Origin of the sequence: Arthrobacter mangrovi, assembly GCF_026011795.1 — a bacterium.
Classification (GTDB): Bacteria; Actinomycetota; Actinomycetes; order Actinomycetales; family Micrococcaceae; genus Crystallibacter; species Crystallibacter mangrovi.
Genome location: NZ_BRVS01000007.1, coordinates 1 through 219,906 on the forward strand (window position 1 = coordinate 1; position 219,906 = coordinate 219,906).

196 protein-coding genes, 1 tRNA gene and 2 pseudogenes are annotated in these 219,906 nt (G+C 67.5%); 89 read left to right on the plus strand and 110 right to left on the minus strand.

What is annotated here, in order from left to right; genetic code table 11:
• Nucleotides 1–1,364: ABC-F family ATP-binding cassette domain-containing protein (locus tag AHIS1636_RS08495; RefSeq protein WP_264795398.1), on the plus strand; the 1,364-nt coding region annotated here is incomplete at its 5' end.
• A gap of 11 nt (nt 1,365–1,375) precedes the next feature.
• Here the strand turns inward: AHIS1636_RS08495 and AHIS1636_RS08500 are convergent.
• From AHIS1636_RS08500 to AHIS1636_RS08510, 3 genes are read right to left on the minus strand one after another with little or no spacing between them, the layout of a single operon-like run.
• Nucleotides 1,376–2,275, minus strand: coding sequence for an SURF1 family cytochrome oxidase biogenesis protein (locus tag AHIS1636_RS08500; RefSeq protein WP_264795399.1), 900 nt, complete (start codon nt 2,273–2,275; stop codon nt 1,376–1,378).
• Nucleotides 2,272–2,541: a hypothetical protein gene (locus AHIS1636_RS08505; RefSeq protein WP_264795400.1), complete on the minus strand. Its 270-nt coding sequence runs from the start codon at nt 2,539–2,541 to the stop codon at nt 2,272–2,274. The genes AHIS1636_RS08500 and AHIS1636_RS08505 overlap by 4 nt, the downstream gene beginning before the upstream one ends.
• Complete coding sequence (locus tag AHIS1636_RS08510) at nt 2,538–3,026, minus strand: DUF3099 domain-containing protein (protein ID WP_264795401.1); 489 nt, start codon at nt 3,024–3,026, stop codon at nt 2,538–2,540. Before AHIS1636_RS08510 ends, AHIS1636_RS08505 begins: the two co-directional genes overlap by 4 nt.
• A gap of 129 nt (nt 3,027–3,155) precedes the next feature.
• On the opposite strand from AHIS1636_RS08510, the gene AHIS1636_RS08515 reads away from it, so the two are divergent.
• From AHIS1636_RS08515 to AHIS1636_RS08525, 3 genes are all read left to right on the plus strand, one after another.
• A complete protein-coding gene (locus AHIS1636_RS08515; RefSeq protein ID WP_264795402.1) occupies nt 3,156–3,878 on the plus strand; it encodes a beta-ketoacyl-ACP reductase in 723 nt (240 codons plus the stop codon).
• A 121-nt stretch (nt 3,879–3,999) separates the two neighbouring features.
• On the plus strand, nt 4,000–4,752 hold the full coding sequence (locus tag AHIS1636_RS08520) for an SDR family oxidoreductase (protein WP_264795403.1): 753 nt from the start codon (nt 4,000–4,002) through the stop codon (nt 4,750–4,752).
• A 205-nt stretch (nt 4,753–4,957) separates the two neighbouring features.
• Nucleotides 4,958–6,190 carry a glycoside hydrolase family 26 protein gene (locus AHIS1636_RS08525; RefSeq protein WP_264795404.1) on the plus strand — a complete coding sequence of 411 codons (1,233 nt, stop codon included), beginning with the start codon at nt 4,958–4,960 and terminating at the stop codon, nt 6,188–6,190.
• A 30-nt stretch (nt 6,191–6,220) separates the two neighbouring features.
• On the opposite strand, the gene serB is transcribed toward AHIS1636_RS08525, so the two are convergent.
• Nucleotides 6,221–7,114, minus strand: a complete 894-nt coding sequence (serB, locus tag AHIS1636_RS08530; protein ID WP_264795405.1) for a phosphoserine phosphatase SerB — start codon at nt 7,112–7,114, stop codon at nt 6,221–6,223.
• A gap of 122 nt (nt 7,115–7,236) precedes the next feature.
• Between serB and AHIS1636_RS08535 the strand changes: the two genes are divergently transcribed.
• The 5 genes from AHIS1636_RS08535 (at nt 7,237) to lplAB (ending at nt 11,201) form a co-directional block, all read left to right on the plus strand.
• Nucleotides 7,237–8,025 carry an ABC transporter ATP-binding protein gene (locus AHIS1636_RS08535; protein WP_264795406.1) on the plus strand — a complete coding sequence of 263 codons (789 nt, stop codon included), beginning with the start codon at nt 7,237–7,239 and terminating at the stop codon, nt 8,023–8,025.
• A 15-nt stretch (nt 8,026–8,040) separates the two neighbouring features.
• A complete protein-coding gene (locus tag AHIS1636_RS08540; RefSeq protein WP_264795407.1) occupies nt 8,041–8,817 on the plus strand; it encodes a sulfite exporter TauE/SafE family protein in 777 nt (258 codons plus the stop codon).
• A complete protein-coding gene (locus AHIS1636_RS08545; RefSeq protein WP_264795408.1) occupies nt 8,814–9,638 on the plus strand; it encodes a TrmH family RNA methyltransferase in 825 nt (274 codons plus the stop codon). The genes AHIS1636_RS08540 and AHIS1636_RS08545 overlap by 4 nt, the downstream gene beginning before the upstream one ends.
• Before the next feature lie 95 nt (nt 9,639–9,733).
• Nucleotides 9,734–9,988 carry a type B 50S ribosomal protein L31 gene (locus AHIS1636_RS08550; RefSeq protein WP_262104449.1) on the plus strand — a complete coding sequence of 85 codons (255 nt, stop codon included), beginning with the start codon at nt 9,734–9,736 and terminating at the stop codon, nt 9,986–9,988.
• A 151-nt stretch (nt 9,989–10,139) separates the two neighbouring features.
• Nucleotides 10,140–11,201, plus strand: a complete 1,062-nt coding sequence (lplAB, locus tag AHIS1636_RS08555) for a lipoate-protein ligase LplAB (RefSeq protein ID WP_264795409.1) — start codon at nt 10,140–10,142, stop codon at nt 11,199–11,201.
• Nucleotides 11,202–11,210: 9 nt separating this feature from the next.
• Here lplAB and AHIS1636_RS08560 read toward each other — a convergent pair whose 3' ends face one another.
• The 3 genes from AHIS1636_RS08560 to AHIS1636_RS08570 all read right to left on the minus strand — a co-directional run bounded on the left by AHIS1636_RS08560 (nt 11,211) and on the right by AHIS1636_RS08570 (nt 16,508).
• The gene (locus AHIS1636_RS08560) at nt 11,211–12,680 is read right to left on the minus strand and encodes a CotH kinase family protein (RefSeq protein ID WP_264795410.1); all 1,470 of its coding nucleotides are present in this window, start codon (nt 12,678–12,680) and stop codon (nt 11,211–11,213) included.
• A gap of 160 nt (nt 12,681–12,840) precedes the next feature.
• Nucleotides 12,841–15,453, minus strand: a complete 2,613-nt coding sequence (gene pepN, locus AHIS1636_RS08565) for an aminopeptidase N (protein ID WP_264795411.1) — start codon at nt 15,451–15,453, stop codon at nt 12,841–12,843.
• A 41-nt stretch (nt 15,454–15,494) separates the two neighbouring features.
• Nucleotides 15,495–16,508, minus strand: a complete 1,014-nt coding sequence (locus AHIS1636_RS08570; protein WP_373875809.1) for a YeiH family protein — start codon at nt 16,506–16,508, stop codon at nt 15,495–15,497.
• 121 nt (nt 16,509–16,629) lie between these two features.
• Here AHIS1636_RS08570 and AHIS1636_RS08575 point away from each other — a divergent pair, with 121 nt between their 5' ends.
• Genes AHIS1636_RS08575 through AHIS1636_RS08585 form a run of 3 tightly spaced genes read left to right on the plus strand, consistent with a single transcriptional unit; the run spans nt 16,630 to nt 19,992 of the window.
• Nucleotides 16,630–18,180: a circularly permuted type 2 ATP-grasp protein gene (locus tag AHIS1636_RS08575; RefSeq protein WP_264795413.1), complete on the plus strand. Its 1,551-nt coding sequence runs from the start codon at nt 16,630–16,632 to the stop codon at nt 18,178–18,180.
• Nucleotides 18,181–18,217: 37 nt separating this feature from the next.
• Nucleotides 18,218–19,144 carry an alpha-E domain-containing protein gene (locus tag AHIS1636_RS08580; protein WP_264795414.1) on the plus strand — a complete coding sequence of 309 codons (927 nt, stop codon included), beginning with the start codon at nt 18,218–18,220 and terminating at the stop codon, nt 19,142–19,144.
• Nucleotides 19,141–19,992 (plus strand): transglutaminase family protein, encoded by an 852-nt coding sequence (locus AHIS1636_RS08585; RefSeq protein WP_264795415.1) that lies wholly within the window; start codon nt 19,141–19,143, stop codon nt 19,990–19,992. The genes AHIS1636_RS08580 and AHIS1636_RS08585 overlap by 4 nt, the downstream gene beginning before the upstream one ends.
• A 73-nt stretch (nt 19,993–20,065) precedes the next feature.
• Here AHIS1636_RS08585 and glgC read toward each other — a convergent pair whose 3' ends face one another.
• Nucleotides 20,066–21,310, minus strand: a complete 1,245-nt coding sequence (glgC, locus tag AHIS1636_RS08590) for a glucose-1-phosphate adenylyltransferase (RefSeq protein ID WP_309298597.1) — start codon at nt 21,308–21,310, stop codon at nt 20,066–20,068.
• A 101-nt stretch (nt 21,311–21,411) separates the two neighbouring features.
• On the opposite strand from glgC, the gene glgA reads away from it, so the two are divergent.
• A complete protein-coding gene (gene glgA / locus AHIS1636_RS08595; protein ID WP_264795416.1) occupies nt 21,412–22,614 on the plus strand; it encodes a glycogen synthase in 1,203 nt (400 codons plus the stop codon).
• A gap of 57 nt (nt 22,615–22,671) precedes the next feature.
• Here the strand turns inward: glgA and AHIS1636_RS08600 are convergent, their stop codons facing one another.
• Both AHIS1636_RS08600 and AHIS1636_RS08605 read right to left on the minus strand, forming a co-directional pair.
• The gene (locus AHIS1636_RS08600) at nt 22,672–24,750 is read right to left on the minus strand and encodes an acyl-CoA dehydrogenase family protein (RefSeq protein WP_264795418.1); all 2,079 of its coding nucleotides are present in this window, start codon (nt 24,748–24,750) and stop codon (nt 22,672–22,674) included.
• 22 nt (nt 24,751–24,772) lie between these two features.
• On the minus strand, nt 24,773–25,471 hold the full coding sequence (locus tag AHIS1636_RS08605) for a TetR/AcrR family transcriptional regulator (RefSeq protein ID WP_264795419.1): 699 nt from the start codon (nt 25,469–25,471) through the stop codon (nt 24,773–24,775).
• 78 nt (nt 25,472–25,549) lie between these two features.
• Here AHIS1636_RS08605 and AHIS1636_RS08610 point away from each other — a divergent pair, with 78 nt between their 5' ends.
• Genes AHIS1636_RS08610 through AHIS1636_RS08625 form a run of 4 tightly spaced genes read left to right on the plus strand, consistent with a single transcriptional unit; the run spans nt 25,550 to nt 30,370 of the window.
• The gene (locus tag AHIS1636_RS08610; protein ID WP_264795420.1) at nt 25,550–26,878 is read left to right on the plus strand and encodes an acetyl-CoA C-acetyltransferase; all 1,329 of its coding nucleotides are present in this window, start codon (nt 25,550–25,552) and stop codon (nt 26,876–26,878) included.
• Nucleotides 26,879–26,880: 2 nt separating this feature from the next.
• Nucleotides 26,881–28,218, plus strand: coding sequence for a 3-oxoacyl-ACP reductase (locus tag AHIS1636_RS08615; RefSeq protein ID WP_264795421.1), 1,338 nt, complete (start codon nt 26,881–26,883; stop codon nt 28,216–28,218).
• A complete protein-coding gene (locus AHIS1636_RS08620) occupies nt 28,215–29,111 on the plus strand; it encodes a MaoC family dehydratase (RefSeq protein ID WP_264795422.1) in 897 nt (298 codons plus the stop codon). The genes AHIS1636_RS08615 and AHIS1636_RS08620 overlap by 4 nt, the downstream gene beginning before the upstream one ends.
• A 29-nt stretch (nt 29,112–29,140) precedes the next feature.
• Nucleotides 29,141–30,370 carry a kynureninase gene (locus AHIS1636_RS08625; protein WP_264795423.1) on the plus strand — a complete coding sequence of 410 codons (1,230 nt, stop codon included), beginning with the start codon at nt 29,141–29,143 and terminating at the stop codon, nt 30,368–30,370.
• A 51-nt stretch (nt 30,371–30,421) separates the two neighbouring features.
• Here the strand turns inward: AHIS1636_RS08625 and mshA are convergent, their stop codons facing one another.
• The 4 genes from mshA to AHIS1636_RS08645 form a co-directional block, all read right to left on the minus strand.
• Nucleotides 30,422–31,660 carry a D-inositol-3-phosphate glycosyltransferase gene (gene mshA / locus AHIS1636_RS08630; protein ID WP_264795424.1) on the minus strand — a complete coding sequence of 413 codons (1,239 nt, stop codon included), beginning with the start codon at nt 31,658–31,660 and terminating at the stop codon, nt 30,422–30,424.
• A gap of 169 nt (nt 31,661–31,829) precedes the next feature.
• Nucleotides 31,830–32,996 carry an FAD-dependent oxidoreductase gene (locus AHIS1636_RS08635; RefSeq protein ID WP_264795425.1) on the minus strand — a complete coding sequence of 389 codons (1,167 nt, stop codon included), beginning with the start codon at nt 32,994–32,996 and terminating at the stop codon, nt 31,830–31,832.
• The gene (locus tag AHIS1636_RS08640; protein ID WP_373875810.1) at nt 32,989–33,648 is read right to left on the minus strand and encodes a class I SAM-dependent methyltransferase; all 660 of its coding nucleotides are present in this window, start codon (nt 33,646–33,648) and stop codon (nt 32,989–32,991) included. Before AHIS1636_RS08640 ends, AHIS1636_RS08635 begins: the two co-directional genes overlap by 8 nt.
• 57 nt (nt 33,649–33,705) lie before the next feature.
• Complete coding sequence (locus AHIS1636_RS08645; RefSeq protein ID WP_264795427.1) at nt 33,706–34,890, minus strand: type III polyketide synthase; 1,185 nt, start codon at nt 34,888–34,890, stop codon at nt 33,706–33,708.
• A gap of 172 nt (nt 34,891–35,062) precedes the next feature.
• Between AHIS1636_RS08645 and AHIS1636_RS08650 the strand changes: the two genes are divergently transcribed.
• From AHIS1636_RS08650 to AHIS1636_RS08670, 5 genes are all read left to right on the plus strand, one after another.
• The gene (locus AHIS1636_RS08650) at nt 35,063–35,743 is read left to right on the plus strand and encodes a phosphoribosyltransferase (RefSeq protein WP_264795428.1); all 681 of its coding nucleotides are present in this window, start codon (nt 35,063–35,065) and stop codon (nt 35,741–35,743) included.
• A gap of 110 nt (nt 35,744–35,853) precedes the next feature.
• Nucleotides 35,854–37,161, plus strand: a complete 1,308-nt coding sequence (locus AHIS1636_RS08655) for an ATP-binding protein (protein ID WP_264795429.1) — start codon at nt 35,854–35,856, stop codon at nt 37,159–37,161.
• Complete coding sequence (locus tag AHIS1636_RS08660; protein WP_264795430.1) at nt 37,158–39,197, plus strand: CocE/NonD family hydrolase; 2,040 nt, start codon at nt 37,158–37,160, stop codon at nt 39,195–39,197. Before AHIS1636_RS08655 ends, AHIS1636_RS08660 begins: the two co-directional genes overlap by 4 nt.
• 20 nt (nt 39,198–39,217) lie before the next feature.
• Nucleotides 39,218–39,427: a DUF6480 family protein gene (locus AHIS1636_RS08665; RefSeq protein ID WP_264795431.1), complete on the plus strand. Its 210-nt coding sequence runs from the start codon at nt 39,218–39,220 to the stop codon at nt 39,425–39,427.
• Between the two features lie 7 nt (nt 39,428–39,434).
• The gene (locus AHIS1636_RS08670) at nt 39,435–39,833 is read left to right on the plus strand and encodes a hypothetical protein (protein ID WP_264795432.1); all 399 of its coding nucleotides are present in this window, start codon (nt 39,435–39,437) and stop codon (nt 39,831–39,833) included.
• A gap of 20 nt (nt 39,834–39,853) precedes the next feature.
• Here AHIS1636_RS08670 and AHIS1636_RS08675 read toward each other — a convergent pair whose 3' ends face one another.
• Nucleotides 39,854–40,291 carry a hypothetical protein gene (locus AHIS1636_RS08675; protein ID WP_264795433.1) on the minus strand — a complete coding sequence of 146 codons (438 nt, stop codon included), beginning with the start codon at nt 40,289–40,291 and terminating at the stop codon, nt 39,854–39,856.
• Nucleotides 40,292–40,509: 218 nt separating this feature from the next.
• Here AHIS1636_RS08675 and AHIS1636_RS08680 point away from each other — a divergent pair, with 218 nt between their 5' ends.
• The 4 genes from AHIS1636_RS08680 (at nt 40,510) to AHIS1636_RS08695 (ending at nt 46,281) form a co-directional block, all read left to right on the plus strand.
• On the plus strand, nt 40,510–42,234 hold the full coding sequence (locus AHIS1636_RS08680; RefSeq protein ID WP_264795434.1) for an alpha-amylase family protein: 1,725 nt from the start codon (nt 40,510–40,512) through the stop codon (nt 42,232–42,234).
• Between the two features lie 7 nt (nt 42,235–42,241).
• Nucleotides 42,242–43,924, plus strand: a complete 1,683-nt coding sequence (locus tag AHIS1636_RS08685; RefSeq protein WP_264795435.1) for a glycoside hydrolase family 13 protein — start codon at nt 42,242–42,244, stop codon at nt 43,922–43,924.
• Between the two features lie 147 nt (nt 43,925–44,071).
• Nucleotides 44,072–44,485 carry a CBS domain-containing protein gene (locus AHIS1636_RS08690; protein WP_264795436.1) on the plus strand — a complete coding sequence of 138 codons (414 nt, stop codon included), beginning with the start codon at nt 44,072–44,074 and terminating at the stop codon, nt 44,483–44,485.
• 17 nt (nt 44,486–44,502) lie between these two features.
• Entirely contained in the window at nt 44,503–46,281 is a 1,779-nt protein-coding gene (locus tag AHIS1636_RS08695) for a thiamine pyrophosphate-requiring protein (RefSeq protein ID WP_264795437.1), read from the plus strand.
• Nucleotides 46,282–46,302: 21 nt separating this feature from the next.
• On the opposite strand, the gene AHIS1636_RS08700 is transcribed toward AHIS1636_RS08695, so the two are convergent.
• Nucleotides 46,303–47,436 (minus strand): FUSC family protein, encoded by a 1,134-nt coding sequence (locus tag AHIS1636_RS08700; protein WP_264795438.1) that lies wholly within the window; start codon nt 47,434–47,436, stop codon nt 46,303–46,305.
• Between the two features lie 110 nt (nt 47,437–47,546).
• On the opposite strand from AHIS1636_RS08700, the gene AHIS1636_RS08705 reads away from it, so the two are divergent.
• Entirely contained in the window at nt 47,547–48,029 is a 483-nt protein-coding gene (locus AHIS1636_RS08705; RefSeq protein ID WP_264795439.1) for a universal stress protein, read from the plus strand.
• 56 nt (nt 48,030–48,085) lie between these two features.
• Here the strand turns inward: AHIS1636_RS08705 and AHIS1636_RS08710 are convergent, their stop codons facing one another.
• The 3 genes from AHIS1636_RS08710 to AHIS1636_RS08720 all read right to left on the minus strand — a co-directional run bounded on the left by AHIS1636_RS08710 (nt 48,086) and on the right by AHIS1636_RS08720 (nt 49,536).
• On the minus strand, nt 48,086–48,931 hold the full coding sequence (locus AHIS1636_RS08710; protein WP_264795440.1) for a metal-dependent hydrolase: 846 nt from the start codon (nt 48,929–48,931) through the stop codon (nt 48,086–48,088).
• Nucleotides 48,932–48,998: 67 nt separating this feature from the next.
• Complete coding sequence (locus AHIS1636_RS08715) at nt 48,999–49,295, minus strand: hypothetical protein (protein WP_264795441.1); 297 nt, start codon at nt 49,293–49,295, stop codon at nt 48,999–49,001.
• Nucleotides 49,296–49,452: 157 nt separating this feature from the next.
• Nucleotides 49,453–49,536, minus strand: a tRNA-Leu gene (locus tag AHIS1636_RS08720).
• 191 nt (nt 49,537–49,727) lie between these two features.
• On the opposite strand from AHIS1636_RS08720, the gene AHIS1636_RS08725 reads away from it, so the two are divergent.
• The gene (locus AHIS1636_RS08725) at nt 49,728–51,032 is read left to right on the plus strand and encodes a M20/M25/M40 family metallo-hydrolase (protein ID WP_264795442.1); all 1,305 of its coding nucleotides are present in this window, start codon (nt 49,728–49,730) and stop codon (nt 51,030–51,032) included.
• 12 nt (nt 51,033–51,044) lie between these two features.
• Complete coding sequence (locus tag AHIS1636_RS08730; RefSeq protein ID WP_264795443.1) at nt 51,045–52,202, plus strand: acyl-CoA dehydrogenase family protein; 1,158 nt, start codon at nt 51,045–51,047, stop codon at nt 52,200–52,202.
• 29 nt (nt 52,203–52,231) lie between these two features.
• Here AHIS1636_RS08730 and AHIS1636_RS08735 read toward each other — a convergent pair whose 3' ends face one another.
• Nucleotides 52,232–52,465, minus strand: a complete 234-nt coding sequence (locus tag AHIS1636_RS08735; RefSeq protein WP_264795444.1) for a DUF5703 family protein — start codon at nt 52,463–52,465, stop codon at nt 52,232–52,234.
• Nucleotides 52,466–52,516: 51 nt separating this feature from the next.
• Here AHIS1636_RS08735 and AHIS1636_RS08740 point away from each other — a divergent pair, with 51 nt between their 5' ends.
• Nucleotides 52,517–52,813, plus strand: coding sequence for a hypothetical protein (locus tag AHIS1636_RS08740; RefSeq protein WP_264795445.1), 297 nt, complete (start codon nt 52,517–52,519; stop codon nt 52,811–52,813).
• A gap of 17 nt (nt 52,814–52,830) precedes the next feature.
• On the opposite strand, the gene AHIS1636_RS08745 is transcribed toward AHIS1636_RS08740, so the two are convergent.
• Nucleotides 52,831–53,769, minus strand: a complete 939-nt coding sequence (locus AHIS1636_RS08745) for an aldo/keto reductase (protein ID WP_264795446.1) — start codon at nt 53,767–53,769, stop codon at nt 52,831–52,833.
• A gap of 229 nt (nt 53,770–53,998) precedes the next feature.
• Between AHIS1636_RS08745 and AHIS1636_RS08750 the strand changes: the two genes are divergently transcribed.
• Both AHIS1636_RS08750 and mshC read left to right on the plus strand, forming a co-directional pair.
• Entirely contained in the window at nt 53,999–54,823 is an 825-nt protein-coding gene (locus AHIS1636_RS08750; protein ID WP_264795447.1) for an undecaprenyl-diphosphate phosphatase, read from the plus strand.
• A 52-nt stretch (nt 54,824–54,875) separates the two neighbouring features.
• Nucleotides 54,876–56,159 carry a cysteine--1-D-myo-inosityl 2-amino-2-deoxy-alpha-D-glucopyranoside ligase gene (gene mshC, locus AHIS1636_RS08755; protein WP_264795448.1) on the plus strand — a complete coding sequence of 428 codons (1,284 nt, stop codon included), beginning with the start codon at nt 54,876–54,878 and terminating at the stop codon, nt 56,157–56,159.
• Nucleotides 56,160–56,242: 83 nt separating this feature from the next.
• On the opposite strand, the gene AHIS1636_RS08760 is transcribed toward mshC, so the two are convergent.
• Nucleotides 56,243–57,106, minus strand: a complete 864-nt coding sequence (locus AHIS1636_RS08760; protein WP_264795586.1) for a PAC2 family protein — start codon at nt 57,104–57,106, stop codon at nt 56,243–56,245.
• A 118-nt stretch (nt 57,107–57,224) separates the two neighbouring features.
• On the opposite strand from AHIS1636_RS08760, the gene AHIS1636_RS08765 reads away from it, so the two are divergent.
• The 18 genes from AHIS1636_RS08765 (at nt 57,225) to AHIS1636_RS08850 (ending at nt 77,901) form a co-directional block, all read left to right on the plus strand.
• Nucleotides 57,225–57,959 (plus strand): HAD family hydrolase, encoded by a 735-nt coding sequence (locus AHIS1636_RS08765; protein WP_264795449.1) that lies wholly within the window; start codon nt 57,225–57,227, stop codon nt 57,957–57,959.
• Nucleotides 57,956–59,137 carry a site-2 protease family protein gene (locus tag AHIS1636_RS08770; RefSeq protein WP_264795450.1) on the plus strand — a complete coding sequence of 394 codons (1,182 nt, stop codon included), beginning with the start codon at nt 57,956–57,958 and terminating at the stop codon, nt 59,135–59,137. Before AHIS1636_RS08765 ends, AHIS1636_RS08770 begins: the two co-directional genes overlap by 4 nt.
• 115 nt (nt 59,138–59,252) lie before the next feature.
• The gene (locus AHIS1636_RS08775) at nt 59,253–60,305 is read left to right on the plus strand and encodes a tRNA (adenine-N1)-methyltransferase (RefSeq protein ID WP_264795451.1); all 1,053 of its coding nucleotides are present in this window, start codon (nt 59,253–59,255) and stop codon (nt 60,303–60,305) included.
• Nucleotides 60,306–60,456: 151 nt separating this feature from the next.
• Complete coding sequence (gene arc, locus AHIS1636_RS08780) at nt 60,457–62,208, plus strand: proteasome ATPase (RefSeq protein ID WP_264795452.1); 1,752 nt, start codon at nt 60,457–60,459, stop codon at nt 62,206–62,208.
• A 14-nt stretch (nt 62,209–62,222) separates the two neighbouring features.
• A complete protein-coding gene (gene dop, locus AHIS1636_RS08785) occupies nt 62,223–63,827 on the plus strand; it encodes a depupylase/deamidase Dop (protein ID WP_264795453.1) in 1,605 nt (534 codons plus the stop codon).
• 42 nt (nt 63,828–63,869) lie between these two features.
• Entirely contained in the window at nt 63,870–64,076 is a 207-nt protein-coding gene (locus tag AHIS1636_RS08790) for a ubiquitin-like protein Pup (protein ID WP_264795454.1), read from the plus strand.
• 3 nt (nt 64,077–64,079) lie between these two features.
• The gene (gene prcB / locus AHIS1636_RS08795) at nt 64,080–64,919 is read left to right on the plus strand and encodes a proteasome subunit beta (protein ID WP_264795456.1); all 840 of its coding nucleotides are present in this window, start codon (nt 64,080–64,082) and stop codon (nt 64,917–64,919) included.
• Between the two features lie 2 nt (nt 64,920–64,921).
• A complete protein-coding gene (prcA, locus tag AHIS1636_RS08800; protein ID WP_264795457.1) occupies nt 64,922–65,647 on the plus strand; it encodes a proteasome subunit alpha in 726 nt (241 codons plus the stop codon).
• Nucleotide 65,648: 1 nt separating this feature from the next.
• On the plus strand, nt 65,649–67,010 hold the full coding sequence (gene pafA / locus AHIS1636_RS08805; RefSeq protein WP_264795458.1) for a Pup--protein ligase: 1,362 nt from the start codon (nt 65,649–65,651) through the stop codon (nt 67,008–67,010).
• 87 nt (nt 67,011–67,097) lie between these two features.
• On the plus strand, nt 67,098–68,006 hold the full coding sequence (locus tag AHIS1636_RS08810; protein ID WP_264795459.1) for an FKBP-type peptidyl-prolyl cis-trans isomerase: 909 nt from the start codon (nt 67,098–67,100) through the stop codon (nt 68,004–68,006).
• A gap of 35 nt (nt 68,007–68,041) precedes the next feature.
• On the plus strand, nt 68,042–68,437 hold the full coding sequence (locus AHIS1636_RS08815; protein WP_264795460.1) for an FKBP-type peptidyl-prolyl cis-trans isomerase: 396 nt from the start codon (nt 68,042–68,044) through the stop codon (nt 68,435–68,437).
• 104 nt (nt 68,438–68,541) lie between these two features.
• Nucleotides 68,542–70,572 carry a helix-turn-helix transcriptional regulator gene (locus AHIS1636_RS08820; protein WP_264795461.1) on the plus strand — a complete coding sequence of 677 codons (2,031 nt, stop codon included), beginning with the start codon at nt 68,542–68,544 and terminating at the stop codon, nt 70,570–70,572.
• Between the two features lie 2 nt (nt 70,573–70,574).
• Nucleotides 70,575–70,916: a hypothetical protein gene (locus AHIS1636_RS08825; protein ID WP_264795462.1), complete on the plus strand. Its 342-nt coding sequence runs from the start codon at nt 70,575–70,577 to the stop codon at nt 70,914–70,916.
• A 34-nt stretch (nt 70,917–70,950) separates the two neighbouring features.
• Complete coding sequence (gene tatA / locus AHIS1636_RS08830; RefSeq protein WP_264795463.1) at nt 70,951–71,235, plus strand: Sec-independent protein translocase subunit TatA; 285 nt, start codon at nt 70,951–70,953, stop codon at nt 71,233–71,235.
• 6 nt (nt 71,236–71,241) lie between these two features.
• Nucleotides 71,242–72,087 (plus strand): twin-arginine translocase subunit TatC, encoded by an 846-nt coding sequence (gene tatC, locus AHIS1636_RS08835; protein ID WP_264795464.1) that lies wholly within the window; start codon nt 71,242–71,244, stop codon nt 72,085–72,087.
• A 49-nt stretch (nt 72,088–72,136) separates the two neighbouring features.
• Nucleotides 72,137–74,962: a DEAD/DEAH box helicase gene (locus AHIS1636_RS08840; RefSeq protein WP_264795465.1), complete on the plus strand. Its 2,826-nt coding sequence runs from the start codon at nt 72,137–72,139 to the stop codon at nt 74,960–74,962.
• A 70-nt stretch (nt 74,963–75,032) separates the two neighbouring features.
• Nucleotides 75,033–76,679, plus strand: a complete 1,647-nt coding sequence (locus tag AHIS1636_RS08845; protein WP_264795466.1) for an amidohydrolase — start codon at nt 75,033–75,035, stop codon at nt 76,677–76,679.
• 478 nt (nt 76,680–77,157) lie between these two features.
• The gene (locus AHIS1636_RS08850) at nt 77,158–77,901 is read left to right on the plus strand and encodes a polyprenol monophosphomannose synthase (protein WP_264795467.1); all 744 of its coding nucleotides are present in this window, start codon (nt 77,158–77,160) and stop codon (nt 77,899–77,901) included.
• A gap of 99 nt (nt 77,902–78,000) precedes the next feature.
• Here the strand turns inward: AHIS1636_RS08850 and AHIS1636_RS08855 are convergent, their stop codons facing one another.
• The 5 genes from AHIS1636_RS08855 to AHIS1636_RS08875 form a co-directional block, all read right to left on the minus strand.
• Complete coding sequence (locus AHIS1636_RS08855) at nt 78,001–78,348, minus strand: RNA polymerase-binding protein RbpA (RefSeq protein ID WP_262104512.1); 348 nt, start codon at nt 78,346–78,348, stop codon at nt 78,001–78,003.
• 202 nt (nt 78,349–78,550) lie between these two features.
• Nucleotides 78,551–79,504, minus strand: a complete 954-nt coding sequence (locus AHIS1636_RS08860) for an SPFH domain-containing protein (protein WP_264795468.1) — start codon at nt 79,502–79,504, stop codon at nt 78,551–78,553.
• Nucleotides 79,505–79,531: 27 nt separating this feature from the next.
• A complete protein-coding gene (locus tag AHIS1636_RS08865) occupies nt 79,532–80,005 on the minus strand; it encodes an NfeD family protein (protein WP_264795469.1) in 474 nt (157 codons plus the stop codon).
• A 176-nt stretch (nt 80,006–80,181) separates the two neighbouring features.
• A complete protein-coding gene (locus tag AHIS1636_RS08870; protein ID WP_264795470.1) occupies nt 80,182–81,048 on the minus strand; it encodes a putative RNA methyltransferase in 867 nt (288 codons plus the stop codon).
• A gap of 33 nt (nt 81,049–81,081) precedes the next feature.
• On the minus strand, nt 81,082–81,711 hold the full coding sequence (locus AHIS1636_RS08875) for a peptide deformylase (protein WP_264795471.1): 630 nt from the start codon (nt 81,709–81,711) through the stop codon (nt 81,082–81,084).
• 280 nt (nt 81,712–81,991) lie between these two features.
• Here AHIS1636_RS08875 and AHIS1636_RS08880 point away from each other — a divergent pair.
• Together AHIS1636_RS08880 and AHIS1636_RS08885 are read left to right on the plus strand one after the other, a co-directional pair.
• Nucleotides 81,992–82,285 (plus strand): annotated as a pseudogene (locus AHIS1636_RS08880) (helix-turn-helix transcriptional regulator); the annotation flags it as partial.
• Nucleotides 82,286–82,483: 198 nt separating this feature from the next.
• Nucleotides 82,484–84,871 carry an ATP-binding cassette domain-containing protein gene (locus AHIS1636_RS08885; RefSeq protein ID WP_264795472.1) on the plus strand — a complete coding sequence of 796 codons (2,388 nt, stop codon included), beginning with the start codon at nt 82,484–82,486 and terminating at the stop codon, nt 84,869–84,871.
• 906 nt (nt 84,872–85,777) lie between these two features.
• Here the strand turns inward: AHIS1636_RS08885 and AHIS1636_RS08890 are convergent.
• Nucleotides 85,778–86,272, minus strand: a complete 495-nt coding sequence (locus AHIS1636_RS08890; RefSeq protein ID WP_264795473.1) for a GNAT family N-acetyltransferase — start codon at nt 86,270–86,272, stop codon at nt 85,778–85,780.
• A gap of 135 nt (nt 86,273–86,407) precedes the next feature.
• Between AHIS1636_RS08890 and AHIS1636_RS08895 the strand changes: the two genes are divergently transcribed.
• Both AHIS1636_RS08895 and AHIS1636_RS08900 read left to right on the plus strand, forming a co-directional pair.
• Complete coding sequence (locus AHIS1636_RS08895; protein WP_264795474.1) at nt 86,408–87,625, plus strand: FAD-dependent monooxygenase; 1,218 nt, start codon at nt 86,408–86,410, stop codon at nt 87,623–87,625.
• Nucleotides 87,626–87,683: 58 nt separating this feature from the next.
• Complete coding sequence (locus AHIS1636_RS08900; RefSeq protein ID WP_264795475.1) at nt 87,684–88,061, plus strand: VOC family protein; 378 nt, start codon at nt 87,684–87,686, stop codon at nt 88,059–88,061.
• 279 nt (nt 88,062–88,340) lie between these two features.
• Here the strand turns inward: AHIS1636_RS08900 and AHIS1636_RS08905 are convergent, their stop codons facing one another.
• Both AHIS1636_RS08905 and AHIS1636_RS08910 read right to left on the minus strand, forming a co-directional pair.
• Entirely contained in the window at nt 88,341–88,865 is a 525-nt protein-coding gene (locus AHIS1636_RS08905) for a hypothetical protein (RefSeq protein ID WP_264795476.1), read from the minus strand.
• Complete coding sequence (locus AHIS1636_RS08910; protein WP_264795477.1) at nt 88,862–89,449, minus strand: sigma factor-like helix-turn-helix DNA-binding protein; 588 nt, start codon at nt 89,447–89,449, stop codon at nt 88,862–88,864. Before AHIS1636_RS08910 ends, AHIS1636_RS08905 begins: the two co-directional genes overlap by 4 nt.
• Nucleotides 89,450–89,694: 245 nt before the next feature.
• Here AHIS1636_RS08910 and AHIS1636_RS08915 point away from each other — a divergent pair, with 245 nt between their 5' ends.
• On the plus strand, nt 89,695–90,096 hold the full coding sequence (locus AHIS1636_RS08915; RefSeq protein ID WP_264795478.1) for a DUF3054 domain-containing protein: 402 nt from the start codon (nt 89,695–89,697) through the stop codon (nt 90,094–90,096).
• A gap of 42 nt (nt 90,097–90,138) precedes the next feature.
• Nucleotides 90,139–90,420, plus strand: coding sequence for an Lrp/AsnC family transcriptional regulator (locus AHIS1636_RS08920; protein ID WP_264795479.1), 282 nt, complete (start codon nt 90,139–90,141; stop codon nt 90,418–90,420).
• A gap of 59 nt (nt 90,421–90,479) precedes the next feature.
• Here AHIS1636_RS08920 and trpD read toward each other — a convergent pair whose 3' ends face one another.
• The gene (gene trpD / locus AHIS1636_RS08925; RefSeq protein ID WP_264795587.1) at nt 90,480–91,523 is read right to left on the minus strand and encodes an anthranilate phosphoribosyltransferase; all 1,044 of its coding nucleotides are present in this window, start codon (nt 91,521–91,523) and stop codon (nt 90,480–90,482) included.
• Between the two features lie 156 nt (nt 91,524–91,679).
• On the opposite strand from trpD, the gene ctaE reads away from it, so the two are divergent.
• The 4 genes from ctaE to qcrB all read left to right on the plus strand — a co-directional run bounded on the left by ctaE (nt 91,680) and on the right by qcrB (nt 96,021).
• Nucleotides 91,680–92,318 carry an aa3-type cytochrome oxidase subunit III gene (gene ctaE / locus AHIS1636_RS08930; protein ID WP_264795480.1) on the plus strand — a complete coding sequence of 213 codons (639 nt, stop codon included), beginning with the start codon at nt 91,680–91,682 and terminating at the stop codon, nt 92,316–92,318.
• An 83-nt stretch (nt 92,319–92,401) separates the two neighbouring features.
• A complete protein-coding gene (gene qcrC / locus AHIS1636_RS08935) occupies nt 92,402–93,214 on the plus strand; it encodes a cytochrome bc1 complex diheme cytochrome c subunit (protein ID WP_264795481.1) in 813 nt (270 codons plus the stop codon).
• A gap of 96 nt (nt 93,215–93,310) precedes the next feature.
• On the plus strand, nt 93,311–94,345 hold the full coding sequence (gene qcrA / locus AHIS1636_RS08940; RefSeq protein WP_264795482.1) for a cytochrome bc1 complex Rieske iron-sulfur subunit: 1,035 nt from the start codon (nt 93,311–93,313) through the stop codon (nt 94,343–94,345).
• 2 nt (nt 94,346–94,347) lie between these two features.
• Nucleotides 94,348–96,021 carry a cytochrome bc1 complex cytochrome b subunit gene (gene qcrB, locus AHIS1636_RS08945; RefSeq protein ID WP_264795483.1) on the plus strand — a complete coding sequence of 558 codons (1,674 nt, stop codon included), beginning with the start codon at nt 94,348–94,350 and terminating at the stop codon, nt 96,019–96,021.
• Nucleotides 96,022–96,820: 799 nt separating this feature from the next.
• On the opposite strand, the gene AHIS1636_RS08950 is transcribed toward qcrB, so the two are convergent.
• The 8 genes from AHIS1636_RS08950 to AHIS1636_RS08985 all read right to left on the minus strand — a co-directional run bounded on the left by AHIS1636_RS08950 (nt 96,821) and on the right by AHIS1636_RS08985 (nt 107,028).
• Nucleotides 96,821–97,129, minus strand: a complete 309-nt coding sequence (locus tag AHIS1636_RS08950; RefSeq protein WP_264795484.1) for a hypothetical protein — start codon at nt 97,127–97,129, stop codon at nt 96,821–96,823.
• A 182-nt stretch (nt 97,130–97,311) separates the two neighbouring features.
• A complete protein-coding gene (locus AHIS1636_RS08955; protein WP_264795485.1) occupies nt 97,312–100,290 on the minus strand; it encodes a Pls/PosA family non-ribosomal peptide synthetase in 2,979 nt (992 codons plus the stop codon).
• Nucleotides 100,291–100,958: 668 nt separating this feature from the next.
• Nucleotides 100,959–101,744: a GntR family transcriptional regulator gene (locus AHIS1636_RS08960; protein ID WP_264795486.1), complete on the minus strand. Its 786-nt coding sequence runs from the start codon at nt 101,742–101,744 to the stop codon at nt 100,959–100,961.
• Nucleotides 101,745–101,883: 139 nt separating this feature from the next.
• Nucleotides 101,884–102,285 (minus strand): cytochrome c oxidase subunit 4, encoded by a 402-nt coding sequence (locus AHIS1636_RS08965; RefSeq protein ID WP_264795487.1) that lies wholly within the window; start codon nt 102,283–102,285, stop codon nt 101,884–101,886.
• A gap of 3 nt (nt 102,286–102,288) precedes the next feature.
• The gene (gene ctaD, locus AHIS1636_RS08970) at nt 102,289–104,016 is read right to left on the minus strand and encodes an aa3-type cytochrome oxidase subunit I (protein WP_262104557.1); all 1,728 of its coding nucleotides are present in this window, start codon (nt 104,014–104,016) and stop codon (nt 102,289–102,291) included.
• Complete coding sequence (ctaC, locus tag AHIS1636_RS08975) at nt 104,016–104,879, minus strand: aa3-type cytochrome oxidase subunit II (protein ID WP_264795488.1); 864 nt, start codon at nt 104,877–104,879, stop codon at nt 104,016–104,018. The genes ctaD and ctaC overlap by 1 nt, the downstream gene beginning before the upstream one ends.
• 188 nt (nt 104,880–105,067) lie before the next feature.
• Nucleotides 105,068–105,448, minus strand: coding sequence for a HesB/IscA family protein (locus AHIS1636_RS08980; RefSeq protein WP_264795489.1), 381 nt, complete (start codon nt 105,446–105,448; stop codon nt 105,068–105,070).
• Nucleotides 105,449–105,603: 155 nt separating this feature from the next.
• Nucleotides 105,604–107,028: a dipeptidase gene (locus AHIS1636_RS08985; RefSeq protein WP_264795491.1), complete on the minus strand. Its 1,425-nt coding sequence runs from the start codon at nt 107,026–107,028 to the stop codon at nt 105,604–105,606.
• A gap of 62 nt (nt 107,029–107,090) precedes the next feature.
• On the opposite strand from AHIS1636_RS08985, the gene AHIS1636_RS08990 reads away from it, so the two are divergent.
• Nucleotides 107,091–107,675, plus strand: a complete 585-nt coding sequence (locus tag AHIS1636_RS08990) for a DUF3043 domain-containing protein (RefSeq protein WP_264795492.1) — start codon at nt 107,091–107,093, stop codon at nt 107,673–107,675.
• Nucleotides 107,676–107,753: 78 nt separating this feature from the next.
• On the opposite strand, the gene AHIS1636_RS08995 is transcribed toward AHIS1636_RS08990, so the two are convergent.
• Nucleotides 107,754–108,818, minus strand: a complete 1,065-nt coding sequence (locus AHIS1636_RS08995; protein WP_264795493.1) for a quinone-dependent dihydroorotate dehydrogenase — start codon at nt 108,816–108,818, stop codon at nt 107,754–107,756.
• Nucleotides 108,819–108,895: 77 nt separating this feature from the next.
• On the opposite strand from AHIS1636_RS08995, the gene AHIS1636_RS09000 reads away from it, so the two are divergent.
• Nucleotides 108,896–109,963, plus strand: coding sequence for an alpha/beta hydrolase (locus AHIS1636_RS09000; protein WP_264795494.1), 1,068 nt, complete (start codon nt 108,896–108,898; stop codon nt 109,961–109,963).
• A gap of 10 nt (nt 109,964–109,973) precedes the next feature.
• On the opposite strand, the gene AHIS1636_RS09005 is transcribed toward AHIS1636_RS09000, so the two are convergent.
• From AHIS1636_RS09005 to leuA, 3 genes are all read right to left on the minus strand, one after another.
• Nucleotides 109,974–110,765 (minus strand): isoprenyl transferase, encoded by a 792-nt coding sequence (locus tag AHIS1636_RS09005; RefSeq protein WP_264795495.1) that lies wholly within the window; start codon nt 110,763–110,765, stop codon nt 109,974–109,976.
• The gene (gene recO, locus AHIS1636_RS09010; RefSeq protein WP_264795496.1) at nt 110,762–111,514 is read right to left on the minus strand and encodes a DNA repair protein RecO; all 753 of its coding nucleotides are present in this window, start codon (nt 111,512–111,514) and stop codon (nt 110,762–110,764) included. The genes AHIS1636_RS09005 and recO overlap by 4 nt, the downstream gene beginning before the upstream one ends.
• 64 nt (nt 111,515–111,578) lie before the next feature.
• The gene (gene leuA / locus AHIS1636_RS09015) at nt 111,579–113,345 is read right to left on the minus strand and encodes a 2-isopropylmalate synthase (RefSeq protein WP_264795497.1); all 1,767 of its coding nucleotides are present in this window, start codon (nt 113,343–113,345) and stop codon (nt 111,579–111,581) included.
• A gap of 209 nt (nt 113,346–113,554) precedes the next feature.
• Between leuA and AHIS1636_RS09020 the strand changes: the two genes are divergently transcribed.
• Nucleotides 113,555–115,495: a M13 family metallopeptidase gene (locus AHIS1636_RS09020; RefSeq protein WP_264795498.1), complete on the plus strand. Its 1,941-nt coding sequence runs from the start codon at nt 113,555–113,557 to the stop codon at nt 115,493–115,495.
• 78 nt (nt 115,496–115,573) lie between these two features.
• On the opposite strand, the gene AHIS1636_RS09025 is transcribed toward AHIS1636_RS09020, so the two are convergent.
• From AHIS1636_RS09025 to AHIS1636_RS09045, 5 genes are all read right to left on the minus strand, one after another.
• Nucleotides 115,574–117,037, minus strand: coding sequence for an LCP family protein (locus tag AHIS1636_RS09025; RefSeq protein WP_264795499.1), 1,464 nt, complete (start codon nt 117,035–117,037; stop codon nt 115,574–115,576).
• 224 nt (nt 117,038–117,261) lie between these two features.
• A complete protein-coding gene (gene era, locus AHIS1636_RS09030; protein ID WP_264795588.1) occupies nt 117,262–118,209 on the minus strand; it encodes a GTPase Era in 948 nt (315 codons plus the stop codon).
• A gap of 7 nt (nt 118,210–118,216) precedes the next feature.
• Nucleotides 118,217–119,545, minus strand: coding sequence for a hemolysin family protein (locus AHIS1636_RS09035; RefSeq protein WP_373875811.1), 1,329 nt, complete (start codon nt 119,543–119,545; stop codon nt 118,217–118,219).
• 8 nt (nt 119,546–119,553) lie between these two features.
• Nucleotides 119,554–120,027: an rRNA maturation RNase YbeY gene (gene ybeY, locus AHIS1636_RS09040; RefSeq protein WP_264795501.1), complete on the minus strand. Its 474-nt coding sequence runs from the start codon at nt 120,025–120,027 to the stop codon at nt 119,554–119,556.
• Nucleotides 120,024–121,064: a PhoH family protein gene (locus AHIS1636_RS09045; protein WP_264795502.1), complete on the minus strand. Its 1,041-nt coding sequence runs from the start codon at nt 121,062–121,064 to the stop codon at nt 120,024–120,026. Before AHIS1636_RS09045 ends, ybeY begins: the two co-directional genes overlap by 4 nt.
• Nucleotides 121,065–121,551: 487 nt before the next feature.
• Between AHIS1636_RS09045 and AHIS1636_RS09050 the strand changes: the two genes are divergently transcribed.
• Nucleotides 121,552–122,352 carry a GerMN domain-containing protein gene (locus tag AHIS1636_RS09050; protein WP_264795503.1) on the plus strand — a complete coding sequence of 267 codons (801 nt, stop codon included), beginning with the start codon at nt 121,552–121,554 and terminating at the stop codon, nt 122,350–122,352.
• Nucleotides 122,353–122,389: 37 nt separating this feature from the next.
• On the opposite strand, the gene AHIS1636_RS09055 is transcribed toward AHIS1636_RS09050, so the two are convergent.
• The 3 genes from AHIS1636_RS09055 to hrcA all read right to left on the minus strand — a co-directional run bounded on the left by AHIS1636_RS09055 (nt 122,390) and on the right by hrcA (nt 125,367).
• Complete coding sequence (locus tag AHIS1636_RS09055; protein WP_264795504.1) at nt 122,390–123,151, minus strand: 16S rRNA (uracil(1498)-N(3))-methyltransferase; 762 nt, start codon at nt 123,149–123,151, stop codon at nt 122,390–122,392.
• A gap of 3 nt (nt 123,152–123,154) precedes the next feature.
• Nucleotides 123,155–124,285, minus strand: a complete 1,131-nt coding sequence (gene dnaJ / locus AHIS1636_RS09060; RefSeq protein ID WP_264795505.1) for a molecular chaperone DnaJ — start codon at nt 124,283–124,285, stop codon at nt 123,155–123,157.
• A gap of 68 nt (nt 124,286–124,353) precedes the next feature.
• Complete coding sequence (hrcA, locus tag AHIS1636_RS09065; protein WP_264795506.1) at nt 124,354–125,367, minus strand: heat-inducible transcriptional repressor HrcA; 1,014 nt, start codon at nt 125,365–125,367, stop codon at nt 124,354–124,356.
• A 203-nt stretch (nt 125,368–125,570) separates the two neighbouring features.
• On the opposite strand from hrcA, the gene AHIS1636_RS09070 reads away from it, so the two are divergent.
• Nucleotides 125,571–126,413, plus strand: coding sequence for a DUF3097 domain-containing protein (locus tag AHIS1636_RS09070; RefSeq protein WP_264795508.1), 843 nt, complete (start codon nt 125,571–125,573; stop codon nt 126,411–126,413).
• A gap of 111 nt (nt 126,414–126,524) precedes the next feature.
• Nucleotides 126,525–126,947: a DUF4870 domain-containing protein gene (locus tag AHIS1636_RS09075; RefSeq protein WP_264795509.1), complete on the plus strand. Its 423-nt coding sequence runs from the start codon at nt 126,525–126,527 to the stop codon at nt 126,945–126,947.
• A 48-nt stretch (nt 126,948–126,995) separates the two neighbouring features.
• Here the strand turns inward: AHIS1636_RS09075 and hemW are convergent, their stop codons facing one another.
• Nucleotides 126,996–128,225: a radical SAM family heme chaperone HemW gene (gene hemW / locus AHIS1636_RS09080; protein WP_264795510.1), complete on the minus strand. Its 1,230-nt coding sequence runs from the start codon at nt 128,223–128,225 to the stop codon at nt 126,996–126,998.
• A 35-nt stretch (nt 128,226–128,260) separates the two neighbouring features.
• Nucleotides 128,261–130,114: a translation elongation factor 4 gene (gene lepA / locus AHIS1636_RS09085; RefSeq protein WP_264795511.1), complete on the minus strand. Its 1,854-nt coding sequence runs from the start codon at nt 130,112–130,114 to the stop codon at nt 128,261–128,263.
• A 128-nt stretch (nt 130,115–130,242) separates the two neighbouring features.
• On the opposite strand from lepA, the gene AHIS1636_RS09090 reads away from it, so the two are divergent.
• Nucleotides 130,243–130,794: a type II toxin-antitoxin system PemK/MazF family toxin gene (locus AHIS1636_RS09090; RefSeq protein WP_264795512.1), complete on the plus strand. Its 552-nt coding sequence runs from the start codon at nt 130,243–130,245 to the stop codon at nt 130,792–130,794.
• A gap of 190 nt (nt 130,795–130,984) precedes the next feature.
• The gene (gene rpsT / locus AHIS1636_RS09095) at nt 130,985–131,245 is read left to right on the plus strand and encodes a 30S ribosomal protein S20 (protein WP_264795513.1); all 261 of its coding nucleotides are present in this window, start codon (nt 130,985–130,987) and stop codon (nt 131,243–131,245) included.
• Between the two features lie 280 nt (nt 131,246–131,525).
• Here rpsT and AHIS1636_RS09100 read toward each other — a convergent pair whose 3' ends face one another.
• From AHIS1636_RS09100 to AHIS1636_RS09110, 4 genes are all read right to left on the minus strand, one after another.
• Nucleotides 131,526–132,377, minus strand: coding sequence for a substrate-binding domain-containing protein (locus tag AHIS1636_RS09100; RefSeq protein WP_373875808.1), 852 nt, complete (start codon nt 132,375–132,377; stop codon nt 131,526–131,528).
• Nucleotides 132,378–132,622: 245 nt separating this feature from the next.
• Complete coding sequence (locus tag AHIS1636_RS09105) at nt 132,623–133,813, minus strand: Gfo/Idh/MocA family protein (protein ID WP_264795514.1); 1,191 nt, start codon at nt 133,811–133,813, stop codon at nt 132,623–132,625.
• A gap of 51 nt (nt 133,814–133,864) precedes the next feature.
• Nucleotides 133,865–134,056 (minus strand): IolE/MocC family protein, encoded by a 192-nt coding sequence (locus tag AHIS1636_RS20390; RefSeq protein ID WP_309298599.1) that lies wholly within the window; start codon nt 134,054–134,056, stop codon nt 133,865–133,867.
• Nucleotides 134,053–134,757 carry a sugar phosphate isomerase/epimerase family protein gene (locus AHIS1636_RS09110; protein ID WP_309298600.1) on the minus strand — a complete coding sequence of 235 codons (705 nt, stop codon included), beginning with the start codon at nt 134,755–134,757 and terminating at the stop codon, nt 134,053–134,055. The genes AHIS1636_RS20390 and AHIS1636_RS09110 overlap by 4 nt, the downstream gene beginning before the upstream one ends.
• A 38-nt stretch (nt 134,758–134,795) precedes the next feature.
• Between AHIS1636_RS09110 and AHIS1636_RS09115 the strand changes: the two genes are divergently transcribed.
• From AHIS1636_RS09115 to AHIS1636_RS09130, 4 genes are all read left to right on the plus strand, one after another.
• Nucleotides 134,796–135,371: a LacI family DNA-binding transcriptional regulator gene (locus tag AHIS1636_RS09115; protein WP_264795515.1), complete on the plus strand. Its 576-nt coding sequence runs from the start codon at nt 134,796–134,798 to the stop codon at nt 135,369–135,371.
• A 165-nt stretch (nt 135,372–135,536) separates the two neighbouring features.
• Complete coding sequence (locus AHIS1636_RS09120; protein ID WP_264795516.1) at nt 135,537–137,291, plus strand: thiamine pyrophosphate-binding protein; 1,755 nt, start codon at nt 135,537–135,539, stop codon at nt 137,289–137,291.
• Between the two features lie 66 nt (nt 137,292–137,357).
• Nucleotides 137,358–138,737 (plus strand): FAD-binding oxidoreductase, encoded by a 1,380-nt coding sequence (locus AHIS1636_RS09125; RefSeq protein ID WP_264795517.1) that lies wholly within the window; start codon nt 137,358–137,360, stop codon nt 138,735–138,737.
• 1,142 nt (nt 138,738–139,879) lie between these two features.
• A complete protein-coding gene (locus AHIS1636_RS09130) occupies nt 139,880–141,190 on the plus strand; it encodes a heparan-alpha-glucosaminide N-acetyltransferase domain-containing protein (protein WP_264795518.1) in 1,311 nt (436 codons plus the stop codon).
• 208 nt (nt 141,191–141,398) lie between these two features.
• Here the strand turns inward: AHIS1636_RS09130 and AHIS1636_RS09135 are convergent, their stop codons facing one another.
• From AHIS1636_RS09135 to glpK, 7 genes are all read right to left on the minus strand, one after another.
• Nucleotides 141,399–141,761 carry an anthrone oxygenase family protein gene (locus AHIS1636_RS09135; protein WP_309298601.1) on the minus strand — a complete coding sequence of 121 codons (363 nt, stop codon included), beginning with the start codon at nt 141,759–141,761 and terminating at the stop codon, nt 141,399–141,401.
• Between the two features lie 174 nt (nt 141,762–141,935).
• Nucleotides 141,936–142,943, minus strand: a complete 1,008-nt coding sequence (gene holA / locus AHIS1636_RS09140; protein ID WP_264795520.1) for a DNA polymerase III subunit delta — start codon at nt 142,941–142,943, stop codon at nt 141,936–141,938.
• A 72-nt stretch (nt 142,944–143,015) separates the two neighbouring features.
• Nucleotides 143,016–145,595, minus strand: a complete 2,580-nt coding sequence (locus tag AHIS1636_RS09145; protein WP_264795521.1) for a ComEC/Rec2 family competence protein — start codon at nt 145,593–145,595, stop codon at nt 143,016–143,018.
• Nucleotides 145,596–145,789: 194 nt separating this feature from the next.
• Nucleotides 145,790–146,719, minus strand: a complete 930-nt coding sequence (locus tag AHIS1636_RS09150) for a ComEA family DNA-binding protein (protein ID WP_264795522.1) — start codon at nt 146,717–146,719, stop codon at nt 145,790–145,792.
• A 107-nt stretch (nt 146,720–146,826) separates the two neighbouring features.
• Nucleotides 146,827–147,780, minus strand: coding sequence for a DegV family protein (locus tag AHIS1636_RS09155; RefSeq protein ID WP_264795523.1), 954 nt, complete (start codon nt 147,778–147,780; stop codon nt 146,827–146,829).
• A 13-nt stretch (nt 147,781–147,793) separates the two neighbouring features.
• The gene (leuS, locus tag AHIS1636_RS09160; RefSeq protein ID WP_373875812.1) at nt 147,794–150,235 is read right to left on the minus strand and encodes a leucine--tRNA ligase; all 2,442 of its coding nucleotides are present in this window, start codon (nt 150,233–150,235) and stop codon (nt 147,794–147,796) included.
• Between the two features lie 257 nt (nt 150,236–150,492).
• Nucleotides 150,493–152,007 (minus strand): glycerol kinase GlpK, encoded by a 1,515-nt coding sequence (gene glpK, locus AHIS1636_RS09165; RefSeq protein WP_264795525.1) that lies wholly within the window; start codon nt 152,005–152,007, stop codon nt 150,493–150,495.
• Between the two features lie 156 nt (nt 152,008–152,163).
• On the opposite strand from glpK, the gene AHIS1636_RS09170 reads away from it, so the two are divergent.
• From AHIS1636_RS09170 to AHIS1636_RS09180, 3 genes are read left to right on the plus strand one after another with little or no spacing between them, the layout of a single operon-like run.
• Nucleotides 152,164–153,009: an aldo/keto reductase gene (locus tag AHIS1636_RS09170; RefSeq protein ID WP_264795526.1), complete on the plus strand. Its 846-nt coding sequence runs from the start codon at nt 152,164–152,166 to the stop codon at nt 153,007–153,009.
• Nucleotides 153,006–153,887, plus strand: coding sequence for an alpha/beta fold hydrolase (locus AHIS1636_RS09175; RefSeq protein WP_264795527.1), 882 nt, complete (start codon nt 153,006–153,008; stop codon nt 153,885–153,887). Before AHIS1636_RS09170 ends, AHIS1636_RS09175 begins: the two co-directional genes overlap by 4 nt.
• Complete coding sequence (locus tag AHIS1636_RS09180) at nt 153,884–154,987, plus strand: glycosyltransferase family 4 protein (protein ID WP_264795528.1); 1,104 nt, start codon at nt 153,884–153,886, stop codon at nt 154,985–154,987. Before AHIS1636_RS09175 ends, AHIS1636_RS09180 begins: the two co-directional genes overlap by 4 nt.
• A gap of 13 nt (nt 154,988–155,000) precedes the next feature.
• Here AHIS1636_RS09180 and AHIS1636_RS09185 read toward each other — a convergent pair whose 3' ends face one another.
• From AHIS1636_RS09185 to AHIS1636_RS09310, 26 genes are all read right to left on the minus strand, one after another.
• Nucleotides 155,001–157,154 (minus strand): primosomal protein N', encoded by a 2,154-nt coding sequence (locus AHIS1636_RS09185; RefSeq protein WP_264795529.1) that lies wholly within the window; start codon nt 157,152–157,154, stop codon nt 155,001–155,003.
• A gap of 10 nt (nt 157,155–157,164) precedes the next feature.
• Entirely contained in the window at nt 157,165–158,370 is a 1,206-nt protein-coding gene (gene metK, locus AHIS1636_RS09190; protein ID WP_264795530.1) for a methionine adenosyltransferase, read from the minus strand.
• A 46-nt stretch (nt 158,371–158,416) separates the two neighbouring features.
• The gene (coaBC, locus tag AHIS1636_RS09195) at nt 158,417–159,643 is read right to left on the minus strand and encodes a bifunctional phosphopantothenoylcysteine decarboxylase/phosphopantothenate--cysteine ligase CoaBC (protein ID WP_264795531.1); all 1,227 of its coding nucleotides are present in this window, start codon (nt 159,641–159,643) and stop codon (nt 158,417–158,419) included.
• A gap of 32 nt (nt 159,644–159,675) precedes the next feature.
• The gene (gene rpoZ / locus AHIS1636_RS09200) at nt 159,676–159,936 is read right to left on the minus strand and encodes a DNA-directed RNA polymerase subunit omega (protein WP_005268284.1); all 261 of its coding nucleotides are present in this window, start codon (nt 159,934–159,936) and stop codon (nt 159,676–159,678) included.
• Between the two features lie 48 nt (nt 159,937–159,984).
• Complete coding sequence (gmk, locus tag AHIS1636_RS09205) at nt 159,985–160,557, minus strand: guanylate kinase (protein WP_264795532.1); 573 nt, start codon at nt 160,555–160,557, stop codon at nt 159,985–159,987.
• Nucleotides 160,550–160,894 (minus strand): integration host factor, actinobacterial type, encoded by a 345-nt coding sequence (mihF, locus tag AHIS1636_RS09210; RefSeq protein WP_264795533.1) that lies wholly within the window; start codon nt 160,892–160,894, stop codon nt 160,550–160,552. The genes gmk and mihF overlap by 8 nt, the downstream gene beginning before the upstream one ends.
• Before the next feature lie 124 nt (nt 160,895–161,018).
• A complete protein-coding gene (gene pyrF, locus AHIS1636_RS09215; protein WP_264795534.1) occupies nt 161,019–161,867 on the minus strand; it encodes an orotidine-5'-phosphate decarboxylase in 849 nt (282 codons plus the stop codon).
• Nucleotides 161,860–165,156: a carbamoyl-phosphate synthase large subunit gene (carB, locus tag AHIS1636_RS09220; RefSeq protein ID WP_264795535.1), complete on the minus strand. Its 3,297-nt coding sequence runs from the start codon at nt 165,154–165,156 to the stop codon at nt 161,860–161,862. Before carB ends, pyrF begins: the two co-directional genes overlap by 8 nt.
• Nucleotides 165,156–166,385, minus strand: coding sequence for a glutamine-hydrolyzing carbamoyl-phosphate synthase small subunit (gene carA, locus AHIS1636_RS09225; RefSeq protein WP_264795536.1), 1,230 nt, complete (start codon nt 166,383–166,385; stop codon nt 165,156–165,158). Before carA ends, carB begins: the two co-directional genes overlap by 1 nt.
• Nucleotides 166,382–166,897, minus strand: a complete 516-nt coding sequence (locus tag AHIS1636_RS09230; RefSeq protein WP_264795537.1) for a PH-like domain-containing protein — start codon at nt 166,895–166,897, stop codon at nt 166,382–166,384. The genes carA and AHIS1636_RS09230 overlap by 4 nt, the downstream gene beginning before the upstream one ends.
• Before the next feature lie 5 nt (nt 166,898–166,902).
• The gene (locus AHIS1636_RS09235) at nt 166,903–168,234 is read right to left on the minus strand and encodes a dihydroorotase (RefSeq protein ID WP_264795538.1); all 1,332 of its coding nucleotides are present in this window, start codon (nt 168,232–168,234) and stop codon (nt 166,903–166,905) included.
• Nucleotides 168,231–169,226 (minus strand): aspartate carbamoyltransferase catalytic subunit, encoded by a 996-nt coding sequence (locus tag AHIS1636_RS09240; RefSeq protein ID WP_264795539.1) that lies wholly within the window; start codon nt 169,224–169,226, stop codon nt 168,231–168,233. The genes AHIS1636_RS09235 and AHIS1636_RS09240 overlap by 4 nt, the downstream gene beginning before the upstream one ends.
• Complete coding sequence (pyrR, locus tag AHIS1636_RS09245) at nt 169,223–169,813, minus strand: bifunctional pyr operon transcriptional regulator/uracil phosphoribosyltransferase PyrR (protein ID WP_264795540.1); 591 nt, start codon at nt 169,811–169,813, stop codon at nt 169,223–169,225. The genes AHIS1636_RS09240 and pyrR overlap by 4 nt, the downstream gene beginning before the upstream one ends.
• A 164-nt stretch (nt 169,814–169,977) precedes the next feature.
• Entirely contained in the window at nt 169,978–170,400 is a 423-nt protein-coding gene (gene nusB, locus AHIS1636_RS09250) for a transcription antitermination factor NusB (RefSeq protein ID WP_264795541.1), read from the minus strand.
• Nucleotides 170,400–170,963 (minus strand): elongation factor P, encoded by a 564-nt coding sequence (efp, locus tag AHIS1636_RS09255; protein WP_264795542.1) that lies wholly within the window; start codon nt 170,961–170,963, stop codon nt 170,400–170,402. Before efp ends, nusB begins: the two co-directional genes overlap by 1 nt.
• A 79-nt stretch (nt 170,964–171,042) precedes the next feature.
• On the minus strand, nt 171,043–172,146 hold the full coding sequence (aroB, locus tag AHIS1636_RS09260; RefSeq protein ID WP_264795543.1) for a 3-dehydroquinate synthase: 1,104 nt from the start codon (nt 172,144–172,146) through the stop codon (nt 171,043–171,045).
• The gene (locus AHIS1636_RS09265) at nt 172,143–172,685 is read right to left on the minus strand and encodes a shikimate kinase (protein WP_264795544.1); all 543 of its coding nucleotides are present in this window, start codon (nt 172,683–172,685) and stop codon (nt 172,143–172,145) included. Before AHIS1636_RS09265 ends, aroB begins: the two co-directional genes overlap by 4 nt.
• Before the next feature lie 10 nt (nt 172,686–172,695).
• Nucleotides 172,696–173,895 (minus strand): chorismate synthase, encoded by a 1,200-nt coding sequence (gene aroC, locus AHIS1636_RS09270; protein ID WP_264795545.1) that lies wholly within the window; start codon nt 173,893–173,895, stop codon nt 172,696–172,698.
• Between the two features lie 32 nt (nt 173,896–173,927).
• Nucleotides 173,928–174,821, minus strand: a complete 894-nt coding sequence (locus AHIS1636_RS09275) for a shikimate dehydrogenase (protein WP_264795546.1) — start codon at nt 174,819–174,821, stop codon at nt 173,928–173,930.
• 2 nt (nt 174,822–174,823) lie between these two features.
• The gene (gene mltG / locus AHIS1636_RS09280; RefSeq protein WP_264795547.1) at nt 174,824–176,053 is read right to left on the minus strand and encodes an endolytic transglycosylase MltG; all 1,230 of its coding nucleotides are present in this window, start codon (nt 176,051–176,053) and stop codon (nt 174,824–174,826) included.
• Entirely contained in the window at nt 176,050–176,628 is a 579-nt protein-coding gene (gene ruvX / locus AHIS1636_RS09285; protein ID WP_264795548.1) for a Holliday junction resolvase RuvX, read from the minus strand. The genes mltG and ruvX overlap by 4 nt, the downstream gene beginning before the upstream one ends.
• A gap of 10 nt (nt 176,629–176,638) precedes the next feature.
• The gene (gene alaS / locus AHIS1636_RS09290) at nt 176,639–179,320 is read right to left on the minus strand and encodes an alanine--tRNA ligase (protein ID WP_264795549.1); all 2,682 of its coding nucleotides are present in this window, start codon (nt 179,318–179,320) and stop codon (nt 176,639–176,641) included.
• A 62-nt stretch (nt 179,321–179,382) separates the two neighbouring features.
• The gene (locus AHIS1636_RS09295) at nt 179,383–179,616 is read right to left on the minus strand and encodes a hypothetical protein (RefSeq protein WP_264795550.1); all 234 of its coding nucleotides are present in this window, start codon (nt 179,614–179,616) and stop codon (nt 179,383–179,385) included.
• Nucleotides 179,617–179,638: 22 nt separating this feature from the next.
• The gene (locus AHIS1636_RS09300; protein ID WP_264795551.1) at nt 179,639–180,016 is read right to left on the minus strand and encodes a DUF948 domain-containing protein; all 378 of its coding nucleotides are present in this window, start codon (nt 180,014–180,016) and stop codon (nt 179,639–179,641) included.
• A gap of 228 nt (nt 180,017–180,244) precedes the next feature.
• Nucleotides 180,245–180,871 carry a 30S ribosomal protein S4 gene (rpsD, locus tag AHIS1636_RS09305; protein WP_264795552.1) on the minus strand — a complete coding sequence of 209 codons (627 nt, stop codon included), beginning with the start codon at nt 180,869–180,871 and terminating at the stop codon, nt 180,245–180,247.
• 238 nt (nt 180,872–181,109) lie between these two features.
• A complete protein-coding gene (locus tag AHIS1636_RS09310) occupies nt 181,110–181,826 on the minus strand; it encodes a DUF2238 domain-containing protein (RefSeq protein WP_264795553.1) in 717 nt (238 codons plus the stop codon).
• Between the two features lie 337 nt (nt 181,827–182,163).
• Between AHIS1636_RS09310 and dtd the strand changes: the two genes are divergently transcribed.
• Nucleotides 182,164–182,616 carry a D-aminoacyl-tRNA deacylase gene (gene dtd / locus AHIS1636_RS09315; protein ID WP_264795554.1) on the plus strand — a complete coding sequence of 151 codons (453 nt, stop codon included), beginning with the start codon at nt 182,164–182,166 and terminating at the stop codon, nt 182,614–182,616.
• An 85-nt stretch (nt 182,617–182,701) separates the two neighbouring features.
• Here dtd and AHIS1636_RS09320 read toward each other — a convergent pair whose 3' ends face one another.
• Both AHIS1636_RS09320 and aspS read right to left on the minus strand, forming a co-directional pair.
• Nucleotides 182,702–184,114: a replication-associated recombination protein A gene (locus AHIS1636_RS09320; protein ID WP_264795555.1), complete on the minus strand. Its 1,413-nt coding sequence runs from the start codon at nt 184,112–184,114 to the stop codon at nt 182,702–182,704.
• A 133-nt stretch (nt 184,115–184,247) separates the two neighbouring features.
• Nucleotides 184,248–186,074, minus strand: a complete 1,827-nt coding sequence (gene aspS, locus AHIS1636_RS09325; protein ID WP_264795556.1) for an aspartate--tRNA ligase — start codon at nt 186,072–186,074, stop codon at nt 184,248–184,250.
• Between the two features lie 199 nt (nt 186,075–186,273).
• Here aspS and AHIS1636_RS09330 point away from each other — a divergent pair, with 199 nt between their 5' ends.
• On the plus strand, nt 186,274–187,527 hold the full coding sequence (locus AHIS1636_RS09330) for an APC family permease (protein ID WP_264795557.1): 1,254 nt from the start codon (nt 186,274–186,276) through the stop codon (nt 187,525–187,527).
• A gap of 39 nt (nt 187,528–187,566) precedes the next feature.
• On the opposite strand, the gene hisS is transcribed toward AHIS1636_RS09330, so the two are convergent.
• Nucleotides 187,567–188,922 (minus strand): histidine--tRNA ligase, encoded by a 1,356-nt coding sequence (hisS, locus tag AHIS1636_RS09335; RefSeq protein ID WP_264795558.1) that lies wholly within the window; start codon nt 188,920–188,922, stop codon nt 187,567–187,569.
• 157 nt (nt 188,923–189,079) lie between these two features.
• Here hisS and AHIS1636_RS09340 point away from each other — a divergent pair, with 157 nt between their 5' ends.
• The 3 genes from AHIS1636_RS09340 (at nt 189,080) to AHIS1636_RS09350 (ending at nt 192,112) form a co-directional block, all read left to right on the plus strand.
• Nucleotides 189,080–189,874 carry a peptidylprolyl isomerase gene (locus AHIS1636_RS09340; RefSeq protein WP_264795559.1) on the plus strand — a complete coding sequence of 265 codons (795 nt, stop codon included), beginning with the start codon at nt 189,080–189,082 and terminating at the stop codon, nt 189,872–189,874.
• A gap of 62 nt (nt 189,875–189,936) precedes the next feature.
• Nucleotides 189,937–191,376, plus strand: a complete 1,440-nt coding sequence (locus tag AHIS1636_RS09345) for a DUF349 domain-containing protein (RefSeq protein WP_264795560.1) — start codon at nt 189,937–189,939, stop codon at nt 191,374–191,376.
• A 97-nt stretch (nt 191,377–191,473) separates the two neighbouring features.
• Nucleotides 191,474–192,112, plus strand: coding sequence for a type IV toxin-antitoxin system AbiEi family antitoxin (locus AHIS1636_RS09350; protein ID WP_264795561.1), 639 nt, complete (start codon nt 191,474–191,476; stop codon nt 192,110–192,112).
• On the opposite strand, the gene AHIS1636_RS09355 is transcribed toward AHIS1636_RS09350, so the two are convergent.
• From AHIS1636_RS09355 to pdxT, 9 genes are all read right to left on the minus strand, one after another.
• Nucleotides 192,109–194,325 (minus strand): RelA/SpoT family protein, encoded by a 2,217-nt coding sequence (locus tag AHIS1636_RS09355; RefSeq protein WP_264795562.1) that lies wholly within the window; start codon nt 194,323–194,325, stop codon nt 192,109–192,111. The two genes, AHIS1636_RS09350 and AHIS1636_RS09355, sit on opposite strands and share 4 nt — an antisense overlap.
• Before the next feature lie 310 nt (nt 194,326–194,635).
• Nucleotides 194,636–195,655, minus strand: a complete 1,020-nt coding sequence (gene secF, locus AHIS1636_RS09360) for a protein translocase subunit SecF (RefSeq protein ID WP_264795563.1) — start codon at nt 195,653–195,655, stop codon at nt 194,636–194,638.
• Nucleotides 195,655–197,388, minus strand: a complete 1,734-nt coding sequence (secD, locus tag AHIS1636_RS09365; protein ID WP_264795564.1) for a protein translocase subunit SecD — start codon at nt 197,386–197,388, stop codon at nt 195,655–195,657. The genes secF and secD overlap by 1 nt, the downstream gene beginning before the upstream one ends.
• Before the next feature lie 102 nt (nt 197,389–197,490).
• Nucleotides 197,491–197,943: a preprotein translocase subunit YajC gene (gene yajC, locus AHIS1636_RS09370; protein ID WP_264795565.1), complete on the minus strand. Its 453-nt coding sequence runs from the start codon at nt 197,941–197,943 to the stop codon at nt 197,491–197,493.
• Nucleotides 197,944–198,084: 141 nt separating this feature from the next.
• Entirely contained in the window at nt 198,085–199,170 is a 1,086-nt protein-coding gene (gene ruvB / locus AHIS1636_RS09375) for a Holliday junction branch migration DNA helicase RuvB (RefSeq protein WP_264795566.1), read from the minus strand.
• Nucleotides 199,170–199,808 carry a Holliday junction branch migration protein RuvA gene (gene ruvA / locus AHIS1636_RS09380; RefSeq protein ID WP_264795567.1) on the minus strand — a complete coding sequence of 213 codons (639 nt, stop codon included), beginning with the start codon at nt 199,806–199,808 and terminating at the stop codon, nt 199,170–199,172. Before ruvA ends, ruvB begins: the two co-directional genes overlap by 1 nt.
• A gap of 146 nt (nt 199,809–199,954) precedes the next feature.
• Complete coding sequence (gene ruvC / locus AHIS1636_RS09385; protein WP_264795568.1) at nt 199,955–200,530, minus strand: crossover junction endodeoxyribonuclease RuvC; 576 nt, start codon at nt 200,528–200,530, stop codon at nt 199,955–199,957.
• Between the two features lie 16 nt (nt 200,531–200,546).
• Nucleotides 200,547–201,305 carry a YebC/PmpR family DNA-binding transcriptional regulator gene (locus AHIS1636_RS09390; protein WP_264795569.1) on the minus strand — a complete coding sequence of 253 codons (759 nt, stop codon included), beginning with the start codon at nt 201,303–201,305 and terminating at the stop codon, nt 200,547–200,549.
• A 2-nt stretch (nt 201,306–201,307) separates the two neighbouring features.
• Nucleotides 201,308–201,973 carry a pyridoxal 5'-phosphate synthase glutaminase subunit PdxT gene (pdxT, locus tag AHIS1636_RS09395; RefSeq protein ID WP_264795570.1) on the minus strand — a complete coding sequence of 222 codons (666 nt, stop codon included), beginning with the start codon at nt 201,971–201,973 and terminating at the stop codon, nt 201,308–201,310.
• Between the two features lie 161 nt (nt 201,974–202,134).
• On the opposite strand from pdxT, the gene AHIS1636_RS09400 reads away from it, so the two are divergent.
• Entirely contained in the window at nt 202,135–203,409 is a 1,275-nt protein-coding gene (locus AHIS1636_RS09400; protein ID WP_264795571.1) for a Mur ligase family protein, read from the plus strand.
• Nucleotides 203,409–204,131 carry a type 1 glutamine amidotransferase gene (locus tag AHIS1636_RS09405; RefSeq protein ID WP_264795572.1) on the plus strand — a complete coding sequence of 241 codons (723 nt, stop codon included), beginning with the start codon at nt 203,409–203,411 and terminating at the stop codon, nt 204,129–204,131. Before AHIS1636_RS09400 ends, AHIS1636_RS09405 begins: the two co-directional genes overlap by 1 nt.
• A gap of 9 nt (nt 204,132–204,140) precedes the next feature.
• On the opposite strand, the gene AHIS1636_RS09410 is transcribed toward AHIS1636_RS09405, so the two are convergent.
• On the minus strand, nt 204,141–205,190 hold the full coding sequence (locus AHIS1636_RS09410) for a CapA family protein (protein ID WP_264795573.1): 1,050 nt from the start codon (nt 205,188–205,190) through the stop codon (nt 204,141–204,143).
• Between the two features lie 519 nt (nt 205,191–205,709).
• Here AHIS1636_RS09410 and AHIS1636_RS09415 point away from each other — a divergent pair.
• The 3 genes from AHIS1636_RS09415 to AHIS1636_RS09425 all read left to right on the plus strand — a co-directional run bounded on the left by AHIS1636_RS09415 (nt 205,710) and on the right by AHIS1636_RS09425 (nt 207,079).
• Nucleotides 205,710–206,159, plus strand: a complete 450-nt coding sequence (locus tag AHIS1636_RS09415; RefSeq protein ID WP_264795574.1) for a DUF7144 family membrane protein — start codon at nt 205,710–205,712, stop codon at nt 206,157–206,159.
• A 125-nt stretch (nt 206,160–206,284) separates the two neighbouring features.
• Nucleotides 206,285–206,734 carry a DUF6325 family protein gene (locus tag AHIS1636_RS09420; RefSeq protein ID WP_264795575.1) on the plus strand — a complete coding sequence of 150 codons (450 nt, stop codon included), beginning with the start codon at nt 206,285–206,287 and terminating at the stop codon, nt 206,732–206,734.
• A gap of 69 nt (nt 206,735–206,803) precedes the next feature.
• Nucleotides 206,804–207,079, plus strand: coding sequence for an SHOCT domain-containing protein (locus AHIS1636_RS09425; RefSeq protein ID WP_309298603.1), 276 nt, complete (start codon nt 206,804–206,806; stop codon nt 207,077–207,079).
• A 147-nt stretch (nt 207,080–207,226) separates the two neighbouring features.
• Here the strand turns inward: AHIS1636_RS09425 and pdxS are convergent, their stop codons facing one another.
• The 6 genes from pdxS to AHIS1636_RS09455 all read right to left on the minus strand — a co-directional run bounded on the left by pdxS (nt 207,227) and on the right by AHIS1636_RS09455 (nt 215,397).
• Nucleotides 207,227–208,141: a pyridoxal 5'-phosphate synthase lyase subunit PdxS gene (gene pdxS, locus AHIS1636_RS09430; RefSeq protein ID WP_264795577.1), complete on the minus strand. Its 915-nt coding sequence runs from the start codon at nt 208,139–208,141 to the stop codon at nt 207,227–207,229.
• A 106-nt stretch (nt 208,142–208,247) separates the two neighbouring features.
• Nucleotides 208,248–208,859 (minus strand): phosphatidylinositol phosphate synthase, encoded by a 612-nt coding sequence (gene pgsA / locus AHIS1636_RS09435; protein WP_264795578.1) that lies wholly within the window; start codon nt 208,857–208,859, stop codon nt 208,248–208,250.
• Between the two features lie 9 nt (nt 208,860–208,868).
• A complete protein-coding gene (locus AHIS1636_RS09440) occupies nt 208,869–209,405 on the minus strand; it encodes an HIT family protein (RefSeq protein WP_264795579.1) in 537 nt (178 codons plus the stop codon).
• Between the two features lie 71 nt (nt 209,406–209,476).
• Nucleotides 209,477–211,495, minus strand: coding sequence for a threonine--tRNA ligase (gene thrS / locus AHIS1636_RS09445; protein WP_264795580.1), 2,019 nt, complete (start codon nt 211,493–211,495; stop codon nt 209,477–209,479).
• Nucleotides 211,496–211,566: 71 nt separating this feature from the next.
• The gene (locus AHIS1636_RS09450; protein ID WP_264795581.1) at nt 211,567–215,046 is read right to left on the minus strand and encodes a DNA polymerase III subunit alpha; all 3,480 of its coding nucleotides are present in this window, start codon (nt 215,044–215,046) and stop codon (nt 211,567–211,569) included.
• A 36-nt stretch (nt 215,047–215,082) separates the two neighbouring features.
• Nucleotides 215,083–215,397, minus strand: a complete 315-nt coding sequence (locus tag AHIS1636_RS09455) for a DUF6504 family protein (protein ID WP_264795582.1) — start codon at nt 215,395–215,397, stop codon at nt 215,083–215,085.
• 275 nt (nt 215,398–215,672) lie between these two features.
• Here AHIS1636_RS09455 and AHIS1636_RS09460 point away from each other — a divergent pair, with 275 nt between their 5' ends.
• Together AHIS1636_RS09460 and AHIS1636_RS09465 are read left to right on the plus strand one after the other, a co-directional pair.
• On the plus strand, nt 215,673–217,868 hold the full coding sequence (locus AHIS1636_RS09460; protein ID WP_264795583.1) for an FG-GAP-like repeat-containing protein: 2,196 nt from the start codon (nt 215,673–215,675) through the stop codon (nt 217,866–217,868).
• A gap of 102 nt (nt 217,869–217,970) precedes the next feature.
• On the plus strand, nt 217,971–218,411 hold the full coding sequence (locus tag AHIS1636_RS09465) for a VOC family protein (protein WP_264795584.1): 441 nt from the start codon (nt 217,971–217,973) through the stop codon (nt 218,409–218,411).
• Between the two features lie 79 nt (nt 218,412–218,490).
• On the opposite strand, the gene AHIS1636_RS09470 is transcribed toward AHIS1636_RS09465, so the two are convergent.
• Nucleotides 218,491–219,198, minus strand: coding sequence for an SOS response-associated peptidase (locus AHIS1636_RS09470; RefSeq protein ID WP_264795585.1), 708 nt, complete (start codon nt 219,196–219,198; stop codon nt 218,491–218,493).
• 135 nt (nt 219,199–219,333) lie between these two features.
• Here AHIS1636_RS09470 and AHIS1636_RS09475 point away from each other — a divergent pair, with 135 nt between their 5' ends.
• Together AHIS1636_RS09475 and AHIS1636_RS09480 are read left to right on the plus strand one after the other, a co-directional pair.
• Nucleotides 219,334–219,558, plus strand: coding sequence for a mycoredoxin (locus tag AHIS1636_RS09475; protein ID WP_373875813.1), 225 nt, complete (start codon nt 219,334–219,336; stop codon nt 219,556–219,558).
• A 214-nt stretch (nt 219,559–219,772) separates the two neighbouring features.
• Nucleotides 219,773–219,906 (plus strand): annotated as a pseudogene (locus AHIS1636_RS09480) (S-(hydroxymethyl)mycothiol dehydrogenase); the annotation flags it as partial.

A 219,906-nucleotide genomic window follows, 5' to 3' on the forward strand; every position in this document is an offset into this window, starting at 1 on the left:
TGGCCAGGGACCGGATCCTGTCCGCCCGCGGACTCGACGTCGTCGTCGGGAAGCTGCGGAAGGCGCAGCAGGAAATGGCGAGCGAGGATCCGGCCGTGCATGCCAAGGCCATGCGCCGGTACGACCGGCTGGAGGCGGAGTTCCTGGCCGGCGGCGGTTATGCCGCCGAGGCGGAGGCCGCCGCGATCTCCTCCAATCTCCAGCTGCCCGAGCGCATCCTCAACCAGCCGCTCAAGACCCTCTCCGGCGGCCAGCGGCGGCGCGTCGAACTGGCCCGGATCCTCTACTCCGGCGCCGACACCATGCTGCTGGACGAGCCGACGAACCACCTGGACGCCGATTCGATCAGCTGGCTGCGTGAATTCCTGAAGAACCACCAGGGCGGGCTGATCGTGATCAGCCACGACACCGGCCTGCTGGAGGCGACGGTCAACAAGGTCTTCCACCTGGACGCGAACCGCGCCGCCGTCGACATCTACAACATGAACTGGAAGCGCTACCTGCAGCAGCGCGAAACCGACGAGCGCGCCCGCAAGCGCGAACGTGCCAACGCGGAAAAGAAGGCGCAGGTCCTGCTGGACCAGGCCAATAAGATGCGGGCCAAGGCCACCAAGGCCGTCGCCGCCCAGAACATGGCCAAGCGCGCCGAACGGCTGCTCGACGGGCTGGACGCCGTGCGGGCCCAGGACAAGGTCGCGGCCCTGCGCTTCCCGGATCCCGCCCCCTGCGGCAAGACCCCGATGACGGCGGAAGGGCTCAGCAAGTCCTACGGTTCGCTGGAAATCTTCACGGATGTGGACCTCGCGATCGACCGCGGTTCCAAGGTGGTCATCCTCGGCCTCAACGGCGCCGGCAAGACGACCTTGCTGCGCATGCTGGCCGGCGTGGACACACCGGACACCGGCGAAGTCGTCCCGGGGCACGGGCTCAAGATCGGCTACTACGCCCAGGAGCACGACACTCTGGATACCGAACGCACCGTGCTGGAGAACATGCGGACCGCGGCGCCGGACCTGCAGGACACGCAAGTCCGGAACATCCTCGGTTCCTTCCTGTTCTCCGGGGACGACGTGAGCAAGCCGGCCGGCGTGCTCTCCGGCGGCGAGAAGACGCGGCTGGCGCTGGCCACGATCGTCGCGTCCTCGGCCAATGTGCTGCTGCTCGATGAGCCCACGAACAACCTGGACCCGGCCAGCCGCGCCGAAATCCTGGGCGCACTGCGGAACTACACCGGCGCCGTCGTCATGGTCAGCCACGACGAGGGAGCCGTTGAGGCGCTGAATCCGGAGCGCGTGGTCCTGCTGCCCGACGGCGTCGAGGACCTCTGGAACGAGGACTACCTGGACCTGGTCACCCTGGCCTAAGCGGCACCGGGTCAGTCGTCCTTGCTGAGCAGCGAGCCGTCCGTGCGGAAGCCCTGCGCATCGAGCAGCGCGTCCTCTTCCTCCTCGGCGGTGGGCCGGTTGCGCCTCCGCTTGGGCGCCGCCGTCCGCCGCGCCGGATTGGCTTCGTGGATTCCGTGCGCTTCGTCCTCCGCCTGCAGCTCGTCCATCCGTGCCTGCTGCCGGGCCGCGTAGCCGTAGCCCACGAAGAACAGCAGTCCGAAGGCATACCACTGCATCGAGTAGGACAGGTGCGGCCCTTCGTCGATCGCCGGCTTCGGAATCGCGACGGGCTGCGTTGCCGGCGCCGGATCCTCGCTAGCCATCATGCCGTAGGCGCCGGTGTAGACCGGGTAGTCCAGTTCGGCCGCATAGTCTTCCAGCCGGATGGAAGCCAGCTGTCCCTCCGGTGCTCCACGGTCGACAGCCGCTTCGCCGGGCTTCATGCGCACGACGACGGTCACGTCCCCCTCCGGGGGCGCCGGCACGTCGTCCGGGCGTCCGGCCTGGATGTTGCCAATGGGCAGCCAGCCGCGGTCAACGATCACGGCGGCACCCGATTCCAGCCTGAGCGGCACAAGGACTTCGTAGCCCGGGCGGCCGTTCAGGGGGCGGTTGCGGACGATCCGCTGCCTGGCGACGTCGTACTCGCCGCGCAGGGCGACCGGCGTCCACTCATCGGCCTCGGCCGCAGTCTCGAAGATCTGCGGCACCGTGGAGAACTCGACGGGCGCGCGGTCGTAATTGGATTCAATAGCGGAAATGACATCGCGGGCCTGCTCGCGGCGGTCCATCTGCCAGTTGCCCAGCAGCACGCAGACGGCCGCGAGCAGGACCACGAGGAGGAACCATCCGACCCATTTGCCGGTGAACAGGAAGCGGTAGGAACTCATTGGCCCTCCGCCGTTTCCGGGTTTTCGCCCGCAGAGGCCCCGAAGGCCTGAGTCGCGCGCCAGAGCCCGCGCTGTTCCAAGTATTCCTGGAGCCAGTCGCGGTGCTCGTCGCAGGCCAGCCAGGTCTTCCGGCGCTCAGGGGTGTGGATCTTCGGGTTGTTCCAGAGCAACTCCCAGGCCGCCGATGCGCGGCACCCCTTGCGCGAGCAGACCGGGGCAACCGCGATCGGCTGTCCGCTTCCGGACAGTTGGTCGAAAATACTCACGCTGCGTCTCCGTCTTTCCCGCGTTGATCCATCAGTCCCTCGCCGCCCGGCCCTTCTCTGCCCTGTCCCTCGTCGAACCAGGGCCGGCCCGGCGCACCCGCGCCGCCTGCAGTCTCGCCGCCGCTGTCCGCGTCGTCATCGACCACCTCGCCTGCGAGCACATCGGTCTCTTCCTCCTGCGGGCCCGTGCCGGCCTCGAGTTCGGCGGCCGGGGCCCGATCCAAAAGCGAGTCGCTGTGCTGCAGATTGCTCTGGTCGCTGCCGCTGTTCGCGATGACCACGGCGATCCACGGCAGGAACACGGCGCCGGCGATGAACGTCCAGCGCAGCCAGCCGTCCACGAAAAAGAACAGCAGGAGGCAGGCAAGACGGATGCTCATGGCGATGGTGTACTTGACCATCCGGCGCCGCATCTCGTCGGTATGGCCCTCCTGCGCGTCCGTAATGCTCTGGACGGCCTGATCATCGTTTGACTGCTTACTCATCACGCTCCAAAGAACCTCCCTCAATTCTCCCACGGCATCGGTCGATGAACGAACTTCTCCAAGGCCTGCGGATCCTGCGGCCGGGCTAGGATGCTCTAGGACAAAACAGCGTTTTCAACGGAGGTAAGTGTGAGCAACGAAGAGCAGGCGGGGCGCAGCGTCCTGGTGACCGGCGGTAACCGCGGCATCGGACTCGCTATCGCGCGCGCATTCCAGGCGAATGGCGACAAGGTGGCCATCACCTATCGCAGCGGCGACGTGCCCGAGGGGCTGCTGGGCGTCAAGGCGGACGTGACCGATGCCTCCTCGATCGACGCTGCCTTCACCGAAGTCGAAGCCGCCCACGGTCCGGTAGAGGTGCTGGTCGCCAATGCCGGCATCACGCGCGACACGCTCCTGCTGCGAATGAGCGAAGACGACTTCACCGACGTCATCGACACCAACCTGAGCGGCGCTTTCCGCGTCGTCAAGCGCGCGTCCAAGGGCATGATCCGGCTGCGCAAAGGCCGGGTCGTGCTGATTTCCTCCGTGGTCGGGCTCTACGGTTCTCCGGGGCAGATCAACTACGCCGCCTCCAAATCGGGCCTCGTCGGGATCGCCCGCTCGCTGACCCGCGAACTCGGTTCCCGCGGCATCACCGCCAACGTCGTCGCCCCGGGTTTCATCAATACCGACATGACGGCGGCACTCCCCGAGGACACGCAGAAGAGCTACCTCTCCAGTATCCCGGCAGGCCGCTTCGCCGAGCCGGAGGAAGTGGCCAACGTCGTGCGCTGGATCGCCAGCGACGAGGCCGCCTACATCTCCGGTGCGGTCATTCCGGTAGACGGCGGACTGGGAATGGGCCACTGACGGCATAACCGCTATTTGTCGCATTCGGACAAAGCTTGAGGCTCCGCAGGCTGGCAGTATGGTCTGCGGAGCCTTTTTCATTAGGTGATTTCTACAAACGCCACGACGACTAGGAGCAAGAATGGGTGCCTTGGACGGCAAAGCAGCAATTGTGACAGGATCCTCGCGCGGGGTCGGGGCCGCCGTGGCCGGACTGCTGGCGGCCGAGGGGGCCGGCGTCGTCGTCAACTACAGGCAGAAGGCACCCCGTGCCAATAAGGTCGTGGCCGGAATCGAAGCGGCCGGCGGCCGCGCCGTGGCCGTGGGCGCCGACCTGACTTCGCCCGAAGGGGCACAGTCCCTGGTCGACGCGGCCACCGAGAACTTCGGCGGGCTGGACCTGCTGGTCCTGAATGCCTCCGGCGGCATGGAATCGGGCCTCGGCGAGGACTACGCCATGCGGCTCAACCGCGATGCCCAGGTCAACATGCTCAGGGCCGCGGCGGCAGTCTTGCCCGCCGGGTCCCGGGTCGTGTTCGTCACCAGCCACCAGGCCCATTTCATCAACACGGTCCCCACGATGCCCGAGTACGAGCCGGTCGCACGGAGCAAGCGCGCCGGCGAGGATGCCCTGCGGGCGGAGCTGCCGGCGCTCGAAGAGAAGGGCATCAGCCTGGTCGTGGTTTCGGGCGACATGATCGAGGGAACCGTGACGGCGACGCTGCTGGACCGTGCTGCTCCCGGCGCCATCGAAGCCCGCCGCGAGGCCGCGGGCAAGCTCTACTCGGTCGAGGAATTCGCAGCGGAGATCGCGAAGATGGCCACCGCGGATGTGCCCTCCGGCCACACGGAACTAGTGGGCGGAGCCGAATGGTTCCAGCAGGCCCAGGCCTGATTCCGGCTTAGCAGGCCGCCCCGGTGGCCGCCGCCAGTGCATGGGCACGGGCGGCGGCCGCCGTCGTCTGCACCGCCCTGCCACCCCGCCATTCCCTTGCCCTTCGGATTGCGCTAAGATCACACGTTTAGCCGCACCAAAGGGAAGCTGTGCGGAGCTATCTTGGGGGGGAACAATGCGCCGTACCTGCGCAGCACTATGCGCCATGCTGGCGCTGGCCATATCCATGCTCTGCGGCGCACTGCCGTCCCAGGCGGCAGCGGCGGCCATCACGCTGAGCGACTATTCCGGGCCGGCCGGGACCACGGTCACCGTCACCGGTACAGGCTTCCCCAAGAAGACCGCGGGTACCGTGTCCGCCGGTACCGGCCAGCAGGCCTTCGCGACGTCCGCTTCGGGGTATTTCAAGACGTCCATCGTGATCCCCGAGGCCGCCGACGCTTCGCTGCGGATTGAGGCACGTGCGGGCGCTGCCGCCGCTTCGGCGATGTTCACGGTCACGTACAGCAGTCCCTCCGTGACCGAAGAGGAGCAACAGGTGGCGGCGCTCGACACGGCAGCCACCCTGCCCGGCATCAGCAGCGCGAGATTGCGCTTTGGCGTCGGCACGCCGGGAGGGCCGCTGGCGCAGGGCGAGCTGGATACCGTCGCCGCAATGTCGGGGGAAACCCCGTCCGTGATCTTGTCCTACAAAGACTTCCGGCAGGCGCCGCCGGTGGCCGAGCTCGAAGCGGTGCGGTCCCGCGGCGCGGTGACGCTGCTGACCTGGGAACCGTGGGCCTGGGGCGGCGGAACGGAGCAGCCCGCCTACTCCCTGGACCGGATCGCCGCCGGGGACTTCGACGCCTACCTGCGGCAGTGGGGCACCGCCCTCGCCCAATGGGGCCACCCCGTCTACCTGCGGTTCGGCCACGAGATGAACGGCAACTGGTACCCCTGGTCGGAGGGAGTCAACGGCAACGGCGCCGGCGACTATGCGGCGGCATGGCGGCACGTCCACGACGTCGTCAGCTCGACGGGAGCGGCCAACGTGCAGTGGGTGTGGAATCCCAATGTGCCCTACTGGGGGTCGACGCCGCTGGACGGGCTCTATCCCGGACCGGACTACGTCGACGCGGTGGCCCTGGACGGCTACAACTGGGGCACTTCTGCCGACTGGAGCAAATGGACCCAGCCGTGGGAGCTGTTCGCCGACGGCCTCGGCCAGGTCCGTTCCCTGGCTCCGGGCAAGCCCATCCTCATCGCGGAAACATCCTCGGCCGAACAGGGCGGCTCGAAAGCCGCATGGAACGCGGACCTGGTCTACTACCTGGCGCAGCAGCCGGACATCACTGCCGTGGTGTGGTTCCACTTCAACAAGGAAACCGACTGGCGGATCGACAGCAGCCAGAGCTCGGCGGACGCGCTCCGCGCGGCTCTGGCGGCGCGCCGCGGCTGACCTGCGGCCCGGTCCGGCACTCCTTCCGGATCAGACGCCTGCGAAGTACCGGACCACGTCCAGGTAGGGGATGTTGACGGCCGCGTCCGCTGCGTCCCGCACGGCGGGCTTAGCGTTGAAAGCCACGCCGAGACCGGCGGCGCCGAGCATATCCAGGTCATTGGCGCCGTCGCCGACCGCGATGGTCTGTGCCATGTCGATGTGCTCTGCCTTCGCCCAGGCGCGCAGCGAAGCCTCTTTCGCGGCGCGGTCCACGACGTCCCCCTCGACGACGCCGGTCAAGGCGCCGTCCGTGGTGCCCAGCAGGTTCGCATGCCAGTAGTCCAGCCTCAGCTCCGCGGCCAGCGGATCCAGGATCTGGCTGAACCCGCCGGAGACCACCCCGACGACGTGCCCGGCGTTGAGGAACGCCTCGACCAGTTCGGCGGCACCGTCGGTGAGTTCAACCGCACCGTGGACCTGGTCGATGACCTCCAGCGGCAGGTCGCGCAGGGTTCCGACCCGGGCATGCAGGCTCTCGGCAAAGTCCAGTTCGCCGCGCATCGCCGCATCGGTCAGCGCGGCGACCTCGTCCCGCTTCCCGGCGTGCTCCGCGAGCAGCTCGATGACCTCCTGCTTGATCAGCGTGGAATCCACATCCATGATCAGCAGCTTGCGCTTCGGGCCGGCCAGCTCGGCGGGCACGACCGCCGTGCCGATGGAGCTCGTGATGACCGGCTCGACCGCCGCCCGCAAGGCCAGCAGGCCGGACTCCGTGTCGCCGTCGTACCCCACGGCGTGCACCGTGGCCTGGAAACGGCCGTTGTCGAAGTTCTCCAGCTCCACAATGACGCCGCCCGCCGCTGAGAGGGCCTGCTGGACCGCCACCAGGTACTCGTCGGTGAGCTTGAGCCCGTAGGAGACAACGCGGAAGAGCGAAAGCATGCTGGAGAAGTCCTTCTCTGTCGGGCGCGCGGGGCGCCGGTGGAAATCAGCGGGGGCCAATCGCCGGGCCTGCGGCGTAGCGTTTGGCGAATGCTGCCTTTCTTAGCCTAGTGTCTAGAAGCATGAGTGATGTTCTTGAATTTGCCGGGGTCAGCGTTGTCCGCGGGCGGAAAACCCTGTTGGACAACGTGGACTGGCAAGTCAAGGAAGGCGAGCGTTGGGTCATCCTGGGCCCGAACGGCGCCGGGAAGACCACGCTGCTGCAGATCGCCGGTGCCCGGATGCACCCCACCCGCGGCGTAGCCGGGATCCTCGAAGAGGTCATGGGATCCGTGGACGTGTTCGAGCTCCGGCCGCGGATCGGCCTGGCCTCCGCGGCGCTGGCCAACCAGATTCCGGAGCAGGAAACGGTGCTGAACGTCGTCGTCACCGCCTCCTATGGCGTGACCGGCCGCTGGCGCGAGGCCTACGAGAAGCAGGACGAGCGCCGGGCGTTCCGGCTGCTGGACCAGTGGGGGATGTCCACCTTCCTCAACCGCCGCTTCGCCACTTTGAGCGAGGGCGAACGCAAGCGGGTGCAGATCGCCCGCGCACTGATGGCGGACCCGGAGCTGCTGCTGCTCGACGAGCCGGGCGCGGGTCTTGACCTTGCCGGCCGCGAGGACCTGGTCCACCGGCTGAGCCAGCTCGCAGCTGACGAGGACTCTCCGGCGCTGGTGCTCGTGACGCACCATCTGGAAGAGGTGCCCCCGGGTTTCACCCACGCCATGCTGCTGCGCGAAGGCGGCGTGGTGGCGCAGGGGCCCATCGACGAGGTGCTCACCGAAGAGAACCTCAGCACGGCCTTCGACATGCCACTTGAGGTCAAGAACGACGGCGGCCGGTACACGGCCGTTGCGCGCCGCGCCTGAGCCGGTACTGACTCTATGGACTTAGTCCAGGCGCTTATTATTGCCCTGGCCGGGCTCTGGGCCGGCACCATCAACAGCATCGTCGGCTCCGGCACGCTCGTCACGTTCCCCGTCCTGGTGGCGCTCGGCGTACCTCCGGTGACCGCGACGATTTCCAACGCGATGGGCCTGATCGCGGGCAACTTCGGCGGAGTGTACGGTTACCGGCGGGAGCTGCGCGGGCTGGGCGGAACGCTCAAGGTGCTGCTGCCGGCGTCGCTGCTCGGCGGCATCACCGGTGCGGCGCTGCTGCTGAACCTGCCGGAGGAAGTCTTCGGCATTGCCGCGCCCTTCCTGATCGTGCTGGCGCTGGTGTTCGTCATCTTCCAGCCCAAGCTGCAGGCCTGGGTGCGGGAGCGGCAGGCCGCGCAGGCACGGACCCGGAGCCAGCCGCTGGTGCTGCTGTTCCTGATCTACTTCGCCGGCGTCTACGGCGGCTACTTTGTCGCGGCCCAGGGCATCCTGCTCGTCGGGATCCTCGGCATCTTCCTGCACGGCACGCTGCAGCAGGCCAACGCGGTCAAGAACGTGCTGGTGCTCGGCGTGAACATCATCGCCGGCATCTCCTACATGATCTTCGCGTTCGACCGCATCAACTGGATGATCGTGCTGGTGATCGCCGTGAGCTCGCTGGCCGGCGCGCTGATCGGCACGTCGGTGGGCCGGCGCCTGAAGCCGGTGGTCCTGCGCGGCATCATCGTCGCCCTCGGCCTCGTGGCACTCTTCGTCATGGTCTCGGAACTCGTGGCATGAACCTGCACTACCTTGAGACCGCGGATGATCCGCTGGTCGCCGACTACACGCAGCTGACGGACACCGCCCTGCGGCGGCGCCGCGAGCCGGCCGAGGGGATGTACATTGCGGAGAGCTCTAAGGTGCTGCGCCGGGCCATCGATGCGGGCCACCGGCCGAGGTCGTTCTTCCTCGCCGAAAAGTGGCTCGAGGACCTGCGCGATGTCATCGGCCTCTTCCCGGAGGTGCCCGTCTTCGTCGGCACCCCGGAGGTGCTTGAAGCAATCACCGGTTTCCACCTGCACCGCGGCGCCATGGCCGCCATGCACCGCCCGGCGCCGCGCGATCCCGCGGAGGTAGTGGCCGGCGCGCGCCGCGTCGCGGTACTGGAGGACATCGTGGACCACACCAACGTCGGCGCGATCTTCCGCTCGGCCGCCGCGATGGGCATGGACGCCGTCCTGATCAGCCCCCGCTGCGCGGACCCGCTGTACCGCCGCAGCATCCGGGTCAGCATGGGCACGGTCTTCCAGATCCCGTGGGCGCGCCTGCCGGAATGGCCCGGGGGACTACGCGTCCTCAAGGAGCAGGGATTTACGACGGCGGCGCTTGAGCTGACCGAGGATGCCATCACCTTGGATGAACTTGAGTCCCGGACGTTCGGCCGGCTGGCCCTCATCCTCGGAACCGAGGGCGCCGGCATGCTGCCGGAGACCCTGGGGCAAGTCGACCTGAAGGTGATGATCCCGATGCGCGCCGGCGTGGACTCGCTGAACGTGGCGGCCGCCAGCGCCGTGGCCTTCTGGGCATGCCGCCCCAAGGTTTCAGGCATCGGCGGCTGATGAGGTAGGATGGGTTGCTGGCCTGCCATGGGCCAACCGTTTTCCATCCCTTAAAGCCGCTGGCAAAATCCAGGGGCGTGTTCAAAGGATTCCACATGAAGTCTGATATCCACCCGGCATACGCCCCGGTTGTCTTCCGCGACCTTGCCTCCGGCGTTTCCTTCCTGACCAAGTCCACCGTTGGCTCCAGCAAGACTGTTGAGTGGGAAGACGGCAACACCTACCCGCTGATCGAGGTTGAAATCTCCTCCGAGTCGCACCCGTTCTACACCGGTAAGCAGCGCATCATGGACACCGCCGGCCGTGTCGAGCGCTTCAACGCCCGCTTCAAGGGCTTCGGCAAGAAGTAACTTCTTCGCCCGCAGATTTGAGCGACGGCGGTCCGCACCAGTCCACGCTGGTGCGGACCGCCGCTTTTTAACCCGCGTGCCACGCGGTGGTATGACTGAAGAGCCGGCGGCGTTCGTCCGCGGCACATAGCAGACTGGCAAGGAGTTCGGAATGTCCGGTCACCGGCACGGTGAATACAAGGTCCACGGCGGCAAGCTCGTCGTGGTCGACCTCGACGAGGAGTCGGGCCGGCTGGCCAACGTCTCCGTCAGCGGCGATTTTTTCCTCGAACCGGACGAGGCCCTGCACGACATCAACGCCGCGCTGAACGGCATGCCCGCCGACGGGTCCCATGCCGACTATGCGGCTGCCGTCGATGCCGCCCTGGGTTCCGACGTGGTGCTCTTCGGATTTTCCGCCCACGCGGTGGCCACTGCGGTGCGCCGGGCCTTGGCCAAGGCCACCGGCTGGCGGGACCATGACTGGCAGCTGATCGGTCCGCAGGTGCTGCCGATCCACCTCAACGTGGCCCTTGACGAGGTGCTGACCCGCCGCGTGGGGGAGGGCAAGCGCCCGCCGACCATGCGGATCTGGGACTGGGACGAGCCCTCCGTCGTGATCGGCAGCTTCCAGTCGGTCAGGAACGAAGTGGACGCCGACGGCGCCGAACGCCACGGCGTGACCGTGGTACGCAGGATCACCGGCGGCGGGGCGATGTTCATGGAACACGGCAACGCCATCACGTATTCGCTCTACCTTCCGCAGACCCTTGTGGACGGCCTGTCGTTCGAAGCGTCCTACGCGTTCCTGGACACGTGGACCATGGCAGCACTGGAAAAGGTAGGGGTGGAGGCCTTCTACCAGCCGCTGAACGATATAGCGACGCCGCAGGGCAAGATCGGGGGCGCTGCCCAGAAACGACTGGGCAACGGCGCCATGCTGCACCACGTGACGATGTCCTACGACATCGATGCGGACAAGATGACCGACGTCCTGCGGATCGGGAAGGAAAAGATTTCGGACAAGGGGATCACCAGCGCGAAGAAGCGCGTCGATCCGCTGCGGCGCCAGACCGGCCTGGACCGGGAATCCATCATCGGCACCATGATGGCCACGTTCCGCGACCGCTACGGCGCTTCGGACTCTGCCATCACCGACGAGGAGTTCGCCGCCGCCCGCGATCTGGTCGAGGCCAAGTTCGCCACCGGGGAGTGGCTGCACCGGGTGCCGTAGCGCGCCCGCTTACACATCGTCTTCAAGCGCTTCCGTCCGTTCGTCGATGAAGGTCCGCAGCGTCGCGGCCTGCTCCGCCAGGTCCTCCGCGGTGACGCCGTCGCTGGACGGCACCGCGGACGCGATCTCGTCCAAAAGCTCGGTCGCGGTTCCGTCCCCGTACATCCGGTCGTAAAGGTCTGCATAGGCGGCCTCGTAGGCGGGCCGGAAAGCCTCCGATGCCAGGAACCGCTCCTTCAGCTCGTTGCCTCCCCGGCCGCCCCCTCCCGCCATCCGGCCGGCCATACCGCCGCCGTATTCGTTGGCGGCGGACGCAGCGGCCGGATCGCTGGCGGGGTCGGAGCCTCCCGGGGGTGTCCCGGGGTCACCGTTCTGCCCTGGCGGCACGGCTCCGCCGCCCCCTCCGATGGAGAGCTGGTCATCGGGGGACGCCGCGGCGTCCCCTGTCATGGCGAGGTTCAGATCCCACGAAATGACCGAAATCTTCTTCGACTCCAGGTCGTACCAGAGGTAATAGTTCCGGCCCGGTCCGGCCATGTCGTCGCCGTTCACCAGGAGGTTCATGGTGGCGGTGTAGCGGGCAAAGGATCCGATATCCACCCAGTCGGCCAATTCGGCGTCGAACTCCTCATCGCTGGCTTCGGAGAGCCACTTGAGGAAGTCGACGACGGGCTGCACGTCTTCGCTGCCCTCGGCGTTAAGTTGCTTGAACTGCTCTTCATAAGTCGCCAGGTCGTCGCCCTGGTACCTGAAGCTGGATTCCGCGTCCGCTTTGTAGAGCACGCCGGCTGTGCCGAAAAGGGAATCGGCGTAGGTTTCGTCGGGGTTCTCCACCAGCAGCCGCGTCTGGGTCGGGCTGCCGTTCACGGAATACGTGGAGTAGGCGAACCGCTGCGTTGCTTGGCCGCTGGCCGCCGTCAGGGCCAGGGCAAGGGCCTCGTTGAGGGCCGGTGAACCGGGCCGCAGGGCGAGCTGCGTGAGGCCCTGGTACGTCTGGCCGTCCGTGTACTTGTCGAAGTCGATGAGCAGCGGGAGCGACTCGGGAACGTCGGAGGAGATTTCCATGGTGTTTGAGGTGTTCGCGTTTCCGGCCATCCGGGCGCCCCCGCCGCTGAGGCTGCGCAAGGTCGAATTGCCCTTGAGCCGCACGCCCACGTTGGGCACCACGGTCCCATCGATGGTGATGTCGGCCTGGATCCAGTCCTTGGCCCCGTCCGCTTCGTAGGCAGCGACCATGTCGGCGTAGTCGGATTCCTCCCAGGCGACGCTGATCCGGTGGGACACGCCGTCAGCAAAGAAGGCGTCCCTGGCAGCCGCGGAACCACCGTCCGCCGCGTCGGACCCGGAGCCGGTGGACGATGGCGCAGCTGATGTCCCCGCCGCCGGGGCGTCTGTCGCCGCCCCGGTGCCGCACCCGGACAAGGCCAGCGTGAGGGCAAGGGCGGATGCCGAAAGAATTGTGCCGGGGAAACGTCGCATGGGTCCTTCTAAGCTCGCCGAATGGATGCCTCCCAGCTTCGCGCTTAGAGCTGTGCCGTTTCTGTGCCCGGACCATGCGCGGGGTATGACCCGATCCCGCGGCTTTTCCGGAACCTGGAGCAGGTCCGGGCCGCACGGCCCGCCGAAGGCGCGGGGCCCCTTATTTTGCTGCGGCCTGCTGCGCCCTCAGTGCGCGGAGCAGATGGTCCTGCTGCTCGACGACGATGCGCCGGAGTGCCGCCGGGGCATGGGGATGCCGCCCGAGCCACTCATCGGTGCGGACGACGACGGGATGCAGTTCGGGCGCCTGGCTCTCGGCCAGGTCCTGCTGCAGGGGATACAGGCCGCGGACGACCCGGCTGGCCAGCTCGATGCTCTGCCGCTGCCACACGTCCTCGATGCCCTGGAAGTACTGCTCGGCGTAGGGCGCCAGCAGCCCGTGCCCGGCGGCCGTGAAGCCGTCGATCGTCGCGTCCAGCAGCTCATTGGACAGCTGCGAACCGGCAACGGCGTCCTGCCAGGCTTTGGCCTTGACCGCCGGATCGGGGCGGGCGCCCATGGCGGCCGTGAAGCCGGCGCGTCCCGACGCCGTCAGGTCCCGCTCCAGCTCCGCCTCGAGCCGGGAGGGGTCGGCATGGCCGGTCGCCGCCAGCGCCTGCCACAGCCGCCAGCGGAGGTCCGCATCCATGGCCAAGCCCTCGGGTACCGAGGAGCCGTCCAGCAACGCGGCGAGGTAGTCCGCACCGGCCGGATCGGCCCGGGCGACGGCCGCCAGGCAGCGGGCCCACGCCAGCTGGTGGTCGCTTCCCGGCTCCGCAGCCTCCAGCTGCGCGCGCAGGAACATGGCGGTGCGACGCCGAAGGCGGTCCCGCTCCGAGGCCGGCGCATAGCGTTCCAGGGCGGTCCGTGCACAGTCCAAGAGCATCTGCAGGACGCCGTTGTCCGTCTCCGACCGGGCGAAGCGTTCCACGGCCGCCAGGTAGGATTCCGCGTCGAGGAGGCCGTCGCGCGCCATGTCCCACAGCGTTGACCAGCACAGTGCCCGGGCCAGCGGATCCGCCACCCGGTCCAGCGAGGCGAGCACGGTCTGCAGGGAGCGCGGATCGAACCGGACTTTGACGTAGCTGAGGTCCTCGTCGTTCACCAGCAGGAGCGCCGGTTCGGGGCGTCCGGCGAGCCCGGGCACTTCGGTGACGCGCCCGGCGACGTCCAGCTCCACGGAGCCGGAGCGCACCAGCGCGCCCTCGGCATCGAAGTCGTAGAGGCCCACGCGCAGCCGGTGCGGCCGCTCCGCGGGTAGTCCCGTAACCGGATCCGTGGCTTCCTGGACCAGGCGTACGGCAGCAAGCCTCCCGCCGTCGTACTCGAGTTCCGGGGTGATGGCGGAAATTCCGGAGGTCTGCAGCCAGGCCGCCGCCCACCCGCCCATGTCGCGGCCGGAGGCGCCGCTGATCACTGCCAGGAAGTCGGCCAGGGAGGTGTTGGCGTATTCGTGCTGCCGGAAGTAGCGGCGCGCCGCCGCGGTGAAGGCGTCCGCGCCGACGTACGCCACCAGCTGCTTGAGCACCGAGGCGCCCTTGGCGTAGGTGATGCCGTCGAAGTTCTGCTTGGCAGCCTCCAGGTCCACGATGTCGGCAACGATCGGATGCGTGGTCGGCAGCTGGTCCTGCACGTAGGCCCAGGCCTTGCGGCGGTTGGCGAAGGTGACCCACGCGTTCGTGAACTCGGTGGCCTCGACCAGGGCCAGGGAACCCATGTAGTCCGCGAAAGACTCCTTGAGCCACAGGTCGTCCCACCACGACATCGTGACCAGGTCCCCGAACCACATGTGGGCCATTTCGTGCATGATCGTGTTGGCCCGTGCCTGGTACTGGGCAACCGTGGCGCGCGAGGTGAACACGTACTTCTCGGTGAAGGTGACCAGGCCGGGGTTCTCCATGGCGCCGAGGTTGTATTCCGGCACGAACGCCTGCTCGTACTTGCCGAAGGGGTAGGGGTACTCGAACAGGTCGTGGAAGAAGTCCAGCCCCTGCTTGGTGGTGGCGAAGATCCGGTCCGCGTCGAAGGCGTCCGCCAGCGCGGCGCGGCAGAAGGCGCCCAGCGGGACCTGCAGCCCGCTCCCGTCCGGAAGCGTCCGCTCCCAGCTGTCCTGTGCCCGGTGGTACGGCCCGGCCAGCACGGTGGTGATGTAGGTGGAGATCCGGGCCGTCGGCTCGAAGCGGCTCACCAGAAAACCGGGCGCGCCGGGCAGCTCCTCCACCGAGGCAAGCGGGGCATTGGAAGCGACCTGCCAGCCCGAGGGAGCCGTAATGGTGAAGGTGAAGACGCCCTTCAGGTCCGGCTGCTCGAAGTTCGCGAACACCCGGCGCGCGTCCGCCGGCTCGTACTGGGTGTAGAGGTAGGTCTTGCCGTCCGCGGGATCCGTGAACCGGTGCAGGCCCTCGCCGCTGCGGCTGTACAGCGCGGTGCCGGCCACGGTCGCCCGGTTCCGCCGTTGCAGTCCCGGCAGCCGGATCCGCGACCCATCCACAACGGCGGCGGGATCCAGCCGCTCGCCGTTCAGGACCACGGATTCGACGCCGCCGTGGATGAAGTCCAGGAAGGTTTCGGCGCCGGGGGAGCTGCAGCTGAAGTCGATGACGGTCTTCGAGGCGTAGCCCGGGATGTCCGGGTCTTCCGCGGACCGGAGGTCGAGGCTGACGTCGTAGCTGTCCACGTCAATCAGTTCCGACCGCGTCCGTGCCTCGGCGCGGCTAAGGTTCCCATGAGTCACCCGGCCCATTCAACCACGCCCCCGCTGCGCACGCCGGACGCTCAGCCGACGATGAGCCGCGCCGCGCCCAGCCCCAGGGCGGCGATCAGCAGCCAGGCCAGCAGGGCGACGGCCAGCGAGGCGACGGAACCGCGCGCCAGTTCGCGCACCCGAATGCCCGTTCCGAGGCCGAACAATGCCATCGCCAGCAGCCAGTCCTGCAGCATTGCGGCCGCGTCCAGCACATCCGGGGGCAGCCAGCCGGAGCTGCCCAGCAGGACCATCGCCGCGAAGCCGGCAATGAACAGCGGCACCAGCGGCGGCCGTCCGGCATCCTGCGCGGTGCTGCGGCGGTGCCAGGCCACCCCGGCCACAATCGGTGCCAGCAGCAGCACGCGCGCCAGCTTAACGACGACGGCGGCCGCCAGCGCCACGGTCCCGGCGGTCTGCGCCGTGGCCACCACCTGGCCGACGTCGTGGACGGAGCTGCCTACCCAGACGCCGAAGAGCTCCGCCGGCAGGTCCGCCGCAACCATGATGGCCGGCAGGACAGCGATGGCCAGCGACCCGCACAGCGTCACCAGGGCCACGGGCACGGCGACGTCCTGCCCCCGGCTCCCGCGGGCCGCCGCGACCGCACCGATGGCGGAGACACCGCAGATCGAGAAGCCCGCGGCCAGCAGCAGGGGCTGGTCGCCGCCCAGCCTGAAGGCGCGGGCGAGCAGGTAGGTCCCCGCGAAGGCCGCAGCGACCACGCCTGCGATCAGCAGGAGGCCCCCGACGCCCAGCTGCGCCAGCGCCCCCAGCGACAGCTTCAGGCCCAGCAGGACGATCCCGGTCCGGAGCAGTGTCCGGGCGGAAAACGCGAGGCCGGGCCGTGCCGTCCCGCCCGCGGCCGCCCGCAGGCCGGGCAGGTTGGCCACCAGGACGCCCAGTACCACGGCAAAGCTCATGGCCGGCACGGCCGGCAGGAGCAGGTGGGCGGCATAGGCAGCAGCCGCCGCGGCTACGGCCAGCAGCAGGCCCGGGAGCAGCGGCAGCCACCGCCCGGCGCCGCGTTCGGCAGCCCGGGGCACCGGGTCGGAAGGAACGGAACTGGTCTCAGGCACAGAAGCTACTGTGCCGTACGGCACGCGCAACACGCTATCGGCGCGTAAAAGTGGGCACGGAAAGCCCGGACGTGAAACGCTTTGGGCTATGTCGGATCTGTTTGCGGACTACGCCCATGCCGCCACACGCAGCACTGCCTACGACGAAATGTTCGGCGCCGGCCAAGTGCCGCGTGCGGAGTATGCACAGGTGGCCTCCACGCTGGGCGAGTTGACCCTGGCGGACGTCACGGCCCGGGCCGACTCCATGGCGCGCACCTTCCTCGACCGCGGCGTGACGTTCGACTTTGCCGGCGAGGAGCGGCCGTTTCCCATCGACCTGGTGCCGCGGATCATCTCCGCCGACACCTGGCAGGTGCTCGAACATGGCGTATCGCAGCGCGTGCGTGCCCTGGAAGCCTTCCTGGACGACGTCTACGACCGGATGTCCGCGGTGTCCGACGGCGTGGTGCCGCGCAGCCTGATCACCTCCAGCGACCATTTCCACCGGCAGGTGTCCGGCTTCGATCCCGCCGGCGGAGTCCGGATCCATGTCTCCGGCATCGACCTGGTCCGGGACGAAGCCGGCACGTTCCGGGTGCTCGAGGACAATGTCCGCGTGCCGAGCGGCGTCAGCTACGTGATCGAGAACCGGCGGGCCATGGCCAAGGGCCTGCCCGAGGCCTTCGGCCAGCAGCCGGTGCGTCCGGTGGACGACTACCCCCGTCGCCTGCTGACGGCCCTGCGCAAGACCGCACCCTCCGGCGCGGAGGACCCGACCGTCGTCGTACTCACCCCCGGCGTCTACAACAGCGCGTACTTCGAACACACCCTGCTGGCGGGCCTGATGGGCGTGGAGCTGGTGGAGGGACGCGACCTCATCTGCCGCGCGAACCGCGTCTATATGCGGACGACGGCGGGGGAGCAGCGCGTGGACGTGATCTACAAGCGGATCGACGACGAGTTCCTGGACCCGCAGCAGTTCCGCTCGGACTCGGTGCTCGGGTGCCCGGGCATCGTCAACGCCGCCCGCGCCGGCAACGTCACGATCGCCAACGCGATCGGCAACGGCGTGGCGGACGACAAACTGGTCTACAGCTACGTTCCGGACCTCATCCGGTACTACCTCGGCGAGGAACCCGTCGTGCCCAACGTGGACACCTTCCGGTTGGAGGATCCGCAGGCGCGCGAGGAGGTGATGGACCGCCTGGAGGAACTGGTGGTCAAGCCCGTGGCCGGCTCCGGGGGCAAGGGCCTGGTCATCGGTCCGGCGGCCTCGAAGGCGGAGCTGGAGGAACTGCGCGCCAAGGTCCTCCAGGACCCGCGCGGCTGGATCGCGCAGCCGGTGCTGCAGCTCTCCACGGTCCCCACCATGTCCGGCGGCCAGTTCAGCCCGCGGCACGTGGACCTGCGTCCGTTCGCCATCAACGACGGCGACGACGTCTGGGTGCTGCCCGGCGGCCTGACCCGCGTGGCGCTGAAAGAAGGCTCGTTGATCGTCAACTCCAGCCAGGGCGGCGGGTCCAAGGACACCTGGGTGCTGGCGGACGACTCCGCGCAGCTGGCCCGGCAGACCGCCGAGGCAGACGTCGCCGTTGCCCCCGTCCAGTCCACCGCCTGGCCGGTGGACCCCGAACCGCGGCACGAGCCGGAACAGTGAGAGAATGCTCCATGCCCTTTGAAGGAGGTCCGAACCGATGCTGAGCCGCATCGCCGAATCCCTGTTCTGGATCGGCCGCTACGTTGAGCGGGCCGACGGCACCGCCCGTATCCTGGACGTCAACCTGGAGCGGCTGAACCAGCTGCCCACCGCCGAGCAGGCGCTCGTCTCCCGGCAGTTGCTGGGAGTGATGGGAGCGGTGCCGGACGGGCCGGACTTCGGGATGGGGGACCTGCTGAACAGGCTCGCCTTCGACCGCGGCACGACCACCTCGATTGCCGGCGCCCTGGGCGCGGCCCGCGAGAACGCCCGCCGGGCCCGCGAGACCGTCTCCTCCAGCCTCTGGGAGGGCCTGAACACCACCTGGTACGGCCTGAACCAGCACCGGAAAGACGTGGTCGGGACCTACCGGTTCTGCCACTGGGTGCTTGAGCGCACGGCCATGATCAAGGGCTTGTCGGACACCACCATGAGCCACGATGAGAGCTGGCAGTTCCTGGCGCTCGGCCGCAGCCTGGAGCGGGCGGACATGACGGCCCGGATGCTGTCCACCCAAGGCGTTTTGTCCGCCGGGCTTTCCTGGGTCAACATGCTGCGCTGTGCCGGTGCCTACGAGGCCTTCCTGCGCACCCGCCGGGGGGCCGCCGGCGAAGAGCAGGCGGCGGAGTTCCTGCTGCTGGACCGGCTGTTCCCGAGGTCCATCGTCTATGCGCTGAGCGACGCCGAGCGCGCCCTGGAACGGCTGGATCCGTCCTACCGCCGCATCGGCTTCATCACCGACGCACGGCGGATTGTCGGGCAGGCCCGCAGCTTCCTCGAGTTCCACCAGCCCGCCGATCTGCTCGCGGAACTGCCGGCGCACATGGACCGGGTGCAGAGATCGTGCGCCCAGGCCTCGGACGCGGTGACCCGGACGTACTTTGCCCAACCGATCGACTTGTCCTGGGTAGGAGAGGTTTCATGACCCGGCTGCGCATTGAGCACCGAACCGGCTATAGCTACGACAGCAACGTCATGCTGTCCTACAACGAGGCGCGCATGACGCCGCTGACCGACCCGCACCAAGTCGTGCTCGAGTCCGCCCTGACGGTCAGTCCCGCGCAGGCGTTCATCATGCACTACCGGGACTACTGGGGCACCCGCGTGACGGCGTTCGACATGCAGGTCCCGCACGACTACCTCGAAGTCGTCTCCGAGAGCACCGTCGAGGTCCACCGTGCGGAGAAGGTTCCGTCCGCCGAGGAGCTCGCCGGCTGGGAGGTGCTGCGTTCCGCCGCCGTCGTCAATGACTTCTCGGACTGGCTGCCGCAGACCCGGCTCAGCGATCCGGGCCCCGACGTGCGCCAGCTGGTGAAGTCGATGACGGAGGGGCTGGCCCCGCATGAGGCCGCGCACGCCATCATGGGCTGGCTCAAGGCCGAGGTCCAGTACGTCCCCGGCGTGACCGGCGTGCAGTCGAACGCGGAGGAGGTCTGGTCGCACCGCAAGGGGGTCTGCCAGGACCTGGCCCATCTGGGCATCGGCGCCCTGCGGAGCATCGGGATCCCCGCCCGCTACGTCTCCGGCTACCTGCATCCCAAGCCGCAGGCTGCCATCGGCGAGAAAGTCGCCGGCGAATCGCATGCCTGGCTGCAATGGTGGGACGGCGAGTGGCGGGGCTGGGACCCGACGAATACCGGCCCGGTCACCGATTTCCACGTCTCCGTGGCCAAGGGCCGGGACTACCGCGACGTCTCGCCGCTGCGGGGCGTGCTGTCCGGCGGAGGCAAATCGAAGCTGAAGGTCCGGGTCGAGGTCACCCGCCTCGCCTGACCGGGCGTTCGAACAAATTCAGGGCCTTGTAGCTCAAGCTACAAGGCCCTGAATTTGTCTAGGACAATGCCCGCTAAGGCAGCAGGACTTCCTGGCCCTTGCTGAGCACGGTGAGCCCGGAGTCCGTGACGGTGAAGCCCCGGGCACGGTCCAGTTCCGGGTCCAGGCCGATGGTGGCGCCCGCGGGAACACGCACGTTCTTGTCCAGGATGGCCCGGCGGACCTTGGCGCCCTCGCCGATGGACACCTTGTCCATCAGGACGCTGTCCGCCACGTCCGCTCCTTCGGAGACGAAGACGTTCGTCGCCAGGACCGAGCCGCTGACGCTGCCGCCGGACACCACCACTCCCGGAGAGAGGATGGAGTCGAGGGCGGTCCCGTCGCGGCCGCTGATGCCGCGGACCAGCTTGGCGGGCGGGGAGACCGACTGGCGCGTGTAGATCGGCCATTCCAGGTTGTAGAGGTTGAAGGCAGGCATTGGCCGGATAAGGTCCATGTGCGCGTCGTAGTAGGAGTCCAGCGTGCCGACGTCGCGCCAGTACTGCTTGTCGGCCCCGGTTGAGCCCGGGACATCGTTGGAGGTGAAGTCGTAGACGGCGGCCTCACCGCGGTTGACGAAATAGGGGATGATGTCGCCCCCCATGTCGTGGTGCGTGTCCAGGCGTTCGGCGTCGGCTTCCAGTGCCTCGAGCAGGGCGTCGGTCGTGAAGACGTAGTTCCCCATCGATGCCAGGAAGCTCTCCGGGTCGTCCGGCAGCCCTGCCGTGGTCTCGGGCTTCTCGACGAAGGCCCGGATCCGGGTGGGGCTCTCGGGATCCGTCTCGATCACGCCGAACTGGTCCGCCAGCTTCAGCGGCTGGCGGACGGCGGCCACGGAGGCGGCCGCTCCGGAGGCGACATGGTCCGCGACCATCTGCGAGAAGTCCATGCGGTACACGTGGTCCGCGCCGATAACGACGACGATGTCCGGCTCTTCGTCGTGGATCAGGTTCAGCGACTGGTAGATGGCATTGGCACTGCCCAGGAACCAGCTCTTGCCGCGGCGCTGCTGGGCAGGCACCGAGGCCACGTAGTTGCCCAGCGCCGCGGAGAGGCGCCAGGTCTCGGAGATATGCCGGTCCAGGCTGTGCGACTTGTACTGCGTCAGCACGACGATCTTCAGGTAGTGCGAATTGACCAGGTTCGAGAGTGCGAAGTCGATCAGCCGGTAGCTGCCGGCGAAAGGAACCGCCGGTTTCGCCCGGTCCGCCGTCAGCGGCATCAGCCGCTTGCCCTCGCCGCCGGCCAAGACTACGGCAAGAACTTTCTTCTGTGGCATTCTCTTTCCCCCATCCGGTGGTACCCGTCTGTGAACGAACTATGAAGTCCCCCCGCTGATCAGACTAGAGGAGATGGGCGGCGTGGACTACGTTTGGTTGCGTGCGGATTGACATTGTGACGAAGGAATTTCCCCCGGAGATCTACGGCGGGGCTGGGGTGCACGTAGCTGAACTCAGCCGCGTCCTGGCCGGCAAGGTGGACCTGAACATCCATGCCTTCGGAAAGGAAAGGCCCGCGGACTTCCACGGCGCGTCGGTACGCAGCTACGCCGTACCGGCCGGCCTGGACGATGCGAATCCCGCAGTGCAGACCCTCGGCGTGGACCTGGAAATCCTGTCCGGGATCGAAGGCGCCGATCTGGTGCATTCCCACACCTGGTATGCGAACATGGCCGGCCACCTGGCGGGCCTGCTGCACGGCATTCCCCACGTCCTGAGCGCTCACTCCCTGGAACCGCTACGGCCGTGGAAGGCCGAGCAGCTTGGCGGCGGGTACGCCCTGTCGTCCTGGGTCGAGCGGACAGCTTACGAAGCCGCGGCTGCGATTATCGCCGTGTCCCACGGCATGCGCGCCGACATCCTCCGCTGCTACCCGCAGGTGGATCCGGACAAGGTGAAGGTCGTCCACAACGGAATCGACGTCGCCTTGTGGCAGCGCGATGACAACGACGACGCGGTCCGCGCCCTGGGCATCGACCCGGAACGCCCGTCCGTGGTGTTCGTGGGACGCAATACCCGCCAGAAGGGTGTGCCGTACCTGCTCCGGGCCGCCGACCAGTTGCCCCCGGAAGTCCAGCTCGTGCTCTGCCTGGGGGCCGCCGACACTCCGGAGCTGGCGGCCGAAACCAGCCGGCTGATCGACGGGCTGAAGTCCCGGCGCGACGGCGTGGTGCTGATCGAGCGGATGCTCCCGCGCAACGAGCTGATCCAGGTGCTCAGCCACGCCACCGCGTTCGCCTGCCCCTCTGTGTATGAACCGCTGGGCATCGTCAACCTCGAGGCCATGGCCTGCGGTGCCGCCGTCGTCGCCAGCGCCACCGGCGGCATCCCGGAGGTCGTGGAGGACGGGGTAACCGGAACGCTGGTTCCGCTCGAACAGGTCCAGGACGGCACCGGTACGCCGCTGGATCCGGAGAAGTTCGTGAACGACTTCGCTGCCGCTTTGACGGCCACCGTTACGGACCCGGCCTTGGCGAAGCGCCAGGGTGAGGCGGGCCGGCGGCGGGCCGAAGAGCACTTCTCCTGGACCTCCATTGCCGAGAGCACGCTCGAGGTCTACCGCGGAGTGCTGAAGCAGGCCTAGCTGCCGCAGCAGCGGCTGGCGGGCCGACCCGGGCCGCCAGCCGCTGCTTCCGTTCTGCTAGCCGCCGGCGCCGGCACGCGCCTGCTTTTCCGGCACGGGGGCCGTTCCTTCGGCGCGCAGGGCGGCGGCATAGGCGGCCGCTTCCTCCTGCCGCCTGCGTTCCGCCCCGCTGGCGATCGGTGCACGCAGGTGCTCCGGTCCGTAGCCAAAGGCGTCCACCAGGTCTTGGGCGAAGGGGCGCAGCCGCAGCAGCAGGCGGTGGATGTAGTCGCCTAGTGTCTTGGCGCGCTGTGCGGACAGCCGCCCGTGCATCAGGTACCAGGCCAGGTTTTTCTCCACCAGCCCCAGCCCGAAGAGATCCCGGACCCACGTCATGATCTGGCGCGTGTCGCCGTCGTCGATTGACGGCAGGGCGCGGGTGAACGCCTCCCACTGCAGCAGCTCGGCATGGGCCTTGGCCGCCTCGATCAGGTCGTGCTGGCGCGAGTTGAACAGCGCGGCGGCCTCGGACTGCGGCAGCCTGCTCGCGCGCTTGAGGTCCGCGGCGATGTCCCGGACCATCGAGGAAACCCGGTCGGTCAGCAGTTGGCGCTGCGTGTCCTCGTCCTTCAGGTATGTCGCGGACTTCCGCACGGAACCGGTGTCCGCGAAGGTCTGGGCCACCTGGCGCAGCCCGGTACGGTGCAGGGTGGCATCTGCGGCCTGGGACGCGACCCAGCGGGCCAGGGCGCCGAAGTCGGCATTGCGGAACTCCTTGGCGTAATCAGCCAGCAGGCGCTTGGCCACCAGTTGCAGCAGCACGTTGTTGTCGCCCTCGAAGGTCGCGTAGACATCCAGGTCCGCACGCAGCGAGGTGAACCGGTTTTCGGCCAGGAACCCGGCACCGCCGCACGCCTCGCGGCACTCCTGCAGCGTGTCGAGTGCGTGCCAGGTGCTCAGCGGTTTCAAAGCCGCGGCCAGGGTTTCCAGGTCCTGCCGGTCGCCGTCGGTATCGTGGGCGCCGGAGAATACGCCGTCGAATTTCTCCAGCAGTTCCTCGTGCGCGAAGGCGGCCGCGTAGGTGGTCGCCAGCCGGGTCAGCAGGCGCCGCTGATGGCGCTGGTAGTCCAGCAGGACCTCTTCCTCGAGCGCCGAACCGGCATGGAACTGCCGGCGTTCGGTGGCGTACTTGACCGAGATGGCCAGGGCGACCTTGCTGGCCGCCACGGCGGCGCCGTCCAGCGACACGCGGCCCTGCACCAACGTGCCGAGCATGGTGAAGAAGCGCCGTCCCGGGCTGGCGATGGGGGAGGTGTAGCGGCCGTCCGGATGCACCTGCCCGTAACGGTCGAGGAGGTTGCTCCGCGGGATCCGCACGCCGTCGAAGTGCAGCCGGCCGTTGTCGATGCCGTTCAGGCCTCCCTTGAGGCCGTCATCTTCGCCGCCGACGCCGGGGAGGAAGTTACGCTCGGCATCGCGGATGGGCACGTAGAAGGCGTGGACCCCGTGATCCACCCCGCGCGTGATGAGCTTCGCGAACACGACGGCCGCCAGCCCGTCCTTGGCCGCATTGCCCAGATAGTCCTTCCAGGCGGCCCGGTGCGGCGTGCTGATGACGAATTCTTCGGTGTCGGGGTCAAACGTTGCGGTCGTGGCGATGCTGGCCACGTCCGAGCCGTGGCCCGTTTCGGTCATGGCGAAGGCCCCGGGCACCTCGAGGCTCATGATCGCGGGCAGCCATTTGTCATGGTGTTCCTTGGTGCCCAGGTGCAGGACGGCCGCGCCGAAGAGGCCCCACTGGACGCCGGCCTTGATCTGCAGGGAGGGGTCGGCGATGACCAGCTCCTCGAAGCCGGCAATGTTGCCGCCGTGGTTGTCCTCGCCGCCCAGGCGCTCGGGGAAGGCATAGTGCACGGAGCCGGTATCCACCAGGTATTTCAGCTGGGCGGAGACGCGTTCGCGGTGCTCCGCCATCGTCTGGCCGTCGATCCGCGCCAGTTCCGGCTGGCCCGCGAGCCGGCGGGCGAGCCGCCGCTTGTCGGCCCACCGGCCGAGCAGCCGTTCGCCGAGCGCTTCGGTATCGAGGCGCGACGGGGGAGTGATGCCGTCCTCGGGCCGTTCGACGTCGACGGCGGCGGGTCCGGTTACTTGGGTCATCTTTGGTCCTCCGGAAGGGTCGTTAGCGATTACTTCGTGTCTCGGGGCCCGGACCCCTTTGTACGGCCGGTCCGGCAATGCCGGTCCAGAGCCATCCGGTGATCTGGTCCGTCATGGCTTCCCTCGCCGGCCTGCCGGTGCCGGGCGGAGTGCGCAGCCAGCGCTCCCCGGCCGCGCGCACCATGCCGATCGCCGCCGGGGGCCAGAATGAGGCGGCCGCCAGATCGACGCCGGCCCCGCCGCGCGATTCCAGATGGTGGCGGAGCGGAGCTTCGATCATCGCGGTCACGGCAGCAAAGAAATGGACCGGCATGGCGTCCTGGCCGGCGGTGTCCGGACCCGCGCTGCGGGTCACGAAGGCGTACACATTGGGCGAGGACTCGGCCATCTGCAGATAGACATCGACCATCGCCCGCAATCCGTCGTGTTTCGTGGTGGCAATTTCGGCCGCCTGCTGGAGCTTTGCCTGCATGCGCTCGGCCACTGCTTCGCCTACGGCACGCTGCAGGCCCGACTTATCCCCGAAGTAGCGGTAGAAGACAGGCTTTGAGGTACCCGCGGCGGCGGCGATCTCCTCCATCGATGCATCCGGGCCCAGCCGATGGACGGCATGCCGCGCGGCGCGAACCAGCTCCTTGCGCCGGCTGGTGCGGTGGGCGCTCCAGCGCTCGGCGCGGCCGTCGCCGGAGGCCTGGGGCGGTACAGTGGCTGCCGTATTCACGTTACTCAGAGTATCAGGTACGCTGGGTATTAGTAACCGGCCTGCGCATAATCCTGCACCGAGTAAGGAGACATCCTGATGGCTTCAACACCCGCCTCGCCCGCCGCCGAGGGCATCCGCAAAGCGGTAGTGGTCGGAGGAAACCGGACACCGTTCGCGCGCGCCAACGGCGCATATGCGCAGGCCAGCAACCAGGACATGCTGACCGCCGCACTCGACGGGCTCGTCGCGCGGTTCGGCCTCGCCGACGAACGGATCGGGGAGGTGGCAGCGGGCGCGGTGCTCAAGCACTCGCGCGACTTCAACCTGACGCGCGAAGCCGTCCTAGGTTCCGCGCTGGCCCCGACGACTCCCGCCTACGACCTCCAGCAGGCCTGCGCCACCGGGCTGGAGACCGTGATGGGACTGGCCAACAAGATCAAGCTGGGGCAGATCGAATCCGCCATCGCCGGCGGCGTCGATTCGGCGTCGGACGCCCCGATCGCCGTCAGCGAGGGACTGCGCGCGGTGCTCCTGGAACTCAACCGGGCCAAGACGCTCAAGCAGAAGGCGGCGGCAGTGGCCAAGCTGCGCCCGAAGGATCTGGCTCCGGTTGCCCCGGGGACCGCCGAACCGCGCACCGGCCTCTCGATGGGGGAGCACCAGGCCCTCACCACGGCCGCCTGGGAGATCAGCCGGGCCGCACAGGACGAGCTGGCGCTGGCCAGCCACCGGAACCTGGCCGCTGCCTACGAACGCGGCTTCTTCGACGACCTCGTCACCCCGTACCGGGGACTGACCAGGGACGGCAACCTCCGTGCGGACACCTCGCTTGAGAAGCTGGGCGCTTTGCAGCCGGTCTTCGGCAGAAGCCTGGGCGACAAAGCAACGATGACCGCGGGCAACTCGACACCGCTGACTGACGGCGCCTCCGCCGTGCTGATCGGTTCCGAGGACTTTGCCCGCAGCCGGGACCTGCCGATGCTGGCCAGCATCGTGGACGCGGAGGCCGCCGCCGTCGACTTCGTCCACGGCAAGGAGGGCCTGCTGATGGCCCCGGCCTACGCCGTCCCGCGCCTCCTGGCCCGGCACCAGCTGACGTTCGAGGATTTCGACTTCATCGAGATCCATGAAGCGTTCGCCGGCACGGTGCTTTGCCATCTGTCCGCGTGGGAAAGCGAGGAGTTCTGCCGCAACAAGCTCGGCCTCGACGCAGCCCTGGGCAAGATCGACCCCAGCAAGATCAACGTCGCCGGATCGTCCCTCGCCGCCGGCCACCCCTTCGCCGCGACCGGGGGCCGCATCGTCGCGACGCTCGCCAAGCTGCTGCATGAGCAGGCCGTCTCCGAGGGACGGCGCGGCCGGGGACTGATCTCGGTCTGTGCCGCCGGCGGCATGGGCGTTGTCGCCATCCTGGAGGCCTGCTGAACATGGCGGATGCTTACCTGAAGCTCGTCAACAGCCCGCCGGCCAGCGTCATCGCGAAGAAACTCGGGCTGCCGCGCCCCACCGAACTGCGCCGCTACCGCCGCGGCCAGCCCATGGTGCCGGGACCGGTGCTGGTGGTCGCGTCCGGCGCGGCGGAAGGCCTCTCCGGGCAGCTGTCGGGATGGGGCCTGGAGGTCCGCCGCCGCACCGCGCCCGGGGAAAAACTCGGCGCGATCGTCCTGGACCTGACCACGGTGTCCGACCCGCGGGAGCTATCGGAGCCCATGCTCGCCGTCGGAGCCTCCCTCCGGGACCTTGCCCCGGGCGCCCGGGTCGTCAGCATTTCCCGGCCGGCCGACTCGGCTTCGGAACCCGCTGCGGCCGCGGCCCGGCAGGGCGTCCAGGGGGCGGTCCGCTCGCTGGCCCGCGAGCTGCGGGCCGGAGCCACCGCCAATGGACTTCTGCTGGCCGATGGGATGGACCTCGCCGATCCGGGCGCGCTGGGTGCCCTGCAGTTCCTGCTCTCGGGGCGCAGTGCCTACGTGGACGGCCAGTTCCTGCTGGTCGGTCCCGGGGCGGACCAGCTGCCGGAGGATGCGGACCGCCCGCTGGCGGGACGTACCGCCGTCGTCACGGGGGCCGCGCGGGGGATCGGCGCCGCCATTGCGAAGGTCCTGCATCGGGACGGAGCGCGCGTCGTCTGCGTCGACCTGCCCGCGGCCGGGGAGGAACTGGCCAAGGTTTCAAACGCCGCCGGCGGTACCGCGCTCCAGCTCGACATCACCAGTGACGACGCCGGCGCCCGCATCCTCGAGCATGCCCGCAGCCGCTACGGCGGCCTGGACATCATGGTCCACAACGCGGGCATTACCCGGGACAAGCTGCTGGCCAACATGGACCAGGCGCGGTGGGACTCCGTCATCAACGTCAATCTGGCCGCGCAGCTGCGGATCAATGAGGCCCTGCTTGCCTCCGGCGCGGGCCAGGCACCGCGCGTGGTGTGCCTGGCCTCGACCAGTGGCATCGCGGGCAACCGGGGGCAGACCAATTACGCCGCGTCCAAGGCCGGCGTGATCGGCATGGTCGGGGCCTCCGCGGCGGCCTTTGCCGAACGGGGCGGGGCGATCAATGCCGTCGCACCCGGTTTCATTGAAACAGAGATGACGGCCCGGATCCCGTGGGGCACCCGTGAGGTGGCACGGCGCCTGCTGCCGTCGCTGCAGCAGGGCGGGCTGCCGGTGGATGTCGCTGAAGCCGTGGCATTCCTGGCCGGGGACGCAGCGGGCGGGGTGAATGGCCGGACCCTGCGCGTCTGCGGCCAGAGCCTGGTGGGCGCATGAGCACCGACGATGTCCTGCTCGAGGAGCTCCCGTCCCTCTCGAGGCTCTACGTCAGCGCCGCGTCGACTGCGGCGCGCACCAAGCTCGGCGCCCTTGAACGGCCCCTGGTGCTGCCGCCGGCACGGCACACGGTAGAGGACGTAAGGGTCAGTCTGGAACACGTCACGCGCTTCCAGCACCTGCTGCACGGCACGGTCCGCGACAGCCTTCCGTCGGTCTTCGTGCATTCGGCAGCCTTTCCGGTGGGCATGAGCATCCTGGCCCGCACCGACTTCCCGCTGCCGCTGCTGGGCATGGTCCACTTGGGCAACAGGGTCAGGCACCTGCGCAGCATCCATTTCAGCGAGCCCCTCGCGATCACGGCCTGGGCGGACAATCTGGCGGGACATTATGCCGGCACCCAGGTCGACCTGCACGTGACCGTAAGCTCGGCGGGGAAGCCGGTCTGGGAAGGCGTCTCGACCTACCTGGCCAAGGGCGTTTTCCTGCCCGGCCTCGATAAGCAGACCCGTCCGCCGCGCGAGGATTTCGTTCCGCCGCGGCCCACGGCCACCTGGCGGCTCGGTCCCGAGGCTGGCCGGGAGTACGCCGGGGTCTCGGGGGACTTCAACCCTATCCACCTCAGTTCGCTCTCCGCGCGTGTCCTCGGCCTCAAGCGCTCGATCGCGCACGGCATGTACCTGGCCTCCCGGGTGCTGACCAGCATCGAGTCGGTGGCCGCGGAGAAGTTCGAATGGGACATCCGCTTCGCGGCACCGGTCTTCCTGCCGGCGACCGTCGCCGTCAGGATCGAGGACGAGGAAGCCGGCGGCCGGTGGGGTGCATCCTGCTTCGTCGGCTGGGGCGAACGCAGCCACCGCAAGCACTTCCAGGGCACCGCCCGCGCCCTGTAGGCGCCGGCGGGGGTGCGTATGCTGGGGCCATGACCGACGCCGCCACCCTGCCCAGCCGCGCCCGCCGGCTTGATGCCGAGGACCCGCTCGCTCGGTACCGTGCCCGCTTCATCGGCCACGATGATCCCGCCGTCCCGGCCTACCTGGACGGGAACTCGCTCGGCCGGCCGCTTGCCGCCTCCGTCCAGCGGGTGCAGGAGCTGATGGTGGAGCAGTGGGGCGGGCGGCTCATCCGCGGCTGGGACGAAGGCTGGCTGGAGCTGCCCGCGCAGCTGGGCGACGAGCTGGGCCGGACCGCCCTCGGCGCGGCACCGGGCCAGTGCCTCATCGCCGACTCCACGACCGTCCTGCTCTACAAGCTCATCCACGCGGCGCTGTCGGCACGCCCGGGCCGGCACCGAGTGGTCATCGACCGGGACAACTTCCCCACGGACCGCTACGTGCTGGAGGGCATCGCGGCGGAGCGGGGCCTGGAGCTCGACTGGCTCGAGGTCCCGTACGACGGCGGTGCGGACGTAGAGTTGGTCCGTTCCGTGACGGGGGACCAGACGGCGCTCGTGGTGCTCAGCCACGTGGCCTACCGTTCCGGCCACTTGGCCGACATGCGCGCCATCACCGAGGCCGTGCATGATACCGGCGCCCTGGTGCTTTGGGACCTGTGCCATTCGGTCGGGGTGGTCCCGGTGGAGCTGGACGCCTGGGAGGTGGACCTGGCCGTGGGCTGCAGCTACAAGTACCTCAACGGCGGGCCCGGGGCACCGGCCTGGCTTTACGTGCGCCGCGGACACCAGCAGCTGACCCAGCCGATCCAGGGGTGGCTGGGCAGCGAGGACCCCTTCGGGATGGGCCAGGGCTACTCGCCCGCCGCCGGGATCCGGCGCTTCGCCAGCGGCACGCCGCCGATCATCGGGATGACGGCCATCGCGGACATGGTTGCGCTCATTGGCGAAGCCGGCATCGGCGCCATCCGCGAGAAGTCCACGGCCCTGACGCAATTTGCGCTGGAGGCGACGGATGCGCTGCTGGCACCGCACGGCGTCGTTCTTGCCTCGCCGCGGAACCCGGAGCAACGCGGCAGCCACCTGACGATCGACCATCCCGCCTTCCGCAAGATCACGGCGCGGCTGTGGGAGCGCGGCATCATCCCGGACTACCGGAACCCGAACGGCCTGAGGCTGGGGCTTTCGCCGCTGTCGACCGGTTTCGAGGAGGTCTACCGCGGCGTGTCCGCGATTGCCGAAGAGCTGGCCGGGGACTGAATCCGCGGTCCGGTGCAGCTGGGCGCCCTCGAGAGCGCCGGGGTGCACCGCTCAGACGGGGCTGAAATGGTCCAGGGCGTGCTGGTAGCTGTGGGCGGTGAGGGCAGCCGTCTGCTCCCAGCCGAAGGCCGCCGCATGGATGGCGGCGCTGCTGCCCAGCCGGGCCCGGAAGGCCGGGTACTCGAACAGCTCGCCGAGGGCAGAGGCCCAGTCATCCGGGGAGTGTCCGTCCACCAGCAGCCCGGTCACCCCGTGGCTGACGGCGGAGGGCAGGCCGCCGACGTTGGTCGCCACCACGGGCGTGCCGCAGGCCTGGGCCTCCAGCGCGACCAGCCCGAAGGACTCGCTGTAGGAGGGCACGGCCACCACGTCGGCGCTGCGGAAATGCCGCGCCAGCTCCTTGGCGGAGACCGGCGGCAGCAGCCGCACCCGCCCGGCCAGGCCAAGCTCGGCCACGAGGGCCTCCAGGTCCAGCGGGCTGGCGCCGCTCGCTTCGCCGATGACGGTGACCTGCAGCCGCATGTCCGGGTACCGGTCCACCAGGCGGGCCGCAGCGGCGAGCAGGACCTGGGGGCCCTTCAGCGCCTGGATCCGGCCGGCGAAGCAGATATGGAAAGTGCCGTCTTCGATCCCCAGCGCACGGCGGTCCGGGGCCCGGCCGGCGGGATGGAAAACGCCAAGGTCCACCCCGGGCGGGACCACGTCGATCCGCTCGGACGGGGTGCCGTAGAGATCCCTGAGTTCAGTGGCCTCCGTCAGGGTATTGGCCACGAGCCTCGCAGCGCCCTCCGCGATGTCCTGTTCGCCGAAGATGCGGACGTCCGGTTCCGGCGGTTCCCCCGGCAGCAGATGGAGGTTCTTGACCTTAGCCATCGTGTGCATGGAGTGGACCAGCGGAACCCCCCAGTCTGCCTGCAGTTCCAGCCCGACTTTTCCGGAGAGCCAGTAGTGCGAGTGGATGACGTCGTATCTGTCCCCGCCGTCCGCGTCCGCGAACCGCCGCAGCCCGGCAGACAGCCGGTCCAGGTGCAGCGGCAGCTGTTCCTTCGGCACGGTGTCGGCCGATGCGCCGGGCAGGTGCACGACGCGCACGCCGGGGCGCGGATGCTCGACCGGCTCCTGCCCCTCGAAGGTCGAGCGCGTAAAGACGTCCACCTCGGTGCCCATCGCCACCAGCTCGCGCGATACCGCCCGGACGTAGACATTCATGCCGCCCGCGTCGCCGCCACCCGGAACCGCCAGCGGCGAGGTATGCAGGGACAGGACCGCGATACGGCGCAGCACACGCATGGTTTCCTTTCCCATGGAAGCGAGGACTCAGGGAAATACTCTACCGCCGCTGAACCTTTCCGGCCCGAACGGCGTCTGTACCTGCAGGTGCCGCCTGTTCCGGGTAAGGAGTCCGGCAGCCGCGCGGTCTGGGAAGGGTCCTTCCAGGAGGAGCCCTGGGCCTGAAGCGTCAGTGCATGGTGAAGCGGCGGGCCACCAGCTGCCCTGCGCGCGGGTGGCCCAGCGCAGCCGACAGCGCCCGGTTGCGGGCGGCCAGCAGCGGCGGCGGCAGCGGCCGGCCCAGCGCCATGTTCAGGTGGGCTTGCGCGGCGGCGACGGCGGCGGCCCTGCGGCGGGTCTGTTCGAAGCGGCGGAGGGCCCCGGCCGCAGGCTCGCCGGCCAGGGCGCCGGCGATGATCGGCGCCAGGGCCGCCGCATCCAGCCAGCCCAGGTTCATGCCTTGGCCGCCGATCGGACTGATCTCATGCGCGGCGTCGCCGATCAGTGTGATCCTGCCGGTGACCATGCGGCGCACCAGCCGGGACTGTACGGCGAAGGCGCTGAGCATGGAGTTGGAGTCCGCCTCGATCCGGATCCCCGTCCGGCGGCGGACCAGCTCGGCCAGTTCCACCGCGCCGGGAGGTTGCAGCTGCCGGGTCCGAACCACCCAGCGGCGGATTCCGGCCGGCAGCGGGAAGGACTCGACGATGCCGTCACGTTCAAGGAAGAGCAGCGCGGTCCCGGGCTCGCCCGTCGTGTCCGCGAAGTCGCCCATCAGGTAGGTGTCCGGATACGAACGGGACCTGGGAATAGCCCCGACCGCGGCGGCCACCGTGGACCGCGCGCCATCCGCGCCGATGGCGAGGGCGGCGTCGATCCTCACCGGGCCGCCGGAATTCCCTACCGGGCCCGGCTGCGCCGCCGTCCCGTCCGCATGCCGGCCGCACAGCGACACGCGCGTACCGGCGTCGTACGCGGAAACGATCCGCACCCCCTCGATAATCTGCCCGCCGGCGGCAAGGTAATGCTCACGGAGGATGCGTTCCGTGACCGGCTGGGGCACCGCCAGGACGAACGGATGCCGCCCCGGCACCGCGGAGAAGGCCAGCCGCGCAACCTCCCGGCCGCCGCTCAGCGCCCTGCCGGCCGTGATCCTCGTTCCGGCCGCGATCAGTTCCTGGGCAACCCCGGCGTCCTCGAGGGCGGCCAGCGCCGGGGGATGGATTCCGATGGCGCGGGTGTGGCCGCTGCGCCGCGTCCGCTGCTCGATGATCAGGACCTCGATACCGCGGCGGCGCAGCAGCAGCCCCAGCAGCAGCCCCACCGGGCCGGCCCCGACGATGGCCACGTCAGGCATCCGCCGGCACCCGGTAGGTCAGCAGGTTCCGGAACGGCGGCCGGTTCTCCACGCTCCAGCCGGACGGCGCCGCCCGCCTCAGCTCTTCGGCCGTGTAGCTGCGGCGGATCGACATCAGCCCGTCGCGCCGGATGTAGGAGCCGTGGAAGAAGGGCAGCGTCCCCGCGGCGAAGAGCCAGTAGGCGGCCGGGCTGCGCCGGATGTCGCTGTGGATCGCCGCGCGGCGGCTGAGCCGCTCGGAGTCCGCCAGCAGGGCCGCGAAGGCGTCCGGCGTGAGGTGGTGCAGCAGGTGGTTGGATGTAACGAGGTCGAAGCGCCGGCCCTCGGCGACCAGGTCAGAGCTGAACGCGCGCCGGAACCGTACTCCGGGCGGCGGCGGAGCGGACACTGCGAAGGCATGGGCACGCTCGTCAGGATCGATCCCGGTAATCTTGAGGCTGATCCCGTCCGCGGCCGCCCATCTTGCCAGGAAGCGGACGATGTCGCCGCCGCCGGACCCGATGTCCAGCAGGGTATTGTCCTCCCCGGCAATGAGCAGCGGCCGCAGCCGGTGCCGGTACAGCCAGCGCCAGCCGGCGATCGCCCGGTTGACCACCGGGAACTGCTGGTAGGTGCGCCGCAGCAGCGTCGGATCGCAGTCCGGGCGGTCCATTTCCTCCACGGCGCCGGCGGCCCGCTCCGCGAGGAAGCCAATCTGGCGTGGCACGCTTCAGAGTGCCGCAGCGGCCGCAGCATCGGCCGGGGCGGCAACGGTGCCTGCGGTGGCCGCACCCGTCTTCGTGAACAGCCCCGTCTCAACCGTCAGTCCCGGCCCGAAGGCCATGGAGCAGATCCGCTCGTCCACGCCGCCGAAGGGGGATTCCAGGATGTGCTTCAGGACGAACATGACCGTGGCGCTGGACATGTTGCCATAGTCACGGAGCACACTGCGCGCCGGAACCAGCTGCTCCTGCGTCAGCTCGAGCTTGGCCTCTACCTTGTCCAGGATGCTGCGGCCGCCGGGATGGATCGCCCAGTGCGTGATGTCCCGGTAGGGCTGCCCGTAGAGCGACGCATCGCGTGCCAGCAGCGGATCGAGGGCACCGACGATGTGGTCATCGATGATGTGCGGGACGTAGGTGCCGAGCACCATCTCGAAGCCCTCGTCGCCGATGTTCCAGGCCATCGATTCCTCGCCGACCGGAGTCAGCACGGTTTCGAAGTGGTCCAGCACGAGGGCGGTCGAGGTTGCCGGCAGGTCGCGGGCAGTGACGACGGCGGCCGCGGCACCGTCCGCGAACAGCGAGGAACCCATGATCGTGTCCGGGTCATTCGAAGAGCGAACGTGCAGCGTGCAGAGTTCGGCGGTCACGACCAGGACAACGGCATGCGGGTCCGCCTCGCAGAAGGACTTCGCGGCGCGCAGGGCGGGAAAGGCGGCGTAACAGCCCATGAAGCCGAGGTGGTAGCGCTGGACCGAGGGCTCGAGTCCGAGCGCCCTGACGATCTTGTAGTCCGGTCCGGGATTGAAGAAGCCCGTGCAGGAGACGGTGACCACGTGCGTGATGTCGCCCGGACCCAGATCGGGGCACGCGGCGAGGGCCTTTTCCGCCGCCTCGATGAAGAGGGGCGTGGCCTTGGCTGCGAAGATGTCGTTGCGGACCTTCGTGCTCGGGCTCAGGATGCAGCGGCTGCCGGCATCGAAGAAGACCGGTTCCTCGCTGCGCCGGGTGAGGGTCAGTTCCTCCACTGCGGTGTACCGGGTTTCGATGCCGGAGTGGTCGAACGAGGTGGCCACAAGGCGCTGGCCGAGGCGGGTCAGTCCCGGCTGCGCGGCGAACACGTCGCGGACCGCAGACTGGACCAGGACGGTCTCGGGGACGGCGGTTTCGAGGGCTCTGAGGGTGACCGGCATGGTCCATTCTTAGTTGAGCCGCCCCCCGAAGACAATGGCCGCCTCCGGATCCGCCGGCCTCGCCGGTCGCCTTGTGTGCTGCCGGAATGAGTCATACGGTGGAGAAAAGTAAGCCAACTGAACAATGCTCACGGCAGCCGTGCAGCCGAACCGGATCCAGACGGGAGGCACAATGCGGATCAGAGCCGAACGGGCCAAGAGATATCCGGACCGGCGCGAGGCCGGCAGGACCCTTGTATCCCACCTGCAGGCCTATGCCGGCAGGGACGACACGCTGGTCCTCGGGTTGCCGCGCGGCGGCGTTCCGGTGGCCGCGGCCGTAGCCGACGGCCTGGACCTGCCGATGGACGTGGTCCTGGTGCGCAAGATCGGCGTTCCCGGGCATGCGGAAGTGGCCATGGGCGCCATGGCGTCGGTGGCCGGCCACCAGGTGACCGTCCGGAACGAGGACGTGTTGTCCCGCTATCTCGCGGACTTCGGCCGCAGGGCTGCGTTCGACGACGTCGCCGCGCGGGAGCGCGCGGAACTGGAGCGCCGGGAGCAGCTGTACCGCTCCGGGCGGGAGCCGCCCGCCGTCGCCGGACGCACGGTCATCGTGGTCGACGACGGCCTCGCGACCGGGGCTACCATGCGGGCCGCCGTTGCCGTCCTGCGGGAACTGGATCCGGCGCGCGTCGTCGTCGCCGTCCCCGTGGGGCTCGGCCACACCTGCGAGCTGCTGCGGCGGCAGGCCGACGAGGTCGTCTGCCCGTGGGTGCCGAAGGACTTCGTGGCCGTGGGGCAGGCCTACGAGATTTTCGACCAGACAAGCGACGAGGAGGTGATAGGGCTGCTGGCCGGGCATCGCCATTGAGCCCGGACCATCCGGTGCCCGGAGAACCCCGCGGCATCGGGCGGCACGCACGTTGGGGGAAAACTATGAATCGCCGGCAGCTCGGCTGCTGCCGGAGGGAGGACGGCACTATGACAGCCAAGAACGTATTTGTCCTGGGTCTGACCGAGGTCCAGCGAGGTGAATTGGAGACTGTCCGCGGTGCCGATCACTACGCATTCCACAACCTGCTGGACTATTCGATCCTGGTCAACACGGCCGAGATCGACTTCCGCGGGCTGCTGGAACAGGCACGCAGGGAACTGCGCGGGTTCGACGGTTCCGTGGACGCCATCATCACGCACTGGGATTTCCCGGCGAGCATCATCGGCCCCATACTGTCGGCCGAGTTCGGACTGCCCGCCCCTACGCTGGAAAGCCTGCTCAAGTGCGAACACAAGTACTGGAGCCGGCTGGAACAGCAGGCTTCGGTTCCGGAGTGCGTCCCGCAGTTCGCGGCCTTCGATCCGTTCGACGACGAGGCCCTGGATAAAATCGACATCCCGTACCCCTTCTGGGTGAAGCCCGTGAAGGCGCATTCCTCCAATCTTGGCTTCGCCGTCGAGGACGAGGCCGGATTCCGCGAGGCGATCACGAAGATCAGGGCCGGTATCGGCCAGGTCGGGGACGCCTTCAACGAGGTCCTCTCGCTCGTTGACCTTCCCGCCAAAATCGGCGACGCCGACGGCAATACCTGCCTCGCCGAGCAGTTCGTCTCCGGGACCCAGGCCGCTCCCGAAGGCACCATGTTCCGCGGCACATTCAACGCCCACGGCGTTTTCGACATGCATAAGGATGACGCCGGCACCAGCTTCGAGCGCCTGGACTACCCGGCCAACAGCGTGCCGGAGGGCGTGCAGCAGCGGATGATCGACATCACCGAGCGGTACATCCGCCACGTCGGCTTCGACAACGGCTGCTTCAACGCAGAGTTCATGTGGGACGAGGCGGAGGACAAGCTCTGGCTGATCGAGGTCAACACCCGCATCTCGCAGTCGCACAGCGACCTCTTTGCCAAGGTCGACGGCGTGTCCAACCACGAAGTCGCCATCCGGATCGCACTCGGCCAGGAACCGCGCATGCCGCACCGCGAGGGGAATTTCGACGTCGCTTCCCAGTGCATGATCTTCCATGACGAAGACGCGATCGTCACTCGGGTCCCCAGCGACGCCGAACGCGACGCCATCCGGCAGAAGTACCCGGAGACTACAGTGACCCTCCAGGTCAAGGGCGGCGAGCGCCTCTCCGAGCTACCGAACCAGGACAGTTACCGCTACATCCTGGGCAAGCTGTACATCGGAGCCGAGGACCGGCGCCAGCTCGTGGAGCGCTACAACAGCATCCTCGAAGAACTTCGCTTCGAGTTCGCGCCGGTGGAAGGGCAGAAAGGAGCCGCGTGAAGACGATAACCGAGCTTCCCCACGAAGTCCGCACGATCGAGAACCTGTACATCCCCATGCGCGACGGCGCCCGCCTCGCCGCCAGGCTATGGCTTCCGGTCGACGCGGAGCAGCTGCCGGTACCGGCGGTCCTGGAGTACCTGCCGTACCGCAAGCGCGACAGCACCCGCGGGCGGGATGCCCTCAACCATCCGTACCTGGCGGGACACGGCTACGCCTGCATCCGCGTCGACATGCGCGGCAGCGGCGACTCGGACGGGGTGATCGTGGACGAGTACCGCCCCCAGGAGCACGAGGACGCCGAAGACGTCATCGCCTGGCTCGCAGAACAGCCCTGGTGCGACGGCAATGTCGGCATGATGGGCATCTCCTGGGGCGGATTCAACAGCCTCCAGGTCGCGGCGCGCCGGCCTCCGGCGCTCAAGGCCATCATCAGTGCCTCCGCCACCGAGGATCTCTACGTCGACAACATGCACTACATGGGCGGCTGCCTGCTCGCGGACAACCTCTCCGAGGCCACCGTCATGTTCGCGTTCAACAGCCTGCCGCCGGATCCGGCCATTGTCGGCGAGCGCTGGCGCGAGCTGTGGCACGAGCGTTTGGAAGGCAGCGGGCTGTGGCTGGAAACCTGGCTGGAGCACCAGCGCCGGGACGATTACTGGAAGCCCGCATCCGTGTGCGAGGACTACAGTTCGATCCAATGCCCCGTCATGGCTGTGGGCGGCTGGGCCGACGGTTACACCAACGCCATCTTCCGCCTCCTCGAACATCTCGAGGTGCCAAGGAAGGGGCTCATCGGCCCGTGGGGACACAAGTACCCGCACCTCGGGGTCCCTGGCCCGGCGATCGGCTTCCTCCAGGAGGTCGTGCGCTGGTGGGACCACTGGCTCAAGGGCAAGGACACCGGCCTGATGGACGAGCCGATGCTGCGCGCCTGGATGCAGGACAGCGTTTCGCCCGAGCCGTCCTATGATGATCGCCCGGGGCGGTGGGTTGCCGAGGACTTCTGGCCGTCGGCCAATGTCGAGCCGCGGCGCTTCGCCTTGAGCCGCCACGGCATCGAGGAGGGGGGCGCGCCGGACCGAGACGGCAGCGACGTCACCCTGCAGTCGCCGCTCAGCGTCGGCATGTTCGCCGGCAAGTGGGCCTCGTATGCGGCCACGCCGGACCTGCCCTTCGACCAGCGCGAGGAAGACGGCGGTGCATTGGTCTACGAGACGGAGCCGCTGACCCGGCCGATGGAGATTTTCGGGCTGCCGTCGGCCTCGTTCGAGGTTTCCGCGGATAAACCGGTCGCCCAGCTCGCGGTGCGTCTGTCCGACGTCGCCCCTAACGGCGAGGCAACCCGCTTCACCTACGGATTGCTGAACCTCACCCATCGGGACGGCAGCGAGGACCCGCAGCCGCTCGTGCCGGGGGAGCGGTACCGGGTCACGGTCCCGCTGAACGGCATTGCACAGAGCATCCCGGCGGGGCACCGGCTTCGGCTCTCGGTATCGACCTCGTACTGGCCGCTCGCCTGGCCGGCGCCTGATGCTGCCATGGTCACGTTCAGCGCCGGGTCCGGCTCGCTGACCCTGCCCGTGCGCGAGCCCCGCGAATCGGACGCACGGCTCAGGGAGTTCGACGAGCCCGCCGCGGCCCCGGAACTCCAGACCACGGTGCTGGAACCGGGGGAACACCATTGGCGGGTGTCCCGGGACCTGGCGACCAACGTCTCGACCCTGGAAGTAGTCAACGACCAGGGCGCCTTCCGCATCGACGAAACGGACACGGTGATCCGGCGCGCGACCAGCGAGTGGTACAGCTTTCGCTGGAACGAGGTCAACTCTGTCCGTGGCGAGACGCGGACGGTGCGCAGGTTCGAGCGCGACGATTGGAAGATCGAAGTCGTCACCCGCACGGTCCTGACTTCCACGCCGTCGGACTTCCACATCAGCGCCCAGCTGGACGCATACGAGCTCGACGCCGGCCGCGGCGATCCGCGGGTCTACTCGCAGAACTGGCAGCGCGCGGTGCCCCGGGACCTGGTCTAACCGAACAAGGAAGGAACACCATGGACAGCAAGGACGACGAACGCGGTACGGTGCCCAATGCCCAGCCTCCGCAGGAGGCGGACCGGGCCGCGCAGGGAGGGGCGGCGTCGGCCAATCCCGACCCGGCCGAAGGCAACGTGACGGGCCTGGAACCGGGCGGCGGCGTTCCTCCGGGGGAGACGCCGCCGGCAGAAGACCAGATGAGCGCGGACCAGGGCCACGAGGAGTAGCGGCGCCATGATGAAGAAACTGTTGTTCGGCGCCGGACTCGCCACCGGCTTCATTCTCGGGTCCAAGGCCGGCCGCGGTACGTATGACCAACTGGCAGGCGCGGCCGGGAGGATCTGGCGCGCCAAGACCGGCCCAACCTCGGGCGCAACCTCCGGCCCGAGCGGCCGCCGCTCCGCGGACAGCGCCGCCCCCGCGGACGCCGTGCGTGCGACACCGGCGCCATCAGGCGCGGCGCGGGACCAGTCCGGCGTGGACGCAGCCGCCAGGAACGGGCAGGCAGCGGCCGGTCGGCGGGTGGGCCCGGACCCGTCCACGGACGACCGCCCCGGCTCCGAATGGAGCGGCACCCGCGCCGGGAGCGTCGAGACGGTGGGCGACCCGGAGGAGGAACTGGGCCATTCCTAGGAGAGCCCTGCGGCACCGGGTCAGCCGGCCTCCCGATGGAACGGCATCGATGAAGGTACGGCGACCCGGTGCGGGGCGGCGTTGAGCCTCCGGCCGCGCACGCCTCGGGCCGGGACGGCGAACACCACCACCTGGCGGGCGCCGTCGGCTTCTTTGGACTTGATCGTCAGGCTGCGCGCTCCCACCGGAACGGCGGGCGTGAAGACATGCAGCTGCCTCGATCCCATCGTCACTGTTCCCCCGTGCGCGTAGTCGGTGCCCAAATGGTCTTCGACGAAGATCTCCGGGTCGGCTACCGGGCCATCACCGGGCGACGTCAACTGGAGGTTGACCACGAGCCCGCTGCTCCAGACCTCGACCGAGAGCACAATGAACTCGGTGTGCGGCGTATGGTGGCGGCCCAGCGTCTGAGGCAGCAGTACGTGCCGGAGTTCGCCCGTGGGCAGTGGGTCTTTCATGAGGCACCTCCTGAGGTGAAGATACCCATTTTAGTAAGCCGGCGTTCACTGTGCACTGATTTCCGCACTGATTCTTCAACCTCCCTCGACAGTGGTCGAGCCGCGATGCTAGACAGAGGGCACGGGCGCCTTCGACCTGCAGGGCCGCCCGGCGCGAGCACGAGTCCGACATCCCCCAACCGGTTGCGCGGCAGCCGGAGTGCAAGGAGCAACGGTCCATGCGTATTGCCGACACCTCCGATCTGTGGTGGAAGAACGCGCTGATCTACTGCGTGGACATCGAGACGTTCTTCGACTCCGACGGCGACGGCACCGGTGACATCGCGGGCCTCGCCGAACGCGTTGACTACCTGGTCGAACTGGGCGTGACGTGCCTGTGGCTTATGCCCTTCTACCCGACGCCTGACCGGGACGATGGCTACGACATCATGGATTTCTACGGCGTCGACCACCGGCTGGGCAGTGCCGGCGACCTGGTGGAGCTGATCCGCACCGCCAAGAGCCGCGGGCTTCGCGTCATCGCCGACCTGGTCGTGAACCACACCTCGGACCAGCACCCGTGGTTCCAGGCTTCCCGCGCCAGCACCGACAATGAGTTCCGCGACTACTACGTCTGGCGCGAGGACGAACCGCCGGACACCTCGGACCTGGTCGTCTTCACCCAGGAGGAGAAGGGTGTATGGACCAAGGACGAGCCGACCGGGCACTGGTACCTGCACCGCTTCTACAAGCACCAGCCGGACCTGAATATCGCGAACCCGAAGGTCCGCGACGAGATCGCCAAGATTATCGGATTCTGGCTCCAGCTCGGCCTCGACGGGTTCCGGGTGGACGCCGTGCCGCAACTGGTCACCGTCGGGATGAAGGACGAACTCGAGAGCTCCACGGCCTTCACCGATCCCCACGGTTTCCTGCGTTCGCTGCGCCGCTTCATGAACCGTCGGAACGGCCAGTCCGTACTGCTCGGGGAGGTGAACCTGCCCTACAAGGACCAGGTCAGCCTCTTCGGCGACGGGGACAGCGCCGAACTGACACTGATCTTCGACTTCGTGGCGATGCAGCAGATGTACCTCTCGCTGGCCCGCGCGGACGCCGGGCCGCTGGCGACCGCCTTGAAGAACCGGCCGGCGATCCCGCCGGAGGCGCAGTGGGCTACCTTCGTCCGCAACCATGACGAACTGACGCTGGACCAGCTTTCGGAGTCCGAGCGCGAAGAGGTCTTCGCCGCCTTCGGGCCGGAGAAGAGCATGCAGGTCTACGGCCGCGGCCTCAAGCGCCGCCTGCCTCCGATGCTGCAGGGCGACCCGGACCGGATCCGGATGGTGTACTCCCTGCTGTTCTCGCTTCCCGGAACCCCGGCGCTCTACTACGGCGAGGAGGTCGGCATGGGGGAGGACCTGTCGGCCGATGGCAGGATGTCGGTGCGGACCCCCATGCAGTGGACCTCCGGCCCGAACGGCGGATTCTCCTCCGGCCATGAGGAAGACCTGGCCAGCGCCGTCGTCCGAGGTGATTTCGGTCCCCGCCATGTCAACGTCGCTGACGCCAAGCAGGACCCGGGTTCGCTGCTGAACTTCATGACGAAGCTCGCACGCCGCTACCGCGAGTGCCCCGAACTGGCCTGGGGCAGCTTCTCAGTCCTGGACCAGCCCCGCAGGGAGGTCCTCGCCCATCGCTGCACCTGGGATGGCTCCAGCGTGATCGCCGTGCACAACTTCGGCGCCGCCAAGACCAAGGTTCCGCTACTGCTCAAGGACGCGGGACCGGACGCCCGCCTCGTGGACCTTCTGGGCCAGGACCATATGGAACTTAACGACGACGGCGGGGCGCAGCTTGAGCTGCCGGGCTACGGTTTCCGCTGGCTGCGGCTACTGTCCCGGGGCGAGGAAACCCATAAGCTTCCGCAAGTCATGACCACCGTGGCTTCGGCAGGAAAGGACTAACCACGTAATGACCGACAGCACAGGCACGGCACGAACCAGCACAGGCACGGCCCGGCGCTCCGCCGACCCCAACTGGTGGCGGCAGGCAAGCGTCTACCAGATCTACCCGCGCAGCTTTGCGGACGCCGACGGAGACGGCCTCGGCGACCTGCGCGGGGTCGCGGCGAAGGTTCCGTACCTGGCCGCACTGGGCATCGATGCGGTGTGGCTCAGTCCCTTCTACCCTTCGCCGCTCGCAGACGGCGGCTACGACGTGGCCGATTACCGGGACGTGGACCGAAGGCTGGGAACGCTCGACGACTTTGATCGCATGGCCCAGGCCCTCCACGCCGCCGACATCAAGATCATCGTCGACATCGTGCCGAACCACTCGTCCGACGAGCATTCGTGGTTCCGCGAGGCCCTCGCCGCGGGCCGCGGGTCGCCTGCCCGGGACCGCTACATCTTCCGCGACGGCCTGGGCCCGGACGGGTCGAGGCCGCCCTCCGATTGGGTCTCCCATTTCGGCGGGAGCGCCTGGACCAGGATCACCGAGCCGTCCGGGGAACCGGGACAGTGGTACCTGCACCTGTTCGCCAAGGAACAGCCGGACTGGAACTGGGAGCACCCCGAGGTCCGCAAGGACTTCGAAACGACGCTGAGGTTCTGGTCGGACAGGGGAGTGGACGGCTTCCGCGTGGACGTGGCCCATGCCCTCGCCAAGGACATGTCGGAACCGCTGCGCAGCAAGCCGACCGTCGCCGACGAACTGACGCCGGTGGATGGCAAGGATCCGCTCTTCGACCGCGATGAGGTCCATGAGATCTACGCAGAGTGGCGCAAGGTCTTCGACGAATACGACCCGCCGAGGAGCGCTGTCGCAGAGGCCTGGGTACCAGCCGAACGGCGGCCGGCTTACGCCAGCCCCGAGGGCCTGGGCCAGGCCTTCAACTTCGACCTGCTGCGCGCCGACTTCGACCCGCATGCCTTCCGCGAGATCATCACGAACAATCTCGACCAGGCAGCCGCCTCCGGGGCGTCGTCCACCTGGGTCCTCTCCAACCACGATGTCGTCCGCCACGCCAGCCGCTACGGCCTGCCCCCGGGGCACGACCTCGGCCATTGGCTGATGGGCGACGGCGCCGATCCCGAGGTGGACTATGAGGCGGGACTCCGGAGGGCCCGCGCGGCTACCCTCCTGATCCTGGCGCTGCCCGGCTCGACCTACCTCTACCAGGGCGAGGAACTGGGTCTGTTCGAAGTCGCCGACCTGCCCGCAGAAGCCCTGCAGGATCCGATCTGGCAGCGGACCGGACGGAAGCTCAAGGGACGGGACGGCTGCCGGGTGCCGCTGCCCTGGACGACCGGAGGCCCGTCCTTCGGCTTCGGGCCCGACGGAGCGCATCTGCCGCAGCCCGCCTGGTTCGCGGATGCCGCGGTAGAGGTCCAGGACCGCCAGGCAGACTCAACCCTTGAGTTCTACCGGGCGGCCCTTCGGCTCCGCCGCGAACTCCAGGGCTACGAAGAGCTGACCTGGGCCGACGGCGCCGCCGACGACGTCTTGCACTTCATCCGGCCGGGAGGCTGGCACTGCATCACCAACTTCAGCAGCAGCGACGTGGCACTGCCGGCCGGTACCTGCCGGATTAGCAGCGGTCCCCTTCGGGCCGGAGAACTGCCGCCCGACACGACGGCCTGGCTGACCCGGTGACCGGCGGGCTGGCGCAGGCGCCCAGGCCGGCGCGGGCGCGGCCGGGCGCGGTGCGGGGCCCGGATCGGCCTTGGCTCTTCAACCCCGGACCCGACAGTGCTAGACAAGTAAGTACCCTTACAAGTTCCATCTGCAGGAGTGAGAAGGATGCTGACAGCACGGGAAATCATGACGGGCAATGCCGAATGCATCGGTGAGAACGAGACGCTGGAGGCGGCGGCCCGCAAGATGCTCGAGCTGGATGTCGGATCGCTGCCCATCTGCGGCGAGGACAACCGGCTCAAGGGAATGCTGACGGACCGCGACATCGTCACTAAATGCCTGGCCCGCGGCGGCGATCCCCGGACGGCGAAGGCGGGCGAACTGGCCGAGGGCAAGCCCGTCACCATCGGGGCCGACGACGGCATTGAGGAAGCCATCCGGACCATGCAGTCCCACCAGGTGCGGCGGCTTCCCGTGATCGACGGACACGAGCTGGTCGGAATCCTCAGCCAGGCCGACATCGCCCGCAACTACCCCGAAGACCGGGTGGGGGACCTGGTCGAGTTCATTTCCTACTAGTCGGAGGAGCGGCCCGCATGCCCCAGCGCAGCGCAGCCGACGTCATGGTCGAACGGCTCGAGGCCTGGGGCGTGCCCCGCGTCTTCGGGTACAGCGGCGACGGCATCAACACGTTCATGGGCGCGCTGCGCCGGGCGGGCACGGTCGACTTCGTCCAGGCCCGGCACGAGGAGAACGCCGCCTTCATGGCCGCCGGCCATGCGAAATACACAGGCACCGTCGGCGTCGTAACCTCGACCCAGGGTCCGGGCGCCATCCACCTGCTCAACGGGCTCTACGATGCCAAGCTGGACGGTGCGCCCGTGGTCGCGCTCGTGGGCCAGCAGTCCCGCAGCGTCCTCGGTTCGGGCTATATGCAGGAGATCGACCTGGCCCTGCTGATGCGCGATGTCGCCTGCTACCGGCAGCAGGTGGATTCCGCCGAGGCCCTTCCCATGGCCATGGACCGCGCCTTCAAGGCCGCACTGACGCACCGCGGCCCCGCCGTCGTTATTGTTCCCCACGACGTGCAGAAACTGCCCGCCGCCGAGCTGGAGCACGAACACGGGATCCTGGTCACATCACCGCAGTGGCGTCCGTCGACGGCGCTTCCCCAGGCCGCCGACCTGCAGGCGGCCGCGGACGTGCTCAACGCAGGACACAGGATTGCGCTGCTCGTTGGCCAGGGCGCGCGCGGCGCCGCGCAGCAGGTCGAAGCGGTGGCGGAACGGCTCGGCGCCGGAATCGCAACGAGCCTGCTGGGCAAGCCCTTCGTCGACGAGCGGCTGCCCTATGCCGCCGGAACGATGGGACACCTCGGAACCGGCGCGAGCGGCAAGCTCCTCGGCAACTGCGACACGCTCCTCATCATCGGGTCGAAGGACCCTTGGACGGAGTTCTATCCGCCGCCCGGATCGGCGCGGGCCGTGCAGATCGATGCCAACCCGGCCGCGATCGGCATCCGCTATCCCGTGGAGGCAGGCCTCGCCGGCGATGCCGCACCCACCCTGGAGGCCCTGCTGCCGCTGCTGTCCGGCACCCCGGATGCAGCCTGGCAGGACAGAGTCGGACAGTGGGTCGAGGACTGGCGCGGGCTGTCCGAACGCCGGGCCATGACGCCGGCCAGCCCGATCAATCCCGAGCGGGTGCTGCACGAGCTCAGCGGACGGTTCCCGCAGGATGCGCGGCTGGCTGTCGATGTGGGCAGCTGCGTCTACTGGTACGCCCGGCAGCTCGTGCTGCCGAGGGGAGTCCAGGCCCACCTCTCCGGCACGCTGGCGAGCATGGGGTGTTCCATTCCGTACGCCCTCGCCGCGAAGCTTGACCGGCCCGCGGCGCCGGTGATCGCCGTAAGCGGCGACGGGGCACTGCAGATGGCCGGACTGTCCGAACTGATCACCGTGGCCAGGCTTTGGCGCCAGTGGGCCGACCCCCGCTTCGTCATCTGCGTCCTCAACAACCGGGAGCTGGCGGAGGTGACGTGGGAACAGCGGGAAATGGAGGGCGAACCGCGGTTCGACGCCAGCCAGGCCATCCCGGAGTTCGACTATGCCGGCTATGCCCGCCTGCTCGGGCTGGAGGGGATGCGCGTTGATGATCCGGAGCAGGTCGGTCCGGCCTGGGAAAGGGCGCTGGCCGCGGAGCGTCCCTTCCTGCTGGACTTCGTGACCGATCCGGAAGTGCCGCTGCTGCCGCCGTTCCCGGCGGGCAAGGAGAAGGCCGAAGATATGCAGGAGGCACTCGGGGAAGAAGGCGGCTCCGGCCGGCACGCGAGCCGCCTGCTGGAGCAGTACGTCCGCCAGGAAGAGCAGGGGTAGGACCCGGCGCCCCGGCACCATTCAGGCGGCTTCGTCGTCCTTGTCCGCGTCCTCGTCCGTGCCCGTCGCGATCCTCACGGTTTCGATGATTCGACGCACGGAGGTTGCGACGCTGGCGGCGGGGCTCAGAGCCCCCGCACCGGCATCGGTTCGGGCATCGACCGCCTGCAGCAGCCCGTCAAGCTGCTCCTCGGCGGCCTGCAGGCGCTCCGGCAAATCGTCGTCGCCGGATTCCCAGGCATGGAGGATGTCCGCCGCGGAGCATAGGGTGTCGGACAAGGGCTCGAACAGGCCGTCCGGGAGCTCCCCGGAGAGCGGCTTCAGCCCTCCGGCGCCGGCCAGCACGTCCGTGATGTCTTTGACATGGAACGCGACGGTCTCCAGCGCGCGAAGGGTCTGGTAGTCGGTGCCCACGTCCCGGTTGAGGCGGCGGGCGCGCGGATTGCCCTTGCGGCTTTCATCGGCATGGTAGACGGCCTGACGGACCTCATGGCCCGTTGTGGAAATGTCGGAGTTGTACCGCGTCCAGGCCTCCGGTTCCGGCGGCCACTCCTCGGTGAGCGCTGCCGCGAGTCCCTCCAGGTGCGAGGCCAGCATCGTGCGGAAACGCGATAGCTGCAGTACCGCGGCGCTGAAGTTCAGCGGGGGCCAGATGAGGGCGTTGACCAGCAGGCCGCAGCCGACTCCAACGGCCATCTGCACCGCATAGCCGATGGAATAGTCCTCGGCATCCTGGCCGCCGATGATGAGCACGAAGAGGGCGGCCATCGGCACGTAGTCCCTGCCGTAGCCCAGGGCTCCGATGCCGGACAGCAGCACCGCGATCCCGACCACCAGCGGAATGGTCACCAGGTTCGGCTGGACGAACACCACCACGGCGCCTGCCAGCAGCACGCCCACCAGCAGCCCCGCCAAAGTCTGCAGGCCGGCCTTGACCGAGCCCATGAGGGTCGGATACATGCTGACCAGCGCGCCCAGCGGCGCGTAGTAGGGGTATTCGTCGGCCACGCCCGGCATGTAGGGGGCAACGAACCAGGCGATGGCGACGGCGATCGCCGCCTTGACCGCCAGCAGGATGCGCGCCTTGCTCCAGTTGATTTCCATCCAGGACACCACGCGGCGCAACGCTGTGGGGGCTTTGAGTGCTAAGGCCATATGTTCCATCTTCACAGCCCCTCTGCCCGCCCGCCACCGAATCGTCATTCCCGGCGCCATGCCGCCCATCACTCTTGTCGGCATGCCGCCGGTGCGGCGAGACTAGTGCCATGGCAGAGACGGGCGAGGCCCCGACCCCGGGCCAATCCGCGGGCGAACCGGCGGGCGGGCTGATCGTCGTCGGAGTGGACGGCTCGCCGCTGTCCATCGCCGCCCTTCGCTACGCCGGACGGCTGGCGGAGTCGCTCGGCTGCACCATCGAGGCGTTGGCCGTGTGGCAGTACCATATGGCGCTGGGCACCTTCACGCCACTGGATTGGACGCCCGAGGAGGACACCCGCGAACTCCTGGACCAGGCCGTGCGCGAGGCCTTCGGCAGCGACCCGCCCGCAGGCCTGCGCCGCACGGTGCGGCAGGGGCATGCGGCAAGCGTCCTGGCGAAGGCAGGCGCCGGGGCCGACATGCTGATCGTCGGCAGCCGCGGACACGGCGGCTTTGCGGGGATGCTGCTCGGTTCCGTCAGCGCCTCGGTCTCAGCCCACGCCCGCTGCCCGGTGTTGATCATTCATCCGGAGCCTGCGCCAAAAAAGTAGGCGGTCTCGCGCGCTCTCCCGCGGCAGCCGGCGGCCGCCTGCGCTGCGCTCCGGCCTCAGCGCGCCGCAACGAACGGCGACATCCCGGCATGGCTCAGCTCCGAGGCCGCCCCGATCAGCACGAGCACGACGTAGGCACTGACAGGCACCAGGAGGAGCCACTCCCGCCAGGACCCGGCGTTGCCCAGCAGGGGCAGCGCGAAGCTGCCGTTGGGTCGCCAGATCCGCCGCAGGCCGGGAACCTTGCGCAGTGCCTTCGGCGGACGGATCCGCAGCGGCCACCAGAGGTTGATGCCGCCGGTGGTGACCATGTCCCCGAGGAGGTGGACGACGACGCCGATCGCCATCGCGAGCGGGAACCAGTTCTGGTGTTCGGGTGCGAACGCAGTAATGAAGGCGGCGACGGCGATACCGACCGCCCAGGGCGTTTTCCGGAGCCGGTCCGGAATGAACTTCAGGGCTTTGGCGGCGAAGGCGACCAGCAGAATGCAGAGCAGCCCCGCCGCTGGGTAGACCGTTCCAAACCGCTGCGTCTCGAAGCTCGGGAGCCCGGCCAGCCAGGCCAAGGCCACGAACACGGCCACCCCTAGGACGGAGTGGGTGCCGCGCCTGTGGCCTCCGGCCAGGTCGCCGACAGCTGAACACACAATGTTGGAAACCGGAGGCAGCGAGTGGGCGATGGTGGCGCGGTGATGGTCTGCGTCGGGGACCAGGGCCGCGCCGGCCGTCACGAGGGCACCGCTGATCACGCCGGCAGGGCCGACATCCAGCAGCCCGGCTCCCAGCAGGACGGGCTGCTGCGCCCAATCCGCGCTGATGACGGACGCCAGCGAGACTTCGAACTGTGTGGTCAGGGCAATCCAGGCGGCGGCTCCGCTGGCGGCATGGTGGGCACCGAGCATCGGAACCGGCTTCCTCTCGAGTTGGGGTGTGGCATTGCGCCGGTTCGAAGTCTAGCCTCCGGGAGTGTCAGTCTTTCTCTTCCCACCTCACGTCGAGATTGCGGAAGACCGGGGGTCCGTCGCAGAGCTCCGCGAACCGGGCTGCGAACTCAGTGGTTTCCGGGCGGCGCGAATTCTCCATCGCGGACACATAGGAGTCGAATTCGACAATATGCAGGTACGTCCCGGGACGGTCGCGATCAGCCGTCGCAAGGATCCTGCGGAAGGTCGCCGGTGTGCCGCCGGACCGGGAAGGCCTCCCGAGCTGTTCGATCTCCTCTATCCGCGAGGTCTGGAATTCGATGATCTGGATAAAGCCGGCCATGACGGTTCCTTACCTGGATGATTCGGATGCCGCTCAGGGTAGGCCCGGGCCAATGTGGTGACAATCACCAATTCCGGGGGCCCAGGCCGTCTGCCGAGGGAACCCGGGATGCAAAAAGACCCCGGAGAACAACTGGTTCTCCGGGGTCTCATCCTTGTGCGCGGAGGGGGACTTGAACCCCCACCCTCAATAAGAGGACTAGCACCTCAAGCTAGCGCGTCTGCCATTCCGCCACCCGCGCAGGTGGTGTTCTCAGGTCCCGGTCTCGACCGATTCCTTCGAAGCAGCGAGAAAAACTCTAACACGTTTTTCCGGAAGTACTTAATCGGCGCCGACCAGGCCGGGCGGGCCGGCCGGCAGGCTCCGATTTCCTCCCCGTCCGCGCAGGTCATCGGTAGGCTGGAGCCACCAGACGACTGCTAGGAGCCCGCCATGCCCGCAATTTCGCCCGAGGATGAGGTCGCCCGGATCTGCAGCGAACTCATCCGCTTCGACACGTCCAACTACGGGGGCAATGAAGGCCCGGGGGAGCGGGCCGCTGCCGAATACACCGCAGGACTGCTCGAGGAAGCCGGCCTGCAGGCGGAAATTTTCGAGTCGGCCCCCGGACGGGCCTCACTGGTCGCCCGGATGACCGGGGAGGACCCCTCGGCCGGTGCACTCGTCGTCCACGGCCATCTGGACGTGGTGCCCGCCCAAAAGGAGGACTGGCAGGTCGACCCGTTCAGCGGCGAGGAACGCGACGGCCTGGTCTGGGGCCGCGGCGCGGTCGACATGAAGGATATGGACGCCATGATCCTGGCGGTCGCCCGGGACATGGCCCGGACCGGTGTCCGGCCCAAGCGCGATCTGGTGTTCGCCTTCTTCGCGGATGAGGAGGCCGGCGGCAAGTACGGTGCGCGCTGGGCAGTGGACAACCGGCCTGAACTCTTCGACGGCGCCACGGAGGCCATCTCCGAGGTCGGCGGCTTCTCCGCCACGATCGGCGGCAAACGCGCCTACATGCTGCAGACCGCGGAAAAGGGCATCGCCTGGCTGCGGCTGGCAGTCATGGGACGGGCCGGGCACGGATCGCAGCTGAACACGGACAACGCCGTGACGACGCTGGCCCAGGCCGTCGGCCGGATCGGTGCCCATCAGTGGCCGATCGAGCTGACCGATACCACGCGCCGCTTCCTGGACGGCGTGACCGAACTGACCGGCGTCGAATTCGACCCGGACAACCCTGACATCCTGCTCAAGGAGCTGGGCACCGTGGCCCGGTTCGTCGGCGCGACGCTGCAGAACACCTCCAACCCGACCGTGCTGAAGGCCGGCTACAAGGAGAACGTCATCCCGGGCCTGGCCGAAGCACGGATCGATGCCCGGACGCTGCCGGGCCAGGATGAATTCGTGCTCGCCAAGATCCGGGAGCTGGCGGGGGAGGGCGTCGACATCAGCTACGTCCACCAGGACCGCGCACTCGAGGTCCCCTTCTCGGGCAACCTGGTGGACGCCATGGTGGACTCGCTGGCAGCGGAGGACCCGGACGCCGTCGTCCTGCCTTACACGCTTTCCGGGGGAACCGACAATAAGTCCCTGGCCCGGCTGGGCATCACCGGCTACGGCTTCGCACCGCTGCGGCTGCCCGACGAACTGGACTTCACCGGGATGTTCCACGGCGTGGACGAACGCGTGCCGGTGGAATCGCTGAAGTTCGGGACACGCGTGCTGGGGCGCCTGCTGAGGTCGTACTAGGGAGGAGAACCAGTGCCGAAGACAGTGGACGAACTGCTGCCCGACCAACTGCTGGAGCGGATCCGCGGCCGGGCCGCCGGCTACGACGCGGCCAACAGCTTCTTCGACGAGGACCTGGCAGATCTCGCCGGCGCCGGCTACCTGAAGATGCTGGTCCCGGAGGCGGAGGGCGGCCTGGGCTGGAGCCTGCTCCAGGCAACCCGGGCACAGACCCGGCTGGCATCGGCGGCCCCTGCGACGGCGCTGGCCGTCAACATGCATCTGGTCTGGACCGGAGTGGCGCGCGTACTCGCCGAGCGCGGCGACGGAAGCATGGCCTTCGTGCTGGAGGAGGCGGGCCGGGGCGAGGTCTTCGGGTTCGGCGTCTCGGAGGCCGGGAACGACCACGTCCTCTTCGACTCCAGGACCGTTGCCCAGCCACTGGCCGACGGCAGCTACTCCTTCACGGGGGCGAAGGTGTTCACGAGCCTCTCGCCCGCCTGGACGCGGCTGGGTGTCTTCGGACGCGACGACACCGGCACGGCACCGCAGCTGGTGTGGGCGTTCGTGGACCGCCAGGCCCCCGGGTACCGCATCAAGGAAGACTGGAACACATTGGGCATGCGTGCCAGCCAGTCCAATACGACGCTCCTGGAAGGAGTCGTGGCGCGGCCGGAGCGGGTGTTCCGCAAGCTGCCGGTCGGCCCCAATCCGGACCTGCTGGTCTTCGGCATCTTCGCCTGTTTCGAAATCCTGCTCTCCTCCGTCTACGCCGGAATCGGGCGGCGCGCGGTGGACCTCGCCGTGGAGAACAGCCACCGGCGACAATCGCTGAAGAGCGGGCGCAGCTACGCGCAGGACCCGGACATCCGCCGCCGCGTCGCCGAGGCCGCAATGGCCATGGACGGGATATACCCGCAGGTTGACGGGCTGGCCTCGGACGTGGACAACCGGGTGGACCATGGGAGCCAATGGTTCGCCAAACTGGCAGGACTGAAGGTCCGCACCACGGAAACGGCCAAGCAGGTCGTCGAGCAGGCGGTGCGCGTCTCCGGCGGCGCAGGCTATTTCCGCGGCGGCGAACTCGAGCGGCTCTACCGGGACGTACTGGCAGGCCTCTACCACCCCTCGGACGATGAGTCGGCCCACAGCACCGTGGCCAACGCCTGGCTGGGCCCGCTCGAAGACTGAAGCCCCCCCGAAGTACCGACCGCAAACAGCTAGACGGTGGCTTCCACGCGCAGGACCCTGCGGCGCAGCCAGTACTTGCGCCCGCCGCCGATATACAGCCGGGTGCGGACCAAGTCCCACTTGCCGTACTCGGCGTGCTCCGCCAGCGCGCGGCGCGCTTCCTTGATCGATTCGCCCTTGGACAGGGTCAGCACGAGGTACTCGTAGTCGCGGGCATGGTCACGCTCGCGCTGGCTCGTTCCGGTTCCGAATTGTTCCCTCATTGCCCTCCGATCTCTTCACTTATTCTTCCCCCAACGGCTAACGTCTACTACATGGCCATTGATCCGCGTGTCGCGCTCCAGTCATTCACCGCCGCCCTCGAAGAACACCTTGCCGCCGCGTCCAGCCGGCGCGGAGATAACGACCCGGCCGTGGAAGCGGCCTTCTCGTCCATTATGGAAACCTTCGAAGCCTATGAGGATGCACTTTACGACGCCTACGGCGAAGTTACACCCCTGGTGATTTACGACGAGACCGAGGACGAGGACGAGGAACGCGACGAGCAGGAAGACGATTACGACGACGTCGCGGATCCGTTCGACGATGACCTGGAGATCGAGGAGAAGTAGCCGGCAGCGGCGCGGGACTAGGCCGGAGTCGCCGAAATGTCGTCCAGGGCGGAGGCGATTTCGCCGGGAATCCGCTTCGGCGCCGCCGCAAGGATCTGGTGCAGCTGTGCCGGTGTCCGCGGCCCGACCACCGCGGTGGCGATGCCCGGCTGGTCAAGTGCCCAGCCCAAGGCCAGCTCCAGGGCAGGAATGTCCAGCCCGCGGGCGGCCGTCGCCAGCGCCTCGGTGATCCGCGCCGACCGCCCGGACAGGTAGGGCTCGACGTACGCCGCCCCCGCCTCGGAGCCGCCGCGGGAATCCGCCGGGACCCCGCCGCGGTATTTCCCGGTGAGTACGCCGCGGCCCAGCGGGGACCAGGCCATCACCCCCGCCCCGAGGGCACGTGCCGCGGGAATGACTTCGCGTTCTGCCGTGCGCTTGAGCAGCGAATACTCGGACTGGACGGCGACCAGGGGCACGGCGCTAATTGAGATGGCGCGCGCCAGCTGCCAGCCGGAGTAGTTCGACACGCCCACGTAGCGGGCCCGGCCGGACCCGACCGCGAACTCCAGCGCGGACAGCGTTTCCTCGAGCGGGACATTGTCGTCCCAGCAGTCCACCAGCCACAGGTCCAGGTACTCGGTGCCCAGCCGCGCGAGGCTCGCATCAAGGCTGCGCAGCATCGCCCCGCGCGAGGCGTCGAGCTCGCGGGCGCCATGGTGGCGGACGATGCCCGCCTTCGAGACAATTGTCACTTCCTGCCGCGGGACCAGTTCGCCCAGGAAAGCGCCGATAATCGCTTCGCTCGCGCCATCGGCGTAGGCGGCCGCAGTATCCAGCAGCGTCCCGCCGGCCTCCAGGTACGCCCGCAGCATGATCGCGGCGTGCTCTTCATCCGTGGTGTCGCCCCAGGTCATGGTGCCCAGCGAAAGATGCGGCACCTTCAGCCCGCTGTTGCCCAAGCGATTCTGCTCCATGGGCAAAAGCCTACGGCCTCGCGCGCCGCAGGGCTGAAACGGAACGCCTGATTACCGCGGGTCCGCGGGCGCACAGGCGAGGGCAACGCGCGGACGGGAGGCCGCCGTCGCACGTAACCGGAACGGCCCGCAGACGCGGCGTGGGACGGCTCATCCCGCAGGCTGATCTTTCCGGGCACCGCGTCGCCCGGTTCTGCCGCCGCCCTGCCCGTGCTTTAAGGTCTAACTTGTGACTTGGCTTGAAGCGGCCTTCTTGGGACTGATCCAGGGCCTGACCGAATTCCTTCCGATTTCCTCCAGCGCCCACCTGCGCGTGGTGGGTGAGTTCCTTCCCGGGGCGGCCGACCCCGGCGCGGCCTTCACCGCGATCACGCAGCTGGGCACCGAGACCGCCGTGCTCATCTATTTCTGGAAGGACATCCTCAATATCGTGAAGGCCTGGTTCGGCTCGCTGACCGGCAAGGTCCCGCGGAACGACCCGGACGCGCGGATGGGCTGGCTGGTCATCATCGGCTCGCTCCCCATCGGAGTGCTCGGCCTGCTCTTCCAGGACCAGATCGAGGGCACCTTCCGGAGCCTGTGGATCGTAGCCACCATGCTGATCGTGTTCGGCCTGATCCTTGCGGTGGCGGACTCCATCGGCAAGCAGGTCCGGGCCCTGGACAAGCTCACCTACAAGCACGGCATTTTGTTCGGCCTGGCCCAGGCGCTGGCGCTGATTCCCGGTGTCTCGCGTTCCGGCGGTACGATCACTGCGGGGCTGCTGATGGGCTACACCCGCGAGGCAGCCGCCCGCTATGCCTTCCTGCTGGCCGTCCCGGCGGTGTTCGCGAGCGGTCTCTACCAGCTCTTCACCGGGCTGGACGAGCCGGGCCCCTACGGACCCGGCCCGACGGCGCTGGCCACCCTGGTGGCGTTTGTGGTCGGTTTCGTCATCATCGGGTGGTTCCTGAAGTTCGTGTCCACCCACAGCTACAAGCCCTTCGTCTGGTACCGGATCGGGCTGGGTTTGTTCCTCTACATTCTCTTGGGCATTGGCGCTATCAGCGCCTAAAGTACGACGGCGGTCCCACCGGGTCCGCGACACTCACCGGAAGGAACGTCAATTGTTCGGTTGGAATGCGCGCCCCGTGCCGGAAATCCCCGGCGGTAACGATGGGCTGACGCTCTTCGACACGGCCGCCGGAAACCTGGTCGAGCTGGAGCGCTCCGACGTCGGGTCGCTCTACGTCTGCGGTATCACCCCCTACGACGCGACCCACATGGGGCACGCGGCGACGTACGTCGCCTTCGACCTGCTGAACCGCTACTGGCGCGACGCCGGGCGCACTGTCCGCTACGTGCAGAACGTCACGGACGTCGACGATCCGCTGCTGGAGCGGGCCAAGGCGACCGGCGTGGACTGGGAGGCCCTGGCCAAGGACCAGACCGACCTGTTCCGCGAGGACATGGAGGCCCTCAACGTCCTGCCGCCGGACCACTACATCGGGGCGGTCGAGTCCATTTCATGGATCATTCCCGCGGTCGAGCAGCTGCTGGAGGCCGGGCTGGCGTACCGCGTGCCCGGGACCGGCGGCGAGCCGGACGGGGACGTGTATTTCGATTCCGCTGCTGCAGCAGGGGAGGGTTGGCACCTCGGCCTGACCTCGCGGCTGAGCGAGCAGGAGATGCTGCCGCTGTTCGCCGAACGCGGCGGGGATCCTGACCGGCCCGGCAAGCGGCATCCGCTGGACGCCCTGCTGTGGCGGGTGGCCCGCGAAGGAGAACCCAAATGGCCGGGCAATTCCCTGGGCGAGGGACGTCCTGGCTGGCACATCGAGTGCTCCATCATCGCCCGCCGCTTCCTGCCGGAGACGTTCGACGTCCAAGGCGGCGGCTCCGACCTGAGCTTCCCGCACCACGAGATGAGCGCCGGACACGCCTATGCCCTGACCCACACGCCGCTGGCAAAGCACTTCGTGCACGCCGGCATGGTGGGCCTCGATGGCGAGAAGATGAGCAAGTCCAAGGGCAACCTCGTGCTCGTCTCGAAGCTGCGCGCGGCCGGCGAAGACCCGGCGGCGATCCGCACTGTGCTCCTCGGCCAGCATTACCGCAGCGACTGGTTCTGGACCGACGAGCTCCTGGTGCAGGGTCGGGCCCGGCTGGAACTGTGGCGCGAGGCCGCCCGCGCCGGCGGCGCCGGGAACGGTGTTTCAGGGCTGGCAGCGGAAATCCGCGCCGCCCTGTCCAAGGACCTGGACGCCCCCGCCGCGCTGGACGCGGTGGACCGCTGGGCCCGTGCCGTCACCGCGGCCGGCCAAGCCGAACGTGGCGCTGCCGCGTCCGGCGAGGCCGCCGCTGCTCCCATAGCCGAGGTCCTCGACGCCCTGCTCGGCATCCGCCTCTAGGCTCCTGCGGCTGAGGGCTCCTTCGGCGCGTGGATCTTCACGGATCCCGGCGCCGAAGGGCCAAGGGCCGATCCGGCGGCGCCTCAGTCCTTGCGGCGCTTCTTCAGGTAGCGCTCGAATTCCCTGGCAATCGACTCGCCCGTCGCCTCGGGCAGCTCGGCGGTGTCCTTGGCCTCCTCGAGCTGCTGCACGTAGGCGGCAACCTCCGGATCCTCGACGGCCAGCTCGTTGACGCCGCGTTCCCAGGCCTCGGCTTCCTCGGTCAGCATGCTGGTGTCCAGCGGAAGCTGGAGGATGTCTTCCAAACGGTGAAGCAGCGCGAGCTGAGCCTTGGGGGAGGGCGCCTGCCCGACGTAGTGCGGCACGGCGGCCCACAGCGAAACCGTGGGAATGCCGGCCAGCGAAGCCAGCTCCGAAAGCACGCCGACGATCCCCGTCGGCCCCTCATACTGGCTTGGCTCGGTGTTCAGCGCCTCGCGGATGCCGTCGTCCTCGCTGGTGGCCGTCACCGGGATGGGCCGGCTGTGGGGCACGTCCGCCAGCAGGGCGCCCACCAGGATCAGGCAGTCCACGTCCTGTTCCGTGGCGTGCGCCAGCAGTTCCGCGGTGTAGGCCCGCCACCGGTAGGAGGGCTCGACGCCATGGACGAAGACGACGTCGACGTCGGTGCCGGGAACGCTGCAGCGGGTGAGCTTGGTAGTGGGCCACTTGATCCGGCGTTCGCCAGACGCGGTGCGGCGCACTATCGGGCGGGTGAACTGGAAGTCGTAGTAGAGGTCCGGGTCGATGCTGGCGACCTTCCGCCCGTCCCAGCTCCGGCTCAGGTACTTCACCGCGTCCGTGGCGGCCTCCCCGGCATCGTTCCAGCCTTCGAAGGCGGCCACCATCACCGTCAGCTTCCGCTGCGGCTGGCCTTCTTCGTGCTGGCGCGGGAAGAGGGAACGCAACCCCCGAGCCTCGTTGTTGTCCTGTGTGCTCACCTCTTCACCCTAAACCGAAGGCTCTTCGGTTGTCAGGGAAGTCGGGTTTCAATTCCCGCCGGGGGAGCCACCGTAGACTGGGACCATGCCTGATGCTTCCCGCCCCGCCGAGGTGCCCGCCGATGAGCCCCGCCTGCACGCCGTCCTGTGGGACATGGACGGCACCCTGGTGGATACCGAGCCGTACTGGATCGAAGCCGAAACGGAGCTCGTCGAGAGCTTCGGCGGCACCTGGTCCTACGAACTCGGCCGCACCCTGGTCGGCAACGCGCTGCCGTCTTCCGCAGCGGTCCTCCAGCAGGCCGGGGTGGAGCTGTCCATCCGCGACATCATCGACCGCCTGATCGCGGCCGTGGTCGAACGCGTGCGGCACCGGATCCCGTGGCGGCCGGGAGCCCGCGAACTGCTTGCCGAACTGCGCGAGGCCGGTATTCCCACAGCCCTGGTCACGATGTCCGAGAAGAAGCTGGCCGAGGAAGTCGTCGCAGCCCTGCCGGCGGACAGCTTCAGGCTGCTGGTCACCGGGGACATGGTGGTGCACGGCAAGCCGCATCCCGAGCCCTACCAGCGAGCCTTCGACGCGCTTTTGGCCGAGCTCCCGGAGCTCCGCAAGGACCGTGCGGTCGCCCTGGAGGACTCCGTGCCGGGTGCCACCTCGGCACAGGCCGCGGGCCTGGTGACCGTGGCCATACCGCATGTCGTGCCGGTACCGGCGGCGGCCGGGCGGATCCTGTGGTCCACCCTCGCGCACAAGGGCATCGCCGACTTGGAAAGGCTGCTCGACGCCACCGAAGCCGTACCGGCGGAAGCGACCGCATGAGCGCGGCTCCGCATACCGGGGGCTCGCCGGACACCGGGAATTCCAGCCCGGAGCCGAAGCCCAAGCGCAGCGAAGGCATCCCGCTGGGCCGGATCGCGGGCGTGCCCATCGTCCTGGCCTACTCCTGGTTCATCATTGCGGCCTTCATCGTGATCGCCTTCGGGCCGCAGGTCCAGCGGGGCATTCCCGGACTCGGAGCCGGAGCCTACCTCGTCGCGCTCGGGTACGCGCTCCTGCTGCTCTTTTCGGTGCTCGTGCACGAGCTGGCGCACGCGGTCAGTGCCCGGATCTTCGGCTGGCCGACGGCGCGGATCGTGCTGAACCTCTGGGGCGGCCACACGCAGTTCGAGAGTTTCAAGGCCACGCCGGGCAAGTCCCTGATCGTCGCCCTCTCCGGGCCCGCGGCGAACTTCGCGCTGGCCGGGGCCGGCGTGCTGGTGCTGCCGCTCATGCGCGGGAGCGCGGTCGGCTACCTGCTGACGGACATCTTCATCTGGGCCAACTTCCTCGTGGCGCTGTTCAACGTCCTGCCCGGACTGCCCCTCGACGGCGGCCGGCTGGTGGAATCCGCCGTATGGCGGGTCACCGGAAGCCAGGAAAAGGGCACCCTCGCGGCCGGATGGGCAGGCCGCGTCATCGTGGTGCTTACGGTGCTGGCGGTCATCGGCTGGCCGCTGCTGATGGGCCGCGAACCGAGCCTCCAGATCGTCGTGATCATGGTGCTCGTCGGCAGCTTCCTCTGGATGGGTGCCAGCGCCTCGATCGCCAATGCCAAGCTGCGGCTTCGCCTGCCGCAGGTCTTCGCCGGAGCGCTGAAGAGGCCGGCTGTGGGCATTCCCGCGACGGCGACTGTAGCCCAGATCAGGGACGCCCTGCAGCAGAACCCGGACGCCGCCGTCGTCCTGACGGCCGCAACCGGCCAGCCGGAGGCGGTCATGGATTCCGTCGCGCTGCGGCAGGTTCCCGAAGCCAGCGCCGCGGCCACGCCGGCCACCGCGGCAGCCCGGCCGCTCGCACCGGGCGCATATGTCCCCGAGTGGGCGTCCGGCCAGGAACTGGTGCAGTACCTGGCCGGGCTCGGCGGTACCGAGTACGCCGTGGTGGACCAGGACGGGTACGTCACGGGGCTGCTCGACCAGGCCGCCGTGGTCCGTGCCATCACCGGCAAGGCCTCCTGAAACCGGCGCGGCCCCAAGCGGCCGAAGAAAACGGCTGAAGGAAAAGCCGCCGCCAGCATAGAATCATCAGGCCCGTTCGTACGGGATCCTGCCACCAACCGGAAGTAGCCGAACCATGAGCCCTGCCACCACCCCGACCGGAGCCGAACAGCGCCGCGGCCCCTTCCGCCCCGGCGAACGCGTCCAGCTGACGGACGAGAAGGGCCGGATGAACACCGTCACGCTGACCCCGGGCGGAGCCTTCCACACGCACAAGGGGCTGCTGGCCCACGATGCCGTGATCGGCCAGCCCGAGGGCAGCGTCGTCACGAATGACACCGGACACCGGTACCAGGTGCTTCGGCCCCTGCTCTCGGACTTCGTGCTGTCCATGCCGCGCGGCGCGGCCGTGGTATATCCCAAGGACGCCGGCCAGATCATCACCATGGCCGATATCTTCCCCGGTGCGCGCGTGGTCGAGGCGGGCGTCGGCTCCGGCGCGCTGAGCATCTCGCTGCTGCGCGCCGTGGGGGACCAGGGCCGCCTCCACTCCTTCGAGCGCCGCGAGGAATTCGCCGACGTTGCCCGCGGAAACGTGGAAACCATCTTCGGCGGGCCGCACCCGGCGTGGAAGGTCAGCATCGGCGATTTCCAGGAAGAGGTCGTGAAGCAGGAGGAGGCCGGCAGCGTCGACCGTGTCGTGCTGGACATGCTTGCCCCGTGGGAATGCCTGGACGCGGTGGCCACCGTCCTGGCGCCCGGGGGCGTCTGGATCAGCTATGTGGCGACGGTGACCCAGCTTTCCCGCACGGCCGAAGCCATCAGGGCCGACGGCCGGTTCACCGAGCCCGACGCCTGGGAGTCGATGGTCCGGGGCTGGCACCTGGAGGGACTGGCCGTGCGTCCGGACCACCGGATGGTGGCCCACACGGGCTTCCTGCTCACCGCGCGGCGGCTGGCCGAAGGAGTCACGGGCATCACGCCCAAGCGCCGCCCGTCCAAGACGGAGTTCACCGACGAGGACCTGCAGACGTGGACCCCGCGTGACGGCGACTGGAGCCCGGAGACCCTCGGCGAACGGGTGGTCTCCGACCGCAAGCTCCGCCGTGCCGCCAAGGACGCCGCCTCGACCGTCCAGCGGGGAGCCTTCAAGGGCACCGGATCCCAGGGCGACCAAAAGGACGGTTAAACCCCCGCTGGGCTGGGCATTTTAGCCTGTTTTGCGCCGGATGGAATTACCCAAAGTACTTCAGCGTTTCCTTCTCAAATAGGTGTCACGCCGGCACATCGGCGGTTAGGGTTCTAGGAAGGGTCCCGACTCGAGAGAGAAGGTTGCGGTGATGAACGAACAGCAGAACCAGGGCAACGATCCGGTACCGGCTGCGGCTCATGCCAACGAGCTGACCATCGCCCAGCGGCAGATCAACGTCCTGCGCGACAAGATCCGCAACCTCGACAAGCAACTGGCTGCGGCGACCGCCAACAACTCGCGCATGGTCGCGATGCTGGAGTCGGCGAAGGCGGAGATCATCCGGCTCAAGGCCGCCCTGGAGCGCGACGGCGAGACGCCGTTCAGCTTCGCGACCATCCTGCAGGTCAACCAGCGGGAGCAGCCGCGCGCCGGCGTAACGACGACGGCGACCACGCAGGAGAGCGTGGACATCATCCAGTCCGGGCGCAAGCTGCGCGTCGCCGCCAGCCCGCTGATCAACCTGGCCCAGCTTTCCCCGGGCCAGGAAGTGCTGCTGAACGAGTCGCTGACGATCATCGCCGCGCTCGGCTTCGAACGCGCCGGCGAGCTGGTCACCATCAAGGAGCTGCTGGGTTCCGACCGGATCCTGGTGATCGGGCGGGCGGACGAGGAGCGCGTCGTCAAGCTCTCCGGCGAACTGCTGAAGGAGCGGATCCGCGTCGGCGACGCCGTGTCGATCGATTCCCGGACCGGCTACGCCCTGGAGAAGATCCCGCGCAGCGAGGTGGAGAACCTGATCCTGGAGGAAGTGCCGGACATTTCCTACCAGGACATCGGCGGCCTCGGCCCCCAGATCGACGAAATCCGGGACGCCGTCGAGCTCCCGTTCCTCCACCCGGACCTCTACCGAGAGCACGGGCTGAAGGCTCCGAAAGGCATCCTGCTCTATGGCCCGCCCGGCTGCGGCAAAACGCTGATCGCGAAGGCCGTGGCGAATTCGCTGGCGGCCCGGGCGCTCGAACGCGGCGGTCCGGAGGGGACGCGCAGCTACTTCCTGAACATCAAGGGCCCCGAGCTGCTGGATAAGTATGTTGGCGAGACGGAGCGGCACATCCGGCTGATCTTCGCCCGGGCGCGCGAGAAGGCCTCGGACGGCAGCCCGGTCGTCGTCTTCTTCGACGAGATGGACTCGCTCTTCCGCACCCGCGGGACCGGCGTCTCCTCCGACGTGGAGACCACCATCGTCCCGCAGTTGCTGAGCGAGATCGACGGCGTGGAGAAGCTGGAGAACGTGATTGTCATCGGCGCGTCGAACCGGGAGGACATGATCGATCCGGCCATCCTGAGGCCGGGCCGGCTGGACGTCAAAATCAAGATCCAGCGGCCGGACGCCGAGGCGGCCGCGGAAATCTTCGCGAAGTACATCACCACCGACCTGCCGATCCACGTGGACGACCTGGCCGAGCACGGCAACGACCGCCAGGCGACGGTGGATGCCATGATCCAGCGGACCGTGGAGGCGATGTACGCCAAGGAGAAGTCCACGGAGTACCTGGAAGTCACGTACGCCAGCGGCGACACGGAGATGCTCTACTTCAAGGACTTCAACTCCGGCGCGGTCATCCAGAACGTCGTGGACCGGGCCAAGAAGAACGCCATCAAGGACCTGCTGACCAACCAGCAGAAGGGACTGCGGATCGAGCATCTGCTGCATGGCGTCGTGGACGAGTTCCGCGAGCACGAGGACATGCCCAACACGACCAACCCGGACGACTGGGCACGCATCTCGGGCAAGAAGGGCGAGCGGATCACCTACATCCGCACCATCATCCAGGGCAAGGAGGGCCAGGAAGCCGGCAAGGCCATCGAAACGACCGCGAATACGGGGCAGTACCTGTGAGCGTTATCCGTGTGATGGGAACCGAGACGGAGTATGGCATCCATGCTCCGAGTGATCCGCTGGCCAACTCCACGGTGCTCTCGTCCCAGATCATCAATGCCTACGCCTCGACGGTGCGCGGCGGCATGGGGAACCTGGCCGGCACCAAGTGGGACTACACGGACGAGGAGCCGCTGCATGACGCCCGCGGCTGGTCCGTGTCCCGCGAGAACGCCGATCCCTCCCAGCTGACGGACCAGCCGCCGGTGCTCGACGCCGAGCAGATCGCGATGGCCGGCGGCCGGCCTCCGTCCAGCGAGTTCTACTCCGAGGATGCCGGCTCCGGCGGTGTCCTGATGAACATGGTGCTGAGCAACGGGGCGCGCCTCTATGTGGACCACGCCCATCCCGAATACTCCAGCCCCGAAGTGACCAGCCCGCGCGACGGTGTGCTGTGGGACAAAGCCGGCGACGTCGTCGTACTCCACGCCCTGCGCCGCATAGCGCGGATGCCGGGGTTCGCCCCGGTCAATGTGTACAAGAACAACACCGACAACAAGTCCGTCTCCTACGGTGCCCACGAGAACTACCTCATGCCCCGCAGCGTGCCGTTCGGGAACATCGTCACGGGGCTCATCCCCTTCTTCGTTTCCCGGCAGGTCATCTGCGGTTCAGGACGCGTGGGGCTCGGGGCCATGGGCAAGCACGGGGGCTACCAGATCAGCCAGCGTGCCGACTTCTTCGAGGCGGAAGTTGGGCTGGAGACGACCATTCGGCGCCCCATCGTCAACACCCGGGACGAACCGCACGCCGTGGCGGAGAAGTACCGCCGCCTGCACGTCATCATCGGCGACGCCAACCTGAGCGAAATCTCGACCTACCTGCGGCTGGGAACGACGGCTCTCGTCCTCTCGATGATCGAGCATGGCGAGGCCCCGCGGATCGAGCTGCAGGAGCCGGTGCAGTCGCTGCAGGCCATCAGCCACGACCCTTCCCTGCAGCAGAAGGTCGCGCTGAAGGACGGCTCGATGGTAACCGGCCTCGACCTGCAGGAAATGTACCTGGAGGCGGCCCGGGAGCATTCCGCTAAGCATGGCCAGGACCACGGCCAGACGGCGGACGTCCTGAACCGCTGGGGAGCCCTGCTGGACACCCTGCGGCGGGAGCCAATGGATGCCGCGGCACAGGTCGACTGGGTAGCCAAGCTCAAGCTGCTGCAGGCCTACCGGGACCGCGACTCGCTCGAATGGTCCGATGCCAGGCTCGGTCTGATCGACCTGCAGTACGCGGACGTCCGGCCGGAGAAGGGTCTCTACCACCGCCTCGCCGCGCGCGGCAAGATGGAGCGGCTCTTCACCGATGAGCAGATCGCCGCGGCCGTGACGGAACCGCCCCACGACACGAGGGCGTACTTCCGCGGAAAGTGCATCGAGCGCTTCCCGGCCGAGGTAGTCGGAGCCAGCTGGGATTCAGTGATTTTCGACCTGCCCAGCCGCCGGAAGCTGCAGCGCATTCCCACCCGGGAGCCGCTGCGGGGGACCCGCGAACTGACCGGTCCGCTGTTCGATCAGGCGGCTTCGGCGGAGGAATTTATTTCAGCGTTGCTCGGCCCGGAAAGCGGGCCGGACGTGGCACGATAAGCAGTAAGCAAGTGTGTCGAACCGCACGAAGAGGAGGCCGTCATGGCAACCCAGGACCGCAAGAACGTGGAAGGCCGCGTACCGGAGGAGGAGTACGACGACGTACCCGAGTCGCCGGAACCCGCACCTGAGGCCGGGGCCCGGACCGAAACGGAGGGAACGGACGATTTGCTCGACGAGATCGACGGGGTGCTGGAGCAGAACGCGGAGGAATTCGTCCGCGGGTTTGTCCAGAAGGGCGGTCAGTAACCCATGAACTTGCCGGCGGGCGGACATAACTCCATCTTTTCCCAGATATCGCACGCGGCCACGTCTTCGTTCAGCGAGTACCTGGCCCGGAGCGCACCGGATATGCTGCCCGGTGCCCGGACGGCCGGAATGCCGTCCGGCATGGCCGCCGAGGCCGTGGCGCCGCACGCGACGACGATCGTCGCCATGACCTACGCCGGCGGCGTGCTCATGGCGGGGGACCGGCGGGCAACGATGGGGAACATGATCGCCAGCCGGCATATCGAGAAGGTCTTTCCCGCGGACATGTACTCCGTGCTGGGCATTGCCGGAACGGCCGGCATCGCGCTGGACGTCACCCGGCTGTTCCAGGTTGAGCTGGAGCACTACGAGAAGATCGAGGGCACCTTGCTGAGCCTTGAAGGCAAGGCCAACCGGCTTGGAGCCATGATCCGCGGCAACCTTCCGATGGCGTTGCAGGGGCTCGCCGTGATCCCGTTGTTCGCCGGCTTCGACCTGGACCGGCGGGTCGGACGGCTGTTCTCCTACGATGTCACGGGGGGCCGCTACGAGGAGCAGGAGCACCACTCGGTCGGCTCCGGGTCGGTTTTTGCCCGCGGTGCCCTGAAGAAGCTGTGGAAGCCGAACCTGGACGAGGCGCAGGCGGTGCTGGTCTCCGTCGAGGCGCTCTATGACGCCGCGGATGACGACTCCGCCACCGGCGGCCCCGACGTGGTCCGCCAGCTGTGGCCCGTCGTCTATACCGTCAATGCCGCAGGCGCCCGCCGCATCCCCGAACGGGACCTCGCCGCCGCCGCCGAAGCCGTGATTGCCTCGCGCGCTGTCGCCGGAAGGGAGGCCTAGCCATGACGCAGCAGTTCTATGTGTCTCCCGAGCAGCTGATGAAGGACCGGGCGGATTTCGCCCGGAAGGGGATCGCCCGCGGGCGATCCGTGATGGTGCTCAGCTGCCGCGACGGCATCGCGCTCGTGGCCGAGAATCCCTCGCCCTCGCTGCACAAGATCGGCGAGATCTACGACCGGATCGCCTTCGCCGCCGTCGGCAAGTACAACGAGTTCGAGAGCCTGCGCCAGGCCGGCGTGCGCTACGCCGACGTGCGCGGCTACTCGTATGACCGCGACGACGTCACCGCGCGCGGCCTCGCCAGCGTCTACGCCCAGAGCCTGGGCACGGTCTTCACGGCGGACAGCAAACCCTTCGAAGTCGAACTGGCCGTGGCCGAGGTCGGCCTCCGGCAGTCCGATGACCATCTCTACCGCCTGACCTTCGACGGCTCCATCGCGGACGAGCCGGACTTCGTCGTCATGGGCGGCCAGACCGAGGCGCTGACGGAATCTCTGCGCTCGAACTGGGACGCCGGCCACGATTTCGCCGGAGTCATCCGCGCTGCCGTGTCGTCGCTCGAAGGGAGCGCGGGCAACGCAGGCGAGAACGGCTCCGCGTCCCGCCGCCTGGGGCCCGACCAGCTCGAAGTGGCGGTCCTGGAGCGTGATCCGGAGTCCAGCCGGGGCAGCCGGAGGGCCTTCCGCAGGCTTTCTGCGGCAGAAATGACGGAGATATTGGGGAAATGACATGGACAGGCGCATTTTCGGCATAGAGACCGAATTCGGAATTTCCTACTCGGCTCCTGATTCGCGGCCGCTTTCTCCCGAGGAAGTGGCACGGTACCTCTTCCGCAAGGTGGTGACCTGGGGCCGGTCCTCCAACGTCTTCCTGACCAATGGCTCCCGCCTCTACCTGGACGTCGGGTCCCACCCGGAATATGCGACGGCGGAGTGCGACGACGTCGCGCAGCTGATCGCCCAGGACCGCGCCGGGGAGCTGATCCTCGAAGACCTGATGAACGAGGCCCAGGACCGGCTCCGCCACGAGGGATTCGACGGCAACGTCTACCTGTTCAAGAACAATACGGATTCGGCCGGCAACTCCTACGGCAGCCATGAGAACTACCTGATTCCGCGCAAGCTCGAGTTTTCCCGGCTCGCCGACATCCTGATCCCGTTCCTCGTGACCCGGCAGGTGCTGGTGGGTGCGGGCAAGGTCCTGCGGACCCAGAACGGCTCGCTCTTCGCGTTCTCGCAGCGGGCGGACCACATCTGGGAGGGTGTCTCTTCGGCGACCACGCGCTCCCGGCCCATCATCAACACCAGGGACGAGCCCCATGCGGACGCAGAGTTCTACCGCCGGCTGCACGTCATCAACGGGGACTCGAATATGTCGGAAACGACCACCCTGCTGAAGATCGGCACCGTCGACCTCCTGCTGCGGATGATCGAGGCCGGCGTCATCATGCGGGACCTGCGGCTGGAGAACCCCATCCGGAGCATCCGGGACATCTCCCACGACCTCACGGGATCCCGGCCGCTGCGCCTGGCCAACGGACGGGACATGAACGCCCTGCAGATGCAGCGGGAGTACCTGGCCAAGGCTGGGGACTTCGTCCGCGCGAACGGGGCGCATAATCCGCACGTCGGAAGGATCCTCGATCTGTGGAACCGGACCCTGACGGCGGTCGAGACCCAGGACTACTCGGGAATCGACACGGAGGTCGACTGGGCCATCAAGAAGAAGCTGATCGACAGGTTCAGCCAGCGGCACGGGCTGGACCTGGATTCGGCCCGGGTCGCACAGCTGGACCTGGCCTACCACGACATCTCGCGGCGCCGCGGACTGTTCTTCCTGCTGCAGGCGCGCGGTGAAGCCGCCCGCGTTGTACAGGAACCCGAGGTGAAGTCCGCCGTCGACAATCCGCCCCAGACGACCCGTGCCAAGCTGCGCGGCGATTTCGTGCGGGCTGCCCGGGAGCACGGCCGCGATTTCACGGTGGACTGGGTCCATCTGAAGCTCAATGACCGGTCCCAGCAGACCATCCTGTGCAAGGATCCGTTCAAGAACGTGGACGAGCGGGTGGAGGCCCTGCTGGCAACTCTGTGACCGCGGTTCAGATTTCTCTGCGACAATGACCCACAGCGGAGCCGGCCGTTCCGCTGTCCTGCCGATGCACCTGACGAAAGTAGTACCGTGCGCAAAATTCTCACCATGCTTCTGCCGGCCGCCCTGCTGCTGAGCGCCTGCAGCTCCGCGGAACAAGGCTCCGACAGCCTGGACGACATCACCGTTACTCCCGCAAGCGCCGGCACTGCGCCTGCCGTGGAGTTCGAAGCGCCCCTGGAGCTGCCGGAAACCACCGCGCAGGTGCTCGAATCCGGCTCGGGTGACGGCGCCGGCGCGGTCGACGGCCAGTGGCTGCGATTCCATTACGTGGCCTATGATGCCGTCACCGGTGAAGTCCAGGGCGATACCTTTTCGACGGCCGAGCAGACGCTGCAGATCAACGAGGAAATGAAGAAGGCCGACGCGGGTCTCTACGACGCGCTCGAGGGCGCCAAGGCGGGCGACCAGGTGGCCTACTACCTCAAGCCGCAGGCCGCCGCCGGCGCGAGCAGCCCGGCAGACCATGCGCAGCTGCTGGTGCTGAGCATCGAGCGGGTCAAGGACCAGGCGACCAAGGCGGATGCCAAGGAGGTCGCGGAACTGGAAAAGGCGGGCAAGCTGCCCAAGGTCACCCTGGACGGCAAGGGCGTTCCCTCGGTCAAGATCCCGGAAGGCACCGAGGCCCCCGGTAACCTGATCGTCCAGGTGCTGGACGAGGGCGATGGCAAGAAAGCCACGGCGGAGAGCACCGTGAAGGCGAACTATGCCGGCTGGAACTGGTCGGAAGGAAAAGAATTCGATTCGAGCTTCAGCCGTGGCGAGCCGACCGAGTTCCCGCTCAGCGGCGTGATTGCCGGCTGGACCCAGGGCCTGACCGGCCTCAAGGAAGGCGCCAAGGTTGTGCTGACCATCCCGACGGAGCTCGCGTACGTCCAGGGGCAGGGCGATGCCTCCGGCGACCTGGTCTTCTACGTCGAGCTGACCGAAGTAAAGTAGCTAGTTCCCACACCCCTTCAGGAAGGTAAGCATTCATGTCTTTCGGCAAGCGCGAGTACGACCGGCAGAAGCCCGAGATCGATTTCCCGGGAACCGAGGCTCCCACCGAGCTGCACATCGAGGACATCATCGTCGGTGACGGCGCGGAGGCCAAGCCGGGCGACACGGTGTCGACGCACTACGTAGGCGTGGCCTGGTCCACGGGCGAGGAATTCGACGCTTCCTGGAACCGCGGTGCGCCGCTGGACTTCCGCGTCGGCGTGGGACAGGTCATCCAGGGCTGGGACCAGGGCCTGCTGGGCATGAAGGTCGGCGGCCGCCGCCGCCTGGAGATTCCTTCGGAGCTCGCCTACGGCCAGCGCGGCGCCGGTTCCGCGATCGCCCCGGGCGAATCCCTCATCTTCGTCGTGGACCTGCTCGGCGTCCGCTGACCGCCGCGTCGCACGAGGACCGGGGCGCAGTAACGTTAGTTCATCGTTACTGCGCCCCGGTCCGTTTAATCATGTGCGGGCGCCGGGCGCAGTAAGTTGGAACCATGTCCGCGTCCAAGACCGAGCGTCTGCTCAACCTGCTGATCGCCCTGCTGGAACGCCAGCGGGGGTACAGCAAAGAGGAACTGCGTTCCCTGATCCAGCCGTACCGCGAGGCGACCAGCGAAGAAGCGTTCAACCGGCTCTTCGAACGGGACAAGGACGACCTGCGTGAAATGGGCGTCCCCGTCGAGACTTTCAGCGAAGACACGTTCTTCGACTCCGACCACGCCGTCGCCCGGTACCGCATCGACCGGAAGGCCTACCGCCTCCCGGAGCTGAAGTTCACCACCGAGGAGACCGCCGTCCTGTCCCTGGCCTCGAGGATCTGGCAGCAGGCTTCTTTGGGGTCTGCGGCGGCCCGGGCCGTGCGCCGGCTCGATGTCCACGGGGCGCTGGCCGAGGGAGATTCGCCCATCGGGATCGAGCCCCGGCTGCGGACCGCCGAGCCCGCCTTCGACGAGCTGCTGAAGGCGGTCCTGGGACACTATCCCGTCTCGTTCGAGTACCGGGCGGCCAAGAGCACCGAGACCAGCGTCCGGCGCGTGGAACCCTGGGGCCTCGGGAACCGGTTCGGCCACTGGTATCTCTCCGGCTTCGACGTCGACCGCCAGGGACAGCGGACCTTCAGGCTGTCCCGGATCAGCTCCGGCATCAGGAAGCTCAGCGGCGACGTGGAGGTTCCCGCGGACTTCACGATGCGGTCCGCCCTGGACGCCTTGGATCCCGCACGGGAGAAGGGGACCGCCAGGCTCCTGCTGAAGCCGGGCCGCGCACAGTCCCTGCGTGCCGCGGCATTGCATCCCGCATCGACGGTTTCCGCAAGTGCAGGCGACGGAGGGGGCGCCGAGGGCTGGGACGAGATCGAGTGTCCCTACACCGACGTCGAAACCATGGCCGAAGAAATCGCCTCGCATGGCGCAAACGCCGTCGCGCTGGCGCCGCGGGAGCTTGTCGACGCCATGATGCGCCGCTTCCAGGATGCCCTCGACGTGGCCGCCGCGCCCCCGCCGTCGTACGCATTCACCGCCCCGGCAGGAACGGCGGGCCATAGGAAATCCTCCTCGCTGGACCGCCTGCCGCGCCTGCTGGACCTGGTCTCTTATGTCACGGGCAATCCGGGCGTCGAGCTGGAGGCCACCGCGAAAAAGTTCGGCATCAGCCGCTCCCAGCTGATCAACGATCTGAACCTGCTCTTCGTGTGCGGCACTCCGGGCTACGGACCGGACCAGCTGATCGAAGTGCATTGGGACAACGACACCATCTTCATCGAGAACGCCGAAGAGATTTCCCCGACTGTGCGGCTGAGCATCGACGAGGCGCTCTCCCTGGTGGTCGGGCTGCAGGCGCTGGAAACCGTCCCGGGCGTGGGGGAGCGGCCGGGCGTGCGGAGCGCCCTGAGCAAGCTGCTGGAGGCGACCGGGGGAGAGCACGGGCTGCACCGGTCCCTGGCTGCCGACTTCGATGCGGAGGCGACGACGGCCGAAGTACAGGCGCTCCAGGACGCGGTGGCCGCCCGCGAAACGCTGCGGATCGAGTACCTGGTCTCGTCCCGGGACGAGATGACCGAGCGCGAGATCGACCCGCTGCAGGTCTTTGCCGTCAACGGACACTGGTACACCGAGGCGTGGTGCCATGACCGGCAGGCCGTGCGGCAGTTCCGTGCGGACAAAATCCGCAGCCTGCAGCGGACCGGGCGGAACTTCCAGCCCCACGCGCAGCCCAGCTCGGAGTTCCCGCAGTCCCTCTTCACGCCGCGGGATTCCGACGCGCGTGCCGTGCTGCAGCTCTCGCCGCGCCTGGCCGGTCTGGGGGACCAGTACAACGCCGAGCGGCACAGCGACCTGCCCGACGGCGGGGTGGTGGTCGAGCTGCGGCTGGGGACGACGGCCATCATCGCCCCGCTGGTTGCCCGGTACGGCGGCGAAGTGCGGGTGCTGGAACCCAGGGAACTGGCAGCCGACACCGTCGAGTGGCTGAGTGCCGCCGCGGCGGCGTATTCGGAAAACCCCAAGGCGGGGGCACTAGACTCCTAACCATGGATTGGTGGTTCTGGATAGTTCTCTGGGTCGCGCTGGCCGCACTCGCAGTGGTTTTTGTGGGCTTTCTCGCATACCGGATTTTCCGTGCGTTCATGAAGACTTTGGAAGAATTTGAGACGGCTGCGGCAAAGTTGAGTCCTGCGCTTGGTCCCGCCCCGTCGGCTGAAGGCGAAAACAGCACCGTCTTCCAGCCGGCCGTTTTCCTCGATCCCGCCGTGGCCAGGGAGCAGTACGCCGATGGAAAGGCAGCGCGGCGCGAGGCCCGCAGGGCACGCCGGGTCGCCCGCAGGTCTGCCCGCGGGCAGCGGCAATCGCTGCACGACGTCAAGCTCTCTTGACGTAGGATTGGTTTGTTATGAAAGGAACCGCGTAATGGGACGACTCTTCGACAACCCGTGGACAATCATCATCCTCATCATCATTGTCCTTCTGCTCTTCGGGGCGCCGAAACTGCCTGGTCTCGCCCGCAGCGTGGGTCAGTCAATGCGTATCTTCAAGTCCGAAGTGAAGCAGATGAGGGATGAGAATCCCTCCGACGCCGATGGACGGGACGAGCCGGTAGAAGGCCGCGTGGTCAATCCGCCGCGGAACACCGGCACCCGGGACCAGACGCCGAATGCAAATGGCGGAACCACGCCGCCCAGCCAGCAGCAGTAGAGGCAAATGGCGCGGACCAAGGGCCGCAAGGCCAATCCCGAAGGCCGGATGGCCCTCAAAGACCACGTTAGGGAGCTCCGCAACCGCCTGGTTATTTCGGGCATAGCAGTCTTGCTGGGCGCCATCGGCGGATGGTTCCTGTACGACCCGGTCATGGTGGCCGTCCAGCAGCCGCTGATGGAGATCTCGGCCCAGCAGGGCCGGCGGGCGGAAATCAACTACGGCAGCGTGGGCTCCCCGTTCGACCTGAAGATCCAGGTCTCGATCTTCCTCGGCCTGCTGATCAGTTCCCCGGTGTGGATCTACCAGATCTGGGCGTTCATCACGCCCGGGCTGAAGCAGAAGGAACGGCGGTACACGCTCGGCTTCATGTTTGCCGCAGTGCCGCTGTTCCTGCTGGGGATCTACTTCGGCTGGATCGTGCTGCCCGAGATCGTGAAAGTCCTGACCATGTTCACGCCCCAAGGCGGCGTCAACCAGATCCTGGCAACCGACTACCTGACATTCGTGATGCGGATGTTCCTGTCGCTCGGCGTGGCTTTCCTGCTGCCCGTGGTGCTGGTCGGAATCAACTTCGCCGGTCTGGTTTCCGGCCGGCAGGTCATCAAGAGCTGGCGCATCGTCGTGTTCGTGGTCTGCGTCGTCGCCGCTATGGCCGCACCCGGGCCGGACGCAACCTCGATGTTCCTGCTCGCCGGACCGCTCCTGGTCCTCTTCTTCATCGCCGTCGGCGTGTGCCTGCTCAATGACAAGCGCCGCGCCCGCAGGCGCAAGGAGCAGGAGGAGGAAATCGAGGCCTCGGCGGACAGGGCGACTCCGTTGACGGACCTTGAGGGGCCGGCCGAAGCATGATGGCGCGGGACCGGCACCCACCGGTCCCGCCAGCTACTAGGCTCTTAGTATGAGTTCCCCATCCGAGCGGTACCGCGAAGCCAAGGCCAGGGCGGAACACCGAAAGACCCGGCTCCACGCGTTTTCGCAGACGCTCAGCTTCGAGATGGACCCCTTCCAGCGGGAAGCCTGCGAGGCCCTCGAGCGGGGCCGCGGGGTCCTCGTGGCAGCGCCCACGGGGGCAGGAAAAACCGTAGTGGGTGAGTTCGCCATCTACATGGCGCTCCAGCGGGGTTTGAAGGCCTTCTACACGACGCCGATCAAGGCGCTGAGCAACCAGAAGTACACAGAACTGGTCCAGGTGTACGGCCCGGACAGGGTCGGGCTGCTCACCGGCGATGTCTCGGTCAACCCGGCCGCCGAGGTCGTGGTGATGACCACCGAGGTGCTCCGGAACATGCTGTACGCCAACTCCGACACCCTCCTCGACCTGGGCTACGTCGTCATGGACGAGGTCCACTACCTGGCGGACCGGTTCCGCGGCGCCGTGTGGGAGGAAGTCATCATCCACCTGCCGGACGAGGTCCAGCTGGTTTCCCTCTCGGCCACGGTATCCAACGCCGAGGAGTTCGGCGCCTGGCTCGACACGGTCCGTGGAGACACGGACGTCGTCGTTTCCGAGCACCGGCCCGTCCCGCTCTGGCAGCACGTCATGGTGGGCCCGGAGATCCTGGACCTGTTCGCCTCCGACGTAGCCTTCGACGAGGCGGTGCCGAGCTCTTCCGGCCAGGGCGCGGCCGGACGATTCGAGGTCAACCCCGAGCTGCTGGAACTCGCCTATTCGGAGCAGAAGCTCAACAGGTCCGCCAGCTGGGGCCGGGCCGGCGGCAGGCGCGGCAAGCGCCAGCCTCCGCGGCCGCAGCAGCCCGCCACCCGGATCCGCCGGGCTTCGCGCCCCGAAGTCATTGCGCGCCTGGACAAAGAAGGCCTGCTGCCGGCCATTACCTTCATTTTTTCCCGCAACGGCTGCGACGCCGCCGTCCGGCAATGCCTGGACGCGGGTCTCTGGCTGACCACGGAAAGGGAACGGGACATCATCGCCCGCCGCGTCGACGAGGCCGCGCAGGAAATTCCCGAGGAAGACCTGGCCGTCCTCGGATTCTGGCTCTGGCGCGAGGGGCTCATCCGCGGGATCGCCGCCCACCATGCGGGAATGCTGCCCACCTTCAAGGAAGTGGTCGAGAAGCTCTTCGCCGACGGCCTGGTGCGCGCCGTGTTTGCCACCGAAACGCTGGCCCTCGGCGTGAACATGCCGGCGCGCACCGTCGTGCTGGAGAAGCTGGACAAGTTCAATGGCGAAAGCCACGTGAACATCACCGCGGGGGAGTACACCCAGCTGACCGGCCGCGCCGGCCGGCGCGGGATCGACGTCGAAGGCCACGCCGTGGTCCTTTGGCAGCCGGGCACGGATCCGGCGGCGGTCGCCGGCCTGGCATCCCGCCGGACTTACCCGCTCAACTCAAGTTTCCGGCCGACTTACAACATGTCGGTCAACCTGATCGCCCAGTTCGGCCGCGCCAGGGCGCGCGAAATCCTCGAAACTTCCTTCGCCCAGTTCCAGGCGGACCGTTCCGTCGTAGGACTGGCAAAACAGGTCCGCAGCCGCGAAGAATCCCTCGCAGGCTACGCAAAGGCCATGACCTGCCATCTGGGGGACTTCACCGAGTATGCGCGCCTGCGGCGCGAGCTGAAGGACGCAGAGAACCAATCGGCCAGGTCCCGAAGCCGGCAGCTGCGTTCGGCCGCCGCCGCGTCGCTGGAACGGCTGCGGCGGGGAGACATCATCGACGTGCCGGGCGGCCGAAACGAAGGCTACGCGGTGATTCTCGCCGTGGACGCTTCGAGCTATGAGCCGCGGCCGACGGTGCTGACCATCGACAAGCAGATCAGGCGGATCTCCGTCCAGGACCTCGACGGGCCCGTGCAGGTCCTGTCCACCATCCGGATCCCGAAGAGCTTCAACGGCCGCAGCCCCAAGGAAAGGCGCGATCTAGCCTCCTCGCTGCGCAACGCCCTCCACGAAAACCGGCCGCCGCGCCGGGGCACCGAGCGCCAGGAGTTCGCGGCGCCGGGTGCCGAGCAGCAGGAACGTCGGATCGTGGAACTGCGGCGCAAGCTCAAGTCTCATCCGTGCCACGGCTGCAGCGACCGCGAAGACCATGCCCGCTGGTCCGAGCGCTGGTGGAAGCTGCGGAAGGAAACCGACCAGCTGATGGGCCAGATCCAGGGACGCACCAACACGATCGCCAAGACCTTCGACCGGGTCTGCGACCTGCTGGACACCTACGGCTACCTCCAGACGCATGAGGACGGACACGTCACCATCAGCGAATCCGGCAATCGGCTCAGGCGTATCTACGGGGACCGGGATCTCCTGGTGGCTCTATGCCTCCAGGCCGGCGCCTTCGACGACCTCAGCGCACCCGAAGTCGCTGCCTTTGTATCCTGCCTCGTATTCCAGGCCAAGCGGGAGGAAACCGGCATCCGCCCGAAGATGCCCAGCGTATCGCTCGAATCGGCCGTGGATATCGCGGTACGGGAATGGTCCGTCCTCACCGATCGGGAAGAGCAGCACAAGCTTCCGCTCAGCGGAGAACCCGAACTCGGCCTGGTCTGGCCCATGTACAAGTGGGCGCAGGGACGATCCCTGCTGGCGGCGCTCCAAGGCACCGAACTGGCGGCGGGCGATTTCGTCCGCTGGGCCAAACAGGTCATCGACCTGCTGGACCAGCTCGTCAAGGTTCCCGACATGGATCCGAAGCTGGTCACGTTGTGCCGCCAGGCCATTCCGCTGGTCCGCCGCGGTGTCGTGGCCTATTCCGTGGTCAGCGAATAGCACACAGTGTGCCCACGGCCGGATCGGGCCGGCGAAACGATTTGATGGACATGAATGTGATGGGAGATCTATGAGTGCCTTAAGCACAGCCGGACAGCAACGGGCCCAGGTCACGCTGTACCGCAACGGCTCGGTGTACAGCCCGGCCGATCCGTACGCGACGGCGATGCTGGTCGAAGGCGGCACGGTCGCCTGGATCGGGTCGGAACAGGCGGCGACGTCGATTGCCGACAGCTCGATGGAGATCGTCGACCTGGACGGACGCCTGGTCGCGCCGGGATTCGTGGATTCGCACATGCACACCACCGACAGCGGCCTGGCGCTTGGCAGCCTCGATCTGTCCCGCACGGCCACGCTGGCCGATCTCCTCGACCAGGTGGCCCGTGCCGCTGCGGCCGGCGACGTGGTCCTCGGCCATGGCTGGGATGAAACCCGGTGGCCCGAGAAGCGCCCGCCGACGGCGGAGGAACTGGAGCGCGCCGGCGGCGGGAAGAGCGTGTACCTGAGCCGCGTCGACGTCCATTCGGCGGCGGTGTCCTCCTCCCTCGCCGTGCGGGCCGGACTCGCCGGGATACAAGGCTGGGACGGCGCCGGAGTGGTCCGGACCGAGGCCCATGCCGCCGCCCGACGCTTCGTCCACCAGATGACGAACGGGCAGCGGCAGGCAGCCCAGCGCCGTGCGCTGGACCATGCGGCGTCGCGCGGCTATGTGGCAGTGGCAGAGATGGCCGCCCCGCAGATCGTGCCGGCCGAGGATCTGCTCGCGCTGCTGGAGCTGGCCGATTCCGAGCCGGGAGCATTCCCGAAAATTTTGCCCTATTGGGGAGAACTGGTGTCCTCGGCCGATGAACTGGCAGCCCTCCTCGACCGGTTCGGAGGCAGGCTGCGCGGGCTGGCAGGGGACCTGAACATCGACGGCTCCCTCGGCTCCCATACCGCCTGTGTCCACGGCGGCTACGCCGACCTCGTGGCCGAGTCCACCGAACCCTTCCTCAGCGTCGAGCAGGCCGCGGGCCATCTGGCGGTATGCTCCGAAGCCGGGGTCCAGGGAGGTTTCCATGTCATCGGGGACGCCGGGCTCGACCGCGCGCTGGATGCCCTTGCCGCGGCCGCCGACAGGGTCGGCCTGGAGACGGTGCGGCGGGCAAGGCACCGGTTTGAACACGTCGAGATGCTCCCGCCCGGGGCGGTGGAGCAGCTGCTGCACTTCGGAGTGACCGCCAGCATGCAGCCGCTCTTCGATGCCTACTGGGGCGGCTCGGAAGGCATGTACGCCTCGCGGGTGGGCGCGGAACGGGCCTTGGCAATGAATGCCGTCGGCACGCTGCAGACCGCCGGCGTCCCGGTGTGCCTCGGTTCCGACGCTCCGGTCACCGAGCAGGACCCTTGGGCCGCCGTGAAGGCCTGCCTCGAGCACAACAATCCCGAACAGAGGATCTCCGCCAGGGCGGCCTTCCTGGCCCACACACGGGCCGGCTGGAGGGCAGCCAACGAGCCGAATCCAATGCAGGGCCAGCTGGCTCCCGGGACCCCGGCTACATTCGCCGTCTGGGACGTGGACGAACTGTCCGTCCAGACGGCCGATTCCCGGGTCTCGGCGTGGAGCACGGACGCACGCGCCGGGACGCCGCTGCTGCCATCGCTGGACACCGGCCGGCTGCCCGAATGTGTCCGGACGGTCGTGGAAGGCGCCACGATATTCGACGCCGGCTCCTAGCTCAAGGGGGTCCGCCGCATCGGCACGGAAATGTCCGCCGAAAGTGAACGAATGGTTAAATGTCCCGATCGACATCCGAGCTTAAACGGTTCCGACCTGCGGTTTTGCTTGTAGCTCCAGATCAGCTCAACGTTGACAGCAGATTCTCAGTCCGTAGACTTTTGGCTCAATGGATCACTTCGAAATGACGAAGCGGTCCAGGTGCCGGACATCCTGCAGGTGCGTCTCCACGGACCCGCGGAAGTGCCACAACACAGTCCGGAGCTTCCAATGGGCAGGTCCGCCCGTCAGTAGAAAACAAGTCCCCTGCCGGATTCCGGTCCGGATTCTTGGCCCGAAGGCGGGCGGACCTGCCGAAGCACTCCCGAGGGCGGCACGCTTCGTCGCATATACTGAACAGCCGGCGTCGTTCCCGGGTCATCGACCGGCTTCGCTGTGGAATCTGCGCGGGCAGTAGACAGAACTGAAAGGCAGCTGATTGCGGGTCGTCACCATCATTCCGACGTTTAATGAGATCGACTCGCTGCCTAGGACCGTCGCGCGGCTCCGCGCCGCCGTGCCAGGCTCCGATGTGCTGGTCGTGGACGACAATTCCCCGGACGGGACCGGCAGGCTGGCGGACTCGCTGGCTGCGCAGGACTCCGCCATCCACGTCCTCCACCGCCGCGGCAAGGAAGGCCTGGGCGCCGCGTATATCGCGGGCTTCAAGTGGGGACTGGACGCGGGCTACGACGTGCTCGTCGAGATGGACGCGGACGGCTCGCACCAGCCTGAGGAGCTGCAGCGCCTCCTCGACGCCCTCGAGGCCGGCGCCGACATGGCCAAGGGCTCCCGCTGGATCAAGGGCGGGAAGGTCGTCAACTGGCCGCTGCACCGCAAGCTGCTGTCGCTGGGCGGCAGCCTGTACTCCCGCATCCTGCTGGGCGTGGGCATCAAAGACATCACCGGGGGCTACAACGCTTTCAAAGCCCCGACCCTGCGGCGGATCGACCTCGAATCCGTCGAGTCCGTGGGCTACTGCTTCCAGATCGACCTCACGTGGAAGACCCTCAAGGCCGGGCTCACCGTACGCGAAGTGCCCATCACCTTCGTGGAGCGCGAGTTCGGCGACTCCAAGATGAGCGGCAACATCGTGCTCGAGTCCATCATGCTGGTCACCAAGTGGGGGCTGCGGTCCCGGTGGCACGCGCTGCGCGGAACGAAGGCCGCCAGCCGGGCCTGACCGACTCCCGGCCGGGCCGCGCCAGCAGCCCGGCCGGGCCCGACCCCGGGCAGGCATGAAAAAGGAGGGCACCAGCGGTGCCCTCCTTTTCGCAGGCTACTAGGCGGAGCGGCGTTCCCCGCGGCGCTCGCGCAGCTTGTTGAGGCGGTCCTCGAGGATCTGCTCCAGCTCCTCAACGGAGCGGCGCTCAAGCAGCATGTCCCAGTGCGTGCGGACCGGCTTCTCGTTGCTGTCGTCGGGCTTGGCGCCGTTGACCAGCACCGCTTCCTTGCCGGTCTTCGATACCCACGTCGAGGGGATCTCGGCCTCGGCGGCGAAAGTCACGAAAACCTGCTCGCCGTCCTCGCAGCGGTACTCGACACGCTGGCGCGGCGCCGGTTCGACACCGGCTTCCGTCTCCATGCTCTGCGCTCCAAGGCGCATGCCCCGCAGGCTACGATCGCTCATGGTTTCTCCCTCTTGTCTTGTCTGGGACGGCGCAACGCACCATCCCGGTGTGGCCCGCACAGTATTCAACGCGTGCGCCACCGGAACTGTTCCCGGTTCCGGGCAGGCGGGCACCAGCATCCCGGCAAATAACCAATAGTAGTCCATTGCGCCCCCACCCGGCAAAGGCAATGGGCCGCACGAGCGCTGGACGGGCGCGGGGCTACCCCCGCGCGCTGCCGTCTCCCTGCCCCTGGGCGAGGGGAGCAGGCGGCTCCGCCGCGTCGGCCTGCCGGGACTCGGTCCGGCCCAGCACATCGCCGATCCCTTTGAGTGCCTCGCCGACTTCACTGGGGATGATCCAGAGCTTGTTGGAATTGCCTTCGGCGAGCTTGGGCAGCGTCTGCAGGTACTGGTAGGCCAGCAGCCGCTGGGTCGGGTTGCCCTTGTGGATCGCGTCGAAGACCTTCTGGATGGCCTGGGATTCGCCGTCGGCGCGGAGGATGGCCGCCTTGGCATCGCCTTCCGCGGCCAGGATGGCAGCCTGCCGCTGGCCCTCGGCGGTGAGGATCTGGGACTGCTTGGTACCCTCGGCGGTAAGGATCGCGGCCCGCCTGTCACGCTCGGCGCGCATCTGCTTCTCCATCGAATCCTGGATGGACAGCGGGGGATCAATGGCCTTCAGCTCCACCCTGGAGACCCGGATGCCCCACCGCCCGGTGGCCTCGTCCAATACTCCGCGCAGCTGGCCGTTGATCTGGTCGCGCGAGGTCAGCGCCTCTTCGAGGTTCAGACCGCCCACGACGTTGCGCAGCGTCGTCGTCGTTAATTGCTCGACCGCCTGGATGTAGTTGGCGATTTCATAGGTGGCCGCGCGCGGATCCGTGACCTGGAAATAGACCACCGTGTCAATGGACACGACAAGGTTATCCTCGGTGATGACCGGCTGGGGAGGGAAAGACACGACCTGTTCCCGGAGGTCGAGCAGGGGCAGCAGCCTGTCGACGAACGGGATCAGCAGCGTCAGCCCGGGATTTAGCGTCCGCTGGTACTTTCCAAGGCGTTCGACGACGCCCGCGCGGGCCTGCGGGATGATCCTGATCGCGCGGGCCAGGACGATCACCACAAAAACGATCAAAACCGCCAGGACGATCCAGAGGCCGAGGCTGTTGTCCATGCTTCCCCTTCGCTAGTTCAGTTCCGCCTATTGGGCCGGAAACGGGCCCGGGCCGGCAGCGGGATAGACGACGGCGGTGGCACCCTCGATGCGTTCGACCGCCACGCGTGCGCCGGCGGGGATGGCCGTGCCGTCGCTTGAGCGCGCAGTCCACGTGTCGCCGCCGATCTTGACCATTCCCGAGTGGTCCGTCACCGTTTCCAGCGCCAAGGCCTGTTCGCCGATCAGGCGTTCCACATTCGTCGCCTGTTCCCGGGGTCCTCGCCGCAGGTGGCGGAGCGCAACGGGGCGGACAAAGAGCACCATCATGAGGGCTACGACGCAGAAGACGACGACCTGGAGCCAGAAGGGCCAGCCCAGCAGTGCGGTGAACAGGGCGACCAGGGCCCCGGAGGACATCATGATGAACAGCAGGTCGAGCGTCATCATCTCGATGATGGCCAGGAGCAGGAACAGCACCAGCCACACGAGCCAACTGTTGGTGATGAGCCAATCCAGCACAGCTGCCTCCCGGGTCAGCGGCTGGCCGCCGGCAGCCAGCCGCGAATGTTACCGACATCACCATCATGCAGGATATTCGGCCCCCGTGCGGGACTGCGGACGCCGGAACCTCCATGCCGGGGGAACTGTTGTGGATTCGTAATCCCCTATCGGCACTGCATGCGCAGGTGGGGAGGTCAGTGCCGCTTGCCGAAGATGCTGATCGTGAAGCGGGCCTCGACGCCCGACCGGGGCGCCTCCGCGGCCTTGTCCAGGGCTGCCGGATCGACGTGGTGCGCATTCGGGCCCATCATGACGAGGTTGCGCAGATCCTCCGGATCCAGTTCCAGGGGCACCACCAGCTCCTCGGCGCCCTCGGGTTCAAAACTGCTGCCGAGGGAGGCAGCCAGCCGTTCGGCCTTATCCGTGTCGATGGCCAGCAGCGGGACGATCCTCCGCAGCGCCTCCAGGTGGCCGGGAGCGGGCGTGACCACCAGGAGCCGGCCCCCGGGGCGCAGGATCCGGGCGTACTCCTCGGGGTTCCGTGGTGCAAAGATATTCAGCACGAGGTCCGCCGCGCCGTCCGCCAGGGGGAGTGGCCGCCACAGATCCCAGACCACGCAGAGCGCCTGCGGACACGTGCGGGCGGCGCGGCGCAGGGCATACTTCGACAGGTCAAGCGCCACCGCGCGGCACTGTGGCAGGGACGCAAGAACCGGGGCCAGGTAGTGTCCGGTGCCGGCGCCCGCGTCCACCACGACCGGCTCGGCGGTGCCGGCCAGCAGCTGTGCAGCCGCAGCACGAACGGCCTCCATCAGCGGACGGTAGTGGCCGGCGTCGAGGAACGCCGCGCGGGCTGCCACCATGTCAGCGGTGTCCGGAATGAACGAAGTGCCTTTCCCGGTCAGCAGATTGACGTATCCCTGCCTGGCGCCGTCGAAAGCGTGCCCGGCGGTACAGCGGAGGCCGCCGGCCGCTGTGTCCGATGCCGCCGCCATTGCGGCGGAGCAGACGGGGCAGCGGAGCAAAGCGACCGCGTCGAGCGGTTCCGGGAGGGGCGGCATAGACCGATCCTAGCCGCCGGCGGCACGGCGGATTCAGAAGCCCAGTTCTGCGCGGGCGCGCGTGATGTCCGGCTGCGCCCAGCGGTGGGTGTATTCGAGGTTGCTGCAGAGCGACCGGCTCAGCGCCTTGTCGATGTAGATCGTGCCGTCCAGATGGTCGGTCTCGTGCTGGGCGATCCGTGCCTGCCAGCCGCTGAACTCGACCTCGGCACGGAGACCGTCCGCCCGCTGGTAGCTCAGTTCGACCCGGCGGTGCCGCTCCACCACGGCCTGGTATCCCGTGAAAGAAAGACAGCCCTCGTAGAAGGCCGCGGTCCCGCCGTCCAGGGGGCGGTAGGCCGGGTTGATCACCGCCAGGAAATCGAGGGGCTCCCGCTGGCGCGTGCTCGCGACCTCGCGCGACACCTCATACCGGTCCTCGAGCACGGCGATCCGGAGCGGGATGCCCAGCTGCGGAGCCGCCAATCCCACGCCCGGCGCGGCATGCATGACGCGGCGCATCAGCTTGAGCAGGGCGTCCAGGACCGTGTCATCCAGTTGGCCGTCGTAGGTCACGGCCGGACGCCGAAGCACCGGATGGCCGACCTGGACGATCGCCGGCAGCGGCTCCGCGAGGATGTCTTCCACGGCGGAGCGGATTGACGACGGCGAGGGCTCACTCATGCGCGCGGATCCGGCCTTTCGGGGGTTCTAGTTCGGGGTGCGGGTCTCTTCCCATCTTGCCCGAGGAACGGCCCCCGGCGGAACGAAACGATAGGCAACGCCCGGCACCCCGGCATGCTCCGTCGTCGTACACCCTGGACACCCTTCGGCGCGGGGACAGCCCGGTCCGGGCGCACGGGACCGGGCACTGGACATCTACCCGGCAGCGTGGCACGATCGCGCACGTGCCCGCCAAACCCGAAACGGATCACCTCCGCGACTGCGCCGCGTGCGCGACCGGATGGACAGCGAGTACGCGCAGCCGCTGGACGTGGAGGCACCCGCCCGCGGAGCGAACATGTCAGCCTGGCACCTCAGCCGCCGGTTCCGGCGTGCCTACGGTGAATCTCCCTACTCTTACCTGGTGACGCGGCGGACCGAACGCGCGATGGCCCTGCTGCGCGCGGGCGGCCTCAGCGTCACGGACGTCTGCTTGGCCGTGGGTTGTTCGTCGCTGGGAACTTTCAGCACACGGTTCACGGAACTGGTCGGGTTTCCACCCAGCGTGTACCGCCGCCGGGCCTCGCGGGGGACCCCGCGGGCAACCTGATCCGCCTCCAGAAACTGCGCTGAACCGCCCCGCCGGCTCGCCCCGTCCTGCATCCAGTGGACGCGGGTCTCCGCTGGCCCTGCGGACGGCCCGGTCGAATAAGGTAGACAGCGGACCCTGGCCTGCAGGCGCACCGCTCCGGGCCGACCGCTGCCGGCAAATCCGACGAGAGATGGAGACACGATGAGCATGCCCACGGGGACGACCGCCGAGTCGCAGGCGGTGCCCGCCGCGGACAGCCACGACCTGATCCGGGTCGAGGGCGCGCGGGTGAACAATCTCAAAGACGTCAGCGTCGAGATTCCCAAGCGCCGCCTGACCGTGTTCACCGGCGTCTCGGGTTCGGGCAAGAGCTCGCTGGTCTTCGGCACGATCGCCGCGGAGTCGCAGCGGATGATCAACGAGACCTACAGCGCCTTCGTCCAGGGCTTCATGCCGACGCTGGCACGGCCCGAGGTGGACCTGCTCGAAGGGTTGACGACGGCGATCATCGTGGACCAGGAGCGGATGGGCGCCAACCCCCGTTCGACCGTCGGCACGGCCACCGACGCCAACGCCCTGCTGCGCATCCTCTTCAGCAGGCTGGGGGACCCGCACATCGGGTCGCCAAACGCCTACTCGTTCAACATTCCCACGGTGAAGGCGAGCGGGGCAATCACCGTGGAGCGCGGCGCCAAGACCAAGGCCGAGAAGGCGACCTTCAACCGGCTCGGGGGCATGTGCCCGCGATGCGAAGGAATGGGCTCGGTCAGCGACTTTGATCTGTCGGCACTGTATGACGACAGCAAATCCCTCTCGGAAGGTGCCCTGACCGTTCCCGGCTACAGCATGGACGGCTGGTACGGCCGGATCTTCAGCGGTGCCGGCCTGCCGATGGACAAGCCGATCGCGAAGTTCTCCAAGAAGGACCTGCACAAGCTGCTCTACAGCGAGCCGGAAAAGATCAAGGTCGAGGGCGTCAGCCTGACGTACGAGGGCCTCATCCCAAAGATCCAGAAGTCCATGCTGTCGAAGGATCGTGAGGCGATGCAGCCGCACGTGCGGGCCTTCGTCGACCGGGCCATCACCTTCACCACCTGCCCTGACTGCGGCGGCACCCGCCTGGCACCGGAGGCGCTGTCATCGAAGATCCGCGGCAAGAACATCGCCGACGTCTGCGCCATGCAGATCAACGACCTGGCCGGGTGGGTGAGGGAACTGGATGAGCCTTCGGTAGCACCGCTGCTGAGGGGACTGCAGCATCTGCTCGATTCCTTCGCCGAGATAGGACTCGGCTACCTTTCCCTGGACCGGCCCGCGGGCACGTTGTCCGGGGGAGAGGCCCAGCGGACCAAGATGATCCGCCACCTCGGCTCCTCGCTCACAGACGTCACCTACGTCTTCGACGAGCCCACGATCGGCCTGCACCCGCACGACATCCAGCGGATGAACAACCTGCTCCTGCAACTGCGGGACAAGGGCAATACCGTCCTCGTCGTGGAACACAAGCCGGAGACCATCGCTATCGCCGACCACGTCGTCGACCTTGGACCGGCCGCCGGCACCGGTGGCGGCAGCATCTGCTTCGAGGGGACCGTCGAGGGACTGCAGGCAAGCGACACCATCACCGGCCGCCACCTCGGCGACACAACGAGGTTGAAGGAGTCCGTCCGTCCCTCCACGGGCGCTCTCGAAATCCGCGGCGCGTCGACCCACAACCTCAAGAGCGTGGATGTCGACGTCCCGCTCGGGCTGCTCTGCGTCGTCACGGGCGTGGCGGGCTCGGGAAAGAGTTCCCTCATCCACGGGTCGGTGGCCCGCAGGGAGGGCGTGGTCGTGATAGACCAGAGCGCCATCAAGGGATCCCGGCGCAGCAATCCGGCCACGTACAGCGGCCTGCTGGAGCCGATCCGCAAGGCCTTCGCAAAAGCGAACGGGGTCAAGCCGGCGCTCTTCAGCTCCAATTCCGAGGGCGCGTGCCCCACGTGCAACGGTGCCGGCGTGATCTACACCGACCTGGGCGTGATGGCGACAGTCGAGTCCACTTGCGAGGATTGCGACGGCAAGCGGTTCCAGGCCGCGGTGCTCGAGTTCACCTTGGGTGGCCGGAACATCGCCGAGGTGCTGGCGATGCCGGTGGCGGAGGCTGAGGATTTTTTTGGCGCCGGCGAGGCCCGCACACCCGCCGCCCACAAGATTCTCGACCGCCTCAAGGACGTGGGACTCGGCTACCTGACCCTTGGCCAGCCGCTCACCACCCTGTCCGGCGGCGAGCGGCAGCGGCTCAAGCTGGCCGCCCAGATGGCGGAGAAGGGCGACGTCTACGTCCTGGATGAACCGACTACCGGCCTCCACCTCGCCGATGTCGAGCAGTTGCTGGGCCTGCTCGACCGCCTCGTCGATGCCGGCAAGTCGGTGATCGTTATCGAACACCACCAGGCGGTCATGGCCCATGCCGACTGGATCATTGACCTCGGCCCCGGAGCCGGCCACGACGGCGGCAGGGTCGTCTTTGAGGGCACGCCCAGTGAACTCGTCCGGGACCGGTCCACGCTTACCGGCGAGCACCTCGCCGCGTACGTCGGCCGTTGAGCGGGCCTGGGAGGGGCCGAGTAGCCTCTCCCAGCCGCCCCTTCGCTCCGGGGACAGCGGGCAGCGGCGCGCTTAAGGGGGAGTGGTGGCAACTGCAGCGCCCTCAGAATATGGCACTTCGCGGGCTGCTCCGAGGCCCGTTGCCAAGCGTGACTGCACGAGCGGGAAGATCCTGGTGCGACGGCTGCGGTCACCGCACCGCTCATCAAGCCGACGGCAACCGCGCAGGCCCGGCGGTGCGGCACCAAGTGTGGGACTGGCAGGAGGGATGAGCCCGCACGGTATTTCCATGCCGAATTGCTCGAATCTCGGCCATGCGGGGCAATCGAGCCCCCATTGTGGTAGTTATGTCAAGTTAAGCCTCTTTGCACGCCGCCAAGGGCGCTGCCAGGAAGCGAGACCTGGCAGCCCTCGGACACCTGGCAGCCAGACTGATGCCAGGCCCACACGATCTTGCCGCCAGCGTGAGCAGCTCGCTCCGTGCGATGAGCCAGCAGCACAGCAACGGAGCTGGGCAAATACAAGCGCACCTCGCGGCGACCGATCTTTTCGAAATCGTCAATCCAAGGCGCCAAGCCGCAAGACGCCAGGCTGACTGAGGTTCGCTAATCCGCCTGCAGCACACGGGCCAACAGAGCTATTTCTCGTCGCGTGCATGTTGAACGGAATAGGGCCAACGTCAGCGAACCGCTGCCGCAAAGCATTAGCTCAAACGGCGGGACGACGGACCCCGGAAACCCTGCTTCCGGACCCTTCTCTATTTCGCCGATAATCTACATTATGTCAAGTAGTGGTTTGGGGAGCGCCTGCACTGCCGAGCCGGCCCCTCCTCCGCTAACTCCATCACCGTCCCGGACATCCCCATGCACGAACAAGGGAAACCGCAATGAGGTAAGGGTTTCGCGGTCAGCATTCGCGCCGCGTGGATGCCTGACTGTCTTCAGTGCTGAGGTCTATAGCCATAAAACGGCTGTGCGGATCGGGCCGGTAATCACCGAAGGGCGCACACTCCCGGAAACCGTGCCGTTTGTAGAGTCTGCGGGCGGGCGCAAAGAATTCCTCGGTTCCCGTTTCGAGGTTGAGCCGGGTATAGCCACGGTTCCTTGCGGTCTCCAGCAGGTGGATGAGCATGCGCACACCGACGCCTCGGCCTCGAACCGCACTGGCGGTTCGCATGGACTTGATCTCACCCGTATCGGGAGCCAGCTCCTTGAGGGCGCCGCAGCCTAACAGGGCGCCGGAGTCCCGGACGGACCACAACGTGACGTCCGATGTTGACATGGCATGCCGATCGAGTGCGTGCACGCTCGCCGCGGGAGATATCGCAAGCATGTCCTTTAGATGTTCGCCAAGCAGGCCGTACACGTCCTCGCTGATCGGCGCCTCGAGTTCAATCCGCATGGCAGCCCTTCTGTCTCACTTCCGCGCCGGGCGTAAGTTGCCCGCACATCGGCCCATCACAGAATACTGACACTCCGGGCTGCCCGACGTGCGCGCGCCCGGGCCGTCGTGCTCCTGCTGAGCTATCCTCGGCAGATGGCCACTCCTTCTGCCCTCATTGCAGGGGCCAGCATCGCCGGACCGGCTCTCGCATTCTGGCTTGCGCGCTATGGCTGGCGCACCACGGTCGTCGAACGGGCACCGGACCTGCGTACCGGCGGACAGAACGTCGACCTCAGAGGCGCCGGACCGGAGGTCATTAGGCGCATGGGATTGGCCGAGCAGGTCCGCCGTGCACACACGGGCGAGCTGGGACTGGAGTTTGTCGGGGCACACGGCCAGGTCCTGGCGCGCTTTCCGGTTGAAGACACCAGCGGCATGAGCCTGACCGCCGAGGCCGAGATTCTGCGCGGCGATCTTGCTGAACTGCTGGTGTCGGCAACACGGGACAGCACCGAGTATCGCTTCGGTGATCGGATCACCAAGGTGCTGGAGGAAGACCGTGCCGCCCTCGTCACATTCGAACACGCTCCCCCGGAGAGGTTCGATCTAGTGGTCGCCGCGGACGGCATCGGCTCGGGGACCCGCCGGCTGGTCTTCGGCGACGAACCGGCCGTTCGCTCCCTGGGCGTGGAAGCGACCTGGGCAACCATTCCGCGGACCGCTTCGGATACCAACTGGTGGCGGTGGTTCAACGCCCCTGGAGGCACCATATCCCTGCGTCCGGACCGCTACGGCACCGTGCGTGCGCTGGTCACCCGCACGCTGTCCCGGTATGAGCGCCGCCACCCCGCGGACCAGCGGAGCCCGGAGCAACAGCGGGGCCTGCTGCGCCGGACCTTCGCGTCCGCAGGATGGGAAGCCGACCGCGTGCTCCGGGCATTGGAAGACGTCGAGGACCTGTACTTCGAGGTGATGGGTCAAGTGCGCGCTGACCGATGGTCGTCCGGATCTGTCGTCCTCCTGGGTGACGCTGCCTATTGCCCCTCGCCGGTGAGTGGCATGGGCACAACCCTCGCCCTCGTCGGTGCCTATGTGCTGGCCGGAGAGGTCGCCTCGCATGCCGCCCGGGGCGAAGGGTTGGGCGGGTACGAGCAAATCATGCGCCCGTGGGCCAACCGGGTGCAGAAACTACCGCCGGGAGTTCCCAGGATCGCCAATCCGATTTCGCGGCCAGGCGTCGCCATCCTGCGCGCAGCGATCCGCGCCGCCGGCACCCCGATCGCCCGAGGAATCGCCGCGCGCCTAGGCTCAGGCGGCTCCTCGCCGGACGGTTTCGTTCTTCCCGATTACACACGCCGCGAGAGGAGCTGAACCGCCAATGCTCAGAACCGGCCACCCTTCGCGACGAGTGCCTCCTACACTGAGGTGCATGACATCCCGCATCAGTGAACTAGTCCTCGACTGCGCCGATCCCGAAAGCCTTGCGAAATTCTGGTGCGGAGTCCTTGGCTACGTGGAACTCGACCGGGAAGACGGAGCCATCGAGATCGGCCCGGCCGACGCCGGGTTCGGCGGGCTGCAGCCCACCATCATCCTGAGCCCCAGTAGCGATCCTCGGACCGGAAAGCTGCCCTTGCACATCGACGTCAATCCAATCGACCGGGACCAGGACGCCGAACTGGAACGCTTGCTCGCACTCGGCGCCCGTCCCGCCGACGTCGGGCAGGCCGGTGACGAACAATGGCACGTCCTGGCAGACCCAGAGGGCAACGAGTTCTGCCTTCTGCGCAAGCGCCTCGCGCCCTGAACCAGCCGGCCGGCTCCTACAGGTCGGCAAGCAAGGAGCCTCTCCCCTGCCGACTGTGTGGGCCGCTGCGCCTGTCTATCTTCGGAAGCGAGGCTCCGGACATATTCGAAAGCCTCGCGTGCCATGCGGTGCCACGTTGCCGCAGTGGCGGCCGTGTCGGCGGCATTGGAGCGCGATAGCCGCGCTGCGCCCGCCGCTCGGATCAGCCACGGAGTCCCCCGCCCGCCGTGCCGCAAGCCTCGACTCCACACCGTACGGCCGCCGTCGGGAACAACTCTGTCACCGCACCAGGACAGCGATCCCGGCAGCTGCGGAAGCCCAAAGGACGCTGGAGAACGTCCCGAGGATGAACCGTTCGGCGGCACCGGACTGGCCAAGTTCGGAGTAGCGGCCGAGTCCTTTGACCGCCAGGACAACGGCCAGGCCCTCAGGCCAGCCGGCCAACAGGGTAGATGCGATCGCAGTCCGCTCCAGGACGCCGATCCAGGCGCCGCCGCGGAGCACCGGCTCTTCCTCGGACTCGGCGAGGTTCTCCGGGTGGGTGGCGTTGTAGGACAGCCTGAGGATCGCGACGGTCACCGGACCGCCGCCGATCGCCGCCGCGGCCACGGCGAATGCGTAGACACCGGCCCCCAGCCCCGCGTCCCCCAGTGAGGCCAGCAGCCCGGCCAGCCCTAGCAGCAGGACGGTCAGCCCGCTGAGCGTGTACAGGACTGCGTTGCCGCTCCCCCGCATGCGCTGGAAATACATTGGCGCAGACACCAAGGCAGCGATGCACAGAATGATCAGCCCTGCCGAACTCAACGATCAGCTCCTTCCAAAAGCGACTCGGCTACCGACAATACCCGGCGCGACTCCTGCCACAGACCGCTTTGCAGCCGGCTGGAGACCGCCTGCTGGCTGATCCCCAACTGCCGGGCGATCTGCTGCTGCGTCAGCCCCTGGTCGCTGAGTATGCCCGCCTCCTCCGCCATTTTGCTGCGCTTCCGCGCCACCAGCACCAGCAGCTGCAGCAAAGCTTCGGCTTGCTCCGCCAGCGGGCTCTCCCCAGAAACCGCGATATTGCCCGACGCGGCTTTGGCCGCCGTGACGGCAGTCCGAGCCCTTTCGAAGGCTTCCCCCGCGCCTGCCCTGGTGTTCTCAGGCAAAGGCTCCTTGACCGGCCCGATCCCAATCCCGACGCTCCAGGACGAGCTGGCGGCGAGCTCCATGGCGATGCTGACCACTACCGCCGGCTCCGCGATGACAGCCTGCATCTCATCCCCGGCGGTCCGGTCGAAGGGCAGCACCAATGGACGGAGCGCGTCGCCATTGAGCGCGCCCATGGCTGCTTCGACAAGATCCTGGCGTTGCCGCGACTTCCTTTGGTCAACCGTCAGGACAAACATCACAAATCCATAAGCTTGTTCGCATACCTACAAGTATGGAACCTTGTCCACAGCACTTACAAGCCGCTGTGGCTGACCAGCCCGAGGGTGTTCCCCTACAGCAGGTCGGCGTAGAACCTGGCAGCGCGCTCAAGGTCCTCCACACGCTGGGCGACTTGGATGATCCCCATTCATCCTCCCTTCCCGAGACGGCGCCGACAGCCCGCCCGCAAAGGCTGCGAGCCGGCCCGCGATAGGCTGGAAAGGTGAACCGCCTCCCCACCCCTTCAGGCACCCCCAGCATAGTCCTGGCCCTCGCCGTGGACGCCGCCGCCGTCGTTCTCTTTGCTGCCATTGGCCGCGATACCCACGAACACGGCCTGGATCCGGTAGGCGTCCTGCTAACCGCCGCGCCGTTCCTCGTCGGCGCGCTCACCGGCTGGGCGCTGTCACGGGCTTGGCGGCGGCCGCTCGCCGTATGGCCATCCGGTGTCGCCGTCTGGCTCTGTGCCGTGGTCCTGGGCTTGGCCCTCCGCGGGCTCACCGGGGGCGGGCTCGCCGTTGCCTTCCAGGTCGTGACGACCGTGACGCTGGCGGTCTTCCTGCTTGGCTGGCGGCTTGTGGCGGCCGCAGTCACACGGATACGGAATCGCCGCGCGGTGGCATAACCTCGAAAGTAGGAACTCATTAGCGAACGAAAGGCTGCCAGCGTGGTTACAGCATTTGTCTTCATCCAGACCGACTCGTCCCGGATCCCGGAGTGTGCGCAGGAGATCTCGGAGATCGAGGGCATCAGCGAGGTCTACTCGGTGACGGGTGAATGGGACCTGATCGCGGTGGCCCGCGTGTCCAGGCACGAGGACCTGGCCGACGTCATCGCGGACAAGCTTTCGAAGGTCTCCGGCGTGGAGGCCACCACGACGCATATCGCTTTCCGGACCTACTCCAAGCACGACCTGGACGCCGCCTTCTCGCTAGGCTTCGACCACTAGACGCGCCCACGGCAAGGGGACCGGAAGATTATAATCTTCCGGTCCCCTTGCCGTATCCGCTAACGGGTGGCTTGAACCCAGCGGTCCAGGGCGGCAGCGGCCGCGCCGCTGTCAATGGACTCGGCTGCCCGCACGAGCGCCTTGGCGAGCCGGTCCTGGAGCGGGCCTTCCGCGGAGTCGTCCAGGGCCACCAGAGCCGCGGCGGCGTTAAGTACGACGGCGTCGCGCACGGGACCGCGGTCACCGGCCAGCACGCGCCGGACTACTTCCGCATTGGCCTTGGCGTCGCCGCCGCGCAGATCATCCAGTGTGGCCCGGGGAATGCCGAGGTCCAGGGGATCGATCACCGATTCGGTGACACCGCCGTCACGGACCTCCCAGACCGACGACGTCCCGGTGGTGGTGAGTTCGTCAAGTCCGTCCTCGCCTCGGAAGACCAGGGCACGACGCCCGCGGGCCGCAAGGACACCGGCGATCAGCGGCGCGAGGCGCGGGTCGGCGACGCCGATCGCCGACGCGGTGGGATTGGCCGGGTTCGTCATGGGGCCCATGAAGTTGAAGGCCGTCGCCACCCCGAGTTCGGCACGGACGGCACCGGCGTAGCGCATCGACGGGTGGAAAACCTGGGCGAAGCAAAAGGTGATGCCGGCCTCGACGGCGGTCGTGGCGACGCGCTCCACCGGCAGGTCGAGGCGCACGCCGAGTGCCTCGATGACATCCGCCGACCCCGACGACGATGACGCGGCCCGGTTGCCGTGCTTGACGATGCGGGCTCCCGCTCCGGCGCACACCAGCGCAGCCATGGAGGAGATGTTGACCGTGTTCTGCCGGTCCCCGCCGGTTCCGACGATGTCCAGCTTCTCCCCGGGGATATCGATCGGGCGGGCGTGCGCGACCATGGCGTCGACGAGGCCGGTCAGCTCCTCCACGGTCTCGCCCTTGGACCGAAGCGCCACCAGGAACCCGGCGATCTGTGCATCCGTCGCTTCCCCGCCCATGATGGCGCTCATCGCCCATTGAGTCTGCTCCCGGCCTAGGTCTTCTCCGGCTATCAATGCCGAGAGCAGAACGGGCCAAGTGGGTGCGGACTGGGGGCTGCTAATGGAAGTCACTCCCCTAGGTTATCTACGTTTTGTAGAAACCCGTCGTTTGTTAACCACTCGGCATTCCGCGGAAACACGCGGAACCCGAACGATCACGGCTCGCCGATGGTTCCGTTGCATTGGTGAACTCGGCGGTTTTATAGCCATAATGGCTAGGTGACAACTGCAACCCACGCCCCCAGTACCCCGGCGCATCCTACGCTCAACCGCCCGAATATGGTTTCCGTTGGAACCGTCGTCTGGCTGGCCAGCGAGCTGATGTTCTTCGCCGGTCTTTTCGCCATGTACTTCACTCTGCGCGCGACGTCCCCCGAAATGTGGGCGGACGAGACGGCAAAGCTGAACGTGCCGTTTGCGCTGGCCAACACCATCGTCCTGGTGTCCAGCTCATTCACCTGCCAGTTCGGCGTATTCGCCGCAGAGCGCCTCCAGGCCCGCCGCGCCGGCGGGGTCTTCAATATCGCCAAGTGGGGCATGGTGGAGTGGTTCCTCCTGACCTTCCTGCTCGGCGCCATCTTCGTCTCCGTGCAGGCTTACGAGTACGCCATGCTCGTCTCCGAAGGCGTGTCTCTTTCCTCGAACGCCTACGGCTCTGCTTTCTACATCACCACCGGCTTCCACGGCCTGCACGTGACCGGCGGTCTCGTGGCCTTCCTGCTGATCATCGGACGCGCCTACGTCGCCAAGAAATTCGGCCATTTCGAAGCCACTTCGGCGATCGTGACGTCCTACTACTGGCACTTCGTGGATGTGGTGTGGATCGCGCTGTTCGTCGTCATTTACTTCCTGAAGTAAGCCTTACTTGACTGTTCTTCTACAGAGGACAGAATTCAAGAAGCTGCATCCGCCACACGCACCATAAAGTTAGGAACGACCAAGTGAAGGCACTCTCGCAAAAGCGGAGACATCCGCTGGCGGCCATTGCCCTACTGCTCATGGGACTGCTGGTCACCGGCGGCCTGTACGCCGTAGCCGGGACCGTCAACGAAGCCCAAGCCGCAACCACCACCTATTCCGCACAGGACATCGAAGAGGGCGAGAAGCTCTTCGTCGCCAACTGTGCAACTTGTCACGGAATCGGTGCAGTCGGTGCGCCTGAGGGCGCCCATGGCAACCAGGCAGGTCCTTCCCTGATCGGCGTCGGCGCTGCAGCCGTTGACTTCCAGGTCGGCACCGGCCGCATGCCCATGCAGATGACCGGGCCGCAGGCCCAGCAGAAGCCGGCCCAGTTCACTGAAGAACAGACCACCCAGCTGGCCGCCTATGTCGCATCGCTGGGCGCGGGACCGGAGATTCCCTCCGAAGAGATCCTGGACGCGAGCAAGGGCAACCCGGCCGAGGGCGGCGAGCTGTTCCGCGTCAACTGCGCCATGTGCCACAACGCTGCGGCTGCCGGTGGCGCGCTGACCCGAGGCAAGTTCGCGCCCACCCTGTCGGGTGTCAGCGAAGAGCACATTTACGAGGCCATGGTGACCGGCCCGCAGAACATGCCGGTCTTCAACGACGCCAACATCACTCCTGAAGGCAAGCGGGACATCATCGCGTTCCTCAAGACCATCGAGGCCCAGGGATCCCCGGGCGGCTTCGCACTCGGTTCATTGGGCCCGGTGTCCGAAGGCCTGCTGATCTGGACCGCCGGCTTGGGCGTGGTTATCGCCTTCACCATCTGGCTGACCCAGCGGTCGTCCTAACTGCTGAGAACCCGGCGGCTGACCAGCCGCCGGGTAACTACTGAAAACACACGCACTGAGTAAACTTGAGAGCTACAGAGAAGGATGAGAGGGATCATGGGCGACCATAGTCACGGCGGTCCGAAATCCTCGGGCACCGTTGCTACGGCTGGCCAGGGCGAAGTGGAGAAGTTCCAGGATCCTGGACTACCTCCGCACCGTCCGCGCCTTGCCGACAAGGATCCCCGGGCCGAAAAGCGTGCCGAACGCCAGGTTGCGATACTCTTCGCAATCTCCGTCATCGGTACCCTGCTTTTCTTCGTCGGGTACATTGCCATCCGGTTGGATGAAACCACCGCGATTTCCACGCTGCGCCTGCAGAACTTCCTGCTAGGTATGGGCACCGCATTCGCCATGCTCGGGATCGGCGTCGGCATCGTGCATTGGGCAAAGACCCTGATGCCGGACCACGAAATCGCCGAAGAGCGGCATGCAGTTCGGACCGAAGAGGACCGCCAGATCGCGGAGACGATGGTCAGCGAGATCATCTCGGAGTCGGGCATCAAGCGTCGTCCGCTGATCCGCAACACGCTGCTTGGAGCCATGCTGCTGGCGCCGCTGCCGGCCATCGGAATCCTGCGCGACCTATCGAAGGATCTCAACCCCGACGTGCTGCGCCACTCCATGTGGGACGCAGGCGTCCGCCTGACACGCGACCCCGAGGGCACCCCCATCAAAGCCTCGGAGGTCACCATTGGCTCGGCCTTCCACGTCATCCCGGAAGGGCTGAACGAGGCCGAGCACAAGCTGGAAGAAAAGGCCAAGGCCGTCGTCCTGCTCATGCGCCTCAACCCCGAGGATCTGCATGTCTCCCCCGGCCGCGAGGACTGGAACTACAACGGCATCGTTGCCTACTCCAAGATTTGCACGCACGTGGGGTGCCCGGTCGCCCTTTACGAGCAGCAGACACACCATCTGCTCTGCCCCTGCCACCAGTCGACGTTCGACCTGACCCAGGAATGCAAAGTCATCTTCGGTCCGGCCTCACACGCCCTGCCGCAGCTGCCCATCAGTGTGGACAGCGAAGGCTACCTCGTGGCTACCAGCGACTTCCACGAACCTGTCGGACCTAGCTACTGGGAGCGTGGCTAACCATGAGTGCTTCGACATCACCCGATACGTACCAGCCGAAAACCCGCGTTGGCCGTATCAGCAACTTCGTAGACACACGCGTCGGTGCTTCGTCCATCGTCAAGGAATTCGGCCGCAAGGTCTTCCCTGACCACTGGTCCTTCATGTTCGGTGAAGTGGCGCTGTACACCTTCGTCATTCTGCTGCTGTCCGGAACCTTCCTGACGCTCTTCTTCGACCCGTCAATGGCCGAAACGCATTACACGGGCTCTTACGTCCCGCTAAAGGGCGTGGAAATGTCCGTCGCCTACGCGTCGACGCTGGATCTCTCCTTCGATATCCGCGGCGGCTTGTTCATGCGCCAGCTGCACCACTGGTCCGCGCTGCTCTTCGTCGCGTCGGTCTCCGTGCATATGCTCCGCGTGTTCTTCACCGGTGCGTTCCGCCGTCCGCGCGAACTCAACTGGGTTGTGGGCTGCGTCCTCCTGATCCTGGCCCTCGCCGCCGGCTTCACCGGCTACTCGCTGCCTGACGATCTGCTTTCCGGTAACGGCCTGCGCATCATCGACGGTGTCATTAAGGCAATTCCGCTGATCGGCACCTACCTGTCGATGCTGATCTTCGGAGGGGAATTCCCGGGCACTGCCATCGTGGGCCGCCTCTACGTCATGCACATCCTGGTGGTACCGGCCCTCATCCTGCTGATGATCGCCATCCACCTGTTCATGGTCGTCGTACACAAGCACACTCAGTACCCCGGCCCGGGCCGCACCGAGAACAACGTTGTCGGCTTCCCTGTTGGACCGGTCTACGCGGCCAAGGCTGGCGGCTTCTTCTTCATCGTGTTCGGTATCGTCGCGGCCATCGCTGCCAACTTCCAGATCCTCCCGATCTGGGACTACGGCCCCTACGACCCCTCCCCCGTCTCCGCCGGTACCCAGCCTGACTGGTACATCGGATTCGTGGACGGCGCGCTTCGACTCATGCCTGGTGTTCTGGGAGACTTCCGCTTCGAGTACGTGATCTTCGGCGGCTACACGCTATCGCTGAACGTCCTGCTTCCGGCCCTGGTGCCGGCCGGCATCCTCTTCGGCCTGATGTTCACCTGGCCGTGGATCGAACGCTGGGTGACCAAGGACAACCGCGAACACCACATCCTGGATCGTCCGCGTAACGCTCCGTTCCGGACGGCCACCGGTGTCGCAGGCGTCGTCTGGTACTGCGTCATGTGGGCAGCTGCCAGCTCCGACCTGATCGCGACGCACTTCCATGTCTCGCTCAACGACGTGACTTACTGGCTCCGCGCACTGTTCTTCATTGGCCCGATCATCGGCTTCATGGTGACGCGCCGGATCTGCCTTGCGCTGCAGCGCAAGGATCGGGAGATCGTCCTGCACGGCCGCGAAACCGGTCGTATCGTCCGCCTGCCGCACGGTGAGTTCATCGAGGTTCACGAGCCGCTCAACGAATACAAGCTGCACCGCCTGGTCGACTTCGAGTCGCCAGTTGTCCAGCCTGCGGTACCGGATGCGAACGGCCGCATCACGCGGACCGAGAAGCTGCGCGGACGTCTGTCCCGCTTCTTCTTCGAAGACCGTGTCGCCCCGGTGACTCCTGCAGAGCTCGAAGCAGCCCACAGCCACGGCCACGCCCCGGTTGAGGCAGCCGAGACAAAGGCTGAAGTAACAACTCGCTGATTATTCGGCGTAAGGAAGCCGGTCGAGGGACGCAAGTCCCCCGGCCGGCTTCTTCGTTAATGCGCGCGGCTGGCCCAAAGGTGCACGGCGATCCATACAACATCGGACCAAGTCCGGACAACGACCAGCACCTGGACCCCCCCTTCGGCCAGATGACCTCGCACACCCGCTCCACCCCGGAGCGGTCAGACTTCGAACGCACCAGTGCCAGTAACACCACGTTCGTCCAGTGCCTCCCCAGCCTTTCCGGCAGCGGATCGAAGACTCGCTGCGGTCAGGGCCGCCGAACGTCGGTCCCGTCCTCGTTATCCCCGGACGGGACCGCAGCCAGCCCCGTCCGGTCCGGGTTCCGGGGACCAGGGTCAGCAACGCTGAGGTGGACGATCAGCGGCGCAGTCATCGGCCTTCGGACCTCCGCTTACTGTCGGCCCCGCGCAAGAGTGCCCCGGGGCCACCCAAACCTGTCAAAGCCACCCAAGCCCACCCATGAAATGGAACACCATATCCGTTGTGGAGGTCCCCGCTCCACTTCCTATGAGGCAAAGGCCCGAACTCGAGCTGCGCTTCTCAGTCCGCCCACCCGGTCGACGCGCAGCCCAGTTTCGCAAGCTTCAATCTGCTCGCCGGCTCAAGGACGACACCCACGACTTCGTCGTCAGCATTTGGTCCGCCGAAGCGGACGACCGGAACCGCGAAACGGCCGCGCCGGTAACACCACGGCAGCCACCCCGCCCTCGTGGTGACCGGCCCGAACCTTTTCAGAGTCCGCAACCCTCGGACTCTGAAAAGATGTTCTACGTCAAAGCACTGGTAGGACGCTGAACTCGAGCCCTTCGATGATTCGTATTAGCCTCGGCTGATGGCGGAAGAAGGCGTAGATCCCCATCAGGAGTAAGGGGCCGATCAGCATGACCACGGGCATGATCCGCTGCCCGAGGGAGATCATGTCTCCTGTTTGCCCGCCGGCAGGGGTTACGAAGGAGGCATAATGCATAGGGGAAAGCATGGCCGATCCGGCGGCGGCCGATTGCTCATCCGCGTCGGCCGCCGGAGCTGCTCCTTCGCTTCCGTTGGAAGGCTGAGTTCCCTGGCGAAGAATGTTCTCCATCTCTCCGCTCTCGCGCCAGGCTGGGAGCCAGCACTGTGGCGGTGCTCTGAATTTGCTGGGAAGCACATCCATTTTCCCAGTCCTTCCTATCGTGGTCCGCTGCTACGTTGAAGGGGCTGCCAGGAGGGGCACGGTTTTGCTTTCACGGCGGTCGGGCACCGCCTGCGCCAGCCAGAGGTTCCTCATGAGGGAAGCCCTTCCAGTGCGAGAGGGGACGTGGCGGCGGTTGGGGCCTCTTCGGCCGGGTTGCCGCCCCAGAGGCTGCCCCGAGGGAGGGTCGTTCCCTTCATTACGAAGGAGTCCGTGGCGACAACGGCGCCGTCTTCGATGGTCACGCCGTAGTGGATGAAGGCTCCGACTCCGAGCGTAACGTCGTTTCCGACGGCGTTGTAGTCGGATTTGAACATCCCGTCCTCTTGGGAATGGGACTGGATCGTGGTGCCGTTGTTCAGCGTGCAGCGGGAGCCAATCGTCACCAGGGTCCGCTCGATGATTCCGCAGCCGTCATCGAATACTCGGGAACCGATCCGGACGCCCAGCAGGCGCCACACCAGCGGTTTGAACGGTGTTCCGTTGAAGACCGTTGCGTATCGCTGCTGCATGGACATCTTCCAGTACCGCTCGTGGAACCAGAAGTAGGGGTTGTAGATGGAGCACAACTGGGGCCGGAGCCGCCGGAACCCTGTCGCGAGGCGCTCGATGCCGATCGGGACCAGCGAGCCAACTACGAGCGCCACGACGAAGCCCGCGCTGATAGACAGGAAGCCGAACTGGTCGGAGAGTTCGAGGGCGGCGAACATCACCAGAATGGCGGCCGTGACATTGAACCACCGCACCAGCATCAAGAGGGCCATCGTGATCAGGTTGTGCCTGTTCTTGGCCGCCAGATCCCGGCGGAAGCGTTCAGGGTCCACATGCTCTTCGGGGAGGGCGTCCCGCAGCACGGATCGCGGAATCTCGAACGCCGGTGATCCGAGCAGGCCCACGTCCTGCCGGACCGGTCCGTCGACGGGGACCATGACCTTGGTCGCGAGCAGGCAGTTGTCCCCGGTCCTGGCTTCGGCGGGGTAAAGCACGGCGTTGCCCAGGAAGTTATGAGCACCGATGGACACCCCACTGACCTTGAACGACGTCGCGGAGTAGTCCGTGTTCATGGCGGACAGCCCATCGGCGATCATCGTGCCGCTGCCGATGGTGGTCAGGTACGGGTTGTCATGCTTGAATCCCGTGCCGAAATTCGAACCGGTCTGTTGGACCTGCGGCTGGCGGTACCCGAGCGCCTGCACGTAGTCCACGACGTAGGAGCTGTCGCCGAACAGGCCCCCGAGCATCGGGCTGTTGGTCATCTTGGCCACCGCCCGCGCGGCCGCGTCCCGCAGCCCGTACATCGGGTACACCGTGTCGGGCTTGACCGCGAGCTGGAGCAGCCGGGGCAGGGTCGTGATGAGGAGCAAGGCGATGACCGTTCCACCGAAGACGCTCAGGGCGGCATACCCGGCGGCCTCGGCATAGAAAATCCAGTCGCCGAACGCCCACTCCTGCGACTCCATGAGCGCGGCGACGCTCGGGTTCGCCAGGACGAACAACGTGATTACCAGTCCCCACATCGTGCGGCCCAGCCCGAGAGTGCTGACGACCTGGGAGACGGCGAACCATCCCCTCCGCCAGGGCCGGTAGGGCGTCGGCTCGACCGTGGCGTAATCCGCAGCACCGGGCCTGCCCGGCGAACCATGCCACCGCTCGCCCGCAGGCACGGCCTGGCCGGCGTAGAGGGTGGAGCGGTGGCCCAACTGCGAGTGGTCACCCATCGACGTGTTAATGTCCAGGACGCTACCCTCGCCGATGATGACGTCTTTGCCCAGCTCGACCCCACCCAACTGGATGACACCGCCGTGGGCGCGGTACCCGTTGAGCATGGCGTCCTTGCGGATCACCGTGCCCTCACCGATCGTCAGCAGGTCGGTGCAGACCGGCAGCCGGTTGGTCATAATTGTCACGTTGCGGCCGACTTTCGCACCCATGGCCCTCAGGTAGAAGGTCAACAGCGGCGAACCGGTCATCAGCGACAGCGGAGAGGTGCGCATCAGCGCTTTGACCAGCCAGAACCGGAAGTAGGCCAGACTCCAGATGCGGATCTCCTTGGGACGGAAGCGTCCAATGAAGATCCATTTGCCTGCTACCGGCAGAATGCATAGCAGCAGGAAGGTCGCAGCGGCATAGGCGATCGAGCGCAGGTAGATCTCGAAGAAGCTCTGGCCGTGGCCCAGCCAGTGGTGGTTGCCTGGCCCCGCTGCCGGGAACAACCACTGGTACCCCACGACCGCGATGAAGCCGCCGAGCACGCAATAGCCAAGATAGACGAGTACCTGCAGGGCGCCGCAGGCGAGATACTCCCACGTCCGCGCATCCATGAGCGGCGGCGTCTCCGGCACGGAGGCCACAGCCGGCGGCGGCCCGGTCACCTCATCCTGCATTTCGGATACCTGCAGGGCCGCTGCCAGGGCGGAGATATTGGGGTTGCTGTAGATCTCTTTCATGGACACGGCCGGTAGATCCGGCTGCTTGCGCACCCGGGCGCAGAACTTGGCCATTACCAACGAGTCGGCTCCCAGTTCCTGAAAGAAATCTGCGCCCGCCGGCACATGGTCAACACCCAGGACACCGGCCAGCACCTCAGCCAGCCTGTCCCCCACCGGTGACGTCGCCGACGACTTCTCCGCCGGGGCCAGGGCCGCCGCCAGCGACGCGATCGTCGGATGCTGGTAGATGTCCTTAATCGACACCTGCGGCAGATCCGGCTGCTTGCGCACACGGGCGCAGAACTTGGCCATCACCAACGAGTCGGCTCCCAGTTCCTGAAAGAAATCTGCACCCACCGGCACATGGTCAACACCCAGGACACCGGCCATCACCTCAGCCAGCCGTTCCCCCACCGGTGACGCCGCCGACGATTTCTCCGCCGGAGCCAGGGCCGCCGCCAGCGACGCGATCGTCGGATGCTGGTAGATGTCCTTAATCGACACCTGCGGCAGATCCGGCTGCTTGCGCACACGGGCGCAGAACTGCGCCATAACGAGCGAGTCCGCACCCAGATCCTGGAAGAAGTTGGCGTCCACGGGGACTTCGTCCTTCTTCACGGTCGATGCGAGCAAACCCGCCAAGCGGCCTTCCAAGGCCCTGCCCGGTTCCCTTGCCGGCGCAGCTGCAAAACCGTTTTCGGCCGGAACCGCGGGAACCGGGGGACTCGTCGAGATTGTGGCACGCGGAGCCGTTTGCATGTCATCGATGAGCTTTTTCACTGCACAAAACTCCTTAGTGACGCCGGATCGGATTTGTGAGCAACGCTTTCTCCCTAGTGAGTCTTGACGTGCAGGTTCGCTTGGCGGGAGGCCTGGCCCGGACCTTTGGGCCCGGTCAGAAGCGTCTGGAATCGGCTCCGTCGGGTGGTAGTCAGCTCCCGCTGATCACGACCGCTCACATGATGGACGACGCATCTTGTAAAAAAGTCGGATTCCCGAGCCGAAGGCGCTGACTGAGCGCGGCTGTGTGTCGGGGGCCTAGTGCCTCAGCAGGAGGACGAGACAGTTTTGGGCCGGCGGGGTCGGCCACACACCCGAACAAGCGGCGGAAGGCCACGCCCGTACTGGGCGTGGCCTTCCTTGGTTCCCCTCGGCAAAGAAGAAACCTGTGCCGGCTGACGTCGTTCCAGCCGGCGGCTCTGGATCGGTGATCATATGTACCGGGAAGCCTGGTTCAGCGCGTCCTTCGATTGCCGGATGGACCTTCGTGGGGGATTCCAGGAACGTCCCTCAACCCGCCTCTACGAGCATCAGAAACGCTTGACGTTATAGGAACGCGGTGAACGCACTCCGGGCCGCTGGAGGGGCACCCAGAGCTTGTAGCGGTCGGCCCGATAGTAGGAAACCGAGAAGTCCACCATCGTCTTGGACGCGTAGGCGTGCCGCTGGATCTTAAGCAGCGGCGCGCCGATGTCCACATTGAGCAGGCGCGCGATTGACGGCTGGGCTGCCGTCGCTTCGATGGTGTCCTCGCCCCACTCGATGACCAGCCCGTAACGCTCGCTTAGGACGTTGTACAGGGACGACGGCGGCGGATCATCGAGGATGCCCGGCACACGCTGGGCGGGGATGAAGTTTTCGTCCACGCTCATGGGGTCGCCGTCCGCGAGGAGCAGCCGCCGGAAACGGATAACGGGCTGCCCCTCGTCAAGCTGTAGCTCGCGGGCCACGAAAGGCGCGGCGCCGATCTGCTCGAAGGTCAGGACCCGGGCGTCCGGCACCATGCCGCGTCGTTGCATCTCTTCGCTGTAGGAGGTGAGCTTGACCTGCAGGTCAAGCTTTTGCTGGCTCACGAAAGTTCCCAGCCCGACGATGCGCTCGAGGACCTCCTCGGACACCAGCGAATCGATCGCCTGGCGGACGGTCATCCTGGCCAGGCCGAACCGCTGGGTCAGCTCGCGCTCCGAGGGAAATGGACCGCCCGGTTCACACTTCTCCTTCGCATGCCGCCGCAGGATCTCACGCAGCTGGACATGCTTGGCTACCTGCGAAGCTTCGTCGATGGCGCCGTCGATGGCTGCCGCGCCCTTGGACACCAACTCTGCCTCCTCCGTCGATACGCCTGTCCCCCAGACCAAGCTTAGCCTAGGCGGTCTAGACCACCGATTTGAGGCACGAAAGAGGGGAGAGGCCCGGAGCACATGCTCCGAGCCTCTCCCCTGTTAACGGGCCGAACTAGTGGGCGTGATCGCCGCGGCTGTACTCGTAGACCCATCCGATGAGTGCCACGAGCGTCAGGCCGAGGGCCACGTAGGTGATCCAGAAGCCGATGGCGATACCGAGGAAGCCGGTCGCGGCACCTGCACCAAGCACGAGGGGCCACCAGCTCCAGGGGCTGAAGTGCCCCTGCTCGCCGGCACCTTCATGGATCTCGGCGTCAAGGCGGTCCTCGGGACGCGCACCGACGCGCTTCGCCGTCGTCCTCAGGTACCAGCCGATCATGAGCGACAGGCCGATCAGCAGGAACAGACCGACGATGCCGACCCATTCGCTCCAGTTCGTCATGTAGCCGTAGACGAGGGCCACGGGCGTGAAGAAGATGACTCCCCCGGAGAACAGCCAGGATTCGATTTTCATGGGTTATGCATCCTCTCGGTCGGCCGGGCCGAAGATCTGTGCTGCCGGTACGGGTTCCTTGGGCGTGTGCTTCGGAGCCAGTTCCGGGTGGTGCAGGTCCAGGGCCGGGCGCTCCGACCGGATGCGCGGCAGCGAGGTGAAGTTGTGGCGCGGCGGCGGGCAGGAGGTGGCCCACTCGAGCGAGGCACCGAAGCCCCAGGGGTCATCCACCTGTACCTTCTTGCCATGGCGCCAGGTGATGTACACGTTCCAGAAGAACGGGATCAGCGAGGCACCCAGGACGAACGACGCAATCGTCGAGAACTGGTTCATGGCGGTGAAGTTGTCTTCCGGCATGTAATCCGCGTAGCGGCGGGGCATGCCGATGACACCCAGCCAGTGCTGGATCAGGAAGGTTCCGTGGAAACCGAGGAACAGCAGCCAGAAGTGGATCTTGCCCAGGCGCTCGTTCAGCATCTTGCCGGTCCACTTCGGCCACCAGAAGTAGAAGCCGGCGAACATGGCGAACACGACGGTGCCGAACACGACGTAGTGGAAGTGCGCCACGACGAAGTAGGTGTCGGAGACGTGGAAGTCCAGCGGCGGGGAGGCCAGGATAATGCCGGTCAGGCCGCCGAAGAGGAAGGTCACCAGGAAGCCGAGGCTCCAGAGCATCGGTGTTTCGAAGGTGATCGATCCCCGCCACATCGTGCCGATCCAGTTGAAGAACTTCACGCCGGTCGGGACCGCGATGAGCATGGTCATGAAGGCGAAGAACGGCAGCAGGACGGAGCCGGTGACGTACATATGGTGGGCCCAAACGGTCACCGACAGTGCGGCGATCGCAATGGTGGCGTAAACCAGGCCCTTGTAGCCGAAGATCGGCTTGCGGCTGAAGACCGGGAAGATCTCGGAGACGATGCCGAAGAACGGCAGGGCGATGATGTAGACCTCGGGGTGGCCGAAGAACCAGAACAGGTGCTGCCACAGGATGGCACCGCCGTTCTCCGGGTTGAAGATGTGCGCACCAAAGCGGCGGTCGGCGCCAAGGCCGAACAGTGCCGATGCCAGCGGCGGGAACGCCATGAGGACCAGGATGGAGGTGATCAGCGCGTTCCAGGTGAAGATCGGCATGCGCCACATGGTCAGGCCCGGGGCCCTCATGCAGATGATGGTGGTGATGAAGTTGACCGCGCCAAGGATGGTGCCGAAGCCCGAGAGCGCCAGGCCGAAGACCCACAGGTCACCGCCCGCCCCCGGCGAGAAGGTCGTGCTCGAGAGCGGTGCATACGCGAACCAGCCGAAGGACGCTGCGCCCTGCGGGGTGATGAAGCCTGCGACGGCGATGGTGCTGCCGAAGAGGAAGAACCAGAACGCCAGGGCATTCAGGCGCGGGAAGGCGACGTCCGGCGCGCCGATCTGCAGCGGCATCATCACGTTGGTGAAACCGGCGAACAGCGGCGTCGCGAACATCAGCAGCATGACCGTGCCGTGCATGGTGAACAGCTGGTTGTACTGCTCCTTGGTCTGCAGGATCTGCATACCGGGCTCGAACAGCTCGGCACGGATGACCAGCGCCATCACGCCGCCGAGGCAGAAGAAGATGAACGACGAGATCAGGTACATGTACCCGATGGTCTTGTGGTCCGTGGTCGTGATCCAGTTGACCACGATCCGGCCCTTGGAACGCGGGACGACGCGCGGCGCGACCGTCGTGCCCGTCTCCTCCGCGGTGTACTCGTAGGTAGACACTAGTTCTCCCTCGCTCCTTGCTCAGCCGCTTCCGCGTACGGGTTGCGGTCGTATTCTTCGCCGATCTGGCCGTCCTCGAGGGCAGACATCCGCTGGGCGAACTCGGCCTCGGAAACAACGGCAACGTTGAACAGCATTTCGGAGTGGTACTCTCCGCAAAGTTCGGCGCACTTGCCGGCGAAGACGCCCTCGCGCGTCGGGGTGACGGTGATGTAGTTCGTCTTGCCCGGAATCATGTCGATCTTCTGCAGGAACGCAGGAACCCAGAACGAGTGGATCACGTCGCGGGAGTTGATCTGCAGTTCAATGCTCTGGTTGACCGGCAGGTACAGCGTGGGCAGGCGGTCGGGCGCACCGGTCTCGCCGTCCAGGTGGGCCTGGACACCGACGTCGTGCTTGTCCTCGGTGACGTAGTTAAAGTCCCAAGACCACTGCTTGCCGCGTACGTCGATGATCTGGTCCGGGTTGTCGTCCCGGGCGTTGATCGCGGTCATGTCCTTGTCCGTGAAGTAGAACAGGACCAGGATCATGATCAGCGGAACTGCTGTGTAGAAGATTTCCAGCGGCAGGTTGTAGCTGAGCTGGCGCGGGTAACCCGTCTCGTTCTTGCGGCGCCGGTAGGCAACGATGCACCAGATAATCAAGGCCCACGTGAGAACGCCGACAGCCAACGCGGCAATCCAGGAGTTCACCCACAAATCGATGATCCGGTCCGTGTGGTTGGTCGTGCCCCGCTCAGTGGGCAGCCATCCCAATTGGACTTCTTCTGAACAACCCGTCAACAACAGCGCACCGGCTGCCCCAAGACCAGTGGCCTTGAGGATCCTGGCACGCCGACTGCCGGTTCGGTCCTGCGAACTCACAGACGGCCCTTCCTTTTTGTTTCGTGCAAGTGATGCCCGCGCGGCACGGCTATTCCCCCGTTGCGCGCGCTTGCATATTAGTTTTACTACTCACTGTAGAGCTTACCCGCCCCGATGACCTGGATGTGACAGATCGAAGCAGTGCGTCGCCGTTGCATCCCCAGTGCGACTGGCCCTCTCCCGGAGGTTTAGTGGAACGAATCACCACAAGCGCAGGAACCACCGGCGTTGGGGTTGTCGATGGTGAAGCCCTGCTTCGAGATGGTGTCCTCGAAGTCGATGGTGGCGCCGCTGAGGTACGGCACGCTCATCTTGTCGACGATGACTTCGACACCGTCGAAGTCGCGGACGGCGTCACCGTCCAGCATGCGCTCGTCGAAGTACAGCTGGTAGATCAGGCCGGAGCAACCACCGGGCTGGACGGCGACGCGGAGCCGGAGGTCCGTGCGTCCTTCCTGCTCCAGCAGGCTGCGGACCTTGCCCGCGGCCACGTCGGTCAGCTTGACCTCATGGGTAGGCAGTTCCGTTGCAGTTGCGTTCTCGGTAGCGGTGCTGGTGGTTTCGGTCATTGCTTTGTCCTTATCTCTGAGGCGGCCATCAGTTGACCTTCTGCTATCACTCAGTGGTGCTGTGGCTCCGCTTCCATGGTACGTCGCCTGGAACCCGGTTCCAGCACTGTTCCCTGCAGGCGTGACATGCGGCCCGCGGGATCCGGCCTGTCCTCCTAGAGGCCTTCCTTGTCGAGCCTTGCCAGCAGCAGGGCCTCGGCGAGTATGGCATTGCGGAAGTCCCCCAAATGCAGGGACTCGTTTGCGGAATGCGCCCGGGAGTCCGGGTCCTCCACACCGGTGATCAGGATCTGGGCCGCCGGGTAGAGTTCGGTCAGGTCGGCGATGAACGGGATGGAGCCGCCGATTCCCGTCTCGACGGGTCCGGTCCCCCACGCCTTGCCGAGGGCCCATAGTGCGGCCTGCGCCGCCGGCGCGGTGGTGTCCGTGGAGAACGCGGCGCCCTGTTCTCCCGGAACGAACCGGACCTTCGCCCCGAAAGGAGCATGGGCGTCGATATGGGCAGCCAGAGCTTCCATGGCCGCCGCCGGATCCTGGCCGGGCGCGAGCCGCAGGCTGAGCTTTGCGCGCGCCGAGGGCAGCAGCGTGTTGGAGCTGAGGGCGACGCTGGGGACGTCCATCCCGATGATGGAGAGGGCCGGCTTGTTCCACAGCCGGTCTGCGATCGGCCCCGTCCCGGCCAGCTGGACGGAATCGAGGACCGAACTGTCCCGGCGAAAGTCGGACTCCGGGTAGTCGACCGCCGCCGACTCCGAGCCGACCAGCCCCTCGATGGCCACGGCCCCCGTTTCATCATGGAAGGTCGCGATCAACCGGGCCAGCAGCGTCGGCGCATCGAGGATCGGCCCGCCGAACATGCCGGAATGGACGGCATGGTCGAGGACCTGCAGTTCGACAACACCGTCGACGAGGCCCCGCAGGCTCGTGGTCAGGGCCGGCACCCCCACGCGCCAGTTGCCGGAATCCGCCACGATGATGACGTCGGCCTGCAGCAGCTCGCGGTGGGTTTCCAGGAAGGAACGGAAAGTTGGCGAGCCCGCTTCCTCCTCGCCCACAATAAAGAACGTCAGGCCCAGGCTGAAATCATCACCCAGTGCAGCGAGCAGTGCTTCGACGGCGCCGACATGCGCCATGATCCCTGCTTTATCGTCCGCGGCACCCCTGCCATAGAGCCGGCCGTCGATTTCAGTGGCGGCGAACGGCTCCGTCTTCCAGAGCGAGAGGTCCCCGGGCGGCTGGACGTCATGGTGCGCATACAGCAGGACGGTCGGCTTGCCCGGAGCGGCCTGGCGCCGGGCCACGACGGCCGGCCCGCCGGACTTCTCGCCGTTGGGAACGTTCAGCACCTGGACGTCCTCGATTCCCAGGCCGCGAATCAGGTCCGCCACGGTCTCGGCGCTGTGCAGCAGGTCCGCCGGGTCGAAGGCCTCCCAGGCGATTCCGGGGATGGCCACGAGCTGCTCCAGCGTGGAAATCGTCCGGCCCATGCGGCCGTCGACGGCGGCGGCCAAAGCGGCGGCGTCAACGTGGACTTCGTCGGATTGCGGTGCAGGTCGGCCGGTTTCTTCACGAGTCGTCATACCGGCCACCCTACTCCCGGCGGGCGAGCGGCAGGCAACCACCTGCAGGGTATTCTTGATGGGTGTTTGGACGTAAAAAAGAGGCTGCGAACGCGCCGGAAACCACAGACCAGCCTGCACCGGAGGCCAACCGCGGCCCGGGCAAGGGCGCACCGACTCCACGCCGAAAGGACCAGGAAGCCGCACGCAAGCGGCCTCTGGTGCCGAACGACCGCAAGGCCGCCAAGGAATCGAGCCGCCAGGCCGCCCAGGAAGAGCGGATCCGGATGCGCCAGGCGATGGATACCGGAGATGACCGCTACCTCCCGCTGCGGGACAAGGGACCGCAGAAACGCTTCGTGCGGGACTTCGTCGACGCCCGCTGGGTCCTGGGCGAATTCCTCATCATCTTCGCCCTCATCTTCGTCCTGCTCAGCTTTGTCCGCGACCTGAACGTCCAGGCTTTCATCCTCGTTGGTTTCTGGGTGCTGCTGGGCCTGGTGGCAGTGGACGCCTTCATTCTTGGCCGGCAGCTCAAGTCGCGGCTCGTAGCGAAGTTCGGCGCGGTCGAGCGCGGCGCCATCTGGTACGGCGTCATGCGCGGTCTGCAGCTCCGCCGGATGCGGCTGCCGAAGCCCCAGGTCAAGCGCGGCCAGTACCCGTCCTGACGGTCTCGACCGCAGCGGACCAACATCGCGAACGGGCCGGCTCCCATTTTGGGAACCGGCCCGTTCGGTCTTAAGCCCCTAGGCCTGGCGGGCCAGTGAGCGGTTGATCCGCGCGGCCCAGAACGGCCCCTCATAGAGGAACGCCGTGTAGCCCTGGACCAGCGTCGCGCCGGCGTCCAGGCGCTCGCGCACGTCGTCCGCGGATTCCACGCCCCCGACTGCGACCAGCACCAGCTTGTCCCCCGCGGCCGCGCGCAGCCGGCGGAGCACCTCCAGCGAACGCTGCTTCAGTGGCGCTCCCGACAGGCCGCCGTCGCCGCAGGCAGCAACCTTGGCCTCGTCCGCTTTCAGGCCTTCCCTGCCGATCGTCGTGTTCGTCGCGATGATGCCGTCCAGCTTCAGCTCCAGTGCCAGCTTGGCCACGTCGTCGATATCCTCGTCATTCAGGTCCGGTGCGATCTTGACCAGCAGCGGGACATGCCTCCGCGCCACCGAGTCGGCCGCCTCCCCCACCGCGGCCAGCAGCGGCCGCAGGGTCTCGACGCTCTGCAGGAGGCGGAGCCCGGGCGTGTTCGGCGAGCTCACGTTGACCACCAGGTAGTCCGCGTGCGGGGCCAGCAGGCGGGTGCTCTTGAGGTAATCGTCAACGGCGTCCGCCAGCTCCACGGCCTTGGTCTTGCCGATGTTGACGCCGATCACCGGCCGGCTCGCACCAAAGCGCCGCTGGAGGGACCGCCGTGCGGCGGAAAGCCTCGGCGCGACGGAAGCCGCGCCGTCGTTATTGAACCCCATGCGGTTGATGACGGCACGATCCTCGACCAGCCGGAACAACCGCGGCTTCGGGTTCCCGGGCTGGGCGGAACCGGTGATGGTCCCGACCTCGACGGCCCCGAAGCCCAGGTCGAACAGCGCCTCGATGCCGTGGCCCTCCTTGTCGAAGCCCGCCGCAAGCCCGAACGGCGACGGAAACGCCAGCCCCAGGGCCTCGGTCCGCAGCGAAGGCGCGGGCGCCGTGACCCGCCGAAGCAGCGCTCCGGCTCCGGCCGAGTGGGCCAGGCGGATCATCCGGAAACCGATAGTGTGGGCACGTTCCGGGTCCATCCAGGAGAAGGCGGCACGGAAGAAGAGTGGGTACAGACGCATGAGCCTAGTTTTCCGCCAAAGGCATCCTTCGGCCAAACGGGCGGGCTTAGCATGAAGGCAAGGAAGGGACGTATCGGATGCCAACGGTCTGGATCGAGGATATTCTCGGCGCCGAATTCGAATCGACGGCGCTCCAGGTGCCGGCGGCCGGTGGCCGGACGCGGCGGGCTACGCTGGTGCGGCATCTTCCCGCGAACCGCGGCCCGGCCCAGGGCGGAAACGTGGTGCTGTACCTGCACGGCTGGAGCGACTACTTCTTCAATACCGAGCTCGCCGCGTTCTGGCACCAGCTGGGGGTGGCGTTCTACGCCCTCGACGTCCACAACCACGGCCGGAACCTGCGGATCGGCGAGCCGGACCCAGGTGATGCGGCGGCGGAGGATTCCTCCGGAGCTGATCCCGCAGCCAGGACTGTCGGCGGCGGCGACCTGGCCGGCTATGCCTCGGACCTGAGGGATTACGACGACGAGATCGCCACTGCGGTGGCAGCCGTCCGCCAGGACAGCGCGGGCCGGCTCGGCCTGGCGGAGGCGGACATCGACCTCACCCTGATGGGCCACTCGACCGGAGGGCTAGTGGCAGCACTGTGGGCCAACCGCAACCCCGGAGCGGTCAAGGCGCTGGTCCTGAACAGCCCGTGGCTGGAGATGCACCGCAGTTCGCTCGTGCGGCGGGCGGCCGCCAAGGTCCTCGACCCGCTCTCCCGGCTCAAGCCGGAGGCCGAGATCAAACTGCCGGCCCGCGGGTTCTACTGGCGGACCATCAGCAGCACGGAGGAAGGCGAGTGGAACCTGGACCCGGATCTCCGCCCGCCGTTTGCATTCCCTGTCCGCGCCGGGTGGCTCAGCGCCATCTGGCACGGCCAGGCCGAAGTGGACAAGGGGCTCGCCATTGCGGTGCCGATCCTGGTCCTGACCTCGGCCCGCAGCGTCTACGGGCCGCTCTGGCACGAGGACATGAAGGCGGCCGACGCCGTCCTCGACGTGGAGACGATGGCCGCCAGCGCGGTCAAACTCGGATCCAGCGTCACCGTTGAACGGATCGAGGCGGCGCTGCACGACATCTTCCTGTCCCCGCCCGAGGTCCGCGCCGATGCCTACGCCCGGCTGGAGCGCTGGGCCAAGGCGTACATCCTTGCCAGCTAGTACGGCCGGTTCAGGCGGTAACGGAGGCGGCATCCACCGCGCCGCCGTAGCGCCGGTCCCGCCGGGCGTAGATGTCCACGGCTTCCCAGAGCGTCCGGCGGTCGACGTCCGGCCACAGGATGTCCATGAAGACCATCTCCGCGTAGGCGGACTGCCAGAGCATGAAGTTGGAGAACCGTTGTTCCCCGGAGGTGCGGAGGAAGAGATCGACGTCGGGCAGGTCCGGCTCATCGAGGTAGCGCTGGATGGTCTTTTCCGACACGGCGGAAGGCTTCAGCCGGCCGGCGGCGACGTCGGCCGCGATAGCCGCCGCGGCGTCGGCGATTTCCGCCCGGCCGCCGTAGTTGACGCACATGTTGAGCGTGCAGACGTCGTTGCCGGCGGTCTGCCGCTCGGCCACCTCGAGCTCCTTGATGACCGACTGCCACAGGCGGGGACGCCGGCCGGACCAGCGGATCCGCACACCCCACTGGTCGAGCTGGTCCCGCTGGCGGCGCAGGACGTCCTTGCTGAAGCCCATCAGGAAGCGGACTTCCTCCGGCGACCGCTTCCAGTTCTCGGTGGAGAAGGCGTAGACGCTGACGTGGCGCACCCCGATCTCGATGGCGCCTGCCATGACGTCGAGCAGCGCAGCTTCGCCGGCACGGTGCCCTTCCGTCCTTGGCAGCCCGCGCTGGTTGGCCCAGCGGCCATTGCCGTCCATCACGATGGCGACGTGCTGCGGGACCAGGCCGTTCGGCAGCCGGGGCGGCCGGGCGCCGGAAGGATGGGGGCCGGGCTTGCTCGGGTTCAGGGTAGTCACACTCGCTCCACGTGTTTGAGGGATCTGACGGATCGTTCCAGGTGCCACTGCAGGTAGCTGGCCACCAGGCCGGCGGCTTCCCTGCGGGAGGCCTGCGCCGACCCGTCCGCCGCCGGCCAGTCACCGCTGAGCAGCGCGGCCAGCAGCAACATGGTCTCCGGGGCCGGGGATGCGGAGCCGGGCGGACGGCAGTCGTGGCAGACGGCGCCGCCCAGCGGGGCCGAAAAAGCCGAATGCGGGCCCGGTGCCGAGCAGCGCGCGCAGTCGGTGAAGCTCGGGGCCCAGCCGGCGGTCGCCAGGGCCCGCAGCAGGTAGGAGTCCAGCACGAGCTCCGGCGCGTGCCGGCCGCGGCTGAGGGCGGACAGGGCACCAATGACAAGGCCATAGTGCACCGCCGCGGATTCGCCGTCGATGTCGGTCAGCTTCTCCGCGGTCTCGCAGATGACAGCGGCGGCGGTGTACTTGGCGTAGTCGGCGACGATGTCGCGCCCGTATGGACCCAGCGTCTGCGCCTGCGTGACGATGTCGAGGTTGCGTCCGGCAATCAGCTGCAGGTCCGCCACCATGAACGGTTCGAGCATCGCGCCGAACTTGCTGCTGGTGCGCCGGACTCCCCTGGCGACGGCCCGGACCTGGCCGTGGCGCTTGGTCAGCAGGACGATGATCCGGTCCGCCTCGCCGAGTTTGTGGGTCCGAAGGATGACGCCTTCATCCCGGTAGGTTCGGGAGGCGAAGGATCGGTTGGACACAGGGCCATTGTCCCACTGACAGCGCCCGGCCCGCACATCGGCGGGCCGGGCGCTGCCGGACGGGTTACTGGGCCGCGGCTTCGCCTGCCGCGGCCGACTGCGCGACGTTGTCCCGGATGGCCCGGTTCACCGCGGAAACGACCGCCTTGAGCGACGCCATCGTGGTGTTGGTATCGATACCAACGCCCCAGAGCACCCGCTCCGCGACGGCGCATTCCACGTAGGCCGCAGCGCGGGCATTGCCGCCTTCGGAAAGCGCGTGCTCGCTGTAGTCCAGGACCCGGACATCCACGCCGTCCTGGCGGAAGATGTCCAGCAGTGCGGCGATAGGACCGTTGCCTTCCGCCGTCCTGCGCTGCTGCACGCCGTCCACGATGAGGGAGGCGTTCAGCTGGAACGAGCCGTCTTCAGCGGAGTCCGTCTTGACCGAGCCGAGGGTATAACGTCCCCACGGGCGGTCGGGAATCGGCAGGTACTCGTCATTGAAGATTTCCCACAGTTGGGCACCGCTGACTTCGCCGCCTACCGTGTCGGTGCGGCGCTGGATGACGCCGGAGAACTCGATCTGGGCGCGCCGCGGCAGGTCCAGGCTGTGCTCGTTCTTCAGCAGGTACGCCACGCCGCCCTTGCCGGACTGCGAGTTGACGCGGATGACGGCCTCATAGCTGCGGCCGAGGTCCTTGGGATCCACGGGCAGGTAAGGAACGGCCCAAGGGATTTCGTTGACCGTCTTGCCTGCCGCAGCGGCATCGCGCTCCATCGCCTCGAAGCCCTTCTTGATGGCGTCCTGGTGCGATCCTGAGAATGCGGTGAAGACCAGGTCGCCTCCGTAGGGAGAGCGCTCGGGCACCGGCAGCTGGTTGCAGTATTCAACGGTCCGCCGGACTTCGTCGATGTTGGAGAAGTCGATCATCGGGTCGATGCCCTGGCCGAACATGTTCAGCCCCAGGGTGACGAGGTCGACGTTGCCCGTCCGCTCGCCGTTGCCGAACAGGCAGCCCTCGATCCGGTCCGCACCCGCCAGGTAGCCCAGCTCGGCGGCCGCTACTCCGGTCCCGCGGTCGTTGTGCGGGTGCAGCGAGAGGATGACGTTCTCCCTGTTGTCCAGGTGGCGCGACATCCACTCGATGGAGTCGGCATAGACGTTGGGGGTGGCCATCTCCACCGTGGCCGGCAGGTTGAGGATGACGTTGCGGTCCGGCGAGATTTCGAAGACGTCGGTCACCGCATTGCAGATGCGCGCGGCGAATTCCAGCTCGGTGCCTGTGAAGGATTCGGGCGAGTACTCGTAGGTGACCTCGGTCCCCTTCAGGCCCTCCTCGTACTTCCGGCAGAGCCGCGCCCCCTGCAGCGCGATGTCGACGATGCCGTCCATGTCCTGGTTGAACACCACCCGGCGCTGCAGGACCGACGTCGAGTTGTAGAGGTGGACGATCGCGCGGTCCGCGCCCTCGATCGCGTCATAGGTGCGCTCGATGAGGTGCTCGCGCGACTGGGTCAGCACCTGGATCGTCACGTCGTCCGGAATGCGATCGCCCTCGATCAGCTGCCGGACGAAGTCGAAGTCCGTCTGCGAGGCGGAGGGGAAACCGACCTCGATTTCCTTGAAGCCCATCCTGACCAGCAGGTCGAACATCTTGTGCTTGCGCTCGGGGCTCATCGGGTCGATCAGGGCCTGGTTGCCATCCCGCAGATCGACGGCGCACCAGCGCGGCGCCTTCGTGATGACCTTGTCCGGCCAGGTGCGGTCCGGCAGTTCGACGGTGATCTGGTCCTGGAACGGAATGTACTTATGGATGGGCATTCCGGAGGGTTTCTGCGCGTTTCGCATGGTCTTGGGGCCTTTTCTGCTAATTCCTGTGGCGGCTTCGGCCGGGCAACACGAACTCCGCGGCGAGGATTCGGCCGTCAAACAAGAGTTCTTTAGGCCTCGCCGCGGCAGCTAAGAAGAAGCATTCCAGCACGCACAATTTCACCCTAGCACGGTGCGTAGGATGAGGAAGAACATGTCAACTGCTGCTACTTCAGAAAGGTGCTGCCATGACCCGTTCCGGCATCGTCCTCGACCACGTCGATCCCTCCGTGAGGCCGCAGGACGACCTGTTCCGCCACGTCAACGGCAGGTGGCTGGCCGAAACCACCATCCGCCCGGACCGTCCGCTGGAGGGGTCGTTCACCGCGCTGCGGGACGAGGCCGAGGCCGCGGTCCGGCAGATCATCGAGGAATCCGCAGCGGATCCGGACCCGCGGACCCCGGCCGGCAAGGTCGGCGTCGTATATTCCAGCTTCATGGACGAGGCCGCAGCCGAAGCCCGCAAATTCTCCCCGCTCGCGGAACAACTGGCGGAGATCGAGGCAGTAGCGGACCGGGACGAACTGCTGGACCTGCTGGCGAAGTTCACCCGCCAGGGTGCTGCCTACCCGCTGGCGTTCTACGTCAACAACGACGCCGGTGACCCCACCCGATACCTGGTCTACCTCTACCAGGCGGGGCTGGGCCTGCCGGACGAGTCCTACTACCGCGAAGACGAGTTCAAGGACATCCGGGGGCGCTACGCGGAGTACGCCGCGGCCATCATGGAGCAGGCCGGATTCGACCCCGCCGAGGCTACGGCGGCGATCGGACTGGAGCACAAGCTCGCGGCCGGACACCTGGACAAGGTTTCCTGCCGGGACCCGCAGAAGACTTACAACCTTCGCGCGGTCGACGAGCTGGCCGGCAGCTTTCCCCGCATCCGGCAGTGGCTCGAAGGCCTGGGCAGCCAGGGGACGGACATCACCGAGGTGGTCGTGTCCCAGCCGGACTTCGTCACCCTCCTGGCCAAGCTGATCGACGAGGAGCCGCTCGCGGACTGGAAGTCCTGGCTCCGCCTGCAGCTGCTGACGTCGGCGGCACCGTACCTGCATGCCGAGGCGGTCCAGACGCACTTCGATTTCTACGGGAAGATCCTCAGCGGGACGCCCGAAATCAAGGAACGCTGGCGCCGCGGCGTCGCCCTCGTCGAAGGCGCCCTGGGTGAAGCCATCGGCCAGGAATACGTGGCCAGGCACTTCCCGCCGTCACACAAGGAACGGATGGAGGAACTGGTTGCCAACCTGATCGGCGCCTACCGCGAAAGCATCGGTTCGCTCGAATGGCTAAGCGCCGAGACTATCGGCCGCGCCCTGGAGAAGCTCCAGGCGTTCCGGACAAAGATCGGCTACCCGGCCAAGTGGATCGACTACTCCTCGTACCTGCCGGGCAGCGATGTCTGGCAGAACGTCCTGGGCGCCAACGAATTCGAGGTCCGCCGCAACCTGGACAAGCTGGGCGGGCCGATCGACATCGAAGAGTGGCACATGACCCCCCAGACGGTGAACGCGTACTACATGCCGACCATGAACGAAATCGTCTTTCCGGCGGCGATCCTGCAGCCTCCCTTCTTCGACGCCGAGGCCGACCCCGCCGCAAATTACGGAGCCATCGGGGCTGTCATCGGACACGAAATCGGGCATGGCTTCGACGACATGGGCTCGCAGTACGACGGGACCGGCGCCCTGCGCAACTGGTGGACCGACGAAGACCGGAAGGCCTTCGAGGCGCTGACGGCGCGGCTGGTCGACCAGTACGCGAAGCTCAGCCCCGAGGAAGCAGCCGGCAAGACGGTCAACGGCGAACTCACGCTGGGCGAGAACATCGGCGACCTCGGCGGCCTGATCATCGCCTACAAGGCCTACCAGCTCAGCCTCGATGGACAGGAGCCGCCCGTCATCGACGGCCTCACCGGGACGCAGCGTTTCTTCTACTCCTGGGCCGAATGCTGGCGCCAGAAGATCAGGAGCGAGGAGTCCCAGCGGCGGCTGTCCATTGATCCGCATTCGCCCAACGAGTTCCGCTGCAACCAGGTGGTCAGGAACATGGATGAGTTCCACGCCGCCTTCGAGGTGCAGTCCGGCGACGGCCTGTGGCTCGATCCCGCCGAGCGTGTCCGGATCTGGTAGCAGCCTGCAGGAAGGCCGTGCCTCCCGCCCTGGGGCGGGAGGCACGGCCTTTGTTCTTGCCGGGGAGGCTGCTTCCGGTCAGAAACCGCCGGAGCCCTGGCAGGTGACCTGGTCGGCCGTCTGGCCGCGGAGGTTGCCGCCGACTCCCCCGGTTGCCTTGAGCTTCTTGCCGGTGGTGAAGTCGGAGCCGACCGCGATACGGACGCCGTAGCTCTTCTCGGAGGAGAGGACGCTGGCTTTGGGGACGTTGAGTTCCTTGGCCAGTTGGTTGGCCACGTCCTCGAATCCGGCGGAGTAGAAGATCTGGGTCGCGGGGTTGGTGTCCTTCGCCTCGGTACCCGTGGCCAGCACGTACCCGAGTGCCTGGAGCTGCTCGGCCAGTTCAGCGCCGCGGTCCTCGGCACCGGAGGAATTCACGACCTCCACCGGCTGCGCCGCGGGGTCGAAGGGAAGTTCCTCCGGCTCGGGGGACGCCGGGGTAGAGGCCCCGTCGCCCGGCTCGGGTGTCGGTGACGCGGAGGGCTTTTCTTCGGCCGTTGCGGTGACGTCGCCATCCGCCCGGAGGATGCTGAACAGCTTCTCCCCCTCGACCTCGTCCATGACCAGCCTGTTGGGGTCCGGTTCGTAAAGCGTCGTCGGCAGGGAGACGAAGGCGACCTTGCCCAGGTCCACGTTCTTCAGCCGGTCCGCCAGCGCCAGGAGCTTCGACACGTCGGTGAGCCCCTCGTCCACGGTCAGGTTGCGGGCAATGGCGTCGGCGATGTTGTAGAGGCGCGGGACGTTGGTCAGCGTTCCTTCGGAGGTGATCTTGCGTGCCATGGAGGCCAGGAAACTTTGCTGGGCGCGGATCCGGCCGCGGTCGCCGCCGTCGCCGAAGGCATGCCGGGTGCGCAGGAACGCCAGCGCCTGCTCGCCCTGCACCTCGCTGATGCCGGCGGGCAGCCTGAGCTTGGAGTAGGTGTCGTTGATGGGTTCGTTGACGCAAACCTGCACGCCGCCGATGACGGTCGACAGTTCCTTGACCGCGTTGAAGTCGGCCATCATGAAGTGGTCGATCTCCATTCCGGTCAGCTGGTTGATCGCCGCGACGGTGCAGCCGGCACCGCCGTAGCTGAGCGCCATGTTCAGCTGGGCGGACTGCTGCTCGGGGTAGATCTCCCCGGTCTGCGGATCCTCGCAGGCGGGGATGTCGGTGAGGAGGTCGCGGGGCAGGCTCACCACCGTCACCCGCTGGCGGTCGGCGGAGAGGTTCATCAGCATCATGACGTCGGAATTGCCCTTGCCGTCCGACGACGGGTCATGGCCGTACGAGCCGCCGGTCTCGGCCCGGGAGTCCGTGCCCAGGATCAGGATCTGCACCGGATCCGTGCTCAGGTCGACCGGCAGGCCCTGGGCCTCCGTGCCGAGGTTCAGGGGCTCCGTCGTCAGGCTGGCGCGCAGGCCGACTACCTTGACGACGATGACCCCGAGCCCGGCAACCAGGGCGCAGGCGAGCACTGCGGAAACGATCTTCAGCCAGGTGAACCGCTTCCCTGAGCGCATGTGCCGGGCGCTCCCGGGCACGGCCGGGTGCCTTTGCGCTGCCGGCTGCGGAGGAACACCGCCTTCGTGATGCAGCGGATCATCACTCGAACTGCCGCGACGACCCACAGATGCCTGCCTTTCGGGGGTGATGCCAGAACGGACCAGATAAAAGGATAAACGTGCAGAGTGCTATTCATGCACACGGACACGTAACGCCGAAAGTTCCCGTCTCCTCTGCCGGATCAGAATCCGAGCCTGACCAGCTGCTTTGGATCCCGCTGCCAGTCCTTCGCGATTTTCACATGCAGGTCGAGATACACGCGGGTGCCCAGCAGGGCTTCGATGCCGCGCCGGGCCTTGGTGCCGACGTCGCGCAGCCGCGCACCGCCCTTGCCGATGATGATGGCCTTCTGGCTGGACCGCTCGACAAAGAGGTTGACCCGCACGTCGAGCAGCGGATTGTCCTCGCTGCGGCCCTCGCGCGGCACGATCTCCTCCACCACCACGGCCAGCGAATGCGGCAATTCGTCGCGGACGCCCTCCAGCGCGGCTTCCCGGATCAGCTCCGCCACCATGACCGCTTCCGGCTCGTCCGTCAGCTCCCCGTCCGGGTAGAGGGGCGGCGACAGCGGCATCCTGGCCACCAGCACGTCGGCGACCGTGTCCACTTGGTAGCCATCCGCGGCGGACACGGGAACGACGTCGGCAAATCCGTCGGGGCCGAAAACTTCCGTGCCCAGCGCGGCAACGGCCAGCAGCTGTTCGGCCAGCGCGCTGCGGTCCACCAGGTCCGTCTTCGTGACCAGTGCTACGACCGGTTTGCGCGACAGCGCCGCCAGCTGGTTGGCAATGAAGCGGTCTCCGGGGCCGATCTTCTCATTGGCCGGGAGGCAGAAACCGATGGCATCGACTTCGGACAGGGTGTCCGCCACCAGGTCGTTCAGCCGCTGGCCCAGCAGGGTCCGGGGCCGGTGCAGCCCCGGAGTATCCACGAGCACGAGCTGGGCATCGGCGCGGTGGACTATCCCGCGGATCGTGTGCCTGGTGGTCTGCGGCTTCGCCGAGGTAATGGCCACCTTCTGGCCGACCAGCGCATTGGTCAGGGTCGACTTCCCGGCGTTGGGCCGCCCCACCAGGGAGACGAAACCGGCACGGTAGTCCTCGGGCCATCCGCTGGTGGCCATGGCCATGGCTTTGTCATCGTGTGCTGTCATTTTCGGGCTCCGGTTCTGCTCTGGCGGGGGTGTGTCTTGGTTCATGGCCGCCGGCGGCGGCCTCGGTCGCAGCGGGGTCCCGCCATGCCAGCACGTGCGACACCCGGTTCCGCCGGCCTTCCAGCCGCTCGGCATGGATGTGCAGCCCGTCGATCGTCACCTCGCTGCCGACGATCGGCACCCGGCCGAGGGACTTGGCCAGCAGGCCGCCGACGGTATCCACTTCCTCGTCGTCGAGGTCCATGCCGAAAAGCTCCCCGACGTCGTCGATCGAAGTCCTCGCACTGATCCGGAAGCGGCCTTCCTCGAGGACTTCGATCTCCGGCCGTTCGGAGTCGTACTCGTCCACGATCTCGCCGACGATCTCCTCGATGAGGTCCTCCAGTGTCACCAGGCCCGCGGTGCCGCCGTATTCGTCAATGACGATCGCCACGTGGGTCGACTCGCGCTGCAGTTCCTTGAGCAGTTCGCCGACGGCCTTCGACTCGGGTACATAGCGGACGTCGCGGCATGCTTCGTCCACCGAGGTCCGGGCCGCCGCCTCGGGCCTGATGTGCAGGCGGGCGGCGACGTCCTTCAGGTAGAGAATGCCCTTGATCTGGTCCGTGTTCTCCCCGATGACCGGGATCCGGGAGTAGCCCGAGCGCAGGAAGAGCGACATCGCCTGCTTCAGCGACGAGCCGGAATCGATGGTGACGATGTCCGTGCGCGGGACCATCACGGCCCGCACCTTCGTGTCGCCGAGGTCGAACACGGACTGGATGAGTTCGGCCTCCGCGTCTTCGATCATGTCCGCCTCGGTGGCCCGGTCGACGAAGTCGCGGAATTCCTCCTCGGAAAAGAAGGCGGCGTCCGCCCGCGGCGCATTGGGGGCGACGGCGCTGCCCAGCCGGACAAGCCAGCCCGGGATCGGGCCCAGGATCGCGCACAGCAGCCTGACTGCGGGGGCGGTCGCCAGGACCACGCCCGTGGCGTGCATCCGGCCGAATTGCCGGGGCGAAACGCCGACGAGGACAAATCCGACTGCCGCCATGGCGGCGGTCGCCAGCAGTCCGGCCAGCCAGACGTTGCGCAGCAGGTCGTAGAACAGGAGTGCGACGGCGACCGCGCCGGCGGTCTCGAACCAGATCCGCCAGAAGCGCAGCGCGTGCATGTGCGCCACCGGCTCCTGCAGGATGGTGGCCAGCCGGCGTCCCCGCCCGCTGGCGAGCAGCTGTTCCGCCTCCTGCCGGGGCAGGTAGGTGAAGGCCGATTCCGCGGCGGTAAGGACGGCGGCCAGCAGAATAAAGACCAGCGCGAGGCCGGTCAGCATCCAAATGATCAAAGGGTGGTCTCCGTGGGCGCTTCCTTGCCGAGGAAGTCGGCCAGCAGGCGCCGCTGCAGCCCGAACATTTCCTTCTCCTCTTCGGGCTCGGCGTGGTCGTAACCGAGCAGATGCAGCATCCCGTGCGTCGTGAGCAGGAGCAGCTCCTCGCCGATGCTGTGCCCGGCCTTCCGGGCCTGCTCCTCCGCGACCTGGGGGCAGAGCACCACGTCTCCGAGCACACCGGCCGGAGTCTTCTGGGAAGGCGTACCCGGGCGCAGCTCGTCCATCGGGAAGGACAGGACGTCGGTAGGTCCTGGTTCGTCCATCCACTCGATGTGGAGCCGCTCCATGGCCTCCTTGTCCACCAGGATGATGGAGAGCTCGGCTTCGGGATGGACATACATGCTGTCGAGCACGAACCGGCCCAGCCGCGCCAGCTCGGCCTCGTCCGCGGCCATGGCTGACTCGTTATTGACCTCGATGCTCAATGCTGTCCTTCCCTCTGGGGCCTGTTCCTGGCAGGTACTCGCTGCCGCCGGTTGTCGTCCCAGCGGCTGTAGGCATTCACGATGTCGCTGACCAGGCGGTGCCGCACCACGTCGGAGGCATCCAGAATGGAGAAGCTCACGTCCTCGACGCCCTGCAGGATCTCGCTGACCACTTTGAGTCCGGAACTGGAGCCGCCCGGCAGGTCGATCTGGGTCACGTCGCCGGTGACCACCATCTTCGAGCCGAACCCCAGCCGCGTCAGGAACATCTTCATCTGCTCCGGGGTCGTGTTCTGGGCCTCGTCGAGGATGATGAACGCGTCATTGAGCGTCCGGCCGCGCATGTAGGCCAGCGGCGCCACCTCAATGGTGCCCGCGGCCATCAGGCGCGGGATGGAGTCTGGGTCCATCATGTCGTGCAGAGCGTCGTAGAGCGGCCGCAGGTACGGGTCGATCTTGTCGCTGAGCGTCCCCGGCAGGAAGCCAAGCCGCTCCCCCGCCTCGACCGCGGGGCGGGTCAGGATGATCCGGTTGACCTCCTTGTGCTGCAGGGCCTGGACTGCCTTGGCCATGGCCAGGTAGGTCTTGCCGGTGCCTGCGGGACCGATCCCGAATACGATCGTGTTGTTGTCGATGGCCTCGACATAGGTCTTCTGGTTCAGCGTCTTGGGCCGGATGGTCCGCCCGCGCGAGGACAGGATGTTCAGCGTGAGGACCTCGGAAGGCCGCGCCACCGACTGTTCGCTCAGCATGCGCAGCAGCTGCTCTACGACCTGGGGCGTCACCCGCGTGTCGTTGGCGGCCAGAGTCCGGATCTCTGCCAGCAGCCGCCCGGTGCGCTCCACGGCCTGGGGCGGGCCCGTGATCGACAGTTCATTGCCGCGCACGTGCAGGTCCACGTCGGTAAATTCGGACTCGATCAGCCGCAGCACCTCGTCCTGGGCACCCAGCGCCCTGACCATATGCTCGGGCGATTCGAAGTGCACAGAGAGACTACCGGATCCCAGCGGATCAACATCCAATTGTGTTTCCGACATAGTGCGGCCTGACCCGGCCTTCCATCGCCCCTTCAGTAGTGTTCGGCTGCTGGCCGACTGCTCGGTTCCGCCCGCCCGGACGGACGCGCGATCAATACATCAATGCTACGGCACGCAGCCGCCGTCGACCCATGGCCTGCACACCGGCCGTTCGGTATCGATCCTGTTTCGATCCTGCATCAGTCCGGTTGAGAGGGCGCGAAACATCCCCGGCACGGACCGCGGATGTGCCAAGCTAGTCTCTCGGACATCGGCACCGGCCGGTTCCGCAGGTCCCTTGTGGACTTGGACGACGAACGAAGCCGCAAGATAAAGGAACGCAGCTATTTCCCCCGACCAGACCCGGCACCCGGCCCCGGCGCGCAAGTTCCGCGCCTGGCTGGCCGTCCTGACGCTAGGCAGCGTCGTGCTGATCGGCTGTTCCCCGGCGGGTCCCGGCAGCGAGCCGCGGACGTCGATGCCGCCCAGCACGGGGGGCCCCACCATCATGAGCAGCCCGCTGGTCACCAGCGCCCCGCTGGAAACACCGGAGAGCACGTCGCTTTCGCCCGTGTACTGGCTCGGCGAGAACGCGGACAGTGTTTTCCTCTACCGCGAGTTCCGTTCGGCCGAGGACCTCGGGGATCCCATAACGACGGCGGTCAACGCCGCCCTGTCGCTGCAGCCGCTCGATTCCGACTACTTCAATCCCTGGCGGCCCGCCTCGAAGGTCGGCACGTCGATCACTAAGGGCTCGGTCATCACGCTGGACATCTCCTCGGATGCTTTCGAGGCCAACGTGGACGAAGGCATCGCCGAGCGGGCCATCCAGCAGCTGGTTTACACGGCCACCGCCGCCGCCGCCAACGCCGGCCTCAGCACCCCCGGCAATCCCCTGGAAGTGGAAATCCTGGTGGACGGCCACCGCGGGTACAAGGCCTTCGGCTACGTGGAGCTCGGCGCCTTGATGACCCGCAATCCGGAACTGACGGCGCCGATCTGGGTCATCGACCCCCAGCAGGACGCCGCCTTGGACGGCCGGCTGGAAGTCTACGGCCGCGCTGTGGCCATCGACGCCGAGCTGTCGTGGCAGGTATCCCGGCTCGAGGATGCCGAAGACACCGGCAGCGGCAGCAAGGTCAAGTCCGGCACGGTCGCGATCAACGCCCCCGACGGCGAGTCCGGCGAGTTCCGCTTCGGCCTCGACCTCCCCGCCGGGACGTACCGGCTCAGCGTGTTCGATGCCGCCCAGGACGGGTCTGCCGCGGCCGAAGTGGATCCGGACAGCAAGGTCTTCACCGTCAAGTAGCCGCCCATCGAGCGGTAGCAGGCAGGCCGGCGCGGCTCTACCAGCGCCGCAGCAGGACGCTCAGCAGCGTGACGGCCGCGGGTCCCGCAGTGGACGAGCGCAGCACATGCGGCCCCAGCCGGACGGCGACCGCGCCGGCTGCCAGCATCTGCTCCACCTCCTGCGGGCTCATTCCGCCCTCCGGCCCCACAATCATGAGGACGCTGCCGTCCCCGTCCCCCGGCAGTCCGGCCTCTGCCACGGCGTCGGCCAGCGATTGCTCTGCGTTTTCGTGGAGGATCAGCGCCAGGCGGCTGGAGGCAATCAGCCGGCACAGGTCCTTCAGGCCCACGAGCGGGCCGACCTCAGGGATGACCGCGCGGCGCGACTGCTTCGCCGCGGCCTTGACCGTCGCCTCCCACTTCGCCTGCCCCCTGGCCGCCTTCGCGTCCCGCCAGCGGACGATGCTGCGCTCGGACTGCCAAGGCACGACGCTGTCGACACCGAGCTCCGTGGCGGCCTCGATCGCCATCTCGTCCCGGTCGCCCTTCGCCAGCGCCTGGACCAGCGTCAGGCGGTAGGGAGGCGCGGGATCGACGGCGAGGGACTCGGCCCGGACGGTCAGTTCCTGGGGCGCCACGGCGGTAACCGTGCCGGAGAGGCGCTTTCCGGTCCCGTCCACGATGTCCACCGCTTCGCCCGCGGCCAGGCGTTTGACCGCGACCGCATGCCGCGCCTCCGCGCCGGTGAGGACGAACAGCGCGCCGGGGGCAACGCCGTCGAACTCTGATGGCTCAGCGAAAAAGACCGGGTTGGTCATGGATCACAGGTGTCCGAGCTTGTCGCGGAGCCGGGCGAAGACACCGGTGCCGCTGCCGGCGAGCTTTCCCTCGGTGTACTGCTCGCCGCGGGCCTGGGAGAGCTGCCGCAGCAGGTTCTCCTGCTCGGAATCCAGCTTGGTCGGCGTCTCGACGTGGATGTGGACCTTGAGGTCGCCGCGGCCGTAGCCGCGCAGGTGCGTGACGCCGAGGCCGCGCAGGTTGATGACCTCGCCGGCCTGCGTGCCGGGCTTGATGTCCAGCTGCTGGGGGCCGTCGAAGGTATCCAGCTCGAGCTCGGTGCCAAGGGCCGCCGCGGTCATGGGCACGGTCATCGTGACGTGCAGGTCATCGCCTTCGCGCAGGAAGTTCTTGTCCTGGGCGACGCGGATCTCCACGTAGAGGTCGCCCTGCGGTCCGCCGCCGGGACCGGTCTCCCCCTGGCCGGCCAGCTGGATGCGGGTGCCGGTGCCGACTCCGGCCGGAATCTTGATGGTCAGCGAACGGCGGCTGCGGATGCGGCCCTCCCCGTTGCACTCGTTGCAGGGGTCGGGGATGACGGTGCCGTACCCCTGGCAGCTGCCGCAGGGCGCGGCAGTCATGACCTGCCCCAGGATGGAGCGCACGGCGCGCTGGACCTGGCCGGAGCCGCCGCAGATGTCGCAGGTGCGCGGACTGGTGCCGGGGCGGCAGCAGCTGCCGTCGCAGGTCGGGCAGACGACGGCGGTGTCCACCTCGATCTTCTTGTTGACGCCGAAAACGGCATCCTTGAGGTCGATCTTGACGTTGATCAGGGCGTCCTGCCCGCGCTGGCGGCGCGAGGCCGGCCCGGCGCCTCCTCCGGGGCCGCCGAAGAACGTCTCGAAGATGTCCTGGAAGGCGAAGCCGGCGCCGGAGTAGCCGCCGCCGAAGCCGCTGTCCGTGCCGTTCTCATTGCCGGTCGTGTCGTACACCCGGCGTTTCTGCGGATCGGAGAGCACTTCGTAGGCGTGGCTGACGCGCTTGAACTCTTCGGCCGCCTGGGGTCCGTCGTTGACATCCGGATGCAGCTTCCGTGCCAGCTTGCGGTAGGCCTTCTTGATTTCCTCAGCCGTGGCATCCTGGCTGACACCGAGAACGTCGTAGTGGTTGCTCACCTGGTTAACTTCTTTCCTGGAATCGGTTGGCGGACAGTGACTGTCCAACTGCTGCTTGCTGCCGGCGCTTAGCCAGCGAGGATCCTCGAAAGGTAGCGTGCGACCGCACGTACTGCCGCCATCGTCGTCGGGTAGTCCATCCTGGTAGGACCAAGGATGCCGACCTTCGCGGAGGCATCCGGCCCATAGCCCGTGGCAATCACGGAGGTCTCGGCCAGCGAACCGTACGGGTTCTCGCTGCCGATCCGCACGGAGACACCTCGCGCGTCCTGCTGCATCTCCGAGAGCAGGCGGAGCATGACCACCTGCTCTTCAAGTGCCTCGAGGATGGGCCCGATGGTCAACGGGAAATCCATGGTGGAACGGGCGAGGTTGGCGGTACCGGCCAGCAGGATCCGCTCCTCGTGGGTGGCCTCCGCGAGTCTAACCAGCGCCGCACCGAGCTCCCGTGCCACGGCGGCCGACTCGGGGCGGACCTGCTGCACAGTTCCGTCCACCAGTCCGCGCAGGGCTTCCAGCGGGTGGCCGGAAAGTCCGGACAGGAAGGCGGTCCGCAGGTCGGACAGCTGCTGGTCCGTCACCTCCGCAGGGAGGCCGATGACCTGCTGCTCCACCTTGCCGTTGTCCGCAATCACCACGACCAGCGCCCGGGCCGGTGCCAGCAGGACGAACTCGATATGCCGCAGCCTGGCACGGCCGAGCTGCGGGTACTGGATGACCGCGACCTGGTGCGTCAGCTGCGAGAGCAGCCGCACCGTCCGGTCCATCACGTCGTCCAGGTCGTCCGCGCCCTCGAGGAGGGTCTGGATCGCCCGGCGTTCGGCCGGCGAGAGCGGTTTGACGTCCGAGATGCGGTCCACGAACAGGCGGTAGCCCTTGTCCGTCGGAATGCGGCCGGCGCTGGTATGCGGGGCCACAATGAGCCCCTCTTCCTCCAGCGCCGCCATGTCGTTGCGGATCGTGGCCGATGAAACACCGAGGTGGTGCCTCTCCACGAGGGCCTTCGAACCGACAGGTTCGCGCGAATGAACGTAGTCTTCAACGATCGCACGAAGCACTTCCAGCCGTCGGACTTCGCTCACGGTACACCTCCTGATTCTGCTTGGCCGGCGGGCGCACAGCATTAGCACTCAACACGCCTAAGTGCTAAGTCTAATACGTTACGGCCGTTGTTAGCATTGTCGGGCGGCCCGAGGCCGTCCCGCGGTTCGCCGGCGGCCCGGCTGTGGCCTTGGCGCTGCCGCTCCCGTCTTCACTCACTACGGCACGAACAAAGGAAGTCGCTATGAGCAGTTACGGTTGGGGCCCGCAGGATCTCGCCGCCCCCAAGGCCCGGCAGCTGCGCGAGGTTCCCGCCGAACCGGGGCTGGTCCTGGAGGACGTCCAATCCGGCTGGGTCGGCGCCGTCGTCCGCGTGGAAAAGTCCGGTGGCATCCATCTTGTCTCGCTCGAGGACCGACGCGGCAAGACCAAGTCCTTCCCCCTCGGTTTCGGCTTCCTGCTCGAGGGTGAGCCGGTGAAGGTCGTCGCCGCGGCGCCGAAGGCGAGCCCCGCCGGTCCGCAGCGGACAGCCTCCGGTTCCGTACGGGTGGAGGGGCTCCGCGCCCAGGTCGCCAAGGCCAGCCGGATCTGGGTCGAAGGCAAGCACGATGCGGAACTGGTCGAGAAGGTCTGGGGGCACGACCTGCGGGTCGAAGGCATCGTCGTCGAACCCCTGCACGGCGTCGACGACCTGGCCGCCGCCGTCGAAAATTTCGGTCCCGGGCCGGACCGGAAGCTGGGCATCCTCGTGGACCACCTGCTTCCCAACACCAAGGAATGGCGGATCGCCGAGGCCGCGATGGCCGTGCCGGCCGCCCGCGGAAACGTACTGATCGTCGGCCACCCCTATGTCGACGTGTGGCAGGCCATCAAGCCTTCGGTCATCGGCCTGGACAAGTGGCCGACGGTGCCGCGCGGCACCGATTGGAAGACCGGAATCCTGACCGGGCTCGGGTGGCCGCACAGCACGCAGGCGGACATCGCTGACGGCTGGAAGCGGCTGCTGGGCAGCGTCCGCACGTACGCCGACCTGGAACCGTCGCTGCTGGGCCGGGTCGAGGAAGTCATCGATTTCCTCACCGCCTGAGGGCCGGCGGGACCCCGCGGCAGCCAATCCGCCATTTGCGGCCACTGCGCGCTCAACTTACCCTCATAGGTAGTGAAAACGAGCAACACCACTTATTACGAGGCAGGTCCTGTGTCAGACAACACCGCGCGCAACGATCCTTCGGGGCGTCCTCCGGCGCGCCGGACGCAGTACCAAAGCGCCGCCTCGTCGGCCCTGCCGCTGACGCCGTCCGAGGATCGGCAGTGGGCCACTATGGCGCATTTCGGCGGCATCCTGGGCTGCGTCCCCTCGCTGGTGATCTACCTGATCTTCAAGGACCGCGGGCCGTTTACCGCGCAGGAATCGAAGGAGGCGCTGAACTTCACGCTGCCGCCGACCATCGTGGCGATCATCGCCAACCTGCTGATCCTGATCCCGGCAGTGAGCGGCTTCTTCGCCGTTGTGGCGGCCGCGATCTGGGTCTTCCTCACGGTCTTCTCCGTCAAGGCAGGCATTGAGGTCAACCGCGGGCGGCCCTACCAGTACCCGCTGAACCTGCGCTTCATCCGCTAGGCGCGGCCCTCCGGCTCTCCCTTCATTGGGCCCATCGGGCCGCCCGTCCTAGTAGCCGAGCAGCCGGCGTACGACGGCGTCCGCCAGCAGCCTTCCCTCCAGCGTCAGCCTTACCGTTCCGGCGATAGCGGCGGCACCGTCCAGAAGCCCCTCGGCGATCAGCCCGGCAATGGCCTGGCGCCCATCGGCATCGAGTTCCGCGGTACCCAGTCCGTCAATGATCCGGGTTTGCAGCATGATGTGCTCCATGCGGCGGGTCTCAGCGTCGAGGGTCTCCCGTCCGGCAGCCGGAGACACCGAGGTCGCAAGCCGCTGCGCATAGGCCGCGGGGTGCTTGACGTTCCACCACCGGACGCCGCCCATATGCGAATGCGCCCCGGGGCCGGCGCCCCACCAGTCCGCCCCGCGCCAGTACGCCAGATTGTGGCGGCAGCGGTCAGCCTCCGAACGCGCCCAGTTACTGACTTCGTACCAGGAGTAACCGGCGGCGCCGAGCAGTTCCTCGGCCCGCAGGTACTTGGCGGCGTGGTCGTCGTCGTCGATCCCGGGCATTTCCCCCCGCCGGATCCTGGCGGCGAGCTTCGTGCCGTCCTCGACGATGAGCGAGTAAGCGGAGATGTGGTCGGGATCGCAGGCGATGGCCGCCTGCAAGCTCGCCTCCCAGTCCGCCATGGACTCCCCCGGCGTGCCGTAGATCAGGTCGAGGCTTACCTTCAACCCGGCCTCCCGTGCCCACTGCACGGCCAGCGGCACGCGCTCGGGGTCGTGGGTGCGGTCCAGCACCTTGAGCACATGCGGGACGGCCGACTGCATGCCAAAGGACACCCGGGTGAAACCCGCCTCCGCCAGCAGTGCCAGCGATTCAGGGGTCACCGAATCGGGATTGGCTTCCGTGGTGACTTCGGCTCCGGCCTCGAGGCCCCATAGCCGGTCGGCCCGGCGCAGTATCTGCGCCAGATCCGCCGCCGGCAGGAGGGTCGGCGTGCCCCCGCCGAAGAAGACTGTCGATAGCTTCCGTTCCGGTAGGCCCGAGGCCGACATCGCGCGGGCGGCAAAGTCCAGCTCGGCGCTGGCCGTGCCGGCGTACTCGTCCTGCGACGCCCCGCCGCCCAGTTCCTTGGCAGTGTAGGTATTGAAGTCGCAGTAGCCGCAGCGCACGGCGCAGAAGGGAATATGGACATAGAGGCAGAAGTCGCGTCCTGCCGCTCCCTCGGCAGCCTGCGCCGGCAGCAAGCCGTCTGCCGGCGCAGGATCGCCCAGCGGAAGGGTACTAGGCACGGCGGCGGACCGCCGTCGTCGTAATGCTCATGCGGCTACTTCTTGGCCTTGTCTTTCGAATCGTCCGAGGAGAGCGCCGCGATGAAGGCCTCCTGGGGCACTTCGACCCGCCCGACCATCTTCATGCGCTTCTTGCCTTCCTTCTGCTTTTCCAGCAGCTTGCGCTTACGGCTGATGTCGCCGCCGTAGCACTTGGCGAGCACGTCCTTGCGGATGGCGCGGATGTTTTCGCGTGCGATGATCCGGGAGCCGATCGCCGCCTGGATGGGGACCTCGAACTGCTGGCGGGGAATCAGTTCGCGCAGCTTCGAGGTCATCATGACGCCGTAGCCGTAGGCCTTGTCCCGGTGCGTGATCGCGCTGAACGCGTCCACCTGTTCGCCCTGCAGCAGGATGTCCACCTTGACCAGGTCCGAGACCTGGTCCCCGTCCGCCTTCCAGTCCAGCGACGCGTAGCCCCGGGTCTTTGACTTGAGCATGTCGAAGAAGTCGAAGACGATCTCTGCCAGCGGCAGGCGGTAGCGCAGCTCCACCCGGTCCTCGGAGAGGTAGTCCATCCCCTTCATGTCGCCGCGGCGCGACTGGCAGAGTTCCATGATGGCGCCGACGAATTCGTTCGGCGCGAGGATGGTCGCGGACACCATGGGCTCGCGGACTTCGGAAACCTTGCCGTCCGGATATTCGCTCGGGTTGGTGACCGTGATGACCTTCTTGTCCTCGAGCGTGACCTCGTACACCACGTTCGGGGCAGTCGAAATCAGGTCAAGGTTGAATTCGCGTTCCAGCCGTTCCCGGACGATCTCCAGATGCAGCAGGCCCAGGAAGCCGACGCGGAAGCCGAAGCCGAGCGCCGCCGAGGTCTCCGGTTCGTAGATCAGCGCGGCATCGTTGAGCTTGAGCTTGTCCAGGGCGTCGCGCAGCACCGGGTAGTCGCTGCCGTCGATCGGGTACAGCCCCGAGAAGACCATCGGCTTGGGGTCCGCGTAGCCGCCGAGGGACTCCGCGGCGGGCTTGGCCAGGTTGGTCACCGTGTCGCCGACCTTCGACTGCCGAACGTCCTTCACGCCGGTGATCAGGTAGCCGACTTCGCCCACTCCGAGGCCCTTCGTGGGCGTCGGCTCGGGGGAACTGACACCGATCTCCAGCAGCTCGTGGCTGGCCTTGGTCGACATCATCTGGATCCGCTCGCGCGGATTGAGCTTCCCGTCCACGACCCGCACGTAGGTCACGACACCGCGGTAGGAGTCGTACACGGAGTCGAAAATCATGGCGCGTGCCGGGGCATCCGCGTCGCCGACGGGTGCCGGCAGATCCTGGACGATTTTATCGAGCAGCGCCTCGACGCCTTCGCCGGTCTTGCCGGAAACCTTCAGGACGTCCTTGGGGTCCCCGCCGATCAGGGTGGCCAGCTCCACGGCGTACTTCTCCGGCTGCGCCGCCGGGAGGTCGATCTTGTTCAGGACCGGAATGATCGTCAGGTCGTTTTCCATGGCCAGGTACAGGTTGGCCAGCGTCTGGGCCTCGATGCCCTGGGCTGCGTCCACGAGCAGGATTGCGCCTTCGCAAGCTGCCAGGGATCGCGATACTTCGTACGTGAAGTCGACGTGGCCGGGGGTGTCGATCATGTTCAACGCGTAGTCGACATCGTCCAAAGCCCACGGCATGCGGACGGCCTGGGACTTGATCGTGATTCCGCGTTCCCGCTCGATGTCCATCCGGTCGAGGTACTGGGCCCGCATGTCACGCTGCTGGACGATCCCGGTCAGCTGCAGCATGCGGTCGGCCAGCGTCGACTTTCCGTGGTCGATGTGCGCGATGATGCAGAAGTTCCTGATGAGCGCCGGATCTGTGGCGGCGGGCACCGGTGCGGTGCGGGCCTTGGGGGACACAGCGGGTTCCTAACTGTCAAGCGGGGTGCGGGGGTTGGCTGCAACAGATGCCAAGTTAATAGTCTCCCACGAGAATCGCCACGATGTGCATGGCTCCGCGCCGGACAACCGGACGTTAGCGTTGGACCATGGCCATTGATGCAAACACTTTCGGACGCCTTCTGCGCGGTGCCGCCGCGGTCCTGCGCAACCTGCAGCGCGGCACAACTGCGCCTCCCCCGCCCCGCCGGCGCGGCAGGCAGGGGCAGCCGCCGCGGCCCGAAACCACGAACCTTGGCTCCGCCTACCCCGGCGACTTCCGCGGAGCCGCCAGCGCCGTGTACGCCCCGAAGCCGGATGGTCAGCCGGATCCCGGGGAAATCGTCTGGACGTGGGTGCCTTACGAAGAGGACCACACCCAGGGCAAGGACCGTCCGGTACTGCTGGTGGGACGCAGCGGCGGCAGGCTGCTTGCCCTGATGATGACCACCAGGGACCGCAACAACGGCCAAAACAGCGATGCCGACTACGTCGATGTCGGGACGGGACGCTGGGATCGTCAGCGCCGCCCAAGCGAGGTCAAGCTCGACCGGATCCTGCAGGTAGACCCCGCAGACATCCGCCGCGAGGGAGCGGTGCTGGACCGGGTCCCTTTCGAACAGGTCGCGGCGGAACTGCGCCGCCGCTACGGGTGGACCTAGGCTCGCCGCGCCGCGCTGTCCTGCAACGCGCGCACCGGCCGCTGATCTGCTAACATTGTCAGCTGTGTGTCCGCGCAGGTCGACGGGCACCTCAGTTCCGGCTGCCATTACGGTATCCCCACGCCGCTCAGTCAATGGCCGGGCCTGACTGCCCTCACCGACCAGTCCGCAATACAAAGAGAGTTTATAAGTGGCCAATATTAAGTCCCAGAAGAAGCGCATCCTCACCAACGAGAAGGCACGCCAGCGCAACGCCGCTGTCCGGTCCGAGCTGAGGACCGCAATCCGCGCCGTCAACACGGCTGTGGATTCCGCTGACAAGGACGCCGCCTCGGCAGCCCTGACGTCCGCCAGCCGCAAGCTGGACAAGGCGGTTAGCAAGGGTGTCATCCACAAGAACAACGCCGCTAACCGCAAGTCGGCAATCTCCAAGAAGGTCAACGCCCTCTAGGATCCCGGTTTTTCCATGGTCCACAGGACCGAGGCAGTAGGGCCCCCGCTCGATTGAGCGGGGGCCCTACTGCTTAACCGGTGGACGCCCCACTTAGCTAGCGGGAGCCCCGCGCTGTCGGCACAACACGTGGACACCTGGGCCCTGGTGGCAACGGAGGCTGCTTTCGCCGCACTGGACACGTAGCTGGGTACCGGGAGCGGCCAGGCAGGTTCCGCCCCTGCGCGGCCCCTATCCGGCGGGGGCTTCGCCCTCGGAGGCCGCCGCACCTGCGCTCCTGTTATCGTATGCCTTCCTGCGCGTACTCCAGCACGGCCTGCGCATTGGACTGATCGACGATGGCTGGTCCGGTGAGAGTGGCCTGTCCGCCGCCGATTTTAAATGCCCCGCGGTGGTTTTGCCACAGTGCGTCGACTGACAGGTATCCCTGGAGCCACGGCTGCTGGTCGACGGTGAAGAGGATGTCCCCGTCTACGATGGCTTGGGCTAGCTCGCCGTTCATGTCAAAGGAACCCACCTTTGCGTCGCTGCCGGCCTCTTCGCGGGATTTCAGGACCGCCAAAGCGATCGGAGCGTCCAGGGCTATGACCGCATCGGCGTCCTTGGCTGTTTGCAGTTTCGCGGTAGTGGTGGAGGCGACCTGTGTCATGTCCGTGCCCTGCACGTACAGGATTTCGGTTTTGGGCAGGACAGACTTTACGCCTTCGCAGCGGGTTTCCAGGCCGACGTTGCCCTGTTCGTGGATCACGCAGATCGGGTTCTGCAGCCCTTCTTCCTTTAGCTTTTCACCTGCAGCTTCGCCCGCGAGACGTTCGTCGCTGCCGAAGTGGGCGAAGGCGCCGAAGTCTTGGAACTGGTCTGTACCGGAATTCAAGGTGACAACCGGGATACCGGCTTCCTCTGCATTTTTCAGGACGTCCTGCAGGGCATCGGGTTTGGCCAGAGTGACCGCAATGCCGTCAACGTCCTGCTCGATGTACTGCTGCACCAGCTGTGACTGGCGCGCGCCTTCCGGGTCGGAGGCATAAAGCAGTTCAGCGTTGTCCTTGGCCGCGGCTTCCTCGGCGCCTTTGCGTATCGTGTCCCAGAACGTGTTTCCGGGGGCGGCATGCGTGATCATGGCGATCTTCATCCGCTCGGTCTGGGCAACCTGACCGAGCGGCTGCGCCGCCGTCGTTATTCTGCGGCCGTCCGCCGGTGCTGGAGCAGCCCGCCACGGCGAGGGCTGCGGCAAGCACTGCACCCGCCGCGAAGTACCGGGCCGACGTTCTAGATGCTGCGTTCTGCCTGCGACCACGCTGTTGCAGTTTCATGAATCTTTCCTTTCGGGGCGGATCCCGTTGCCGGGTCCATTACTTCAGGCGGAATGTGCCGGGATCACCCGACAGGCTGGCCAACCAGGTCGTTCACCGGAACACTGCGGCCTTCTTTGCTTGATTTCAGTGCGGCACCGACGACGTTCATCATCCGCAGAGCGGTGTTGAAATCGGTGTCCATGGGGGCCGCTGCCAGGACACAGCGCAGGAACTCCTGGATCTCGGCAACGAACGCTTCGGCGTAGCCGGTCCCCACGCCCGCACCGGGCATGGCCGCGACATCGAGAAAGTACGGGTGGGCCGGACCGGTAAAGACCCGGCGGGGCCCGTTGAAGGCCGTGTCCCCGGATTCCGCACGGAAAATGCTGAACTCGCCGGAACTGATGGAGTCGAAGTGGGCGTGGCCCTGGGAGCCGAAGACCTCGACGCCTAGAGAGTTCGGAATGCCGATAGCGATGCGGCTGAGAGTGATCTGGCCGATGGCCCCGGTTTCCAGGGCCACGGTCAGCAGTGCGATGTCGTCGTTGGTCACCGGACCCGTTTCGCTGGAAGTCGCGCCGCCGTGTCCGATGGCTCCGGCCGCAGCGAGTGGCCGTTCGGTGATGACGGTGCGCAGCGTGGCGCTGCTGACCTCGCTGATCGCTCCGGCAACGAACTGGAGCGCGTCGATCGCGTGGGCTCCGATGTCCAGTAATGCCCCGCCGCCCGCTTGCTCCTGGGAGTAGCGCCAGGTCAGGGCGCCGGAGGGGTCGGCGGCGTAGTCCGCGTTGTACCAGGCCCGCACGGTGTGGACCTCGCCCAGCAGGCCATGACCGACGGCCTGCTGAAGGGCCGCCAGCCCGGGCAGGCGGCGGAAAGAGAATCCAACACCCGTAACGGCCGGGGATGCAGCAGCCAGTTCAGCTAGAGCCGCGGACTCTTCCGGGGTGCGACCGATTGGTTTTTCGGCGAACACGTGCTTACCGGAGGCGATGACGCGGGAGAGCACGTCGCTGTGCAGGAAGTTCGGCAGGGCGACGCTGATGACGTCGACGTCCGAGGCGATGAGTGCATCGACGTCGGCGGTTGCGCGGGCGAAGCCGTAACGACGGGCAACGGACTGCGCGAGGTCCAGGTTGGGATCGGCGATGGTGTCGAGCTCGATCGAGATGGGCGTTTCGGAACGGGCCATCATTGCGTTCCGGAAGCCGAAGGCATGGGCCTGTCCGGCCATTCCGGCTCCAATGATGCCAATACGCAGGGGACGTGACATGGGTACTCCTGATCTGTGAGAAAGAGGTCGGATTTGAATTAGGCCGGTGCGTCAGCGGACGCGGGTACGGGCGCCGCAGGATGTGATGTGCTGCAGGGTGCGGGTGGCAATGGGCAGCGGAACACCGAAGTCACGCACCGGGTAAAGGTCCTGTTCGACGATCGCGAAGATGTCTGGATCGATGTCGGTTACCGCGTCCAGAATGGGCGCGAAGTCCGGAACCCCGTTAGGCGGTTCCGTCATGATGCCCTGCCGGACGGCATCGGCGAACGGTATATCGTTCTTGAGCACGTCAGCCAGAAGCACGGGATCGACCTGCTTAGGTGCAGGTAGCCGATCCTGTCCGGGAAATCACGGATCAGCCGCAGGCTGTCGCCCAGGTAGTAGGCGAAATGACCGGTGTCCAGGCACAGGTTAACGAATTCGGGGTTCGTTGCCTGGACCAGTCTGGCGACTTCCCCGTAGGTCCCGACCGGGCTCTCGGCATGGGAGTGGAACTGCTGGCGCAGACCGAATTCCTCCAAAAGCCGGCGGCCGAGTTCATCGTGTCCGGCAAAAAAGCGGTCCCACTCATCGACGCTGAACGTCCGGGATCCCCGTACAGCGCCGTCCGGGCCGCGGACCCGCAGCTCGGGGATCACGATCAAATACCGCGCACCCAGGGATTGCACCAAAGCTGCGACTTCGCGGACGGACGGCCAGACGGCCTCCAGCGCCCCGGCGCCCTTGTGAAGTGCAGTGAAGACCGTCCCGCCCGAAAGCGAGAGGTCGAACCCGGACAGCTGGTCCCGGAGCCTGGCGGCGTCCGTACCGAGATAGCCGAAGGGACCGAGTTCGGTCCAGTGGTAGCCGGCCTCATGGACCTCCCGCAGGTACTGCTCCGCGGGCGGCTGCGCCGGGTCCTGCGGGTTCCATACACCCCAGGAGTCCGGCGCCGTTCCCACGCGGACACCGGACGAGGACCTCCTGAAGTTCTCCCGCAGTGTCCCCATCCTCCGCCCGCCGTGTCCCGGGACTCGACAGCGTCTATTCCGACAATCTGAGTGGAGCGCAGGCCGCCACCCGGCACCTGCTCAATCTCGGGCACCGTCGTGTTGTCTTCCTGGCTAACCCCCAGACTGACGGCTACCTCGAACGTCAAAAGGGTTTCGTAACCGTCATGAAAGAGGCCGGACTGACGCCCGAAATCCAGCCTTCCGCATACTCACGGACGCAGGCCGCGCGAGATATAGGCCCCCTGCTCGACCACGCCGACCGTCCCACAGCAATCTTCGCCCACAACGACCAGTCCGCTCTCGGTGTCCTCGATGCCATTGCCGCCAGGGGAATGCGCGCACCATCCGATATTTCCGTGGTCGGATACGACAACACTTCCGCTAGCACTCCCCCAGGCATAGCGCTGACAACAGTCGACATTCATGCACAGGACTTGGGAAGGACCGCTGCCGAGAAGGCCCTGCAACGACTAACGGAGCCCGGAGCGCCGACTATCGATGTGGCCTCGGAACCAACCCTGATCGTCCGCGGCACCACAGGCCCTCCTCCGCACGCCGCATAGACAAGCGCAACTTGCCCCAATTTCTAGACAGTTTGTTATGCCGTTTCCGCGCTGATGACACCAAAATGCACAGACTGTTCACTCCATCAAGGACTGATTGCGCAGCCGATGGGTACAGGCCACACTCAGACAAGACCATGATGTCCGCGAGTACTGAGGAGTCCCATGACCGCCGTCGCAGGCCACCCCGCGAAAGCCGCCGCCCCCTTCGCTACCGAGGCCACCGCTACGGTCCCGCAGGCCGTGGCCCGGGTCGTGCGTGAGCGTGCCACGACCCTCTTCGGGCTGATGGGCAACGGCAATGCCCATCTGATCAGCGAGCTGACCAGCATGGGTTTCCCGTTTGTCACCGTGCGTCATGAGGCCGGTGCCGTGGCCGCGGCGGACGCGTTCTTCCGCGCGTCGGGCAAGCTTGGCACGGCCACCGTCACCTACGGTGCCGGGTTCACGAACACGCTCACCGCCCTGTCCGAGGCCGCTATCGCGCGTATCCCGCTGATCCTGATCGTCGGCGACGCTCCCACCTCCGGGCCGCGCTTCTTCGATGTCGACCAGGTCGGCATGGCCGCAGCTGCCGGTGTCGAGACGGTGCGCCTGGACGCCCAGGACCCGGCCGCTCAGGTCCGTGAGGCCTACGACCGTGCCGCGGCGGAGTCCCGGCCGATCGTCGTCGCCATCCCGTATGACCTGGTGGAGGCCCCGGTGCAGGCCTTCACGCAGCCGGCCGAAGCACCCCATCTTGAGACGCTGGTCTCCGCCACGCCGGCGGCCACGGAGCTGGAGCCGCTGGTCGCCGCGCTGCGCGGCGCCGAGAAGCCGCTGATTATTGCCGGCCGCGGCGTCGTCGACTCCGCCGGCGCCCCCGAGGCCCTGCGCCGGCTGGCCGACAGGCTGGGTGCCTTCATTGCCACCTCGGTGATGGCCCGCCATGTGGCCGGGCCCGAGGGCGACCTGGGCATCGCCGGCGGCTTCGCCCGGATCGAGCGCGTGGAGATCATGCGGCAGGCCGACGTCGTGCTGGTGGTTGGAGCGGGCATGAACCCGTTCCAGATGCGCTATGGCACCCTCGTGTCCGAGGACGCCCTCGTGCTCCAGGTAGATTCCCGCGCCGGCCAGCGCGGTGAGCGTACGGACCGCTTCCTCGTCGCGGACGCCGGTGCCGCGCTGGCCGCCCTCGCGGCGGCGTTCGGCGCCACCCCGCAGGAGAACGGCCGGCCCGACGGCGGCTGGCGGGGCCGACAGTCCCTGCCTGCGGCCCCGCGCGTGGAAGGCATGCGCTCGGACGGCTCCGTACAGGACGGGCTGGCCCCGGATGGCAGGCTGAACCCGCGGACGATGGCGCTGGCGCTGGAGGACATCCTGCCCAGCGAGCGGACTTTCGTGCAGGACGGCGGACATTTCATCGGGTGGATCCCGCTGATGTGCTCCGTACCGGATGCGCGTTCCCATCTGTTCGTCGGCACGGCTTTCCAATCGATCGGGTTGGGCTTTCCCTCGGCCGTGGGCGCCGCCGTGGCCCGCCCCGACCGGACCACCGTGCTGGTGACCGGTGATGGCGGAGGGCTGATGGCGCTGCCCGACTTCGAAAGCTTCGTGCGCCAGGCGCGCAGCGGGGTGGTGGTCGTTTTTAATGATGCCGCCTATGGTGCCGAATTGCATCAGTACGCCGCCCGGGGACTAGACAAAGCGGCCATGTTCATCGAGGAGGTGGACTTCGCCGCCCTTGGCCGGGCCTTCGGCGCCGACGGCATTAAGGTCCGGAGCCTACAGGACCTTAATGCGCTCAGAGACTGGGTGTCCCGCGGCGCTGAGGGCGTGTTCGTGCTGGACCTGCCCATCTCCCAGGCCGTGGTCGCCGAGTACATGGCAGAGTCGATGGCCGGTGCCCAGCCGGCGCCACGTCCGCTGCCGGTGGGCTGATGCACTGTTTCCCTATAGATTCATGAAAATTAGTCATTTCCGTACTCCACTACACTCCGAGGACCTATGCCCGTCGACCAGCTTCCCGACACCGTCGAAGCCCTGCATACTGCTCTGCCCGGCCGGGTAGACAACGACCCTGCCCTGCTCGCCCCTTACACCGCCGATCGTTCCGGCCACCGCTCCTCCGGGACGCCCCTGGCCGCGGTCCGGGCCCGCAGCGTCGAAGACGTCCAGGCCGTCTGCCGGATCGCTTCGGCCGCGCGCATCCCCGTGGTCACACGCGGTGCCGGGACAGGCCTGGCCGGCGGTGCAATCGCCGGGCCCGGCGAAATCATCCTCTCCCTGGCAGAGATGGACCGCGTCCTGGAAATTTCGGAAGAGAACCGGCTCGCCGTCGTCGAGCCCGGCATCTTAAACGGCCGCCTAAACGCGGTACTCGCCGATTACGGGCTCTGGTGGGCTCCCGATCCGGCCAGCAAGGACATCTCCACTGTCGGCGGGAACATCGCCATGAACGCAGGGGGTCTGCTGTGCGCCAAGTATGGGGTCACCCGGGAAGCGGTCCTCGCCCTTAAAGTCGTCCTTGCCGACGGAACCCTGCTTTCGGTGGGGCACCGAACCGTCAAGGGCGTCACGGGCTACGACCTGTGCGCGCTAATGATCGGGTCCGAAGGAACGCTGGGCATCATCGTGGAGGCCACGCTCAAACTTCTGCCTGTCACCGAAGGTGAGACAGTCACGATCGGTGCGTTTTTTAACACGGTAGAGGAGGCCGCGGCCGCGGCCTCCTCGGTCACCCGGCGGGGGCATGTACCAGCCGTCATGGAGCTGATGGACAACCGGACGCTCGAATGTGTCGCGCGCTATTCCGGGCAGGACATCTCCGATCGTGGTGCCTACCTCCTCATCCAGTGCGATGGGCCGGCCGCCGCAAAGACAGCCCAGCACATCGCCAGCGTTGTCGCGAATGCCGGCGGGGCCGTCGAGATCACCACGGATCCCGACGAATCGCGCCGCCTGCTCGACTTCCGCCGCAGCGCCTTCCCCGCCTTGGAAGCCATGGGCACCATGCTGGTCGAGGACATTGCTGTGCCCCGTGACCAGATGGCGGCCGCGTTCGCCGCTATCCGGTCCCTCGAGGACAAATACGGCGTACTGATCCCCACGACCTGCCACGCCGGCGACGGAAACCTGCACCCCACCTTTGTCTTCCAGGGAGAAGAAGTGCCCTCCGCAATCTGGGCCGCGGCCGGCGAACTCTTCACCACCGCCCTCGACCTCGGCGGCACGCTCACCGGAGAACATGGCATCGGCCTGCTCAAGCGCGACTGGCTGCAGGACGAACTCGGCCAGGACCAGTACGAGATCCAGCGCCGGATCAAACAGGTCTTCGACCCGCTCAACATCCTCAACCCCGGCAAAGTCTTTCCCCAGCAAGCTTGAAGGCGCCCTGAGCACCTATTTGCCGGGCCGCGAAGATCTGCCTGTTTGGGCCCCGGATGGCAACTGCCGCAGTCCATTATTGCCTGGAGCGGCACTCGATTCCGTTGGCCGGATGCGGAGAATCGCAAATGGGACGAGTGGCCATGCTCCGAACCCGGTTTCGCCTGCCACTCAGTGCCACAAGCGAATGCCATGAGTACAGGAAGGTCCCCCAGAGTAGGGGCATTGACTTTTCCCCGAAGTAGGGGGCTGATGTTTTCACAAGATCGATCGGCCATCCTCTTGGTGTGGCCGAAGGTGGTTGCTGACATTTCCGAATGGATGCTTGGCCACGATCCGGACCCGGTTTCGTCTTCCGCCCCCGCTGGCGATGCCGGGTCCGGTTATCCTGCTGCTCGACTTTCGTGTTCAGGTACGGACCTGAATCTGGCTGGAGCCTGCACATGAGCAGCGCAACCAAGTTTGAGAAGGCTGGACAAAGCGTCTTAGCCCGCCTGCGTCCGCACCCTCCACTGCGCAAAAGGCTAGGCACGGCAATCCCAGCCCGTGCCTGCACCCGCGCCAGGCACAAAGCCGAACGGCATCCGAGCAGCTGTAGACGTGAACTCACGCTGCTCTGAATCGTAGGGATTAGTGGATCAGCCGAAGTTGGACAGCCATGCCCACGATATGAAGATCACACCCAATACGGAAAGTACAGCCACGATAGCGGCGAAACCCCAACGTCCTGTGCTCATGATTCCCCCAATGCTCAGGAGAGCTTCCATGCCCTCGTCCGTGCACTTCCATACAGTGTGGCGCGGGCGGGCTAATGCAGCAATAGCCAGGGGCGACTTTTCCGCGCGGGTAGCGGCCGGGAGCAGATTCGGGAAGTGGCCTCGCTCGCCGAACTGGTAGTTCCGGTACAGCCTGTAACACCTCACTAACGGGCTCAAGCATTGGCTTGTTCCGGTCTGCTCCGCCAAATCGGGGCGAGGTGTGTACTACCGCTGGCCCGGCTCCGGTCCCCGCGGCAGGGGCGCGATTCGAGGGAAAGGAACCACCGTGTCCATTGGAAGCGGTCCATTGGCGACGCCGGAGAGCGGCGTTTCATCTCCGTCGCCGGTCCGTGCCGGGGGCCGGTCCCCCGGCGAGTAGAAGGCGTGGACGTCGCCCGCGGCGTCGCCCTCATCGGGATCGTCATCATTAATCTGCTGCCGTCCGGAGGTGCGGCCGATGTCGTCTGGACATTGACCGGTGGCCGGGCAGCGGCCCTCTTCGCGCTGATCGCCGGGTTCTCCATCGCCCTGCAGTCCGGGGGCCGGCGGCCGCCGACGGGCCGGGCGATGACCGCGACCCGGGCCGCCCTGGCCCTGCGCGGGCTGATGATCCTTGGAATGGGCCTGCTGCTGGGTTACACGGACACCCCGCTCGATATCATCCTGCCCTACTACGGCGTCCTCTTCCTGCTGGCCATCCCGCTGCTGGGCCTGGGACGACGGACCCTGCTCGCCCTGGCCGTCATCTTCGCGGTGCTCGGCCCGATAGCCATGCAACTGGACCGTGCGTGGTGGCCGGACAGGCCACAGATCGACGCCGGATACACCTTCGGCCTCGCCGCGGCCCACCCGGGAACCTTCCTCACCGACATGCTGCTCACCGGCGTCTACCCGGCTCTGCCCTGGCTCGCCTACATCTGCGTGGGGCTCGCCGTCGGCCGCCTGAACCTGGCGTCCCGAAAGGTCGCCGCCGTCCTCCTCGCAGCAGGCACCGCCTTGACCGCCTTCATGTGGGCCCTGTCGGCGTTCCTGCTGGGACCGGGCGGAGGCTACGAGCGGCTCATCGCCGCAACACCGCTGCTGAACAGGGACCAGATCAACCAGTTCCTGCTACAAGGCGAAGCCCCGGGCGCGGACGACCTTCCAACCACCACCGGCTGGTGGCTGACCATCCTCACCCCCACACCGACACACCCCCCGCCATCCTCAGCAGCCTCGGAACCTCCCTCGCCGTCCTCGGCGCGATACTGCTCCTCGTCCCGCACCTGGGCAGGTCCACCGCTCCCCTGGCCGCGGCAGCTCGATGACCCTGACCCTCTACTGCGCCCACGCAATCATCCTGGCCACGGACATCCTGGACCCGGCGCGTCCGATCATGGCCATCACCATCCAAATCATCGTCTTCCTCCTCGCCGCCGTCCTCTGGCGCAGCACCATCGGCAAAGGCCCCTCGAAGCCGTCGCCGCCGCCGCCACCGGATGGCTGCGCACACCCGTCCTCACCGGCCACCGCCCCGGACGCCGAACCGGTGAAGGCAGACAGGTACCGGAATCCAGCACCAGCAGCGGACATGAGCGCGCTTTGGAGGGCGGGCCAAGAGGCGATGACAGCAGGGGCGACGGAACCCCTGCCGGCGAAGCCCAGGAACCGGACCTCGTCACGGGACGCTCAGGGCCGTCCGGTCAGCCTGGTTGACAACCAGCCGGCAGGCTACGGACGAAGAGAGCAGGGCCGCTTAGGTAGGCCCTCAGACGTTAGACGCCGACCGACGAGAGCGAGACCCCGGTGAGACGTTCGGCCTCGGCCCGTCGGTGCGCGGCAACGTGCACGTCCCGGCGGCGGGCCGACTAACCAGGCCGAACCGCGGCCGGGGATACTTACCTGTTCTGGTCTTCGGGAGGGGTCAGCCCTGGAGCAGCAGGATGGAGCCTGCGACAGACAGCAGGGCCCGTGTGAGGTTGGCACCGCGCCAGGGCCGCTCGAATCCGGACCAGTCGACGGTTGAACGGTCCAGTCGGGAGTTCAGCGGGACGTTGACGGCCATGGTCAGCGCCCATCCCGCAAGGTAGCAGACACTCCCGAGGATTAGGACCCCGGAGCCGCCCGAGCTCAGGAAGAACTGAAGTGTGATTGTCCCGGCACAGGCCAACGCGGTGCCGAAGAACAGCACCATGAACGGTGCCCTGACGGCCTGCTCGTTAATCGCCACCATCGCGGCTTCTGCTTCACGGGCAGGCCTGCGCCGGAGCGCCGGCATGACCGTCATGCCAAAGACAAGATAGAACCCTCCTACGAGTGCAGCACCGACCCCGGCGGCAGCTTCCAACATCGTCCCGCCCCTCCCTGTCACCGGAAGCCTAACGGCAGCTGGTTGCCCCGCCATGAACACGACATGTCCGAAAATCGGTTAAGGGCGCGTGGGCGGGTTCCCAGCGCCGCGTCAGTGCCGGGCGACGCTGGAGGCGATGATGCGGACGGCGTGCTCGACGGCGTATTCCGGGTCCCGCCCTGCGCCTTTGACCTGCGCATCGGTTTCCGCCAGCAGCTGGATGCACCGCGCGAGTGCGGCGGAGTCCCAGGCCCGCGCCTCCTTGCGTGCCTGGTCGAACTGCCACGGCGCCATCCCCGCGTCCTTCGCGCTGACCGAGGCGCTCTTGACCTTGGCGATCTGGCGCAGCTTCATTGCCAGGACGGCGACGATGGGCACCGGATCCAGTCCGGTCGCCAGGGCGTGGCGCAGCATTGACAGGGCCGCTGCTCCCCGGCCGGCGATGGCTGCGTCCGCGACCTTGAAGCCGGTGGCTTCGACGCGCCCGCCGTAGTACTGGTCGACAGTCGCCTCGGTTACCGTGCCCTGCGAGTCCGAGATGAGTTGGGAACACGCTGCAGCCAGATCCGGAAGCGAGGCCCCTACCGCCGCGACCAGTGCCTGCCCGGCGGCGGGCTCGAGTCCCTTTCGCGCGGCCTTGAACTCGGCGCGGACGAATTCCAGTTTCTCCGAGTCCTTCTTCATAGCCTGGCAGTCCACCACCGGGGCGCCGCTGGCTTTGATCGCATCCAGCAGCTTCTTCCCGCGTGTCCCGCCGGAATGGTGGATGACCAGCGTGACTTCCTCGGCCGGAGCCTTTAGGTAAGCCAGAGTGTCGGACAGGAAGTCGTCATTCATTTGGGCAGCGGAGGCGACTTCAACCAGCTTGGACTCGCCGAACAGCGACGGGCTCGCGACCATCGTCAGCTGGCCGGCGGCGTAACCGGATGCGTCGAGCTGCGTCAGCTCTACGTCCGGATGGATCCCGCGGACGAGCGACCGGATCCGGTCCTTGGCACGATGGGCGAGGTACTCTTCGGGCCCGCTGATCAGGACGACGCCGGCGGGTTCGACATCCCGCCAGGATACGGTCCGGGCAGCGGTCTTGCGGTTCGCCGGACGTGCCGGGCTGGGGTTCACTGGTCAGGGCCTCCTCATTCCAATCCTCAACTTTTTCACGGCTACGGCGATTTCCCAAGTGCGGCATCGGCCTCAGGGGAGGCCAGTGACCACCAGGCTCCCGGCACGCAGTTCCAGCAGCACGGTCCCGATCTCGTCGGTTCGGAAGGCAGGGATCTGATGCCGGGACAGCGCCGACAGGATTTCCGGGGCGGGGTGGCCGTAGTCATTGTCCCTGCCCACCGAAATCAGCGCGGCACGGGGCTGCAGGCGTTCGATCATCTCGGTGCCGCCGTTGCGGGCCCCGTGGTGGCTGACCTTGAGCAGGTCAACCACCGGGGTTTGCCCGCCGAGTCCGCGGAGCATGGCCCCGCCCGCTTCGGATTCCAAGTCCCCCGTCAGCAGCAGCCGCAGGGCGGCACCGCCCTCGGTGCGGACCTCGACGAGCAGGACGATGCTGGAATCGTTCTCGTTTCCGCCTTTCCCTGCCTTCGTCGGCCAGAGCACATTCCAGGAAGCGTATCCTTCCGTGCCGTGCCGGCCCGCAGTGCCACGTTCGGGAGTGATACCGCGGCGCCGCAATTCGGTGTCAACCTCCTTCGGGAGGTCCGGCTTCGCGCTGCCAAAGAGCACCGACCCCACCTCGCGGCCGTCGAAGACTCCTGCCATGCCGCCGTAGTGGTCCAGGTGCATGTGCGTCAGCACCAATGTCCCAACCCTCTCGATTCCGAGCGCGTCGAGGCAGGCGTCCATCAGTCCCGGCTCCGGACCCGCGTCGATGACCATGGCGCTGGACGGTCCCGTGCGGACGACTATCCCGTCTCCCTGCCCCACGTCGCAGGCGGCCACGTCCCAGCGGTCCGCCGAAGAAATCGCCGAGGGCCGGGCACCCAGCCAGCCCGCGAGGGAGCCAACGACCAGCGCCGGCGCCAGTGTCCACGCAACCAGCCGCGCGGCGTCGTTCCGCCTGCCTGCCCGCAGGGCGGGCCCCTGCGCAGTCCTCCGCCCCGGCCGGCGGGCGGAGCTGTTGGCGGAGCGGACATCTCCGCGGGGCCGCAGCACGAACCGCGCCCGTCCAGCCACCGCACTCAGCCCTTCGCCCTGCGTCTTCCATTTTGAAGCCAAACCGAGCGCCAGCAGGGCGCCCCCGCCGGCAGCCGCGGCGGCCAAAAAGCCTGCGCCGCCCTGGAGCCACGGCATGGCGGCAAAGGGCAGCTCGGAAAAGGTCCGCGCGATCCACGCCACCCAGAGCGTCGGGAGGCCGGCCGCGAATACCAGCGAGCCCGCAACCAGCGGCAGGAGCGGCAGGAGACCCAGCGCGGCCATCGCGGTGACCGTAATGATCGGGACGACCGGGGCAGCCAGAATGTTAGCCGGAATGGAGTAGAGGGCCAGTTCGGGCCGGAGCAGGACCAGGACGGGCGTGCAGAACACCTGCGCCGCGATCGGGACGGCCATGGCGACTGCCAGCGGTTTCGGCAGCCACCGCTGCAGCCATTCAGAGCATCTGCTGCCGAACAGCACCAGGCCCAGCGTCGCCAGGACGGAGAGGACGAAGCTGTATTCCCCGGCCAGCCAGGGATCGGCCGCCAGCAGCAGCAGGACTGCCACCGACAGGAATGTCAGCGACGCGCGCCGCCGTCCGGTCAGGAGCGCGGCAACGCCCACCGCGCCCATTACCGCCGCGCGCAGCACGCTGGGCTCGGGCCGCACCAGCATGACAAATCCCGCCAAGGCGGCCACTCCGCAGACCGCGGCACTCCAACGCGGCAACCGGCAGGACTGCGCCAGCAGGTACACGAAACCCAGGAGGTAGCTGCAGTTCGCACCGCTCACGGCGAGCAGGTGGGTCAGCCCGGTGCGCCGCATGGCGTCCGCGAGCTCGTCCGACTGCTGTTCGCGGTCCCCGAAGGCCATCCCCGGCAGCAGCCCGCGGGCGTCCTCGGGCAGAGGCCTCGTCATCGTGATGAAACCTGATCGGATGCGGTTGATGGCTTCCGCCGAGGCCGGCGTGCCGGTAACCGCAGGTGCAGCCGACGCGTTCAGCAGCGCCTGCTCGGCCGAGCCCGGTTCGCTGGCCGTGAGCGTCCCGGCCGTCCGGATGCGGTCCGCGTAGCGCACGGACTTCCAGGCTGCATCGCCGAGGACCAGAACCGGAGTTGCCGCCTCGAACTGCCTGCCGCCGCCGGCTGCGGACACGATCCGGGCCGAGACCAGATACCGCTCGCCTCCGAACCGGGATGGTGTCCTGGAGCGGGCAGCGTCCGACAGGGCCTGCAGCTCGACGCTCACGTAGGCCTCGGTCTCGATGGCTTGGGCGATCGGACCGGAAAGGCGTTCAGCGAGCCGCACGCCGGTGACCAGCGACAGCAGCCCCAGCAAGCAGGCCAACAGCAGGGCGGTGCCTGCGAACAGCCCAAGCTGCTTCCCCCGCCGGCGGCGGAGCACGAGCCAGCCCGCCAGGACCAGCGCGGCTCCGCAGCAGAACTTGGCCGCGGAAAGGCTTACGCCGGTGCCGGCACGCGCCAGGCCCAGAACCACGAGCCACCCCAGCAGGGCCGCCCCCGCCAGCCGCAGGTCCAGCCGTGCCCTATCGGGCTCCCGGGCGGAGGGGACTTCCCGATCCCTGTTGAGGACGGCGGCACGCAGGGTAGCCAGGGCGCGGGTGAGCATCCGGACAACAATGCGGTCCCCTGCCGTGCGGCCGGGAGCGATCGCACGGACTCCTGGCTCATCGCAGCCCGGCCTCTCCCCATACACCGGCTGATCCCCGCGGCCCGAAGAATCCCCGGCCCGGTGATTCCCGGAATCGGCTGACGTCCCGTCACGGGCGGCGGCGGCATAGTCGTGCCAGCGCGGCCTGGCCGTCATACAGTGACCAGCTCGATCAGGTTGGCCAGCATCACCTCCCCGATCCCGGGCACCGCGTCGAGGTCCTCCGGCCGGGTGAACGCGCCGTGCTGTTCGCGGAAGTCGACGATCCGCTGTGCCAGCACCGGCCCGACCCGAGGCAGTCCGGTCAGCTCCTCAACGGTCGCGGTGTTGAGGTTGACCTTGCCGGTATTGCCGCTGCCAGCCTGGCCGCCAGCGGCGCCCGGGCCGCCGGACGTAGCCGGAGGAGCGCCGGCAGCGGCCCCGCCCGGGGGCTGGTGCTGCGGAGACGGTACGAAGATCTGCTGCCCGTCGCTCACCATTGCCGCCAGGTTCAGCGCGGCCAGATCCGCCTCGGGCAGCGCGCCGCCCGCTTTGTCCAAGGCCTCGAAGACGCGTGCCGTGGCCGCGAGCCTGACGATGCCAGGCTTCTTGACGGCACCAGCCACGTGCACGACCAGGCCACCGGATCCGGGCGCCTCTGCGGAAGGACCCGGGTCCGCACCGGCGGGGGCCGCCGTCTCCCCGCGGCCTCCGGGCGCGGCGGCCGCGTCCCCGCCGTCGCCGGGCGGGGCGGCATCATCCTCCCCGTCACCGGGCGCTCCTGTACCTTTCCCGCCCTCGCCCGCGGCCGCGTCCCCGCCGTCGCCGGGCGGGGCGGCATCATCCTCCCCGTCACCGGGCGCTCCTGTACCTTTCCCGCCCTCGCCCGCGGCCCCGCTGGCCACGGGCACCGAGGCCAACACATCCGACTCCGCACGGTGCAGGTCTGCGGTTGCCACCACGACGATGCCGTAACCCAGAATGAGACCGGCGGCCACGAGCGCGGCACCGAGCGCGATCCTCCAGCGCGGCCGCCGGGCAGGCTCAGGCGTCCCGGCGGCCGCGCTATCGGTTGACGCTGCTGCCCAGCGGTGGCGGCCCATGCAGCCACCGTAGGCAACGCAACGTACGCCGCAGGCTGCCGTCCGCTCCGATGTGGATGGGTCCGAGCCGGCCGCGGCCTGTGGAGATCAGGTCCGTTACGCCGGGCTCAGGATTCCTGGGCCGCCATGGCCGGTCCGATCACCACGGCCAGCACGCCCAGTCCGGCATGCGCCGCCAGCACGGAGGGCAGGGGCGTCAGCAGGACCTCGTTGCTTGCGTGCGCCGCGAGTTCGTCGGCCAGCTCGCGGGCCTCGGATTCATTGCCGAAGTAGTGCACCGCCAGCTGGGGAGCGTAGTCCAGTTCCTCGATCCCGCGCACGGCCAGCTGCTGGAGGCGGGCCTTCGCCTTGGCCGCGGTCCGGATCTTTTCGAGTCCGACCACCGCGCCGTCCTTGATCCCGAGGATGGGCTTGATCGACAGGAGCGTTCCCAGGTAGCCGCTGGCCGGGCTGATCCGGCCGCCCTTCCGCAGCTGTTCCAGGCTCGGGACATAGAACAGCACCTGCCCGGCCCCCGCCGCCTGTCGTGCCGCAGCCGCGACCTCGGCAGCCGGTTTCCCGGCCTGTGCCGCCAGCACGGCAGAAATGACGGCAAAGCCCTCGGCCATGGCCACCGTCCTGGTGTCCACGATTTCCACGGGGATGTCCACGTGGGCCGCGGCCAGCGACGCCGCTTCCACGGTGCCGGAAAGGTCCGATGAAATGTGCACGGAGACGACGGCGTCGAAGCCCTGTGCCGCCAGCTCTTCGTAGGCTTTGCGGAAGAGCCCCGGCGACGGCCTGGATGTCTTGAGGTCCTTACCCTCCGCCAGCCCGAGCGCCAGCGCTGCGGGCACGTCGTCCACGCCCTCGCCGTAGATCTGCCCCGAGACCATCACCGGCATCGGCACGACCTGCAGGCACAGCGCGGTGACCGGTTCCTTCGCCCAGGCCGCAGGCAGCGCGGCCGCCGAATCGGTCACCACGGCGACCGAGGGGCGCGCCGGCTTCGGGCCGGGGAACCGGACCGGCTGGTTCAGCAGTGCCCGGGACCGCCGGACCAGTTCCTCGAGCCACGCCACCTGGTTCCGGTCCTTATGCCGGGACGATGTTGACCAGCTTGGGCGCCCGCACAATCACCGTCCGGATTCCACGGCCGTCCAAGGTCTTGATGATCTGTTCGGAGGCCAGCGCCTTCGTCTTCAGTTCCTCCTCGGTGATGTCCGCGGCAACTTCCAACCGGTCGCGCACCTTGCCCTGGACCTGGACGACGGCGGTGACGGTCGCCTGCACCAGCAAGCTTTCGTCGACCTTCGGCCAGCTGGCGTTCGCCACCGAGGGCTCGTGACCGAGCGCGGCCCAGAGGTCCTCCGCCGTGTAGGGGGCGAAGAGGCTCAGGATCACGGCGACCGCCTCGGCGGCTTCGCGCACGGCGGGATCCGCTCCCCCGGCACCGCTGTCGATCACCTTGCGGGTGGCGTTGACCAGTTCCATCAGCCGCGCGATCACGACGTTGAACTTGTGCTGGTCCAGCAGGTCCGCGGCGTCGGCGATCGTTCGGTGGGTCACGCCGCGCAGCTTGGCGTCACCGGTGGCGGGGTCGACGTTGACGGCAGAGGTAACGTCCTGGCCCAACCGCCAGGCGCGGGCCAGGAATTTCGCGCTGCCGGACGGGGAAACATCGGCCCAGTCGACGTCGTCCTCGGGCGGCGAAGCGAACACCATGGTCAGGCGCACGGCATCCACACCGAACTTGTCCAGCTGCTCGCCGAGGTCAACTCCGTTGCCGAGCGACTTGCTCATGGCCTTGCCGCCGTTGAGCACCTGGCCCTGGTTCAGCAGGGCGCTGAACGGCTCGTCAAAGTCGATCAGGCCCAGGTCCTTGAGCACCTTGGTGAAGAACCGGCTGTAGAGCAGGTGCAGGATGGCGTGCTCGACGCCGCCGACGTACTGCCCGACGGGCAGCCAGCGGTTCACGGCCTCGGTGTCGAAGGGGCCCTCAGTGTAGTCCGGTGATGCGAACCGCAGGTAGTACCAGGACGAATCGACAAAGGTGTCCATCGTGTCGGTATCCCGGCGGGCGGCGCGTCCACAGCTCGGGCAGTCGACGTTGACCCAGTCCACGGCAGCGGCCAGCGGCGACGTACCCTTGGGCGACAGCGCCTCGCCGCGCAGGTCGTCCGGCAGCCTGACCGGCAGCTGGTTGTCCGGGACCGGCACCTCGCCGCATTCATCGCAGTGGATGATCGGAATCGGCGCGCCCCAGAAGCGCTGGCGGGACAGCAGCCAGTCACGCAGCCGGTAGTTCACGGCGCGCTCGCCCGTGCCGGCGGCCTCGACGATCCCGATGGCCTTGGCAATGCCCTCGGTCTTCGACAGTCCGTCCAGTTCGCCCGAATTAACCAGGGTTCCCTCGCCGGCTGTCGCGACGCCAGTGGACGCCGGGTCCTCCTCGCCGGTCTCCAGGACCGCGCGCACGGGCAGGTCGAACGTGCGGGCGAAGTCCAGGTCGCGCTGGTCGTGCGCGGGGACCGCCATGATGGCGCCGGTGCCGTAATCCGCCAGCACGTAGTCGGCTGCCCACACCGGCAGCTTCTCGCCGTTGAGCGGATTCACCGCGTAGCGGCCCAGGAAGACGCCCGTCTTCTCGCGCTCGGTCGACTGGCGCTCGATGTCGGAGAGGGCCTTGACCTTCTCGCGGTACTGCATCAGCGCGTCGTGCTGCTCCGCCGTGACGAGGTCCAGGGCGAGGTGGGCATCGGCCGCGACCACGAAGAAGGTGGCACCGTGCAGCGTGTCCGGACGGGTGGTGAAGACCGTGACGTCACGCTCGGGCCGGCTGTCCGCGGCCTCGATCCGGAAGTTGACGTGCGCGCCCTCGGAACGGCCGATCCAGTTGCGCTGCATGGCCAGCACGCGCTCCGGCCAGTGGCCCTTGAGCTCCTCCATGTCGTGCAGCAGCCGGTCAGCGTAGTCGGTGATCTTGAAGTACCACTGGTTCAGGCTCTTCTTGGTCACCGTGGTCCCGCAGCGTTCGCAGGCTCCGTTGACCACCTGCTCGTTGGCCAGCACGGTCAGGTCCTTGGGGCACCAGTTCACCGGCGAGTTCTTGCGGTAGGCCAGGCCCCGCTCGTAGAACCGCAGGAAGAGCCACTGCGTCCACCGGTAGTACTCGGGGTCCGAGGTGTGCAGCCTGCGGGACCAGTCGGCGCTGATGGCATAGCGCTTGAAAGAGGCGGCCTGGGTGTCGATGTTCGCGTACGTCCATTCCGAGGGATGGGCGTTGCGCTTAATGGCGGCGTTCTCGGCAGGGAGCCCGAAGGAGTCCCAGCCGATCGGGTGCAGGACGTCGTAGCCCTTGAGGCGCCAGTAGCGGGCAACGACGTCGCCCATGGCGAAGGCCTCGGCGTGGCCCATGTGCAGGTCGCCCGACGGGTACGGGAACATGTCCAGCACGTAGCGGCGTTCCTTGGAACCGTCGTCGACGGCGTTGAAGACGCCCAGTTCCTCCCAGACCGCGGGCCACTTGCCCTCCATCGCTGAAAAGCTGTACTCGTTCTGTTCCGTACCAGCGTGCGTACTCACGTTGCCTTGCCCTCGTCCTCTTGGTTTGCGGTGCACTTGCCGGACTGTTCCGGACACACAAAAGCCCCTCGACGCGGGAGGGGCGGCCGCACTGCGGATTGGAATCCGAAAATCAGCGCGGCTGGCTAAGCTCAAGTGCAGACATAGGTCTACTTTAGCGCAGATCGGGGCCCCTCCCCGCGGCGGCCGCGGCGGCCGCACCGGCACGATCAGCGCACGTCCTCGTCCACCCAGTCGAACGTCCGGGACACCGCCTTCCTCCAGAGGCGCATGCGGCGGTCCCGCTCCGCTTCCTCCATGGCCGGCTCCCACCGCCGGTCCTCGGCCCAGTTGGCCGCCAGTTCGTCCTGCCCGCGCCAGAAACCCACGGCGAGCCCGGCGGCGTAGGCGGCCCCGAGTGCCGTTGTCTCGGCGACCCGAGGCCGGACCACGGGCACGCCGAGGATGTCAGCCTGGAACTGCATCAACGCATCGTTGGCGACCATGCCGCCGTCGACCCTCAGTTCCTTCAGCGGCACGTCGGAGTCGGCGTTGACGGCCTCCAGCACCTCCCGGGTCTGGAAGGCTGTGGCCTCCAAGGCGGCGCGCGCAATGTGCGCCTTGGTCACGAACCGGGTCAGCCCCACCAAAGCCCCCCGGGCGTCCGGGCGCCAGTACGGGGCGAACAGGCCGGAGAATGCGGGCACGAAGTAGGCCCCGCCGCTGTCCGGGACGGAGCCGGCCAGCTCCTCGGCCTCGGCGGCGGAGGCCACAATGCCCAGATTGTCGTGGAGCCAGTGGATCAGGGAACCGGCGACGGCGATCGACCCTTCCAGCGCGTAGCTCGGGGCCTGGTCGCCCAGCTGGTAAGCCACCGTGGCCAGCAGGCCGTTCGCCGACGACACAACCCGCCCGCCGGTGTTGACCAGCACGAAGCAGCCGGTGCCGTAGGTGTTCTTGGCATCGCCGGGGCCGAACGCGGCCTGGCCGAAGGCTGCGGCCTGCTGGTCGCCCAGGATGCCGGCAATCGGGACCTCGCGCAGCAGCTGGGACCCGTGGACCGTCCCGTATACCTCGGAGGATGAGCGGATCGACGGCAGCATGCCCGCCGGGATGCCGAAGGCCGCCAGGATGTCCGGCGACCAGTCGAGCGTGCGCAGGTCCATCAGCAACGTCCGGGACGCGTTCGTGACGTCGGTGGTGTGGACGCCGCCGTCGTTCCCGCCGGTGAGGTTCCAGACCACCCAGCTGTCCATGGTGCCGAACAGCAGCTCGCCCGCCTCTGCCTGCTCGCGTGCGCCGGGCACGTTGTCGAGGATCCAGCGCAGCTTGGTCCCCGCGAAGTACGGAGTCAGCGGCAGGCCGGTGATGTCCATGAACCGGTCCGGGCCCGCCCCGGCGGCGAGCTCGTCGCAGATCGCCTGCGTGCGCACATCCTGCCAGACGATCGCGTTGCTGACCGGCCGGCCGGTCGTGCGGTTCCAGACCACGGTGGTTTCGCGCTGGTTGGTCAGTCCGACCGCAGCAATGTCATGGCGGGTCAGGCTCGCGCGGGAGAGCGCGGTCCCGACAACCTCGCGCACGTTGTCCCAGATTTCGACGGCGTCGTGCTCCACCCAGCCCGCCCGCGGCAGGAGCTGGCGGTGCTCCTTTTGCCCGCTGGAGACGATGCTGCCTCCGCGGTCGAAAATAATGGCGCGGGACGACGTCGTACCCTGGTCAATGGCCAGTACGTAACCGGGCATGGCCCACCTTTGCTGTCTGCCTGCTGTTCCCGGGACCGTCGCTCCGAAAGGCCCGGCCCACTGGGCTCGAACCTAGCCGCCGTGCGTGTGGCGGTCAATGGCGGCGCCGGGAGCGTCGGTCCTCCGGGACAGCCGCCGGTGGGTAGAGTTTCTGCTATGGCAACAGCGCACAAGGTGGCACTCAACAACGGCGTCCTGATGGACCAGGTGGGCTTCGGCGTCTACAAGGTCCCGCCGGCGGACGCTTCGGGCCTGTGCTACCAGGCGCTCGAGGCGGGTTACCGGCATATCGACACGGCCGCCTTCTACGGCAACGAACAGGGCGTGGGCGAGGCGGTGGCCAAGTTCACGGCGGAGGAACCCGAGATCAGCCGCGAGGACATCTTTGTCACGACCAAGCTGTGGAATGACAGTCACGGCTTCCAAGCCGCGCTAGACGCCTACCGGAAATCACTGGATGAGCTGGGCCTCGAGTATGCCGACCTGTACCTGATCCACTGGCCGCTGCCGGGACGCGGACTCTTCATCGAGACCTACCGCGCGCTGGAGCAGCTCTACCATGAGGGAAGGGTCCGGGCGATCGGCGTCTCGAACTTCCAGCCCGAACACCTCACGACCCTGCTCGCGGCGACCGAGGTGGTCCCCGCGGTCAACCAGGTGGAACTGCACCCGTGGCTGCAGCAGCGGGAACTGCGCGAACTGCACGACGAACACAACATCCGCACGGTGGCTTGGAGCCCGCTCGGCCGCGGCGCGGTACTGGAAGACGCAGTGGTGGCCGGACTCGCCGCGCGATACGGGCGCACGCCGGCCCAGGTCGTCCTCCGCTGGCATCTCCAGCTGGGCAACGCCGTGATCCCGAAGGCCAGTTCGGCGGAACGCATCCGGGAAAACTTCCGCATCCGTGACTTCGCCCTGGACGAGGACGCCATGCGGGAACTCGGCGCGCTGGAGCGCGACGGCCGGCTCGGCTCCCACCCGGACGAGGTGAACTGGGCGTGACCGCCACGAAGGACCGCGCCACGGCGGGCACCGTCATGCTGGAGACCGGCGAGGTGAGCTATTGGGAGTACCCCGCCAGGCAGCCGGGCGCCGGCGCCGACCTGCTGTTCATCCACGGCTTCCGCGGCGACCACCACGGTTTGGACCTGCTGGCCCGCGCGCTGCCGGAGCACCGCATCATCGCCCCCGACCTGCCCGGCTTCGGCGCCTCGAAGCCGTTCGGCGACCGGGAGCACAGCGTGGAAAGCTACGCCGGGTTCGTACAGGACTTTGCGGCGGCGCTGGGCCTCGGCCCCGAAACGGTCCTGCTGGGCCACTCCTTCGGATCGATCGTCGCGTCCCACCACCTGGCCGCCCGCCCGGGCTCCTTCGCCGCCGCCATCCTGGTCAACCCGATCAGCGAACCGGCGCTCAAGGGACCGCGCGCCGCCGCCTCCCGCCTGGCCGAGTTCTACTATTTCCTCGGCGCCCGCCTGCCGGAACGCGCGGGCCTGGCGCTGCTGCAGCATCCGGCGATCGTGCGGGTCATGAGCATGATGATGGCCAAGACGAAGGAGCCCCGGCTGCGCAGGTTCATCCACGCCCAGCACGACGCCTACTTCAGCTCCTTCGCCAACCGCGCCGTGGTGCTGGAGTCCTTCCGAGCGTCCATTTCCCACGACGTGGTCGAGGCTGCTCCGCGGCTCGCACTGCCCGTGCTGCTCATCGCCGGAGCCAAGGACGACCTCGGCTCGGTGTCCAGCCAGCGGCGCCTTGCCGGGCACATCCCGGGATCGCGCCTGGAGATTATCGACGGCGTAGGGCACCTGATCCACTACGAGGCGCCCGAAACCGCCGCGCGGATGATCAGCCGCTTCCTCGGGGAGCTCGCCGCATGAGGCTGCTGATCGACGCCCGCTACACCCGCACGGACCAGCTCGACGGGATCAGCAGGTACGGCGCCAACCTGATTGCGGCTGCGGCCCGGCAGGCGGACGTGCGCATGCTGATCCATGACGAGCGGCAGCTGCAGTTCCTGCCCGACGTCCCCTGGGTTAAGATCAACAGCCCGCTCTCCCCCGCCGAACTGTTCGTCGCCCGCCGCATCAACAAGCTGGGGGCCGACGTCGTGGTCTGCCCGATGCAGACCATGGGCAGCTTCGGCCGCCGCTACGGCCTGATCCTGACCATCCACGACCTGATCTACTACCGGCACCCCAAGCCTCCGGGCTTCCTGCCGCTGCCCGTCCGGGGGCTCTGGCGGCTGTACCACAAGGCCTACTGGCCTCAGCGGCTGCTGCTCAACCGGGCCGACATGGTGGCCACCATCAGCCGCACCACCAAGTCCCTGCTGGAGCAGGCCCGGCTGACCCGCCGCGACATCAGGATCGTCTCGAATGCGCCGCACTCCCCCGGCTCGGCCCGCGATCCGCTGGCGCCGGCGGACAAGGACCTGGTGTACATGGGCTCCTACATGCCCTACAAGAACGTCGAGACGCTCGTCGCGGCCATGGCGCTGCTGCCGGATTACCGGCTGCACCTGCTCAGCCCGGTGCCCGCGGCCCGGGAGGCGGAGCTGGCAGCCGGTGCGGCCGATCCGGGACAACTGGTCTTCCACCATGGCGTGTCCGACGGCGAGTATCACCAGCTGCTGCACCGTGCGACGGCGCTGGTCAGCCTGTCGCGCGACGAGGGGTACGGACTGCCGCTGATCGAAGCCATGGCCGCGGGCACGCCCGTCATCGCGAGCGACATCCCCATTTTCCGCGAGGTGACGGATGAAGCGGCTCTGCTGGTCGACCCGGACGAGCCGGAGGCGTTCGCCGCCGCCGTGCGGGCCCTGGAGGATCCGGACCGGCGCGCGCGGGCCAGCAAGGAGGGGGCCGGCCGTGCCGGGGAATTCAGCTGGGACTACTCGGCCGCCCAGCTCCTCGCCATGGCGGACGAGGTCCGGCGCCGGCGGCAGGCCCGGCGGGCCGCTAGGGCAGACCGCCGCTAAGCCAGGTCCGAGGCTAGAGCAGGTCCAGCCCGTCGCAGCGCACCTGTACCGGTTCCGCCAAGCGCCGGGCGGAGACGGCCGCCTTCCGGGCCCGCAGCGCCTGGGTCACCGTGTTGCCCTGCCGGTAGGTGAAGAACAGCAGCGTCCGGTGCGTTCCCGCCGATCCGGGGAGCGGCAGCTCGGCCGGTCCCACCGTCCGCACGTCGTCCGGAAGGTCGAGGCCGTCGAGGAAGACTTCGAGGCTCTCCGCGGCACCGGTCAGCGCGGCGATCCGCACGGCCGGCGGCAGCTGCAGTTCGCGGCGCAGCTCCAGCTCGCGCGCGGCGGCTCCGGCGGGGTCCCACCGCACAAGGTGCCCGACCACGGCGTCGTGTTCGGCCGTGATCACGACGACGCCGCCCTCCTTCGCCGGCCGCACCAGTGAGGCTGCGATGAACCAGCGGCGCAGCGCATCCTCGGAAGCGCGCAGGGATTCCCGGGCCAGCATGGCGTTGCCGTCCAGCAGCAGCGCCGCAGCGTAGCCGCCATCCACCGCGGGCTCGGCGCCGGGCGTGGCGACGACCAACGTGCGTCCCGCCTGGATGCTCTGTTTGATGTGCTCCCCGGCCGAGGAAACCACCGCGGCCCCCGGAAAGGCCCGGCCGAGTTCCTCCGCTGTGCGCGACGCTCCGACCACCAGCGCACGCAGCCGGGGCGATCCGCACTCGGCGCAGCGGTGCCCGGTGGCGAGACGCCCGCACCAGCGGCATGCCGGCACTCTGTCACGCCCGGTCTGCGCGAGCGGGCCCTGGCACTGGCTGCAGCGGGCCGGCGTGCGGCACTCCTGGCAGGCAAGCGCCGGGGCGAAACCGGTCCTGGCCACCTGCACCAGCACCGGGCCGCGCTCAAGCCCCTCGCGCGCCGCCTGCCAGGCCGCATGTGGCAGCCGCGCGTGCCGCAGCAGCGGGTCACGTTCCTGCTGGAAGGAATCCGCCGTGTTGACCACCCGCGGCGCCGCTGCCCGCACCGCCGGCCGCTCCGGCTGCAGCGGCTGCGCCCAGCCGGCTTCCACCAGGCGCTGGCTTTCGGTGCTGCGGCTGATGCCGCCGAGCAGCACCGCGCAGCCGGTCTGTTCCGCGCGCAGCAGCAGTACGTCCCGGGCATGCTGGTACGGGGCCCGTTGCTCCACGTGGAGGTCGTCGCCGTCGTCCCAGATGGCAGCCAGTCCCAGGTCGGCCACCGGCGCGAAGGCCGCCGACCGCGTGCCGATGGCCACCCTTGCCTGGCCGTGCACGAGCTGGAGGTAGTTCCGGTAGCGAGGCGTCGGCCCGTCCTCGGCGGTCAGGCGGACAAAGCCGTCCGCGCCGATGCTGCGTTCCAGCTCCGCCGCGAGCACCGACAGGTCCTTGGCGTCCGGCACCACCACGACCGCCCCGCGGCCGCTGGCATAAGTCGCGTGGACGGCTGCGGACAGCTGCGCCGCCCAGGAGGCGGCGCCATAGGATTTGTGCGCCGACAGGACCGCGCGGGGCGAGCCTCCGGCGGCCAGATGGGCCAGGAACGCGCCCGCGGCCGGATAGCCGGCAAAAGCCACGGCCGCGTCGGGTGCCTCTCCGCTCGGAGCGCCAATCGGAGCGCCGTGCGTTTTGTGCGCCGCCGGATCGAGGGCGTCCGCCGTGTTCGAGGCGTCCAGTACGTCCGTCGCCGTCCCCGCCTGCGCTCCGGTTGCCTCCGCTGCCGGCGGAAACTCCTTATCCACGCGGGCCACGCGCGGCGGGACGGCGGCGCGTACGACGTCGCTGACGGTACCGGCATAGCGCCGGGCGACGGCCTGCGCCAGCTGCAGCAGCTCGGGCGTCAGCACGGGTTGGGGCGAGACGACCTTGGCCAGGCGGCTCAGTTTGATGCCCTCCGCCGCCTCGGTCTTGCGGCGCGTGATGTAGCCGGTGACTTCCTGGGCGCCGAAGCGCGCCTTGATCCTCGCGCCGGGCACCGCGTCCGCCGCGAGTTCCGCCGGCACCAGATAGTCGAAACCGCGGTCGAGGTGCGGCACGGCCGATTCAATCAGGACTTCAGCCACCGGGTCCTGGGCGGCCGGCAGCGTGGTGCCCCGGGGCTTCGCCGGTGCGCCGAACCCCTGCAGCAGGGACAGTTGGACGGCCCCGTCCGCTCCTGGCTCCTGCGCCATGTGGCCCCGGCTACGCGTTGAAGAAGCTGCGCAGCGCGTCCGCGCGGTCCGTGCGCTCCCAGGTGAAGTTGTGCTGCTCCCGGCCGAAGTGGCCGTGGGCGGCGGTCTGCAGGTAGATCGGCCGCTTCAGCTGCAGGTCATTGATGATGGCCAGCGGGCGCAGGTCGAAGACCTCGTGGATGGCGTCGGCGATCCGCAGCGGGTCCACCGTCTCCGTGCCGAAGGTCTCCACATAGATGCCGACCGGACGCGCCATGCCGATGGCGTAGGCGATCTGGATTTCCGCGCGCCGTGCCAGGCCGGCGGCGACCACGTTCTTGGCGACCCAGCGCATGGCGTAGGCAGCCGAGCGGTCCACCTTCGACGGGTCCTTGCCGCTGAACGCGCCGCCGCCGTGGCGGGCCATGCCGCCGTAGGTATCCACGATGATCTTCCGGCCGGTCAAGCCGGCGTCCCCCACCGGGCCGCCGATGACGAATTCGCCGCCCGGGTTGAGGATGTGCCGGACATTCGAGATGTCAAGGTTTGAGGCAGCCAGCACCGGCTCGATCACCTTGGCGCTCACATCGCGGCCCAGGTGCTCCAGGTCCACGCCTGCCTCGTGCTGGGTGGACACCACGACCGTGTCCACCGATACCGGCTTGTCGCCGTCGTATCCCACGGTGACCTGGGTCTTGCCGTCCGGGCGGAGGTAGGGCAACACGCCGGCCTTGCGGACTTCGGTGAGCTTCTCGGAGAGCCGGTGGGCCAGCCAGATCGGCGCCGGCATAAAGACATCAGTCTCGTCGCTGGCGTAGCCGAACATGATGCCCTGGTCCCCCGCGCCCTGCGCGTCATAGTCGTCCACCAGCAGGCCCTGCTTGGCCTCCCAGGAGTTGAAGACGCCCGAGGCGATGTCCGAAGACTGCTGGCCGATGGAGACCGAAACGCCGCAGCGGGCGCCGTCGAACCCCTTGTCCGAGGAGTTGTAGCCGATGTCGAGGATGGTGTCGCGGACGATCTGCGGGATCTCCACGTAGCCCTGGGTGGTGACTTCGCCGGCCACATGCACCAGGCCCGTGGTGGTCAGGGTTTCGACGGCGACCCGCGACTCGGGGTCCTCGCGCAGGAGGGCGTCGAGGATCGCATCCGAAATCTGGTCGCAGATCTTGTCCGGATGGCCTTCCGTGACGGACTCGGACGTGAAAAGCCGCAAGGGGGTAGCTGAAGAAGTCACAGCCCTACTTTACTTGCTCCCGCCGACGGTTCCGTGCGCGGGCCCGTCAGCCCAGTTCTTCGGCCACGCTGGCGATGATCGCCCGGGCCGCTTCGTCCTTGGTGCCGCTGAAGGTCTGCGGCTCGCCACCGTTGCGGTGCAGGATGCTCACGGCGGTCCGGTCCTGCCCGAAGACGAGGTCCTGCCCCACCTGGTTGAGCACCAGCAGGTCGCAGCCCTTGCGCTCGAGCTTCTGCCGCGCGTATTCGAGCACGTCGCCGCGGCTGTCCCCGGTCTCGGCGGCAAAGCCGACAATCAGGGCCGGGCCCGTGCCGCTGTCCCGGCGCTGCTGCACCAGCTCCTGCAGGATGTCCGGATTCCGCACCAGCGTGATCACCGGATCCGCCGCGTCGTCACGCTTCTTGATCTTGGTCCGGGCCTGCTCGGCCGGCCGGAAATCGGCGACCGCGGCGGCCATGATGACCACGTCTGCGCGTCCCGCGGCATCGAGCGCGGCGGAACGCAGCTGCAGGGCCGTCTCCACGCGGGCGGTCTTGACGCCCTCCGGCGGTGCGACGTCCATGTGCGCGGCGATCAGCTCCACCTCGGCACCCGCCGCGGCCGCCGCCCGGGCCAGGGCAACACCCTGCTTGCCGGAGGAGCGGTTGCCCAGGTACCGGACCGGATCCAGCGGTTCCCGGGTGCCGCCCGCCGTGATGACGACGCGCTTGCCCAGCAAGGGCGCGGAAGCAGCATCCGGCGTCGGAGCCGCGGCGACCTGTTTGAGGGCGAAGGCGAAGATGTCCTCGGGATCCGGCAGCCGCCCCGGACCGGTGTCCGTTCCGGTGAGCCGGCCGCTGGCCGGATCCATCACGACGGTTCCGCGGCTGCGCAGGAGGGCGACGTTGGCTTCGGTGGCCGGGTGCTGCCACATCTCCGTGTGCATGGCCGGGACCATAACGACGGCGGCGCGCGTCACCAGGAGCGTATTGGTCAGCAGGTCGCCGGCCAGCCCGGCGGCCGCCTGGGCCAGCAGGTCCGCGGTGGCGGGGGCGACGACGACGAGGTCCGCTTCCTGTCCGAGCCGGACGTGGTTGACCGTGTCCACGGCGTCGAAGACGGTGGTGGAGACGGGACGGCCGGACAGGGCCTCCCACGTCGGACGGCCGACGAACTGTTCCGCGGCCGCCGTCGGGATGACCGTGACGTCATGCCCGGCTTCCTTAAAAAGCCGGAGCAGGAATGCGGACTTGTAGGCGGCGATACCGCCGCCTACGCCTAGGATGATCCGCATGCCTGCTCCGCCAGGTCCGCTTCGCGGGCCTGCTAGTCGTTCTTCTCTACCGGCTTGGAAACCAGCAGCCCCTCGTTGATTTCGCGCAGGGCGATGGAGAGCGGCTTCTCGTTCAGCTTGGTGTCCACGAGCGGGCCGACGTACTCGAAGAGCCCTTCATGCAGCTGGGAGTAGTAGGCGTTGATCTGGCGGGCGCGCTTGGCACCGTAGATCACCAGGGCATACTTCGAGTCCGTCGTCTCCAGCAGGGAGTCGATCGGCGGATTGATGATGCCTTCGAGGTTGGTCGACACGTATTCTCCAAAAATTCTGTAGGTAATCCTGCGCTGCTTTTCCGGTGCCTAACGCGGGTTCGGCACGAGTCCCATCAGCGAAACGAGCTCTTCCGCCGCCCGTTGGACGTCGTCATTAATGACGGTGTGGTCGAATTCGGATTCGGCAGCAAGTTCCAGTTTAGCGGTTTCCAGCCGCTGCTGCTGTTCCTCGGGTGTTTCCGTGCCTCGGCCCACGAGCCGGCGCACCATTTCCTCCCAGCTTGGAGGCGCCAAAAAGACGAAGTTTGCGTCCGGCATGGTCTGCTTGACCTGCCGCGCTCCCTGGAGGTCGATCTCCAGCAGGACCGACTTGCCCTCGGCCATGGCCCGTTCGACCGTCTCGCGGATGGTCCCGTAGCGGTTGCGCCCGTGGACGACGGCCCACTCGAGCATTGATCCCTTGGCTACAAGGTCATCGAAGTCGCTGGCGGAGACGAAATAGTAATGGACGCCGTTGATCTCTCCCGGCCGCGGAGGACGGGTCGTCGCGGAGACGGAGAGCCAGACTTGGGGGTAATGGTCGCGGATGTAGGTGGAGACCGTACCTTTACCGACGGCGGTGGGCCCGGCGAGGACAGTCAGGGTGGGTTTGTCAGACATGCTTTCCATCTATAGCAGTTCCGCGCGGTTCGAGCAGATCGATCAGCGCCTTACGCTGATGGACCCCTAGACCGCGCACCCGCCGGGTCGGTGCGATCCCGACGGATTCCATGATCCCGGCGGCTCGGACTTTGCCGATGCCGGGCAGTGCTTCCAGGAGCTCGGCCACGCGCAGCCGGCCAATCGACTCCTGGGTCTTGGCCGACTCGATGACTTCGGAGATGCTCGTGCGCCCGTCCTTCAGCTTGGCCTTGGCTTCGGCGCGCTCGGCGCGGGCCGCGGTGGCCTTGTTGCGGGCTGCCGTTCGTTCGCTGTCCGTCAGCGGTTTCAGACTCACAGGCTTCTCCACATCGTTGCGCTGCCGCCGGCCGCGGCATGGAGCTAATCCACTTGCACTGAACCTAGTGGCAAGGCCCCGGGAAAGCAATGCCTTTTCCGGGGCTCACCGGCGCTCCCCGGCTTCAGCCGGCGACCATCTCCAGGGTACGCGCCACAGCCTCGCGAAGGCCTGCCGCATCCGGACCGGCTTTGAGGATATCGCGGCTCGACGTCCCCAGCACCTGGCCGAAGGCAGGACCGAAGGAACGGCGCAGGTCCGCCCCGGTGGCGCCCTGGGCCCCGAGGCCCGGAGCGAGCACCGGGCCGTTCAGGCCGGCCAGGTCGAGGCCCAGCCGGGCGGGTGCGTCGCCGACGGTCGCGCCGACGACCAGGCCGACGGAGCCCAACGTGCCGGCGTCCCGGGCCGCGGCGTTGTCCGCGGCGGCGGCCCGCACGATCCGGCGGGCCACGGAGTCCTCGCCGCCGACGTGCTGGACGCTGGCACCCTCGGGATTCGAGGTCAGCGCCAGGACGAACACCCCGCGGCCGGTCTGCTCCGCCAGGTCCAGGGCCGGCCGCAGCGACTCGTACCCGAGGAAGGGGCTCAGCGTCACCGCGTCCGCGGCCAGCGGGGCACCGTCGGCGAGCCAAGCCTGCGCGTAGGCGGCCATGGTGGAGCCGATGTCTCCGCGTTTGGCGTCGGCAATCGTCAGCACGCCGGCGCCCGCCGCTGCGGCGAGCACCTTCTCCAGGGCAGCCAGGCCGCGCGATCCGTGGCGCTCGAACAGCGCGACCTGCGGCTTGACCGCGGCGGCCTGCTCCCCCACCGCCTCGAGGACGGTGAGGGAAAAGCGCTCCAGTCCCACGGCGTCGTCTTCCAGCCCCCAGGCCTGAAGGAGGCCCGGATGCGGGTCGATACCGACGCACAGCGGGCCGCGCGCGGCCATGGCAGCCTGCAGCCGCGCGCCAAAGCTGGTATGCGGCTCAGGCACTGGTGCCGGCCTTCAGCTTGGCGGCATGCTCCTGCAGGCTGGTGACATCCCACTCGTACTGGCGCATCGCCTCGATGGCCTGGATCGCCGCGCCGAACTCGGCAACCGTGGTGATCACAGGCGTGCCGACCGAGGTCGCGGCGGCGCGGATCTCGTAGCCGTCCCCGCGGGCGTCGCCGCCGGAAGGGGTGTTCAGGATCATGTCGATCGAGCCGTCGGTAATCAGGTCGACGATGTTCGACTCGCCCTCGGCGGTACCCTCGCGCACCTTGCGCACCACGGTGGCCTGGATCCCGTTCCGCCGCAGCACGTCGGCGGTGCCGCCGGTGGAGACGATCTCAAAGCCGAGGTCGGCCAGGTGCTTGACCGGCATGACGAACGAGCGCTTGTCGCGGTTCGCCACCGAGACGAACACCTTGCCGGCCGTGGGCAGGGGGTTGTTGGCCGCAGCCTGGCTCTTGGCGAAGGCGGTGTCGAAGTACTTGTCGATGCCCATGACCTCGCCCGTGGACCGCATCTCCGGACCGAGCAGCGAGTCCACCACGGTGCCTTCCGGCGTGCGGAAGCGGCTGAAGGGCAGCACGGCTTCCTTCACGGCGACCGGGGCCTCCAGCGGCAGGCTGGCACCGTCGCCGGTCTCGGGCAGCATCTTGTATGCGGTCCGCAGCTGGTGGATGGTCACCCCGGTGCCGATCAGCGCCGCGGCCTTGGCCAGCTGCACGCCCGTGGCCTTGGAGACGAACGGCACGGTGCGGGACGCCCGCGGGTTCGCCTCGATCACGTAAAGCACGTCCGAGGCCAGCGCGAACTGGATGTTGATCAGGCCGCGCACGCCGACGCCTTCGGCGATGGCCCGGGTCGCCCGGGCCACGCGGGCCTGGACGTCGGCGCCGAGGGTGATCGGGGGCAGCACGCAGGCGGAGTCGCCCGAGTGGATGCCCGCTTCCTCGATGTGCTCCATGATGCCGCCGACGTAGAGGTCCTTGCCGTCGAAGAGCGCGTCCACGTCGATTTCGATGGCGTCCTCGAGGAACCTGTCCACCAGCACAGGGTGCTCCGGCGTGATCTCGGTGGCGTTGGCAATGTAGCGCGCGAGGTTCGCCTCGTCGTAGACAATCTCCATGCCGCGGCCGCCCAGCACGTAGGACGGGCGGACCAGCACCGGGTAGCCGATCTCGTCCGCGATCTTCTTCGCGTCCTCGAAGCTGACCGCCGTGCCGTTCTTCGGCGCGACCAGCCCGGCGCGGTCCAGCACCCGCTGGAAAGCGCCGCGGTGCTCGGCCAGGTCGATGGCCTCCGGCGAGGTGCCCAGGATGGGGATGCCGGCCTCGGCCAGGGCCTGCGCAAGCTTCAGCGGTGTCTGCCCGCCGAGCTGCACGAAGACGCCCATGACGCCTCCGGTGCGCTCCTCGGCCGCGATGACCTCCAGCACGTCCTCCAGCGTCAGCGGCTCGAAGTACAGCCGGTTGGAGATGTCGTAGTCCGTCGAGACGGTCTCGGGGTTGCAGTTGATCATGACCGTCTCGTGGCCGGCCTGGCGCAGGGCCATGGTCGCGTGCACGCAGCTGTAGTCGAACTCGATGCCCTGGCCGATCCGGTTCGGCCCGGAGCCGAGGATGATGATCGACGGCTTCGCGTGCAGCTCGACCTCGTCCTCTTCGTCGTAGGACGAGTAGTGGTACGGCGTGTAGGCGGCGAATTCGGCGGCGCAGGTGTCCACCGTCTTGAACACCGGGCGGACGCCGAGGGCGTGGCGGACGCCGCGGACCACGGCTTCGGCGGTGTTGGTCAGCTTGCCGATCTGTTCGTCCGAGAAGCCGTGGCGCTTGGCCAGGCGCAGGATGTCTTCCGTCAGCGCCGGGGCCTTGCGGATCTCGGCGGCCACTTCGTTGATCCGCTGGAGCTGGTCCAGGAACCACGGGTCGATTCCGGTGGCCTCGTAGACCTGCTCGACGGTGGCGCCGCCCAGCAGCGCGCGCTGCACCATGGACAGCCGCTCCGTGGAGCCCACCTTCGACTTCTCCAGCAGCTCCGGCACCTCGAAGTCGTTGACCGAGTCGAAGGTCAGCTGGGCGCCCTTCTGCTCGAGCGACCGCAGGGCCTTCTGCAGGGCCTCGGTGAAGTTGCGGCCCAGCGCCATGGCTTCGCCGACGGACTTCATCGTGGTGGTCAACGTCGGGTCGGCCGCCGGGAACTTCTCGAAGGCGAAGCGGGGAACCTTGACGACGACGTAGTCCAGCGTCGGCTCGAACGACGCGGGAGTCTTCTGGGTGATGTCGTTCGGGATCTCGTCCAGCGTGTAGCCGAGCGAGAGCTTCGTCGCGATCTTGGCGATGGCGAACCCGGTGGCCTTCGAGGCCAGCGCCGAAGAGCGGGAGACGCGGGGGTTCATTTCAATAACGACGACGCGTCCGGTGTCCGGCTCGATCGCGAACTGGATGTTGCAGCCGCCGGTGTCCACGCCCACCTCGCGGATCACGGCGATGGCGATGTCGCGCAGGTTCTGGTACTCGCGGTCCGTCAGCGTCAGGGCCGGCGCAACGGTGATCGAGTCGCCCGTGTGGACGCCGACCGGGTCGAAGTTCTCGATGGAGCAGACGACCACGACGTTGTCGTTCTTGTCGCGCATCATCTCCAGCTCGTACTCCTTCCAGCCGAGGATGGACTCCTCGAGGAGCACCTCGCTGGTCGGGCTGTACTGGATGCCGGCGCCGGCGATCCGGCGCAGGTCCTCTTCGTTGTAGGCCATGCCGGAGCCGAGTCCGCCCATGGTGAAGGACGGGCGGACGACCATCGGATAGCCGAGTTCCTCGGCGGCCTTGAATGCTTCGTCCATCGAATGCACGATGACGGACCGCGCCGACTCGGCGCCGCAGCGCTCCACGACGCCCTTGAACTTCTCGCGGTCCTCGCCGAGCTCGATCGCCTCGATGTTGGCGCCGATCAGTTCGACGTTGTACTTCTCCAGCACGCCGTTCTTGTCCAGCGCAATGGCCGTGTTCAACGCCGTCTGGCCGCCCAGGGTCGGCAGCACCGCGTCCGGGCGCTCCTTGGCGATGATCTTCTCGACGACTTCCGGCGTGATCGGCTCGACGTAGGTCGCGTCGGCGAACTCGGGATCCGTCATGATCGTCGCCGGGTTGGAGTTCACGAGGATGACCCGCAGGCCCTCCTCCTTCAGGACGCGCAGGGCCTGGGTGCCGGAGTAGTCGAACTCGGCGGCCTGGCCGATGACGATCGGGCCGGACCCGATAACCAGGACGGACTTAAGATCTTCTCTCTTGGGCATTACTTGGCTTCCTTGGCGTCGATGGTGGCTTTGGAGACATCCGCTGCATCCGTGGACCCGGGCTTCCGCCGTTCCGCTTCCATCAGGTCGATGAACCGGTCGAACAGGTAGGCGGAATCGTGCGGGCCGGCGGCGGCTTCCGGGTGGTACTGGACGGAGAACGCGGGAATGTCGAGGCACGCGAGGCCCTCGACGACGTCGTCGTTAAGGCTCACGTGGCTGACCTCGACGCGGCCGAACCGCTCCTCGGGCGCCTTCGTGGCGCCGTCTGTGGGAGCATCGACGGCGAACCCGTGGTTCTGCGAGGTGATCTCCACCTTGCCCGTCCGGCGGTCCATCACCGGCTGGTTGATGCCCCGGTGCCCGTAGCGCAGCTTGTAGGTGCCGAAGCCCAGCGCACGTCCGAGGATCTGGTTGCCGAAGCAGATGCCGAAGAACGGCAGGCGCGCGTCGAGGACGTCGCGCAGCAGGCCGACCTGGGCGTCGGCCGTGGCCGGGTCGCCGGGGCCATTGGACATGAAGACGCCGTCCGGGTCCAGGGCCTGGATGTCCTGGAGGGTGGCCGTAGCCGGCAGCACGTGGACCTTCACGCCGCGCTCGGCGAAGCGCTGCGGGGTCATGGACTTGATGCCCAGGTCGAGGGCGGCGATGCTGAAGCGCGGTTCGTCCTCCCAGCCGTGGTCGGCGGGGTCGATCACATAGGCGGCGTCGATGCTGACCTCTTCGGCCAGCCGCGAGCCCTCCATGGGCGCCTGCGCCTTGACCTGCTCCAGCAGCTCGGCCTCCGGGCGCTGCGCGTCGGCGCCGGAGAAGATGCCGGCCTTCATCGCGCCGCGTTCGCGCAGGTGCCGGGTGATGGCGCGGGTGTCCACGCCCTGCAGGCCCACGATGCCCTGCTCGACGAGTTCTTCGTCCAGGCTTCGTTCCGATCGCCAGTTCGAGGGCCGTCGGGCGGCATCGCGGACGATGTAGCCGGCTACCCAGATCCGGCGGGATTCCGCATCCTCGCGGTTCACGCCGGTGTTGCCGATGTGCGGGGCTGTCTGGACGACGAGCTGGCGGGCGTAGGAGGGATCCGTGATGGTCTCCTGGTATCCGGTCATGCCGGTGGCAAAAACCGCCTCGCCCAAGGCCGTTCCCTGGGCTCCGTAGCTGCGTCCGCGGAAGACGCGGCCGTCTTCGAGGACAAGCAGCGCCGCCGCAGAAGGAGTGGTTTGGTGTTCAGTCACGATAGATCCTCATCGTTGTCCGTTACAGCAGGTACAAAAGTTCTTAGGTGCTCCAGCATGGGCCGCTTCTCGGCGGCATGCCGATTTCGGAAGGCGGTGTCCACGTCCCGGCCGCCGAGGGACCAGGTGATGACCGCGAGCCCGTCCTTTTCGACGAACTTGCCCACCATGCCGCTCTCGGTGCGGACGCCGCTGATGCCCGACGCCGGGAGGTAAAGGTCCGGGACGCCGCGGCGCTCGATCAGCACGCCCTGAGGATAGACCCGCAGCAGCGCGTTGGAGCGGATGCCGAGGGAGTGGACCGCGAGCCGGTCCAGCCAGTCCCCCGCCGTCGTCGTGACGACGTACTGCCCCTCATACGCCGCGACCGGCGCCGGCAGGTCCTCCGGCACCGCCGGCAGCGGCGCGACATCCTGCTGGCGCTTCAGCCGGTTGCGCCAGCCGAAGTAGACGAGCCCGACGAGCACCACCACCAGGCTCAGCGTGATCAGCCCGGGTCCCAGGTAGTCCACGGGCCCTACGCCCCCTCGGAGGTCAGCGGGGTATTGAGCGCGCCGTCGAGGACCGTGGGGTGGCCCCGGTAGAACGTGGCGACGACGCGGCCGGGCAGTTCCCTGCCGGCGAACGGCGAGTTGCGTCCCTTGGTGGCCATCCGCTGCGGGTCAACCTGCCAGCGCGCGGCGGGGTCGACCAGCGTGATATTCGCGGCCGAACCGGTTTCCAGCGGCTGTCCGTGGCCGGCGAGCTGCCCGATCCCGGCCGGAGCCGTGGACATCACCCGCGCGACGTCGTCCCAGCCGACCAGGCCTGACTCGACCATGGTGTGCTGCACGACGGACAGCGCGGTTTCCAGCCCGGTCATGCCCATTGCCGCCTGCGCCCACTCGCATTCCTTGGCTTCGCTGGGATGCGGCGCGTGGTCGGTCCCGACGATGTCGATCGTGCCGTCGGCGAGGCCGGCCCGGAGCGCCTTGACGTCCTCGTCGGTGCGCAGCGGCGGATTGACCTTGTAGACCGGGTCATAGCTGCGGACCAGTTCGTCCGTCAGCCACAGGTGGTGCGGCGTGACCTCGGCAGTGACCTTGATGCCTCGCTGCTTGGCCCAGCGGATGATCTCCACCGACCCGGCCGTGGAAACATGGCAGACGTGCAGCCGGGAGTCCACATGCTGCGCCAGCAGGACGTCGCGGGCGATGATGCTCTCCTCGGCGACCGCCGGCCAGCCCGTCATGCCGAGGACCGCGGACACCGCGCCCTCGTTCATCTGGGCCCCGTCCGTGAGCCGCGGCTCCTGGGCGTGCTGGGCGATGACGCCGTCGAACGCTTTGACGTACTCAAGCGCCCGGCGCATCAGGATCGGGTCGTGGACGCACATGCCGTCGTCGGAGAAGACCCGGACCCGGGCGCGCGAATCAGCCATGGCGCCCAGCTCGGCCAGCCGTTCGCCCGCCAGCCCGACGGTCACGGCGCCTACCGGCCGGACGTCCGTCCAGCCGGCCTTTTGGCCCAGGGTGAAGACCTGCTCGACGACGCCGGCGGTGTCGGCCACCGGAGAGCTGTTGGCCATGGCGTGGACGGCCGTGTAGCCGCCCAGCGCCGCGGCGCGGCTGCCGGTCTCGACGGTCTCGGCGTCCTCGCGGCCGGGCTCCCGCAGGTGGGTGTGGAGATCCACGAGGCCGGGAAGCGCGACCAGGCCGTCTGCGTCGATGACCTCCGCCCCGGATGCGCTGACGCCGGTACCGGTTTCGGCGATGATCCCGTCGCGGACCAGCAGGTCGGTGCGGTCTCCGCCGCCGATGGCGGCTCCCCGGATCAGGTAGGCCGCGGATGTTTCGGGTGCTGTGCTCATCTGGTGGCCTCCTGGGTTGGTGCGGCGGGCGTGCTGTCGCCCGAGAGCAGCAGGTACAGCGCAGCCATGCGTACGGAGACGCCGTTGCGGACCTGCTGGAGAACTGTGGAACGCGGCGAGTCGGCCGCCGCGGCCGAGATTTCCAGGCCCCGGTTCATCGGGCCGGGGTGCATGATGATGGTTTCCTTCGCGCCAGCGGCATCCAGCGCGGCGAGCCTCCGGTCATCGAAGCCCCAGCGGCGCGAGTACTCGCGGGTGGAGGGGAAGAACGCGGCATTCATCCGCTCGCCCTGCACCCGCAGCATCATCACGGCGTCCGGACCTCCGGCCAGCGTCTCGTCGAGGTCGTAGCTGACCGTGCAGGGCCAGTGCTCCACGCCGACCGGCAGCAGCGTGGGCGGCGCCACCAGCGTGACGTCCGCGCCCAGCGTGCGGAGCAGCCAGAGGTTGGACCGGGCCACCCGGGAATGCAGGACATCGCCGACGACGGCCACCTTCATGCCGGCCAGGTCGGTGCCCGCCGATCCGGTGCCGTTGACGCGTGCCCAGTTGCGCCGCATCGTGAACGCGTCCAGCAGGGCCTGGGTGGGGTGTTCGTGCGTCCCGTCGCCGGCGTTGACGACGGCGGCATCGATCCAGTCCGAGGTCGCGAGGCGCGCGGGGGCGCCGGAGGCCCAGTGCCGGATAACGACGGCGTCCGCGCCCATTGCCTCGAGGGTCTGCGCCGTGTCCTTGAGCGACTCGCCCTTGGAGACCGAGCTGCCCTTGGCGGCGAAGTTGATGACGTCCGCCGAGAGCCGCTTCGCCGCGGCCTCGAAGGAGATCCGGGTGCGGGTGGAGTCCTCGAAGAACAGGTTCACCACGGTGCGGCCGCGCAGCACGGGGAGCTTCTTCACTTCCCGCTCGGATACCGCGGCCATTTCCTCTGCGGTGTCCAGGATCCGGATGGCCTCGGCCTTGTCCAGGTCTTCGGTCGAGAGCAAATGCCTCATGCGCTCCAGTCCTCGATGACGACTTCGTTGACCGGCGCGCCGTCGCGGGCGTCGGTTTCGGCCAGCCGGACGCGGACCTTCTCGACCGAGGATGTCGGCAGGTTCTTGCCGACGTGGTCCGCCCGGATGGGCAGTTCGCGGTGCCCCCGGTCCACCAGGACGGCCAGGCGCACGATCCGGGGCCGGCCGAGGTCCACCAGGGCGTCCAGGGCGGCGCGGATGGTCCGGCCGGAGTACAGGACGTCGTCGACCAGGACGACGACCTTGTCGTCGATTCCGGAGGACGGCAGCTGGGTGGGCAGCGGAGCGCGGGTGGGCTGGCGCTTCAGGTCGTCCCGGAACATGGTGACGTCCAGCTGGCCGGTGATGTCGTCGGCCTTGACGCTGCCGTCGGCGGCCTCGATCTTGGCCGCGAGGCGGCGGGCCAGCGGAAAGCCGCGCCGCGGGATGCCCAGCAGGACGAGGTCTTTGGAGCCCTTGTTCGATTCAAGGATCTCATGGGCAATGCGAGTGAGTGCGCGGTCGATGTCCGCTTCGGCGAGAACTACACGTGATGACTGCGGCGAAACCGTGCCGGACGTGTTCATCTGATGCCGCCTCCTTCCCCGCCTCACAGGACGGACTTAAAGGTTGGTTGCCCAACCAACGTACCACAGCGGAAGGACCGTCCTGCGCCCGGAACGGCCGAAGGTGGCCCCCGTCACGGGGACCACCTCCTGCACGGTTTTTCGGGCGCCGAACCGGCGTTCGATCAGGCCAGCAGCGTGGGCTTGAGCTGCTGCAGCCGGCCCAGGAGACCGTTGATGAACGACGGCGATTCATCCGTCGAGAGGGTCCGCGACAGTTCCACTGCTTCACTGACCGCGACACCGTCGGGGACGTCGTCGTTGTACAGCAGCTCCCAGGTGCCCACGCGCAGGATGATCCGGTCCACGCTGGGCATGCGCTCCAGCGGCCATCCCTGCGAGTAGGTGGACAGGAACTCGTCGATGGCCGGCTGCATGGCCATGACGCCCTCGACGATGTCCACCGTGTAGGGATTGATGCTCTGGTCCGTCTTGTCACGCCGGTCGCGCAGGGCCTCGGTGGGCCGGACCGAGCGCTGCTCGGCCTCGAAGAGGATGTCGACGGCGCGGCGGCGGGCCTTGCCGCGGGCGGAAGTGGGTGCACTCACTAGTCGTTGACTCGTCCCAGGTAGTCGCCGCTGCGGGTGTCGACCTTGACCTTGGTACCGGTTTCCAGGAACAGCGGAACCTGGATCTGGTAGCCGGTCTCCACGGTGGCGGGCTTGGTTCCGCCGGTGGAGCGGTCGCCCTGCAGGCCGGGCTCCGTGTAGGTGATCTCCATGACCACGGACGCCGGCAGTTCGATGTACAGCGGGGTGCCGTCGTGCATGGCGATGTTGACCTTGATGTTTTCCAGCAGGAAGTTCTCGTCGTCACCGACGACGGCGCCGGGTACGGTCACCTGGTCGTAGTCCTGGACGTCCATGAAGACGAAGTCGTCGCCGTCCTTGTACAGGTAGGTGTAGTCGCGGCGGTCCACCGTGGCGGTCTCGATCTTCAGGCCGGCATTGAAGGTCTTGTCCTGGATCTTGCCGGAGACAACGTTCTTGATCTTGGTGCGCACGAAGGCGCCGCCCTTGCCCGGCTTGACATGCTGGAACTCGATGACATTCCACAGCTGGCCGTCCATGACCAGCACGGTCCCGTTCTTGATGTCGTTGGTTGTCGCCACAGTTTCTCTTTCGTCGATTCAAGCGCCAGAAAAGTTCACGGATTATTCTACCCGCTCGGAAGCCGCCTCTCGTCGCGCCTCAGTTGTCCGCGATCTCCTGGTAGGCGGCGAACAGCAGCGACGTGTCCGGAACCTCGAGGATGCCGGGCTTGCCGACGGCGTCGAGGACCACGAACCGCAGCAGGTCGCCGCGGGCCTTCTTGTCCCGCTTCATGCCGTCGAGCAGCGCCGCCCAGCGGTCGCGGCGGTAGCTGACCGGAAGCTCCAGCAGCTCGAGGATCCGCTTGTGCCGGTCGGCCGTGGCGTCGTCGAGCCGCCCGACCATCCGGGACAGCTCCGCCGCGAACACCAGGCCCACGGAAACAGCTGCCCCATGGCGCCACTGGTAGCGTTCCGCCAGCTCGATGGCGTGGCCCAGGGTGTGGCCGTAGTTCAGGAACTCGCGCCGCCCGGATTCTTTGAGGTCCGCCGAGACAATCTGCGCCTTGACGGCGATGGACCGTTCGACGAGCTCGCGCACCTCGGCCGAGGCCGGATCCGCGACGGCCTCGGGCTTGGCCTCGATCAGGTCCAGGATGGCCGGGTCGGCGATGAAACCGCACTTGACCACCTCCGCCATGCCGGTCAGCAGCTCATTGCGGGGCAGCGTGGCGAGGGCGTCCAGGTCGGCCAGCACGGCAGCCGGCGGGTGGAACGCGCCGACCAGGTTCTTGCCCTCGGCCGTGTTGATGCCGGTCTTCCCGCCGACGGCCGCATCCACCATGCCGAGGAGGCTGGTGGGAATGTGCACCACCTTCACGCCGCGCAGCCAGGTAGCGGCGACGAAGCCGCCTACGTCGGTTACGGCGCCGCCGCCGACAGTCACGATCGCATCGGAGCGGGTGAAGTCGTTCTGGCCCAGCACCTGCCAGCAGAACGAGGCGACCTGGATGTGTTTGCCCTCTTCGGCGTCCGGGATTTCCGCGGTCAGTGCCGTGAAGCCGGCGGCCGAAAGCGCCTCACGCACGGTGTCTCCGGTGGAACGCAAGGCACGCGGGTGGATGACCAGCACGCGCTGGACCCGCTCCCCCAGTACCCCGGGAAGCCTCTCGAGCAGTCCGTGTCCGACGACGACGTCGTAGTTCTCGTTCGGAGCTGTGCCGGTGACCTTGATGATGGTCGGTGTCTGGGTTCCGTGGGTCACGGGGTGTGCCTTTCTTCAAGCTTCTGTTCGAGCATCGCGGTCAGCTCATCGACCAGTTCCTGCTGGGACTTGCCCCGGGTCACCAGCACGATGTCCGCCAGCTTCTGGTATGTCGGCCGGCGGCGCCGGGACATCTCGAGCCATCGTTCCACCGGGTCGCCCACTAGCAGCGGGCGCCCGCTGTCCCGCTGGATCCGCGGGCGGACGGTCTCCAGGTCTGCGTCGAGGAATACGACGTCGCAGCCCGCCAAGAGCTGCTGGGTGCCGGTGTCCAGGATGGCCCCGCCGCCGAGCGAGACGACGCTCGGCTCGTCGGCCGCGGACAGCACCGCAGCCACCTCGCGTGCCTCGATCTCGCGGAAGCCGTGCTCGCCCTGGGCGGCGAAGATGGACGGAATGGAACCGTGCTTGGCCACGATCTTCCGGTCCGTGTCGACGAAGGTCAGCCCGTGCAGGGTCGCGAAGTGCTGGCCAAGCGTTGATTTACCTGAGGCCATCGGTCCGATCAGGACAAGATGGCGCTCCAACGTGAGCGGCATCAGGACGGCACTAGCTCCCGATCGAGTCCAGCGACGCCGGGATGGCTTCGACATAGCTGCGGATATTCCGGGCGGTCTCGGCGAGGGAGTCGCCGCCGAACTTTTCCGTGACGGCCTCGGCCAAAACCAGCGCCACCATGGCTTCGGCCACGACGCCGGCGGCCGGCACCGCGCAGACGTCCGAACGCTGGTGGTGTGCCTTGGCGGCCTCGCCGGTGCTGACGTCGATGGTCTGCAGCGCGCGGGGAACCGTAGCGATCGGCTTCATCGCGGCGCGGACCCGCAGCGTGTCGCCGATGCTCATGCCGCCCTCGATGCCGCCGGCGCGGTTGGTGGACCGGACGATGGTGCCGTGCTCGTCGCGGACAATTTCGTCATGCGCCTCGGAGCCGCGGCGGCCCGCCGTCTGGAAGCCGTCGCCCACCTCCACGCCCTTGATCGCCTGGATGCCCATCAGGGCAGCGGCCAGCCGCGCGTCCAGCCGGCGGTCCCAGTGGACGTAGCTGCCTAGTCCCGGCGGCAGCCCGTAGGCCAGCACCTCGACCACGCCGCCGAGTGTCTCGCCTTCCTTGTGGGCGGCGTCGACCTCCTGCACCATGGCCAGGGACGTTTCTGCGTCGAAGCAGCGCAGGGGATCCTCGTCCAGCGCGATCACGTGCCGCGGTTCGGGCACCGGACCGCCTTCCGGGACGGACACGCGGCCGAGGGACACGGTGTGGCTGACAAGTTCGATGCCGAGGGCCTTCAGGAAGTTCGCGGCCACGGTGCCCAGCGCTACGCGGGCGGCGGTCTCGCGGGCGCTGGCGCGTTCGAGCACCGGGCGGGCTTCATCGAAACCGTACTTCTGCATGCCCGTGAAGTCGGCATGCCCGGGACGGGGCCGGGTCAGGGGGGCGTTGCGCGCGGATTCGGCCAGTTCGGCCGGATCGACCGGCTCGGCGGACATGACCTTCTCCCACTTGGGCCACTCGGTATTGCCGACCTGGATGGCGACGGGGCCGCCCTGGGTCAGGCCGTGGCGGACGCCTCCGAGGATGGTGACCTGGTCCTGCTCGAACTTCATCCGGGCGCCGCGGCCGTAACCAAGCCGGCGGCGGGCCAGGGCATCCTGGATATCCGAGATGTGCAGTTCGACGCCGGCGGGGACGCCTTCGACAATTCCAACCAGGGCCGGACCATGGGATTCACCGGCGGTTAACCAACGCAACATGCCATCAATACTGCCATGCTTGCGGGGACCCTTCAGCGCCGGGAGGCACCGACCGCGTCACACATCACATTTGTGACTTCGGCAGCGTTCGTGAACCGCTCCCCGGCAAAGAGCCGCACCTGCTCCACGGCCTGGTAGATCAGCATCTCAAGCCCATGCACGACGATGCCGCCCTGCCGCTGCCATTCGGCGGCGATCGCGCTGGGCCACGGGTCGTACGCGGCATCGAGCAGCACTCCCCCGGGACGCCGCCTCGGCGCCCCGGCGAGCCGTTCCGCCAAAGAATCCGCTCCGTGCGGCGGCAGGGTGGAGATCACGGTGTCCGCTTCGGCAAGGGCTTCTGCCGCGGCATCCCAGCCGCGGACTTCAAGCGGGATGCCGAAGTGCGCGGCGACCGCCTCGACGCCGGACGCCTTGGCCGGGTCGCGGAGGCAAAGCGCCACCGAGGACGGCTCCAGCGACGCCAGAGCCGCGGCCGCCGCCGCCGCGGTGCCGCCTCCGCCCAGAATGAGGGCCGGGGCGCCGTCCTGCACGCCGGCGTGCCGCAGCGCCCCGATAATCCCGGCCACGTCCGTATTATGGCCGCTCAGCGAGACCCTGCCGCCGTCGTCGTACTCTGCCACCACGGTGTTGAGGACACCCAGGACCTGCACCAGCTCGCTGGTCCGGTCCATCAGCGGCACCATGGCCGACTTCAGGGGCATGGTGACCGAGAGGCCCGCCCAGCCCGGCTCGGAGCGCAGCGTCCGGATGAATCCGGGCAGCGCCTCGGGCGTGACGTCGATGGCGCGGTAGCTGCAGTCGAAGCCAATCAGCTCATAGGCTGCCCGATGGAGCGCCGGCGACTTCGAATGGCCGATCGGATGGCCCAGCACCGCTGCCCGGCATCCGCTGCGGCCCGAGCCGCCGGCGGGTGCGGCCGGCATGCTTAGTCGCACCGTCCCTCATCCTGCTCGCTGCACCACTTCAGGTATTCCTTGGTGTAGGCGTTGTGCTCTTCCAGCGTCTCGGAGAACTTGGTCTCGCCGGTGTCCAGGTTGACCGTGACCCAGTAGTAGTACGGCACGTCGTCCGGATTCGCGGCCGCGTCGATTGCCGGGCCGCCCGGGGAGTTGATCGGGCCAACCGGCAGGCCGGTATGCGCGTACGTGTTGTACGGGTTGTCCTTGTCCGCTTTCTCTTCCGGCGTGATGTCGTACCCCTTGCGGCCCAGGCCGTAGGTCACCGTGGCGTCGGACTGGATGAAGCCGTTGGTCTCCGTATTGTCCGGCTTCAGCCGGTTCTCGATGGCGCCCGCCACCGCCCCGTAGTCCGCCTCGCCCGCCTCGGCCTCGATGATGCTGGCAACCGTCAGGACGTCGTACTGCTGGTTCGGGTCGGTAATTCCGTCCTTTTCCAGCCGCTCGAAGGTGTTGTCGACCATGGTCTTGAGGATTTCCTCGGCGGTGGCCTCCAGCGGGAAGCGGTACTCCGCCGGGAACAGGTAGCCGTCCAGGTTCCGCGCCTTGTCCGGCAGGCCGAACGCGGCCGGGTCCTTGGCCAGGGTTTCAAACTCGCTGACGGCAATCCCGGTGCCCTTGGAGAGGGCCTCGAAAACCTCCTGCTGGCGCCAGGTCCGGTTGATGGCGGCGTAGTTTACGCCTTCTTCCTGGGCGAGGAGGACGCCGGCGGCGTCGGCTGCCTTCATCTGCCGCTTGAGCTTGTACTCGCCGGGCTGGACTTCGCGTCCATCGGCCTGGTTGGCCAGTTCGTCGATGAACTTGTCCGAGGAGGCCACGACGTCCTGATCCACCAGCGAGCCGGCGATCGCGAGCGGGCCGGCGCCCTGCTCGACGGTGACGGTCACCTCGCCCTCGCCCGGGCCCGGATAGTCCTTCAGGTCATTCATGCCGAGCAGGTTCTGCAGGAACAGGACCACGCCGACGAGGGCGCCGGCGAAGAGGCCGAAGACCACCAGCAGCGCGATATTGCGGCGACGCCGCCGCTGCCGCTTGATCTTGTTGCGCCGGCTGCGCTTGCGTGCCGGAGGTTCCGGATCGTAGTCGGGCCCCAATTCGCCCTCGTAGTCCAAGGCGTGCTCGGCCTCGAACTCGTCGAGCGATTGCCCGGCGGGCCGGTAGTCCGGATAAGGAGGGTTCTCCGGATAGCTTTTGCTCACCGCTTGTTCTCACCATCATTGTCATGTACGCGTGGAATCTCGGTCTCGTCTTCCCCTGGACCTGCGCCGGGCGCCTGGACAGGGTCCGGCGCGGCCACGGGGGTGCCCACGTCCCGTCCTTGCGCACGCTGCATATCCAGGGCGTGCTGCAGGATCTCCACTGCAGCGACCTGGTCAACAACTTTACGGTGGTCACGGCTGCTCATGCCAGCGCCGTGCAGCGTGCGGTGGGCGCTGACGGTCGTCAGCCTCTCGTCGACCAGGCTGACGGCCGTGTCCAGTCCGGCCGCCGAGAGCGCGGCCGCGAGCCGTTCGGCATAGTCGCGGGCCATCCGGGTGGAGGCCGATTCCCCGCCACGCATGGTCCGGGGCAGCCCCACGAAGACCTGGACGGCGGAACGCTCCGCTGCTTCCTTCACCACCAGGCGAATGTCGCTGTCCTTCTTGGCGTCGCGCTTGAGCGTCCGGATCGGGGTCGCCAGGATGCCCGCCGGGTCCGAGCCGGCCAGGCCCACCCGGGCCTGGCCGACGTCGACCCCTAGCTTGCTGCCGGCGGGAGCGATTGCGCTGGACACGTTGTGCGCCTTAGCCCCGGTTGGCCACGGCCGCGACGATTGCGGCCAGCGCGTCGTCGATCTTCGAGGCGTCCTGGCCGCCGCCCTGGGCGACGTCATCCTTGCCGCCTCCGCCGCCGCCGAGTACCCCTGCGGCGGTCTTGACGAGTGCCCCGGCCTTCACTCCGGCCTGGCGGGCGGCTTCGTTGGTGGCCACGAGGACCAGCGGGCGGCCGTTCGCGACGGCGGTGAGCGCCACCGCGGCGGCGTCGCTGCCCAGGCGGGTCCGCAGGTCCAGCGCCAGCGACCGCAGGTCATCGGCACCGCCGAGCGAGCCGGCGTTGTGCGCCAGCAGCCGCACACCGGCCACGTCCCGGGCCTGGTCCACAAGCTTCCCGGCAGAGGCTGCGAGCTGCTCCTTGCGCAGCTTGTCCAGTTCCTTCTCGGCTGCCTTGAGCTTGGCCAGGGTGGCGGCGATGCGGTCCGGCAGCTGCGGGCCGGGCACCTTCAGCATCTCGGACAATTCGGTCACGAGCGCGCGTTCGGCGGCAAGGTGGCGGAACGCCTCCATGCCGACGAAGGCCTCGACGCGGCGGTTGCCCGACCCGACGGACTGTTCGCCGAGCAGGGTCAGGCTGCCGATCTCCGCGGTGCTGTCGACGTGCGTGCCGCCGCAGAGCTCGCGCGACCAGGCGCCGTCGATCTCCACCACGCGGACGGTATCCCCATAGGCTTCGCCGAACAATGCCGTGGCGCCCAGCGCCCTGGCCTCGGCCAGCGGCATGACCCTGGTGGTGACGCCGAAGTTGTTCCGGATCGCCAGGTTGGACACTTCCTCGATCTCCGACTTCGCGGCGGCGCTGATGCCCTCGCCCCAGGAGAAGTCGAACCGGAGGTAGCCGGCCTTATTGAAGGAGCCGCGCTGGAGCGCCTCCGGGCCCAGGATCTGGTGCAGGGCCGCGTGCACGATGTGCGTGCCGGTGTGGGCCTGCTCTCCCGCCTGGCGGCGCTGCTCGTCGACGGCGGCCAGCACCTTGGCATCGGACGAAATCTCGCCTTCGCGGACCACCGCCTTGTGCACGCTGAGGCCCTTGACCGGGCGCTGCACGTCCATGACCTCCACGACGAAGCCGTCGCCGGTGATCAGGCCGACGTCGGCGGCCTGGCCACCCGCCTCGGCGTAGAAGGGGGTCTCGTTCAGCACGAGTTCGATTTCGTCGCCCTGGCCCGCGTAGCCCACGGTAGCTCCGTCGCTGACGATGCCGCGGACGGTGGATTCGGTGGTCAGCTCGTCGTAGCCGGTGAAGACCGTCTCGCCGGCGGCGAGCATCTCCTTGAAGACCCGGACATCGGCGTGGCCGGACTTCTTGTTGCGCGAGTCCGCCTGCGCGCGCTGGCGCTGTTCGGCCATCAGGCTGCGGAAGCCCGCCTCATCGACCTGCAGGCCGGCTTCCTCCGCCATTTCCAGGGTGAGGTCGATCGGGAAGCCGTAGGTGTCGTGCAGGGTGAAGGCGTCTTCGCCGGACAGCGGCTTGCCCGCGGCCTTGGATTCCTTCACCGCTTCGTCCAGCCGGGCCGTACCGGAGGCAATGGTGCGCAGGAACGCCTTCTCCTCCGCGTAGGCAATCCGGCTGATGCGTTCGAAGTCCGACTCGACGACCGGGTAGGTGCCCTTCATCGCGTCGCGGGAGACGGGCAGCAGTTCGGGGAGGACAGCCTGCTCGACCCCGAGCAGCCGCATGGCCCGGACGGCGCGGCGGATCAGGCGCCGCAGCACGTAGCCGCGTCCCTCGTTGGACGGCGTCACGCCGTCGGAAATCAGCATGAGGGCGGAGCGGACATGGTCCGCGACCACGCGAAGGCGGACGTCGTCCGTGTGGTGGGGATCGTCGTCGGACTCGGCACTGGTGTATTCCTTGCCGGACAGCTCGGCCGCCTTGTCGAGCACGGGGCGGACCTGGTCCGTCTCGTACATGTTCTCCACACCCTGGAGGATCATGGCCAGGCGCTCCATGCCGAGCCCGGTGTCGATGTTCTTCTTCGGCAGTTCGCCGAGGATTTCGAAGTCCTCCTTGCCGATGCCCTCGCCGCGCTGGTACTGCATGAAGACCAGGTTCCAGATTTCGACGTAGCGCGTCTCGTCCGCGATGGGGCCGCCCTCGATACCGTACTCGGGGCCGCGGTCGTAGAAGATCTCCGAGCACGGACCGGCGGGGCCGGGCTGGCCGGTGGACCAGTAGTTGTCCTTCTTGCCGGACTTCTGGATGCGTTCGGCCGGCACGCCGACTTTGTCCCGCCAGATGGCCAGGGCCTCGTCATCCTCCTCGTAGACCGTCACCCAGAGACGGTCGGCCGGGAGGCCGTAGCCGCCTTCTTCGACCGGCGTGGTGAGCAGCTCCCAGGCGAAGGGAATGGCCTGCTCCTTGAAGTAGTCGCCGAAGGAGAAGTTGCCGCACATCTGGAAGAACGTGCCGTGCCGGACGGTCTTGCCGACTTCCTCGATGTCGGCGGTGCGGATGCACTTCTGGACACTCGTCGCGCGGTTGAACGGCGGCGTCTCTCGCGCCGTCAGGTAGGGAATGAACGGCACCATGCCGGCCACCGTGAAGAGCAGCGAGGGGTCGGGCGAGACCAGCGACGCCGAGGGCACGACGGCGTGTCCCTTTTTCTCGAAGAAGTCGAGCCAGCGGCGGACGATCTCATGGGACTTCATGGTGCCTAATTACCCTTCCGGTGGTACAAAATGCGGCGAGCGGAAAGCTGCCGGAGAAAAATCTAGCGCGTCCGGACGTCATCTGCGGAATCGATGCCGAGCGCAACGCGGAGGTCCGCTTCCCGCTCGGTCATGCCTTCCCGCAGCGCGTTCGCGAAATCCGCGATGCTGTCGGCCACGCCCGCCACGGCGCGGTTAAGGCCCTCGGGGCCAATGGCCTGCTTGGCCGAGTTGAGTTTGCGCATGGCCAGGACGCCGATCGCGATGCCGGCGCCCATCCAGATGAGCCGCTTCATAATGTGGTTCCTCCCTCAGCCGTCAGCGGCTGCGCCGGCCGCGGCCGGTGGACTTGGATCGGGCAGAGAAGGCGGTGCGCACACCGTAGGAGAACGCCGCGACCTTGATCAGCGGCGAGCCGATCGTCGCCGCGACCAGCGAGGAGAGTGCCGAAACGTTGGCGGTCGCGTCCGATACGTTGGACGAGATTCCGTCGACCTTCTTGAGCTGCTCGTTCGTGGTGTTGACCGTGGTGGTCACCTCATCGATCAGCGGGGTGGTCCCGTCGCTGATGGACCGGATAGTGGTGCGGAGCTCGTCGAAGACCTTCCCCAGCTTCAAGACCGGGACGGCCAGCAGGGCCACCAGCACGGCGAACACGCCCGCGGCGATCAGACCGGCAATATCTCCACCTGACATGGAACTCCTTTGCAGTTTTGTGCGCGTCCCGCCCGGCCGTTCACGGCACTGGATTCGGCTGGCGACGTCGGTGCTTTGCGTCTGAAGTGCATCCGCACCTCATATGTACCTTACCTACTGAACAGCCCGCGGCGCTTGCCACGGGCTGTTCAGTAGGGGTTCCGCTGCTGCGGTATCCAGTTGTCCGCAGCCGGTCCTCGTCAGACGGAGACCGGCTCCCGGCCGGGATTAGCGTGCGTAGTACTCGACGACCAGCTGCTCTTCGCAGGTGACCGGAACCTCGGCGCGCTTGGGGCGGCGGACCAGGCGGGCCTGGAGCTTCTCAAGCTGGACATCCAGGTAGGCCGGAACCGTCGGCAGAACGTCGCGGTGGGCGCCGGCTGCCGCAACCTGGAACGGCGGCATCTTCTCGGAGCGCTCGTGCACGTGCACCAGCTGGCCTTCGGCAACGCGGAAGGACGGACGGTCCACGCGCTTGCCATCAACCATGATGTGGCGGTGCACGACCAGCTGGCGGGCCTGGGCGATGGTGCGGGCGAAGCCGGCACGCAGGACCAGCGCGTCAAGACGCATTTCCAGCAGCTCGATCAGGTTTTCACCGGTCAGGCCGGCGGTGTTGCGGGCCTCTTCGAAGACACGGGTCATCTGTGCTTCGCGGATGCCGTACTGGGCACGCAGGCGCTGCTTTTCGCGCAGGCGGACGGCGTAGTCGCTGTCCTGCTTGCGGCGGGCACGACCATGCTGGCCGGGACCGTACGGGCGGCGCTCCATGTACTTCTCGGCCTTGGGGGTCAGGGCAATTCCCAGGGACCGCGAAATGCGGACCTTGCGGCGGGCTCGTGTGTTGTTAGCCACGATGTCCTTCCAATTCATGCGGTGAAGTGATCTGCTGGCCTCCACGATCGGAGAGCGTTGGTCACCGCTGCCTTCAGCTACAACCGCCCGGAGCGCACGTCCCACCCAGGCGAAAATCCATTCCGGGAACGACGGCGCAGAAAGCGGCTTGCCAGTCAGCGAACAATCCTAGCATCAAATGGCGGCGGCCCGGAGCGCCAGAGTGTTGCGCCGGTTGCAGACCGTGGATGGACGCAGGCTACCGCTGTTCCCTGGGTGGCGCGGGAGGAATAATGTCGGGGCTTCGAACCAGCGAACCGATCAGGACGGACGGGCGGCCCCGGAAGTGAAGGCCCGCGACGACCGCCACAGCGGCAACCCCCAGGATGCCGCACATCATGTCCGTCACGGTGTCCACCAGGCCCGCATTCTGGGCACGGGTTCCCAGGAAATGGTCGCTGGTGAATTCGGCGATTTCCCACATTGCCGCGATGAACCCTCCGGCCAGCACCACCCCCGCCACCATCAGGAACGGGGGAAGGGCAAGCTGCGTCCGTCGGCATGCGACTCCAAGCGCGAACACTGTGGCCCAACCGACCAAAGCGCCTGAAAACGCGTGCACAGGCTTGTCCCACAAAGTCCAGAAAGCGTAGAGCCGCATCTGGGTGCCAACGAACGGCCCCGCAAGCAGGAACACGAAATAGCAGCCGTGCAGCCAGGTCGGGCACCGGCTATTGAACGCCAGTTCCACCGCGGAAGGAATCAGTGCCGCCGCGATCAGCATGGCCGGGACGGCCGAGTCGCTCCAGGCCTGCGCCAGGCCGGCGGCCGCCAGGACACCAAGAAAAAACACCTCCACCACAACAAGCATCCTCGTTGCGGGGGCATCCAGGACCGATCGGAGGACCGAACGGAAGGGCAGAGCCGGCACGGCGGCGTGACCCCCCACAGCGGACGGGTTGCCGTTCACGGGCATGTGGACCGCCGCATGTTCCGGGTTCCCGCCGGCCTGGCCGCGGGTTCCGGCAGTTTCGGCGGGCTCTTCCTGCGGAACGGGATCGGAGTGCATGGCATTCTCCCCCAATCGGACGCGGCCGCCGTTCGCGTTAGGCCCGGCCCTGCGGACCTGCCCCTAGAGCCACCCCGCCACCCCGCGGCGGTGCGGCACCCGGACGGACCGGCAGCAGTCACAAAACCGAACCGGCCTTGTCCGTCACACCTTGAGTGTAACGATGGCCACACGCGGGAGGAATGATATGCGTCATCGTTTTCCGACACGGGCTTCTGCATGGCCCCGCCACTACGCTGGAGGAATGCGAGCCATACTCCAGCGGGTCAGCCGCGCCAGCGTCAGCGTCGAGGGAAAGATTGTCGGAGCCATCGACGAACCCGGCCTGCTGGTGCTGGCCGGTGCCACCCACACCGACAGCGAGGCCGAGGCGGCATTGCTTGCGCAGAAGATCTGGAACCTGCGCATCCTGGAGGGCGAAAAATCCTGCTCCGACGTCTCGGCCCCGCTGTTGGTGGTCAGTCAATTCACCCTCTACGCCGACACCCGGCGCGGCCGGCGCCCGTCCTGGTCTGCTGCCGCACCGGGCGAAACCAGCGAGCCGCTCATCGACAGCCTCGTGACCGGGCTCCGGGACCTCGGCGCGCGCGTGGAGACCGGCATCTTCGGCGCGATGATGGAGGTTGAGCTGGTGAACTCCGGCCCGTTCACGATCAGCCTGGACACCGAGGACTTCGCGAAGCCACGCCGGGGCTGACCGGAAACCCCGCCGGCAGCGGCAAGCTGCCCGTTCCACCGCCCTTCGGCGGAGGCGGGGTCGGAGCGTCCCGGCCTGCGGCAGCCTATTTTCCGCGGATGATCTTGCGCAGGCGGTCCAGCCGCGCCGAGATCTCGCGTTCCGCCCCGTTGCCGTTCGGCTGGTAGTAGTCGCGGCCGACGAGGTCGTCCGGCGGATACTGCTGCCGCGCGATGGCGTGCGGCTCATCGTGCGAGTAGACGTACCCCTTGCCGTGGCCCAGCTGCTTGGCTCCGGGATAGTGGGAATCGCGCAGGTGCGTCGGGACCCCCTGGCCCCGGCCGGCCCGTACGTCCGCGACCGCCGCGTTGATGCCGTTGTAGGCAGCGTTGGATTTCGGCGCGGTGGCGATGTGGACCACGGCCTCGGCGAGCACGAGCCGCCCCTCCGGCATCCCGATCAGCTGCACCGCCTGGGCCGCAGCCACGGCGGTCTGCAGCGCCGTCGGATCCGCCATGCCTACGTCCTCCGCCGCAGAGATGATGATCCGGCGCGCCACGAACCGGGGGTCCTCCCCCGCCTCCAGCATCCGCGCCAGATAGTGCAGGGAGGCATCGACGTCGGAGCCGCGCATGGATTTGATGAAGGCGCTGGTGACGTCGTAGTGCTGGTCGCCCGCCCGGTCGTAGCGGAGCGCGGCGCGGTCGACCGCCTGCTCGGCGTGCTCCAGCTCCACTAGGACCGGACCGGCGGTATCCGGCGAGCCGGCCTCGCTCCATGCGACGCCGGCGGCCGCCTCCAGCGCGGTCAGTCCGCGGCGGGCGTCCCCGGCGGCCAGGCGGACCAGATGCTCCAGAGCCTCGGGCGCCAGCTCCACGGTACCCGCCAGCCCGCGTTCGTCCTCGACCGCGCGCAGCAGCAGAGCCTCGATGTCCCCGGCGGTCAGCGGCTTCAGCGTCAGCAGCAGGGATCGCGAAAGCAACGGAGAAACCACCGAAAAGGACGGGTTCTCGGTGGTGGCGGCGATCAGGACCACCCAGCGGTTTTCCACCCCGGGCAGCAGCGCGTCCTGCTGGGCCTTGTTGAAGCGGTGGATCTCGTCCAGGAACAGCACCGTGGTGGTCGAGTGGAGGTCGCGGGCGGTCAGCGCGTCGTCCATGACGCGCCGGACGTCCTTGACGCCGGCCGTGATCGCCGAGAGCTCCACGAACTTCCGTCCGGGGCCCCGGGCGATGACGTGGGCCAGCGTCGTCTTGCCTGTTCCGGGCGGTCCCCACAGCATGACGGATGACGGACCGGCGGGCCCCCCGGCGCTGCCCCCGGCAGCCAGCATCCGCAGCGGCGAACCCGGCTGCAGGAGATGCTGCTGGCCCACCACCTCGTCCAGGCTGCGCGGCCGCATCCGGACCGCCAGCGGACTCCGGGGCCGCCCGGATCCGGCACCACCGTCCGCGAAGTCGCCGGCACCGCCGTCGTACTCATCCTCATCGCCCGCGGCGGCACTGAACAAATCACTCACCCCTCAAGGCTATTACGTTGGCGCGCCTCCGCCGGGACGCTGCTCCACGCGGACGGCGCTCCGGGACGCTGAAAGGGAGGCAAGCCAATTGGCTTGCCTCCCTTTCCTGTGCGTTCCGGTGCGCCGGGACGGCTTAGTTCGCTGCCTTGCCCTCCGCTGCCTTGCCTTCAGCAGTCTTGCCTTCAGCGGCCTTCGGCTCCTTGGGCTGCGGCTTGAAGTCCACGCCGGCTTCCTTGCGCTGCTGCGCCGTGATGGGCGCCGGTGCAGCGGTCAGCGGGTCGAAGCCGCCGCCGGTCTTCGGGAATGCGATCACTTCGCGGATGGATTCCTCGCCGGCGAGCAGCGCGACCACGCGGTCCCAGCCGAAGGCAATGCCGCCGTGCGGCGGTGCGCCGTACTTGAAGCCCTCGAGCAGGAAGCCGAACTTCGTCTGTGCCGACTCCTTGTCCAGCCCCATGACCTTGAAGACCCGCTCCTGAACATCCCGCTGGTGGATACGGATGGAGCCGCCGCCGATCTCGTTGCCGTTGCAGACGATGTCGTACGCGAAGGAGAGCGCGGACTCGGGATCCTTGTCGAAGCTGTCCATGAACTCGGGCCTCGGCGACGTGAAGGCGTGGTGCACGGCGGTCCACTTGCCGCCGCCCACGGCCACGTCCCCGGAGGCCACCGCGGCCTCGGCCGGCTCGAACATAGGGGCGTCGACGACCCACAGGAACGACCAGTCGCCGTCCTTGATCAGGCCAGTGCGGTGTCCGATCTCCACACGTGCCGCGCCGAGCAGCGCACGCGACGGCGCACGCTCGCCGGCGGCGAAGAAGACGCAGTCGCCGGGCTTCGCGCCAACGGTGCCGGCCAGGTTTTCGCGCTCGAAGTCGGTGAGGTTCTTGGCCACCGGGCCGGTCAGCTCGCCGGACTCCTGGACCAGCACGTACGCCAGCCCCTTCGCGCCGCGCTGCTTGGCCCACTCCTGCCAGGCATCCAGCGTCCGGCGCGCCTGCGATGCGCCGCCGGGCATCACGACGGCGCCGACGTACGGAGCCTGGAACACGCGGAAGGTGGTGTCCTTGAAGAATTCCGTCAGCTCGGTCAGCTCCAGGCCGAAGCGCAGGTCAGGCTTGTCCGTGCCGTACTTGTCCATCGCCTCGGCATAGGTCATCCGCCGGATCGGGGTGGGGATTTCGACGTCGATCAGCCGCCACAGCGCCTGCACGATCCGCTCGCCCAGGCCGATGATGTCGTCCTGCTCCACGAAGCTGGCCTCGATGTCCAGCTGGGTGAATTCCGGCTGCCGGTCGGCACGGAAATCCTCGTCCCGGTAGCAGCGCGCGATCTGGTAGTACTTCTCGAAGCCGCCGACTTGCAGCAGCTGCTTGAAGAGCTGCGGCGACTGCGGCAGCGCGTACCAGGAGCCGGGGGCCAGGCGGGCCGGGACCAGGAAGTCGCGGGCGCCTTCCGGGGTGGAACGGGTCAGGGTCGGCGTCTCGATCTCGACGAAGCCGTCCTCGTGCAGCAGCTGCCGCGCGACGCGGTTGGCTTCGGAGCGCAGCCGCAGGGCCGCGGCGGGGCCGGGGCGGCGCAGGTCGAGGTAGCGGTGCTTCAGGCGGGCTTCCTCGCCCACCTCCACGTGCTCGTCGATCTGGAACGGCAGCGGCTCGGAGGAGCTGAGTACGACGACGTCCTCGGCGATCACTTCGATCTCACCGGTGGCGAGGGCCGGGTTTTCGTTGCCCTCGGGGCGCTTCTCCACGGTGCCCTTGATCTGCAGCACGTATTCGTTGCGCAGGCCGTGGAAGACGTCCTCTTCCCGGACCACGACCTGGGCGACGCCGGAGGCATCGCGAAGGTCGAGGAATGCCACACCGCCGTGGTCGCGCCGCCGGGCCACCCAACCGGCGAGGGTGACGGTCTGTCCGATGTGCTCGGCCCTCAACGAGCCGAGTTCATGTGTGCGCAGCACAGCATTCCTTTCAGTTGCCTCACTTCCTGGGCGGCTGCGGGACTCCGCGCCGGCGGCAAGTGATTAGAGTAGTTCTCGAGATGAGTCGTGAACGAGTTTACCGTCGATCGGCCCGCTGTCCGGACAGCAGCCGGACCAGCCTCGGGGCAGCAGCACCGGCCGGGCACGATCCGGAAGTATCGATGGGCGGAAGAATCCTGTGAGCAGTGAATCGGCATTGGAACGCAGACTCGGCGGCTTCGACGCCACCACGGTGGGCGTGGGCTCCATGGTGGGCGCCGGCGTCTTCGTGGTCTTTTCCCCCGCCGCCGGCGCGGCCGGCAGCTGGCTGCTGCTGTCCCTGGCGGTCGCCGCCATCGTCGCCTACTGCAATGCCATGGCGTCCGCGCAGCTGGCCGCCATCCACCCCACCAGCGGCGGCACCTACATCTACGGGCGCCGCCAGCTGGGCGAATGGCCCGGCTTCCTGGCCGGCTGGGGGTACATCACGGGCAAGACGTCCTCGTGCGCGGCCATGGCGCTGGCCTTCGGCCTCTACGCCTTTCCGGCCTATGCCACGGCGGCCGCGGTAGCCGCCGTCGTGCTCCTGACGGGAATCAACCTGATGGGCATCACGCGCACGGCCTGGATGACGCGCTGGTTCGTCTCCATCGTGGTGGCGGTCCTGGTGTTCCTCGTGGTGGTCGCCTTCGATGCCGCGCCCATCGGAGGGACGACGGCGGCCGTCGAGACGAGTCCCTACGGCGTGCTCCAGGCGGCGGGACTGTTCTTCTTCGCGTTCGCCGGCTATGCCCGGATCGCCACCATGGGCGAGGAGGTCCGGGACCCGGCCAAGCTGATCCCGCGCGCCATCATGGGCGCCCTCGCCTTCACCCTGGTGCTGTACGTCGCCCTGGGCCTGGCGCTGCTGGACTTCATGGGCGCGGGCCTGCTCGCCGCGACCCCGGCCCCGCTCCTGGCGGTGGGTGAAGCCGTCGGCGGCGGGGTCGGCACTGCCGCCGTCACTATTGCCGCCACGCTGGGCAGCCTCGGCGCCCTGCTGGCCCTGATCGCCGGCGTCAGCCGCACGATGTTCGCGATGGCGCGCGAGGGGGACCTGCCGCGGGGCCTGGCCACGGTCTGGCAGCGGTTCAAGGTTCCGTACCTCGCGGACCTGACCGTCGCCGTCGTCGTGATCTTCCTGCTCCTGACGCAGGACGTGCTCGCCGTGGTCGGCTTCTCCAGCTTCGGCGTGCTGATCTACTACGCCGTCACGAATGCCTCCGCCCTGACGCTCGAGAACCGGCCCTGGTACGCGCCGAAGGCGCTGAACATCCTCGGCCTGGCCGGCTGCCTGCTGCTGGCCTTCACGCTGCCGCTGGCCTCGGTATTGACGATGGCGGCCGTGCTCGCCGTGGGGCTGCTCGGACGGGCGGTGCTCAAGCCGGGCGGCCGTGCCCGGAACCACTCCTGAGCCCCGCCCGCAGAGCGGCCGGGGCCGGCCCCGCCGGCGTCAGTCCCGCGGGCCCGCGGCGACGATCTGCGGCTGCAGGTCCTCGGCCGGCGGCGTCCACAGCGCCGGGTCGGCAGGCACCTGCTCGCCGGAGCGGATGTCCTTGACCTCGTGGACCACTGCGCCGCCGTCGTCCGTGGTGAACCAGACGAACGGGATGCCGCGCCGGTCCGCGTACTTGATCTGCTTGCCGAACTTCTCCGCCTTGGCCGCCACTTCCACGCTGATGCCCCGGCTGCGCAGCTGGGCGGCGACGTCCTGGGCCTGCGACCAGCTGTCGTCATTGGCCAGGGTGACCAGCACCGCCGTCGGCACCTGGCGGGAGGCTGTGGCGAAGTCCTGGGCCAGGATCCGCATCACGAGGCGGGTGACACCGATGGACAGGCCGACGCCGGGGAATTTCCGGTTCCCCTTGGAGGCGAGGGCGTCGTAGCGGCCGCCGGAGCAGATGGAGCCAAGCTGCTCGTGGCCGACCAGGACGGTCTCGTAGACGGTGCCGGTGTAGTAGTCCAGGCCGCGGGCGATGCTCAGGTCCGCCAGCACCCGTCCGGGGGCCCGGCGCGATGCCTCGGCGATGACCTGCTCGAGCTCGTCCAGGCCGGTGTCCAGCAGTTCGTTGCTGACGCCCAGGGCGCGGACCTGCTCCACGAACGAGGTGTCCTCCGTCCGGATGGAGGCCAGCTTGAGGGCTGCCTCGGCCTGTTCCAAGGTGGCGCCCAGCTCCTCCTGCAGCAGGGCGGAGACCTTCTCGGGGCCGATCTTTTCCAGCTTGTCGATGCTGCGCAGCACACCGGCCGTGTCGTCGAGGCCGATCCCGCGGTAGAAGCCCTCGGCCAGCTTGCGGTTGTTGACCCGCAGCCGGAAATCCGGGATGGGCAGGGCACCCAGCGCTTCGACGATGACCAGCGCCAGTTCAACGTCGTAACGGAAAGGCAGCTCGCCGTCGCCGACGACATCGATGTCCGCCTGGGTGAACTCGCGGGCACGGCCCTCCTGCGGCCGCTCCCCGCGCCACACCTTCTGGATCTGGTAGCGGCGGAAGGGGAAGGCCAGGTGGCCGGCGTTTTCCACCACGTAGCGCGCGAACGGCACGGTCAGGTCGAAGTGCAGCGCGAGCTTGTCCTGGTCCGGGGCACCCGGATCTTCATCGGCCTGCAGCCGATGCAGCCCGTAGACCTCCTTGTCGATCTCGCCTTTGCGCAGCAGCTGGCCGATGGTCTCCACAGCCCGGGTTTCAATGGACGAGAAACCGTGCAGCTCGAAGGTGCGCCGCAGGCTGTCCAGCACATGCAGCTCCACGAGCCTCTCCTGCGGAAGCCATTCCGGAAAACCTGACAGGGAGGCTTTGCGTGCCATGCGTGGATATCTCCTGGTTGCTCGTGGGAAGGCCGCCGACGCGCCATGGTTGGTCGGCCGTGCCGTTCGATGAATGCCTAAACTGGCTGCCGGACTATTTTACGGCACCGGCGCGCGGCCCCGACCAGGCCGAGCGCACGCCGGGAGGAGGAGCACGGTGGCTGCCAGACGCGAGAACCGCGACATGAGGCGCAGGGTCGCCCGGATGGAGGCCAAGCGCGCCCTGCGGCAGGACCAGCTGCGGCGGCGCAAGCGGGACAACGTCATCGGCGCGTCCGCCATCGCGGTGGCCGTGGTTGCCGGCGTCCTGGTCCAGCTGACCGTGTTCAACAGCAACCCGACGCCTTCCGAGGTTGAAAAGGTGCGCAGCGGCATCGAAGAGAGCATCCCCTCGGGCCAGGCCTCCCCGCGGGCGACGAACGCAGCCCACATCCCCTCCCCCGACCTCGCCGGCGGGCGGGTGCTCTCCGGCACGCTCTCCACGAACCAGGGCGACATCACCGTGGAGCTGGACGGCAAGGCGGCCCCGCAGGCGGTCTCCGTCTTCAAGTCCCTGGCCGATGACGGGTTCTTCAAGGGCAAGAACTGCCACCGGCTGACCACGGCCCCGAGCATGGGGGTGCTGCAGTGCGGCTCGGTCGACGGCAAGGGCGGCGGGGATCCCGAATTCCAGTGGGGGCCGGTGGAGAATTCCCCGGCGGACGGCTCGTACCCGGCCGGCACCATCGCCGTCGCGCGCGGACAAAGCCCCTTCAGCAACGGGACGCAGTTCTTTATTGCCTACAAGGACAGCACTATCCCGCAGGATACCGGCGGCTACACCATTATGGGTAAGGTATCCGGAGGGCTCGACGTAGTCCGAAGGATCGCAGAAGGTGGTGTCACGGAAACCGGCAGTCAGGACGGAACGCCTAAGATGGCCGTAACGATCGACGCATTGACCTTGGATTGACCCTGCGAAGTACCGGTGCGGCCGTGCGGGCCCACCACCGAACCAATGAAAGAGTTTTAGCGGTGACAGATAGTCAGAAATCCGACGACACGGCCCGGACCCCCGCAACCGAAGCCGAGGGCCGCCCGACGCCGGGCAGCATCAAGCCTTCGATGATGGCCCGGCCGACCCCTTCCGCGCTGGCCACGAAGTCCGCGCCGTCCGGCTCGCCCGCACCCGTTGCGCCGGCTCCAGCCGTCCACTCCACTCCCCTCTCCGAGGCCGCGAAATGGGGCCGCGTTGCCGAGGACGGCCATGTGTTCCTCATCCTCGACGGCGAGGAGCACCCGGTAGGACAGTATCCGGACGCATCGGCCGAGGAAGCGCTGGCGTACTTCGTGCGCAAGTACGACGACGTAGCGGCGCAGACCGCGCTGTTGGAGCAGCGCGTGGAGGCAAAGGCTCCGTCGACGGACATGCACAAGACCCTCGAACACCTGCGGGCCCAGGTGGCCGAGCGGCACATGGTCGGCGATGTACCCGCCCTGGAAGCCCGCCTGAACAGCCTGGATGAAGCCATCACCGGCCTGCAGCGCGCGGAGAAGGAGGCCCACGAGGCCCAGCGCTCCGCTGAGCTGGCCGCCCGGGAGGCCATCGTGGCCGAGGCCGAAGCCATCGCGGCCAAGGACCCGGCGTCGGTGCAGTGGAAGACCAGCAGCGCCCGAATGAACGAGCTCTTCGAGAACTGGAAGGCCGCGCAGAAGAACGGGGTCCGCCTGGGCCGCTCCACCGAAGACTCGCTCTGGAAGCGGTTCCGCTCCGCCCGCACGGTCTTCGACCGGCACCGCCGCGCCTACTTCAGCCAGCTGGACAGCGACAACGCCGCGGCCAAGGCTGCGAAGGAAGACCTCATTGCCCAGGCAGAGGCGCTCTCCGACTCCACCGACTGGGGTGCAACGGCCGGCGAATACCGGCGGCTGATGGACCAGTGGAAGGCTTCGAAGCGCGCAAGCCGCAAGGACGACGACGCCCTGTGGGCCCGCTTCCGGGCGGCGCAGGACAAGTTCTTCGCCGCGCGCCAGGAGGCCAACCAGGCCATCGACAAGGAGTACGAGGGCAACCTCGCCGCGAAGGAAGCGCTGGTCGCGGAGGCACAGGCCCTGCTGCCCATCGAGGACCTCGCCGCGGCGCGCAAGGGGCTTCAGTCCATCCGCGACCGCTGGGAGGAAATCGGCAAGGTTCCGCGCGGCGACATGCACCGTATCGAGGGCGGCCTGCGCAAGGTCGAGGACGCGCTCAAGGCGGCAGAGGACGAGCAGTGGCGGCGGAGCAATCCGGAGACCAAGGCCCGGACCAACAGCGCCCTGAGCCAGCTTGAATCGGCGATCGCCGGCCTGGAGGAAGACCTGGCCAAGGCGGAAGCTGACGGGAACCAGCGGAAGATCGAGGAGGCTCGGGAAGCGCTGGATGCGCGCAAGCAGTGGCTTGACACGCTGCAGAAGTCGGCCCAGGACTTCTCCTAACGCACCGCACCTACACACGCCCAGGGGGCGGAACCTGATGTCCACACATCGGTTCCGCCCCCTGATCAGTTTCCGCCCGGTTTGGCAGACTTACCGTATGCCTTCTTCACGGTTGTCGCCTGCAGCTTCCCCGGCCAGTGCCGCCGGACCTCCACCGGGCCCGCGGCTCCTGCTGCCGGGGAGCCCCTTCAGCGGCAACGAACTCCGCGCGATGGAACTGGACGGCCTCCTGGTCAATGTCCTCGAGACCGGCTATATCGGCTCGACGGAGCCCATTACCCCTGCCCACCGCGCCCTGGCGGCGGCGGCCGTGCTGCCGGCGGGGTTCCGGAGGAAGGTCGTGCTGGGCCGGCTGACGGCGGCGTGGGTCTACGGCTGCGCGCCTCCGGAGCCCAAAGTGACCGTCCTGCTGGACCACCGGTACCGCGCCACGTCGCAGGGACGCTGCCGTGCCGTGCGCATCCACGAGGTGGCGCTGGGGCCCGCTGACACCGTTGGCATGGCCGGGGTGCCGCTCACGTCCCCGCTCCGCACGGCCCTGGACATAGCCGTGCATGCGCCGGACGAGGATGCAGTTCCCGCCCTGCTGGCGCTGTCCTCGGTGCCCACGCTGAAGTGCCCGCTGGGCTACATCCGCCAGACCCTGCAGCTGCGTCCGCGCATGCCGGGAAAGGCGAAGGCGCTGGAACGGGTCAACAGCGCACTGGCGCAGCGCGGAGCCGAGGAACCGCCCTAGATCCTTCGCCGGGAATCCGTGGTCCGGTAGACGTCGAAGACCCCGTCGATCCGCCGCACCGCGCTGAGCACGTGGCTCAGGTACTTCGGATCACCCATCTCGAAGGAGAACCGGGACACCGCGAGCCGGTCGCTCGAGGTATGCACCGTCGCGGAGAGGATGTTCACATGGTTCTCGGCGAGGACCCGGGTCACGTCCGAGAGCAGGCTCTTGCGGTCGAGCGCCTCGACCTGGATCTCCACCAGGAAGACGCTGGCCTTGGTCGGCGCCCACTCCACCTCGACCATCCGCCCGGGCTGCTCCCGGAGGTCTTCGACGTTGCGGCAGTCGGAGCGGTGCACCGAAACCCCGGAGCCGCGGGTCACGAAGCCGATGATCGGGTCCGGCGGGACCGGCGTGCAGCAGCGGGCCAGTTTGACCCAGACGTCTCCGACACCGACGACGGTGACGCCGGAATCCGAGGTTTTCGGCCGCTTGGGGGCAACGGAGATGGGCGCTTCCATCTCTTCGGCTGCCTCCTGGCCACCCAGCAGCGCGACCAGGTGCTCGATGACGTTCTGCGCCGAGCTGTGGCCGTCGCCGACCGCGGCATACAGCGCGGAAATGTCCTGATGGTGCATCTCCTGGGCAACGGCCAGCAGCGCGTCGTGCGTCATCATCCGCTGGAGGGGCAGGTTCTGCTTGCGCATCGCGCGGGTGAGCAGGTCCTTGCCCTTCTCGATGGCCTCTTCCCGGCGTTCCTTCGTGAACCATTGCCGGATCTTGTTGCGTGCCCGCGGGCTCTTGACGAAACCCTGCCAGTCCTGGCTTGGGCCGGCGCCCTCAGCCTTCGAGGTGAAGATCTCCACCCAGTCGCCGTGATTGAGTTCGCTGTTCAGCGGGACCAGCTTGCCGTTGACCCGGGCACCGATCGTGCGGTGCCCCACCTCGGTATGGACGGCGTAGGCAAAGTCCACCGGCGTGGATCCGGCCGGCAGGGCCATCACCTCGCCCTTCGGGGTGAAGACGAAAACCTCGCGCGCGTTGATCTCGAACCGCAGCGAATCCAGGAACTCTGCCGGATCGGACGTCTCCTGCTGCCAGTCCACGAGGCTGCGGAGCCAGCCCATGTCACCGCCGTCCGCGGCAGTACCGGACTTCGCGGCGTCCTTGTACTTCCAATGCGCCGCGACGCCGTACTCGGCCCGCCGGTGCATCTCGTAGGTGCGGATCTGGATCTCCACCGGCTTGCCGCCCGGGCCGATCACCGTGGTGTGGAGCGACTGGTACATGTTGAACTTGGGCATCGCGATGTAGTCCTTGAACCGCCCGGGCAGGGGGTTCCACCGCGCATGCAGGGCGCCGAGCGCGGCGTAGCAATCCCGAACGCTGTCCACCAGGACCCTGATGCCCATCAGGTCGTGGATGTCGTCGAAATCCTTGCCGCGGACGATCATCTTTTGGTAGATCGAGTAGTAGTGTTTCGGGCGGCCCGTGATGGTGGCCTTGATCTTGACGCCGCGCAGATCATCACCGATCTTGGTGCGCAGCATCGTCAGGTACTTCTCGCGCTCCGGCGTCCTGTCCCCCACCATGCGCACGATTTCCTCGTACACCTTTGGGTGCAGCGCGGCGAAGGAAAGGTCTTCCAGCTCCCACTTGATCGTGTTCATGCCCAGCCGGTGGGCGAGCGGGGCGAAGATTTCCAGCGTTTCGCGCGCCTTCTTCGCCGAGGACTCCGGCGACACGAAGCGCCAGGTCCGCGCGTTGTGCAGCCGGTCGGCCAGCTTGATCACCAGGACGCGGATGTCCTTGGCCATCGCGACTACCATCTTGCGCACGGTCTCCGACTGCGCGGCGTCGCCGAACTGCACCTTGTCCAGCTTGGTGACGCCGTCCACGAGCATGGCCACTTCGGAACCGAACTCGCTGCGCAGTTGGTCCAAGGTGTAGTCGGTGTCCTCGACCGTATCGTGCAGCAGCGCCGCGGCGAGCGTGGTGCCGGTCATGCCGAGCTCCGCCAGGATCGTCGCCACCGCGACAGGGTGCGTAATGTACGGATCCCCGCTCTTGCGCTTCTGCCCGCGGTGGCTGCGCTCTGCCACAACGAAGGCCCGGTGGATCAGGTCGAAGTCTTCACGCGGGTTGTTGGCCCGAACGGTGCGCAGCAGGGGCTCGAGGATCGGCGAGTATCCGGGCGACCCCCGTCCGGTCAGCCTTGCCAGCCGCGACATGGTCCGCTCCCGCCGCCCGGGAAAGGCGGGACGGGGCGGTGCTTCCTGGGCCGCAGGCGCCTGGGCCTCGGTAGGCACGGCAACAGGTCCGGGTCCGGGCTTGGCAACGGCACCCGGTGCCCGATTCGATGCGCCACCGTTATCTACCAAGTGCCAAACCTTCCTGCCGTGGGCCGCCTCACGCAGCGTGTATAGGACCGATCAGGCCGCCTCTCCCCGGGGTGGCCGAATGCTCCATCGTTCTAGTGTATGCCCGAAGGCAGAGGCCGGACACGGGCGCCGCCCGCGTCGGCCGGCGCCCGTCCATGCTCTAGGCCGTGGCAGACTCCCCGGCCGTCTCGCGGGCCTTGGCTTCCTGCTCCCTGCGGAGCCGGACCTTCTTGGCCTGCTGGACCAGGGCCGGCTCGTTCGTCCGCAGCCGGGCGTACAGCGGAGCGGCGATGAACACCGTGGTGGCCGTTCCGATGATGATGCCGATGAAGAGCGAAAGCGACAGGTCCTTCAGCGTTCCTGCGCCCAGCAGCAGCGCGCCGATGAAGAGGATGGAAGCGACGGGCAGGACCCCGACCACAGAGGTGTTGATGGAGCGGACCAAGGTCTGGTTGATCGCCAGATTGACCTCCTCATCGAAGGTGCGCCGGGTCGAAGTTGCGATGTCGGCGGTATTTTCGCGGACTTTATCGAAGACGACCACGGTGTCGTAGAGCGAGTAGCTCAGCACGGTGAGGAAACCGATGATGGCCGAAGGCGTGACCTCGAAACCGATGAGCGAGTACAGCCCTGCCGTCACGATCATGACGACGCCCATGCCGGCCAGCGCCGCGGCCGACATTTTCCAGGTGCGGAAGTAGATGGCCATCAGCACCGCGGCCAGGGCGACGAAGACGACGAGCCCCCATAGTGCCTGGCGCGTCACGTCGGCGCCCCACGTCGGGCCGACGAAGTTGGACGTCACCTGGTCCGCCTTGACGCCGTAGGCCTTGATCAACCCGTCGCGGACCGCCAGGGTCTGGTCATCGGAGAGCTGCTCCGTCTGGATCCGGACCGTGTTTGGCGCAATGTTGGTGACTTCCGGATCCAGCGCGGGCTCCACCGCGGTGACGGCGTCCTTCCCGAGACTCAGGTCCGTGTTTTGGGTCTGCGAGACAGTGAACTCTGATCCGCCGCGGAAGTCGATCCCGAGGTTGAAGCCGCCCTTGGCCACCGGAATGATGATGGAGAGCAGCACTGCCGCCCCGGCGATGATGAACCACAGCTTGTACTTCTGGACGAAGGGGTAGGACCGCTTGCCCGAGTAGAGCTCGTTGCCGAACGTTGCGAAGTTAGGCATCAGTTGCTCTCCTTATCCGTGCTGCGCCCGGAGACCGCGGCGGCACGCTCTTTCTCTGCGGCGGCCCGCCGCTCGGCAATGGTCTGGCGCCGCTGCGCTTCCGCCGCCGCACCGGCGGTTTTGCCCCGCGGTTTCGGCGTGCCCTCGCCCGGCTGGCGGATGCGTCCCGCGCCGCGGTACAGCGGCACCACGCCCAGGCGCTTCGGGTCCAGCCCGGAGAAGCGGTGGCCTTCGCCGAAGAACTTCGTGCGGGCCAGCAGCATCATCACCGGGTGGGTGAACAGGAAAACCACCACGAGGTCGGCGATGGCCGTCAGGCCCAGGGTGAACGCAAAACCACGGACGTTTCCAACCGCCACGAAGTACAGGACGACGGCGGCCAGCAGGTTGACTGCTTTCGAGGCCAGCACCGTGCGCTTGGCCCTCTTCCAGCCGTTGTCGACGGCGGACACCAGCCCGCGGCCGTCGCGCAGTTCGTCGCGGATCCTCTCGAAGTAGACGATGAACGAGTCCGCCGTCTGGCCGATGGCCACAATCAGACCGGCCACGCCGGCCAGCGACAGGCGGTAGTTCTCCGTCCAGCCCAGCAACGCGATGGCCAGATAGGTCAGGATTCCGGCCACCACCAGGGAAGCAATGGTCACGAATCCGAGCATCCGGTATTGGAAGAACGAGTAGATGGCGACCAGGAGCAAGCCGATCAGGCCTGCAATGACGCCCATGCGCAACTGTTCGGAGCCGAGGGTTGCCGAGATCTGGGTCTCGCTCTGAATATCGAAGCTGATCGGCAGTGCGCCGTACTTCAGCTGCTCGGACAGCGCCCGTGCCGATTCTTCCGTGAAGTTGCCGGTAATCTGAGGGCGGCCGTCGGGAATCACGGCGTTCGTGGTCGGTGCCGAAATGACCGTGCCGTCCAGGACGATGGCGAACTGGTTCTGTGCGCCGGTCAGGCCGAAGAGCCGTTCGGTGACGGACTTGAAGGTCTGCGTCCCCTCGCCATTGAACTCGATGTTGACGGCCCACTGGTTCAGCGACTGGCCCTGGTTGCCCCGGACCTGTCCGAAGCTGGCGTCCTGGATATCGGTGCCGGGCACCTCGACCGGGCCAAGGATGTACTTCTGGCCGGTGTCCGGTTCACACGCGATCATCGGCTTCTTGGGATCCGAGGGCTCCTCGCTCGCCGCGGCGATCGTCGCCGGGTCGGTGCAGTCGCGCGCTTCCATCTCCTGGTACAGCTCGGGAGTAATCCAGTTCAGGTCGCTCGCGTTAGCCGGCTTGCCGCTCGGCTTGGGCAACTCGGCTTCGGGAGTACGGCTTTCCTTCGGCACCGCCGCTCCGGAGGCAGCGGCCAGCACCGGGCGGAACTCCATCGCGGCGGATGCCTGGATGAGGTCGCGGGTCTTCTCGTCCGGCACGCCGGGGAGGCTGACAATGACGTTGCGCCCGGACTGGGTGCTGATTTCGGCTTCGGCCACGCCGGAGCCGTCCACGCGCTGCCGGATGATTTCGACTGCCTGGTCCAGCTGCTCGCTCGTGATCTGGCTGCCCCCGCCCTGAACCTTCGGGGCGAGGATCATTTGGGTGCCGCCTTCGAGGTCCAGCGCCAGCTTGGGCGCCCAGCTGGCCTGGTTCGAAAGAACGCCGCCGCCCAGGGCAGCGGTCAGGACGGCAATAAGGACGCCGAGCCAGATCAGGGTCCTCTTGGCGGCAGAATTGCGGCCGGAACGTGCCATGAATGGTCTTTCTCTCGACGGCTGCCGGCGCAGGAATTCCCGCATGACAAATGGGCGGGGCTGCCCCCACCCACTGGTCCGGCCGGTGGAACCGCGTGCGGACTATTTGTTGTCTTTGTTCTGTTCTTCGTTCAGCCGCTTCAGGGCTTCGTCCGAGGATTCATCCTCGCGGAACACGGACGGCTCGTTCCCGCCGGCCAGGGCGGACGCGTCATCGGGAACCACGGCATCCTTCGGTTCGATGATCTCGCTGACGGCCTGCAGGTGCACGGTGGCCGTGTTTCCGGGCGACAGCTCGATGACGGCCTTGTTCTCGTCCCGGTCCACCGAAACCACGGTGCCGAACAGGCCGAACTGCGTCATTACCTGGGTGCCCGGCCGCATCTTTTCCTGCATCGTCTGGGCTTTCTCCTGCATCTGCGCCCGGACCTTCTTCTGCTTCCGGAACATCATGAAGATCAGCAGGCCGAAAATGACGAATAGCGCGAGGGTCATGAAGTCGAACCCGCCGCCCTGGGGCTGCGCGGTGTTATTGGCAAAGACGTTTACGAACACTGAGACGTTCCGTTCCTTCTTCTGGACGCGAGCTGCGGCACGGCCGCACTCGGATGGTCTGCGCCGGACAGGGCAGCGCCTTGTAGGGCACGGAGCAAGCCTGGCTGCCATCCATTCTACGCGTGCAGCCCGGCGGTGACGTCACGATCCGCTATCGGAGAAGCCGCGTTCCTCCTCCTCGAGGACCGACAGCAGGTCCGGAGCCCCGGCGGCGGACGCCGGCATCTCCAGGCCGAGGTGTTCCCAGGCGGCCGGCGTGGCGATCCGTCCGCGCGGCGTCCGACCCAGAAGCCCTTCGCGCACGAGGTACGGCTCGGCCACGGTCTCCACCGTTTCGGTCTCCTCCCCCACGGCGATGGCCAGGGTGGAAAGGCCCACCGGACCTCCTCCGAACTTCGTAATCAGGGCCGTGAGGACCTCGCGGTCCAGGCGGTCCAATCCGCGTTCGTCCACTTCATACATGTCCAGCGCGGCGGCGGCAGACCTGGCGTCGATTTCGTCGATCCCGTGGACCAGTGCCCAGTCCCGCACCCGGCGCAGCAGCCGATTGGCAATACGCGGAGTGCCCCGCGACCGCCCGGCGATTTCGGCGAAGCCGGCGGAGCTGATCTTGAGGTCCAGCAGCATAGCCGAACGCCGGAGCACCAGTTCCAGTTCCTGCGTCGAATAGAACTCCAGATGCCCGGTGAATCCGAACCGGTCGCGCAGCGGACCGGGCAGCAGGCCGGCCCGTGTCGTGGCGCCGACCAGGGTAAACGGCGGCAGGTCCAGGGGAATGGCCGTGGCACCCGGCCCCTTGCCGACCACTATGTCCACCCGGAAGTCCTCCATGGCCATGTACAGCATTTCCTCGGCCGGCCGGGACATCCGGTGGATCTCGTCGAGGAAAAGGATCTCGCCTTCGGTGAGCGAGGAAAGGATGGCCGCCAGGTCCCCCGCATGCTGGATGGCGGGTCCCGAGCTGATGCGCAGGGGGGCGTTCATTTCCGCCGCGATGATCATGGCCAGCGTTGTCTTGCCCAGGCCGGGCGGACCGGACAGCAGGACGTGGTCCGCCGTGCGCTCCCTGATCCTCGACGCCTCGAGCACCAGGGACAGCTGCCGGCGCACCCGTGCCTGGCCGACGAAATCCGCCAGGTTCTTGGGCCGGAGCGCCGACTCGAGCGCGCGTTCCTCAGCTTCGCCCGCCGCCGAGACGATGGACGTGCCTTCGGATTCCGCCGGCATCAGCGGGCACCCGCCGGGGCGCGCCGGCTGCCGCCGGTCCGGCCGTTATCCTGTCCCATTCTCCGCAAGGTCAGCCGCAGCATCCGGCCCACATCCGAACCGGCCGCCACGTCCGGGTTCTCCTCGGCCGTCCGGTCCAGCGCGGCGGCCGCGTCCTTCTCCGACCAGCCCAGGCCGGTCAGCGCCTGCAGGACCTGGTCCTGCCAGGCCGGCCCCGCGGGCGCCGCAGGTCCTTCCACCGGCACGAGCTTGCCTGCCAGTTCCAGGACGATCCGTCCGGCCAGCTTCGGGCCAATGCCCGGAACCTTGCTGATGGCCTTGCTGTCCCCGTCCGCTACGGCCTGACGCAGCGCCTCCGGAGGATGCACGGCCAGTGCGGCCAGACCGAGCCGGGGCCCGACGCCGCTAACGGAAATCAGGGTTTCGAAGACCTCCCGCTGGACCGCGTCCTCGAACGCATAGAGCGTCATCGAGTCCTCGCGGACGATCATGAGGGTCGCCAGTGAGGCTTCGCGTCCGACGTGCAGGGTGGCCAGGGTCTGCGGGGTCGCCTGGACCAGCATGCCGAATCCGTTCACGTCGACGACGGCAGAGTTCAGGCCAACATGGCTGACAATGCCGCGAAGCGAGCTGATCATGTAGTGACTCCATAAACGCAGGGCTGGAAACGCGCCGCCTCCGACGGCGTCGTTTCTCCGAACATATTTACGAACAGCCTACGCGTTGCCGGGGACATTCAGCCCGATTGCCGCGCCGGACGGGCGAGGGACGAGGGACCACCGGTTCACCACTTCCTGCGCTGGGCCCGCGCCTGCGCCTCTGCCCAGGCGCGCTGGGCCGGCGTCAGGGAACGTCCCCCCGCCGCCGCGGACGCCGTCGTGGCACTCCCCCGCCAGGCGTGTGTAATGGCCAGCGCCAGGGCATCCGCCGCATCCGCCGGGCGCGGCGGCGTGTCCAGCCGGAGGATGCGCGTCACCATCTTGGTCACCGCCGCCTTGTCCGCCTGGCCATTGCCGGTAACGGCCGCCTTGACCTCGGTAGGCGTGTGGTGCGCAACCGTGATGCCCCGTCGCGCCGCGGCCGTAATCACGATGCCCGACGCCTGGGCGGTGCCCATCACGGTGCTGACATTGAGCTGGCTGAAGACACGTTCCACCGCCAGGACGTCCGGCGTGTAGCGGTCCAGCCATTCGTCGATGGCCGTCGCGATGGCCAGCAGGCGCTGCTCGAGCGGCACGTCGGCGGAAGTGCCGACGACCGTGACTCCGGCCAGCGTGGCGCGCCGGTTCGGCTCCACGTCGACGACGCCGAAACCGCAGCGCGTGAGGCCGGGGTCGATGCCCAGGACACGCAGGGTCATCCGGTTGTGGTCCGGCTCAGTCTTCGGATTCCAGGGCGGCCATGACCTCGTCGGACAGGTCGGCGTTGGAGTACACGTTCTGGACGTCGTCCAGGTCTTCCAGCGCGTCGACGAGCTTCATGAACTTCCGCGCGGCGTCCAGCTCCAGGCCGACCTCCATGGAGGGGACAAACTCGATCTCGTCGGTCTCGTACTCGATGCCGGCTTCCTCAAGGGCCGCCACCACGGCGCGCAGGTCCGTGGGCTCGCTGTGGACCTCGAAACTGCCGCCGGATTCCTTGACCTCCTCGGCTCCCGCGTCCAGGACCGCCATCAGGACATCGTCTTCGCCGAGGTCGTTCTTCGGCAGGTTCACGACCCCCTTGCGGCTGAACAGGTAGCTCACCGAGCCAGGATCCGCCACGGTGCCGCCGTTGCGCGTGATCGCCAGGCGGACCTCGGAAGCAGCGCGGTTCTTGTTGTCGGTCAGGCACTCGATCAGCAGGGCCGAACCCTGCGGGCCGCGGGCTTCGTAGATGATCTCCTGGTAGTCCACGGCCTCGCCGGTCAGGCCGGCGCCCCGCTTGACCGCCCGGTCGATGTTGTCGTTCGGAACCGAGGTCTTCTTGGCCTTCTGCACCGCCAGTTCGAGGGCGGGGTTGCCGGACATGTCGGCCCCGCCGGCGCGGGCGGCGACTTCGATGTTCTTGATCAGCTTGGCGAAGGACTTGGCGCGGCGGGCATCGATGACGGCCTTCTTATGCTTGGTCGTCGCCCATTTGGAGTGTCCCGACATGCTTACGCTTCTCCTCTAACGATTCTGATAAAAAGTTCGTGGATGCGGCGCTCCCCCGTAACCTCCGGGTGGAAGGATGTCGCCAGCAGATGCCGCGAACGCACTGCGACAATTCTAGCCGTCCCATGCAGTGTTCCCGTGTGCGACGCCTCTTCCGGCAGGACCTGGGCCAGCACCTCTACGCCCTCGCCAAGGCGTTCAACCCACGGGGCGCGGATGAAGACGGCGTGTACCGGCTCCGGTTCGGTCCCCGGCACCGCCGCACTGAATTCCAGCCCGCGGAAGGCCAGATCGGTCTCGAACGACTCCCGCTGGCGGCCGAACGCATTGCGGCGAACGGTAATGTCCAGGCCGCCCAGCGTCTGCTGCGGGTTGCCCTGCCGGTCCGTGGCCGGATCGGCGATCTCGTTGGCCAGCATGATCATCCCGGCGCAGGATCCGTAGACGGGCATGCCCGCGGCAATCCGCTCCTTCAGCGGATCGGCCAGCTCGAAGATCCGGGTGAGCTTGTCGATCGTGGTCGACTCGCCGCCGGGAATGACCAGCCCGTCCACGGCGTCCAGTTCCGCAGGCCGCCGCACGGTGGCCGCCTCGACGCCGCTATGGACCAAGGCAGCTAGATGTTCGCGGACGTCTCCTTGGAGGGCGAGCACGCCGATTTTGACCACGCAGGGTTTCCTTTTCCAGTGTCAACGGGGCAACGGCCGGGATCCGGCCAGGAAAAAACATTATCCTCCCCGCGCATCCGCACGCGAACCGGCGGCACCGCCCGGCACGTTCGGATGCCCCTGACCGGCCACACCGGCGGGAGCTTGTATAGTTTCTAGTCATGCGACACCTCCTAGCGACCGTTGTCGGAAAGACCGTCCGGGTGGTGGCGAAGCTACGTGGAGGTGGTTCCGCCCTCCCCGGCCTGATCGCCGAAAAGATCGACCCTGAGTTCCTGCCCCGCACCCTGGGCAGGCTGCCGCACGGGGTCGTGGTGATCAGCGGGACCAACGGGAAAACGACGACGACGAAAATGGTCGTCGAGCTGCTGCAGGGCCAGGGGCTGAAAGTCTTCACCAACCGCACCGGCAGCAATTTCACCCGCGGCGTCGTGGCTGCCGTGCTGGGCGAATCGAATCCCGCCGGCAAGCTCGGCGCGGACATCGCGGTGCTGGAACTCGACGAGGCCCACGCCGTCCACTTCGTGAAGCTCGTCCCGCCGCGCTACAGCCTGCTCCTCAATGTGATGCGCGACCAGCTGGACCGTTTCGGCGAAATCGAAACGACGGCCGGGTTCCTCCGCAAAATCGCCGAGGCGACGACCGAGGCGGTGGTCCTCAACCGCGAAGACCACCGGATTGCAGGCCTCGCCGCAGCGGTGACTGCGCCCGAAATCCGGTACTTCGGGCTGACCCCCGACCTGCGCCGGATGTTCCCGGGCGACGACGAAATGCGTTCAGGCGCTACCGGTGAGATCGCCGCGCTGCCGGATGCCGACGTCGTACTCTCCGCCTGCGACGGGCCCGCCGCCACCTTCACGGTGGACGGGCGGGACGTCGACGCCCGGCTGAAACTCACCGGCGTGTACAACGTCTACAACTCGGCCGCGGCACTGGCCCTGGCCCGCACCGTACTCGGAGAGGCCGCCGACGAGGCCGCGCTGCTGCGTTCGCTGGAGGCCGTCACGCCGGCCTTCGGACGCGGCGAATCGCTGACCGTGAACGGCCAGCCCCTGGACCTGGTGCTCGTAAAGAATCCGGCTGGCTTCCGGCTGGCGCTGAAGTCCTTCCCCGCGGCGGGATTCCGCACCATGATTGCGATCAATGACAACTATGCCGACGGCCGCGACATGTCCTGGCTCTGGGACGTGGATTTCGACTCGCTCGCCGAAGCCGGCGTGGACGAAGTCAGCGGCGTGCGCGCGAACGACATGGCCCTGCGGCTGTTCTACGAAGACGTACCCGTAGGCCGGGTCGACACAGACCTGACGGCATCGCTGCGCCGGTTCATCGAGCTCGGCCCCGGGCAGCCCAAACGCATCTACTGCACCTACACCGCCATGCTCGCGCTGCGCCGGGAGCTGGGCAAACTGACCGAAGTGGAGGTGGTCTCCTGATGGATGCACCGGTGATCGACCTGCTGCAGCTGTACCCGCGGGACATGAACATCTACGGTGACTGGGGCAACGTCCTGGTCCTGCGCAAGCGCCTCCAGCTGCGCGGCTACGAGGTACGCCTGCACGAATACAACCCGGGCGACAGCTTCCCGGAGCAGGTGGACCTGATTGTCGGCGGCGGGGGCCAGGACTCCGGCCAGAACAAGATCCAGGCAGACCTGCTGGGACTGGGCGGCCGGCTCAAGGAACTGGCCGACGACGGCGTGCCCATGCTCGCCATCTGCGGCCTGTACCAGTTGTTCGGCCACCGGTTCACCACCCACACCGGCGAGGTCATCACCGGCATCGGACTGCTGGACGCCGAAACCGTCGGCGGACCGACCCGGCTGATCGGCAACACTGTACTGGAAAGCGCCGAATTCGGCACCGTCATCGGTTACGAAAACCACAGCGGCCTGACCACGCTCGGCCCGGATCTGACACCGTTCGGCACCGTCACCAAGGGGCAGGGAAACAACGGCCAGGACGGCACAGAGGGCGCGCGCTACCGGCACGTCATCGCCAGCTACCTTCACGGTTCGCTGCTGCCCAAGAACCCTGCAGTAGCCGACTATCTGGTGCGTCACGCGGCCGAGCGCCGCTACGGCACGTTCAACGACGTTGCGCTGGAGGTCCCCTACGAGGCGGCCGCACGCTCCGACGCCGCGGCACGCCCGCGCTGACCCTTCCGGTCAGTCCCCGCTGAGCAGCCACTCGCGGACGGCTCCGCCGGCGCCGGCCATCGATTCCACCGTTGCCTTGATCCGCGCGCGGCTGGCTGTATCCGCCTGTTCCGAGATGCACCACTGCCCTGTTGCGGAAGCGGCATCGAGCCTGTCGGCCGCCACCGGGCACCAGCGATGCTGCGGTCCATCGAACGTGGCCGGAAGCCAGTCCAGCCGCGCAACTTCCCACGCCTTTCCATCCGCCTCCTGACTGAACTGTGCCCGGACCATCAGGCCTTCGGTGTTGAGGACGTTGTCCGTGGCATGCGCGGCAATGGTGTTGCCCAGCCCGTAGGCAATCCAGGTGCCGCCGTACCGCTCAATCGGCTGGACGGAGTGGCTGTGGTGCCCGTAGACCAGGGAGAACTCGCCGCTGTCGGCCAGCATGTGGGCGGCTTCCCGCTGCTGCGCGTTCGCATCATCGGAGTATTCGTCCCCGGCGTGAATAGCGCCCAGGACAATGTCCGCTCCCTCCGCCCTCGCCTGCTTGGCCTTCGCAATCATGGTCCGGGGGTCAAGCCTGTCCACCTGCCACGCCGCCTCCGGTTCCAACCCGTTCAGGGAGAAAGTGCCGGTGATGACCGCAACGCGCGCGGCGGGAGTGTCCACAATCAGCACCTGCCGGGCCGCTGCGGGACTGCGGTAGGACCCGGTATGTTCGAGGCCGTGCTCATCCAGCGCGTCGAGGGTCCGGTCCACGCCGGCCGTGCCGTCGTCAATGCTGTGGTTGCTGGCCGTTGTGCAGGCATCGTAGCCGACAGCCGAAACAGCATCGAGGATCTGCGGCGGGACGTTGAAGGCCGGATAGCCGGAATATGGCCCGTCTGCCTGGGCCAGCGGCGTTTCCAGCTGGCAGATGGCAAGATCCGCAGTCTCCAGGTACTGCTCCTGTGCGGCCAGGACCGGGCGGAAATCCAGCTTTCCGCTGGCCGTCCGGGCGGCATCGCGCGCGGCCTGCTCCCACAGGGGCTCGTGCAGCAGCAGGTCCCCGCTCATCGCCACCGTGGCGCATCGCATTCCCGGGCAATCCGGGCCCGCGCCGGCTGTCACGGCCGGTTCCGGGGCGGAATCCGCGGCAGCGGAGGACGGTGGTGTCTCTCCGACGGCGCCGCTTCCTGCCGTGCCCGGCCCGGCAAGCCCCGCTGCAGGTCCGGTTTCCGCCGCGCCCTGGTCCGGTCCCCCTGCCGCCGGCCCGCTGGTGCAGCCTGATAGGAGCAGGCCCGCCACCGTCAGAACAGCCGCTGCCAGGACCGCCGCCTTTATGGCCGGCAGCGGCGAAGCAGGCCTGCGCGTGGACCGCCGGTCCGGACCGCGCCCCTGCGCCTGCCATCGGATCATGCCGCCAGTGTATTCCTGCGGAGGTCTTCATCCCGGTGACCTGCGGGTAGACCGCACGGCTGGCAGGGGCTGCAGGATCATCCAACGAGGATGAGGAAAGACCGCCGGGACGGGAGTGGACTTATTGCGGGTGGGCCGGATCTTCAGTGACAGAACAGTGTTGCAACCGGCGCACCGCACGAGGGAGGAGCCATCACCATGGCAAGCAGTTCCGTGGGGCGGACGACCGATCCCGGCCGGCCTCCCGACAGGGAGTACAGCGTTGCGGCCGCCGGGACGATTCTCATGGCCGGTGTCATCATGATCATTGCCGGTGCCTTCCACATCCTCCAGGGGCTTGTCGCGCTGTTCGACGATCAGTTCTACGTCGTCGGCACGGAGTACATCTACCGGTTCGATGTGACCTCGTGGGGCTGGACCCACTTGATCGGAGGCGTGCTTTTGGTGTTCGGCGGGGCCGCCTTGTTCCGGGGCGCCGTTTGGGCCCGCATTCTCGCGGTAGTGCTGGCGTCGCTGAGCGCGGTGATGAACTTCATGTGGCTTCCGTATTACCCGCTGTGGGGCGCCCTCATCATCGTCCTCGACGTGGTCATCATCTGGGCTGTCCTGGCCCACCCCCGCGACCTGAGGACACGCGGGCCGTTCTGATAGCGCTGGTTCCGCCCGGGACGCGGCCCGCGAAGATCATTCGGCGGGGGTGATGTCCCGGCGGACAGCCAAAAATACACTAGGCAGGTCTTTGGACCACCAATCGGATTGCAGGGGTGATGTTCGTGGCAACTACAGATGTGCACGGCCCAATCGACTTCGTGTTGATCGAATTTCCACTGGAACGGACGGGCAGCGGCGCCACGGCCGAGGCGCTCAAGGATCTGATCCAGCGGAAGGTGGTCTGGGTCTACGACCTCATCATCATTACGAAGGATGAGGACGGGTCCGTAGCCGGCGCCGAATTGACGGAAGAAGCAACCGAAGGCCTGGAGGGATTTGCGTCCCTTGCCTCGGTCCGATCCGGCCTCCTGGGCGACGCCGAAATTGCCGAAGCGGCGCAGGCCATGCAACCGGGCACGGCAGCTGCGCTCATCGTCTACGAGAATCTGTGGGCGATACCGTTCATTGCCGCTGCCCGCGAGGCCGGAGGCGAAGTCATCGCAAGTGCGCGCATTCCGGCCCAGGATGTCATGGCTGCGCTGGACGCGATGGAATCCGAGTCGAAGGTCTGAGGAGGACCAGGCATGGGACTGTTACGAGGAGTGGCCCGCACGGCGGTTGTCGCAGGTACCGCGACAGCTGTGAGCGGCCGCGTGCAGCGCCGCCAACAGGCGCGCTGGGATGCCCAGGCGCAGCAGCAATACGCGCAGAATGAGCCCGCACAACCGCAGTACGCTCAACCCCAGTACGCGCAACAGGCGTACGTGCAACCGACATACGAGACCGCGTCGGCGCAAGCGGCAGCGCCGGCCGCTGATCCGCTGGAGCAGCTGAAGACCTTGGGGGACCTGAAAGCGCAGGGAATCCTGACCGAGGCTGAGTTCCAGGCGCAGAAGGCGAAAATCCTGGGCGGCTGAGATCCACGGGTAGTGCCGCTCACCGCCCGACCGTGCCCTGCCGGCCCCGGCCGGCAGGGCACAGTGCCGCAGGCCGCTGTTCCGGAAACGCAGAACGCCCGGAACCGCAGCTGGGCTGCGATGCCGGGCGTTCGCCCTCGTTGGCGCTTACCAGCCGCGCTCGGCGAGGCGGTGCGGCTGCGGGATCTCGTCCACGTTGATACCGACCATCGCTTCACCGAGGCCGCGGGAGACCTTGGCGATCATGTCCGGATCGTCGTAGAAGGTCGTGGCCTTTACGACCGCAGCGGCGCGCTCGGCCGGGTTGCCGGACTTGAAGATGCCGGAGCCGACGAAGACGCCGTCGGCGCCCAGCTGCATCATCATCGCGGCGTCGGCCGGGGTGGCGATGCCGCCAGCGGTGAAGAGCACCACCGGGAGCTTGCCGGTCGCGGCGATTTCCTTGACCAGTTCGAAGGGTGCCTGCAGCTCCTTGGCGGCAACGTAGAGCTCGTCCTCGGCCATGGTGGTCAGGCGGGCGATCTCCGAGCGGATCTGGCGCATGTGGGTGGTCGCGTTGGAGACGTCGCCCGTGCCGGCTTCGCCCTTGGAGCGGATCATGGCCGCGCCTTCGTTGATCCGGCGCAGGGCCTCGCCCAGGTTGGTGGCGCCGCAGACGAAGGGAACGGTGAACTTCCACTTGTCGATGTGGTTGGCGTAGTCGGCCGGGGTGAGCACCTCGGACTCGTCGATGTAGTCCACCCCGAGGGACTGCAGGACCTGGGCCTCGACGAAGTGGCCGATGCGGGCCTTGGCCATGACCGGAATGGATACTGCCTCGATGATCCCGTCGATCATGTCCGGGTCCGACATGCGGGAGACGCCGCCCTGGGCGCGGATGTCGGCGGGAACCCGCTCGAGCGCCATGACGGCCACGGCGCCGGCATCCTCGGCGATGCGTGCCTGTTCGGGAGTGACGACGTCCATGATGACGCCGCCCTTCAGCATCTCCGCCATGCCGCGCTTGACCCGGCTGCTGCCGGTTACCGGCGCGTGAGATGAAGTAGCTTCACTGCTGGACACAAAGAGCCCCTAGATATCGGTGAAAAGAGTACAACTCATCATACGCCGCATTGCGTGCGCCACCTCACCGCATGACGGTCCCTGAAGCTGCACCGCCGGGAGCGCGTCAGCTGACGGCGTGCAGCTGGCGGTAGACCGTGCCGACGCGCTGCAGCACCGTGATGAAGGAGGCCGCCGCCAGCAGCAGCAGTACGGCCAGCAGGACCACCGGCGGCAGGCCAAGCCCGGTGAAGCCGGTGAAGACCAGCACCGCCACCAGCCGTTCGGACCGTTCGGCAATACCGACGTCGGCGGTACAGCCGAGCGATTCGGCTTTGGACCGGGCATAGGAGACGAGCATGCCAAGGACCAGGCAGGCGAGCGAGGCCAGGGCAATGCCCGTGTTGGCACCACCGGTGAAGAACCAGATGGCCACGCCGGAGAACACCGAAGCATCCGCGAGCCGGTCCAGTGTCGAATCAAGGAAGCTGCCCCACCGGCTGCTGCGGTCCTGCATGCGCGCCATCAGTCCGTCCACCATGTCGGCGAAGACGAAGACAGTGATGACCACGGTGCCCCAGAACAGCTCGCCCATCGGGTAGAAAACCAGCGCGCCGAGGCAGACGCCGATCGTTCCGACCACGGTGACGACATCGGGGGAAATTCCCCAGCGCAGCAGCAGCTTGGCGACGGGCGAGAACAGGCGGCCGAAGAAGCCGCGTGCGTACTTGTTGAGCATCCGCTACCGTTACCCGGCCGGCCAGGCCTGGGACACCTGCAGCCGGACCTCGTCCAGGGTCTGCGTGATGGCCTTGGTCTGGGCGATGATGGGCAGGAAGTTGCCGTCACCGCCCCAGCGCGGAACCACATGCTGGTGCAGGTGCGCGGCGACTCCCGCTCCCCCGGCAACTCCCTGGTTCATGCCGAGGTTGAAGCCCGTCGGGTTGGCGACCTTGCGCAGTACGCGCATCGCCGTCTGCGTGAGCTCCGCGAACTCGGCGGTCTCCTCCACGGTGATGTCCGTGTAGTCCGGAACGTGCCGGTACGGACACACCAGCAGGTGGCCCGGGTTGTACGGGAAGAGGTTGAGCACCACGTAGTTGAACCGGCCGCGGTACACAATCAGCGACTCTTCGTCGCTTCGTCCCGGGGCCACGCAGAAGGGGCAGTCGTCCTGGCCCTTGAACTGGTGCTGGCCGCCCTTGACGTAGGCCATGCGGTGCGGGGTCCATAGCCGCTGGAACGCGTCCGGAACGCCGGGCAGTTCAAAATCGTCCGTCGCCATCCCGTCCGTCTCAGGGCGGCCCGCATCGGATGTCGGGTCCGGCGCGGTCCCCGGTGCCGGCTGATCCGGCGTCACGGCTGGACGTCCCGGTTGCGGACGGCAGCTGCGATCCGCTCCACGGCCTCGTCCACCGGAATTCCGTTGTCCTGGCTGCCGTCGCGGAAGCGGAAGGATACGGCGCCAGCCTCGGCGTCCTCGCCCCCGGCGATCAGGACGAAGGGGATCTTCTCCTTGCTGGCGGTGCGGATCTTCTTCGGGAAGCGGTCCGTACCCAAGTCCGCCTCGGCCCGGATGCCCTGCGCCCGCAGCTTCGCCACGACGTCGGAAACGTAGTCGTTGAACGCGTCCGCGACCGGGACGGCAAGGACCTGCACCGGCGCGAGCCAGGCCGGGAACGCCCCGGCATAGTGCTCGATCAGTACGCCCATGAACCGCTCCACGGAACCGAAGAGCGCGCGGTGGATCATGACCGGGCGCTGGCGGGAACCATCGGCGGCCTGGTATTCGAGTTCGAAGCGCTCCGGCAGGTTGAAGTCGAGCTGGATGGTGGACATCTGCCAGGTCCGGCCGATCGCGTCGCGGGCCTGGACGGAGATCTTCGGCCCGTAGAAGGCGGCTCCGCCCGGATCCGGGACCAGCTCCAGACCGGAAGCTTCAGCGACCTCGGCGAGGGTCCGGGTGGCTTCCTCCCAGGCCTCGTCCGAGCCCACGAACTTCTCCGGATCCTTGGTGGAGAGCTCCAGGTAGAAGTCCTCAAGGCCGTAGTCCTTGAGGAGGTCGAGGACGAAGTTCAGCGTGGTGGTGAGCTCGTCCTTCATCTGCTCGCGGGTGCAGTAGATGTGTGCGTCGTCCTGGGTCATCCCGCGCACGCGGGTCAGGCCGTGCACGACGCCGGACTTCTCGTACCGGTAGACGGAACCAAACTCGAACAGCCGCAGCGGAAGCTCGCGGTAGGAGCGGCCGCGGGAGCGGAAGATCAGGTTGTGCATCGGGCAGTTCATCGGCTTCAGGTAGTAGTCCTGGCCGGGCTTGACCACTTCCCAGGTCTCCGGGTCCCGGGTCTCGTCGATGTGCATGGCCGGGAACATCCCGTCCTTGTACCAATCGAGGTGGCCGGAGATCTCGTAGAGGTGGCCCTTGGTGATGTGCGGGGTGTACACGAACTCGTAGCCGGCCTGTTCGTGGCGCTGGCGCGAGTAGTCCTCCATGGTGCGGCGGATGATGCCGCCCTTGGGGTGGAACACGGGCAGGCCGGAGCCGAGTTCGTCCGGGAAGGAGAACAGGTCCAGCTCCGCACCGAGCTTGCGGTGGTCGCGGCGCTCCGCCTCGGCCAGGCGCTCCTGGTACGCCTTCAGGTCCTCCTTGGACGGCCAGGCGGTCCCGTAGATGCGCTGCAGCTGCTTGTTCTTCTCGCTGCCGAGCCAGTAGGCGGCAGCACTGCGGGTGAGGGCAAAGGCGTTGGAGATCAGCTTCGTGTTGGGCAGGTGCGGGCCGCGGCACAGGTCGCACCAGATCATGTCCCCGCTCTTGCGGTCGACATTGTCGTAGATGGTGATTTCGCCGGCGCCGACTTCGATGTTGGCACCTTCGCCGGCTTCCTCCGCATCGGACTTCAGCCCGAGCAGGATCAGCTTGTACGGTTCGCCGGCCATTGCCTGGCGGGCTTCGTCCTCGCTGACGGCACGGCGGACGAACTTCTGGTTCTGGTTGACGATCTTGAGCATCATCTTCTCAAGCGTCTTCAGGTCTTCGGGGGTGAAGGGTTCCGCCACGTCGAAGTCGAAGTAGAAGCCGTCCTTGATGTAAGGACCAATGCCCAGCTTGGCATCCGGCCGCAGCTGCTGCACTGCCTGGGCCATCACGTGGGCGGTCGAGTGGCGCAGCACGTTGAGGCCGTCGGGCGAGCCGATGGTGACGGCTTCGACGCTCGCGCCTTCGGTGAGCTCGCGGTCCAGGTCGCGGAGTTCGCCGTCCACGCGCATGACGACGACGTCGCGGCGGTCCGCGAACAGCTCGGTTCCGGTAGTGCCCGTCGTCACCTTATTCTCTTCGCCGTCGACGATGAGGGTGATGGTTTGGGGCGCTGACACGGAGGTCTCCTTTGGTTGGCGAGGGCTCTCGTTGCGCCACCGTACTTTGGGTGCCGCGAGCCACTTCGATGTTATCCGCTGATATTGAGCCCAACCAACATTGGGCGCGGGGGCAGCTCAAGTGTTGGCTGCCCGGGCTCCGGCTCCGGCTGGCTGCGTCCGGGCAGCGGGAGCGTCCCGGTTTCGGCCAGGTCCCAGGCGTTGGAGGCCTGCAGGCTCATGCCGCGGGGCCCGGTCCTCCGGGTGGTGCCCTGGACCAGCAGCAGCCGGGTGCCGAAAAGCAGCGGTCCTGCTTTCTCCTGCGCCTCGTGGAAAAAGGTGCAGTCCACGCAGCCGGTACCGTCATCCAGGCTGATGAACACCACGCGGCGTCCCCCGCGCATCGGCGGAGTCTGGGTGGCAACCCGGATGCCGGCCACCAGCACGTCGGTGCCGCTGCGCAGGGAGAGCAGGTCCTGTGCGGGAGTGGCTCCCAGCTCCTTCAGCAGCGGGGCATAACTGGCCATCAGGTGGGCGCTGACGTCTACGGCCAACAGGTCGAGCTCTGTTTTGACCTTCTCCAGCGTGGTTGGTTCCGGCAGCTGTGTCTTCAGGTTGCGCAGCTCAAGATCGCCCAGTGGCAGGGCAAGCTGGCCTTCGATGGGCTCATACCTGCGCGGAACCGGGCGGACCGGAGGCTTATCCAGGTGGTGCACGATGTCCGCCCTGCTGGCAGTGCCCAGGCGGCCGGCTGTCCGGTTGAGTTCGTCGAAGGCGCCCAGCTGGCCCAGCCGCTTGAGGGTCGGCCGGCTGATTTTGGCGCGCGCCCGCAAGTCGGCGAGGGAATCATAGGGCTGGCCGCGGACGATCCGCTTGAGCTCGGCCCCGGACATGCCGTAGATGCCGGCGAGGCTAAGCCGGATGCCCAGCTTCCCGCCGGACCCGTCCTCCCCCTGGACACGCTCGACCCGGTATTTGTCGCTGCTGCGGTTGATATCCAGCGGCAGGATCGGAATCCCCATCCTGCGCGCTTCGGCCACCAGCAGGCGGCGAGGGTACATGCCGGGATCGTGTTCCCACAGTCCGGCCAGGAAGGCTTCCGGGTGGTGTGCCTTCAGCCAGGCGGACTGGTAGGTAGGCACGGCGAAGGCCGCACCGTGCGCCTTGCAGAACCCGAAGCTGCCGAAGGCCTTCAGCGTGTTCCAGACCTTATCGACGGTTTCCGCCGTGTAGCCGCGTTCGAGGGCCTTGCCCCTGAAGTGTTCTTCCACCGCAGGTTCGGCCGACGCATCCCCCAGCAGCCTGCGGAACTCGTCCGCTTTGGCCAGTCCGCAACCGGTGAAGACGTCGAAGGTCCTTAGGACCTGCTCGTGGAATACCGTCACGCCGTGGGTTTCCTTCAGCACCGGCTCCAGGTCGGGATGCGGATAATTCTCCGGCGCCCAGCCGTGCCGGTGTTCAAGGAACGGGCGGACCATGTCGGACTTCATCGGCCCGGGCCTGAATAGCGAGATATCGATGATCAGGTCGTTGAAGTTCCGGGGCGCCATCTTGCCCACAAGCTCGCGTTGGCCCGGGGATTCGATCTGGAAGCAGCCGAGGGTATAGGTGCTGCGGATCAGTTCGTAGGTCGGTTCGTCGTCGAGCGGGACGGCCTCCAGGTCGATGCGGCCCCCCTCGTCGATATAGTCCGGGCCGCCGGCGAGGGCTTCAGGGTGGTGGCCCGCCGCTGCGACGGCTGCCTTGTCCGGATGGATCCGGGCAATTTCTTCCAGGGCGTAGGCCATGGAGGACTGCATCCTCACCCCCAGCACATCCAGCTTCAGCATTCCCATCGGATCCATGTCATGTTTATCGAACTGGCTCATGGGCAGCCCCAGCCCGCTGGGCTGGACCGGGGTACGGTCCAGCAGGGTTTCGTCACCGAGGATCACGCCGCACGGATGCATCGAAATATGCCTCGGCAACCGGTCCAGCCGTTCGGTCACGTCCACCAGCAAATCCAGCTGCCGGTTCTGCTCCACCTGTGCGGAGAACCCCCGCAGCTCGGGCTTCTCTTCCATAGCCTCACGGAAATTCCGCGCTGAGAAGCGCCACAGCTGTTTGGCGATCCCGTCGATGTCCCCTTCCTCCATGCCCAGGGCAAGACCGGCGTCCCGGACGGCTCCGCGTGCCCGATAACCGTTCTGCATGCTCATCAGAGTGACCCGTTTCGCGCCGAAACGGTCGAAGATCTGCTGGTAGACCCTGTGCCGCTCGGCGCTCTCGACGTCGATGTCGATGTCCGGCAGCGTGGACCGGTCCCGGGAAAGGAACCGTTCGAAGATCAACCCATGGTCCAGCGGGTTGACGTGGCTGATGTTGAGCAGGTAATTCACCAGGCTCGAAGCGCCGGATCCGCGGGCCGCGGCCCGCACGCCCATGCCGGTGATCATTTTCGACACCTCGGCCACCGTCAGGAAGTACGGGGCGAACCCGAGCCTGGTGATGATGCTTAGCTCGTGGCTGAGCCGGTCCCTGAGCCTGAGCTCGGCCGTGCCGCCGATTCCGGGGAAGCGCCGGCCAATGCCGTCCTCGCAACGCTGGACCAGTTCTGCCGCCGGCTCCCGGTCAATGCCGATGACGGAAGCTTCCGGAACGACGGGCCGCTTGTACCCCATGTCCCCGACCGGATCCATCCGGCACCTGTCCGTTACCGCGGCGGTCGTGGCCAGCAGGCTGCGGGCACCTGCCGCCCCGGCATCGGCTTCCCGCGCTATCTCCCGGGCCAAGGCCTTCATCTGCTTCCCGCTTTTAAGCCAGCCCTGCCCATTGGGCTGCAGGTCCGGCAGCTTGGACAACGCAGTCAAGGCGCGGACGGCATCCAGCACATCCGCGGTCGCAGCATCGTCCTCCCGGCAATACCGCACGGCGTTGGTGAGCACGGCGGGGAGTTTCAGTTCTTCCGCGAGCTTGAACAGCCGCACCGCGTGGGCCGTACTGAGGTTGCCCCCGGGAGTGCTTAAATGGCTGGCCACTTCCACGACAAGCGCCCCCGCAGGCATCCGGCTTCGCCAGCGCTCTGCGAGCGCCCGGGCCTGTGCGTAGCTGCGGTTCCTTAGGGCCTGTCCTACATCGGAATAGGGGCCCAGCAATACGGTCAGGACCGGACCGGAGCCGCTTGCCCGGCCATCGGGTCCGGCGGCGCGGCGGGCCAGCTGCCCGATCTCCACCGCCGGCCCGTGGCCCCGCTTGCTTCCCCTGCCGGCAGGCGTCCCTTCATGGGCGTCTGAAACCACGCGGCACAACGCGTGGTAGCCCGCGCCGCCGTTCCTGCCATGGGCCAGGACCACCACCCGCCCGGAGCTGCCGCCTTTGCCATCGCTGATGGCAAGGTCGGCACCCACAATCGGATCCAGGCCGGCGGCGAGGCAGGCCCTGACATGCTTGACCGTGCCGTACAGGCCGTCCCGGTCAGTGCAGGCCAAGGCATCGGCCCCGTCCCCGGCCGCAGCGGCGACAAGTTCATCCGGCCAGGACACCCCGTAGTGGGCGCTGAAAGCGGATGAGACATGCAAATGGGTAAAGCTCATTTTCTATCCGGGCTAAGGAACCTGCCGCGCCTATGGCTAGGCGCTCAGGCGCTGGGCGGCATCGTGGACGCGGATCATGCGCCATCGCGCACTGTCGGCCTGGTGCGACAGATCGAAAGTGCGCAATGCCGAGCGGCTGTTCAGCCTGGCCTGGACCCGCCAGATCTCGTAGTCCACCAGCCCGGCTCCCCTGCCCCGCTCCGCACGCAGTTCCTCGGCCCACCATTTGCGGCGTTCGTACCAGCGCACCGGGTCCGCTGCCACATGCCAGGTCCTGTGCTGCCACACCAGCCTGATCGGCTGGCCGGCAGGAGAACAAACAACTTCGATCGATTCGCTGAAAACACCCATGTTCCAGTCACCTTCCTCTGGAATTACGGGTCTGAGCCTTCGGCGGCGCGCTCCTGCCAACACGCCGGTCGAAAAGCTTGACCCCTTCATTCTAATCGAATATGTATTCGAATCCAAGAGCCAGCCTAGGCTCCCGCTCTGACAAAATCGCCGGCCGCTCCCCCGTCCCAACGTTTATCCAATAACCGAAGCCCACAGTTGCAGCAGCGCATCCTGCGCAACTGGCTCCACCAGCCACTTGGTGCCCGAGGACACCGTTTCGAAGGAGCAAGACCATGCCACTCGCACACAGGTCAGCACCACACCGGCATCCAGCCAAAAAGCATCCAGCCAAAAAGAAAGTCGTTACCACCGTCGCCGCAGCGTCCCTCCTGGCCGCTGCGTTCGCCCCGCTTTCCATCGCGCCGGCGCACGCCGAACTTCCCCCGGCCGGCCCCGTCGATCCTGCCAACGGCTACCCTCTGTGGTACTCCGATGGCACCGTCAGGCTCCAGTTCTGCTATACCGCGGAACTCGGCTGCCTCTCCACGCAGCCCAATCCCGGGCCTGCTTCCTATCCCGACAACTTTCCCGAAGAAGCCTTCTGGTTCGCTGCGGAAGCCAGCGGCGGAAACCTTCGCCTCTACGAAGCCGCACTCGAAGGCGCACACGTAAACGGCGCCGTCGTTCCGGGTGAACAGATGGGCTTTGCCCGCCTGAGGTTCCGGGTCGAGAACCTGGTGATCGGCTCGCAGTACACCATCACGCACCCGTATGGGGTCAACACCTACACGGCAGTGGACGATGGGAGGGGCGCCGGCGAAATCAGCCAGACGGTCGACAGCGGCCTCTGCACCCCCACCGCCACCGTCGCCTGCGACTGGGACGGCGTCGGCCGTGCCTTCCTCGGCTCCTACGGCGTCGGCACGACGGCTACGTTCCTGCGCCAGGTCAATCCGCCCGTCGGCACGCTGGGCAACCCGAATGTGGCCTCCGCAGTCACCGGGGCCCCGTCCGGCAACAACTTCGTGCGGGTCGACGGACCCAACGCCGGCGGCACCGGAGTCAACACCCTGACGGTCAGCACCTTCGCCGTCCAAGGCGTCATCTCTGATACCACCGACGGCGCTCCGGCGATGCCGGACATGGCCGCGGCGAACGATACCGGCCGCTCCACCACGGACAACATCACCAGCGCCACGACCCCGACCTTCACCGGCTCGGCAACCGACGGCAGCACCGTCGAACTGCTGGTCGACGGCGTGCCTGCCGGTTCCGCCGTGGCTGCCGGTGGAACCTACAGCATCGTCCCCACCACCGCACTTGCCCAAGGCAGGCGGACCATTACCGCACGTATCGCAAACCCGGCGTTCCCCGCGGATCCTGCTGCTCCACAGTTCTTGGCATCCGGTGGACTGGCCATCACGGTGGACACGACCGCAGCGCCCATCACTATGGGCACCGGCCCGTCGAACCCGACGCTCGACACTACGCCGACCTTCAACTTCTCGAGCACGGAGTCCGGCACCAGTTTCGACTGCCAGTTGCTGCCCACCAACAACCTCTGGGAAACCGGCTGCTTGACGGGCAAGACGTATGACGCCCAGCAGGACGGCATCTACACCTTCAACGTCCGTTCCGTCGACACGGCGGGCAACGTCAGCACGCCGACCTCGTATGTCTGGCGGATCGGCCAAGGCACCCCCGCATCCGCAACGGCCGCCGAGCAGAAGGACATGACCGGCGACGGCAACCCGGACCTGGTCAGCCGCAGCAGCGACGGCAAGCTGTGGCTCTACCCGGGAACCTCCGCCGGGCGGCTCGGTACCCGGTTCAACATCGGCAGCGGCGGCTGGAACTCCATGAGCGCCCTCATGATGCCGGGCGACTTCGACGGCGACGGCAACTCCGACCTCATCGCCCGGGCCACCGACGGTGTCCTTTGGCTGTACCCGGGTGCCGGCGGCAGCGGCGGACTGCTGGCGCGTAAGCAGATCGGCACCGGCTGGAACTCCATGAGCGCCCTCGTCGCGCCCGGCGATTTCAACGGCGACAACAGGGTCGACCTGCTCGCCCGCGACAGCGCCGGCACCCTCTGGCTGTACCCGGGCAACGGCTCCGGCCGGTTCGGAACGAGGGGCATTGCGGGAGCCAGCGGCTGGAACGCCATGAGCCAGCTCGCGGGCGTCGGCACCTTCGATACCGGCGGCACCGCCGACATGGTCGCCCGCGACTCGACCGGACGGCTGTGGCTCTACCCCGGCACGGGCACCGGCAAGTTCGGCACCCGCAAGCTCATTGGTTCCAGCGGCTGGAACGCGATGAGCGGTCTCAACGGACCCGGAGCCTTCGATGCCGGTGCCTCCATGGACCTGATGGCCCGCGATTCCAAGGGCACGCTGTGGCTCTACCCGGGCAACGGCAGCGGCGGTCTCGGAACCCGCGTCCAGATCGGGGCCAGCGGCTGGAGCACGATGATGATCGCGCCCTAGCCAACGGCTGCCAAGGAACCCGGCCGGTTTCCCCGCTGTCCAGCAGCGCCGGAACCGGCCGGGTTCCTTGCTGCCCTTTGACATCAGCGGAACCATGGACCCATGGAACCTATCGTTTCTGCCATCACCCTCGGAGTGCGCGACATGGCGAGGTCGCGCCGTTTCTACGTCGACGGCCTCGGCTGGCGGCCACTGGCCGAGCAGGAAGGCGAAATCCTCTTCATCCAGAGCGCTCACGGGCAGATCCTCGCGCTGTGGGACGTGGTAAGCATGCGCGGCGAATACGGCGACGTCGGGCACCACGAGCAGGGCCCGGGGGTTCCGGTCTCGCTGGGCCGCAACGTGGGCAGCCCCGAAGAAGTGGACCAGTTGCTCGCCGAAGGCGTCGCGGCCGGGGCGGAACTCGTGTCGGCCGGCCGGCAGCAGTCCTGGGGCGGCTACAGCGGCTGTTTCGCCGACCCGGACGGCTTCCGCTGGGACATCGTGTTCAATCCGGCCTTTTCCGTGGACGACGGCGGCAACGTCAGTATGGGAATGCCCTGACCAGGGTGCGTCGACCTTCGGGCGGCGCGCTTTGGCGGGGCGTTGTCACCGGCGCGCTGTCAGGCGATCGTGCTCGGCGTCAGGCCGCCTCGTCGATCAGCTCCGGGCCGTTGTTGCGCACGTTATTGACCTTGTCGCTGACCGTTCGGGGAATCAGGTGCGGTTCCGGCATGGCATCCAGCAACGCCCGCACGTCCGCTTCCGACGTCGTCCCAGGGTCCAGCCAGTCGGCGTAGAGGTCCGGCGGGACGATCAGGGGTGTGCGGTCGTGGATGTGGCCCAGGCTGTCCGCGGCCTCGGTCGTGATGATCGTAAAAGTCCTCAGCCACTTGTCCGGATGGTCCTCAGGCAGCGATGGGTCCGGCCAGTTCTCGAACAATCCGGCAAACGCCAGAAGTTCGCCCTCGGCGCCGTGCAGGTAGGTCGGAATCTTCCCGCCCGCCGTTTTCTGCCACTCGAAGTACCCGTCGGCAGCCACCAGCGCCCGCTTGCGCGAGGCGGCCTTGCGGAAGGAAGGTTTCTCCGTCACGGTCTCCATGCGGGCATTGATCAGCCGCGCACCGGACTTCGGGTCCTTCGACCATGGCGGGACCAGGCCCCAGCGCGCCATCACGAGTTTCCGGGATACCTGTTCCGGCTCCGGGTGCCGGCGGTCGATGATCAGCGGGACCTCGTCCGTCGGAGCAACGTTGTAGGAGGGCTGGATCTCCTCGGCATACGATTCGTCAACATCGAAGGAAGCCACCAGGTCGCCCGTGCTCCTGGCCATCACGTATCTGCCGCACATGCCTCCATTATGTGCCCGGCTCCGCCTGCCGGCCGCGGGACGGGAATGTTTCGCGCGCCCGAACGGTTGACCTACGCAAAGATCCCAGTCGAAGGAGCTGCATTGGAATTCGTCCCCGCCCCCGGCACTATCACCATGTTCTCGACCACCTGGTGCGGCTATTGCCGCCGCCTGAAGTCCCAGCTGGACTCCCAGGGCATCGGCTACACCGAGATCAACATCGAAGACGTGCCCGGCACCGCGGAATTGGTCGAACAGATCAACAACGGCAACCAGACGGTTCCCACCGTGCTCTTCCCTGACGGCAGCAACGCCACCAATCCCTCGCTGTCGCAGGTTAAAGAACGCCTCGGTGTCTGACCGGCAGGACGCATCTGACCCCCGTACCGGCCCGGTTCGGGGGTTTTTGCATCCCGGAACCAGGCATCCGGGACCTTGGGCCGCCCTGCAAAAAGGCGGCAATGGCCGCCATTCGGACGGACTTTGCGGGGTTCGACACATCTGTTCCTAAGATGAGGACAGGGGCGCCCGGACAGAGGCGCCCAGGTTCGTGCGGAAAGGAACTGCCCCCAGCATGGTTCATAAGGTCAAGGCCGTTGTGGCCAAAGAGAAGAACGCCCCGGTCAGCATCGAGACCATCCTCGTGCCGGACCCGGGCCCGGGCGAGGCCCTGGTCGACATCCTCACATGCGGCGTCTGCCACACCGA

Bases quoted from the DNA above. Each gene is read 5' to 3' on its own strand.
- AHIS1636_RS08500 (WP_264795399.1), bottom strand. From the start codon at position 2,275: ATGAGTTCCTACCGCTTCCTGTTCACCGGCAAATGGGTCGGATGGTTC.
- AHIS1636_RS08510 (WP_264795401.1), bottom strand. From the start codon at position 3,026: ATGAGTAAGCAGTCAAACGATGATCAGGCCGTCCAGAGCATTACGGAC.
- AHIS1636_RS08520 (WP_264795403.1), top strand. From the start codon at position 4,000: ATGGGTGCCTTGGACGGCAAAGCAGCAATTGTGACAGGATCCTCGCGC.
- AHIS1636_RS08525 (WP_264795404.1), top strand. From the start codon at position 4,958: ATGCTGGCGCTGGCCATATCCATGCTCTGCGGCGCACTGCCGTCCCAG.
- serB (WP_264795405.1), bottom strand. From the start codon at position 7,114: ATGCTTTCGCTCTTCCGCGTTGTCTCCTACGGGCTCAAGCTCACCGAC.
- AHIS1636_RS08535 (WP_264795406.1), top strand. From the start codon at position 7,237: ATGAGTGATGTTCTTGAATTTGCCGGGGTCAGCGTTGTCCGCGGGCGG.
- AHIS1636_RS08540 (WP_264795407.1), top strand. From the start codon at position 8,041: ATGGACTTAGTCCAGGCGCTTATTATTGCCCTGGCCGGGCTCTGGGCC.
- AHIS1636_RS08545 (WP_264795408.1), top strand. From the start codon at position 8,814: ATGAACCTGCACTACCTTGAGACCGCGGATGATCCGCTGGTCGCCGAC.
- AHIS1636_RS08550 (WP_262104449.1), top strand. From the start codon at position 9,734: ATGAAGTCTGATATCCACCCGGCATACGCCCCGGTTGTCTTCCGCGAC.
- lplAB (WP_264795409.1), top strand. From the start codon at position 10,140: ATGTCCGGTCACCGGCACGGTGAATACAAGGTCCACGGCGGCAAGCTC.
- AHIS1636_RS08560 (WP_264795410.1), bottom strand. From the start codon at position 12,680: ATGCGACGTTTCCCCGGCACAATTCTTTCGGCATCCGCCCTTGCCCTC.
- AHIS1636_RS08575 (WP_264795413.1), top strand. From the start codon at position 16,630: ATGTCGGATCTGTTTGCGGACTACGCCCATGCCGCCACACGCAGCACT.
- AHIS1636_RS08580 (WP_264795414.1), top strand. From the start codon at position 18,218: ATGCTGAGCCGCATCGCCGAATCCCTGTTCTGGATCGGCCGCTACGTT.
- AHIS1636_RS08585 (WP_264795415.1), top strand. From the start codon at position 19,141: ATGACCCGGCTGCGCATTGAGCACCGAACCGGCTATAGCTACGACAGC.
- glgC (WP_309298597.1), bottom strand. From the start codon at position 21,310: ATGCCACAGAAGAAAGTTCTTGCCGTAGTCTTGGCCGGCGGCGAGGGC.
- AHIS1636_RS08600 (WP_264795418.1), bottom strand. From the start codon at position 24,750: ATGACCCAAGTAACCGGACCCGCCGCCGTCGACGTCGAACGGCCCGAG.
- AHIS1636_RS08610 (WP_264795420.1), top strand. From the start codon at position 25,550: ATGGCTTCAACACCCGCCTCGCCCGCCGCCGAGGGCATCCGCAAAGCG.
- AHIS1636_RS08615 (WP_264795421.1), top strand. From the start codon at position 26,881: ATGGCGGATGCTTACCTGAAGCTCGTCAACAGCCCGCCGGCCAGCGTC.
- AHIS1636_RS08620 (WP_264795422.1), top strand. From the start codon at position 28,215: ATGAGCACCGACGATGTCCTGCTCGAGGAGCTCCCGTCCCTCTCGAGG.
- AHIS1636_RS08625 (WP_264795423.1), top strand. From the start codon at position 29,141: ATGACCGACGCCGCCACCCTGCCCAGCCGCGCCCGCCGGCTTGATGCC.
- mshA (WP_264795424.1), bottom strand. From the start codon at position 31,660: ATGCGTGTGCTGCGCCGTATCGCGGTCCTGTCCCTGCATACCTCGCCG.
- AHIS1636_RS08635 (WP_264795425.1), bottom strand. From the start codon at position 32,996: ATGCCTGACGTGGCCATCGTCGGGGCCGGCCCGGTGGGGCTGCTGCTG.
- AHIS1636_RS08640 (WP_373875810.1), bottom strand. From the start codon at position 33,648: ATGGACCGCCCGGACTGCGATCCGACGCTGCTGCGGCGCACCTACCAG.
- AHIS1636_RS08645 (WP_264795427.1), bottom strand. From the start codon at position 34,890: ATGCCGGTCACCCTCAGAGCCCTCGAAACCGCCGTCCCCGAGACCGTC.
- AHIS1636_RS08650 (WP_264795428.1), top strand. From the start codon at position 35,063: ATGCGGATCAGAGCCGAACGGGCCAAGAGATATCCGGACCGGCGCGAG.
- AHIS1636_RS08655 (WP_264795429.1), top strand. From the start codon at position 35,854: ATGACAGCCAAGAACGTATTTGTCCTGGGTCTGACCGAGGTCCAGCGA.
- AHIS1636_RS08665 (WP_264795431.1), top strand. From the start codon at position 39,218: ATGGACAGCAAGGACGACGAACGCGGTACGGTGCCCAATGCCCAGCCT.
- AHIS1636_RS08670 (WP_264795432.1), top strand. From the start codon at position 39,435: ATGATGAAGAAACTGTTGTTCGGCGCCGGACTCGCCACCGGCTTCATT.
- AHIS1636_RS08675 (WP_264795433.1), bottom strand. From the start codon at position 40,291: ATGAAAGACCCACTGCCCACGGGCGAACTCCGGCACGTACTGCTGCCT.
- AHIS1636_RS08680 (WP_264795434.1), top strand. From the start codon at position 40,510: ATGCGTATTGCCGACACCTCCGATCTGTGGTGGAAGAACGCGCTGATC.
- AHIS1636_RS08685 (WP_264795435.1), top strand. From the start codon at position 42,242: ATGACCGACAGCACAGGCACGGCACGAACCAGCACAGGCACGGCCCGG.
- AHIS1636_RS08690 (WP_264795436.1), top strand. From the start codon at position 44,072: ATGCTGACAGCACGGGAAATCATGACGGGCAATGCCGAATGCATCGGT.
- AHIS1636_RS08695 (WP_264795437.1), top strand. From the start codon at position 44,503: ATGCCCCAGCGCAGCGCAGCCGACGTCATGGTCGAACGGCTCGAGGCC.
- AHIS1636_RS08700 (WP_264795438.1), bottom strand. From the start codon at position 47,436: ATGGCCTTAGCACTCAAAGCCCCCACAGCGTTGCGCCGCGTGGTGTCC.
- AHIS1636_RS08705 (WP_264795439.1), top strand. From the start codon at position 47,547: ATGGCAGAGACGGGCGAGGCCCCGACCCCGGGCCAATCCGCGGGCGAA.
- AHIS1636_RS08710 (WP_264795440.1), bottom strand. From the start codon at position 48,931: ATGCTCGGTGCCCACCATGCCGCCAGCGGAGCCGCCGCCTGGATTGCC.
- AHIS1636_RS08715 (WP_264795441.1), bottom strand. From the start codon at position 49,295: ATGGCCGGCTTTATCCAGATCATCGAATTCCAGACCTCGCGGATAGAG.
- AHIS1636_RS08725 (WP_264795442.1), top strand. From the start codon at position 49,728: ATGCCCGCAATTTCGCCCGAGGATGAGGTCGCCCGGATCTGCAGCGAA.
- AHIS1636_RS08735 (WP_264795444.1), bottom strand. From the start codon at position 52,465: ATGAGGGAACAATTCGGAACCGGAACGAGCCAGCGCGAGCGTGACCAT.
- AHIS1636_RS08740 (WP_264795445.1), top strand. From the start codon at position 52,517: ATGGCCATTGATCCGCGTGTCGCGCTCCAGTCATTCACCGCCGCCCTC.
- AHIS1636_RS08745 (WP_264795446.1), bottom strand. From the start codon at position 53,769: ATGGAGCAGAATCGCTTGGGCAACAGCGGGCTGAAGGTGCCGCATCTT.
- AHIS1636_RS08765 (WP_264795449.1), top strand. From the start codon at position 57,225: ATGCCTGATGCTTCCCGCCCCGCCGAGGTGCCCGCCGATGAGCCCCGC.
- AHIS1636_RS08770 (WP_264795450.1), top strand. From the start codon at position 57,956: ATGAGCGCGGCTCCGCATACCGGGGGCTCGCCGGACACCGGGAATTCC.
- AHIS1636_RS08775 (WP_264795451.1), top strand. From the start codon at position 59,253: ATGAGCCCTGCCACCACCCCGACCGGAGCCGAACAGCGCCGCGGCCCC.
- arc (WP_264795452.1), top strand. From the start codon at position 60,457: ATGAACGAACAGCAGAACCAGGGCAACGATCCGGTACCGGCTGCGGCT.
- dop (WP_264795453.1), top strand. From the start codon at position 62,223: ATGGGAACCGAGACGGAGTATGGCATCCATGCTCCGAGTGATCCGCTG.
- AHIS1636_RS08790 (WP_264795454.1), top strand. From the start codon at position 63,870: ATGGCAACCCAGGACCGCAAGAACGTGGAAGGCCGCGTACCGGAGGAG.
- prcB (WP_264795456.1), top strand. From the start codon at position 64,080: ATGAACTTGCCGGCGGGCGGACATAACTCCATCTTTTCCCAGATATCG.
- prcA (WP_264795457.1), top strand. From the start codon at position 64,922: ATGACGCAGCAGTTCTATGTGTCTCCCGAGCAGCTGATGAAGGACCGG.
- pafA (WP_264795458.1), top strand. From the start codon at position 65,649: ATGGACAGGCGCATTTTCGGCATAGAGACCGAATTCGGAATTTCCTAC.
- AHIS1636_RS08815 (WP_264795460.1), top strand. From the start codon at position 68,042: ATGTCTTTCGGCAAGCGCGAGTACGACCGGCAGAAGCCCGAGATCGAT.
- AHIS1636_RS08820 (WP_264795461.1), top strand. From the start codon at position 68,542: ATGTCCGCGTCCAAGACCGAGCGTCTGCTCAACCTGCTGATCGCCCTG.
- AHIS1636_RS08825 (WP_264795462.1), top strand. From the start codon at position 70,575: ATGGATTGGTGGTTCTGGATAGTTCTCTGGGTCGCGCTGGCCGCACTC.
- tatA (WP_264795463.1), top strand. From the start codon at position 70,951: ATGGGACGACTCTTCGACAACCCGTGGACAATCATCATCCTCATCATC.
- tatC (WP_264795464.1), top strand. From the start codon at position 71,242: ATGGCGCGGACCAAGGGCCGCAAGGCCAATCCCGAAGGCCGGATGGCC.
- AHIS1636_RS08840 (WP_264795465.1), top strand. From the start codon at position 72,137: ATGAGTTCCCCATCCGAGCGGTACCGCGAAGCCAAGGCCAGGGCGGAA.
- AHIS1636_RS08845 (WP_264795466.1), top strand. From the start codon at position 75,033: ATGAGTGCCTTAAGCACAGCCGGACAGCAACGGGCCCAGGTCACGCTG.
- AHIS1636_RS08855 (WP_262104512.1), bottom strand. From the start codon at position 78,348: ATGAGCGATCGTAGCCTGCGGGGCATGCGCCTTGGAGCGCAGAGCATG.
- AHIS1636_RS08860 (WP_264795468.1), bottom strand. From the start codon at position 79,504: ATGGACAACAGCCTCGGCCTCTGGATCGTCCTGGCGGTTTTGATCGTT.
- AHIS1636_RS08870 (WP_264795470.1), bottom strand. From the start codon at position 81,048: ATGCCGCCCCTCCCGGAACCGCTCGACGCGGTCGCTTTGCTCCGCTGC.
- AHIS1636_RS08875 (WP_264795471.1), bottom strand. From the start codon at position 81,711: ATGAGTGAGCCCTCGCCGTCGTCAATCCGCTCCGCCGTGGAAGACATC.
- AHIS1636_RS08885 (WP_264795472.1), top strand. From the start codon at position 82,484: ATGAGCATGCCCACGGGGACGACCGCCGAGTCGCAGGCGGTGCCCGCC.
- AHIS1636_RS08890 (WP_264795473.1), bottom strand. From the start codon at position 86,272: ATGCGGATTGAACTCGAGGCGCCGATCAGCGAGGACGTGTACGGCCTG.
- AHIS1636_RS08895 (WP_264795474.1), top strand. From the start codon at position 86,408: ATGGCCACTCCTTCTGCCCTCATTGCAGGGGCCAGCATCGCCGGACCG.
- AHIS1636_RS08900 (WP_264795475.1), top strand. From the start codon at position 87,684: ATGACATCCCGCATCAGTGAACTAGTCCTCGACTGCGCCGATCCCGAA.
- AHIS1636_RS08910 (WP_264795477.1), bottom strand. From the start codon at position 89,449: ATGTTTGTCCTGACGGTTGACCAAAGGAAGTCGCGGCAACGCCAGGAT.
- qcrA (WP_264795482.1), top strand. From the start codon at position 93,311: ATGGGCGACCATAGTCACGGCGGTCCGAAATCCTCGGGCACCGTTGCT.
- qcrB (WP_264795483.1), top strand. From the start codon at position 94,348: ATGAGTGCTTCGACATCACCCGATACGTACCAGCCGAAAACCCGCGTT.
- AHIS1636_RS08950 (WP_264795484.1), bottom strand. From the start codon at position 97,129: ATGGAGAACATTCTTCGCCAGGGAACTCAGCCTTCCAACGGAAGCGAA.
- AHIS1636_RS08965 (WP_264795487.1), bottom strand. From the start codon at position 102,285: ATGAAAATCGAATCCTGGCTGTTCTCCGGGGGAGTCATCTTCTTCACG.
- AHIS1636_RS08980 (WP_264795489.1), bottom strand. From the start codon at position 105,448: ATGACCGAAACCACCAGCACCGCTACCGAGAACGCAACTGCAACGGAA.
- AHIS1636_RS08985 (WP_264795491.1), bottom strand. From the start codon at position 107,028: ATGACGACTCGTGAAGAAACCGGCCGACCTGCACCGCAATCCGACGAA.
- AHIS1636_RS08995 (WP_264795493.1), bottom strand. From the start codon at position 108,818: ATGCGTCTGTACCCACTCTTCTTCCGTGCCGCCTTCTCCTGGATGGAC.
- AHIS1636_RS09000 (WP_264795494.1), top strand. From the start codon at position 108,896: ATGCCAACGGTCTGGATCGAGGATATTCTCGGCGCCGAATTCGAATCG.
- leuA (WP_264795497.1), bottom strand. From the start codon at position 113,345: ATGCGAAACGCGCAGAAACCCTCCGGAATGCCCATCCATAAGTACATT.
- AHIS1636_RS09020 (WP_264795498.1), top strand. From the start codon at position 113,555: ATGACCCGTTCCGGCATCGTCCTCGACCACGTCGATCCCTCCGTGAGG.
- AHIS1636_RS09025 (WP_264795499.1), bottom strand. From the start codon at position 117,037: ATGCGCTCAGGGAAGCGGTTCACCTGGCTGAAGATCGTTTCCGCAGTG.
- era (WP_264795588.1), bottom strand. From the start codon at position 118,209: ATGGCCATGGCCACCAGCGGATGGCCCGAGGACTACCGTGCCGGTTTC.
- AHIS1636_RS09035 (WP_373875811.1), bottom strand. From the start codon at position 119,545: ATGCTGACCGGCCTCGCGCTGGTCTTTATTCTGCTGGCCGCCGTCCTT.
- AHIS1636_RS09045 (WP_264795502.1), bottom strand. From the start codon at position 121,064: ATGTCGGAAACACAATTGGATGTTGATCCGCTGGGATCCGGTAGTCTC.
- AHIS1636_RS09050 (WP_264795503.1), top strand. From the start codon at position 121,552: ATGAGCAGCCCGCTGGTCACCAGCGCCCCGCTGGAAACACCGGAGAGC.
- AHIS1636_RS09055 (WP_264795504.1), bottom strand. From the start codon at position 123,151: ATGACCAACCCGGTCTTTTTCGCTGAGCCATCAGAGTTCGACGGCGTT.
- AHIS1636_RS09070 (WP_264795508.1), top strand. From the start codon at position 125,571: ATGAGCAGTTACGGTTGGGGCCCGCAGGATCTCGCCGCCCCCAAGGCC.
- AHIS1636_RS09090 (WP_264795512.1), top strand. From the start codon at position 130,243: ATGGCCATTGATGCAAACACTTTCGGACGCCTTCTGCGCGGTGCCGCC.
- AHIS1636_RS09100 (WP_373875808.1), bottom strand. From the start codon at position 132,377: ATGAAGATCGCCATGATCACGCATGCCGCCCCCGGAAACACGTTCTGG.
- AHIS1636_RS09105 (WP_264795514.1), bottom strand. From the start codon at position 133,813: ATGTCACGTCCCCTGCGTATTGGCATCATTGGAGCCGGAATGGCCGGA.
- AHIS1636_RS20390 (WP_309298599.1), bottom strand. From the start codon at position 134,056: ATGACGGAACCGCCTAACGGGGTTCCGGACTTCGCGCCCATTCTGGAC.
- AHIS1636_RS09120 (WP_264795516.1), top strand. From the start codon at position 135,537: ATGACCGCCGTCGCAGGCCACCCCGCGAAAGCCGCCGCCCCCTTCGCT.
- AHIS1636_RS09125 (WP_264795517.1), top strand. From the start codon at position 137,358: ATGCCCGTCGACCAGCTTCCCGACACCGTCGAAGCCCTGCATACTGCT.
- AHIS1636_RS09135 (WP_309298601.1), bottom strand. From the start codon at position 141,761: ATGACGGTCATGCCGGCGCTCCGGCGCAGGCCTGCCCGTGAAGCAGAA.
- AHIS1636_RS09145 (WP_264795521.1), bottom strand. From the start codon at position 145,595: ATGCTCACCCGCGCCCTGGCTACCCTGCGTGCCGCCGTCCTCAACAGG.
- AHIS1636_RS09150 (WP_264795522.1), bottom strand. From the start codon at position 146,719: ATGGGCCGCCACCGCTGGGCAGCAGCGTCAACCGATAGCGCGGCCGCC.
- leuS (WP_373875812.1), bottom strand. From the start codon at position 150,235: ATGGAGGGCAAGTGGCCCGCGGTCTGGGAGGAACTGGGCGTCTTCAAC.
- glpK (WP_264795525.1), bottom strand. From the start codon at position 152,007: ATGCCCGGTTACGTACTGGCCATTGACCAGGGTACGACGTCGTCCCGC.
- AHIS1636_RS09170 (WP_264795526.1), top strand. From the start codon at position 152,164: ATGGCAACAGCGCACAAGGTGGCACTCAACAACGGCGTCCTGATGGAC.
- AHIS1636_RS09180 (WP_264795528.1), top strand. From the start codon at position 153,884: ATGAGGCTGCTGATCGACGCCCGCTACACCCGCACGGACCAGCTCGAC.
- AHIS1636_RS09185 (WP_264795529.1), bottom strand. From the start codon at position 157,154: ATGGCGCAGGAGCCAGGAGCGGACGGGGCCGTCCAACTGTCCCTGCTG.
- coaBC (WP_264795531.1), bottom strand. From the start codon at position 159,643: ATGCGGATCATCCTAGGCGTAGGCGGCGGTATCGCCGCCTACAAGTCC.
- gmk (WP_264795532.1), bottom strand. From the start codon at position 160,557: ATGTCTGACAAACCCACCCTGACTGTCCTCGCCGGGCCCACCGCCGTC.
- carB (WP_264795535.1), bottom strand. From the start codon at position 165,156: ATGCCCAAGAGAGAAGATCTTAAGTCCGTCCTGGTTATCGGGTCCGGC.
- AHIS1636_RS09235 (WP_264795538.1), bottom strand. From the start codon at position 168,234: ATGAGCACAGCACCCGAAACATCCGCGGCCTACCTGATCCGGGGAGCC.
- AHIS1636_RS09240 (WP_264795539.1), bottom strand. From the start codon at position 169,226: ATGAGGCATTTGCTCTCGACCGAAGACCTGGACAAGGCCGAGGCCATC.
- pyrR (WP_264795540.1), bottom strand. From the start codon at position 169,813: ATGAACACGTCCGGCACGGTTTCGCCGCAGTCATCACGTGTAGTTCTC.
- AHIS1636_RS09265 (WP_264795544.1), bottom strand. From the start codon at position 172,685: ATGCCGCTCACGTTGGAGCGCCATCTTGTCCTGATCGGACCGATGGCC.
- aroC (WP_264795545.1), bottom strand. From the start codon at position 173,895: ATGTTGCGTTGGTTAACCGCCGGTGAATCCCATGGTCCGGCCCTGGTT.
- AHIS1636_RS09275 (WP_264795546.1), bottom strand. From the start codon at position 174,821: ATGCCGGCCGCACCCGCCGGCGGCTCGGGCCGCAGCGGATGCCGGGCA.
- alaS (WP_264795549.1), bottom strand. From the start codon at position 179,320: ATGAAGTCCCATGAGATCGTCCGCCGCTGGCTCGACTTCTTCGAGAAA.
- AHIS1636_RS09295 (WP_264795550.1), bottom strand. From the start codon at position 179,616: ATGAAGCGGCTCATCTGGATGGGCGCCGGCATCGCGATCGGCGTCCTG.
- AHIS1636_RS09300 (WP_264795551.1), bottom strand. From the start codon at position 180,016: ATGTCAGGTGGAGATATTGCCGGTCTGATCGCCGCGGGCGTGTTCGCC.
- AHIS1636_RS09310 (WP_264795553.1), bottom strand. From the start codon at position 181,826: ATGCCCGTGAACGGCAACCCGTCCGCTGTGGGGGGTCACGCCGCCGTG.
- dtd (WP_264795554.1), top strand. From the start codon at position 182,164: ATGCGAGCCATACTCCAGCGGGTCAGCCGCGCCAGCGTCAGCGTCGAG.
- hisS (WP_264795558.1), bottom strand. From the start codon at position 188,922: ATGGCACGCAAAGCCTCCCTGTCAGGTTTTCCGGAATGGCTTCCGCAG.
- AHIS1636_RS09350 (WP_264795561.1), top strand. From the start codon at position 191,474: ATGCCTTCTTCACGGTTGTCGCCTGCAGCTTCCCCGGCCAGTGCCGCC.
- AHIS1636_RS09355 (WP_264795562.1), bottom strand. From the start codon at position 194,325: ATGTCGCGGCTGGCAAGGCTGACCGGACGGGGGTCGCCCGGATACTCG.
- secF (WP_264795563.1), bottom strand. From the start codon at position 195,655: ATGCCTAACTTCGCAACGTTCGGCAACGAGCTCTACTCGGGCAAGCGG.
- secD (WP_264795564.1), bottom strand. From the start codon at position 197,388: ATGGCACGTTCCGGCCGCAATTCTGCCGCCAAGAGGACCCTGATCTGG.
- ruvB (WP_264795566.1), bottom strand. From the start codon at position 199,170: ATGCCGGCGGAATCCGAAGGCACGTCCATCGTCTCGGCGGCGGGCGAA.
- ruvA (WP_264795567.1), bottom strand. From the start codon at position 199,808: ATGATCAGCTCGCTTCGCGGCATTGTCAGCCATGTTGGCCTGAACTCT.
- ruvC (WP_264795568.1), bottom strand. From the start codon at position 200,530: ATGACCCTGCGTGTCCTGGGCATCGACCCCGGCCTCACGCGCTGCGGT.
- AHIS1636_RS09390 (WP_264795569.1), bottom strand. From the start codon at position 201,305: ATGTCGGGACACTCCAAATGGGCGACGACCAAGCATAAGAAGGCCGTC.
- AHIS1636_RS09400 (WP_264795571.1), top strand. From the start codon at position 202,135: ATGCGACACCTCCTAGCGACCGTTGTCGGAAAGACCGTCCGGGTGGTG.
- AHIS1636_RS09405 (WP_264795572.1), top strand. From the start codon at position 203,409: ATGGATGCACCGGTGATCGACCTGCTGCAGCTGTACCCGCGGGACATG.
- AHIS1636_RS09410 (WP_264795573.1), bottom strand. From the start codon at position 205,190: ATGCGATGCGCCACGGTGGCGATGAGCGGGGACCTGCTGCTGCACGAG.
- AHIS1636_RS09415 (WP_264795574.1), top strand. From the start codon at position 205,710: ATGGCAAGCAGTTCCGTGGGGCGGACGACCGATCCCGGCCGGCCTCCC.
- pgsA (WP_264795578.1), bottom strand. From the start codon at position 208,859: ATGCTCAACAAGTACGCACGCGGCTTCTTCGGCCGCCTGTTCTCGCCC.
- AHIS1636_RS09440 (WP_264795579.1), bottom strand. From the start codon at position 209,405: ATGGCGACGGACGATTTTGAACTGCCCGGCGTTCCGGACGCGTTCCAG.
- AHIS1636_RS09450 (WP_264795581.1), bottom strand. From the start codon at position 215,046: ATGAGCTTTACCCATTTGCATGTCTCATCCGCTTTCAGCGCCCACTAC.
- AHIS1636_RS09455 (WP_264795582.1), bottom strand. From the start codon at position 215,397: ATGGGTGTTTTCAGCGAATCGATCGAAGTTGTTTGTTCTCCTGCCGGC.
- AHIS1636_RS09460 (WP_264795583.1), top strand. From the start codon at position 215,673: ATGCCACTCGCACACAGGTCAGCACCACACCGGCATCCAGCCAAAAAG.
- AHIS1636_RS09465 (WP_264795584.1), top strand. From the start codon at position 217,971: ATGGAACCTATCGTTTCTGCCATCACCCTCGGAGTGCGCGACATGGCG.
- AHIS1636_RS09470 (WP_264795585.1), bottom strand. From the start codon at position 219,198: ATGTGCGGCAGATACGTGATGGCCAGGAGCACGGGCGACCTGGTGGCT.
- AHIS1636_RS09475 (WP_373875813.1), top strand. From the start codon at position 219,334: ATGTTCTCGACCACCTGGTGCGGCTATTGCCGCCGCCTGAAGTCCCAG.